This is a genomic window from Sphaerisporangium sp. NBC_01403, assembly GCF_045040145.1.
Lineage (GTDB): Bacteria > Actinomycetota > Actinomycetes > Streptosporangiales > Streptosporangiaceae > Sphaerisporangium > Sphaerisporangium viridialbum.
Genome location: NZ_CP109534.1, coordinates 3,879,535 through 4,110,220, shown reverse-complemented (window position 1 = coordinate 4,110,220; position 230,686 = coordinate 3,879,535). Strand labels below are relative to the sequence as shown.

Below are 230,686 nucleotides of genomic sequence, written 5' to 3'. Positions count from 1 at the left end.
CGGGTGCGAGGTGCTCGGCCGGCCGATGCCCGCCGGGCTCGGCGCCGCCCTGCCCAAGGTCGGCGCGGTGGTCGAGGGCCCGGCCTTCTACCCGTACCTGTCGGGCGAGGCGAACCTGCGCCGGTACGACGCCGCCGACCCCACGGCCGACCCCCGCACCGTGCGGGCCCGCGTCGGGGTCGCGCTCGACCGCGTCGGGCTCGGGGCGGCGGCCGGCAAGCGCTACCGGGCGTACTCCCTCGGCATGCGCCAGCGCCTGGCCATCGCCGCCGCGCTGCTCGGCCCGCGCGAGCTGCTCGTGCTGGACGAGCCGACCAACGGGCTCGACCCGCAGGGCACAAGGGAGGTGCGGTCGCTCATCAAGGAGATCGCGGCCGACGGCACCACCGTCTTCGTCTCCTCCCACCTGCTGGCCGAGGTCGAGCAGATGTGCACCCACGTCGGCGTGATGCGCACTGGCCGCCTGGTGGCCCAGGGACCGATCGCCTCGCTGCGCGAGGGGCACGCCCCGCGCGTGCGCGTGGAGAGCCCGCACGCCGCCCAGGCGGCGTCGGTGCTGAACCACCTCGGGCTCGCCGACGTGCGCACCGGACTGGACGAGGTCACGGCCGAGCTCGGCGCGGTCGCGCCGGAGCGCGTCGTCGCCGAGCTGGTCGGGGACGGGGTTGCCGTACGCGGCTTCGCCGTCCTGCGGCCCAGTCTCGAAGAGCTGTTCGTCGGCCTGACAGGAGAGGGATTCGATGTCGACGGTTAGATCGGCCGGAACCACATCACCGGCGGCCGCGCCCGCCCGCCCGGCCACAGAGCCGGCCACAGAGCGGACCGCCGGGCCGACCGCCGGGCCGTCCGCCGGACCGGTCCCGGCCGTGTACGCGAGCCCCGGGGCGGCGCGCGCGGCGCTGCGGCTGCTGGGCTCGGAGCTGGGGCTCACCTTCCGCAGGCCGCGCAACATCGCCATGCTCATCGTGCTCGCCCTCGTCCCTGTGCTGATCGGCATCGTGCTCCGGGTGGTGGGCGGAGACGGAGACGCGCCGTCGCTCATCACGCAGGTCGCGGGGAACGGGCTGATGCTGACCTTCGTGGCGCTGTCGCTGCTGGTCCAGCTGCTCCTGCCGCTGGCCGTCGCGGTCGTCGCCGGGGACGCGGTCGCGGGCGAGGCGAACGGCGGCACCCTGCGCTACCTGCTCACCGCCCCCGCGGGCCGCACCCGGCTGCTGGCCGTCAAGTTCGCCAACGTGGCCGTCTTCGGGCTCGCCGCCTGCGCGGTCGTCGCGGTCGCCTCGCTGGTCACGGGCTTCGTCCTGTTCCCCGTGGGGCCGGTCACGCTGCTGTCGGGGACGACCATCCCGCTCGCGGACGGGCTGCTGCGCGTCCTCATCGTCACCGGCTACAGCGCCGCGGGGATGGCCGCGCTCGGGGCCGTCGGCCTCGCGGTCTCCACGCTGACCGAGGTGCCCATCGGGGCCGTCGCGGCGACCGTGGTGACCGTTGTGTTCTCGCAGGTCCTCGGCGTGATCCCGCAGCTCGCCCCGGCCCAGCCGTACCTTCTGACCTCCTGGTGGGGTTCTTTCGACGGGGCGCTGCGCGATCCGATCGCGACCGACGTGATGGGCCAGGGGCTGCTCGTCTTCGCCGCCTACGCGGTGGTGTTCGGCTCCATCGCCTGGGGCCGCTTCTCCGGCCGCGACATCACGAGCTGAGCCGGGTCCGGGCGCTCGCGCACCCGGACCCGGCCGGGTGTCACTCCTGCGGGGTACGCCGCCCGCGGCGCAGGCCCGCCACACCGGTCGCGACGCCCGCGACTCCGACGGCGATGCCGATGCCGGCCAGCAGCCGCGCCGTCCCGTCGGAGTCCGCGCCGGCGCTCGCGTCGTCGTGCGAGTCGCTCTGCGCCTTGACGGCCAGCGTGGGCGCCGCCGAGGCGGCGGGGGTCGCGGACGCGGCGGCCGACCCGTGCTCGTCACCCCCGGCCGCCGGCGCGACGAGCTTGAGGGTCGGGACGGGGTGCTCGGCCTCGGTGCCGTCGGCCTTCGGCTCGTCCGCCCACTTCACGACCTCGCCGCTGGAGTAGGTCTGGGTGGCGGGGAAGAGCAGCTGGTCGGTGTCCTCGGGCATGAATCCCATCGACACCTCGAACTCCTGGAACTGGCCCGGCTCGATCTTCCCGCCGGTCCAGGTGATCTTCGTGACGGCCTCGGTGATGTCGCCGTACTTGGACGGGACGGCCTTGGGCAGCTTGCTCTCGGTGACCTGGACCTTCCACCCGGGAACCGGGCGCACCGAGACGAACGGCAGCGGGTGGTCGATCGGGAGGTCGATCACCAGCTTGGTCGTCGAGTCCTTGTCCCGCTCGTTGGGGACGCGGAAGGCGACCTTGGTGAAACCGCCCTTCTCCGCCGTTCCCGGGTTGATGGTGACGTGGGCGAGGGCGGGCAGGGCGAGGCCGACGGTGAGAGCGAGGGCACCGGCGGTGACGGCGGCCAGGCGGCGGCCGGCAGAGCTCAACGACATCGGGAAATCTCCACTTCGTACAGGGGGGAAGGCAGGAGGCGCGAGCCGCGTCGCCGGGGAGGCCGGGCGGGCGTCAGAGGACGCGCCGCCGGGTGGCGGCGGCTCGCGAGGTGTCAGGAGGCGGCGGGAAGCGGAGGACCGCGCCTGGTGACGGTATGGCGGAGCTCCCGCCCGGCCGGGACGGGATCGAGGCGCCGGGGGGCGCGGGCGGCGGGCCGTACGGGGCCTGCCGTGCCCTCGTCGAGCAGGGCCAGCAGGTGGCGCAGCCGGCGGACGGCGAGCGTGCCCAGCCTGCGGAGCACCGACCACAGGGCGGACTCGCCCCTGGCCAGCCACCAGCCGGTGATCAGCGTGGCGGTGAGGTGGGCGACCACCATGCCGATGTCGGCGCCGAGCCCCTGCCCGTGGGAGAGGTGGACGCTCAGGGGGGAACCGATGTCCCCCGAGAGGCCGAAGATCTGGTGCAGGAACAGCTGCGCGCCGACCAGGAAGCCGATGATCGTCTGGGGCGAGCGCTCGCGCCCGGCGAGGAGGACGGTCGCGGCGGTCACCGCGACGCCACCGGCGGCCACCGCCCACGACGAGGGCCCCGAGCCGCCCGCCGCCCGGTGGCCGAGCACGGCGAGAGTCACGCAGACGACCGTGAAGGCGGCCGACCGCGCGAGGCGCAGGGGGAGGCGGGCACGCATGACGCCCCACATCGTGCCACGCCGGGGGACCGCCTGTCTCCGCGGCCCATCGACATTTCGACCGTCTCGGTGTGACGTCTGCCGCTTCAGGGGTTTTGTCGCTACTGTTGCCCGCGTTCGCTGGTTCTGTGCAGAACGAGGTGGTCACCATGCGGCATTTCTTCGGGTTGCTGCTCGGCGTTGTGGTGACGGCGGTGCTTCTGGTGGGCACCGGGTGGGCCTCGCAGGACGCGTTACGCGGGATGGCCGGCGTCGCGAACGCCGCCACGGGCGCCGTCGACCCGATCAGGGACACCAAGGCGCTGATCGGCCTCGGTGCGATGCTGGCGGCCGGTCTGGTCTTCGGCCTGGTGGTGGCGGGCAGGGTCTCGCCCCTCGCGACGTTCGTGCCGTCCATGGTGCTGCTGGCGTGGACGGTGATCTACGTGCTGGACGTGAACCGCGCGCTCAGCCTGGCGCCGGACGACCCCTCGATGAACCCCATGATCGTCCAGGCCGGCAAGGGCATGCAGGACCTGCTGGGCACGGGCGTCTACGCGATGCTGGGCATCGCCCTCTTCGTCCCGGTGCTGATGCCCTCGCGATGGGCCGGCCGCGAGCGGGACGAGGAGGACTACGAGGAGGAGACCTCCGAGCCCGCGGGCGGCGGCTACTACTGAGCGGGACGTCCCGGCTACGACCGGACCGCCCGCGTGTAGAGGCGGGTGACGACCTCCTCGATCGACGCGCCCTCCGGGGCGGTGGCCCTGAGCTCGGCGACGGTGCCGTCGAAGGCCAGGCTGCCGTGGTCGATCAGCATGACGCGGCGGCAGAGCCGTTCGATGTCCCCGAGGTCATGCGTCGTGAGCAGCACGGTGGTGCCCCGCTCGGCGTTGAGCCCGCGAAGGAAGTCGCGCACCGCCGCCTTGCTCACCACGTCGAGCCCGATGGTGGGCTCGTCGAGCACCAGCACCGGGGGGTCGTGCAGCAGCGCCGCCGCGATGTCGCCCCGCATGCGCTGCCCGAGGCTGAGCTGCCGTACGGGCTTGTCCAGGAAGCCGCCGAGGTCGAGCACCTCGGCCAGCTCGGCGAGCCGCTTGCGGTGCTCCACCCGATCTACTTTGTAAAGGTGCCGGATCAGGGTGAAGCTGTCCTTGAGCGGCAGGTCCCACCACAGCATCGTCCGCTGGCCGAAGACCACGCCGATGCGCCGCGCGAGCGTCGTGCGGCGCCGGGACGGGTCGAGCCCCGCGACCCGGATGCGCCCGGTGGTGGGCGTGAGGATGCCGGTCAGCATCTTGATCGTCGTGGACTTGCCCGCGCCGTTCGGCCCGAGGTAGCCGACGAACTCCCCGGCGGCCACCTCGAACGACAGGTCGCGCACGGCGTGCACGACCCGCGTGCTCCGGCGCAGGCGCCCTGACCTGCCGCGTACCGTGAACGAACGGCCGACCCCGTCGAGCTCGATCATGTGCGTCAACTCCCCGTCGAACGGTAGCGGCGGAGCCCGGCGCGCCACGCGAGCGCGGCCACGCAGGACAGGACGAGCGCGGCGACCGGGCCGAGGAAGCGCAGCGCGTACGGCAGGCCGATCGGGTCGGGGTGGCCGAGGACGAACAGGCCCGGCTGCCAGTTGACGAAGGCCAGTGGCACGATGAACGTCACCGCGCGCACGAGGTCGCTCCCGTAGACGCTCAGCGGGTACTGCGTGAGCTGGCCGCCGCCGTACGTGAACGCGTGGCCCACCTCCGCCGCGTCGGTCAGCAGGAACTGCAGCGCCCCGCTGAGGGTCCACACCGCGGTGAACAGGACGATGCCGCAGAGCACCATGAGCGGGATCATCCACGCGCGCTGCCACGGCACGTGCAGCCGGGTGAGGGCGATGGCGAGCACCGTCGCCGCCTGGGCCGTGCGGCCGAGGCGCTGGAAGGTGAACCGCTCGACCGCTATCTGCACGAACGGGCTCACCGGCCGGACCAGCATCGCGTCGAAGGTGCCGGCCCTGACGTGCTGGCCGAGCTTGTCGACGTTCCCGAAGAGCAGGTCGGCGAGCGCGAACGAGATGCCGGACGTGCCGTACAGGAACATCACCTCGGGCAGGGTGAAGCCGCCGAGGGAGCCGGTGTGGGTGAAGATCACCGCGATCGCCGCGATGTCGAGGCCGGTGACGAGGAACGAGCCGACCGTGAGCAGCGCCATCGACGCCGGGTACTGCGCGGCGGCGCGGATCCAGGTGGCCGCGAGGAACACGTAGCCTCTCGCCATCTCGATCATCGGGGCACCCCCTCGGGGGCCGGGGAGACGTCAGCCACCCTGGATCACCACCTTGTGGCGGGCGGACCGGGTGGCGAGCGCGCCGGCGCCGAGCACCACGGCCGCCCACATGGCCTGGAAGGCGAGCGCGCCGAGAATGTCGCGCTTGCCCAGGTAGACGTCGGCGGGGACCTGCACCATGGCCGCCCAGGGCAGCGCCTGCGCCAGCGTGCCGAGCCAGCCGGGGAACAGGATCAGGGGCAGGACCATGCCGCTGAAGAAGGTCGTCATGACCAGCGACAGCGACTGCAGGCCCCGGTCGTCGACGACCCAGCAGCTCGACAGCGCCACCAGGTAGCGCAGGCCGAAGCTGACCGTGACGCCGAGGACCATCGAGACGAGGAACGCCGCCCAGGTGACCGGGCTCGCGGGAACGTGGATGCCGAACACGAGGGCGCCGACCACCGCGGGCGGGATGCTCCTGACGAAGAACAGGAACGCGGCCCTGCCGAGATCGTCGGCCAGGGTCCACAGCTGGAGCGAGGCCGGGCGCACCAGGTCGAGGGCGATGTCGCCGGTGCGCACCCGCTGGGCCAGCTGCAGACCGCCTCCGAACACCTCCATGGGCCCGATGAACGCCTGGGTGAGGAAGCAGAAGGTGACCGCGTCGGTGACGTCGTATCCGGCGAGGCCGGGCCGGGCCTCCCACAGCGCGATCAGGACGTACGCGCGGAGGATGCCGAAGATCGTGTTGGTGAACGCCCCGGCGAGGGCGGCGGCCCGGTAGGTGGCGTGACGGCGGAAGCCGTACCTGAAGATCGTCAGATAGAGCGCGAAGGTCGGGCACCTCCAGGGTGGGCGGTGACTGGCATTGTAACCAGGGGCGCCCGCCGGTCACCTCCCGTTTTACCGGGTGCCCTCGCGCCGGGGACGCCGCCGCCGTTCACGCCGCCCTGGGGACTACCTCTCCTCGGCCACTCCCAGGTACATCAACTGGGACATTTTGGGGTGGAACGCGATGGAGGTGACCCTGTCGTAGGAGTTGTGGGCCGTGGTGACCCGCCTGCGGCCCGCGTCGTACCGGTGGATGTCGGTGCCGTACCCCTGGAACGAGGTCCCGAACACGAAGTAGAGGACGCCGGGGTCGTCCGGGTGGGGGGCCAGCACGGGCCCGTTGACCAGCGTGACCTCGTCGCTCTGGTCCACGACGGGGGTGAAGTGCCGGCCGCCGTCGACCGAGCGGTAGATGTGCCGGCCGCCGGACGGCGCGCCCGCGTCCAGCTCCTCGCTGTTCAGGCCCATCGCGTACACGACGTTCGGCGCGGCCGGGGAGATCGCGACGCTGAACGCGCTGATCTTGCCGCCCTTCCCGCTCAGCCCCGTGGACGCGATCCACGTGTGCCCGCCGTCGAAGGTGACGTGGGCGCCGGTCCCCATGCCGCCCGCCACCACGTGATCCAGGTCGGACGGATCGAACGCCGCGGTGTAGAAGGCGGCCAGCGGCCCGGTGGGCACCCCGACGGGCTTCCAGCTGCGCCCGCCGTCGCGCGAGTCGTACAGCCGCCCGTCGCCGTCGGACACCCGCACATGGTCGCCGTCGCGCCGGTCGGTGCCGAGCCCGCTCACCTCGGCGGCCGGCGACGTGAGCGAGGTGACGCCGGCCGGTGTGGCGAGCGAGAGGTTGCCCTCGCGGTCCCAGGCGTAGGCCTTGTCGCCGCGGGCCGCGGTCAGCGAGATGTACCAGCCTTCCACCTTGCTCACCTGCGTCCAGGTGCAGCCGGCGTCGGCCGAGCTCAGCAGTACGTTGTTCGACATGGCGAGTAGCGCGTCGCGTCGTTCCAGGGCCACGAGCCCTGAGGTGTAGACGACCGGGCGCAGCGCCTGGCTGGTCGGCGCGATGGTCTTGCCCTCGTTCCGCGTGAACGTCACCGACCCGTCGCCGGTGACCGTCCCGCACCTCGGCGGGCCCCAGGCGCCGGCGCCGCCTATCTCGCCGTCGGCGACGGCGGGCGCGGCGGCTGACAGGACCGCGAGCGCGGTCGCGAGCCCGATGGTGAACGCCTTCTTCAAGGCTGCCTCCTTGGCAGGCTGTGCTGATGGGCGTCGTATATGCCCCTTATGTCCTATCGGAGAGTTGATCGCCGAGAACAGGATCAGGCCTGTCGGGTTCGTGCCATTGCACGTATCCGACAGGCCGGAGGGCCCCGCGCGCCGTCCGCCCGGGCTGGTGAGACGACGAGTTGGAGAGCGTGATCGCCGAGGAGATGCTCAGCCTCGGCGAGCGCGCCCTGTGCACCCTCGACGCCGATGAGCGCGAGCAATTGGTGAGATTTCTCGGCGAGATCCGCCGCAACGTCAGCTGATCAAGGCGGGCCCTTATGCACCCCTACCAGGTCAAATGTTCCGGCTACCCCTCGACAAAGTATGTAACGACCATGTAAACCGGGGTATACGGTCAGGTAGATAGAACAAGATTCGGTAAGGCTGCTCATGGAGGGGCGCATGCAGCAGGACATCGATGTGGACATTCACCCGGTGTACCCGATCAGCTGGCGGGCGAGCGCGCTCAACGGCCTGCTGCGCGGCACCACGAAGCCCATCTCGGCCCTGCTGCTCAGACACGAGATCGGCATGGGGCTCGTCTCCCGGCTGATGGCCCTCGGAGAGCGGCTCCCGCTTCCCGCTCCCGCACACGTGTCCATCGTCAAGGAGGACGCCGACCCCTACGGCTCCGAGTGGGTGCGCGCGGGCGACGACCTGGACGAGAGCAAGGTGGTGCTCTATTTCCACGGCGGAGCGTACTTCTTCTGCTCCCCCGCGACGCACCGGCCGATCACCTGGCGCCTGTCGGCCGCCGCGAGGCGCCCCGTGCTCGCGCTCGACTACCGCCAGGGCCCGGTCCACTCGCTGAGCGAGTCGCTGGCCGACGCCCTCGACGCCTACCAGGGCCTGCTCGACCAGGGGTACCAGCCCTCCGACATCCTGCTCGCCGGCGACTCGGCGGGCGGGCACCTGACGCTGGCGACGCTGCTGGCCCTGCGTGACCGCGGCCTGCCGCTGCCCTCGGCCGCGATCTGCCTGTCGCCGTGGGCCGACCTGTCCGACAGCCGCCGCACGGTCAACCGGTGGGTCGACCCGATGCTGCCGGCGAGCCGGGTCGACTGGCTCGCGCGCCGGTGGACCGCCGGGCTCGACTGCCGCGACCCGCTGGTCTCGCCGGTGTTCGGCGACTACACGGGCCTGCCGCCGCTCATGGTCGTCACCGGGTCCACCGAGGTGCTGCGCGACGAGGGCCGCCGCGTCGCCCTGCGGGCACGCGGCGCGGGGGTGAAGGTGACCTACGAGGAGTGGCACCGCATGCCGCACGTGTTCGCCATCCTGGCGGACGTCATGCCCGAGGCCCGTCTGGTCTTCCGCCACATCCAGCGCTTCCTGGACGCCGTCGCCGGCTCCTCCGCGGCGTCCCCGTCACAGGAGTCCTCGCCGGTCCCGGCGGCGGACTCGCCCGGGCGGCAGGCGTCCCTGGCCGGCCCGGGATCGGACTCGGCAGGGCGGCAGGCGTCCCCGGCCGGCCCGGGATCGGACTCGGCCGCCGCCTGAACTGCCGGCGCGCGGATCCGACTCGGTCGCCGCCTGAGGGTACGGGCGCGGGTCCGGCACGCCGGTCACAAGCGCCCATCCAGTCACATAAGACCCTGCGGTTCCTTACCTTGAGGGATGATTCGCCTTACCTCTCATGCCGCTTCGAACTAGTTACCGCCGAATGACCTTCGGGAGCGACACAGTTGCCTGTGCTGCACTTCTCGAAGAGAGGTCACCTCCGGATGGCACGTGGCGGAGCAGGCGTCCCCAGCGGGATGCCTCCAGGCGTTCGGCCGCTGACGGTGGGCGACCCGGTGATCATCGGGCGCTACCTTCTGCTCGGCCGTCTCGGCACCGGCGGGATGGGCGTGGTCTATCTCGCCGAGCGCCCTGAGGGCGGTCTGGTCGCGCTCAAGACGCCACACGCCGTCCATCTCAGCGACCCGACGCTCCGCGCGCGGTTCACCGAGGAGGTCGCCTTCTCCCGGCGCGTGGTGCCGTTCTGCACCGCCCCCGTCCTCGAGGACGGCACCGACCGCGACCGGCCCTACCTCGTCACCGAGCACATCCCCGGCCCGTCCCTCTCCCAGGTCGTCACCTCGCGGGGCCCGCTCACCCCCGACCTCGCGTACGGCGTGGCGCTCGGGTCGGCGGCGGCGCTGGTCGCGATCCACGAGGCGGGCTTCGTCCACCGCGACCTGAAGCCCGGCAACGTGCTGCTGTCCCCCAAGGGCCCCCGCATCATCGACTTCGGCATCGCCAGGGACCTCGACGCCGCCGTCGCGCACACCCAGGCCGGCCAGATCATGGGCAGCCCCGGCTGGGTCGCGCCCGAGCGCCTCACCGGCGGGCCCGCCATCCCCGCCTCCGACGTCTTCGCGTGGGGATGCCTGGTCGCCTACGCCGCGACCGGTCACCACCCGTTCGGCACCGGAGAGGCCGACGTGCTGACCCGCCGCATCCTGGTCGAGCAGCCGCGCCTCGCCTCGGTGCCCAAGCTCCTGTGGGACCCCGTCTCGGCCGCGCTGGCCAAGGAGCCGGGCGAGCGCCCCGACGCCGCCGCGTTGCTGGGCTGGCTGCTGGACGCCGGGGGAGTGGACCGCTCCTGGGACCAGCGGGAGGCCGTCTCGGCCGTGCTGGAGGAGATCTGGGTCCCCGTCCCGTACCCCGCGGGCGCGGGGCACCTGAAGCTCGCCGGGCCCACCGGAGACAGCGCGGCCCCGGACGGCTCGGCCACGACGGGCGCGCGGTCGGCACGCCGCTCGGCGGCGCGGCGCGGTCACGCCTCCCACGCGGGGTTCGCGGCCCTGGCCACGGTGTCGATCGCCGCGGTGACCGTGGTTGCGGCGGGCACCGGGGGCACCGACGTCGACCCGGCGGTGAACAGCCCCGGCCGCATCCCGGTGGTGGTGCCGATCGAGGGCTCCCGCGTTCCGGTCGAGGTGCTCGAGACCTCGGGGCCCGGGGCCGTGGCCAGCGTGCCCCCCAGCACCGGCCCGGGGCGGCTGCCGGGGTTCACTCCCACGCCCACCCTGGCGATGTCACGGCAGGGCGAGCCCAGCGGCGGCACGCCCGTGCCGGACGCCCCGTGGCAGACCCGCATGCCCTCGCCCACGCCCGTGCGCACCACTCAGCAGCCGCCGCCGCCCCCCGGCGACCCCGAGACGTGCACGAACAAGCGGGGCAAGGAGAAGCCCTGCAAGCCGACCAAGAGCCCGACGCAGGAGCCCTCGCCCACCAAGAGCCCCCCGAAGCCGACGGTCAGCATCAGCCAGGTCCCCGAGTGGGGCGACGGCGAGTCGCCCGCCCCGACGCCACCCCCGCCGACCCCGACGCTCAGCGACACCCCGTCCGCCTGACCGGCGTGGGCCCTACTCGATGGCCGAGAGGTCGATCACCGTCATCTCGCCCTTGATCGTGTAGCTGAGCAGCGACTGGGCGCCGGACATGAGGCCCGGAAAGCTCAGGGAGTCGTCGTCTCCCCGGGCGTTTCTCCTATGCTGGCGCGGGAAAGGGGGGCCGATGAGTCCGGAGATCAGCCATGACCGCACCGCCGGAGCCGCACTGGAGGTGGCCGGCGTGACCGTGAAGGTCGTCGGCCGCACGCTGCTGGCCGGCATCGACTGGCGGGTGGAGTACGGCGAGCACTGGGTCGTCCTCGGGCCGAACGGGGCGGGGAAGACCACGCTGCTGTCGGTCGCGGCGGCCGTACGCCACCCGAGCTCGGGCACGGCCACGGTGCTGGGCCATCGGCTGGGCCGGGTCGACCTTCGCGAGCTGCGCCGCCACATCGGCCTGGTCGCCGCGAGCCAGCGGCTCGTCGACGAGGAGCTGATGGAGGAGGAGGGCCTCACCACCCAGACGGTCGTGCTGACCGGTTACACAGGGAGCAGCGCCCCGCTGTGGGACCGCTACGGGCCGAGGGAACGCGACCGGGCCGACGCGCTGCTGGCCGACCTCGGCTGCAAGGACCTCGCCGACCGTCCGTTCAGGGTGTGCTCCCAGGGAGAGCGCGGCCGGGTCCGCATCGCGCGGGCGCTCATGGCCGACCCGGCGATCCTGCTGCTCGACGAGCCGTTCGCGGGTCTCGACCTCCCCGGCAGGGAGGACCTGATCACCGCGATCGAGGACCTGGCCGTGAGCCGCCCGGCGCTGACGACGGTGCTGGTCACCCACCACCTGGAGGAGGTGCCCTCGACCACCACCCACGCGCTGCTCGTCCGCGACGCGCGCGTCCTCGCGGCCGGCCCGGTGGACGAGGTGCTCACCGGGGAGAACCTCTCAGAGTGCTTCGGCCGCCGTCTCGCCCTCGCCCGCGCGGACGGCCGCTGGTACGTCCGCGCGGCGCGGACGGCGGGCTGAGACTCACCTTTCGGCCTGGAGCTACGCACCCCGAGCTCATTCCGGCGGGTCGATGGCCGGGATGCGGAGTACGAAACGGGCGCCGCCGCCGGTGGGGGAGTCCTCGACATGGATGGTGCCGCCGTGTGCTCGGGCGATCTCGCGAGTGATCGCCAGGCCGAGACCGGCGCCCTGCGGGTCGACGCGGAGAGACTTCTCCGACCGGGCGAAGCGCTTGAAGATGCGCTCCCGGTCACCGGGCGGGACGCCGTCGCCGTCGTCTTCGACGGCCATCTCGGCCATGTCGCCGTCGCGCCGGACGGTGACCACGATCCAGGTCTTGACGTGCCGCTGCCCGTTGTCCAGCAGATTCGTGAGGATCCGGGAGATCTGGGTGGCCACTCCGCCGACGAAGACGCCGGGTTCGAGCCGGACCTGGACCGGGACGCGGTCGTCCCGCCGGGCGACGTCGTCCTTCACCAGTGCCGCCAAGTCGAAGGGGCGATGTCTCGACGGTCCGTCCTGTTGCAGGCGGGACAGCGTCAGGAGGTCGTCGATGATCGCTTCGAGGCGGTCGATGTCGCGCAACTCGCGGTGGAGCAGCTCTTCCAGGTCGATCTGCGGGTCACCGTGAAGCCGCACCTCCTCGATCCGCGCGCGGAGGCCGGCGAGCGGGCTTCGCAACTCGTGTGAGACGTCGGACGCGAAACGGCAGGCCTTCCGGCCCCGGTCGAGGGCGCGGTTGATGCGGTGGACAAGCCGGTCGATGTTCGCAGGGCCCGAGCCAGGCTCGATACACCCCTCCACGTCGCCGTTGTTGATCTCGTTGAGGCGGTCGCAGATCTTCTCCACCTGGAGCAGCGTGGCCTCGGCGACCCTGCGTACTCGCGGCCGTACGCCTGACTTCACGTGCAGGCTGTACATGTTGAGAGCCGATACCCACCAGGCAAGGGCGGCAATCGCGGCGGCTGAAGGCTCTGCCCATCCTTTGCGATGCGCCGAGTTCATGGGCTCGGCTGGACGGGGCCGCTGCCTTGTCGTTGCGGATGCGCGACCATGGAGGCATGCTGATCTCCATGCCGCACGGGTGGCCGGCCGGGGCCGAGGAGGCCGTGGCGATCCAGGACGCGCTGCGGGCGCGGCTCGACCTCGCCGGTCCCGGGCCACGCCATCCGGCCACGGTGGCGGGCGTGGACGTCGCGTACGCGGGCGACCGGCTCGCGGCGGCGGTGGTCGTGCTCGACGGTGCGAGCCACGAGGTGATCGAGCAGGTGGCCGTGCCGGGGCGGGTCGCCTTCGACTACGTGCCGGGGCTGCTGGCGTTCCGCGAGCTGCCCACGCTGATCGAGGCGCTGGAACGGCTGGCCACGACCCCCGACCTGATCGTCTGCGACGGGTTCGGCGTGGCGCACCCTCGCAGGTTCGGCCTGGCCTGCCATCTCGGCGTGCTCACCGGGCTGCCGGCGATCGGGGTGGGGAAGACCGCCTTCGTCGGCACGTACGACGAGCCGGGGGCCGAGCGTGGATGCTGGGCCGATCTGCGCCTGGACGGCGAGGTGGTCGGCCGGGTGGTGCGCACTCAGGATGGGCTGCGGCCGGTCTTCGTCTCCCCGGGGCACCGGGTGGACCTCGACACGGCCTGCGCGGTCACCCTCGACCTCGCGCCGCGCTACCGCCTCCCCGAGACCACCCGCGCCGCCGACCACCTCTCCCGCATGGCCCTACGCTCGGTCACCGGCCCCATCGGATCGTCCGTCAAGGTGCGACCAGTGCGTTCGGACCGAGGAGAACCTTGATGTCCCCCGCGAAGGCTCCTCCGTTGACGTTCACCCTGTAGTCGGGCAGCTCAACGACGCTGATCCTCCGGTTGAGGCGCTCCATACGGAGATGGACGGGGGTTTCCCCAGAATGCACCATCAAGATTCGTTTGAGTTCACTGACGAGATCTTTGGTCACGCGTTCCTCGCGAAGAGCGATGACCACGGGTTCGCGGCCGTCTGCCTGAATACCGGAGATGTCGAGGAACGCGATGTCGGTGGCGTTGAACGAGACGGTGGCCTCCTCACCGTCGCCACGTGAACGAATACGACCCGTGACGGAGACGACCAGGTCGGGCGCGAGGTTGCTCCCGTACAACTGGTAGGTCTGGGGGAAGCAGGGCACCTCGATGGACGCGTCGTGGTCCTCGATCTTGAGGATGGCCCATACGTCACCCTTCTTGGTGACCTTCTTGTCGACGCCGGAGATGATTCCGGCGATGCGGACGTTGCCGAACCCCGCCTGGCCCTCCAGGACCTGGGCGATGGTCAGGTCGCGGTTGCGCTCCAGCACGCGCTCGGCGCCGTTCAGCGGATGATCGGAGACATACAGGCCGAGCATCTCGCGCTCGAAGGACAGTTTGGTCTTCTTGTCCCACTCGCCGTCGGGGACCACGACGCGGAAGACGCTGCTCGAGCCGTCGTCGTCGTCGAACGCGCCGAACAGGGAGTCCTGGCCAAGGGCCTCCTTGCGCTTGACGTCGATGACCGAGTCGACGGCCTGGTCGTGGATCTGGACCAGGCCACGGCGGGTGTGGCCGAGACCGTCGAACGCGCCGGCCTTGATCAGCGACTCGATGGTCCTCTTGTTGCACACGACCTGCGGGACCTTGGTCAGGAAGTCGTTGAAGTCGCTGAAGGCGCCCTTCTTCGTGCGGGAGGTGATGATGCCGTTGATGGCGTTCTCCCCGACGTTCTGCACCGCGCCGAGCCCGAACCGGACGTCCTCGCCGACGGCGCTGAACCGCAGCCCGGACTCGTTGACGTCGGGCGGCAGGACCTTCACCTTCATGCGCCGGCACTCCGCGAGGTAGAGCGCCATGCGGTCCTTGTTCGTGCCGACCGAGGTGAGCAGGGCGGCCATGTACTCGGCCGGGTAGTTGGCCTTGAGGTAGGCGGTCCAGTAGGACACGAGCCCGTAGCCGGCGGTGTGGGACTTGTTGAACCCGTAGGAGCTGAACGGCTCCAGGACGTCCCAGACGGCCTTGGCGGCCTCCTCGGTGTACCCCTTGCCGACCATGCCGGAGGAGAAGGTGGCCCACTGCTTGTCCATCTCCTCCTTCTTCTTCTTGCCCATCGCGCGGCGGAGGATGTCGGCGCCGCCCAGGGTGTACCCGGCCAGTTGCTGGGCGATGGCCATGACCTGCTCCTGGTAGACCACCAGGTGGTAGGTCGTGCCGAGGATCGGCTCCAGGGCCTCCTTGAGCGCGGGGTGGATCGGCGTGATGTCCTGCTGCCCGGCCTTGCGAAGCGCGTAGTTGACGTGGGCGTTGGCCCCCATCGGACCGGGGCGGCCCAGCGCCAGGACCGACGAGATGTCTTCGAACCGGGCCGGGGCGATCAGCTTGGTGAGGTCGCGCATCATCGAGCTGTCGAGCTGGAACACGCCGAGCGTGTCGCCGCGCGCCAGCAGTTCGTAGGTCTTCTTGTCGTCCAGGGCCAGCGTGAGCATGTCGAGGTCGACACCGCGGTTGTCCTTGACGTTCTGGACGGCGTCACCGATGACGGTGAGGTTGCGCAGGCCGAGGAAGTCCATCTTCAGCGCGCCCATGTTCTCGCTGCTGGGCCCGTCGAAGCCGGTGATGCGCGCGCCGTCGTCCGGCCGCATGAAGATCGGCATGACGTCGAGCAGGGGCTGGGAGGACAGGATGACGCCCGCGGCGTGGACGCCGGTGCCCCGGGTCAGTCCCTCCAGGCCGAGCGCGGTGTCGATGACCTGCTTGACGTCCTGGTCCTCTTCGTACAGCTTGCGCAGCTCGGTCGCCTCGGCGTACCGGGGGTGCTTCTCGTCGAAGATGCCGGTGAGCGGGATCTCCTTGCCCATGACGGCCGGCGGGAACGCCTTGGTGATCTTCTCCCCGACCGGAAAGGGGTAGCCGAGGACGCGGGCCGCGTCCTTGACGGCCGCCTTCGACTTGATCGTCATGTAGGTGATGATCAGCGAGACGTTGTCCTCGCCGTAGCGCTCGGTGACGTACCGGATCATGTCGCCGCGCCTGCGCTCGTCGAAGTCCAGGTCGACGTCGGGCATGGAGATGCGTTCGGGGTTCAGGAACCGCTCGAACAGCAGGGAGTGCTCGATGGGGTCGAGCTCGGTGATGCCGGTGACGTAGGCCACCATGGAGCCGGTGGCGGATCCTCGGCCCGGGCCGATCCAGATGCCGTTGTCGCGGGCGTACTGGCAGATGTCGGCGACGACGAGGAAGTAGCCGGGGAACCCCATGTTCTCGATGACGCCGAGCTCGTACTCGATGCGCTCTTGGACATCGGCCGGCACGGGGTCGCCGTACCGGCGGACCGCGCCGCGGTGGGCCTCCTTGCGCAGCCAGCTCATCTCGGTCTCCCCTTCGGGGACCGGGAACTTGGCGGCGAGGTCCCGATGGGCGAACACCTCGTCGTAGGGCTCGACGCGCTCGGCGATCAGAAGGGTGTTCTTGCAGCCCTGGGCCCAGATCTCGGAGCTGGGGTCGAGCGCCCACATCTCCTCGGCGGAGCGCACGTAGTAGCCATTGCCGGAGAACCGGAACCTGGTCGGGTCGCTGATCTGGGAGTTGGTGCCGACGCAGAGCAGCGCGTCGTGCGCGGTGGACTGGTCTTCGGTGACGTAGTGGGAGTCGTTGGTGACCAGCGGCGGGATGCCGAGGGTCTCGCCGATCCGCAGCAGCTCCTTGCGGACCCCCGTCTCGATCGGGATCCCACCGTGATCCATGATCTCCAGGAAGTAGTTGTCGCGCCCGAAGATCTCCTGGTACTTGGCGGCGTGCTCCAGCGCCTTGTCGTACTGCCCGAGCCGGAGGCGGGTCTGGACGGCGCCCGACGGGCAGCCGGTGGTGGCGATGATCCCTTCGTGGTACTGCTCGAAGAGCTCGTCGTCCATGCGCGGGTACTTCTTCATGTGGCCCTCGAGCGAGGCCAGGGAAGAGATGCGGAACAGGTTGCGCAGGCCCTGGGCGTTGACGGCCCACATCGTCTTGTGCAGGTAGGTGCCGGTGGCCGAGACGTCTCCGCCCAGGCCGGTGCGCTCGTCGGACTTGCGCTGGTGAGGCTCTCCCCAGAAGACCGGCTTCTTGTAATGGCGGGATTCGGGGCTGACGTAGCCCTCGATCCCGATGATCGGTTTCACCCCGGCGGCCTTCATCTTCGCCTGGAACTCGTAGGCGCCGAACATGTTGCCGTGATCACTCATCGCGATCGCCGGCATGCCGAGCTCGGCCGCTCGCGCGGCCAGCTTATTGATCTTGGCCGCCCCGTCGAGCATCGAGTACTCAGTGTGAACATGCAGGTGAACGAATGAATCAGCCACGGGTGATCTTGAGCCTTTCGCGGTGGAGCCAGATCCGTGCCAACTCTATCGAGCGACCGCTGCGGCCGCTGTGGCCGCGGGGAAACGGCGCCATCGTGTAAAGGACCAGGACCCGCCTGGCCGAGAAGGGGGCCGCGAGGCAGGTCGCCCCATGCCTGGTCTCCTTCCTTCCGCGCCCGCGCGACGTGCCAGAGAGCAGCCGGGTCAGTGCGGCCGGTCGGGGGTGGGCCGGGCGAGTTCGAACCAGACGAGGGTGCCGGTCGGGCGGCGTTCGAAGCCCCAGCGGGACGCGAGGGTGTCGACGAGCCCGAGGCCACGGCCGTCGGTCTCGTCGTCGGCGGGCCTCCTGAGGTGGGGGATCTTGGACGATCCGCCGTCCTCGACCGTGACCATCACCGCGGTGCCCGGGAAGGCCACCGAGACGAGGAACTCGCGCTCGACGGCATGCCGTACGACGTTGGCCGCGAGTTCGCTGGTGAGGAGCATCGCGTCGTCCAGGCAGGGGTGTTCGTCACCGAGGAGACCGGCGACGAACGCGCGGGCCGGCTTCACCTGTGAGGCCGAGGGAGCGAACCGATGGGAGAGCATCGGAAGGCTCGCGAGCGAGACCGGACCGGGGAGCGTCCGTGCCTGTGTGGCATCCGCCTGAGCCGACGTGTCCTTCGGAGCCGGGCTCCGGCGGAGGAACGCGGTGACGCCGCCCAGTGCCGAAGCCAGAGCGCCAGGACGCATCGCGATCATCTATCCACTTTCCTTTCCATGTGGGTTGGAGCGTTCTAGTAGTTCGAGATGCCGATCGCGTTCAGGGCGGTGCCCCTGTCGTCGGAAGTCCGGCGGACGAGCCGGAGGCGTGGGGAAGGGACAGTTCGATCTGGTTCATCAGCAGAACGAGTTCCTCAGGTGTGCCCGCTTCGAGTAGGCCGACCAGGCCATGACCCCACTGCGGCGCAAGCCCCCACCATCGCCCGGTAGCCGCGCCGTACCAAATGGTCCACCCGGAGAACCGCTGGCTGAGAGCACGAACGGCCCCCGCCGGGCCGCTCGAAGCCTTCCGGTTCGCGGGATCGGCCTGTGGCGGCATGTGACCGACCTCCCTGTGCATCGCCTTTGTGGTCAGGGCCAATCGCACGGGCTTTCGCAATGTACAACACGATGAGTATTCAAGCCCTCACGTAGGATGACATGAGATCCGCAAGACTGCACAGCCTTCAGGGGAACTTCTTCAACCAAGCGTGACGGCATCACTCCGTGCAGTAATCTCCAGTTGTTCCTGAGGGAAAGGGGTGATCACTATGGGTGGCAAACGAGGCATGACCTTGCGGGCTCAGTGGTTGGGGCGCCAGCTTCGAGAACTCCGCGAGGCTACGGATCTCACGCTTACGGACGCCGGTAACTTCATCCAGCGCGACGGCGGCACCATCAGTCGTCTGGAGACCGGGCTGTATCCGGCGCGAACTCCTGATGTCGGAGCCTTGCTAGATCTTTATGGAGTTTCAGACGCTCAACGTCGGGATGGGTTGCTGCGGCTTGCCGCTGAGGTCTGGCAGACCGGCTGGTGGGACAGCTACTCCGAGAACTTGTCCAAGAAGATCGTCGACTACGCTTGGGTCGAGTCGCGTGCCTGTCGAATTCGCTCTTTCGATGTGCTCGTCATCCCGGGCTTGCTCCAGACGGGTGGTTACATCGAGGCGGTGATCAAGAGGGCCGACACGGATCTCACCGCAGAACAGGTGGCCTCTGGAGTGAGATTTCGCATCGAGCGCCAGAAGATCCTCGAAGGTCCGGAACCACTGATCATCGAGACCGTTCTTGACGAGAGTCTCTTGTACCGAGCTACTGGAGGACCGGAGGTTCTGAGGGAGCAGCTAGAACACCTGGTGCGACTCGCCGAGCTCCCCAATATCCGCATCCATGTCTCGCCGTACGCGTCCGGCGCTCACGTCACGCCCGAAGGCGCCTTCATGATCTTCGAGATGCCGGATCCGTATCCGGAAGTCGCCTTCATGGACAGCCCGGCGGGTGGAATCTATGTTGAAGCAGACGAAGTCCAGCGGCTTAAATTGAAATTTGACCGCATTCGTCAGCTTGCCCTTGATTCGGTTGAGTCGATCAAGCTGATCCAAGCGGCTGCGGATAGGCTTCTCGACCCCCAGGAGGCGTGAGCGATGTTAACTCCCGATCGGGATCCGCTTGCGGCATGGCACATCAGTAGCTTCAGTCCCAATGGCGGTGCCAACTGTGTTGAGGCGGGTCCGCTGCTTGATGGGAGTGGACGGATCGCGGTGCGGCACAGTCGTCACCCTGAGGGGCCGACGATCATCTACACCCGGGCCGAGTGGGACGCGTTCCTGGCCGGCGTTCGCGCCGACGAGTTCGACTTCCAGTAGGAAGGCGCCACCGGGCCTGCGAGTGCCGCTTTGAACGGGCTTCTCGACGCTGAGGAGGCGTGAGCGATGTCAACACCCGATCGGGATCCGCTTGCGGCGTGGCACATCAGCAGTTTCAGCCCGGACGCGGGGTCGAACTGTGTTGAGGCTGGGCCGTTGCTGGATGGGAGTGGGCGGATCGCGGTGCGGCATAGTCGTCACCCTGATGGGCCGACGATCATTTACACCCGGGGCGAGTGGGACGCGTTCCTGGCCGGAGTACGGGCAGACGAGTTCGACTTCCAGTAGGAAGGCCGGCGTGGGACCTGTGCCTGCTCACTACATGTGGAGCGGGTAGCCGCGGGTGTCGAGGTCGAGGGCGAGGAGTTCGTGGCGGTTGTGGCCGGCGAAGGTCACCTGTGGCCAGTCGCCGAACCGGCTGACGGTGCCGGGGGGAATGCCATGTCCAGGGACGACGATCCGCTCCAGATGCGCCAGGTGCCGCCGATGCCCCAGGAGGACGGGAAAGTCGAACCGGGCTGCGTGGTTGACCTTCCACAGGTCGAGGGTGGCCAGCCGGGCGACGACCGGAGAGCGGCTCAGCGTCGCGATGTCCACATGGGTCTCCCACAGGGCGAGATGGCGGAGTGCGGGCAGGGAAAGGCCGCTCAGCATGTCGGCCAGAGCCCCGGCGTCACCGTCGCCGCCGTACGCCACGAGCGTGTGCAACCGGGGCGCTCCGTCCCGCAGTAGCTGCGCGACCTGCCCGGCGTGACACTCCAGTGCCCGCAGGCCGGGGTATCGCTCGGCCACCGGCGCTTCGACAAGGTCTTCTCGCTGGGTCCACAGACACAGGTGGGTGAGGCGGTCGGTGGCGGAGAAGAAGCGCAGGACCGGGTCGAGGTGGGCGGTGCCGCCCCAGGAGCGGATTCGAAGGGATCGAAGCCGGCTCATGTCCGCGCTCGCGAGCAGGCTCCGGAGCCGGTGCCGGGCCATGAGATCGACCCGCCACGGCTCACGCCTCGGGTCGAAGCCCAGAAGGCCCGGTGTCATGCCCTTGGCGGTGGCCAGGCCGTCGATGATCGAGACCACGTCGATGCCGTCGATGTACGCGTGGACCGCCGGTCCGTCCGGGACCAGGAGCAGTTGGTCGTCCAGCAGACCGTAGAAGTTCACCTGGGAGTCGGCCCGCTCGATCGCCTCCCGCTCCGCGTCCCGCGCGGCCTGATCGTCCTCCCACAGGCGCAGCGCCTGTGCCTGGATCAGCGCGCCCGTCGCACCGCCGATCATCGCCGCGAACGCGAACGCGTAGCCGGCGTCGTCCGCCGGAGTGCCCAGCACGCAAGGCGACGCCGTCTGCGGGCGTTGGGAGTATCCGCCGGCGGCGTAGCGGTCCGCGGCCAGCTCGAAGTGCACGGCGGCGACGTCCTCATCCACCTGGTCGATCAGCACCTCGACCCGGCTCCCGCGACGCTCGCTGACCCGCGATCCCTGCCGTCGCAGCTCCACGTCCTCGTCATGCGGCCCGGACAGCCGCATCGTCACACTGGGGGCGATCACGGTGGGATTATCCCTGATCGCGGCCGGAAAGCCCTTCGAGGAGCCGGTGGAGGTACGGCTGACCCGAGGGCGACCAGATGCTCCTGTGCCCTGCCGGCCTCTGGATCGTGAGCGAGCATGGTGCGCGGGTTCGTCCGGAGGGGGCCGCTGCCCAAAGCGGATCTTTACCGGACGAACCCGCGGGTTCCAAGGGTTCGCGGTCGCGGGCGTGCCGTGGGTCGCCCGCGATCGCGTGCGGGGGAGCGCCGTGAGGCGGCCTCCCGCGATGGGTGTCTCAGTGCGCGAACTGCTCGGCCTCGGTGGAGCCCTTGAGCGCCACCGTCGAGGAGTCCGGCGCGACGGCCGTGCTGATCAGGTCGAAGTAGCCGGTGCCGACCTCCCGCTGGTGGCGGGTGGCCGTGTAGCCCTGCGCCTCGGCGCCGAACTCCGCCTCCTGCAGCTCGACGTACGCCGTCATGCCCTCCTCGGCGTAGCCGCGCGCCAGGTTGAACATCGAGTGGTTCAGCGAGTGGAAGCCCGCCAGGGTGATGAACTGGAAGCTGTAACCCATATGGCCGAGCTCTCGCTGGAACTTGGCGATGGTGGAGTCGTCCAGGTGCTGCTTCCAGTTGAACGACGGTGAGCAGTTGTAGGCGAGCATCTGGTCGGGATACTCCGCCTTGATCGCCTCGGCGAACCGCCGCGCCACGTCCAGGTCGGGCGTGGAGGTCTCCATCCACAGCAGGTCGGAGTACGGCGTGTAGGCGAGGCCGCGCGCGATGCAGGCGTCCACGCCGTTGCGCACCCGGTAGAACCCCTCAGCCGTACGGTCGCCGGTGGCGAAGGCCTGGTCACGGGGGTCGACGTCGCTGGTCAGGAGCGTCGCGGCCTGGGCGTCGGTCCGCGCGATGATCAGGGTGGGGACGTCGCAGACGTCGGCCGCGAGGCGGGCCGCGTTGAGGGTCTTGATGTGCTGGCCGGTGGGGATCAGCACCTTGCCGCCGAGGTGGCCGCACTTCTTCTCCGAGGCGAGCTGGTCCTCCCAGTGCACCCCCGCGGCACCCGCGGCGATCATGCCCTTCATCAGCTCGAAGGCGTTGAGGACGCCTCCGAAGCCGGCCTCGGCGTCGGCCACGATGGGCGCGAGCCAGTGCGGGGCCTTGGCGTCGCCCTCCGACCAGGTGATCTGGTCGGCCCGGAGCAGGGCGTTGTTGATGCGGCGCACGACGGCCGGGACCGAGTTCGCCGGGTAGAGGCTCTGGTCGGGGTAGGTCTGGCCGCCGAGGTTGGCGTCCGCGGCCACCTGCCACCCGGACAGGTAGATGGCCTTCAGCCCCGCCTTGACCTGCTGCACGGCCTGGTTGCCCGTGAGGGCGCCCAGCGCGTGCACGTACTCCTCGGTCTGCAGCAGGGACCACAGCCGCTCGGCGCCAAGCCGCGCGAGAGTGTGCTCTTCCTGGACGGAACCGCGCAGTCGAACGACGTCTTCGGCCGTATAGGTCCTCTCGACGTTCTTCCAGCGCGGGTTGCTCTCCCACTCTCGCCGCAGCTCGTCTGCAGCTCCCTTGAGGCGATCTTTCATTTTGACTCCTTTGGCGTCCTCTGGGCGCTTGCTTCGAGTCTGCGACGGTGTGGGGGGTAGCGGCAAGGTTGATCGAGAGAAATATGCCTGATGTTTCGTGAAAAGTGAATACTCGGCAGTATTTTGCTGGCAAGAAATGCAAAGTTTTCGTTATGGACTAGACCAATTCCTGTGACGCGGATCACTAGGCAGTGGGCCGTCGTATCACGATTTATGCCGACATATCAGGATGTTTCGGACTGGTTTTGATCTTCGCCGGTGTGCCAACGGCGTCATGACCCGAGCCGGACCCCTGCCCGGAGTGGCCGTACGGGGGATGTGGTGCGGCGGAGTGGAAGATATGTAGAAATTGCGCCTAGGATCGTGCTATGGCGTCTTTGGTGGGTGAAGAACCGCTGTCTTTGACGCAGGAGCTCGACCTCCTGGCGTTCGGCCAGCGTCTGAGGCACCTGCGCAAGCAGCGCGGCCTCACCCTGTCCGAGCTGGGCGAGCGCGTCGGACGCGCGCCGAGCCAGCTCTCCTTGCTGGAGAACGGCAAGCGCGAGCCCAAGCTGTCGCTGCTGAAGTCGCTCGCCGCCGCGCTGACCGTGCCGGTGGAGGAGCTGCTACGCCGGCAGGCACCCAACCGCCGCGCCCAGCTGGAGATCGCCCTGGAGGAGGCGCAGCGCGACCCGATCTACGCCTCCCTCGGCCTGTCCCGGCTGAAGGTCTCCGCCCGCGTCCCCAACGACGTGCTGGAGCACATCCTCGGGCTGTACGAGGAGCTGCGCTCGCGCCAGGCCAAGGGCACGGCGACGCCGGAGGAGGCCAGGGCCGCCAACGCCGAGCTCCGGCGCAAGCAACGCGAGCAGGGCAACTACTTCGCCGAGATCGAGGCCGCCGCCGCCGAGGCGCTCGCCGCCGTGGGCTACCGTACGGGCGCGCTGTCGGCGGGCACCGTCCAGGCGCTCGTCACCCATTTCGGCTACACCGTGCAGACCGCGCAGGACCTGCCCAGATCGGTGCGGTCGATCACCGATCTCCGCAACCGCCGCATCTACGTCAAGCACGAGCAGCTCGGCATGCACACCCCGCGCACGATCCTCCTGCAGACCCTCGGCCACCTCGCGCTCGGCCACCACAAGCCCCGCGACTTCGCCGACTTCCTGCGGCAGCGCACCGAGGCCAACTACTTCGCCGCCGCCGTACTGGTGCCCGAGACCGCCGCCGTGCCGTACCTCAAGGAGGCCAAGCAGGACCGGGTCCTGTCGGTCGAGGATCTGCGGGACGTGTTCGCGGTCTCGTACGAGATGGCCGCGCACCGCTTCACCAACCTGGCCACCCACCACCTCGACCTGGTCTGCCACTTCGTGCGCAACAACGCCGGCGGCATCATCTACAAGGCGTACGAGAACGACGGCATCGTGTTCCCCGCCGACGAGCAGGGGGCCATCGAGGGGCAGCGCATGTGCCTGCAGTGGTCGGGGCGGCAGGTGTTCCTCTCCCCTGACCGCTTCTCGGTCTACCACCAGTACTCCGACTCGCCCACCGGCACGTACTTCTGCAGCGCCCACGTCGATCCCTCCCGCGAGCGCGACTTCGCGATCACGCTCGGGGTGCCGTACAAGGAGTCCCGCTGGTTCCGTGGCAGGGAGACCACCAACAGGTCGAAGTCGAACTGCCCGACGGGGGACTGCTGCCGCCGCCCGCCCGCCGAGCTGACCCAGCGCTGGGAGGGCTACGCCTGGCCCTCGGCGCGGGCGAACTCGCACGTGCTCGCCGCTCTGCCCCCCGGCTCGTTCCCCGGCGTCGACGAGGCCGACGTCTACACGTTCCTCGAACGCCACGCGGGCGTCTGATCCCTCACCTCGGGCCGGACCCGCCGCCACGAGCGGCAGGCTCGCCGGGACGGCCGGGACGGGTCTCGCTCAGGAGCCGTGAGCCGCGCGGATGCCACAGGTGATGGTGGTGACCAGCTCGTCGATGAAGCCGTCGGGGATCTGCTCCAGGGTGATCGGTGAGCCGCTGAACACGCCAGGCAGGACCAGCTCGTGGCAGGCGCCGATGATCATCGTGGCGGCGGCCTCGGCGCTCGCCCCGGGTGCCAGCCGGCCCAGCTCCCGCTCGGCGCGCAGGTAACCGGCCAGGTCGGCCCGGAGCCCGCGCCCCTCGGCCATCGGGTTCGGCAGCTCGTTGAACCGGATGAACACCCCGGGCTGGTGCACCAGCCCCGCGAAGGCGGGCAGGATCGCGATGTGCACGGCGAGCCCGTAGGCGACGTAGGCGCGGAGGTTCGCCTCGACGGTGCCCTCGCCCGCGCGCCGGGGCGGCTCGCCCAGCCTCCGCTCGACGGTGCGTACGTGCGCGTGCAGGGCCAGCGCGAGGAGCTCTTCCTTGTCCGCGAAGTGGTTGTAGAGCACCCCGTCGGCGACCTGGGCCTCGCGGGCGATCGCGCGCACGGTCAGCCCGGCCGTGCCGCGCTCGGCGATGAGGCGTTCGGCGGTGGCGATCAGGTGCTCGCGCAGGCTCTGGTCGCCACCGCCCTCGCGCAGCACGGCCGCTCTTCTGGGAGACATCACGCCACATGGTAGTGACCAGGCTCTTCGCCTGGGTGGGGAGGCGTCACGGGGGCCGTCCTGCCAGTGCCCGGGTCACCGCGATCCAGGTGTTCCCGGGCGGGTGGCGGTGATCAGCCAGGCGGCGCCGCGCAGGCGTACGGCGTCCGGTTCCTCGAAGGGACGCAGTGCCTCCGCGAGCGCGTCGAGGGCCCGGGCCGCCGCAGCCTGGTCGACCTGGCGGAGCCTGTGCTGGACGGGCCCCCACGCGCCGAGGAACCCGGCCGCGTCCGCCGCGTCCCTGCCCCATACCTGCGGTGCGTCGACGGGCGTCGTGACCACGTCGGCGAAGCCGGCGCCGGTGAGCACCTCGTGGACGCGCGCCGGATCGGCCAGCGACTCCGGCCCCGGAGCGTCGGCCTCCTCGGCCTCCTCGGCTTTCTCGCTGGTGGTGAGATACTTCGCCATCGCCGCGAAGACCGACCCCAGGTCGTTCTGGTCCATGCTCCGCAGGCTCAGGAAGGCCACCCGGCCCCCCGGGCGCAGGGCCCGGCCGATGTTGGCGAACGCGGCGACCGGATCGGCGAAGAACATGATCGCGAACCGGCTCACGGCCACGTCGAACCCGCCCGCCGGGAACGGGTGGACCTGGGCGTCCCCCTCCTCGAAGGTGACGTTGGCGAGGCCCTCCTCCGTCGTGGTGGCACGCGCCTGCCGCAGCATCGGCACCGACAGGTCGACCCCCGTGGCATGCCCCTGACGCGCCCGTCGCGCCGCCAGCCTGGTCACCTGCCCGTTACCGCAGCCGACGTCGAGGACCCGGTCATGCTCCCCGATGGACGCGGCGTCGAGCAGGTAGCCGTTGAACCCGCTGTTCACCGCGTCGTACCGATCGCGGTTGTCGGCCCAGTGGTTCCCCTCGTACCCGTTCCACGCCTCAGCCTGCTGAGTGTTGACGATCGAACGCATCAAGCCCTCCCACGCAACGTTGTGAACATACGTTCATGAACGAGTGTTCACGACTCTAGCAGCCTGAGCCGAAGTCTCGTATGAGCGGGCCGAGGGTAGGCCCATCAGATGGGGGAGATCCTTGAAGACGGCGACATCTCCCTCCTGTACCGGCCAAAGGTGGATGAGGAGGAAGTGGAGTCGTTCGACGAGGTGCAGCGCCTGTTCGTGGCGCTGCACTCATGGCCGGGGCGGCGTCTCCGGCTGCTGATCGCGGGGCGCAAGCGCCTGCCCAAGGTCACCGACCACGAAGTTCCTGGTGGTTCGTGTTCAAGGTGGCGAGCCGCCCGGAGGAGCTGAGCCTCGACTTGGACGCCGAGGTCGAACGGGCCGCCCGGAGCACCATCTTCGAAGACCTGCGCCTCCGCCGCGACGGCCGCCCGGTCGAACCCCTCTTCGCCGGCGAATGGCGATAGGGCTAAGCGGGCACACGCCCACCAACGTGGCGCGGAGAGCAGGTCTGTCCATGGTGCGGTGCTGTCTGGAGGTACCGGGGCCGCCGCGGGATGAGCGGTGGCTTGCTACGGCCGGGCTCAATCACACGGGGGCAGGTGCCATATCTTCAGTAGCGTTTTCGGCACCTTGGCCAGGCACCCGCCCGTGTCACCGAGATACGCCCACGCGCCGTGGTACCGCTTACGCCAGACATGCGGGCCGTCCTGATAGCTGATCGGATCGCCCTTGATTCCGATGGAACCCACGGCCCAGTAGATGTCCTTCGCCGCCGTCGCCCCCTTTATCTTCCCGTAGTAGACGCCTTTCGGCCCGTCCACCTTGTTTCGGGAGGCGTCTGGATGGTATTTCCCGTAGTCCTGATTCCAGAACGCGTCGGCGAGCTTGTGCCGGATCTTCTCCGTGAGCTTGAGATTGACGGCCCTTCCCGGTGCCTTCCCCTCCACCGAAGGCAGGGGAACCGCGAATGCTGTCTGCGCGGGGAGCAGTGCCGCAAGCATGATCCCCGCCGCCGCAACGGCTGACAAACGCCTCGTCCACTTCGCCATTCCCGCCCACTTCCCATATCAAGAAACAGCAGCTCACCCGAATCGGCGAGCCTTCCGCAAACGCTAGACGTTCCTCCTTCGCACAGGGAGGAGGGTCAGCGCATCGGCTCTGTTTCGTTATTGACACGCGAGTGATCTTTCGCCTTCAAGGCGGCCTTCGCGAGGACCGGATCGGATATTCGCGGGTTCACGGCGAATGCTGCGGTGCCCGGGGTTGGGACGCTGGGTTACCTATGTTGCGACGCAGGTTCACGTCGCTCCTCAACCGTCGGATGGACGCGCCCGGCACGTGGACGCGGGACAGTGTTACCCCAATCCCGGTGCAGGTCGTGATCGTGCTCCACGGCCTTGTGAAGTGTTGTATAGGGAGACCAGATGGTCGGCAAGAAGACGGCGTTACGGTCCGGGGTACCGCGTTCCGCAGCGATGATGGCCGCATAGTTCCAGGAAGGGGCAGTGGCGCAGGCCGATCCGGGTCGCTCGCTCAACGGGTTGTGGTTCGGGCGCGAAGCCGAGGCCGTCGAGCAAATCGATCAGCCGACCCACGGCGTCGCACTCGGTCACCTCGCGAAACGGTGGAGGTGACGGCGCCAGGGACGCCCCCCAGGTGCGTCCGGCGTCGGTGGTCGTCTCGGCCGGGTCGGCGGCCGTGGCGGCAAGGTGACCGGTGAGGATCTCCGCCAGCAGTCGGTAGTTCATGGGGCCGGTCGGATCCATCCCGGGGCGCGGCGCGTATACCACGGGAGGGCGGCCCGGCCCGGTGCGCAGGCCGCGGGTACGCTCGACGGCTCCCGCGGCGACTAGGGCGTCGAGGTGGAAGCGCGCCGTGTTGGCATGGACGCCGAGTCGCTCGGCGATGTCGGCCACGCTGAGTGGCGCCCCCGACGGATCATGGTCAGGACCAGGTCGCGGCGCGGCAACGGCTCATCACCGCCGCGCCCCTGCGGTCCACGAGGGGAGTTGGAGTCGGCGTACGGTTCGGACCGCGGCGGGTCTGGGCGGCGCTTCGGAGCCGGCACGCCACGCATCAACGACGGCTCGCTGCTCTTCCTGCAGCACATGATCTCCAAGATGAAGCCGGTCGAGCAGGGCGGCTCCCGAATCGCCATCGTCTTCAACGGCTCCCCGCTGTTCACCGGGGCCGCCGAGTCGGGGGAGTCGAACATCCGCCGCTGGATCCTGGAGAACGACTGGCTGGAGGCCATCGTCGCCCTGCCCGAACAGCTCTTCTACAACACCGGCATCTCCACGTACTTCTGGATCCTCTCCAACCGCAAGGCTCCGGCGTTGAAGGACAAGGTGATCTTGCTCGACGGTCGCGAGTGCTGGTCGAAGATGCGCAAGTCCCTCGGCGACAAGCGCAAGCTCATCCCGGACGACCAGATCGCTAGCCTCACCGAGATCTACAAGGACGCGCTGACCATCGCCGGCGAACTGGTCGAATATCTCGGCCGTGGTGGTTACGGTGAGGTCTGGAAGGGATTCGACCAGTCCCTGGACCGGCATGTAGCAGCGAAGTTCATCCGTTCGGACAGGTTCCCGACGCCGGAGCTTCGCGAGGAGGCCGAGCAGCGCTTCCGCCGCGAGGCCCGGGTCACCGCGAGGATCCAGCATCCCGGGGTGCCGATCATCCACGACATCGGCACGCACAAGGGCGATCTGTACCTGATGATGCAGCTCGTCCAGGGATACCGCGTCGATCACTTGATCGAGCATCACAGGCGGCTACCCGTGGCGTGGGCGGCGGCGATCGGTGCCCAGATCTGCGCGGTGCTCACGGTCGCGCACGCGGAGTCGCTGATTCACCGGGACCTGAAGCCGTCGAACCTGTTCCTGTGCCCCGACGGCACGGTCAAGGTGCTCGACTTCGGCATCGTGGCCGTGCTGGGCTCGGGGGACATCACCCAGATAACCCGGGCGGGTGAGGGGCTGGGCACGCCGTTCTACATGTCGCCCGAGATGAGCCTCATGGGTACTGCGAGCCCGCAGAGCGACCTTTACGCGCTCGGGTGCGTGCTCCACGAGCTGCTGGCCGGTTCGCGAGTCTTCGAGTCAGAGCACACCGCGGCCGAGGTGGGCCGCCATCTGTCCGAACCGCCCGCACCACTCCGGTCCGTACGTGCCGACGTGCCTGCCGAGATGGAGCGCCTGGTGTTGGACCTGCTGGCCAAGAAGCCGTCCGACCGGCCCAGCGGGGCGGCAGAGGTTTACGAACGGCTGCTTCCATTCGTGGACGCACTGCCGCCGCTGCCGGGAACCGTCACCGCGGCTCCGTCCCCGGATCCGATGCGCATGTACGCGGCCGTCGTAGAGCGGATCGCCGAGACGGCTCTCGCGCGTCCGCATGTTCCGGTGTCCGAGCCCGCATCAGCCCTGCCCACGCTGTCGGAGGCGGAGCTGGTTGCGGCCAACCATCGTGCGGAGGAACTAGCGCTCGGCGGGCGGCTCAGCCAGGCCATCGAACTGCTGGAAGGCGCGTCTCGCAGATGACCTCCTTGCTCGGCGAGATGACACCTGTTCTGGGTGAAAGGCATCCGCTAGCGCTTGAGCTGAGGCGGGAGTTGGCCCGGATCCTCACTCAGCTCGGTGATCCCCAGCAGGCGTGGGCCGTGCTCCGATCTCTGCTCAACGATGTGATTGCCGTCCCCGGTGCCGACCACCCTGAAGCCGGCCACCTCCGTGACCTGCTGAAGAACCTCGAACGCCTTCTCAGTCGGCCGGCACGAGACGATTAAATCGATCAGTTACACGTGCATGTTGAATCGGGTACAGGAGATCGTGGTCTGCAGCCATGATCTTTTGAGGCTGTGGGTCCCCGGACCCGCTCCTCCGCACTCGGGCTTCAGGTCGACCCATGGGCGGCCCGCTTCAGTTCCACTGGGCGTGCTGGGTTGTGTGGTGGGTGATGGTGGCAGGGTTGCCTCTCCTTGGGGTCGGGGGGTGTGTCAGGGGTTCGCAGGAGACCAGGCGCCAGCGGGTGATCTCCGGATTGGTCAGGATGGCGACCACCTGTTCGCGTATCTGCGTGGCGGTCGTGTTCTCGTCGGCCTGAATTCTGATGGCGATGTATCCGGCGCCCTCCCGGTAATTCTTACGCCATTGCCTGGGCAATAGGGCGAGCATTCTCTCTCCGTCGAGGGGCGGTTCGCCCGACGGCTTTCCCTTGATGCGGCGCATCGTCAGGACCACCAACATCGCTGCGCACCGCCCCTCAGTTCCAGGGGGATCCGTCTGCGGGGGCGGCTGCGTCCCAGGTGGTGCCGGCCCTGGGCCGGGCCGGGGCGGCGGTCGGCTTCTTCATTTCTCCTGCTCTTTTCCTGCGGCGGTGGATTTTGTTCTCGCAGAAACAACTCTGCGCTTTCCGCACGCCATGGGACAGAGAATCGAAAGGCAGCAAGTTGCGAGCCGGTGACCGCTTCCTGCCATCCCGCCGCTGGACGGGAACGTCAGGACAGGGCTTCGGGTGATATGCCGAGCTCGGTGGCGGTGGCCGTGCGCACCAGCTCGGCGAGCCGCGCCCGGGTGAGCACGCGCTTGTGCACGGTGGTCTGCACGGCGAGCCCGTCGATGAGCGAGACGATGCGCCACGTGGAGGCGTCGGGGTCGGGGCACAGGAAGACGCCCTCGGCGATGCCGTCGTCGAGGATCGTGCGCAACGCCTGCTTCCAGCGCAGGTCGATGGTGCGGGACACCTCTTCGAGCGCGGTGCCGCGCAGCGACTCGGACCAGGCGTCGATCCACAGCGCCCACGACTTGGATTTGCCGCTGGGGGAGTAGAGCTTGAGCAGGTCGCGCAGCCGTTCGAGCGGCGGGCCGCCGGTCTGCTCCAGCTTGGCGAGCGCGTCGAGGTCGCGCTGCGCGGCGTACGCGAAGGCCTGCGCGAACAGGTTGTCCTTGGTCTCGAAGTGGTAGAAGAGCAGCCCCTGGCTGACCCCCGCCGCCTGGGCGATGTCGAGGGTGCGCGTGTGCCCGAAGCCCTGCGCGGTGATCACTTCACAGGCCGTCCTGAGCAGATCTTCGCGACGTATCCGGCCGAATCCTCGTGCCACAGGGGAACCCTAGCGCGCCTGGCGCGCCGTGAGCGTGAATTGCGCCGCGAAGGCTGAGGCGCGACTTAGTCAAATCACCCATTGTCATGCTCAAGGCCGATGTGTTTGAGTTGCGACTCAGGAAACGCCTGGAAGGGATCTCTGATGGCGATCGCGGTGCGATGCGCGCGGCTGGTGGATGTCGAGGCCGGTCACGTGCTGGACGACCGGACGGTGCTGGTGGAGGGCGAACGGATCGCCGAGATCCTGCCAGGGACGAGCCCCGTGCCCTCCGGCGTGCGGGTCGTCGACCTCGGCGACGCGACCCTCGCGCCCGGCCTCATCGACCTGCACACGCATCTGGTCGGGGTCGCGGCCTGCGCCGACTACGTCCAGGAGCTGAAGCTCAGCGCCGCGAGGCAGGCCCTCGCCGGCGTGCGCAACGCCCGCGACACCGTGCTGGCGGGCTTCACGACGGTGCGGGACGTCGGGACATTTCGCGCCTTCGTCGACACGGCGCTGCGTGACGCCATCGACGACGGCACGGTCATCGGCCCCCGGATGGCCGTGGCCGGGGCCTACGTCACGGTCTCCTCCGGCGGAGGCATGATCACCGGCCTGGCGCACGACATCGAGCTTCCCCGCGACCTGCGCTTCGGGTCCGTACGGACCGTGGATGACGTGCGCGAGCGGGTCCGCGAGATCCTGCACGGCGGGGCCGACCTCATCAAGCTCATCGCGACGGGCGCGGTGATGGCCGCCGGCACCGTGCCGGGCGCTCCCGAGCTGACCGAGGAGCAGATGCGCGCCGCCGTCCAGGAGGCCTCCTGGTACGGCGCGCACGTCGCGGCGCACGCCCACGGCGCCGAGGGCATCAAGATGGCCGTCAGAGCCGGGGTGCGCTCGATCGAGCACGCCTGCTACCTGGACGACGAGGGCATCGAGCTCATGCTGGAGCACGGCACCTACCTGTCGGCCGACATCTGGTGGGCCGACTGGATCCGCGAGACCGCCGCGACCAACGGCTTCGACGCCGAAGGGCTGCGCAAGAACGACGAGACGGCCGAGGCGCAGCGCGAGGCGTTCGCCAGAGCGGTGAGCGCCGGGGTCAGGATCGGCTTCGGCACGGACGCGGGCGGCTTCCCGCACGGCATGCAGGCACGGCAGCTGCGCACCATGGTCGAGTACGGCATGACCCCGCTCGGCGCCCTGCGCGCCGCCACGCTGACCGGCGCCGAGTGCATGGGCTGGGACGACCGCGTCGGCTCGGTCGCGCCGGGCAAGTACGCCGACCTGGTAGCCGTCCGGGGCCCCTTCGACGTCGATGCCTTCACCGACGTCGCCTTCGTCATGAAGAACGGCGACATCCTCAAGAACGACCTGCGGTGAAGCCCCTCGAAGGCCTTCTGGAGCCGCGTGCCGCGCGGCACCTCGCGGGCGTCGCGGCGCTGCTGGGCGTGACGGCCGTGTGGGGCACCACCTTCCCCCTGGTCAAGGACATGGTCACCCGGCTGCCCGTGATCGACCTGCTCGCCGTGCGCTACCTGATGTCGGCCGCCCTGCTGGTCGCGATACGCCCCACGGCGCTGCGCGGGCTTCGCCCCCGGGCGTGGTGGGCCGGCGTCGGGCTCGGGGTGGTGTACAGCGCGGCCCTGGCCACCCAGACCTACGGGCTCACGACGCTGCCGTCCTACGTCTCCGGATTCGTCACCGGCTCCTACGTCGTCATGACACCGCTGCTCGGGCTCCTGTGGTTCCGTACGAGGATCACCCGGCGCGCCTGGACGGCCGTGGGGCTGACCGTGGCCGGGCTCGCCGCGTTCATGCTGATGGCCGGGGGAGGCGGGGGGCCGATCCCGGCCGCCGGGCTGACGCTCACGCTGGTGTCGGCGGCGCTCTACGCGGTCCACATCGTCGCGCTCGGCAGGTGGAGCCGTCCCGAGGAGGCCTACGCGCTGACGGTGGTCCAGATCGGCACGCTGGCCTGCGTGATGACGGCGGTGGCCGCGCCCGGCGGCATCGCGGTGCCGGGGTCGCCGGGGGACTGGCTCGGCGTGGTGTACCTGGCGACCGTCGCAGGGGCGCTGTCCTTCCTGGCGCAGACCTGGTCGCAGGCCCACGTGCCCGCGACCACCGCCGCCGTCGTCATGTCGGTCGAGCCGCTGTGGGCGACCGCCTTCGCGGTGCTGCTGTACGGCGAGGCGGCCGGATGGTCGCTGCTGGTGGGCGGCGGATGCCTGCTCGTGGCGATGGTCCTCGTCGCCGTGCCCGCACGCGCCGCCCCGGCGCCTCCCCTTCGCCCCCTCACCCCCGTCCCCGGAGGAGAAACGCCATGACTCGTCCCATACGCAGCGGCTCGGCCCTGACCGAGGAGCAGCGGGACTTCGTACGGCTGGCGCGCGAGTTCGCCGCCGCGGAGATCAGGCCGCGTGCCCGCGAGGTGGACGAGGCCGACCACGAGCTGCCCCGTGACATCTGGGAGAGCGCCGCGAGGGCGGGGCTGACCTCCTACATGCTGCCCGAGGAGTACGGCGGCGGGGGCGTGGGCGACCTGGCGACCCAGTGCCTGATCCAGGAGGAGCTGTGCCACGGTGACGTGTCGATCGGGAACCTGGTCACCTCCAGCGGCTTCTTCGCGGCCCCGGTGCTGGAGCTCGGCAGCGAGGAGCAGCGGTGCCGCTTCCTCACCCCGCTCTGCGAGGGCGTCCCGCCGCTGACCGCGCTGGCGGTGACCGAGCCCGGCGTGGGGTCCGACGCGGCCTCGCTGACGACCCGGGCCGTGCGCGACGGCGACTCCTACCTCCTCACCGGCTCCAAGGCGTGGATCTCCAACGGCCCGTACGCGGACCTGTTCGTGGTGTTCGCGACGGTCTCGCCCGGCACGCGGTCGCGCGGCATCACGGCGTTCGTGGTCGAGCGGGGCATGGAGGGCTTCACGGTCGGCAACCCGATGCCGAAGATGGGCCAGCGCGGCATCGCCTGCGCCGAGCTGTTCCTGGACCGCGTGCGGGTGCCCGTGGACAACCGGCTCGGCGAGGAGGGGCAGGGGTTCCACGGGCTGATGCGCACCTTCGACGCCTCCCGGATCCTGATCGGCGCCGCCTGCACGGGGCTGTCGCGCGCCGCGCTGGACGCCTCGCTCGCGTACGCGCGGGACCGCGAGCAGTTCGGGGTGAAGATCATCGAACATCAGGCGGTGGCGTTCAGGCTCGCCGACATGGCCGCAAAAGCCGATATTTCGCACCTTGTCACCATGCGGGCCGCCGCGCTTTACGACGCGGGGGAGCCGGTCGCGGAGGAGTCGGCGATCGCCAAGCTGACCGCCTCGGAGAACGCCATGTGGTGCACCTGGGCCGCGGTCCAGACCCACGGCGGCTGGGGCTACTCCCGCGAGTACCTGGTGGAGAAGTGGATGCGCGACGCCAAGCTGGAGGAGATCGAGGAAGGCACCTCCGACATCCAGCGACTGATCATCTCCCGCTCCCTGGCGAGGAACGCGTGACCGCCCCGCGCGACCCCGCCCCCACGCCCCCGCGCGACCCCGGCCCCACCGGCCTCGGCCACGGGCTCACGGGCGCGGGCGCGCTGGTGGCCGCGCTCGCCTCATACGGGGTGGACACCGTCTTCGGCATCCCCGGCACCCACAACCTGGCCCTCTACCAGGAGCTCGGCAAGGCCGGGATCCGCTGCGTGACGCCGCGGCACGAGCAGGGAGCCGGCTACGCCGCAGACGGGTACGCCCGCGCGTGCGGCCGTCCCGGCGTGGCCGTCACCACGACGGGGCCGGCGGCCGTCAACGCCGCCACCGCGCTCGCCCAGGCCTACTCCGACTCGGTGCCCGTGCTGCTGGTCTCGCCCGGCGTCCCGTCCTCGCACCCCCGCCAGGGCCGCGGATACCTGCACGAGAGCAAGGACCAGTCCCGCGCCCTCGACGCGCTGTGCGCCTGGAGCCACCGGGTCACCTCGGTCGCGGAGATCCCGGCGGCGGTCGCGCGCGCGTTCGCCCTCTTCCGCGAGGGACGTCCCCGGCCCGTCCACATCGAGATCCCGGTCGACCTGCTCGACGCCGAGGGCCCCGCCGGGCTCGGCCCCCCGCTCCGGCTGCTCCGCCGCGCGCCGGACCCCGCCGCCCTCGACGCGGCGGCCACCGCGCTCGGCACGGCCCGCCGCCCCGCCGTCGTCCTCGGCGGCGGCTGCCACCCGCCCGCACCCGACCACCCCCGGCCACCGGAACACGCCCGTACGGACGGCCACCCGAGCGCCCGTACGGACGGCCCGCGGACGGCCGCGCGTACGGACGGCCCGCACCCCGCCGCCCGTACGCGATCGCCCGGCGAGCTGGCGGTGGAGCTGGCGGAGCTGCTCGGGGCGCCGATCGTCACGACGGCGAACGGGAAGGGCGCCGTCCCCGAGAGCCACCCGCTGTCCCTCGGCGCCACCTTGCACCTCGCGGCCGTGCGCGAGTGGCTGGCCGGGTGCGACGTGGTCCTGGCGGCCGGGACCGAGCTGGCGCCGTCCGACCTCTGGGTGGACGACTTCCGGCTGGGCGGCACGCTCATCAGGGTCGATGTCGACCCCGGCCAGATGCACGGGGACCATGTCGCGGACGTGCCCGTCGTGGGCGACGCGGGCGAGGCGCTGCGCGGCCTGCTCGAACGCCTGGCACCCGCCCACGTCGCGGCGTCGAAGCCCGGGCCCGGGCTGTGGCACGCGCGCGACGCCGAGCTGGAGGCGCTCACGCGCAGGTGGGCGGGCCACCTCGCGGCCCTGCGCGACGCGCTGCCGGCCGAGACGATCGTCGCCGCAGACAACTCGATGATGTGCTACTACGGCGCCCTCGGCGGCCTGCCGACGGACCCGCCGGGCAGGTTCCTGTTCCCCACCGGCTACGGCACGCTCGGGTTCGCGCTGCCCGCCGGGATCGGCGCCGCCGTCGCGCGTCCGGGCACGCCCGTGGCGGTGCTCGCCGGGGACGGGGCGTTCCAGTTCAGCCTGCAGGAGCTGGCCACCGCCGTCGAGCTCGGCCTCTCGCTTCCGATCGTGGTGTCGGTGAACGGCGGCTACGGGGAGATCCGCGCCGAGATGGCCGAACGCGGCATGCCACCGGTCGCCGTGGACCTGCACGCGCCCGACTTCGTGCTGCTCGCCCGCGCCTACGGGGCGCGGGGCCTCGCCGCCGGCACCCCCGGCGAGCTGCGTGAGGCCGTACGAGAAGCGGTGCGCGCCCCCGTCCCCACCGTCATCGTCGTCAAGGAGAGCCAGTGACCACCATGCCTCAGCCGTTCCTCCAGGTCGTGTGGACGGACGACGTCACAGGACGCCACGGCTACGTGGTGATCGACAGGCTGGGACGCGGGGTCGGCAGCGGCGGCCTGCGCATGCGCGAGGGCGTCACCCTGGCCGAGGTCGCCGACCTCGCGCGCGGGATGAGCCACAAGGAGGCGCTCGCATACGAACCCGGCAACCTGTACCAGCCGCTCGGCGGGGCCAAGGGCGGCATCGACTGTGATCCGCTCGACCCGCGGGCGGACGGGCTCCTGCGGCGCTACATCGCCGCGATGAAGCCCCTCCTCCAGACGTACTGGGCGACCGGCGAGGACCTCGGCCTGCGCCAGGACGCCATCGACGCGGCCTGTCGCGAGGCCGGGCTGCGCACCTCCATCGACGCGGTGCTGCCGCTGCTCGACGACGCCGACGCGGCCCTGGCCAGGCTCGACGCCGCGTTCGCCGTGGACGTGGACGGCATCGGGCTCGGCGACCTCGCGGGCGGGTGCGGCGTCGCCGAGGCGGCGCTGACCGCCATCGAGCACCTGGGGCTTCGGGACGCCACGGCCGTCGTCCAGGGGTTCGGCTCGATGGGCGGGGCCACGGCCAGGTTCCTGTCCAGGGCCGGGGTGCGGATCGTCGGCATCAGCGACACCGAGGGCCTGGTCGTCAACCCGGCCGGGCTGGACGTGGAGACGCTGCTGCTCAGCCGGGACGCGCACGGGCGCATGGACCGCACGCGCCTGCGGGACGACGACCGCGAGCTGCCCGGCGAGCGCTGGCTAGACGTCGCCTGCGACGTGCTGGTCCCCGCCGCCGTCTCGTACTGCGTCGGCGTTCCCGAGGCCGCCCACGTGCGCGCCCGGCTGATCGTCGAGGCCGCCAACTGCCCGGTCACCGCCGAGGCGGAGGAACTGCTGCGCGGGCGCGGGGTGATGGTGGTCCCCGATGTCGTGGCCAACTCGGCGACCAACTCCTGGTGGTGGTGGACCCTGTTCGGGGACATCCCCGCGCAGGCCGGGGGAGCCTTCGGCAAGATCCGGTCGTGGATGCGGCGGGTCGTGGGCGAGGTGCTGGACGAGGCCGCGCGTACCGGGAGGACCCCGCGAGAGGTCGCCTACGAACTCAGCGGCCGCGTACCGTCCCCCCAGGGCAGCACACGATGACGGCGTCCGAACGGCAGGACGCGACGACGGTGGGCGCGGGGGAGCACGCGATGACGGGGCCCGAACGGCAGGACACGGTGACGGGCGCCGCGGGGAGCACGCGATGACCGGGGGCACCGCGTCCGGCTCACATCTTGGAGGCGAAGCAGTGCTGACGTCGATCGGGCTCGCGGACGGCACCAGGCTCGCGGCCACCCTGTACGTTCCCGAACGGCTGCCCGCGCCCTGCCTGCTGGAGGCGCTGCCGTACCGCAAGGACGACGTGACCTACGGCTACCGCACCGAGTACGAGACGCTGGCGGCCGAGCACGGGTACGCGGTGTGCCGGGTGGACGTGCGCGGCACGGGTTCGAGCCAGGGGGTGCCCGAGGACGAGTACCCGGCGACCGAGGTGGCCGACCTGTGCGAGGTGATCGCCTGGCTGGCGGCGCAGGAGTGGTGCGACGGCGGCGTCGGCATGTACGGCACCTCCTACAGCGGCTTCAACGCCCTGTGCGTGGCAGCCGCCCGGCCGCCCGCGCTCAGGGCGATCTGCTCGATCTACGCCTCCGACGACCGCTACACCGACGACGTCCACTACGCGGGCGGCATCCACCGCTGGCTGGACATCGTGGACTACCCCGCCTACATGGCGGCCATGAACGCGCTGCCCCCCGTCCCCGAGGTGTACGGCGAGGGCTGGCGGGAGGAATGGCTACGACGGCTGGACGCCACCGAGCCGTGGCTGCCGCGCTGGATGGAGGAACGGCACGACGGCGCGTACTGGCGGCAGGGCTCGCTCCGGCAGGGCTCGCTCAGGCAGGGCCACGACCGGATCGCCGTGCCGGCCATGCTGGTCGCCGGATGGGCGGACGGCTACGCGAACGTGGTGCCGCGCCTCAGCGCGGCGCTTGAACGCGACGGGGTGCCGTACCGGGTGATCGCCGGGCCGTGGTCGCACGCGTCACCGGACCACGCGCTCCCCGGGCCGGGCATCGAGCTGCTTCCCGAGATGGTCCGCTGGTGGGACCGCTGGCTGCGCGGGGACCGCGACGCGGTGCCCGACCGCTCGGCCGTCGTCTTCGTCCGCTCGTCCACCCCGCCCGCCCCCGACCGCGCCATGGTGAACGGCGAGTTCCGCGACCTGCCAGGATGGCCGGCCCTCCCCGACCAACCCCGGCCTCTCACGCCCCGGGAAGGCTCCGGGCCCCTCGCGGTCTCGAACTCCCGGGAAGGCTCCGGATGGACGGACCTTCCGGTCGCTCCGGACATCGGCATCGCCGTATGGAACAACTGCGCGGGCTCCCTCCCGTGGGGCCAGGCGCTGGACCAGAGCTCCGACGACGCCCGCTCCGTGACCGTGGAATGGGAGAGCCCCGCCGAGGGGCTGACCATCGTCGGCCATCCCCGCCTGCGCGCGAGCGTCCGTACGGGCGCGGGAGGCACCCTGGCCGTACGACTCTGCGACGTGGCCCCCGACGGCACCTCCGAGCTGGTCAGCCGCGGGGTGCTCGGCCTGCCCTGCGCCCCGGGGACGGCCGCCGGAACGCGTGGGGAACCGCTGGAGGGAGAAACCGGCGAGGTGGTGGCCGAGGTGGAGCTGGACGTCGTGGCGCATCGCGTGATCCCCGGCCATCGGCTCAGGCTCGCGCTCGCCACCGCCGAATGGCCGAACGTGATGGCCTCGCCGGAGGCCGTCAGGGTGGAGCTCGACCTCGACGGCAGCACCCTGCTGCTGCCGCTCGCCGAGGAGTCTTTCGGCGAGCCGGCCGCTGGGCTGCGCTACACCGAAGCACCCGTCCCCGACTCGTCGGACGTGGTCTGGACCATTGAGCGGGACGTGCTCCAGCGGGTCACCCGGTGCCGGTCGGGCTACGGGTCGACGGCCGAGCTCATGGGCGGAGGGTCGTACGCCGACCGCTACGAAGGCGAAGTCACCCTGGACCACCGGACCCGCCGCCAGACGGCCCTGGCGGACAGCGACTTCACGATCGCCTGGCGGGGTGGGCCCGTGGTGACCACGCGGAGCCGGGTGGAGGTGGTCGCGGAGGGCGGCGAGCTGGCGATCACCGTAGATCTCACCGCCACACAGGACGGCATCCAGATCATGACCCGCCGCTGGGCGCGCCGCGTCGAGGTCGGCAGGTGAAGTCGCGCCGGAGCGCCGATGCCCCTTACGGGTTCGACACGTGAGAACGACCTGGAGGGCGAGTCCGAGGTCGAAGGAGATGCGTCAGGGGGAACGGCGGGTTCGCTTGCGCGGCGGGCGCGGCCTGACCTCCTCGTCCGGTTCGACCAGGTGCGACCGGCTGCTGAGACCGTGGCGGACGAGCGACTGGGCCACGCGGACGACGGCCTCGAAGGTGTCACGCCGGGGGTTCCACCACTCGGCCGACCAGTTCAGCGCGCCGATCACCAGGAGGTGCGCGAGCCGCGGGTCGAGGTCCGAGCGGAGCTCGCCTTCGTTGCCGAGGTCGCGGAAGAGGTCACGCCACAGTCTGCCGTACTCCGCCTCCTCGGCCAGCTGGCGGGTCTGAAGATGCTCGGGAACCTGGCCTGAGTTCCGGATGACGGCGGTGGCGTAGTCGGAGAGCTCCAGCTCGATGTGGAGATGGGCTTCGACCGCGGCGCAGATGCGGTCCATCGGGCCGGTCTCGGGGGGCAGCTCGTCGAGGATCGCCCTCACATGCTCGCGCAGTCGGTGGCCGCCGGTCCACATCACCTCTTCGATCAGCTCTTCGCGGGATCCGAAGTAGTAGTAGATCGCCGGTGTCTGGAGCTGCGCCTGGTCGGCGATGTCGCCGAGCCGGGTCCCCGAGTAGCCTTTGCGGCTGAGGACGTGCGCCGTCGCGTCGAGGATGCGCTCGCGGGTTCGAGCGGATTTGGAGCTCTCTTCCGGGGCCGGGTCGGCCGCTTTCCTGGACACGAAGCGATCATACGCGGTCCGCCGCTTTCGGCCGGGTCCGGCTGTCAAGCCCCAAACCCTCCCCAGGCCGCCCTCCTCCAGCGTCTATTATTTAACCTAATATAAATTAAACCCAGATCTCGATGGAGAGCCATGACGCATACCGTCGCACCTCGTTCGTGCCTGTCGGTCCCCGGTGTGGACGACAGGAAGATCCGCAAAGCGTGGGACTCGGATGCCGACGAGATCGTGCTCGATCTCGAGGACGCCGTGCGGGCGTCGCGCAAGGCGGAGGCCCGCACGACCGTGACCGCCTTGCCCGGCCGTACGGCCGGCGCGCGGGTCGCGATCCGGGTGAACGCCGCTCGCACCGCATGGTGTCATCTGGACGTCATCGCCTCCGCCGGGCCGGATGGGCTGCCCGAGTCCATCGTGCTGCCCAAGGTGGAGAGCGCGGGAGATCTGGAGTTCGTCGACAGGCTGCTGGACGGGGCCGAGGCGGCCTCCGGGCGGACACGACCGCTCGGCGTCCAGGCACTGATCGAGACCGCGAAGGGCCTGGCCAACCTCCGGGAGATCGTGACGGCCTCGCCCCGGTTGCGCACGCTCGTTCTCGGCTACGCCGACCTCGGGGCGTCTCTCGGGCGGTCGGCGGACAGCTGGTCCTTCGCCCAGGACGCGGTGCTGGTCGCCGCGCGAAGCGCCGGTCTTTCGGCCATCGACGGCCCCTACCTCGGTCTCGCCGACGACGAGGCGTTCCACCGATGCGTGCTGCGCGCGAGGGAACTCGGCTTCGACGGGAAATGGGTGATCCATCCCCGCCAGATCGGCACGGTCAACACCGTGTTCACCCCGGGCGCGGACGAGGTCGCCCACGCACGCGCCGTGCTCGACGCTTTGCGCGGGAGCGACGCGGGTGCCGTGGAGCTGGAGGGAAAGATGATCGACGAAGCGGTCGCGGTGGCGGCCAGACGGATCCTGGCGCGAGCGGAAGGAGCGAACCGATGACGGTGACCATGGAAGGGCCGTACTTCGACGAGCTTGCGGTCGGGCAGGTATTCGACGGTGCGCCCGGAGTCACCCTCACAGCCGGGCACGCCGCGACCCACCAGGCGATCGTCGGCGACCGTCTCCGGCTGCCCCTCGACGCGGACCTCTGCCGGGACGTCACGGGAGTGGGGCCGTTGGCTCATCCGGCGCTCGTCTGGGACGTGGCGATCGGTCAGTCCACCCTCGTCACCCACCATGTCAAGGCGAACCTGTTCTACCGCGGCCTCGCCTTCCGCCGGATGCCCGTGATCGGCGACACCCTGCGCACCTCCACGGAGGTGGTGGCGCTGCGCCAGAACCGGGCGAAGCCGGGCCGCCGGCCGACCGGGCTGGCAGTGCTACGGATCACCACTGTCGACCAGGCCGGGCTCCCCGTGCTCGACTTCTGGCGCTGCGCGATGATGCCGCTGCGCGATCCCGAAGCGCTGACCGGTCATGACGCCGATCTCGACTCGGTGGGTGTGGCCGCCGCCGACGCGGACCTCGTCGAGGCGGTGGGCGGGGTGCTGGAGGGCTGGCGGCTCGACCGGTTCAGGGACCGGACCGCGGGCCGGCACTTCTCCGATGTCGCCGAGGGCGAGAGGTGGCTGGTGGGCGGGGGAGACGTGGTGTCCAGCGCGCCGGAGCTGGCCAGGCTCACCCTCAACGTGGCGCAGGTGCATCACGATGTGCGGGCCGCGGAGGGCTCGCGACGTCTGGTGTACGGGGGGCACACCATCGGTCTCGCCCTGTCCCAGGTCGCCCGGGCCCTGCCCAACCTGGTCACGGTCGTGGCCTGGCACGGCTGCGACCATGTCGGCCCGGTCCACGAGGGCGACACCCTGTCCAGCGAGGTGGTGGTCGAGCGCCGTCAGGCGCTTCCCGGCGAGGGCGGGCTGGTCCATCTCCGCTCGCTCGTCAGGGCGACGGGCGGCGGCGAGCCACGGGACGTCCTCGACTGGCGGTTCGTCGCGGTCCTGGCGTAGAGGTGGCCGACCCCGCGGAACTCATTCGCGGCGCCGGTCCTTCGCGTCGCCGGCGGGAACCTGCACCGCCGCTCCGGAGTCGATCAGGGCGGCGGCGTCGTCGATGCCCCAGTCGCCGAGCACCTCGATGGTGTGCCGGCCCGGCGCCGGAGGGGGCGTACCTATGGTGGTGGGAGTCAGGGAGAACCGGGGCGCGGGCGCGGGTTGCAGCAGTCCGTCGTGCTCCACGATGGAGCCGCGCGCCTTGATGTGCGGATGGTGCGCGGCCTCGCGCAGGCTCACCACGGGGGCCACGCAGGCATCGGACTCGGCGAAGAGCGCCGACCACTCCGCCTGGCTCCTGGCGGAGAAGGCGGCCGCGATGCGGGCGCGTAGCGCGGGCCAGAGAGTTCGGTCATGCTGCTTGCCCGGATCCTCGTCGAGTTCGAGCTTCGCGAGCAGTTCGGCGTAGAACCTGGGTTCAAGAGCGCCGACGGCCATGTAACGGCCGTCGGCGGTCTCGTACACCGAGTAGAACGGCGCCCCGCCGTCGAGCAGGTTGACGCCGCGTTCGTCCACCCAGGTGCCGGTGGCCAGCATCATGTGCGTTCCGGCCAGGAGGTGCGCGGTGCCGTCGACGATCGCGGCGTCGACGACCTGGCCGCGCCCGGTGCGATCGGCTTCGCGCAACGCGGCGAGCACCCCGATCACGAGATAGTTCCCGCCTCCGCCGAAGTCTCCGAGCAGGTTGAGCGGGATCTGCGGCCCGCCACCGGCTTCTCCGATGGCGTGCAGGGCGCCGGTCAGCGCGATGTAGCCGATGTCGTGGCCCGCCGTCTGTGCCAGCGGGCCGTCCTGTCCCCAGCCGGTCATGCGGCCGTACACCAGCCGGGGATTGCGCGCGTGACATGCGTCGGGGCCCAGCCCCAGCCGCTCGGCGACCCCTGGACGGTATCCCTCGATCAGCACGTCGGCCTCGGCGGTCATGGCCAGGACGGTTTCCACCGCCTCCGGCTTCTTGAGGTCGAGGAGAATGGATCTCTTACCCCGGTTCAGCAGATCGAGATGCTCGGCTCCGGGGAAGAACCCGCTGCCTCCCGGCCGGTCGACGCGCACGACCTCGGCACCCAGGTCGGCCAGCGTCATACCGGCGAACGGGGCCGGTCCGATCCCGGCGAGCTCCAGAACCTTGACCCCGGACAGTGGCCCGCCGCTCATCTTCGCTCCCGTTCGATCAGGCATAACGAACTTCTGATTCTAATCTATATTAGATAATCAGAGCGTACGGCCCGGCCGGCCGATCAGGGAGTACGGCGAGCCGGTTTGCGCCGGGGGCGGGGGACGGCCTCCTTGGCCGGCTCGATCAGCTGTGACCGGCTGCTGAGGCCGTGACGCACGAGTGACTGCGCCGTGCGGACGACGGACTCGAAGGTGCCGCGCTTGGGGTTCCACCACTCGGCCGCCCAGTTCAGGGCGCCGACAACCAGCAGATGGGCCACTCGCAGGTCGAGGTCCGGCCGGAGCTCGCCGGCCTCGTCGAGGTCGCGGAAGAGGTCACGCCACAGCTTGCCGTACTCGGCCTCCTCGGCGAGCTGCCGGGTGCGCAGCTCCTCAGGAATCTGGCCGGAGTTGCGGATCAGGGCGGTGGCGAAGTCGGACAACTCCAGCTCGACGTGGAGATGGGCCTCGATGGCCGCGCAGATGCGGTCCATCGGCCCGGTCTCGGGGGGCAGCTCGGCGAGGATCCCGCTGACGTGCTCGCGCACGCGCCGGGCGCCGGTCCACATCACCTCTTCGATCAGCTCTTCGCGGGATCCGAAGTAGTAGTAGATCGCCGGCGCCTGAAGCTGCGCCTGGTCGGCGATGTCCCCGAGCCGCGTCCCGGAGTAGCCCTTGCGGCTGAGGACGTGCGCCGCCGCGTCGAGGATGCGCTCGCGGGTACGGCTGGACTTCGGGCCGGTGCCGTCTTTTGAGGCCGACCTGGTCCTGGCTTTACTGGGCACCGGCCGATCATACTGGGGGGTTCGGTCGCCTGCGGTGGCCGCTCGTCCGCGGTCCCCGCGAGGCGAGGGGCGCTCTGGGGTCAAAGATCCAGACCTCCCCTGTTCACCAGCTGCGCCGCGATGACGTTGCGCTGGATCTCGTTGGTGCCCTCGCCGACGATCATCAGCGGGGCGTCGCGGAAGTAGCGTTCGACGTCGAACTCGGTGGAGTAGCCGTATCCGCCGTGGATGCGCACGGCGTTGAGCGCGATCTCCATCGCGGTCTCGGAGGCGAAGAGCTTGGCCATCCCGGCTTCCAGATCACAGCGCCGGCCGGAGTCGGCGCGCTCGGCGGCGTACAGCACCAGCTGGCGTGCGGCGGTGAGCTTGGTGGCCATGTCCGCGAGGTAGTTGCCGATGGACTGGTGCTTCCAGATCGGCTTGCCGAAGCTCTCGCGCTCCTGGGCGTAGCGCAGGGCGTCCTCGAACGCGGCCCGGCCCACGCCGAGGGCGCGCGAGGCGACCTGGATGCGGCCGGTCTCCAGTCCCTTCATCATCTGCGCGAACCCGTGGCCTTCGACGCCGCCCAGCAGCGCGGAGGCGGGGGCGTGGTAGCCGTCGAAGGACAGCTCGCAGCTCTCCACGCCTTTGTAGCCGAGCTTGGGCAGGTCACGGGAGACGGTAAGGCCGGGCCCGTGCTCGACGAGCAGGATGCTCATGCCGCTGTGCGCCGGTTTCGCGGCGGGGTCGGTCTTGCAGAGCAGGGCGATGAGCTGGGAGCGGCGGGAGTTGGTGATCCAGGTCTTGGCGCCGTTGACCACGTAGCCGTCGCCCTCATGCCGGGCGACGGTGGACATGGCCTGCAGGTCGGAGCCGCCGCCGGGCTCGGTGAGCGCCATCGTGGCGCGGATCTCACCGGTGGCCATGCGCGGGAGGTAGTGCTGCTTCTGCTCCTCGGTGCCGAAGATCGAGATGAGCTTCGCGACCACGGTGTGCCCGCCCATGGCGCCGGCCAGGCTCATCCAGCCACGGGCGAGTTCCTCGGTGACCATGGCGTAGCAGGCGGTGGAGACCAGAACCTCGCCGTAGGGCTCGGGAACGGCGAGCCCGAAGATGCCGAGCTGTTTCATCTGCTCGATCAGCCTCTCCGGGTACTCGTCGGCGTGTTCGAGGTCGCGCGCGACGGGCCGGACCTCGCGGTCGACGAACTCCCGCACGGTCGCCACGACCGCCTTCTCCTCCTCGGACAGTTCTGCCACTTCGCTCTCCAGCCGCGTCTGGGAGAGTCGCCCGCGGCGGCTCTCCTTAGGTTTAACTTAATATAGATTAGAATACTGCCGACTACGCTGTTGCGCGAGGGTGGCCGCCGATGCCGGGCCGCGTTGTGCGGCGTGTGGCTCAGGGCATCGCGTAGCCTCCGCTGACCGAGATCACCTGCCCGGTGACCTGGCGGGCCGCCGCCGGGGAGGCGAGCCAGAGTACGGTGCCGGCGATGTCCTCCGCCGTGGTCAGCCGGCGCAGGGGGGTCGCCTTGAGCATGTGGTCGACCTGCCGGTCGTTGAAGATCGCGTCCTGGCCGCCCGCCCACAGGCTGGTGGCCCCGACGGCCTCCGGGCCCTCCGGGATGACCAGGCCGGGGCAGACGACGTTGGAGCGGATGCCATGCCGGCCGTGCTCCTTGGCGGTCGTCCGGGCCAGCGCGACGATCCCCGCCTTGGACGCCCCGTAAACGGCCTGCCGGATCTCGCCGAACGCGGCGTCGCTGGCGATGTACACCAGGGACCCGGCGCCGGCCTCGCGCATCGGCGGGAGCACGGCCTGGGTGCACTCGATCGCCGCGAAGAGGTTGACCTCGAAGGTGCGCTGCCACTGCGTCCTGTCGGTGTGTTCGGCGACGAACCCCGGGATGCTGATGCCCGCGTTGTTCACCATCACGTCGATGCCGCCCCAGGCGTCGAGCACCCGGCCGGCGGCGCGGGTGGCCGCTCCCGCCTCGGCCAGGTCGGCCCGTACCACCTCGGCGGCGGCGGCTCCGCGATCCAGGGCCTCGCCGCGGACCCGGTCGGCCTGGTCTCCGTCGAGGTCGCAGATGGCGATCCGCGCGCCTTCTGCGGCGAATCCGTGCACGATGCCCCGTCCGATGTTGGAGGCGCCGCCGGTCACCAGGACCCGGGCGTCGGTGAGACCAAGATTCATATCGCTGCGTTTCCTTGCGCTGAGGCCCGGATGTTCCCGGACCGGACAGGGGCCACCGCGGGATCGGGCGGGACCCCGGGCTTGGGATCAGATTCTTATCTAATCTAGATTAGAACAAGGCAAGCGCGGCACCCCCATCCGAGGAGGAACATGAGGATCTTCAATGGCCTCGACGAATTCGTCAGGGCGCGTGGCGAGGTTCTGGGCACCAGCGACTGGCTCACCGTCGAGCAGGAGCGGGTCGACGGGTTCGCCGATGCCACCGACGACCATCAGTGGATCCATGTCGATGTGGAGCGGGCCAAGGACGGCCCCTTCGGAGGGCCGATCGCGCACGGCTACCTCACGCTGTCGCTGCTCCCGGCGTTCTTCCAGCAGATCTACCGGGTCGACGGACTGAGGATGGCGGTCAACTACGGCCTGAACAAGGTGCGCTTCCCGGCGCTGGTCCCGGTGGGCTCGAAGCTGCGGGCGACCGCGCGGCTCGCGGAGGTCACCCCGATGGACGGCGCGGCTCAGGCGGTGGTGTCCACGACGATCGAGGCCGAGGGCGTCGACAAGCCGGTGTGCGTGGCCGAGTCGGTCCTGAGGTACTTCGCATGACGGGGACGGGACTCGGGGCGGGGCTGGTGGCGGGCCGCACCGCGATCGTGACGGGCGCGGCGCGCGGCATCGGGCTGGAGATCGCCCGACTGCTGCGCGAACAGGGCGCCCGGGTCGTCCTGGCCGACCGGGACGCCGAGGAGGCGGCCACGGCGGCGGCCGGGCTCGGGGACGAGCAGGCCGTCTGGTCGTACGGCTGCGACGTCACCGACGAGGCCCAGGTCGGCGCTCTCGTCGCGGGCACGGTCGAGCGGTTCGGATCGCTGGACATCTTCGTCAACAACGCCGGCATCACCAGGGACGCCTCGCTGAAGAAGATGACCGTGCAGGACTTCGACGCGGTGATCACGGTTCATCTGCGCGGCACCTGGCTGGGCGTGCGCGCCGCCGCGGTGGTGATGCGTGAGGCCGGCTCGGGCTCGATCATCAACATCTCCTCCCTGTCGGGGAAGTCGGGCAACTTCGGCCAGACCAACTACAGCGCGGCCAAGGCCGGCATCGTCGGCCTCACCAAGGCCGCGGCCAAGGAACTGGCTCACCGGGGCGTCCGGGTCAACGCCGTGCAGCCGGGCCTCATCCGGACCGCGATGACCGAGGCCATGCCGCCCGACGTCTTCGCCGCCCGCGAGGCCGACATCCCGATGAAGCGGGCCGGCGAGCCGCGCGAGGTCGCGGGGGCGGTCCTGTTCCTCGCCTCCGACCTGGCGAGCTACATGACCGGCGCGGTGCTCGAGGTCGGCGGCGGGAGGCTGATGTGAGCGAGCGAAGCGAACGAACCGGCAAGCACAGCAGCGGCGTCGTGCTGAGCCGGGTGGACGGTGCGGTGGGGCACGTCGTCCTCAACCGGCCGGAGGCCATGAACGCGATCACCGTCGAGCTCGGCGGCGAGCTGGAGCAGGCGCTGGTCCGCCTCGCGGATGAGGTGAACGTCATCCTGGTGCGAGGGGCCGGCGGGAACTTCTCGGCCGGCGGCGACTTCCACGAGCTCGAACGGCTGCGCGCCGGTGGAAGGGAGGCGATGCGCCCGCTGTTCGTGAACTTCGGCAGGGCCTGCGCCGCTATCGCCCACCTGCCGGTCCCGGTGGTCGCCGCCGTCGAGGGGTACGCGATGGCGGGCGGCTTCGAGCTGATGCAGGCCTGCGACATCGTGCTGGTGCACGAGAACGCGAAGATCGCCGACAACCATGCCAGGTTCGGGCAGGTGCCCGGTGGGGGCAGCACCCAACGGCTGCCCCGGCTGGTCGGGCGGCAGCGCGCGCTCGGCCACATCCTGTCCGGCGAGAGGCTGACGGCGGCCGAGGCGGTCTCCTGGGGGCTGGCCTACCGGTCGCTGCCCGCGGACGGCTTCGACGAGGCGGTGAACGCGTTCGCCGCGGAGCTGGCCGGCCGCGATCGCGACGCCCTGACCCGGATCAAGCGCCTGGTCCACGCCGGGCTGGACCTGCCGCCGGCGGAAGGGCTCGCGCTGGAACTGGAGACCGTACTCGACCACCTCGCCGGGGAATCCGCCGCGGCGGGCATCGTCGCTTTCAAGGGAGCTTGAGATGATACGTGAACTGATCGGCTCCGGCCCGGTGCTGCTGGACCTCGACGCGGACGGGGTGGCCCGCCTGCGGCTGAACCGGCCCGAGGCCTCCAACGGGATGGACGTGCCGTTCCTGCAGGGGCTCTACACGGCGGTCATGCGTTGCCACGGCGAGCCGGGCGTGCGCGCCGTGCTGCTCACCGGAGAGGGCCGGAACTTCTGCGCCGGCGGTGACGTCAAGACGTTCGCGACCAAGGGGGAGAACCTGCCCGACTATCTGCGGGAGGCCACCTCCTGGCTGCAGATCTCGACCTCGGCGCTGATGCGGCTGCAGGCGCCGGTGGTGGCCGCCGTGCACGGCTTCGCCGCGGGCGGCGGCGGGTTCGGCCTGGTGTGCGCCGCCGACCTGGTGATCGCCGCCGAGTCCGCGAGGTTCCTGGCCGGAGCCACCCGGGTGGGCATGGCGCCCGACGCGGGCGTCTCGGTCACCCTCCCCCGGCTGGTCGGGCTGCGCAAGGCGATGGAGATCGTGCTGACCAACCCCGTCCTCACCGCCGCCGAGGCCCTCGACATCGGCCTGATCACGCGGGTGGTCGCCGACGACGCCCTGCTCGACGAGGGTCTCGCGCTGGCGCGTACGCTCGCCGCCGGCGCCCCCCGGGCGCTGGCCGCCACCAAGCGGCTGCTGTGGGACGGCCTCGGGGCGAACGTGGAGGCCAGACTGCCGGAGGAGGCCCGCACGGTCGCCGAGCTGTCCGGCATGGCGGACGCGCGGGAGGGCCTGGCCGCCGTCATCGAGCGCCGAAGCCCGGTCTTCACCGGTCGCTGATCCGTCTCAGGACGGTGCGTAGGCCCGGACGCCGTCCAGGTCGGCGGCGACGAGCACGCCCTGGTCGGCCAGCAGGTCCAGATGGGCGTCGATCTCCAGTACGGCGAGCATCTGGCTGAACACGTCGAGGTCGTCCAGCTTGTGGCGGCGGCGGGTCCACCTGATCGCCCGGGCCACCTCGTACGCCGTCCGCGCCCCGGCCCTGACCTCGCGCGCGGAGGCGTCGAGCCGCTCCTCGTGATGGACCAGCAACTCCTCGACCCGGGTGTGGACGCTGGGGGTCACCGGACCGTGGGCGGGAAGCAGCAGGGTGTCGGGCATCCCGCGGACCAGCCGCAGGGAGTCGAGGTAGCTGTGGAGCGGCTTGGGCTCGGGGACGACCTCCAGCCCGATCGACGGAGTGATGTGCGGGAGCACGTGGTCACCGGCGAACAGCAGCCCGGCGGCGGCGTCGCGCAGCACCACGTGCCCGCTGGTGTGCCCCGGAGTGGCGAACACGTCGAGCTCGACGGGGCCGAGGGATACCCGCTCGCCGTCGTCCAGCCACCCGTCGGGGAGACTCCACGGCATGTCGCGCTCGTGCTCGGCGATCTCCTCGGTGGCGACGCGGTCGGCGATCTCCGGTGCTCCGCAGCGGCGGAGCAGTTCGACCTGGCGGGGGTAGAGCCCCTCGGCCTGGTTGAACCCCTCGATGGAGGGCCGCTCACCACGGCCGATCCGCACCCGGGTGCCGAAGGCGCGGTGGAGCGCCAGGGCCTGGGAGTAGTGGTCCCAGTGGGCGTGGGTCACCAGGACACAGGCGACGTCCGCCAGCCGGTGTCCGAGCGTTCTCAGCGCTTCGGCCAGTGCCTTCTCGGTGTCCGGCATCGCCCATCCGGAGTCGACGACGATCGGCCCCTCCGGGCTCTCGATCACGTAGGAGTTCACCGCTCGCAGGCCGTTGGAGGGGAGTGGCAGCGGCACCCGATGGACTCCCGGGCGCACCAGATGGACGCCCGGCTCGGTCCAATCCTCGGGCTGTTCTGCGATCGTCATATATGCCCCTTCGCCGCCGGTCGCTTGTCTGAGGTGCTGGTCGCCCCTACTGTATTATTTGAAATTAAATTCAAAAACGTGGGGTGAGGATTACATGTCGCAGCAGGCCACCGAGGGTGACTGTGTCCGCGTGCTGGACCACGGTGCCGTGCGGGTGCTGACCCTGAACCGGCCGCGCCGCCGCAACGCCATCGATCTGGCTCTGCGGGTCGTGCTCGCCGAGCGGATCGAGGAGGCGATGGCCGACGCCGCCGTGCGGGTGGTCGTCCTGACCGGTGCGGGCGGCACGTTCTGCTCCGGCGGTGACATCTCCACCATGAGCCGCCAGTCGCCCGAGCAGACCCGGCCCCGGGCGGAGGCGGCGCAGCGCATCGTCCGCGCGATCTGGTCCGGGCCCAAGCCCGTCCTGGCCGCGGTCGAGGGCTTCGCCTTCGGGGCGGGGGCGGCGCTGGCCCTTGCCTGCGACCAGGTGGTCGCCGCCTCCGACGCCACCTTCAACGCGACCTTCACCAGGGTGGGGCTCGCCGGTGATCTGGGCATATTCTGGTCGTTGCGGCGTCGCGCGGGGCTCGCCGCGGCGCGCCGGCTGCTCATGCTGCCCCGGGAGGTTCGCGGGGCGGAGGCGCTGGAGATCGGCCTGGCCGATGTGCTGACCGCACCGGGCGCCGCCCTCGAGACGGCGCTGGCCGACGGCGAGAGGCTCGCCGCGGGGCCGCCACTGGCTCTCGCCGCCATCAAGGCGATGCTCGTCGAAGGGCCGTCCGATCCCTACGATGTGCTGGCGCGCGAGGTCGACAACCAGGTCCGCCTGTTCGACACCGACGACTTCGCCGAGGGCGTGGCGGCGTTCCACGAACGCCGGCCTCCGGTCTTCCGCGGCAGGTAACTCGATCCCGCCCTCCTGGCGGGTGCCTCAGGCGGGAGCGCCTCGCGGCCGGCCCTGGCTCGTCCGCCGTGCGGATCCCCTCGTCGAAGGGTCTTACTTTTTTAATCTGGATTATGTAGCCTGAGGCGCCCGCGTGGTACGGCCGCTCGTCGCCGGGTGCCCGTCCCGTGAGAGCGACCTCGCGCCTCGGAGGCGAGGGCCCGTGACCACCGACCACGGGCCGCTCGCCGGCGGCCCCACCACACGCCTCCTCCCGGCCCCGCGACGCTTTGACAAGTTATTCTAATTAAGATTAAATAATTCAGGAGGTAAGCCATGGTTCCGAGCGTCGGCGAGCGCCGCGAGCGGCTGAGCGCGCGGTTTCCGGAGTGGACGCCGCTCACCCTCGACGCGCGGCTGGACCACTGCGCGGCGGAGTTCGGCGAGCGGCCGTTCGTCCTGACCGACGAGCGGACCCTCAGCTATGCCGAAGCCGCGGAGTGGTCGGCGCGGCTGGCCGACGGGCTGGTGGCGCTCGGAGTCCGGCCGGGTGACCGGGTCGGCCTGCTGATGGCCAACTACCTGGAGTTCATCCCGCTGAAGTTCGCGATCGCCCGGGCCGGCGCGGTCGCCATCCCGTTCAACTACCTGTACCGGCAGGAGGAGCTCGCCTACGTCCTGGCCCAGTCCGAGTGCAACGCGCTGATCACCATGACCGGCTTCGCCGGGCTGGACTACCTCGACATGCTCGACACCGTCGCCCCCGGCTGGGAGCACGGCGGAAGCCAGGCGCTGCCGCAGCTGCGGCAGGTCGTGCTGCTGTCCACGGACGGGCGGACCCGTGAGGGGGCCATCACCGTGGACGGCCTCGGCGAGCTGGGCGCGCGCAACCCCGGCGCGGCCGTGCCCGGGACGCGGTCGCCCGACGACCTCGGCGACATCCTCTACACCTCCGGCACCACCGGCTCGCCCAAGGGCGTGATGGTCACCCACGACGCCGTGCAGCGCACGGCCTACGCCACCGCGCTGACCCGGGCATTCGAGGATGGCCGCCGCATCCTGTTCTCGCTGCCCTGCTACCACATGTTCGGCTACGTGGAGGGCCTGCTGGCGGCCATGATGGTGGGCGGAGCGATCATCCCGCAGGCCAAGTTCAGCCCGGCCTCCTACTTCGAGGGGATCGAGCGCCACCGGGCCACCGAGATCCTTTGCGTGCCGACCATGACGGTGGCGCTGCTGGAGCACCCCGACCGCGTCACGAGGGACCTGTCCTCGCTGTTCGCCATCCTGTCCGGCGCCGCGCCCTCCCCGGTCTGGCTTTGGGAGCAGGTCCGCGCCGAGCTCGGGGTCACCGAGGTGACCACCGGCTACGGCATGACCGAGTGCGGCGGGGCGATGACGATGTCCCTGCCGGAGGACCCGCTGGAGCGCGCCTCGGACACCGTCGGCCGGCCCAAGCTCGCGGGCGTCGCCGGGCTGCCCGGCGACATCTGCGTCTACAAGACGGTCGACCCGGTGACGGGGGAGTTCCTGCCGCCGGGCGCCGAGGGCGAGATCGTCTCCACCGGGCCGACGCACATGCTGGGTTTCTGGAACAAGCCTGAGGAGACCGCGCTCGCCCTGCGGGACGGCTGGGTGCACTCCGGTGACCTCGGCCGCATCCGCGACGACGGCTACCTGCAGATCACGGGCCGCAGCAAGGAGCTCTACAAGAGCGGCGGCGAGCTGGTGATGCCCAAGGAGATCGAGGATCTGCTCACCGCGCATCCGGGTGTCAGCCAGGCCTATGCGATCGGAGTGCCCGACGACAGATGGGGCGAGACCGGCTGTGTCTGGGTCGTTCCCGAACCCGGCGCGAAGCTCGACGCGGACGAGATCTTCGCGATCTGCAGGGAGAAACTGGCCCGTTTCAAGGTGCCCAAGCACGTGCTGTTCGCGGAGCCGTCCGAGCTGCCAACTACGCCGACCGGAAAGATCCAGAAATTTCGGCTTGTCCAGCAGGCCAGGACACGAATCGAAGGAGGGAAGTCGTGACCGTCCAATACTCGGAGCTGATCCAGCCCGAGAGGGTGCACGGCTCGCTGTACACCGATCCGGACATCTTCGCCGAAGAGCTCGAACGGATCTGGTACCGCACCTGGGTGTGCGTCGGGCACGTGAGCGAGGTGGCGCAGCCCGGCGACTACGTCCGCAAGAAGGTCGCCGCCCAGGACGTCATCATGACCAGGAGCGCGGACGGAGAGGTCAGCCTGCTGCTCAACCGGTGCGCGCACCGCGGCAACCTGGTCTGCGAGGATCAGCGGGGCAACTCCAGCTCCTTCCGCTGCCCCTACCACGGCTGGACCTACCGCAACACCGGTGAGCTGCTCGGCTACCCCTACAACCAGGGATACGGCGGTAAGGGAAAGATCGCCCTCGGCCTTGGCCGGGTGCCGCGGGTGGACACCTACCAGGGCTTCGTGTTCGCCAGCTTCGCCGCCGACGGGCCGAACCTGAGGGAGCACCTCGGCGGCGCGGCGGGCGAGCTGGACCGGCTGGCCAGGCTCTCCCCCGAGGGGGAGGTCGAGCTGACCGCCGGCTGGCTCAAGCACCGCGCCAAGGCGAACTGGAAGCTGCTGGTCGAGAACGAGACCGACGGCTACCACCCGCAGTTCGTGCACGGCTCCGTCTTCAGCGTCACAGGGAGCCCCATCGGGGCCCTCTACAGCGACAAGTCGACCGCCGTCACCCGTGACCTCGGCGGCGGTCACAGCGAGAACGACCTGCGCCCGGAGTTCCGCCGGGTCGGCCGCCCCATGGGCTGGTTCGGCACCTCCGAGGCCAAGGTCCCCGACTACGTGGCGAAGATGCGCGCGCTCCACGGCGAGCAGGCCGAGGAGATCCTCATCGAGGGCGCCCCGCACGTCATGGTCTTCCCCAACCTGTTCATCGCCGAGATCAGCGTCTTCATGATCCAGCCGACGGCGGTGGACGAGACCGTGCAGAACGTCACCGCGGTGCAGCTCAAGGGCGCGCCGGAGATGAACCGCAGGCTGCTGTCGCAGTGCGTCGGGTCGGTCGGGCCCGCGGGCATGCTGCTGGCCGACGACTCGGAGATGTACGAGCGCAACCAGCGTGGCGTGGCCGCCCGGCGGCCCGAGTGGCTCGACATCCGCCGCGGCGTCGGCCGCGAGCGGACCGACGAGAACGGGTTCCGCATCGGTTCCGCCAACGACGAGACCGGGATGCGCGGCTTCTGGTCGCACTACCGGAGCCTGATGGAGCGGGAGGACGCCCAGTGAGCAGCCTGGCCGAACACACCGGCCCGGACCTTCGCGAGATCGAGCGTTTCCTCTACCGCGAGGCGCGGCTCGCCGACGAGCACGACTACGACGGATGGGAGGCCCTGTGGACCGACGACGCGCTTTACTGGGTGCCCGCCGGAGGCCCCGACGCCGATCCCGAGCGGCATATGTCGGTGATCTACGACAACCGCAGCCGCATCAGGACCCGGATCAGCCAGCTCAAGACGGGTAAGCGGTACTCCCAGTCGCCGCCCTCCAACATGCGGCGGCTGATCTCCAATGTCGAGGTGGTCGAGGCCGAGGGGGCCGACATCGTGGCCGAGGCGAACTTCGTGCTCGTCGAGTCCCGCGAGCGCGGGACCACCCTGTGGGCGGGCCGCACCACCTACCGGCTGCGCCGTGCCGAGGACGGCATCCGGCTGGCCTACAAGAAGGTCGTCCTGGTGAACAGCGCGGAGGCGCTCTCCACCCTGGCGTTCCTCATCTGAAGGAGTCCGGCAGTGGATCAGTGGATCATCGCCAGCGAGTTCGCCGAGGTGGCAGTGAGCCTCGACACCGGCGCCAACGGGCCACGGCTGCGGCTCGAGGACCTGCGCGGCGGCCGGGTGCGCTACCTGGACGCACTGGAGCTGGAGTCCGTCGTCTGGCTGCCCGACGAGCGGGTGCGGGAGCTGCTCGACCCGTCGGCCGGCCGCTGGAGCGACAGGCCCGGCGATGGCTGAGATCCTCGACCGGATCGAGCGGCTGGACCTCTCGGCCCACGTCCGGCCCGGCGACACGGTCATCTGGGGACAGGCCTGCGCCGAGCCGCTCACCCTGACCGAGCGGCTCATCGAGCAGCGCGCCGCGATCGGCGGCTTCCGGTGCTTCCTCGGCGCCCCCGCATCGGGCACGATCCGCCCGGAGCATGCCGACCACGTGTCGTTCCTGTCCTACTGCGGCAGTGGCGGCAACCGGGCGCTGTACCGGGCAGGCGTCCTGGACATCCTGCCGTGCCACTATTCGGCACTGCCGGACCTCATCGAGAGCGGGGCCCTTCCCGTCGACGTCGCCCTGGTCCAGCTTCCGCCCGCGGACGCGGCCGGTCGCCACAGCCTCGGTCTGGCCGACGAGTACCTGTCCGCCGCGATCGACCGGGCCCGCGTGGTCATCGCCGAGGTGAACGACCAGGTGCCCTGGACGCACGGGACGCGCACGCTCACCACCGCCGACCTGGACGTGATCGTGTACACCTCCCGGCCGCCCGCCGAGATCGTGAGGAGCGAGCCCGGCGACGCCGAGCAGCGCGTCGCCGGCCACGTCGCCGGCCTGATCGAGGACGGCGCGACCCTTCAGCTCGGGCTCGGCGCCCTGCCCGAGGCGATCGTCGCCCGGCTGGCCGGCCACCGCGACCTCGGCGTCCACTCCGGCCTGATCGGTGACGCCGTCGCCGACCTGATGGAGGCCGGAGTGATCACCGGCGCTCGCAAGACGCTCGACCGGGGCCGTACGGTCACCGGAGCGCTGATGGGCACCTCGCGGTTGTTCCGCTACGCCCACCGCAACCCGGCGATCGAGCTGCGGGACACCCGTCACACCCACGACCCCGAGGTGCTGGCGGCCCAGGAGCGCTTCGTCGCGATCAACTCGGCGATCGAGGTCGACCTGACCGGTCAGATCAACGCCGAGGTCGTGCGTGGTGTGTATGCCGGTGCCGTCGGCGGCGCGATCGACTTCCTGCGCGCGGCCGCCCGCTCCCGCGGAGGCCTGCCCATCGTGGCGCTGACCTCCACCGCGCTGCTGTCGACCGGGGAGGCCGCGAGCCGGATCGTGGCGAACCTGAGCGGGCCGGTCAGCACGCCCCGCGCCGACGCCGGGATCATCGTGACCGAGTACGGCGTCGCCGACCTGCGCGGGCGGTCCCTGGACGAGCGGCGCGCCCGGATGCTCGCCATCGCCCACCCCGACCATCGCCCCGCGCTTGAGAAGGAGTGCCACCAATGAGAAGAGCCGCGATCGTCGCCCCGGTCCGCACACCGGTCGGCACCTTCGGAGGAACGCTGCGCCCGGTTCCCGTGGAGGATCTGGCGGCCACCGTCATCAAGGCCGTGGTCGAGCGCTCGGGCATCGACCCCGAGCGGATCGAGGACGTGGCGATGGCGCAGTCCTATGCCAACTCCGAGACGCCGTGCGTGGGCCGCTGGGCCGCACTGCACGCGGGCCTGCCGGTCGCCGTCCCCGGCTTCCAGATCGACAGGCGGTGCGGCGGCGGCCTGCAGGCCGTGGTCACCGCCGCGATGATGGTGCAGACCGGCGCCGCCGACGTGGTGGTGGCCGGCGGCGTGGAGAGCATGAGCAACATCGAGCACTACTCCACCCAGATCCGCTGGGGCAGCCGTTCCGGCGGTGTGCAGCTGTACGACCGGCTGGACCGGGGCCGTGAGCGGTCCCAGCCCGAGGGGCGCTTCGGCCGCATCTCCGGGATGATCGAGACGGCCGAGAACGTGGCCCGCGAGTACGGGATCACCCGCGAGCAGGCCGACGAGTATGCCGTACGCAGCCACCGCCGGGCCGCCGCCGCCTGGGAGGCGGGAGCCTTCGACGACGAGGTCGTCCCGGTCCAGGTGCCGGTGCGGCGCGGCGACCCGGTGATGTTCGAACGCGACGAGGGCATCCGCCCCGGCAGCGACATCGAGACGCTGGCGAGGCTGCGCACGCTGGTGCCGGGCGGCACCGTGACCGCCGGCAATTCCAGCCAGCAGAACGACGCCGCCGCGGCCTGCCTGGTGGTGGCCGAGGACAAGCTGGACGAGCTCGGCTTGGAGCCGCTGGGATTCCTGGTCGGCTGGGCGGCGGCCGGCTGCGAGCCGGCCACCATGGGACTCGGCCCGGTGCCGGCCGTGGCCAGGCTGTTCGCCGCCACCGGTGTGAATTTCGACGACATCGACCTGGTGGAGCTGAACGAGGCGTTCGCCTGCCAGGTGCTCGGCGTGCTCAAGGGCTGGGGGTTCGCGGACCCGGCAGAACTGAGCGATCGGCTGAACGTCAACGGGTCGGGCATCTCGCTCGGGCACCCGATCGCCGCGACCGGGGTGCGCATGCTCACCACGATGCTGCACGAGCTGCGCCGGCGGGGCGGCCGGTACGGCCTGGAGACGATGTGCGTCGGCGGCGGCCAGGGCATGGCCGCCCTGTTCGAAGGAGTCTCATGAACACGCCGCGGAGCGAGCGGGCGGCACGCGCGCCCGGAGCCACGCCGAAGGGGATCGTGGCGTACGCCGCCTACCTGCCACGGCACCGGCTGCGGCACTCGGACCTGGCCGCAGTGCTCGGCGGCAAGGACGGTCCCGGATCGCGCGTGGCCGCCTCGTTCGACGAGGACAGCACCACCCTCGGGGTCGAGGCCGCCCGGCGGGTGGCGGGGGAACGGCCTGAGGCGATCTTCTTCGCCACCACCTCGCCCGCCTACCTCGACAAGACCAACGCCGCCGCCGTGCACGCGGCCCTCGGCCTCGGTACCGACGGCTTCGCGGTCGACCTGGCCGGGTCGGCGCGGTCCGGCGCCGGCGCGCTGCTGGCCGCCGCCGCGACCGGGGGCCTCGCCGTGCTCGCCGACGTGCGGACCGGCCTTCCGGGCTCGGCCGATGAGCGGGACGGGGCCGACGGGGCGGCGGCGTTCCTGTTCGGCGACCCCGATCAGGCGATCGCCGAGATCGTCGCCCGCGCGTCGGTGACGGCCGAGTTCCTCGACCGCTGGCGCGCTCCGGGCGAGCCGGCCGCTCGCCGGTGGGAGGAGCGTTTCGGGCTGGACGGCTACCTGCCGCTGGTGACCGAGGCGGGGCAGCGGGCGCTGAAGGAGGCCGGCGTCGCGGCGCCCGACCATGTCGTGCTCTCCTCGCCGAACCCGCTGGTGGTCAGGCGGGGGGCCGCGCTGTTCCCCGCGCGGATCCCGTCAGGAAAGGCGCCGGGCCACGCGGGCGCGGCGGACATCGGCCTCGGCCTGGCGGAGGTCCTGGACCGGGCGGCGCCGGGCGAGACCGTCCTCGTGCTCGCGGCCGTGGACGGCTGCGACGCGCTGGTGCTGCGCGTCACCGACCGCATCGAGCACGGACGTCAGGCCCACCCGCTCTCCGCGCAGCTCGCCGCCGGGCGTGACGTCCCGTACGCCACGTACCTCACCTGGCGTGGCCTGCTGGACCGCGAGCCGCCCCGGCGGCCCGAGCCGGAGCTGCCCGCGGGACCGCCCTCGGCCCGGTCGCAGGCGTGGAAGTTCGCGCTCACCGGGTCGCGGTGCCGAGGCTGTGGCTTCGTCCACCTGCCCCCGGCGCGGGTCTGCAAGGGCTGCGGGGCCGTGGACGACATGGAGCCGCGCCCGCTGTCCGGCGTGCGGGGCACGGTCGTCACCTTCACCGCCGACCGGCTGGCGTACTCTCCCTCGCCGCCGCTGATCGACGTGGTGGTCGACTTCGACGGCGGCGGGCGATACACGATCGAGCTGGCGGACGCCTCGCCGGACGAGGTGGCGATCGGGATGCGCGTCGAGACGACGTTCCGCAGGCTCCACACGGCCGGGGGAGTGCACAACTACTTCTGGAAGGCACGGCCCGTGGAGGACGAGAGATGAGCGCCAAGGGAATCAAGGACCGGGTCGCGATCGTCGCGATGGGCTGCACCCGGTTCGGCGAGCACTGGTCCGCCTCCGCCGACGATCTGCTGATCGACGCCGTGCGGGACTGCCTGGCCGCCGTGCCCGGCACGGACCTGGCGGACGTGGAGGCGTTCTGGCTCGGCACGCTCGGCTCCGGCCAGTCCGGCCTCACCCTCAGCCGCCCGCTCGCCCTGGACTACCGGCCGGTCACCCGGGTCGAGAACTACTGCGCGACCGGCTCGGAGGCGTTCCGCAACGCCTGCTACGCGGTGGCGTCAGGCGCGTACGACCGGGTCATGGCGGTGGGGGTGGAGAAGCTCAAGGACTCCGGCTTCTCCGGGCTGACCCGGATGGACCCCCCCGGAGACGGCACAGCTCCGGAGAACACGCTCACCGCGCCGGCCGCGTTCTCGCTGCTGGACCCGGCCTACTGCGCGAGGTACGGCGTCGACCCCGCGGACATGCGGGACGCCATGACCCACGTGGCCTGGAAGAACCACGCCAACGGGGCGCTCAACCCCAAGGCGCAGTTCCGCTCGGCGGTGTCCAAGGAGAAGATCGCCGCGGCGCCGCTGGTGGCCGGGCGGCTCGGGGTGTTCGACTGCTCGGGGGTCTCCGACGGGGCCGCCTGCGCGCTGATCGTCCGCGCCGAGGACGCCCACCTGTACACCGACCGCCCGGTGCTGGTGAAGGCGCTGTCGCTGACGGCAGGGCCGGGACGCGCGGCGATGGATCAGGACTACGACTACACGACCTTCCCCGAGGTGGTGCGCAGCGCGCAGGACGCCTACCGGCAGGCCGGGATCACCGATCCGCGCACCGAGATCTCGCTGGCCGAGGTGCACGACTGCTTCACGCCCACCGAGCTGGTGCTGATGGAGGACCTGGGCTTCGCCGAGCGGGGCCAGGCGTGGCGGGACATGCTCGACGGCGCCTTCGAGCTCGGCGGACGTTTGCCGGTCAATCCGGACGGCGGCCTGAAGTCGTTCGGCCATCCGGTCGGCGCGAGCGGGCTCCGCATGCTCTACGAGTGCTGGCTGCAGTTCCGCGGCGAGGCCGGGCAGCGGCAGCTGAGCGACCCCAGGCTCGCTCTCACCCACAACCTGGGCGGGCGACCGGGCGCCTGCGTCTCCTTCGTCTCGCTGGTCGGCAGGGAGCCGGGCTGACCCGCCCAAGCCGGCCAATAGGCGTTTGACCTGACCACATTATTTATTCTATTTTAAATTAATCCCGTTTGGAGGTCATATGGCAGCGAACGCCGAGCCGCCGGACGCGACGCCTTCCGAGGGCCCGCGTCCGGGCACCGGACCTCACCCAGGGGATCTCCCGGTGGTCGGCTTCGAGCTCACCGAGGGTCTGGCCCACGTCCGGCTCAACCGGCCAGCAGCCCGCAACGCCATCGACTCCCCCATGGCCGCGGGCCTGCGCGACGCGGCCACGCGCTGCGCCGAGGCGGACGGGCTCCGGGCGGTCCTGATCAGCGGCGCCGGTCCGGCCTTCTCGGTGGGGGGCGACATCGGCGTGTTCGCCGAGGCGGCCGACCACGAGCGGGCGGGCCTGCTGCGCGGCATGGCGGCCCTCTACCACGAGGCCCTCCGGCGGTTTCTCGTCCTGGACGCGCCCATCGTCTGCGCCGTGCACGGCGTGGCGGCCGGTGGCGGGCTGGGCCTGCTCTACTGCGCCGACCTGGTGCTCGCGGCCGAGGACGCCAGGTTCGCCCTGGGCTACGGGGGGATCGGGCTGTCCAGCGACGGCGGTACCTCCTGGTTCCTGCCACGGCTGGTCGGGCCGCGACGGGCGGCCGAGCTCTACTTCGAGCAGCGCGTGCTGACCGCCCGCGAGGCCGAGGAGTGGGGTCTGGTGTCCCGCGTCGTCCCGGCCGAGACGATTCAGCAGGAGGCGCTCGCGGTCGCCCGGCGGCTGGCCGCCGGCCCGACCCGCGCCTACGCCGAGATGCGCCACCTGCTGAGGGGCTCAGGGAACCTGAGCCTGACCGACCACCTCGCCGCGGAGGAGCGGGCCATGTTCCGCACCGCGGCCACGGCCGACGCGGGCGAGGGCATCGCCGCGTTCGCCGGCAAACGCCAACCCCATTTCCAAGGACGGTGACGATATGACGGGATTCATCGTCGACAGCGAGGAGCACGCGCTGCTCCGGCAGAGCGTCGGCAAGATCGCGGAGCGGTACGGCCACGCGTACTTCGCCGACCGGGCGCGCGCAGGCGGCCGGGTCGACGAGCTCTGGGCCGAGCTGGGCGAGGGCGGCTTCCTCGGCGTGCACCTGCCCGAGGAGTACGGCGGCGGCGGAGGCGGCCTTTCGGAGTTCGGGGTGGTGCTGGAGGAACTGGCGGCGCACGGTATCCCGCTGCTGATGGGCGTCATCTCACCGGCCATCACCGGCTCGATCGTCTGGCGGCACGGATCCGAGGAGATAAAGCGCGAGTGGCTGCCCGGCATGGCCGCCGGGACCAAGAAGATGGCGTTCGGGCTCACCGAGCCGGACGCCGGGTCCAACAGCCACCAGGTCTCCACCACCGCGCACCGCGACGGCGACGGCTGGCGGTTGACCGGCACGAAGTACTACATCTCCGGCGTCGACGAGTCGGACGCGCTCCTGGTGGTGGCGCGTGACGGCGAGCCCGGGCCGTCCGGGCGCGCCCCGCTGTCGCTGTTCGTGGTGCCCACCGACGCCCCCGGCCTGCGCATGCAGCAGATCGTCACCGAGCTCGTCGTACCGGAGAAGCAGTTCACGGTCTTCTTCGACGACGTGCGGATCGGGCCCGACGCGCTGATCGGCGAGGCCGGGCGGGGCCTGCGCCAGGTGTTCGCCGGCCTCAACCCCGAGCGCATCCTGGCCGCCTCGCTCAGCAACGGCATCGGCCGATACGCCTTGGACAAGGCCACCCGCTATGCCCGCGAGCGGCAGGTGTGGTCCGCCCCGATCGGCTCCCACCAGGGGGTGTCGCACCCGCTCGCGGAGGCGTACATCGGGGTGGAGCTGGCCAGGCTGGCCACCGCCCGCGCCGCCGAGCTGTACGACTCCGGCCGGGACGCCGCCGAGGCGGCCAACATCGCCAAGTTCGCCGCCGCCGACGCCTCGCTGAAGGCGCTCGACCAGTCCATCCAGACGCACGGCGGCAACGGACTGTCCCGGGAGTACGGCCTGGCCGACCTGTGGTTCGCGGCCCGGTTGCTGCGCACCGCCCCGGTCAGCCGGGAGATGGTGCTCAACTTCATCGCCCAGCACAGCCTGCGGCTGCCCGCCTCCTACTAGCCCCGCCTCCTACTAGCCCCGCTTCCGACAGACAACGAAAGAGGTTCACCGATGGCAGGTGCAGGCCATGACTTCGACGCCCTGGTGATCGGGGCGGGGGCGGGTGGCCTGTGCGCCGCCGCCCGGCTCTCCCACCTCGGCTACCGCACCCTGGTGGTGGAGCGGCTCGACCGGGTCGGCGGGCGGGCGTCCACCTACGACATCGACGGCTTCAAGGTCAACAACGGGGCCATCGTGCTGGAGCTGGGCGGCGTGACCGAGGAGACCTTCGCGACCGTCGGTGCGCCGTACGACGTCCGCATGCCCAAGCCCCCGCTGCTCTACCGCATCGGCGGCAAGGACATCGACGTGACCGGAGGCGGCTGGGGGTTCCTGCTCGGCAAGCTCACCCGGCAGGGCGCCAAGCTGGTCAAGGGGCTGGGCGCGGCCCGGGAGGACAGCGGGCTGCCGGAGGCCGAGCTCAGCACCGCGGACTGGGTGTCGAAGTACACCGAGAACGAGAACGTGCACGGGATGTTCCGCAACATGTGCGGTTCCATCTTCGCGGTCGGCTCCGAGGAACTGCCCGCCCGGGTCTTCCTCACCTATTTCACCCGCAAGAGCGCCTTCAAGAAGTTCGGCTTCCACCCGGAGGGCACCATCGGCGCCTGGCGGGCGCTGGCCGAGGTGGTGACCAAGAATGGCGGCGAGGTCTGGCTGGACAGCGAGGTGCGCTCGCTGACCCTCGCCGACGGCGTGGTCACCGGCGCCGTGATCTCCCGTGGCGGTGAGACCGTCAAGGTGGGCTGCCGGGTCGCGGTCAGCGACGCGGGACCGGCGGCCACCGTCGAGTTGGTCGGCGAGGACAACCTTCCCGCCGGCTACCGCGACGAAGTACGGCGGCGCGACCGCCCCTGCTCGATGATCACTGTGAACATCGCCAGCAAGGAGCGCCTCATCGAGTCTCCGGGCATGCTGAGCTTCGGCAAGACCCGGCGCCTGTGCTACATCGCCAACTTCACCGACCTCTGCCCGGAGATGGCCCCGGAGGGATGGCACCTGTACTCCGCCTCCGGAGTGCCCAAGCCGGCGGTCGGTGACTTCGACGAGCGGGCCGAGACCGAGCTGATCATGGAGGACCTGCGCGAGCAGGTGCCCGGCTTCGACCGGGCACGCGTGCTGTCCATCGCGGTGACGCGCGACGGCTGGCCGCCGCAGCGCGCCGTCGCCGGATTCGACCTCGCCCCCACGACGCCGATCCCGAACCTGTGGAACGTCGGGGACGGAGTCAAGGAGTACGCCAACGGCGGCACCACCGCCTGCGCCGAGACGGCCAAGCTCGTCGTCGAGCAGATCGCCGGACGTCACCCCGTCGGAGCCGGCCGCTGAGCCGGCGCGTCACCCCAAGGAGGAACAATGAAGATCATCGTTGACCGCGCCAGGTGCACCGGCCTTGGTATCTGCGAGTCACTGGCACCCGGCTTCTTCGAGGTCGACGATGCCGGTGATCTGGTCCTGCTGGCCGATACGGTGTCCGGCGCCCACCTTGAAGGGGTCCGGCAGGCGATCGAGGGCTGCCCGACCGAGGCGCTGCGGCTGGCGCCATGAACGAGCGGCATCTCGTCGTCGTCGGAGCGTCCCTGGCGGGCCTGCGGGCGGTCGAGGCGGCCCGCAGAAGCGGCTTCGACGGCCCGATCACCCTCATCGGCGCCGAACCCCACCTCCCCTACGACCGGCCGCCGCTGTCCAAGGAATTTCTCGACGGAGCCGACCTGCCCGCCTTCCGTGGCGAGGAGGTGCTCCGTGACGAGCTGGGTGCCCATCTCGTGCTCGGCACCACGGCGACCGCGCTCGACACCACGGCCAGGACCGTGCGGGCGGGAGAGCGGGAGTTCCCCTACGACGCCCTGGTGCTCGCGACCGGAGCGGGGGCCCGCACCCTGCCGGGGACCGACGGCCTGCGCGGCGTCCACACCCTGCGTACCCGCGAGGACGCGCTGGCCGTACGCGGGGCGCTGGACGCGGGCGCCCGCACGGTCGTCGTCGGAGCCGGTTTCATCGGCTCCGAGGTCGCCTCGGCCGCCCGCAAGCGGGGCCTGGACGTGACGATCGTCGAGGCGCTGCCGACCCCGCTCGTGCGCGCCGTCGGCGAGACCATGGGCGGGGCGTGCGCCGCCCTGCACGCGCGGAACGGCACGGACCTGAGATGCGGGGCCGGCGTGGCCGCGGTGGAGGGCGACGGGAGGGTCGAGCGGGTCAGGCTCACCGACGGGACCGTGCTCGCGGCCGACCTCGTGGTGGCCGGCATCGGGGCGGTGCCCGCCACCGGCTGGCTGGCCGGCTCGGGGCTGATCCTCGACGACGGCGTCGTCTGCGACGAGACCCTGTTCACCGGGGCTCCGGGGGTGTACGCCGCCGGAGACGTCGCCCGCTGGCACAACCCGCTGTTCGGCCGCCACATGAGGCTGGAGCACTGGACCACCGCGGCCGAGCAGGGCTCCGTGGCGGCGCGCAACGCGCTCGACCCGGCGGCCGCCAAGCCGTACTCCACGGTCCCGTACTTCTGGTCGGACTGGTACGGCTCCCGCATCCAGTTCGTCGGGGTCCCCGCGACCGACGAGGTCCGCGTGGTCGACGGTGATCCCGGTGGGGATCGCTTCGTCGCCCTCTACCGCGAAGGCGACCGCCTGGCCGGCGCGCTCACGCTGAACGGCCAGGCCCAGATCATGAAGTACCGCGGGCTGATCATGCGAGGCGCCTCCTGGGCGGACGGTCTGGAGTTCGCCGGCCGGCGCCGGGCCGCGGTGATGGAACGTGTGTGAGGTGCCACGAGGAGATGCGATGGGAGCAGTACCGAACGTGACCGTCAACGGAGCCGGCCAGGATGCGTCGGTGATCACTGATGAGCCCACCCGGCTCGACGTCGCGCTGGAGCGGATCCTGGTGGGGCGGCACAGCTGCCGCGCCTTCCTCTCCGAGCAGGTGCCGGCGGAGCTGATCGAGCGGATGTTCGCTCTCGCACAGCACACCGCGTCCTGGTGCAACTCGCAGGCCTGGCAGGTGATCCTGACCAGCGGCGAGGCGACCGAACGGTTCCGCGCCGAGCTGTACGCCGCGGCCTCGACCCGACCGGCGCGCTCGGACATCCCCGAACCGGAGGAGTACCACGGTGTCTACCAGGCGCGGCGGCGGGAGGCGGGCTACGGCCTCTACGGCAGCCTGGGGATCGACCGGAAGGACTTCGAGGCGAGAAGCCGCCAGATGCTGGAGAACTTCCGCTTCTTCGGCGCACCCCACGTCGCCGTGATCACCTCGGACCGGTCGCTCGGCCCCTACGGTTACATCGACTGTGGCGCATACGTGTCCACACTCCTGCAGGCAGCGGAGAGTCTGGGCATCGCGGCGATCCCGCAGGCCGCCATCGCGATGCGGTCCGACACCGTGCGCGCGCACTTCCAGATCCCCGACGACCGCGTGATCGTCTGCGGTGTCTCCTTCGGCTACGCCGACACCGAACACCCGGCCAACTCGTTCCGCACCGGTCGAGAGGCCCCTGCGAACGTCGTCGACCGGCACGACCGGTGACCGCCCCGCGTACCCGTCGTCGTGATCACGCGGAGCACGTCGTGGGCGGTAGCTCCGCCACGAGCAGCCGATAGCCGGCGTCGAACCGCAGGTGGCCCTGTCGTGCTTGCCGAGCCGCCGTCTGCGGAGATAGCGCCACGGGTGGGAGACGAACGGGGCCTCGGGTCAAGGGGCGGTGAGGCCGGTGAGGGTGCGGACGACGAGGGGGCCGAGGGTGGGGAGGTGGTAGCCGCCCTCCTGGACGGCCACCACGGGAAGGCCGAGCCGGTTGATCAGGTACCCCGTCCGCTGGTAGCCGTCCGCGCTGACCCGGAGCGGGCTCTCAGGGTCGCCGGCCGCCGCGTCCACGCCGAGCGAGACCACGACCGCCTCCGCGCCGTACGCCGCGACCGCCGCGCACAGCCGTTCGACCCCGGCGAGCCAGGCCTCGTCGCCCGACCCGGGTGCCAGCGGGACGTTCACCGTGGAGCCCCGGCCCGCTCCCGCGCCGGTCTCGTCCGCGAACCCGAGGTAGTGCGGGAACCACCCCGCCCCCGGATCGACGTGGACCGACCCGTAGAACACGTCGGGCCGTTCCCAGAACACGGCCTGGGTGCCGTTGCCGTGGTGCGCGTCCACGTCGACGACCGCGACCCGCGCGAACCCGTGGCCGCGCAGCGCCTCGGCCGCCACGGCCGCGTTGTTCAGGTAGCACGAGCCGCCGTACCCGGCCGGCGCGGCGTGATGCCCCGGCGGGCGGCACAGCGCGTACACCGCACGGGACGACCCGGCGGCGACCAGGCCGGCCGCGGTGAGCGCCGCGTCCACCGCGGCCCGCGCGGCGGCCCACGTGCCGGGGCCGACGAGGGTCATGGTGTCGTAGCACCAGAGCCCGGCGCGGGCGTGCACGGCCGTGGGCGTACGGGAGGGCATCCCGGACAGCATGGCCGAGGTCGGGAAGACGTACGGCACCACGCGATCCTGCCCGGGGTCCCGCGGGTACCCGGCCTCGTTCCACTGTTCCCAGACGTCGCGCAGGTGGTCGAGCATCCCGGGATCGTGGACGGCCCGGAGCGCCGTGTCGTCGTGGGGCACCGCCTCCACCAGCTCGGCCCCGGCCTCCGCCAGGGCGTCGCCGATCGCGGTGGCGCGCTCGGGCACCTCGGTGCCCGGAGTCCGCATCCCGATCCAGATCTCGGCGCCCGGCACGTGCTCCAGGCAGGCCGGCGACCAGACGGCGGTGATCACGTCACCGCTCCCGGCGGCCTGACCGCGATCACGCGGCGCCCTCCCCGATCGGCCCGGCCGCCCTGAAGAAGCGGTCGAGGACGCGGACGCCGAACTCCAGGGCCGAGACGGGCACGCGCTCGTCGATGCCGTGGAACATGCCGTAGTAGTCCAGGTCGGGCGGCAACGCCAGCGGCGCGAAGCCGTAGGAGACGACGCCGAGCTCGTGGAAGGCCTTGGCGTCGGTCCCACCGCTCATGACGTACGGCACGGGGACTGCGCCGGGGTCCTCGGCGACCAGCGAGGAGCACAGCGCGTCGAACGTCGGGCCGCCGGGGTCGGCCGCCGGGGCGTCCTCGAAGCAGACGAACTCCCTGGTGACCTTGGGACCGAGCAGGCGGTCGACGGTCTCCAGGAACTCCTCCCGGAAGCCGGGCAGGAACCGGCCGTCCACCTGCGCCTCGGCGGACCCGGGGATCACGTTGACCTTGTAACCCGCGTTCAGCATGGTCGGGTTGGCGGAGTTGCGCAGCACCGGCCTGAACAGGTCGCCCACCGCGCCGAGCCGTTCGGCCTCGGCGTCCAGCCGGTCGTGGTCGATGCTCTCGCCGAGCGCCGAGGCCAGGGCGTCGAGCATGCCCCGCACGCCGGGTGTGAGCCGCACCGGCCAGCGGTAGGACGCCAGGCGCGACATGGCGTGGCACAGCTCGGCCACCGCGTTGTCGGCCGGCGGCATCGACCCGTGCCCGGCGACGCCGCGCGCGGTCAGCCGCATCCAGGCCATGCCCTGCTCGCCGACGGCCACCGGGTAGATCCGCCGGCCCTGGTGGTGCACGGTGTAGCCGCCGTCCTCGCTGATCGCCTCCCGGCAGCCCTCGAACAGCGCGGCGTGCTTCCTGGCCAGGAAGTACGAGCCGTACTCGCCGGTGGCCTCCTCGTCGGCCGTGAACGCCAGCACGATGTCCCGGTCGGGCCTGACCCCGGCGTCGGTCCACGAACGGACCAGCGCCAGCGTCATGGAGCAGGTGCCCTTCATGTCCACCGCGCCCCTGCCCCAGACGACGCCGTCGATGATCTCGCCGGAGAAGGGGTGGACGGCCCAGTCCGCGGCGTTCGCGGGCACGACGTCGAGGTGGCCGTGGACGAGGAACGGGTCGAGCGAGGGGTCCGCGCCGGGGACTCGGGCGACGACGTTGGCCCTGCCGGGCGCCGGCTCCAGGATCCGCGCCTCGATGCCGGCGGCGGCGAGGAGCCCGGCGACGTACTCGGCCGCTCCGCGCTCGCCTCGCCCCCGGTTGTCGCCCTCGTTGGTGGTGTCCAGCCGGATCAGGTCGGACAGGATCCGCCCGACTCCGGGCGCGGAGGTGGCCGGGGTGGTCAATCAGGCCTCCGTGAGGTGGCAGGCGGCGTGGTGGCCGCGGTCGGCGGGGAGTACGGCCGGCGGCTCGCTCTCGCAGCGCGCGGCCACCTCCGCGGGAAGCCCGGCGGCGTAGGCCGGGCAGCGGGGACGGAAGCGGCAGCCCGCCGGGATGCGGGACGGATCGGGCGTCTCGCCCACCAGGACCACCGGTTCCAGCTTGTTGATCTCGGGCACCACCGACAGCAGCGCCCTGGTGTACGGATGCCGGGGCGCGAGCAGCACTTCGGCGGCCGGGCCGGTCTCCACGATCCTGCCGAGGTACATCACCGCGACGCGGTCGGCGATGTTCCAGGCCAGGCCGAGGTCGTGCGTGACGACCAGCACGGACAGCCCGAGCTCCGCGCGCAGCCTGAGCAGCAGCGCGAGGATCTCGCCGCGCACCGAGGCGTCGAGGGAGGACACCGGCTCGTCGGCGACCAGCACGTCCGGCTCCAGCACCAGGGCACCTGCGATCACCACGCGCTGGCGCTGCCCGCCGGACAGCTCGTGGGGATAGCGCAGGAAGAACCGCTCCGGCGGGCGGAGCCCGGCCTTCGACAGCGCCTCCGCGACCCGGGTCTCCTCGTCGCCGGAGATCCCGTGGATGCGCAGGCCCTCGGCCACGGCCTCGTACACCGTGTGCCGGGGGTTCAGCGACCCCGTCGGGTCCTGCAGGACGAGCTGGACGTGCCGCCTGAACTCCTTCAGCGCGCCCCTGGCGTAGCTCAGCGGGCGGGCGCCGTGCCGCACGGATCCCTCGGCGGGGCGGACCAGGCCGAGCAGGCTACGGGCGAGCGTGGTCTTGCCGCAGCCGGACTCGCCGACCAGGGCGACGATCTCGCCGGAGCCGATCTCCAGCTCGACGCCGTCCACGGCGCGGGCCGTGCCGAAGCGGACGTGGAGCCCGTGGGCGGCGAGCGCGACGCCGGCCTCCTGCGGGGTCTCGCTCATCGGGCACCTCCGGGGAGCCGCGGAGAAAGGGCGCCGCTCATCGCGCTCCTCGGGGAAGCCGGAGAGTAAGGGTGTCGCTCATCGCGCTCCTCGCAGGTCCAGGTCGGGTTCGGTGGCGCGCAGGCACGCGGACGTACGGCCGTCGCCCGGCTCGGAGAGGGCGACCTCCGTGGTCGCGCACGTGTCGAGCGCGACCGGGCACCTCGGGTGGAACTCGCACCCGCCCGGCAGGTCGCCGGGAAAGGGCGGGTCGCCGGGCAGCCCGCGCGGGCTGAACCGGAACCGCTCGTCGCCGATCCTCGGGAACGCCCCGGCGAGCGCGGCGCTGTAGGGATGGCGGGGGTCGTCGAACACGGCCGTGGCCGGGCCCTGCTCGACCACGCGCCCCGCGTACATCACGGCCACCCGGTCGCAGGCCGCCCCGAGCACCGACAGGTCGTGAGATATCAGGACCATCGACAGGCCTAGGTCCTTGACCAGCGACGACAGCAGCGCGAGCACCTGGGCCTGGACCATCACGTCGAGCGCCGTGGTCGGCTCGTCGGCGATGAGCAGGCGCGGCCCGCAGGCCAGGGCGAGCGCCACCATCACCCGCTGCCGCTGCCCGCCCGACAGCTGGTGCGGGTAGTCCCTGGCCCGCCTGGCGGGCAGCCCCACCTGCTCCAGCAGCTCGCCGACCCGCCGGTCGGCCTCCTTCCTCGTCGCCTTGGAGTGCAGCAGGATCGGCTCGGCGATCTGCCTGCCGATGCGCTGCACCGCGTTGAGCGAGTGCAGGGCGCCCTGGAAGACGATCGAGGCCTCCGCCCACCTGACGGCCCGGAGCCGCCCGAACGACATGCCGTACACGTCCTCGCCGTCGAGCAGCACCTGCCCGCCGACCTTGGCCGACCGGGGGAGCAGCCGCAGCACGGCGTTCGTGATCGTCGACTTGCCGCAGCCCGACTCGCCCGCGATGCCGAGCACCTCTCCCGGCGCGACCGACAGGTCCACGCCCCGTACGGCCGGAACGTCCCCCGCGTAGGTGACGTTCAGGTCCCTGAGCTCCAGCAGAGTCATCTCGTCTCCTTGAGACGGGGGTTGAGCACGGCCTCCAGCGTGCGGCCGATGAGGGTGAAGGCCAGCACCACCAGCACGACGCAGATGCCCGGCGGCATGACGAACCACCACTCGTTGTTGGTCATGGCCCCGGTGGAGAAGGCGTGGTCGAGGATGTAGCCCCAGGACGGCCGGGTCGGGTCGCCGAGCCCGAGGAAGGACAGCGTGGTCTCCGACAGGATCGCGATCGAGACCGTCAGCACGACGTGCGCCATGACCAGCGGCATGACGTTCGGCAGCACGTGCCGGGTCATCTGGTGCCAGTCGCTCGCCCCGAGCGCCTTGGCCCTTTCCATGTACGGCCGCTCGCGTACCGACAGCGTCTGCGCGGAGACCAGCCGGGCCGTGCCCGGCCAGGACGTCACCCCGATCACGATGATGATGTTGAGCAGGGACGCGCCGAGGACGGTGGCCATCACGATGGCGAGCGGCAGGAACGGGATGACCAGGAACCAGTCGGACACCGCGTTCAGGATCGACCGCAGCCATCCCGAGTAGAACCCGGCCATGACGCCGATCGCGGTGCCGATGACCATCGCGATCACGGTGGCCGCCAGGCCCACGAGCAGCGACATGCGGGTGCCGTGGATCAGCAGGGTCAGGACCGAGCGGCCGTTCTCGTCGGTCCCCAGCGGGTAGCCGAGCGACGGCGCCATGTGCCCGGGGGCCGTCGCCTTGGTGATGTCGAGCCCGGACGGATCGGCCAGCAGCGGCGCGAAGATCGCGACCAGGGCGAAGACGCCGAGGATCGCCAGGCCCGCGATGCCCGTCCTGTGGGAGCGGTAGTCGCGCCAGAAGCGGACGAGGGTCGCCCTGCGGCGCGCCCTGACGATGGCGGCGGCGGAGGTCATGAGTTGCTCACCCGCGGGTCGATGATGGCGTACAGCAGGTCGGCGATGAGCATGAAGACGACCACCCCGATCGAGAAGAGCAGGAAGACGGCCTGGAGCAGGGGGATGTCCGGGCCGCGGAGCGCCTCGTACGACAGCAGGCCGAGGCCGGGCCAGGAGAAGACCGTCTCGACGGTGATGGCGCCGCCGATCACGAAGCCCAGGTTCATCAGGATGAGCGTCATGGTCGGTAGCAGCGCGTTCGGCACCGCGTGGCGCCGTCGCACGAGGTCGTCCCTCAGCCCCTTGGCCCTGGCGAGCTGGAGGTAGTCCTGGCCGAGCTCGTCCAGGAGCGACGCCCGCATGATCGTGGCGTACTCGGCCAGGTAGACCAGCGTCAGCGAGGCCACCGGCAGCACCATGTGCCGGGCGACGTCCAGCACCCCGCCGTCCTCCGGGGTCGCGATGCCGCCGCTCGGGAAGAACGGGAACGCGATCAGGAACATCATGCCGAGCCAGAACTCCGGCATGGCGTACAGGACCAGCGTGATCGAGGTGGCGCCCCGGTCGAAGCCGCTTCCCCTGCGCCACCCGCTGCGGATCCCGATCCAGACGCCGGCCACCGACGCGATCAGGATGGCGGTGCCCACCAGCAGCACCGTGGGCCAGACCCGCTCGCCGACGACCTCCCAGACCGGGCGGTTGAACCGGGTCGAGTTGATGGTGCCGGCGAAGGGGTTGGCGAGGTAGTCCAGGAACTGCGTGCCGATCGGCTGGTTCAACTGCGCCCGCAGCTTGGCCATCTGGCCCGCGGGCATGTTGCGGCCTCGGTTGTACAGGCCGACCGGGTCGCCGGGCAGCAGCCGGAACAGGAAGAAGTTGAACACCAGGACGAAGAACAGCGTCCCGAGCGACCAGCTCACCTTGCGGATGACGTAGCCGCTCGTACCGGTGAGGAGACGGGCCCGGGCACGCGTGGCCGTGCCCGGGACGGCCGTGACCGCCATGCCCTACTCCCGCTCGTCCGCGCCGGCGGCCCGGCGCCTGCGGGAGACCAGGAGCGCGGTGCCGCCGCCGAGCAGGACGACCGCGGCCCCGATGCCGACGAGCAGGCCGGTGCCCGACCCACCGGACGACGTTCCGCTCTTCTGGGCGGCCGCGGTCACCGGCTGGATGTTGAGGTAGGAGTAGGTGCCGTACTGGAACAGGATCGAGCCATCAGGGTCGGGCTGGGGCACGAAACCGGTCCAGCGGTCGCTGCGGTAGGCGATGTTGTCGTCGTAGTAGTAGGTCACCGCGTAGGCGGCGTCGTCGTAGACCATCTGCTGCATCCGCTTGACCAGCTCGGCCCGCTTGGCCGGGTCGGTCTCACCGGACTGCGCGTCGTACAGCTTGTCGTACGCCGGGTCGCAGTAGAAGGAGTCGGACAGGTCGGCGTAGACCGCGGTGCCGTCCTTGTAGCTCCGCTTGCCGCAGGTGAACACCGAGAGCTGGTAGTCGGGGTCCGGCTCGACCACCCATCCCCACTCGAACATGTCGAACTCGCCACGGCCGATGATCTCGGTGAGCGCGTCCTCCGACACCACCTTGACCTGGACGTCGATGCCGACGTCCTTGAGCCAGCCCTTGACGAACTCTCCGGTGTTCTGCGACTCCTGCGACTCCTGCCGGGTGAACAGGCGCAGCGACAGCTTCTTGCCGTCCTTCTCCCGGATGCCGTCGGATCCCTTGGCGTACCCGGCGTCGTCGAGGAGCCGGCCGGCCTTCGCCGGGTCGAAGTCCTGCTTGGCGGGCGGGTCGTAGTGCAGGTTCGCGTAGATCGGGGGGACCACCGAGGTGGCGGGCTCGCCGTTGCCGTCGAGCACCCGGTTGACCAGCGTCTTGCGGTCGAGCGCGTACGAGATGGCCAGGCGGACGTTCTTGTCCTTCAGCGCGGCGTTGCCGTTGCCGATGGGCGTGCCGTCGGCCAGCGCCGCGCCGGTGTTGAACGCGATCTCGTTGAAGCCGCTGTACTTCGAGGCGCGGGTGGTGATGCCCGGCCTGTCCTTGAGCGACTTGAAGACGTTGGCCTCCAGGTCGAAGGCGTAGTCGATCTCGCCGCGGGTGAGCGCCTGCGCCTCGGCGTCGGCGTTGGTGAAGACCCGGTAGACGACCTCGTCGATCTTCGGTGCGCCGCGCCAGTAGCCGGGGTTGGCGGCCATCCTGATGTACTGGCCCTTCTTGCGCTCCACCAGCGTGAACGGTCCCGAGCCGACGATGGGGGCGCCCGATGGCTCGTTGCTGTAGGACTTCACCTTCTTGCCGTCGATGTCCTTCCAGATGTGCTCGGGCAGGATCGGCACGGCGAGGCGGGTCATGATCGGCGTGGGCTTCTTGACGTGCAGCACCAGCGTGGTGTCGTCGGTGGCCTCGGCCTTGGTGATGTTGGCGACGTAGTTGCCGTAGTTCGTCTTCTCGTAGTCGCCGTCGATGATGCGGTTGAAGGTGTAGGCGGCGTCCCTCGCGGTGAGGGGCCGGCCGTCGGTCCACTTCACCCCCGAGCGGATCTTGTACGTCCAGCTCTTCTGGTCCGGCGCCTCGGTCCACGACTCGGCGAGCACCGGGGTCGGGGTGAAGTCCTTCGGGCTGTAGCCGATGAGGGGGTCGTACATCAGCCCCCACACCTCGTAGGCCTCGACGACGATGCCGGTGAAGGGGTTCACCGAGTCGACGTCGGACAGGATCCCTACGGTGAAGACCTTCTTGCCCTGCGACGCGGCGGGGCTCGGGGGAGCGGCGTGCGCGGGCGCCGCGAGCGCGGGTGCGGCCAGGCTGCTTCCGGTGACCAGCCCGGTGACGAGGGCGAGGACCACCCGGGGCACGCGTGCGCGGGGAAATATCGGCATATCGTCCTCCGGGGGGCGCGATATTCGGGGGTGTGAGGTCGGGTACTCGGGGGCGGTGCGGTCGATGTCGTGACGGCGGTGAAGGTGTGGCCGGGGTGGCGGGAAGGTCTGGCCGGGGCTCAGGGCACTCTTGACCGACTGCTCAGTCGGAGTGTTAGCGTCCAGCCATGACCGCGCCTCCCAACGCTCCCCGCAAGCCCTCGATCCACTCCTTGCACGGGGTCGAACGGACCGACGACTACGAATGGATGCGGGACGCGGAGGCGGTGCGCGGGCACCTGGTCGCAGAGCGGCGGCACTATGACGCCCAGATGGCACATACCGCCCACCTCCGACAGGAGCTCGTCAGCAAAATGGCTGTACGGACGCCCGAGACTGAGTCTTCAGTCAGTTGGCGCCGTGGGGCTTTTGTCTACTACACCCGCACGGTTTCCGGAAGAGAATTCGGCGAGCTCTGCCGTAAAAAGGATGATAAATCAGGCGAAGCTGCGATATCCGTACTTGACCTCGACGCTCTCGCGGCGGCCACCGGCTACGTCGAGCTGGGGGTCTGCGAGGTCAGCCCGTGTGACCGCTACCTCGCCTACTCGGTCGACACCACCGGCGACGAGGTCTACGAGCTGCGCTTCCGTGACCTGACCACCGGCGAGGACCTCCCCGACCGGGTGCCCGGCACCTACTACACCGGCGCCTGGTCGGCCGACTCCCGTGAGTTCCTCTACACGGTCGTGGACGCGGTCTACCGTCCGTACGAGGTGCGCCGCCACATCATCGGCGGGGATGCCGCTGACGCGCCGGTGATCCGTGAGGACGACCGGCGCTTCGAGCTGACCGTGCGGGCCGCCCGGTCCGGCGGGCTCATCACCGTCACGGCCGCGAGCCGCGACACCACCGAGGTCTGGCTGGTGGAGGACACCGGGCCGCGCTCGGTCGCCGGCCGCCGTCCCGGCCGCGAGTACCGCGTCGACCACGACGCCACCTGCGGCCGCCTGGTCATCGTCACCGACGACGGGCACCCCGAGTTCCGTACGGTCACCGCGTCCCTCGCCACGCCCGGAGAGATCGGCGAGTGGACCGCCCTGGGCGAGCCCGACCCGGCCGAGCGCGTCCACGCGGCCGACTGCTTCGCCCGCCACATCGTGCTCAGCCTGCGCAGGGGCGGCGAGCCGCTGCTGCGGGTCATCCCGCTCGACGGCGGCGAGCCGTACGAGGTGCGCTCCGAGCTGCCCACCGGCCGCATCGCGCACGTGCGCAACGAGGTCTACGACACCCGGTCGATCACCGTCGAGACCGGCTCGTACACCGAGCCGACGCGCTGGTTCTCACTCGACCTGGACACCGGCGGGCGCACGCCGGTCAAGACCGCCGAGGTGCCCGGCTACGACCCGTCGGCGTACGTCAGCGAGCTGCACTGGGTCCCGGCCCGCGACGGCGTGCCGATCCCGGTGACGATCGCCCGGCGGACGGACGTGCCGCTGGACGGCTCGGCCCCGTGCCTGCTCCACGGGTACGGCGCCTACGAGGCGACCGACGATCCTGCCTTCGAGACGGGTCTTTCCGTGCTGCTCGACCAGGGCGTGGTGTTCGCCGAGGCGCACATCCGCGGCGGCGGGCAGATGGGCCGCGGCTGGTGGCTCCAGGGCCGCTACGGCAACAAGATCAACAGCTTCCAGGACTACATCGACGTCGCCGACCGGCTCGCCGACGGCCGGGTCTCCCAGATCGCCACGCGGGGAAGGTCGGCCGGCGGCCTCCTCCAGGCGGCCGTGTACACGATGCGCCCCGACCGGTGGGCGGCGGTGGTCGCCGAGGTGCCCTTCGTGGACGTCGTCACGACCATGCTGGACGACTCGATCCCGCTGACCGTGAACGAATGGGAGGAATGGGGCGACCCGCGCCGCCGGGCGGACTTCGACTGGCTGCTGGCCTACTCGCCGTACGACAACGTCCCGGAGGGGAGGCGTCCGCCGTTGCTGGCCACCGGAGCCGTCCACGACCCGCGTGTGCTGGTCCACGAGCCGGCCAAGTGGGTCGCCAAGCTGCGCGCCACCGGCGACTCGCCCGTGCTGCTCCGTGTCGAGGTCGACGAGGGCGCCCACAGCGGTCCTGCCGGCCGCTACGCCCACCTCGCCTACGAGGCCGAGATCTTCGCCTTCATCCTGGACTCCTTCGGCAAGGGGTGACAGGTCAGCGGGCTCAGGCGATGCCGAGGAACGCGCGCGCCTCGGCGACGGCCATCGGGGGACGCTGGGCGAGCTCGGCCGCGCGCGCGGCCCGTTCGACCAGCTCGGCGTTGTCCCGCACCGGGCGGCCCTTGGCGTAGGTCAGCGTGTCCTCCATGCCGACGCGCAGGTGGCCGCCCCCGGCGAGCGCGCCGAACAGCACCGGCAGCGAGGCGCGGCCGACGCCGGTCGCCGACCAGGTGGCCCCCTCCGGTAGCGCCCGTACGGCCGCGGCCATCGTCGCGAGGTCGCCGCCGAACCCGCCAGGAACCCCCATGACCAGGTCACAGTGCACGCGACCGCCGTGGGGCGGGCCGTACCGGCCGAGCAGGCGGTGCAGCGAGGCGATGTGGCCGAGGTCGAACAGCTCGAACTCCGGGACGATGCCGAGGCTCTGCGTCGCCTGGTACAGCTCGGCCATGAACGGCCACGGGTTCATGAAGACGTCGTCGCCGAAGTTGACGGTGCCGCAGGTCAGCGAGCACGCGTCCGGGCCGGCGTCCAGCACTCTCAGCCGGTCGGCGTACGAGTCGGACACCGCGCCGCCGGTGGAGAGCTGGACCACCAGCGAGGTCGCGGCCCGCAGCTCGGCCACGGTCTCCTTCAGCCTGGCCAGGTCGAGGGTCGGCCGGGCCTCGTCGTCGCGGATGTGCACGTGGACCACGGCCGCCCCGGCGTCCTCGCACCGCTTCGCGGCCGCCACCAGCTCGTCCAGCGTCACCGGGAGCTCGGGCGCCGCGTCCTTGCCGGTCTCGGCTCCCGTGGGGGCGACCGTGATGAGCGTCGAGGTTGTCATGGCCGAGATATTGCCTGGACGGGGGTGCTTGATACAAGATGTTCGCCTGAGTGACCAGTCAGGAACGAGATTGTGGGGACGGTGAACGATGCGAGAGTTGTCTTTCCGTGAAGAGGGCGGCTGGACCGCGCCCGCGTTCGCCGCCGGACGCGCTCCTTCCACTGGCCTCAGCGCCTCCCAAGCTCCATGACCGATGTCTCCCCCGTCGGCCTGCATCGCGTGCTGGAGCCGCGAGGCGTGCTGCCCCAGGCCGCCCTGCGCCTCGACGCCTCCCCTGACCTGCACCCCGGCGAGATCCGCGTCCGCGTCGAACGGCTGAACCTCGACGCCGCCTCCTACCGGCAGCTCTCCACCAAGCACGGCGGCGACGGCGACGCCGTCCGGGCCGAGGTCCTGAAGATCATCGGCGACCGGGGCAAGATGCACAACCCGGTGACCGGGTCTGGGGGCATGCTGGTCGGCGTCGTGGACGAGGTCACCCCCGAGTCCCCGCTCGGCCTGAAGCCAGGGGACCGGGTCGCCACCCTGGTCTCCCTCACGCTCACCCCGCTCGCGGTCACCGACCGGCTTTCGGGCTGGGACGGCCTGTCCGAGCAGGTGCCCGCCTCGGGCCACGCGATCCTGTTCGCCCGCTCGATCGCCGCGGTGCTCCCCGGCGACCTGCCGGTTCCGCTCGCGCTCGCGGTCATGGACGTGTGCGGAGCGCCGGCCCTCACCGAACGCGTGGTGCGCCAGTACGCCTCACGCTCTGTCCTGCGAACCGGCAGCGGGCATGGCTCCCACAGCGGAACCGAAAGCGGTCTCGACCCGGTGGTCGCGGTCATCGGCGCGGCCGGGAAGAGCGGTTCGCTGTCCCTCGCGGCGGCCCGCAGGGCGGGAGCGGCCCGGCTGGTCGGGATCGTCCCCCACGCGGGCGAGGCCGCGCTGCTGGAGGAGTCCGGGCTGGCGGACGCGGTGGTGATCGCCGACGCCCGCGATCCCGTCGCGCTGTCCGAGGCCGTACGGCGGGCCGGGGGACCGGCGGACGTGACGGTCGTCTGCGTGGACGTGCCCGGATGCGAGGGCGGGGCCATCCTCGCCACCCGGGACGGCGGAACCGTGATCTTCTTCTCCATGGCCACGTCCTTCAGCGCCGCCGCCCTCGGGGCGGAAGGGCTGGCGGCCGACGTGACCATGCTCGTGGGCAACGGCTATGTCCCCGGCCACGCCGCCCTGGCCCTCGACATCCTGCGTGCCGAACCCGGTGTCAGGCGGCTGTTCGAACACCGGCTGGAGGAAGCGTGAAGCTCGGACTCGACCCCGCCGTCGTCGCGAAGGCCAGGGCGCTCGCGGCCCGGGCGGCCGAGCCGGTCATCGAGCTGGCGCGCACCCATACCACGGTCTCGGTCGAGCGCGCGGTGCTCCGCCTGGCCGGGGTCACCGGCGCCGACGCCGACGGCACCCCCTGGGTCAACCGGATCAGCGACGCCGTGCGCGAGCAGGCGGGGCTGGACCACGGCGTCGCCCTGCCCGTCTTCCACGCGCTCAACGAGCACGGGCTCGCGCTCGACGACCCGCTGCCCCTGCTCGAAACGAGGTTCACCGTCCCCGGTGGGGCGGGCGCCGTACGGGCGCGCACGCGGGCACGGGCGGCGGTCGCGCGCGGGATCGCCACGATCGACCACAACCGGGCCGAGCGGCAGCGGCTCCTCGCCAAGCACGGCGACCCCGACATGCCCTGGATCTACCTGATCGTCGCGACCGGCGACATCTACGAGGACATCCCGCAGGCGCAGGCGGCGGCGCGCGAGGGCGCCGACGTCATCGCGGTGATCAGATCCACCGGCCAGTCGCTGCTGGACTACGTGCCCGAGGGCGCGACCAGGCAGGGGTACGCGGGCACGTACGCGACCCAGGAGAACTTCCGCCTGATGCGCGCCGCGCTGGACGACGTGTCGGCCGAGCTCGGCCGGTACGTGCGGCTGACGAACTACGCGAGCGGCCTGTGCATGCCGGAGATCGCCACGCTGGCCGGGCTCGAACGGCTCGACATGATGCTCAACGACTGCATGTACGGGATCGTCTTCCGCGACATCAACCCGATCCGCACCTTCGTGGACCAGCGGTTCTCCCGGCAGGTCCACGCCCGCGCGGGCATCGTGATCAACACGGGCGAGGACAACTACCTAACCACGGCCGACGCGGTGGACGCCGCGCACACGGTCGTCGCGTCACAGCTCCTCAACGAGCGCTTCGGGCACGAGGCGGGGCTGGCGGACTGGCAGCTCGGGCTGGGGCATGCTTTCGAGATAAATCCCGAAATTCCGGATTCGTTTAGGTTGGAGGTGGCGCACGCGCTGCTCGTACGGGAGCTGTTCCCCGACGCGCCGCTGAAGTACATGCCGCCGACCAAGCACATGACCGGCAACATCTTCGCCGGCTACCTGCTGGACGCCTTCTTCAACCTCGCCGGGGTCCTGACCGGCCAGTCCATCCTGCTCATCGGCATGATGACCGAGGGCATCCACACCCCGTGGCTGTCGGACCGCGACCTGGCCCTGGAGAACGTCCGGTACGTGCGCCGGGCCGTCGGCGCCCTGCACGAGGACTTCGTCCCGGCCCCGGGCGGATTCACCGTCGAACGCGCCCGCCAGGTCCTCTCCGAAACCGTCGACCTTCTCGACCGCGTCTGCGACAGCTCCCTCCTCACCGCCATAGCCCAAGGCACCTTCGGCGTAACCCGCCGCCCCCCAGACCGAGGCCGAGGACTGGAAGGCGTCATACGTCAGGGCGACGCCTACTACAACCCGGCCACCGAGATCCTTGAGGAGGACGCGTGACGACGGACCTGGACACGATCAAACAGGTCATCCGGCCGTATGGGGACACCACGGGTGACGGCATGGTTCAGGTGTCCTTCACTCTCCCCGTGCCGCACGGTCCTCGTGCCGAGGCGGCGGCGTTGCAGCTCGCCGGCGGAATGGGACTCGACCCGGCCAGCGTCGTGCACGCCAAGGCGATGGGCCCCGACTTCACCTTCTTCATCGTCTACGGGCGAGTCGGCCACCTAATCGACTACGCGGGCATCGACGTCCCCGAAGGCCGCGAATACCCCCTGCTGACGCCGAGCCAGGCCAACCTCGCCATCAGGACCGTCCTCCAGCGCCGGCTCGTGGTCGTCGGCGCCTGCATCGGTACGGACGCCCACACCGTGGGCATCGACGCCATCCTGAACGTCAAGGGCTTCGCCGGGGAGAAGGGCCTGGAGTACTACCGGGAGATCGAGGTGCACAACCTCGGAGCCCAGGTAGAGGTGGACACTCTGGTCGCCCACGCCAAGGCGGTGAACGCGGACGCCGTGCTGGTCTCCCAGGTCGTCACCCAGAAGGGCGCCCACGTCCACAACACCAAGCAGATGGCCGGAGCGTTCACCGACGCGTACCCGACGGCCGTCGGCGGGGGACTGGGACGTCCGTTGCTGGTCGTCGGCGGCCCGCGCTTCGACACCGTGAGCCCCTCGGACCTCGGCGTCGACCGCATCTTCGGCAGGGGCACCACCCCCGCCGAGGTGGCGAGCTTCATCGTCCACGCCCTGGTCCCCGAGTGGCAGCCAGATGAGTGACCCGGCCGGCACCGCGCCACGAGACCTACTCGGGCTCACCGTCACCCACCGCCGATACGTCCCCTACTCGCACGCCCACTACGGCGGCAACCTGGTCGACGGGGCGTACGCGCTCGGCCTGTTCGGCGACGTCGCGACCGAGATGTGCATCCGTACCGACGGTGACGAGGGTCTGTTCGCCTCGTACGGGGACGTGCAGTTCCTGGCGCCGATCCGCGCCGGGGACGTCATCGAGGTCTCGGCCACGGTGACTCGCGTCGGCCGCCGCAGCCGGACCCTGTCCTTCGAGGCCCGGGTGGTGTGCCGGGCCACGCCATCCGTCTCACCCTCGGCCGCCGAGGTCCTCGCCGAACCGATCACCGCGGTCACCGCCACGGGCACGGTCGTGGTCCCGTCGCCCGGCGCCTGCCGGCGATCACCTACGCGTGCGCCGGCACCGCGTGGATGACGGCCAGGATCGACTCGCCGTCGAACCCGATGCGCACGCTGTCCGGATCGTGGCGAACGAAGGCGGGAGGCATCGGTTCCGACACTGACTCCGCGGGCGCGGGCATCGGCCGGAAACCGGCCTCGCGCAGCCGGGCAAGCCATGTCTCGGCCGGCTCGTGACGTTCGTAGCGGTCCTCGTCGTCCGCCGTGCCGACGATGTCGACCACCTCGCGCCGGAAGAACAGTTTCATCGCATTACGGTCGGCGGCCGAGACGTCCAGCACGTCTATCAGCCGGAAGACGGCGTGGAAGTGCCGCCACGAGTTGTGGAACCGCTCGGGCAGCGCCACCCGATGGTGATCGGAGTCCGGCTCGCACAGCACTACGACGTCCGGCTCCGCGTCGCGCAGCTTCGATAAGAAAGTGTTCCTCTCGTCGGCGCCGGACGCGGTGTCCCGCAGGTGGTGCAGCGCGAATGCGGCGTTCATGACCAGCGGGCGCGGTGCTCGGCGCACCAGGTCCCAGTCCTGGTCGGTCATGCGCTCGGCGAAGCGGGGCACGTGATGGAAGTCCAGCGTGACACCGGTGTCGCGGATGGCTCGCTCGGCCTGGTGGAGGCTGCCCACCGCGGGGTCCACCCCGATCACCGTCAGCCGCCCGGGTGCCCGGCCGCGCTTCGCGAGCGCGGTGAGCACCGCCGCCTCCTGGCCTCCCGAGCCGATGCCCACCGACAGCAGGGTGGCCGTGTCCCGTCCGGCGAGGTGATCGGCGAGCAGCGCGCCGCCGATGCGACCGGCCAGAGTGAGCACCGGCAGGTGTCCGGCCATCAGGTCGAACAACTCGATCTGCGGTCGCTCGAAACGGCGTAGGTACAGATTGTCGCGCTGATCGTGGCATGTTCCGAGCCGGCGGGCCAAGGCGTCGTGGTAGAGCAGGTAGAGGAAGTCGTCGCCCATCCTCTCGGGGTCGATCAGGCCGCGTAGCTTGTCCAGCCAGCGCCGGGCGGTGCCGGCGCGGCCCGCGTCCATGTCTTCCACGGCGCGGCAAAGCATGTCGAACTCATAGGCACTCAATTGATCCTCTGTGTTTCTGTTCGTGACGGCTACCGGGTGGCGTCAGCTACCTCTCGCTTCTTTCGATGACTCTTTTCCGGGAAAGGGAGACGCCGGACTCCGCGCGACTATGCCTGCGCCGGGAAAGCGGTCCTTCTTCGCCGGGTCCATGGTGGGACGGCACTCTTAGAATTGACTTATCTGCGCTTGGCATCGGCTTAAAGCTCCGATGGAGCGCACCCCGGTGCCGGTGTCCGAGCCGAGGAGTTCGACCTCTAGGTCGACGTGTGAAGGCTGGAGTGACGGACTTACCTCACCCGTTCACCAGATGCCGGGTGGGCTGCCACGGGGCCGGACCGGTCGTGACGTCAGGTGCGTCGCCGTGAGGAGATTCGGGGACCGGATCGCTGTCGCCACCGCCCACCGGAAAAGGATTACGCGTTCCCCGACGAAGCCGGCCGTCTCCGGATGATGGGAATCCGGGGTGTCGGGAAGCCCATCTTGACAGTGTCACATGGTGCCTGTCTATGATGACGAACGTCCGAATCCGGCAGCGGTTGTCCGGACATCGAAAGGGCGGCCGTCTTGGGCGTGCCGGCGACGGCCGATCGCCTGTCACGCGAGGTCTGGAGTTGCGGTGCAAACGATATGCGGGTGATCAGATGGACGCTTTACGATGACGAATGCGCTAGAAGAGCCTGACGGTCGCGACCGAGTGCCGTCCGACGACGAAAGCCACCTGTCGCCCGGGCCGCCGGCAGGCATTCCGGCTTCCTGGCTGATCCGGCGCGACGTGCGGGAAGCGTCCCTGGCGTACATCACGAATCACTGGACCGACGCGCCGTGGAACAGCGCGATGGACACCCTGATCGCCTCGCAGCACGCCGGTGACCAGCTCCCCCCTCGCGGAGGCCGCGACGGACGGGATCCCGTACCGCCCCTCTGCCGGGCGGCCGGCCTCCCCGCGACCGCTTCCACCGGCGGTCGTCGGTCCGCTCCTTCCTGCTGACACGGCGGGACGGACGCCGGGCGACTTCCGTACTCCTGTGGCGGCGTTCCTATCTACAACGAAGACGCCGCTGTTTCCGGCCCTTCACGTGGCCGGACTCCGGGCGCGCGGCCCCTGAATGACGTTTCCTGTGACGGCTGAGCATGTGACGCGTCTCGGGTCGATACGTCTGCCTACCAAGCGGAAGGATCATCTCCTGTGCGCGCCGACGAGACGGCACACAATCCAGCGAGCAATTCCGATGAGCGGATCGCGATCGTCGGAGTGTCCTGCCGACTTCCCAAGGCGCCGAATCCTGAGGCGTTCTGGCGGTTACTCCGGGATGGCATGGACGCGCTGACGCCCGTGCCCGAGGGCCGGTGGAACATCGAGCCGTGCGACGATGCCTCCGCGGATCATGAGGGTGTCCGCCACGGTGGATTCCTCGACGGGGTCGCCGACTTCGACGCCGGCTTTTTCGGGATCTCACCCCGTGAGGCCGTCGCCATGGATCCCCAGCAGCGGTTGATGCTGGAACTGGCGTGGGAGGCGCTCGAAGACGGGGGCATCCTCCCCGCATCCCTGGCCGGCAGCCGGACGGCGGTGTTCGTCGGGGCGGTGGGGGATGAGTACGCCCGGTTGCTGGATCGGCAGGGAACCGCCGCCATCGCCCAGCACACCCTGACGGGTCTGAACCGAGGCCTCATCGCCAATCGCGTGTCGTACACCCTTGGGTTGCGGGGGCCCAGCCTGACGGTGGACGCCGCGCAGGCTTCGTCCCTGGTCGCCGTGCACCTGGCGGTCGAGAGCCTGCGGAGCGGGGAGTCGGCTCTCGCGCTGGCGGGCGGGGTGAACCTCGACATCCTGCCGGAGGGGGCCCTGGCCGCGGCAAGGTTCGGAGGTCTGTCCGCGGATGGCCGTTGTTTCACCTTCGATGCCCGCGCGAACGGGTTCGTACGCGGCGAGGGCGGGGTCGTCGTCGTGCTCAAGCCGCTGGCCCGCGCGTTGGCGGACGAGGACCGGATCTACTGCGTGATCCGGGGCAGCGCGGTGAACAACGACGGTGCCACCGACGGGCTGACCGTGCCCGACGCCGACGCCCAGGCGGACGTGGTGCGGCGAGCGTGCGCGCGGGCCGGTGTCTCGCCCGTACAGGTGCAGTACGTGGAGTTGCACGGCACCGGGACCAGGCGCGGCGATCCGATCGAGGCCGCCGCCCTCGGTTCGGCGGTGGGAGCCTTTCGCCCGGTGGACAGCCCGCTCGTCGTCGGGTCCGTCAAGACCAATGTCGGCCATCTGGAGGCGGCCGCCGGCATCGTCGGCCTGCTCAAAGTCGCCCTCAGCATCGAGGCGCGGACGTTGCCGGCGAGTCTGAACTTCGAATCGCCTTCCCCGGCCATCCCGCTCGACGAGCTGAACCTGCGCGTGCGGACGGCTTCGGGTCCCTGGCCTTGTCCGGATCGGCCCCTGATCGCCGGCGTCAGCTCGTTCGGGATGGGCGGCACCAACGCTCATGTGATCATGGAGGAGGCGCCGCCGGTCGCCGAGCCTCCGCCGGCCGCCCTCGTGGCGGACCGTGGCGGTCCTGGACTGGTGCCCTGGGTGGTTTCTGGCCGGTCGGAGGCCGCGTTGGCCGCGCAGGCCGCCCGGTTGCTGGAGTGCGTCGAGACCGATCCCGGGCTGCGTCCCGTGGATCTGGGCTACAGCCTCGCGACCACGCGTACCGCCTTCGAGCATCGGGCGGTGGTACTGGGCAGCGAGCGCGGCGACCTCCTCCGGGGCCTGACCGCGCTGGCCGGGGACGCCACGACGCCTGACCTCGTGCGGGGCACGCCCGTGCCCGGCAGGACCGTGTTCGTCTTCCCCGGCCAGGGGTCCCAGTGGGCCGGCATGGCCGTCGAGCTCTCCGAAGCCTCCGCTGTGTTCGCCGGGGCGCTCGATGAGTGCGCCGAGGCCCTGGCTCCGCATGTTCGCTGGAACCTCGGCGAGGTGCTCCGTGACCCCGCTGCTCTCCAGTCCGTCGAGGTCGTGCAGCCGGCTCTGTTCGCGGTGATGGTCTCCCTCGCCCGGCACTGGGAGGCGCACGGGGTGCGCCCCGAGGCTGTGGTCGGGCATTCCCAGGGTGAGATCGCCGCGGCCTGCGTCGCCGGTGCGCTGAGCCTGGCGGACGCCGCCCGGGTGGTGGCCCTGCGCGGCCGGGCCCTCACCCGCCTGGCCGGTACGGGCGGGATGGCCTTCCTCGGGCTCCCGGCCGACGACGTCCGCGGCGAGCTGGCCGGTCGGCGCGGGCGTCTGGCCGTCGCCGCTGTCAACGGCCCCGCCGCTACCGTCGTGTCCGGAGACGCCGGCGCCGTCGCCGAGATAGTGGCAGACCTGCGAGCCAGGGGAGTCCACGCGCGGGTCATCGCGGTCGACTACGCCTCCCACTGCGCGCATGTGGAGGCGCTACGGGAGCCGATCCTCGACGGGCTCGGTTCGATCCAGCCGGCTCCCGGCCGGGTCCCTTTCTGGTCGACCATCACCGGCGAGATCATGGACACCGCCGGGCTCGACGCCGGCTACTGGTATCGGAACCTTCGCCGGCCGGTCGGGTTCGAACACGCGGTCCGCGGTCTGCTGGCCGCGGGATACCACCGCTTCATCGAGGTCAGCCCGCACCCCGTACTGACCATCGCGATCATGCACACGGCCGCTGACGCGGACTCCCCCGTCGCCGTCATCGACTCACTCCGTCGTGACGACGGCGGCTCCGCCCGCTTCCAGACCTCACTCGCCCACGCTCACGTCAGCGGCGCACCGGTCGACTGGACCACCACGCTCGCCGCCGGCCGGCGGGTCTGCCTGCCGACCTACGCCTTCCAGCGCCGGTCGTACTGGCCCGGCGCGGCGGCGCGGCCCGCCCGCGCCGTGGCCGCGGGGGACGGAGCCGGCGAGCTCCGGCAGGCCGGCCGGACGCCGGACGTTCCCGGTACTGAGGCCTCGCCGCTCTCCCGTCGGCTGACCGCGGCGGACGCGGAGGAGCGGCCGAGGGTCCTGCTGGAGTTCGTGCGCGCACACGCCGCGGCGGTCATGGGTCATGCCGGCCCGGACGCCGTCGCGCCCGGGCAGACGTTCAAGGACCTGGGGTTCGACTCGCTCATGTCGGTCGAGCTCGGCAACCGGCTGACCGACGCGGCCGGGCTGCGGCGCGATGCCACGCTCGTCTACGCCCATCCCACCCCCGAGGCGCTCGCCCGCCACCTCGGTGAGGCGGTGCGAGGCGACGGCCGCACCGGAGCACCGCGAGACGAGGACGCGGAGTCCAGGGCCGGCGAACCGATCGCGATCATCGGAATGGCCTGCCGTTATCCAGGCGGTGTCGGTTCACCGGAGGATCTGTGGCGGCTGGTGGCGGACGAGGTCGACGCGACGGGGCCGTTCCCGCGCGACCGAGGGTGGGACCTGGGCCGGCTGTACGACCCGAGGCCGGGAGTGCCGGGCCGGACCTATGTCCGGCGAGGCGGTTTCCTCGACGCCGCCGCCTTCGACGCCGGCTTTTTCGGGATCGGCCCTCGCGAGGCCGCCGCGATGGATCCCCAGCAGCGGCTGCTGCTGGAGGTCGCCTGGGAGGCGTTCGAACGGCCCGGCATCGATCCGGCCACGCTGCGTGGCGAACCCGTCGGGGTGTTCGTCGGCGCCGGAGCCCAGGAGTACGGCCCGCGCCTGTACGAACCGGCGGACGGCCACAACGGTTACCTGCTGACCGGGAACTCGCCCAGCGTCGCGTCCGGGCGGATCGCGCACACCTTCGCCTTCGAAGGCCCGAGCATCACGGTCGACACCGCCTGCTCCTCCTCCCTGGTCGCCATGCACCTCGCCTGCCAGGCCCTGCGTCAGGGCGAATGCGCGATGGCACTGGCCGGTGGTGCCGCCGTCCTGTCCAGCCCCGGATTGTTCGTCGAGTTCAGCATGCAGCGGGGGCTGTCCCACGACGGCCGGTGCAAGCCCTTCGCCGCCCAGGCCGACGGCACCGCCTGGGGGGAGGGCGTCGCTCTCGTACTCATGGAGCGCCTGTCCGATGCCCGGCGTCTGGGTCACCAGGTGCTCGCGGTGATCCGGGGTTCGGCGGTGAACCAGGACGGCGCGAGCAACGGCCTGACCGCGCCGAACGGGCTGTCACAGCAGCGTGTGATCAAGCAGGCGCTGACGGCCGCCGGGCTCACAGAAGGCGACGTGGACGCGGTGGAGGCCCACGGCACCGGTACCACCGTGGGCGACCCGATCGAGGCCCAGGCCATCATCGCCACCTATGGGCAGGACCGGCCGGTCGCTCAGCCGCTGTGGCTTGGGTCGGTGAAGTCCAACATCGGCCACACCCAGGCCGCGGCCGGCGTCGGCGGTGTGATCAAGATGGTCATGGCGATGCGGCATCGCGTCCTGCCCAAGACCCTGCACGTCGACGAGCCCAGCCCGCATGTCGACTGGGCCGGTGGGGCGGTGTCGCTGCTCACAGAATCGCGGCCGTGGCACCCGTACGGGCGGCCGAGGCGGGCGGCCGTGTCGTCCTTCGGGATCAGCGGCACGAACGCGCACCTCATCCTGGAGGAGGCTCCGCCGGTCGCCGAACCCACGGCGGCCGGCTCCACGGGCACGGGAGAGCGTCATGCGGTGCCGTGGCTCCTGTCGGGGAAGTCCGAGGGCGCGCTGCGTGCGCAGGCCGCTCGATTGGCGGAGTTCGTCCGGGCCGACCCGGAGCCGCGGCCGGTCGACGTGGCCTACAGCCTGGCCACCGCCCGCGCCGTGTTCGAGCATCGCGCGGCGGTGATGGGAAGCGAACACGCGGACTTCCTCCCCGGCCTGACCGCGCTGGCCGAGGGAGTCGCGGCCCCGGACGTCTCCCAGGGCGTGCCCGCGCACGGCAAGACGGTGTTCGTCTTTCCCGGGCAGGGCTCTCAGTGGGCGGGCATGGCCGTCGAGCTGGCCGAACACTCACCGGCCTTCGCCGAGGCGCTCGCCGAGTGCGCGGATGCCCTGGCCCCGTACGTTCCGTGGGACCTGCACGAGGTGCTTCACGACGGCGGCGCTCTGGCCCGTGTGGACGTCGTGCAGCCCGCTCTGTTCGCCGTCATGGTGTCCTTGGCCCGGAACTGGGAGGCCCATGGCGTTCGCCCGGACGCTGTCGTCGGTCATTCTCAGGGTGAGATCGCCGCGGCGTGTGTCGCGGGAGCCCTGTCCTTGGCGGACGCCGCGCGTGTCGTCGCTCTGCGCGGCCGGGCCCTGACCGCTCTCGCCGGTACCGGCGGCATGGCGTTCCTGGGTGTGCCGGCTGATCGTGTCCGCGAGGAACTGGCCGGTTGGCGGGGGCGTCTGTCGGTGGCCGCGGTCAACGGTCCGGCCGCCACCGTGGTGTCGGGGGACGCGGACGCGGTCGAGGAGATCATGGCCGTATACCGGGCCAGGGGGGCGCAGGCCCGGAGGGTCGCGGTGGATTACGCCTCTCACTGCCCGCACGTGGAGGCTCTTCGTGAGCCGATGCTCGAAGCGCTCGCCGCGACAGCGCCACGGGCGGGGCGGATCCCGTTCTACTCCACGGTCACAGGTGAGGCGCTGGACACCGCGGAACTGGACGCGGGCTACTGGTACCGCAACCTGCGCCATGGTGTGGAGTTCGAACGTACGATCCGCACCCTGATCCGGGAGGGACACGACCGTTTCGTCGAGGTCGGCCCGCATCCGGTGCTGACCGGTGCGATCGAGGACACGGCGGCCGACGCGGGCGCCACGGTCGCGGTCATCGAGTCGCTGCGCCGCCAGGAGGGCGGGCCGGCGCGGTTTCGCGCCTCGCTCGCCGACGCCTGGGTCAGCGGCGCGCCGGTCGACTGGATGCCGGTCCTCGGATCCGGACGCCGTCGTGATCTGCCGACGTACGCGTTCCAGCGCCGGTCCTACTGGCTGAACTCCGACCTCGGCGCGGGCGACGTGACGCGGGCAGGGATGGATGCGGCGGATCATCCGATGCTGGGCGCGGCGGTGGAGGTGGCCGACGGCGCCGGTGTCATCTTCACGGGTTCGTTGTCGCGAAGCGCGCACCCGTGGCTGGCCGATCACGCGGTGCTGGGCCGGGTGTTGCTGCCGGGCGCCGCGTTCGCGGAACTGGCGCTGCACGCGGCGGACCGTCTGAACTGTGGCGGGATCGAGGAGCTGACACTGGAGGCTCCGCTGGCGGTGCCCGATGAGGGCGGGCAGGTGTCGGTCCAGCTCGTCATCGCCGGACCCGGCGACGAGGGGCGGCGCTCGTTCACGATCCATTCTCGCCGGGGCGGGGCCGCGGCGGACGGGGACCGGTGGACGCGGAACGCCTCCGGCGTGCTGGCGCCCCTGATCGCCGGCGAGGAGGAGCACCTGGCGGTGTGGCCGCCCGAGGGTGCGGCGGCGATGGCGCTCGACGGGGTGTACGAGCGGCTGGCCGAGCGGGGACATGGGTATGGGCCGGCATTTCGGGGGGTGCACGCGCTCTGGCGGCGGGGCGAGGAAGTCTTCGCCGAGGTGCGGCTGCCCGAGCCGGTGGTCAGCGACGGTTACGGAATTCACCCGGCGGTGCTGGACGCGGCCCTGCACGCGATCCTCGTGGCCGGGGCGGGTGCCGGCGCCGTACGGTTGCCGTTCTCCTGGAGTGGGGTGCGCCTGTTCGCCACAGGGGCGCGGACCCTGCGCGTCCAGGTGACCCCTACGTCCGCCGACGCCGTCCGCCTGGTCTGCGCCGACTCGGGCGGGGCGCCGGTCGCGCTGGTGGAGGAGCTCACGCTCCGGCCGGTGAGTGCGGAGCGGTTGGGCCTCCTCGACCGTCCCGTTGCCGGCGAGGGTCGTGACGAGGGGACGCACCTGCTCGCCTGGACGCCGATCGACGCGGTCGAGACGCCGATGGACACCGCCTCGGACACCGCCTCGACCTGGGCGGTCGTACGGCTCGGCGCCGACGGGCAGGACCGCCCGGGGACGGAGTCGCTTGCCGGCCTTCCGTCCGGTCGGTGGTTCGCCGATCTGGATCGGCTGCGCGCGTGGCTCGACGATCACCCGGTCTCCGCCGGGCCGGCCGTGGTCGTCGCCGTGGTGGACGCGGGCGAGAACTGGGAGAGCGCCTCCGCGGTCGCAAGCCGTACCGAGGACGTGCTGAGCCTGGTGCGGAGCTGGCTCGCTGACGAGCGGTTCGACAGGTCGCGGCTGGTGGTGGTGACACGCGGTGCGGTCGCGGCGCTCGACGGCGAGAGTGTCAGCGACGTGGCGGCCGCGGTGTGGGGGCTGGTCCGTACCGCGCAGACCGAGAACCCGCGGCGGCTGGTGCTCATCGACGCGGACGGCCGTCAGACGTCGGACGATGCGCTGCCGGGTGCGATCGGGACCGCGTTGACGGGAGGTGAGTCTCAGCTCGCGGTTCGCGAGGGGCGGCTGCTCGCGGCACGAGTGGTCCCGTATCCGGCTCAGAAGGGTGCGCTGGTGCCGCCGGGGCGGAGCGGCTGGCGGCTGGAGGTGACCGAGCAGGGCCGTCTGGACGCGCTGGCGTTGGTCGACTGCCCGGAGCTGGTCGGTGGGCTGGAGCCCGGGCAGGTCCGCGTCGCGCTGCGGGCGGCCGGGCTGAACTTCCGGGACGTGCTCATCGCGCTGGGCATGCTGGCCGACCGCAGGGTGCTCCGGGAGGGCGCCGGAGTCATCGTCGAGGTCGGCGCGGAGGTCGCGGGAGTGCGGCCGGGGGACCGGGTGATGGGGTTGTTCCCGGACGGCGCCGGGCCGGTGACGGTGACGGATCAGCGCCTGGTCGCCCGGATACCGGGAGGCTGGTCGTTCGCGCAGGCGGCCGGGGTGCCGGTGGTCTTCCTGACCGCGTTCCACGGGCTCGTGGACCTGGCCGGACTGAGGCCGGGGGAATCGCTCCTGGTTCACGCGGGGGCCGGTGGTGTGGGCATGGCGGCGATCCAGCTGGCCCGGCATCTGGGCGCGGAGGTCTACGCGACCGCGAGCGAAGGCAAGTGGGACACTCTGCGCGGCCTCGGGGTGGACGACGGGCGGATCGCCTCCACCCGGGACCTGGCCTTCACCCGGCGTTTCCTGCGGGCCACCGGGGGGCGCGGCGTGGATGTGGTGCTGAACTCACTGGCCAGGGAGTTCGTCGACGCCTCCCTGGACCTGCTGCCCCGAGGGGGCCGTTTCATCGAGATGGGCAAGACCGACCTACGCGACCCCGACGAGATCGCCAAGACCCATCCAGGCGTCACCTACCAGGCGTTCGACCTGTTGCGGCTGGAGCCCGATCGTGTTCAGCGGATGCTCGTGGAGCTGGGGCGGCTGTTCGAGCGGGGAGTGCTCCAGCCGTTGCCGGTGACCTGCTGGGATATCCGGCAGGCTCCGCGGGCCTTCCGGTTCATGAGTGAGGCCCGCCATGTCGGGAAGATCGTGCTCACGGTGCCCGTGCCGTTCGACCCGGACGGCACGGTTCTGATCACAGGTGGAACCGGGACGCTGGGCTCGTTCGTGGCCCGGCACCTCGTCCGCCGGCACGGCGCCCGCAGGCTCCTGCTGACCAGCCGGCGCGGACCGTACGCCGAAGGGGCCCTGGAACTGGCGGCGGAACTCGCCGAACTCGGCGCGCGGGTGGAGATCGCCGCATGTGACACCGGCGACCGCGACGCTCTGGCCGACCTGCTCGCCGGACGCGAGCTGACCATGGTGGTTCACGCCGCGGGCGTGTTGCGCGACGGCGTCATCGGCTCCCTGACACCGGAGCGGTTCCAGGAGGTGTGGCGCCCGAAGGCCCAGGCGGCCTGGACCCTGCACGAGCTCACCCGCGATCAGGACCTGACCGCGTTCGTCATGTTCTCCTCCGTCCTCGGTACGCTGGGCGGTCCCGGGCAGGCCAACTACGCCGCCGCCAACGCCTACCTCGACGCCCTGGCCCATCACCGCCATGCCCGGGGCCTGCCCGCCCTCTCCCTCGCCTGGGGACTGTGGGAACAGGGCAGTGGCATGACAGAGCGCCTCACCACCACCGACCTGGGGCGGATGACCCGCTCGGGCCTCAAACCCCTCACCACCGAGTTCGGGCTCGCCTTGTTCGACAGGGCGTTGTCGACCGGCGATCCGTTCCTGCTGCTCACGGAGTTCGACGGGGCGGCGCTGGCCGCCGCGGCCCGTGAAGGGGCCGTGCCGCCACTGCTGCGGGGGCTGGTCCGCACTCCGGCCCGGCGCGCCGCCGGTGCCGCCGCCGCATCAGGCACCGCCTCGCTCGCCGAACGGCTCGCCGGGCTGACCGAAGGCGCCCAGCACGGCCTGCTGCTGGACCTGGTCCGCGGTGCCGTGGCCGCCATCCTCGGGCACGCCGACCCCGCCGGCGTCGACGTCCGCCGCGCGTTCAAGGAGATCGGCTTCGACTCCCTGTCCGCGGTCGAACTTCGCAACCGCCTCAACACCGTCACCGGCCTGCGCCTCCCTTCCAGCCTCATCTTCGACCACCCGACTCCGGAAGCGGTCGCGCTCCACCTGCACGCCACGGCCGCCGGGCCCGCCGCCGAGGCCGACCGGGAGGAGAGCGCCGTACGCGCCACGCTCGCCGCCATTCCGCTGCGGAAGCTACGTGAGACCGGACTGCTGGAGCGGTTGCTGGCCCTCGCCAACGGTTCACCGGAACACGACACCGCGTGGATTCCGAGTACCGACGACATCGACACCATGGACCCCCACGGCCTTCTGGAGCTGGCCCGCGACTACTCCTCGCGGCCGAGTGGATCGGAGAGTTGAGATGAAGACATCCGACGAAGAGCTCGTCAAGGCGCTGCGTCGCTCTCTGAAAGAGATCCAGCGGCTGAAGCAGGCCAATCAGCGTTCGGCCGACCGGGCACGCGAACCGATCGCCATCGTGGGCATCGGTTGTCGATATCCGGGCGGGGTGCGCTCGGCGCGGGATCTGTGGCGGCTGGTCGCGGACGGGGTGGACGCGATCGGGGCGTTTCCCGCCAACCGAGGGTGGGACCTTGACGAGTTGTTCCATCCGGATCCTGATCACGCCGGAACCACGTACGCGCGGGAGGGAGGGTTCCTGCACGACGCGGATGGGTTCGACGCGGAGTTCTTCGGGATCTCGCCGCGTGAGGCGCTGGGGATGGATCCGCAGCAGCGGGTGATGCTGGAGGTCGCCTGGGAGACGCTCGAACACGCGGGCGTCGACCCGGCCGGCTTGCGCGGCACCGCGACGGGGGTGTTCGTCGGAGCTCTGACCTCCGAGTACGGCCCCCGCCTGTACGAGCCGGCCGCGGGCTACGACGGCTACCTGCTGACCGGGAGCACCCTCAGCGTGGCGTCCGGCCGGATCTCTTATGTGCTGGGCTTGGAGGGGCCGGCGATCACGGTGGACACCGCGTGTTCCTCCTCGCTGGTGGCGATTCATCTGGCCGCTCAGGCGTTGCGCCGGGGCGAGTGCTCGCTGGCGCTGGCCGGTGGTGTCACGGTCATGGCGACCCCGGGGATGTACGTGGAGTTCGCGCGGCAGCGGGGGCTGGCGCCCGATGGGCGGTGTAAGGCGTTCGCCGCGGCGGCCGATGGGACCGGCTGGGGCGAGGGCGCCGGGATGCTGCTGCTGGAGCGGGTGTCCGACGCCCGTCGTCTGGGTCACCGGGTGCTGGCGGTGATTCGTGGGTCGGCCATCAATCAGGACGGGGCTTCCAACGGTCTGACGGCTCCGCACGGTCCTTCGCAGCGGCGTGTCATCCGGCAGGCGCTGGCGGAGGCGGGGTTGACCGCCGCGGAGGTGGACGTGGTGGAGGCGCACGGGACCGGGACCACGTTGGGTGATCCGATCGAGGCGCAGGCGATCATCGACACCTATGGGCAGGACCGGCCGGCTGATCGGCCGTTGTGGCTGGGGTCGCTGAAGTCCAACATCGGCCACACCATGGCCGCCGCCGGAGTGGGCGGTGTGATCAAGATGGTCGCGGCGATGGAGCGGGGGGTGTTGCCGAGGTCGTTGCATGTGGATGAGCCGAGTCCGCATGTGGATTGGTCTGGTGGGGCGGTGTCGCTGCTGGCGGAGTCGCGGCCGTGGCACCCGTACGGGCGGCCGAGGCGGGCGGCCGTGTCGTCCTTCGGGATCAGCGGTACGAACGCCCATCTGATCTTGGAGGAGCCGCCGGCCGTCGGGGACCAGAGCAGTGGTGATGGTGGTGCTGTTGGTGGTGGGTCGCCGTTGGTGGTGTGGCCGCTTTCGGGGCGGAGTGAGGAGGCGTTGCGGGCGCAGGCGGGGCGGTTGGGTGGGTATCTGGCCGGTCGTCGGGATGTGGATGCGGTGGCTGTGGCTCATGGTTTGGCGGCGGGGCGGACGCATTTCGCGCATCGGGCTGTGATCGTGGGTCCGGCGGCCAGGGGTGTGGAGGAGGCCGTTGAGACCGCTCAGACCGGTGGGGTCGGCGAGGCCGGTGTGGTGCTGGGTGGGGGGCTTGGGGCTGTTGCCGGGGGGTGGTCTCATCCGGGTGTGGTGTGTGGCCGGGTGTCTTCGCAGGGGCCGGGCAGGACGGTGTTGGTCTTTCCTGGTCAGGGGTCGCAGCAGGCGGGTATGGGGTTGCAGTTGTATGAGGCCTTCGGGGTGTTTCGCGGGGCTTTGGATGAGTGTGATGAGGCGTTGCGGTCGCTCACCGGTTGGTCGGTGGTGGAGGTGTTGCGGGGGGAGGCCGGTGTCCCGGGTATGAGGGGTGCCGGTGTGGTGCAGCCGGTGTTGTTCGCGGTGATGGTGTCGTTGGCCCGGTTGTGGCGGTCGTGGGGAATTGTTCCTGATGCGGTGGTCGGGCATTCGCAGGGGGAGATCGCGGCGGCGCATGTGGCTGGTGCGTTGTCGTTGCAGGATGCCGCGGTGGTGGTGGCGTTGCGGAGCAGGGCGCTGGCGGGGTTGGCGGGTTCGGGGGCGATGGCTTCGGTTTGGGCTGATGGGGTCACCGTGGCTGGCTGGTTGGGCCGGTGGGAGGGCCGGTTGTGGGTGGCGACGGTGAACGGTCCGCAGAGTACGACTGTTTCCGGTGAGGCCGGGGCGGTGGAGGAGTTTTTGGCGATGTGTGCGGCCGAGGGGGTGCGCGCGCAGGCGGTGGATGTGGATTACGCCTCGCATTCTCCGTTGGTGGAGGGGTTGCGGGAGACGATCCTGGAGGCGTTGGCGGGGATCCGCCCGCAGTCCGCTGAGGTGCCGTTCTTTTCCACTGTGGAGGGTGAGGCGGCCGGGCGGCCGTTGGACACCACCGGGCTGGATGCGGGTTATTGGTATCGGAACCTGCGTAATGGTGTGCGGTTCGATGAGACGGTGGGGTGCCTGCTCGGTGAGGATCATCGGGTTTTCGTCGAGGTCAGCCCGCACCCCATTTTGGTCCCAGCGTTCCAGGCCAGGGTTGAGGCGCATGATGCGCCGGCGGTGGCGGTGGGGAGTCTGCGCAGGGACCGCTCGGAGGTGGCGGCGCTGGGCATGGCGTTGGCGCAGTTGCATGTTCATGGTCTGAGCCCGGACTGGGAGGCGTTGTATCCGGCGCCGCCGGTCACCGGGCGGCCGGAGCTGCCGACCTACCCCTTCCAGCATCAGCGGTACTGGCTGTCCCCGGGGGTGGGTGCGGGTGGGGACGTGTCGGCGGCGGGTCTTGGGGTTTCGGATCATCCGTTGGTGGGTGCGGTGGCCGAGCTGGCCGAGCGGAGCCAGGTGGTGTTGACCGGGCGGGTTTCGCTGCGAGGGCACGCGTGGCTTGCCGATCACGTTGTGGCCGGCAGGGTGCTGCTGCCGGGTACCGCGTTTGCGGATCTGGTGCTGCGGGCTGGTGATCATGCCGGTTATCAGGTGATTGATGAGCTGGTGTTACAAGCGCCATTGCCGCTGGACGCCGATGCGGCGGTGGAGCTTCAGGTCATCGTCGGGGCGCCGGGGGAGGGCCGGCGCGCGTTCGGTGTTCATTCACGTCCGCACCGTGCGGGCGGGGGCGGGCAGGACCCTTGGACGTTGCACGCCAGCGGATATCTGTCCGGCGTGTCAGGCGATTCCCCCGCCGCGGCGGGTTGGGGTTCGTGGCCGCCGCCGGGCGCGCACCCTGTCGGGGTGGAAGATCTGTATGAGCGCCTGGCCGCTGGTGGTTACCAGTACGGTCCCGCCTTCCAGGGCGTGAGCGCCATTTGGCGTCAGGGTGATGACCTCTACGCCGAGGTCCGGCTTCCCGAAACCCTGGACGCCCGCGGTCACGACATCCACCCCGCCCTCCTGGACGCGGCCTTCCACCCCCTCCTCCTCACCACCACCACTGGCACTGGCAGCGGTAGCGTGCGGATGCCGTTCGCGTTGTCGGGGATCACCCTGCACGCCACCGACGCCACCAAGCTGCGGGTACGCATCACCACCATCGACACCGACACCTTCAGCGTCACCGCCACAGACCCCGCGGACGCACCCGTCATCACCATCGACACCCTCACCCTCCGCTCCAGCGACGCGGACACGCTGAACAGTCCTCCTGCCGTGGTCTCCGACGTCGGCTCGAACCTGTCACACCTCTCCTGGACAGCGGACGCCAGGCCCGTGCCGGCGAATGTCGCGGCGCGACGGCAGCCCCGCTGCGCTGTGCTGGCAGAGCAGAACCCGGAGCGAGCGATCGAAGTCGCCACAGCGATCGGCGACGTCCCCGTATATCGGGACCTGACCGCGCTGATCGGCGAACCGACCTCAATCGGCACAGAGGATCCAGAGCTGGTCGTCTGGCTTCCCCCTCTCATCGACGCCGGCGGCGTCGACGTTCCTGCGGCTGTTCACGCCGTCACCGAGCAAGCTCTGAAGCTGCTGCAAGCGTGGACGAACGATCCTCGGCTGACTGACACTCGCCTGATCATCCTCACTCACCACGCCGTCACCACCAGCCCTCTGGACGGATCGCCCGACCTTGCTCAGGCCGCTGTGTGGGGGCTGGTTCGCACCGCCCAGAACGAATATCCCAATCGTTTCGCGCTACTGGACACCGACTACCACGAAGCCTCCTACCGGCAGATTCGGCACCTGCTCACCCGTCACCTCCTGGAGGACGAGGAAGGCCAGTCGGCCCTTCGCCAGGGTGTCGTCCACACATCCCGTCTCACCCGTGTCCGATCGGACGACATTCTCTTTCTGCCGGCTGCCGCCTCCTGGCGGCTGGAGACCGTGGGTGAGGGCACCCTCGCCAATCTCGTGCTCAGCGCCGACCCTGATCCGGCGGAAGCGGCGCACCTCGCTACCACGGCGGACATCGCGGGCCCACGTCCTGAGCCGGCTCTGGCCGACGGTCACATTCGCATGCGCATCTGCGCCAGTGGACTGAACTTCCGCGACGTGATGGTCGCTCTCGGCCTCGTCGGAGACGGCGGTTTAGGCCTGGAAGGAGCAGGAGTCGTCACCGAGGTCGGTCCCAACGTGGACGGGCTGGCCGTCGGCGACAGGGTCATGGGGTTCATACCTGATTCGTTCGCCCCCGCTGGAGTCACGGACCAGCGCATGGTGACTACTGTGCCTCGCCGCTGGTCCTTTACTGACGCGGCTTCTGCCCCGGTGGCTTATCTGACGGCCTACCACGCCCTGTCTGAACTGGCCGAAGTCCAGGCCGGACAGCGAGTGCTGATTCACGCGGGCGCCGGCGGGGTCGGTATGGCGGCTATCCGGCTTGCCCGGCACGCGGGGGCGGAGGTGTTCGCGACCGCGAGCCCGGCCAAGTGGCCGATCCTGCGGGAGATGGGCCTTGACGACGACCATATCGCCTCGTCCCGCAGCCTGGAGTTCAGGGCCAAGTTCCTGCGGGTGACCGGCGGCCAGGGAATGCATGTCGTAATGGACTGCCTGAAGGGCGAATTCGTCGACGCCTCATTGGAACTGCTGCCCAACGGGGGGAGTTTCATCGAGATCGGCAAGACCGATGTACGAGACGCGGGTCAGGTCGCCGCCATGTATCCCGGCGTCGTCTACCAGGCCGTCGACCGCGCCCTCGGCGACCCCCGAGTCATTCACCGGCTGTTCACCCGACTTGCTCCGTTGTTCGAAGACGGCACCTTGCCCGCCCTTCCTGTCAGCGCGTACGACATCCGGCAGGCACGCCAGGCATTCCGGGATATGAGTCAGGCCCGCCACGTGGGCAAGATAGTGTTCGCCCTCCCGAACGCGCCTGACGGCGACGGAACCGTGCTGATCACAGGGGGAACGGGCACCCTTGGTGGCCTGCTCGCCCGTCACCTGGTGACCAAGCACGGGATGAGAAATCTCCTCCTGGTCTCTCGCCGGGGTCCGAACAGCGACGGCGCCGTCGGACTGGCCGAAGAACTGACCGAGCTCGGTGCGAGGGTCACGGTCGCCGCCTGTGACATCGCGGACCCGGCCGCACTCGCCGCTCTTCTCGACTCCATCCCTCAGCGGCACCCATTGACCGTTGTCGTGCATGCCGCCGGAGTGCTGGCCGACGCGACCGTTCCAGCGCTCACCCCTCATCATCTGCGCCGGGTACTGCGCCCCAAGGTCGACGCCGCCTGGAATCTGCACCGGCAAACCCGCCACCTCAACCTGGCCGGATTCGTGCTGTTCTCGTCTCTGAGCGGCACCATCGGCTCCCCTGGACAGGGCAACTACGCGGCCGCCAACGCGTTCCTTGATGCCCTGGCCCAGCACCGGCGTCACCTTGGTCTTCCGGTCGCCAGCTTGGCATGGGGCTATTGGCAGCCGGCTACCGGGATGACCTCCCATCTCGGCGGCAGTGACAGATCACGTCTCGCTCGTTTCGGCTTCACACCCATCACCACCGAGCACGGAATGAAGCTCTACGACGCGGCACTGGCCACGGGCCTGCCTGCCCTGGCGCCGGCTCCGCTCGACCTTCGCGCCCTCACCGCACAGTCCCGGACCGGAACACTCCCCAAGATTCTCACCGGCCTGTCGGCGACTGCCGCTCGTCGCCGTGCCGGTGACGCCGGCACCGCACACTCTTTCGCGGCCGAAATGGCCGGCCTCAGTTCTGCTGATCGGCACGAGCGCCTCCTGCGGCTCGTCCAGGACCAAGGCGCCACGGTTCTGGGACATGGCACCTCCACCGCACTCGACCCGGAGCGGCCCTTCAAAGCCCTGGGCTTCGACTCCCTCACAGCCCTCGAACTCCGAAACCATCTGAGTCACCACACCGGTCTCAAACTCCCGCCGACCCTCATCTTCGACCATCCCAGTCCGCGCGCGCTTTGCGCGTACCTCGACAGCAGGTTTTCCTCCGTCATACCAAAGGAGTCCTCCGACCCTCTTTCCGAGCTCGGCAGATTCGAAGCCGCCCTCGCCTCGGCCGTCCTTGACGAGGACGCCAAATCTGCGATCGAAGCCAAGCTGAACGGCTTGCTCGAAGGCCTGGGCAGATCGCGGCGGCAGTCGGATGCCATGGTCGAACACATAATGTCGGCTTCGACCGACGAGATATTCGACCTCATTGACAAGACTATTTCCTGATGTCAGGCGAGACGATTATGCGGAAGTGGGCCCGGTGAACGACCAGGAAAAGCTCGTACAGTATCTGAAAATGGCGACGGTCGAGCTGTACGAGACCAAGCAGCGGCTTCGTGAACTGGAAAGTCAGGCACGCGAGCCGATCGCGGTGGTGGGGATGGGTTGCCGTTTCCCTGGTGGGGTCAGATCCGCGGGGGATCTGTGGGATGTGGTGGCGGCGGGGCGGGAGGTGATCGGTGAGTTCCCGGTGGATCGTGGCTGGGATCTGGACGGGTTGTTCAGCTCTGATCCGGATGAGTCGGGGACGACGTATGTCCGGCGTGGTGGGTTCTTGGAGGACGCCGGTGGGTTTGACGCGGAGTTCTTCGGGATTTCGCCGCGTGAGGCGTTGGGGATGGATCCGCAGCAGCGGGTGATGCTGGAGGTCGCGTGGGAGGCGGTGGAGCGGGCGGGCATTGATCCGCGCAGCCTGGCCGGGACTCCGACCGGGGTCTTCGCGGGGATGTGGTCCCATGAGTATGGTGCGGGGGGTTCCGAGGCCGTTGAAGGCCATCGGCTGACCGGGGTAGCGGCCAGCGTCGCATCCGGGCGGATCTCTTACTTGCTGGGCCTGGAGGGGCCGGCGATCACGGTGGACACCGCGTGTTCCTCCTCGTTGGTGGCCGTGCATCAGGCCTGTCAATCACTGCGATCAGGTGAGTGCGACCTCGCCCTCGCCGGTGGCGTCACGGTCATGGCCTCCACCGACCTTCTCGTGGACTTCGCCCGGCAGCGTGCGCTGGCGGCGGATGGCCGGACCAAGGCGTTCGGTGCCGGTGCCGACGGCATGGTGGTCAGCGAGGGCGCCGGGATCGTACTGCTCGAAAAGTTGTCGGACGCGCGGGCCAACAAGCATCCGATTCTGGCGGTGATTCGTGGGTCGGCCATCAATCAGGACGGGGCTTCCAATGGTCTGACGGCTCCGCATGGTCCTTCGCAGCAGCGTGTGATCCGTGCTGCTCTGGCCAATGCGGGGCTTACTGCGGCTGATGTCGATGTGGTGGAGGCTCATGGCACTGGGACGGCCTTGGGGGATCCGATCGAAGCCGGTGCTCTGCTGGCCACCTATGGGCAGGAGCGGCCGGCTGATCGGCCGTTGTGGCTGGGGTCGGTGAAGTCGAACATCGGTCATACGCAGGCGGCGGCCGGTATCGCTGGGGTGATCAAGATGGTCGCGGCGATGGAGCGGGGGGTGTTGCCGAGGTCGTTGCATGTGGATGAGCCGAGTCCGCATGTGGATTGGTCTGGTGGGGCGGTGTCGCTGCTGGCGGAGTCGCGGCCGTGGCACCCGTACGGGCGGCTGAGGCGTGCGGGTGTGTCGTCGTTCGGTATCAGCGGTACGAACGCTCATCTGATCTTGGAGGAGCCGCCGGTCGTCGACGGTGATGGTGACCGTGATGGTGCCGATGCCGATGCCGATGCCGATGCTGACGCTGGTGCCGGTGGGGTGTCTGCTGGGTCGCCGTTGGTGGTGTGGCCGCTTTCGGGGCGGAGTGAGGAGGCGTTGCGGGCGCAGGCGGGGCGTTTGGGCGGGTATCTGGCCGGTCGTCGGGATGTGGATGCGGTGGCTGTGGCTCATGGTCTGGCGGCGGGGCGGACGCATTTCGCGCATCGGGCTGTGATCGTGGGTCCGGCGGTGGGTGAGTCCGATGTTGGTGGGGGGCTTGGGGCTGTTGCCGGGGGGTGGTCTCATCCGGGTGTGGTGTGTGGCCGGGTGTCTTCGCAGGGGCCGGGCAGGACGGTGTTGGTCTTTCCTGGTCAGGGGTCGCAGCAGGCGGGTATGGGGTTGCAGTTGTATGAGGCCTTCGGGGTGTTTCGCGGGGCTTTGGATGAGTGTGATGAGGCGTTGCGGTCGTATACCGGTTGGTCGGTGGTGGAGGTGTTGCGGGGGGAGGCCGGTGTCCCGGGTATGAGGGGTGCCGGTGTGGTGCAGCCGGTGTTGTTCGCGGTGATGGTGTCGTTGGCCCGGTTGTGGCGGTCGTGGGGAATTGTTCCTGATGCGGTGGTCGGGCATTCGCAGGGGGAGATCGCGGCGGCGCATGTGGCTGGTGCGTTGTCGTTGCAGGATGCCGCGGTGGTGGTGGCGTTGCGGAGCAGGGCGCTGGCGGGGTTGGCGGGTTCGGGGGCGATGGCCTCGGTTTGGGCTGATGCGGTCACCGTGTCGGGGTGGTTGGGCCGGTGGGAGGGCCGGTTGTGGGTGGCGACGGTGAACGGTCCGCAGAGTACGACCGTCTCGGGCACCACTGAGGCGGTGCAGGAATTCCTCGCGGTATGCGCGGCCGAGGGGGTGCGCGCCCAGGCGGTGGATGTGGATTACGCCTCGCATTCTCCGTTGGTGGAGGGCTTGCGGGAAACGATTCTGCAGGCCCTGGCAGGAATCGACCCGCAGTCCGCTGAGGTGCCGTTCTTTTCCACTGTGGAGGGTGAGGCGGCCGGGCGGCCGTTGGACACCACCGGGCTGGATGCCGGCTACTGGTACCGGAACCTGCGTAACAGCGTGCGGTTCGATGAGACGGTGGCATGCCTGCTCGACCAGGACCACCGCGTGTTCGTCGAGGTCAGCCCGCACCCCATTTTGGTCCCAGCGTTCCAGGCCAGGATCGAAGCGCATGATCTGCCCGCGGTGGCCGTGGGAAGCCTGCGCAAGGACCGTCCGGAAGCCACAGCGCTGGCCACCGCGCTGGCCACGTTGCACGTTCACGGTCTCAGCCCCGACTGGAACGCACTGTATCCCGCCCCGCCGATCACCAGCCGACCCGAACTACCGACCTACCCCTTCCAGCACCAGCGGTACTGGCTCACCCCGACGGTGGGAGCAGGCGGCAGTGTGTCAGCGGCGGGTCTGGAAGTTTCCGATCACCCATTGGTGGGTGCGGTGACCCAACTGGCCGAGCAGGGCCAAGTCGTATTGACAGGGCGGCTTTCGCTACGGGAACACCCCTGGCTCGCCGATCACACTCTGACCGGCAGGACGCTGCTCCCCGCCACCGCCTTTGTCGATCTGGTGCTGCAGGCTGCCGATCACGCCGGCCACCACATCATAGATGAACTGGTATTACAGACGCCGCTACCGCTGAACGCCGATACACCGGTGGACCTTCAGCTCGTCGTCGAACCACCACAGAACAACCGGTGCGCCTTCAGCGTTCACTCCCGCCCTCACCGCACCGACCGGGACGAGCAGAACACCTGGACGCTACACGCCAGCGGATACCTATCCCCCGACTCCGATGCCTTGCCCGACTCGGGCGCTTCGCCCCACTCGGCTGCTTCGCCCGCGACAGCGGACTGGGATTCGTGGCCGCCGCCAGGCGCACACACTGTTCAGGTCGAAAGTCTGTATGAGCGTCTGGCCGCCCGCGGCTACCACTACGGTCCCGCCTTCCAGGCCCTGAGCGCCATCTGGCGCCAAGGCGAAAACCTCTACGCCGAAATCCAGCTTCCCGAAAACCTGGACCCCCGCGGCCACACCATCCATCCCGCCCTCCTCGACGCAGCACTTCACCCCCTTCTACTCACCACCACCACCGACACCCACAGCGACAGCGTGCGGATGCCGTTCGCCTTGTCAGGGATCACACTCCACGCCACCCACGCCACCAAGCTCCGAGTACACATCACCATCATCAGCCCCGACACCATCCGCCTCATCGCCACAGACCCCGCAGACGCACCCGTCATCAGCGTCGACACCCTCACCCTCCGCTCCAGCAGCCCGCTCTCGGAGGGGCACGCTCCCTCCAGGTCGAGGAGCCGCCGGACCGGGACCGTCCGTCGCCGTGCCGGCAATGCCGACACCGCGCATTCCTTCGCCGCCGGACTGACCGGCCTCACTCCGGGTCAACAACACGACCGAGTCCTGCGGATCGTCCAGGCCCACGTGGCGACCGTTCTCGGGCATGTCAGCTCCAGCACCCTCGACCCAGGGCAGCCGTTCAAAGCTCTCGGCTTCACCTCCCTCAACGCGCTCGAGCTTCGCAAGCAGCTCGGCCAGACCACCGGCTGCCACCTTCCGCCAACCGTCGTCTTCGACCACCCCACGCCACGGGCTCTGGCAACTCATCTCTACGAGCAGGTAGCCGGTGTCGCATCCGCCGCCGTTCCGACACCGGTCGGTTTGGAGACTGACGAGCCGATCGCGGTGGTGGGGATCGGTTGCCGTTTCCCTGGTGGGGTCAGATCCGCGGGGGATCTGTGGGATGTGGTGGTGGCGGGGCGGGAGGTGATCGGTGAGTTCCCGGTGGATCGTGGCTGGGATCTGGACGGGTTGTTCAGCTCTGATCCGGATGAGTCGGGTACGACGTATGTCCGGCGTGGTGGGTTCTTGGAGGACGCTGCCGGGTTTGACGCGGAGTTCTTCGGGATTTCGCCGCGTGAGGCGCTGGGGATGGATCCGCAGCAGCGGGTGTTGCTGGAGGTCGCGTGGGAGGCGGTGGAGCGGGCGGGCATTGATCCGCGCAGCCTGGCCGGGACTCCGACCGGGGTCTTCGCGGGGATGTGGTCCCATGAGTATGGTGCGGGGGGTTCCGAGGCCGTTGAAGGCCATCGGCTGACCGGGGTAGCGGCCAGCGTCGCATCCGGGCGGATCTCTTACTTGCTGGGCTTGGAGGGGCCGGCGATCACGGTGGACACCGCGTGTTCCTCCTCGCTGGTGGCGATTCATCTGGCCGCTCAGGCGTTGCGCCGGGGCGAGTGCTCGCTGGCGCTGGCCGGTGCTGTCACGGTCATGGCCTCCACCGGCCTGTTCGTGGACTTCGCCCGGCAGCGTGTGCTGGCGGCGGATGGCCGGACCAAGGCGTTCGGTGCCGGTGCCGATGGCATGGTGGCGAGCGAGGGCGCCGGGATGCTGCTGCTGGAGCGGGTGTCCGATGCCCGTCGTCTGGGTCACCGGGTGCTGGCGGTGATTCGTGGGTCGGCCATCAATCAGGACGGGGCTTCCAACGGTCTGACGGCTCCGCATGGTCCTTCGCAGCAGCGTGTGATTCGTGCTGCTCTGGCCAATGCGGGGCTTGCTGCGGCTGATGTGGATGTGGTCGAGGCTCATGGCACCGGTACGGCGTTGGGTGATCCGATCGAGGCGCAGGCGATCATCGCTACCTATGGGCAGGAGCGGCCGGCTGATCGGCCGTTGTGGCTGGGGTCGGTGAAGTCGAACATCGGTCATACGCAGGCGGCGGCCGGTATCGCTGGGGTGATCAAGATGGTCGCGGCGATGGAGCGGGGGGTGTTGCCGAGGTCGTTGCATGTGGATGAGCCGAGTCCGCATGTGGATTGGTCTGGTGGGGCGGTGTCGCTGCTGGCGGAGTCGCGGCCGTGGCACCCGTACGGGCGGCTGAGGCGTGCGGGTGTGTCGTCGTTCGGTATCAGCGGTACGAACGCTCATCTCATCCTGGAGGAGCCGCCGGCCGTCGGGGACCAGAGCAGTGGTGATGGTGGTGGGTCGGCGTTGGTGGTGTGGCCGCTTTCGGGGCGGAGTGAGGAGGCGTTGCGGGCGCAGGCGGGGCGGTTGGGCGGGTATCTGGCCGGTCGTCGGGATGTGGATGCGGTGGCTGTGGCTCATGGTCTGGCGGCGGGGCGGACGCATTTTGCGCATCGGGCTGTGATCGTGGGTCCGGCGGTGGGTGAGTCCGATGTTGGTGGGGGGCTTGGGGCTGTTGCCGGGGGGTGGTCTCATCCGGGTGTGGTGTGTGGCCGGGTGTCTTCGCAGGGGCCGGGCAGGACGGTGTTGGTCTTTCCTGGTCAGGGGTCGCAGCAGGCGGGTATGGGGTTGCAGTTGTATGAGGCCTTCGGGGTGTTTCGCGGGGCTTTGGATGAGTGTGATGAGGCGTTGCGGTCGTATACCGGTTGGTCGGTGGTGGAGGTGTTGCGGGGGGAGGTCGGTGTCCCGGGTATGAGGGGTGCCGGTGTGGTGCAGCCGGTGTTGTTCGCGGTGATGGTGTCGTTGGCCCGGTTGTGGCGGTCGTGGGGAATTGTTCCTGATGCGGTGGTCGGGCATTCGCAGGGGGAGATCGCGGCGGCGCATGTGGCTGGTGCGTTGTCGTTGCAGGATGCCGCGGTGGTGGTGGCGTTGCGGAGCAGGTCACTGGCGGGGTTGGCGGGTTCGGGGGCGATGGCCTCGGTTTGGGCTGATGCGGTCACCGTGGCTGGCTGGTTGGGCCGGTGGGAGGGCCGGTTGTGGGTGGCGACGGTGAACGGTCCGCAGAGTACGACCGTCTCGGGCACCACTGAGGCGGTGAAGGAATTCCTCGCGGTATGCGCGGCCGAGGGGGTGCGCGCGCAGGCGGTGGATGTGGATTACGCCTCGCATTCTCCGTTGGTGGAGGGGTTGCGGGAGACGATCCTGGAGGCGTTGGCGGGGATCCGCCCGCAGTCCGCTGAGGTGCCGTTCTTTTCCACTGTGGAGGGTGAGGCGGCCGGGCGGCCGTTGGACACCACCGGGCTGGATGCCGGCTACTGGTACCGGAATCTGCGTAACAGCGTGCGGTTCGATGAGACGGTGGCATGCCTGCTCGACCAGGACCACCGCGTGTTCGTCGAGGTCAGCCCGCACCCCATTTTGGTCCCAGCGTTCCAGGCCAGGATCGAAGCGCATGATCTGCCCGCGGTGGCCGTGGGAAGCCTGCGCAAGGACCGTCCGGAAGCCACAGCGCTGGCCACCGCACTGGCCACGTTGCACGTTCACGGTCTCAGCCCCGACTGGAACGCACTGTATCCCGCCCCGCCGATCACCAGGCGACCCGAACTACCGACCTACCCCTTCCAGCACCAGCGGTACTGGCTCACCCCGACGGAGAGAACAACCGACGTCCCGTCGCACGATCTCGAATTCTGGCGCGCCGTAGAGAACGACGATCCGGGAGAGGTGGCCTCCCTGTTGAACATCGTTGACGACGAGCGGATCGCCTCCCTGAGGCCCCTGCTCAAGGACCTCGCGGACTGGCGTCTCGGGAGCAAGGATCGTGCGGCCACGGGGGATTGGCACTACCAGCTCACGTGGCGACGGCTGGATCGAGAAGTGCCGCGGCTGTCCGGCACCTGGCTGGTCGTCACAACGCCCGAACAAGCCGATATGGGCCGAGTATCGGCGACTTCCAGGGCAATGACCGAGCAGGGGGCGAAGGTCGTCACCCTCGTGGTCGCCGACACCGTCTCCCGGGAGGACCTGACTCGACACGTTCACGACACAGTCAGATCGCCCGCTCTGTCGACTGCGGATTCAGGCGCCAACGGCCGTTCATCCGCCCTGGCGGGAGTCGTCTCCTGGCTGGCCGTGGACCGGCGCTCTCATCCGGCGTTCCCCCATCTGCCGGCAGGTGTGATCGGCAATCTCAAACTCGCCCAGGCCCTGGAGGGGATCGACGTTCCCCTGTGGGTCCTGACTCAGAACGCGGTGGTCACCGATCCTGACGAACCGCTGGACGATCCGATCCACGCCCTCTCCTGGGGCCTGCACCTTGTGGCACGCCAGGAGAATCCGCACGGCTGGGGAGGGCTGATCGACCTGGCCGAGCACGTCGGCGATGACGTCGGCACACACATCTGCCAGGCCCTTGGCGGTGGCGTCGACGACCAATTCGCTGTCCGGCCGAGAGGACTGCTGCGTCGCCGGCTCAGTCGTAGTGCTGTGTCCCGATCCTCCTCCTACGCATGGCCTTCCGACGGCACGGTGCTCATCACGGGTGGTACCGGAGAAGTAGGAAAATCTCTCGCCAAGCGGATTGCGCACAACGGCGCCAGACACCTGCTTCTGCTGAGCCGCAGTGGGCCGGAAGCGCCGGGCGCCTCACGGCTGGTCGACGAAGTGCGTGCTCTGGGGGCCGAGATCCGGATCGTCGCCTGCGACATCGCCGATCGTTCCGCTCTGGCGGGGGTGCTCGCCGACATTCACCCCGGTCAGCCGCTGCGGACGGTCATTCACATGGCCGGTACGTTCGACGACGCCACGCTGTCCGACCTCACAGAAGAACGACTGGAGAACGCTCTGCGGGCAAAGGTCGATGGTGCGCTGAACCTCCATGAGCTGACGAAATCCCGTGACCTCTCAGAGTTCATCCTGTTCTCGTCAACGGCCGTCATCCTGGGCGGAAAGGGGTTCGCGAGTTACGCGGCGGCGAACGCCTTCCTGGATTCCCTCGCACATCATCGTCGTGCTCAGGGTCTTCCCGCCCACTCGATCGCATGGGGGATCTGGGAGGGCAGGGACCACACCTTCCCGCATCACGGCCTGAGAAGAATGCGGACGCAGCAGGCTCTGGCCGCGCTTGAGGAGGTGCTGACCGAGGACCGGCCGGCCGCTGTCATCGCCAGCTTCGATTGGGGTAACTTCTATCCGCTCTACACCGCCTATCGTCCGTGCTCCCTGTTCGATGAGATCCCGGAAGTCGCGCGACTCCGCCAAAATCCTGCCGTCTCCTCCGGAGCCGGAGCCGGATCCGGCGACGCGTTGGCGGTGCGACTGGCGGAACTGTCCCCGGAACGACAGCGCCACCACCTCCTGCGCCTCGTTCAAACCACCGTCGCCACCGTGCTCGGCCACAGTGACTCCGACGGAATACCGCTCGAACACTCCTTCAAGGATCTCGGCCTGGACTCGCTGACCGCTCTCGAACTTCGTAAGCACCTCAAGCAGGTCACCGGCCTGGAGCTTCCGGCCACCCTGATTTACGACTATCCGACCTCGCAGGCCCTCGCCGCCTACGTTCACCGGGAGCTCTGCCCGGACGAGAGCGGCAAGGACGCCGGCCCGATCCTCTCGCTTCTCAGGCAGGCGATATCACTCGGCAAGCCTGAGCAAGGGGCTGATCTACTGCTGACCGCGTCGCGGCTCCGCCCGTCATTCGACGGCCTCTCCGCTGAGGCGCGACCGCTGCCTTCAGCTTCGCTCTCCCAGGGTCCTGTGCGGCCGGCGCTGGTGTGCCTCTCGTCGGGTGAGTTCGAATATCGCAAATTCGCGAGAGCGCTCGAAGGAATTCGGGACGTCTCCGCGATCATCCTGCCCGGGTTCTCCAGCAGCCCACTTCCCGCGAACGTGTCGGTCATGGCCGAGAGCGTGATCAAGGCGCTTCCGGAGTCCCTTCACGGGAAGCCGGTCGTACTGGTCGGCGCCTCGCTGACGTGTCTTCCGGTGTGCGCGACAGCACTGGCACTGGAACAGCTGGACTCGCCACTCGCGGGTGTCGTGCTGATCGATCCCCCTGGGAACGCGGCGAACGGACGCGACGACGAACTTTCCCTCCTTCTGCGGAGATTGGCAGGCAAGGAGGGGCCCGACGTCCCCTCCGACGAGCGACTCACCGCGACCGCCTGGTACAGCGAACTCTTCCGCCGCTGGGAATCCGCGGAGATCGAAACCCCGATCCTCCTTGTTCAGCCAGGCCACGCACGCCCTCCCCTGCGGTGCCCGATCGCGTCCACGGAAGCCCCGAAGGTGGTGACCGTTCCCGCCGGGACCGACGTACTCGAAGAACACTCCGCGCTCATCGGCCTGACCGTGAGTAACTGGCTGATGGATCTGGCGCGGGGCACAGCCAATGAAACGGGGCGGAACATTGCTTTGGGATAGCGTCTTCATCTGCGGCACAGGGAGGTTCCTGCCACCCCGGGTGAACGTCGAGGACGTGCTGAGCGGCAGCGCCGTCAGTGCCAATCCGACCAGCCTCAAGCTGTCCGACTGGGCGTCCCTCACCATTTCGCGGGACTACTCGGCGGCGGAGATGGCGGGGATGGCGGCAGTCGACGCGATGAAGAATTCGGGACGCGACGCCGATGACATCGCGTCGCTCGTCTACGCCTGTTTGGATGATCAGGACCATTTCGCGCCCGCCTGTCACGTGCAACGGGTCCTCGGCGCGTCCGAGGCGCTGGCATTCGAACTGGGAGCGGCGAGCAACGGGGGAGCGACGGGCCTCGTCGTCGCGGCGAGCTTGCTGAGATCCGACCCTTCCGCCAACGCCACGATGGTCACCGCGGCCGGCCGCTACCAGGCGGGTAGGTTGCGGCGATGGCAGGAATCGCTGGGCATTTTCCTTTCGGATGGTTCCGCCGCGGCGGTTCTGTCGCGCGACGGCGGATATGCCCGGCTGATAGCCAGTTCTCACACCTCCGCGTCCGAGCTCGAGTCGCTCGTCGCGGTGCGGGAAGATCTGGAGAACGGGAATATCATGCTGGCCCAGCAGACCGGCCTCGGGCCCTACCTTCCGATCATCCGAGATGCCGGCATAAGAACAGTGAGGCAGGTGCTGGAGGAGTCGGGAGTCGAGTTGTCGAAGGTGGCGAAGGTCGCAGTGACCGGAGTCGGCCTCGCTCAGCTCTCCGCTCTCATCCTGGAACCCCTGGGCATCGCGCAGAGTCGTACCACCTGGCCGTTTTTACGAGAGATCGGCCATGTCGGCCCCTGTGACGCGCTCCTCGGTATCGATCACCTTCTCCGCGGTGGACAACTCCAAGGGGGAGAGAAGATTCTGGTTATCGGGATGGGAATAGGCTTCCGCTTCACCACTCTGCTTCTCGAAGTCTGTGACCCACCCGCCCCGGAGTAGTCCAGAGCCGCCGACGGCGCCGTCTCCAAGCCTGGATCCGCGAGGTGCCGGAGGCGGCGGTTGCCGTGACCCCGGGGGTTCGGTCACCAGATGCCGGGCGAGTTGTCAGGGCGCTGGAGCGGTCGTGGCGCCGGGTACGTTGCCGTGAGGAGTTCTGGGGTCCGTATCGCCCTCGCCACCGCCTCGGAAACCGTTTGAAAGGCGGCGTGTAGTTCCTCCGGGTCTTTCGCCGTAAGAGGCTGAAGATCCGGTCGGGCAAGGTACTCCCTCAACATCGTCGTGTCCGCGTCTCCCCCGATGGCGATGGCCATTCGAAGCGCGCGTCGTCCCACCGGGGTGCGGTCGAGCTCGTCGAGGGCCGCCTGCCAGTGTTCACTGCTGTCGGTGGGATGACCGTCGGTGGCCAGGACTATCACGGACGTCAACGTGTCGGCCATGGCGGAAAGCGTGTCAAGTTGACTTGTCAGCAAGCTGAGAGGCGCGGCGAAGTTCGTACGGCCGCCCGCGGTGACGTCCCGCCACTGGAAGTCCTCGATCGGCGCTGGTTGCTGAAGGTGCCACCGCGCGTCACTTGAGAAAGTGATCACGCCCATGGTCAGCCGTGTCGCCGGCTCGCCGGCCGCGGTGCGTCGTAGCTTCGCGACCGTTCCCCGGACCACGACGTTCAAAGCCTCGATCTTGCCCCCGGCGGCCATCGAGGCCGAGCAGTCGAGCAGGCAGAAGAGATACACGTTCCTGCTGGTCAGCCGGGCGATGCTGCGCATCAACACGCTGGGCGTCACAGTCTGGGCACCGGCCCGGCGGGCCATCTCGGCGATCATGAGGTCAGCGGAGACCAGCACGACGGTCCGCCCGGCGTCCTCCTCTCGTACGAGCCGAACTATCAGATCATCGACAGCCGACCCCGGACCGAGCAGCACGCGCACCCCGCGAGGCGAGCTGACGGTGGTCGAAATGGGCGGCGGCCCCAGGTCGAACACACACGTGATCTCTTTCCGCGAGCTGGAGGCCAGGCCGGCGAGGCCGGCGAGCAACCGCGACCGCCGGTCGGCGAGCGGCAGGTCGCGATACGCGTTCGCGGCGACGTTGTCCCCGTCGACGATGAGGTGGACATCCGGTGACTCCAGCAGCAGATCGAGCGGATCATCGGACTCGCCGGGTCGGCCCGCCGTGCTCACCGCCACGTTGACGCGCAGCTCGTCGCCGTCGCCGAGCCCCGCGTCATGCAGCATCTGAGCCGGGTCCAGGCGGCGGCGAGTTCCATCGCGGCCGATCCGGTCGAGCACGGTTTCGGGAAGACGATCGTCAACACCCTCATGGAGGTAGTTCGCTAGCACAGTCTGCGAGATGTCGGCCAAGTGAGTCGTCGTCGGCACGTCCCGGAACGTGAACTCCCGTCCGTCGGGCCCCTGCACGCGCAGCGTGCTCAGGGTGGAGGGGCGGAAGGGATAGCGACGGAATTCGACGCGCGCGCCGGGATTTCCCTCGCCCACGATCGCGCGGATCCTGCTCAGGGCGTCGTCCGACTGCTCGCCCGGGTCGGTGATGAGCACGGCGCACTGCTCGGCGGTGCCGTACAGGAGCGTGGCCTTGGGGTCGAATCTGGCACGTAGCAGGTGCGTCAAGTCGTACGGGTCATATCTGCCGGACAGGATGACGACCGGATACAGGGTTTGCTCAGGAGACTCCCCGTCGCCGCTTTCGCTGGGAGTGTCCTCAGCCGGCAGCACAGAGATCCACGCGAGTACGGAGAAGTTCTTGATCCGCACCTTGGTACGTCTCAAATCCGGGAGAAGCCGCCGGATGGCCTCGTCAGAGTCGGTCTCGCGGTAGAGCTCGTCGGTCATGCCCACCGCGATGTCGCCATTCTCGCTCCGGGTCAGCGCGAGCCTTAGCTCCGTCGAATCGAGTACGCGGAAGACTTCTACCAGCGGTTGCGCGGACGGGCCGGTCGCCGCGAGGTTGACCATGCCATGGCCGAGCGCGATGCGAAGCCGGAGCCGAGCCTCTCTTCCGACCGCACGGTTCAGCAGGGAGACGGCGTCTCGCATGCCGGTGAGGAACTCCGGTAGGACCCGGCTGACGTCGACGCCGCCCGGAAGGAGCAAGAGCAGGCCGTCACCGGATTCCTCTATGAGGAAGTCATCGGGATCCACGCCGGCCAATCGGCACGCGTCGGTGACGGCGACCCGCAACCGGTGCCGCGTCTCGACCTGTCGCTGGTGGTTCAGGCTGCTATGGGCGAAGACATCGACCGCGACGCACAGGCGCCGCTCGAAGCGAGGGGCCTCCTCGACCGGGTCGCTCGCCTTCTGGTCGAGGTGGTCTTCGGGAAGTGAATCATCGACCTCGGCGGCGACCGCGTAGCCGCCGGTACGGGCGACGGGGACCTTGGCGATCAGGTGACGCGGCACGGTGGGGATGTCGCCGGCCGCGTCGGCGCTGACGCCGGCCGGTAGCTCGATCGTACGTATCACGACGCCGCGCGGGGTGACGATGGTGAGCCACAGGGAGCGGTCGCCGAGCGTCTCGTCGGGGGTGACGACGAACTCGGCCGGGCCGTACGACCCGCCGAAGCGGTGCACGATGACGCTGGCGTCGTGCACGGCCCCGACGGAGAAGCCGGTCGACCCGTCCAGCACGCAGGTGAAGGCGAACTCCTCCTCCTCGTACGGCCAGTCCTGGATGGGACCCGCGAGGCGGAGATCGACCGCGACCAGATGCGGGCGCCCCGCTGTCATGGAACGCGGCCAGCTCACCACGGGCTCCAGTCGCAGCTGGGCGTCGGTGGCGGGAGTCATGGCGCCCCCTTGGCAGCGTCGGGGGAGACCAGCGTGCGCGGGCTCCCGTAACAGACGTACATGAATCTGTAGAGCAGTGGAAGCAGTTCCCTGTTGGCTCCTGGTCCCGCGACGGCCGCGAGGTCGGCCGGTGTCAGGCCGGCGGCCTTGGCGCGCAGGTCACGCACCGCCTCGGCCACCGATCGTCCCGGATTGTCGCGTAGGTGCTGGAGCAGCTCGCGGGCCATCTCATGGGCCGGGCCGTCGCCGACCGCGCCGTTGGTCGCGAGCACCCCGGCGGCGCCCGATCGCAGGAAGACCTCCGAGAACCCGCGCAGCACCCGGTCGTTGAACCGCTTGGTGTCGTAGCCGAGCGAGCCCGAATGGCAGGCGTTGAGGAAGACGAAGGTCGCCGCGGGGCGTAGCCGGGGGAACTTCATCGGGTCGACGTGCAGGAGCGGCAGCGTGCCGAGCGCGCACTCGGAGAGCTGCTCGCCGAACTTCCCGTGGCAGGCGACGTACACCAGGGCCAGGGCGTCGCCGTCGAGCTTGAGCGCCTTGGTCAGGTCGTACATGGTGCTGCTGGGCTCGACCCGGTAGCCGGTGAGCAGTGAGTGGTCGCGGTTCATCTCGGGGTCGATGTAGGCGGCGACCGAGCCGGTGCATTCGTGGGACGAGCGGTAGTCGCGCACCGTCTCCGGCCAGGCGGTGCGGATGGACAGCCATCGGGTGATGGTCACGACCCCGCCCAGCCAGCCTTCGGCACGACCGGAGTCGTACTCCAGCCAGAACAGCTCCCACGGGATCCGATATCCCGTGTCGTCCCAGATCACGAGCTGGAAGCGGTCCCCGTGCACGGCAAGGCGCCGGTCGAGCCACCGGGTCAGCTCCGTTTTCGGGCGCGACCAGATCTGCATGAAGCTCAGGACGTCGGCGGGCAGCTCACCACCGGAGGACACGAGCGACCCCAGGTCCAGATCGGGCTTTCCGTACACCTCCGCGAATTCGGTCGCCTCGCCGCAGCAGCAGACGCCGCGCAGCCGGAAGCCAGGCGTCTCCTCCTTCCGCCGGAACGGGACGACCGTGAGAAGGGCCATTCCCTCCGGCAGCCCAGCGCCGAGATCGGCCTCGACGACGTCGAAGACCATGGGGTCACCGGCGGCACCGGGCTTGCCGGCGGTCATCGTCGCCGGGCCGGCCGTCACGCTCGCCTGCGTCACGGCGGGACGTTGGCTCACGGCCGGCGGCATCAGGCGTTCGGCGCCGGGAATGCCGGAGCCACCCTTGCCGCCCGCATCGCGCCGCGACCCCCCGAAGACGGCACTGAAGAACCGGCGACGATTCTCCATGGTCATCCGGAGCCCCCCGCATCGCCGGACATGTCCTCCATATCATCCAGGACATTCGAACGGTCCAGCGTGTGGAAGCCGCCCGGGACGATCAAGCCGCCCAGGGCGGTGGCGAGAAGTGCCGTGAGGTGGGAGCCGGGACGTGGCCCGGGATCGACGACGACGCTGCGCACGCGGTGCAACGCGCTGATCTCGCCCGCCACGCCGAGCGCGTCGTCGACCCCCTCCCTGGCAACCCGCTCAGGCAGGGACTTCGCCCGGCTCGCGGCAAGAGGAACGTTGGCGCGCCCGTCGGTGACCACGACCAGCACCGCCTCGACGACGGCCGCGTCCCCCTGCTGGGTCTCGCGGCGCAGCAGTCGTGCGGCCAGGCTGAGACCGTGCGCGAGCGGTGTGGCCCGGCCGGGCCGGCGTTCCAGGGCCGTCGCGACGCGGGGATCAAGAAGGCCGCGTGCCGCGAACCGCTGCGCGCACAGTTCGTCGGAGGCGTCGGCCGCGCCCACCTCCACGACGTCGACCGGCGCCCGGGCCGCGTACGCCCATCGCAGATACGGCGCCAGCGGGCCGTACCAGTCCCACCCATGGTGGCAGGTGTGGTCGAGCAGCAGCACGAGCAGGCGGCTCGGTCGCGGCGCCCGCCGGTGACCGCGCAGGTCCACCGCTTCGACGTGCAACCGGTGGCCCGCCTGGAAGTGGTCCGGGCCGCACCGCAGCGTCTGGAACTTCGCCGACTCCAGCAGGGTCGCGGCCATCGCGATGTCGCGCACCTCACGCGCGGGCCCGGTGCCGATCGGATGTCCGCGAGGCGGTCCGCCGCCGGCCCGCCGGTGCCAGGGGACGCGCAGCGGGTACTCGTCGTGCTCGGGGTCGGCGTGGTCTTCGGGGTAGGGATCGCCGGAGGTCTCGGCGTCCGGCAGCGGCCCGCTCGGAAGCGGCGTGCCTTCCCCCGCGGGCACGTCGAGATGGCCTGCCTCGTGGTCCGCTCCACCTTCGACGGGTACCCAGGGTGCGCCCGGTTCGATGAGCCGTTCCGGTCCTGACGGATCGTCCGGTCGCGTCGTGGGGGAGAGCCCGATCAGGCGTGCGGCGGCATCGACGTGCTCCCGCTCGACGACGGACTCGTCATCCAGTGCCGCCAGCGCGCGGGCGATCCTGGCCAGCGCCAGGTCGCGGCGGGTCCCGGCCGCGGCGGGCGGCACCAGTTCCACGACGCCTTCGGCCGCGGCCATCGAGAGTCCGGGAAGCCGCCCCGCCCCTATGGCCCGTCGCCACTGAGGATCCGGCTCGCCCAGAACCGCCGTCCGATCCCCGGCCGCCCGGAGTCCCTCGGCCTCCGCGGCCGAGCGGGCGGGAACGTCCTTCCGCAGTCCCGCGGCGTCGATGCGAACCGCGAAGCGGTCGAGCAGATGCTGGGAGACCCGGCCCACCTCGGCGCGACGGCAACAGGCGATCCAGTAGTCCGCAGGCCGCCAGCGCATCCGCATTCCGGCTCGCTCCAGATGCACCACGTCCGCCCCGATCGTGGCGACCGCCGCGCGGGCGCCCGCCAGGCCGAGCAGGGCGAGGTCGGGCACCACGACCACGCCGGGCGGCCGGTCGGCGCCCACCAGCGGCCCGTGCTCCAGCCGGAAGCCGTTCGTCTCACCCGGCCGAGGGCGGATCCGCGTCCACAGATCGTCGTCGGTGGCCGTGGCCCCCAGCATGCTGATCGCGGGCGAGCCCCCGACCAGGCCGGCGAACCACCGCACCACCGGCACGATGAGGTCCGCGTCCAGGTCGAACAGAAGGATCCCGGCGAGGCTCCGGTCGAGCGCGGCACAGGCCAGCGCCGTGGCGACCCGCTCGCGGACGTCCATCGCTAGTCTCCCGCGTCCGCCGTGAGGATCTCTCCCGCCTCCGCCGCGAGAAGCCCGGCGAGGCGCTCCTCGTCCTTGGCGGTCCACTCGAGCCCTTCCCCGTACGCGGCCTCGCGACGGCGGTGTGCGATCGCCTGCGGTGCGACGGCCCGGACGTCCTGCGGCGTCAGCTCCGAACGCCCCGCGAGGGCCGCCGTCGCGCGGGCCGCCTGGGCCATGACGATCTCGCCGCGGTGCCCCGCGACCTGGAACTCCGCGGCGATCCGGGAGCACAGCGACAGGGCGTCATCGCTGAGCCGCACATCGGCGACCGCCTCGCGTGCGGCCTTCAGCGTGTCTCGGCGCTCGCGGTCGAGAGCGGCGCCCCGGTCCAGCCACGCGGAGGCCGGCCTGACGCGCTCCTCCTCGAAGCGCAGGACCGTCCTCAGGATCTCGCGACGCACCAGCGGGTCGAGTTCCGCGCTCACCGGGACCAGCAGGCCGAACCGGTCGAGGAGCTGGGGGCGCAGCGTGCCTTCCTCGGGGTTCATGGTGCCGACCAGGGTGAAGGACAGCGCGATCTCCGGCTGGTCCAGGCCCTCGCGCTGTACGGCCAGCAGGCCGGTGGAGACCACGTCGAGGATGAGGTTGACGATGTGGTCGTCCAGCAGGTTGACCTCGTCGATGTAGAGCATGCCCTGTCCACCCGCTTGTTCGAGCAGTCCGGGTTGGGGCTCGGTCTTCCCGGCCATCAGGGCGTCGATCCTCCAGCCCCCGATGACCCTGTCGTCGGTCACGTTCATCGGCAGCGTCACCGGCAGCTCGCCGTACATCATGCGGGCGAACGCCCGTACGATCGTCGACTTGGCTGTGCCACGCTCCCCGCTGATCAGCACCCCGCCCACGGGCGGCATCACGTACGAGATCTCGAGAGCACGTCGCAGAGCGTCCTGCCCGACCACGTAGCTGTACGGCAGCAGCGGAAATGTCGCGGCCTCAGGCATTCTTCCGGCCGTTCCAGCGCATGGAGATCTGCAACTGGGCCCCGCTGGTCGACTCGACGATCGCGGCGCCGACCTTGGCGTCCAGCTTCACCGCGAATTGCAGCTCCAGCTCGTCGGGCCGTGTGTCCTCGGGCATCTCGTCGAGCTTCCGCTTGACCTCCGCCGCGCACGACCGTACGAGGTCGACGGCCTCGGAGAACAGGGGCTCCGCCAGCTTCATGACCTTCTCCCGCACGCTGCGGGTGGCCTCCTCGTCGTAGATGTCGGAGAGGTCCGTACGGGGCGCCTCCTCCAGTTCGATCTGGATCGGGCGCGTTCCCTCGCCGGCCGGCACCGCCACGACAACCATCCAGTGGTCCTTTCTCCTATCCGCACTCCGCTGACATGCAAAGTCTGCATAGGAAAGCGAGGGATTGTCCCTGACTTGCGGGAGAGGGCCGGTTTAATTCCGTGATCGGACTCCTCACGTGCCGGGCAGGCTGACGCGTTCGACCGGCCTGCCCCTCAATCTGCCTAAGGAACGTGGCCCAGCGTCGCCTACTCGTCTTTCACCCGGCGTGCGACGCCGTACAGGGCCGGCCGTCGCAGACGTCGACCACCACGCCATATTTCAGGAAGTACGCCTTCTGCCGACGTGCCGTCGCGTCGGCCCGCGGGTCCTCGTGGGAGTCGGTGCCGTACTGCGGGCCCAGCGGAGGCGTGTTGGTGACCGGGGGAGCGGGTGTGCCGCTGTCCCAGACCACCATGGCCGAACCCGGATAGGGCCGGCGCGGCAGCGCCGGGATGCCCCAGTAAGCGACCACGTCGGGGTTGCGTCCCGCCGCGATCGCGGGCTGGTGGACGCGGGCGCCGATCGTCCGCGCCTCGACCTCGGCGGCGACCGTCGACACCTGGTGATCACCGAACGCCACCTGCATCAGGATGTGGTGGCGCGGCGAGCCGGGAAGCGGGTCGTGACCCAGGTGCTGGGCATACCCGTTGGTCTCTGCCCGATCCCACAGGATCTGGATCAGCGCGAAGCACAGCTGCTGGTCCAGCTTGTCGGGGTAGTACCCGTTCATGACCTGGTGGAAGGGCTGAAAGTCGACGCTCCGGTTGAGCAGCGTGCTGTAGTTCATCCCCGGCACCCCGAGCACGCCCCTGCGCACATCGGGTGACACGGCGACCAGCGCGCCGCCCGCGATGGAGCCCTGGCTGTTGCCGTCGTAGGCCAGGTCCGTGTGCCAGTCGATCAGCGAGCGCCCCTTGCCGTCCTGGAACGCCTTGTCGCTTGCCAGCCCATCCCTAGTGATCATGGTGCGGCCGAGGAACACGAAGTTCAGCAGGCTCTGCTGAAGCCGGTCGGTCACGCTGTCGAAGCGGGAGAAGTCGGCGAACACCCCGCCGACGTTCGGGATGTCCTCGTCCGCCATGCCTATCCACTTGGTGGCGCAGAACAGGAAGTCGTGCTCGCCCGCCATGGCCCTGACGTTCGAGGCCCGGACCTCGGTGATCCTGCCGAGCAGGCCGTGCCCGTACAGGGACGGGCGCGCGGGCTTGGTGAACGCGGCACGCGGGATCTCGCACTGGAACTGGGCGTGCACGTCGTCACCGAGCTGCTTCGGCCTGCCGTACGCGTCGCGGTTCAGCACCGCGCCGGGCGGGGCGCCCGCCTGGTTGAGGTAGTTGGGCACCAGGAACTCGCCCTTGACCTCTCGCGCGATGTTCGCGTCCTGCTCGGGGGTGAAATCGGTGACCGTCGTGACCGTGAACTGCGGCGACCTGCCGCGCAACCGGCCGAGTGCCTGGTCGCGCATCCACAGCACAGGTCCGGCAAGGCCTTGCTCGCTCGCGATGGTGAAGTCCCACGCCAGATAGAGGTTCTCGCTACTCACCCCGGCCCGGGTGAGGTCCTGGAGCGTACGGCGGAGCGCGGGCTGCCGCCCGGCCAGCGGGTCGTCGCCGGGAAGCGTGGCTCCAGCGAGGCGGGTGAACGTCTCAGGCGCGGCGATCAGGGATCCGGAGGCATCCTTGAGGTTCCGGAGCGCGACGGCGTAGCGATGGCCTTCCAGGAAGTTCCTCGCTGGGCGGATGATCAGTGCCTGCCGCGCGGGGTCGGTGGCGTTCGCGTCCAGCTCCGCCCAGTACGGCCAGCGCTCGCCGGTGCGGGTGTCCACGATGACGATCGGGGCGTCCCGCTTCAGAGACCGGCCGACGTCGGTCACCGGAGCGGCCGCGGTCGCGGCGAGGTCGACGCCCGGAACGTGGGCGAGCAGCATCGAGCCAGGTGAGAATCCGTCGGACAGGTTCCATGCCGCCGGATCGATGGCCTTGCCTGCGGCGTTCGCGGGAGTCATCGCGCTGGTCAGGTTGAGCCGGAGCCCCGTAGGCGTGCGGGCGCTCGTCGTGAACCAGTTGTTGGGGAAAGGCAGCAGGCAGTCGGCTCCGGCCATCGGATCGCACCCGGGGGCAGGCGGGGACCCGGTCGGGGTGGATGTGGTCGGGGCGAGTGTGGCTGACGCGGACGCGGCGAGCGCGGGCGAGCCCGCGATCACCGAGGCCATCAGGGTCAAGATCGAGAACGGTCGACGCAAGCGCACATGCCCTCCCGGGTCCGAATTTCTCCGTTGAAGGTGGCACCTGCGTCGAGGTTTTTTGGGGAAATGACCAAATTGCAATCATTCATGGCAGAGCAATCACTTGGCCCGCGTCAGCGGTTCGGGACATCCAAGCCCGGTTGACTCCGGGGGTCCCCGTCGCTGCGGAAGCGGAAAGGTCGCGGGCGGGAATGGGGCCCCTGTTAACAGCCCATTCCCGCCCGTGAGGTGTTCGCCGTGCGTCAGCCGGTGAGGGAGTTCTTGACGATCTCGCCGACCCGCTCGACCGTCGTGTAGTCCCCGGCGGAGACCCGGTTCTTGGTCAGGGCGAAGGCCACTCCCGTGGCGGTGTCGGCGTACGCGGCCGTCCCGCCACTGCCCGCCATCCCGAACACCGTCGGGGCCGGGGACGCGTTCAGCGAGGGGAAGCCGATGTTGTACCCCAGCGCTCGCGTGCTCGGGAACCCGACGACCTCGTCCACGCCGCTCATCGCCACCGAGGTGATCTCGCGCAGCCGCTCGGGCGAGACCAGCCGCACCCCGTCCACCTCGCCGAGCAGCGCGGCGTACATGCGCGCCACGGCGCGGGCGGACATGGTGCCCCCAGCGGGGATGTCGGACGTCAGCACGTCGGCGCGGTTGCCGAAGGCGGCGTCGGGAAGCGCCGCCATCGGCGCCGCCGTGTAACCGTGCACGACCCTGAAGAACGGGATGCCCTCGAGCAGGTCCGCGGTCATCTCGGGCCCGCCCGACGGCTCGTCCAGCCGGGCCAGCGTGCCGAGCTGGGACTTCGGCACGCCGAAGAACAGCTCGTCGGCGACCCCCAGCGGACCCGCGACCTGCTCCCGCAGGACCTGCGAGATCGGCAGCCCGGTGGCGCGGCGGACGATCTCACCGACGATGTAGCCGAACGACTGGGCGTGGTACCCCGTCTTGGTGCCCGGCTCCCACCACGGCTCGGCGTCCGCGACCGCCGCGCACATCTTCTCCCAGTCGCACAGGTCCTCAGGGGTGGTGGCGGCGGGCAGGCCGGGCACGCCCGTCGAGTGGGTCAGCGCGTGACGTACGGTCGCGGCCTGCTTGCCGTGGGCGCCGAACTCCGGCCACAGCTCCACGATGGGGGTGTCGTACGTGAGTACGCCGCGCTCGGCGAGCACGTGCACCACGGTGGCGGTCACCCCCTTGCCCGTCGAGGTGGCGTAGAACGGGGTGCTGGAGATGACCGGGCGTCCGGTCGCCGCGTCGGCGGCGCCCGCCACGGCGTCCACCACCAGCTCGCCTTCCCGGTACACGGCCACCTGCACGCCCGTCTCGGCGCCGGACTCGACGAGCTGGTCGATCGCGACCTGAACCTGCTTCTGCGCGTCACTCATGATCGGTTCCTCTTTCTTGGTTGCGGCATTTCTGGTTGTTGAGACGGCGGGAGCGCCCGGAAGGAATCGCGGCGAGCCGTCAGCGCCCGGAGGCGACGCCGCGCCGCGAGACCGCGACCAGCACGGCGGGCTCCGCCCCGGGGTTGTAGAGCACGTGGACGGGCAGGCCGTGGAGCCAGAGGATCTCGCCGCGTCCGAAACCACGGCAGCGACCGTCTGAGCAGAGCAGCTCGATGCGCCCGCGCTCGACCACGACGATGGCGTCCCGCCACTCGGCCTCGTCGTAGACCCGCGCGCGGCCGGGGGAGACCACGACCGTACGGAGGGCGAAGGCAGGCGGGAGCCGCCTGCCGAGGAAGGACGGCAGGCGGGGGGCGTCGTCCATCACAGAGCCGGCGGCAGGCCGAACAGCGGGAAGTACTGGTCCCCGAACGTCGTGATCTCGGCGATCAGGCCGTCCTCCACCCGCAGGACGCCGAGCCAGGAGGGCCGGTACGCGCTGTCGCCCGCCTTGCGGAGGTACGCCGCGGCCACCGGCTGCCGGTTCGCCCACGTGGGCAGCACCCGCCAGTCGCCCCACGCCTCTGGACCGACCATGGCGGGCGTCCACGCCTCGACGATGGCCTTGCCGCCCCTGATCCAGATCGGCTGCGGCGGCATCGTCTGCCACGCGTCGTCGCGCAGCACCCCGGCCAGGATGGCGGGGTCGGCCTGCTCCACGGCGTCGATGTAGCGCTGCAGCACCGCACGCTCCTCGCGCGTCGGATCCTTGGACGGCGTCCACTCCGACCGCCGCGGCGGCAGATGCTCCTTCAGCGCCGGGCGTGCCCGCTGCAGCGCGCTCTTCACCGCGGTGACGCTGGTCGAAAGGAGCTCGGCGGTCTCCTTGGCGGGCCAGCCGAGCACGTCGCGAAGGATCAGCACCGCCCGCTGCCGGGCCGGCAGGTGCTGGATCGCGGCCAGGAACGCCAGCTCGATCGTCTCCTTGGCGACGACGGTGGCGTCCGGCTCGGCGTCTCTGCCCGCGACGGGCTCCAGCAGCCGGTCCGGGTACGGCTGGAGCCACATGACCTCGGTGGGGGCCGGCGCCGGCGCGCCGGGATCCGCCAGGACCGGCTCCTGCCGGGCCCGCGGGCTGCGCGGGTTGCGGTCGAGGAAGTCCAGGCACGCGTTGGTCGCGATGCGGTACAGCCATGCCCGGAACGTCGAGCGCCCCTCGAAGGTCTCCCGCCTGCGCCAGGCACGCAGGAACGTCTCCTGGACCAGGTCCTCGGCGTCCTCGAACGAGCCGAGCATGCGGTAACAGTGGATCTGCAGCTCCCGCCGGTAGCCGTCGGTGAGCACGCCGAACGCCGCCTCGTCACCGGCCCGCGCCGCGGCCACCACCTCGGCGGCCTCGACCCGGCCTTGCCCGTCCTCGACCTTCTCCACCATTCACCCTCCGCCCTCATGGGGCGCCCCGCTGGACGCACCTGACGGACCTATGACGACGCGCGCCCAGAAAAGGAATCGCTCGAACCGCTTCAGCCCGAGCTTTCCGGTGTGAACAGCCTCATCGGCCGAGGTGGCCGAGGCGGTGTGCGGCTCGGGTCAGGGCCTCCTCGGCCTCGGCGCCGAGCCGGCGCACCAGCTCGCCCGCGGGCACCTCCTCGGCGAGCCGGAACCCCTGACCCGCCCACAGGTTGATCGCGCCGGCGTCGCCCGCCTTCCTGGCCGCCGCCCGCAGCGGGGCGGTCAGGTGGTGCACCTGCGGGTACGCCGAGGGAGCCTCGCCGGTGTGCTCTTCGAGGAAGCGGTTGACCAGCCCCCTCGCCCGCCGGCCGGTGAACGCCCGGGTGACCGCCGTACGGTCGTACGACCTCAGCGCCTCGCGGTGCGCGACGCTCGTACCGGCCTCGGGCGCGAGCAGGAAGGCGGTGCCGAGCTGGGCGGCGACGGCTCCGGCCGCCAGCACCGCCGCGACGCCCGCCCCGTCGGTGATGCCACCCGCGGCCACCACGGGCAGCGGCGTGAGCCGCAGCGCCAGCCGGAGCACGACCAGCAGCCCGAAATCGCCCGCATCGTCGGTGAACCCGCCCCGGTGGCCGCCCGCCTCGATGCCCTGGGCCACCAGCGCGTCGGCCCCGGCCTCGTGCGCGGCCACCGCCTCGTCCGGGGTGGTGACCGTCACGATGACGTACGCCCCGGCCCGGCGCGCCTCCTCGATCACCTCCCGCGAGGGGAGCCCGAAGGTGAACGACACCACCGGCACCCGCTCCTCGGCCACGACGGCCAGCCGGTGCCGCCACTCGCCGTCGTCGTCCACGGGCACGCCCAGCGGCACGCCGTACCGCTCGGCCTCCCCGCGCAGCCGCGCCGCGTACGCGTCCACGGCGGCCTGGTCGGCCTTCTCGGCGGAGGGCACGAAGATGTTCACGCCGAACGGCGCGTCGGTGCGCGCCCGTACGGCGCGGATGCCGGCGCGCAGGGTCTCGGCCGAGTCGTAACCGGCGGCCACGAACCCCAGCCCGCCCGCGGCGGACACCGCCGCGGCCAGCTCAGGAGTCGACGGGCCACCGGCCATCGGCGCCTGGACGATCGGGTGGCGCAACACCGGGAACTCCATCACCCCACCCTAACGACCGCCGGCTCGGCTCCCGTGCGGGCCTGCCACCCGCATTTCCATATTCACGGTTCTCCAAAAATGTGATGCGAAATAGCAGGGAATTCCGTCATCGTTCAACCTATGCAGGCCACCCTCACCATTACTCCGGCGCAGCTTCCCGACGTGCTGTTGCACGTCGCGGTCGTGCGTCCCGTGTTCCTCTGGGGTGCGCCCGGCATTGGCAAGAGCTCGCTCGTACGCGATTTCGCCGACTCGCTCGGCCTCGACTGCGTGACGCTGCTCGGCACCCAACTCGCCCCCGAGGACCTGATCGGCGTTCCCGAGCTGGTCGGCGGGCGGAGCCGCTTCGCCCCACCGGAGGCGATCGCGCGCACGGAGCCGTACTGCCTGTTACTCGACGAGCTCAACGCCTCCGCGCCCGAGGTGCAGAAGGCGTTCTACTCGCTCATCCTCGACCGCCGCCTCGGGACGTACGAGCTGCCCGAGGGCTCGGTCGTGATCGGCGCGGGCAACCGCGCCACCGACAACGCGCTCGCCCGCCCGATGGCGTCCGCGCTGGTCAACCGGCTCGTCCACGTGCACCTGCGCGCCTCCTCGACCGACTGGCTCGTCTGGGCGGCGGCCAACGGCATCCACCCGTGGATCGTCGACTACCTCGTGCAGCGCCCCGACCACCTGTGGAGCGCGCCGCCCAAGACCGAGGAGCCGTTCTCGACCCCGCGCGCCTGGCACATGCTGTCCGACGTCATGCACTCCTATGGTGAGGCGATCGGCGACGAGACCCTCGCCATGCTGGCCTTCGGCACCCTGACCGGCGCGCACGCCTCGGCGTTCCGCGGGTACGTGAAGACCGTACGGCACGCCTACGACCTCGACGCGGTGCTGAAGGGCGACGCCTCATGGCCGCGCCGGCCCGAGGACCGCGACCTGCTGTACTTCCTGTCCGAGACGTTCCGCGCCCGCCTGATCAAGGAGCTGCCCGCCGACAGGCGGGGCGTTTCCACCCGGGGCCGCGAACTGGCCTTCCGGGCGAAGACGCTGCTCGTAGAGCTGGCCGAGATCTCCCTGGAGTGCGCGCAGCTCGTCATCGCCACCGGCCTGGACGGCTCACCGGTGCTCCCGACCTGGTTCCTGGTCGAGGTGGGCCGCGACCTGCCCCGCCTCGTCGCCGCACGGAGCTGAGATGGCCGCGCCCAAGAAGAGGCAGGACCCGTGGCGGGAGGCCGTGGAGCGGGGATGGCGGCTGGCGTCGGCGCACCCGATGTTCCACCACCTCGGCGCCTGCCTCCGGACGGGAGAGCGCGCGGAGTTCGGCCCGCGGGACTGGGCGCTGGCGACCCCGGACGGCCGCGTGCGGCACCACCCCACGCGGCGCGCCGAGCCCGAGGAGTGGGCGTGGGTGTTCGCTCACTGCATGCTCCACCTGGGATTCGGCCACGCGGACCCTCGCTCGGCCGTGCCGCGGGACATCGGCGCGAACGCCGGCGACCGGTGGAACACGTGGCGCTCACCGCAGCACGACTACCGAGCGGCCTGCTGCCTGACCGTCGACCGCTTCCTCCGCACTCTGAAGGTCGGGCGGTGTCCCGCGCCGCTGCCGGAGGAGCTGCCGCGAGAGGACGAGCGCGCGCTGGCCGACCGCTGGCGCATGTTCGGCCTGCCCGCCGAGCTGGCCCCCGCGGGATCGCCGGACTTCTGGATCGGCGAGGAGGAGGAGGCGAAGCGGGAGGACTTCCCGCGCCTGTTCGCCGCCGGCATCGCCCGGGCCGCCACCGCGGGGCTGGAGGCGGCGGGCGGGCCGCGCGGCACCGTCAGGGACCAGGCCCCCGGCCCGTGGGACGCGGCCCTGGCCTGGTTCGTCTCGTCGTACCCGCTGCTCGGCGCGCTGGCCTCGGGAATGAAGATCGTGGCCGACGTGGACGTGGCGCGGGCATGGCACATCTCGATCGCCGCCGTCAACGCGGAGGCCGCCGAGATCTACGTGAACCCGCTGGTCTCCCTGAAGGCCGAGGAGTGGCGGTTCGTCCTGGCCCACGAGATGCTGCACGCCGCGCTCCGGCACGGAGAGCGGGCCGGCGGCCGGGACCCGTACATCTGGAACGTCGCCGCCGACTACGTGATCAACGGCTGGCTGATGGAGATGGGCGTCGGCGACATGCCCGAAGGCCTGCTGTTCGACCAGGCGCTGGCAGGGTCGTCGGCAGAGGGGGTCTACGACCGCATCGCGGTCGACCTGCGGCGGTTGCGCAAGCTGGCCACCCTGCGCGGACGCGGGCTCGGCGACGTGCTCGACCGGCCGCTGCCCCACTCGGGCGGGCCAGGCCGCTACCTCGACCTGGACGAGTACTACCGGCGGGCGCTCTGCACCGGGCTCGCCTATCACCGGGCCGCGGGCAGGGGGTTCCTCCCGGCCGGGCTGGAGGAGGAGATCAGGGCGCTGGACCAGCCGCCCCTGCCGTGGGACGCCGCCCTGGCCCGGTGGTTCGAGGAGCACGTCCCCTCGGTGGACAGGCGCCGGTCGTACGCCCGCGCGTCGCGCCGCCAGGCCGCCACGCCCGGGATCCCGCGTCCCGGGTGGATCCGCCCGGAGGAGCTCGTACGGCGCGCCACCTTCGGGGTCGTTCTCGACACCTCCGGATCGATGGACACCAGGCTGCTGGGCAAGGCACTCGGGGCGATAGCGGCGTACGCGATGGCCCGCGACGTGCCGCGCGCGCGGGTGGTGTTCTGCGACGCCGTGCCGTACGACGCGGGCTACGTCCCGGTAGAGGAGATCGCCCGCCGGGTGCGTGTGCGCGGCCGGGGCGGCACGATGCTCCAGCCGGGCGTCGACCTGCTGGAGCGCGCGGACGACTTCCCCCGGGAGGGCCCGATCCTGGTCATCACCGACGGCTGGTGCGATGCGGTGCGCGTCCGGCGCGAGCACGCCTTCCTGATTCCCGAGGGCGCCCACCTGCCGTTCCGCGCGCACGGCCCGGTCTTCCGCATGTCCTGACCCTTCAGCCACCCGCCCGCATGCGGCGCATGCGGTTCACCTCGGCCGTCTGCGTGACCGACACGTCCTGCGCCAGCTCCTGCACCATGATGTGGGAGCCCTTCTCCAGCTCGTCGGCGGCCATGGTGATGGCGCCCAGGTGGTGGGCGATCATGAGCTGGAGGTAGAGGCGGTCGAAGCCGGCACCGTCGGCCGCCCGCAGGGCCGCCATCTGCTCCGGGGTCGCCATGCCGGGCATGGCGTGGTGCCCGGCGTGGTGCTCGGGAACGCGCTGCCCCTGCTGGCGCAGCCACCGGATCATCGCGTTGATCTCGGGTCCCTGGGTGTCGGCGATGCGCGAGGCCATGCGCTTCACGTCGTCGGAGGCGGCGCGGGTCGCGGCGCCGGCGCTCATGTCGAGCGCCTGACGGTGGTGGACGACCATGTCCTGCATGAACACCACGTCCGCCGCGTTGGCCGAGGGGGAGGGCACCGCGGTCGCCGCCTCGGTGGGGCCGAGTGTCTTCGCCGCCTCGCCGGGCCGGCCCGGGGCGATGACCGGGGCGGTGGAACTCGCCGACGGGGTGGCTGGGGCACTCGCGCAGCCCGCCAGGGCGAGCGCGGCCGTACCGATGACGATGAGGAGCGCGAGGCGCACCCGACCTCCCTGAGGATCACTTGGCGTGCGCGTGCACCCTAACTCGGACGTGATATGTCGGTAAAGGGATCATGTCGGAAGGTTTTGCTGACAAGTTGCACTATGGCTAACTCGTCCTGTCTGGGAGAAAATCTGCCCATCTATGTTCTCCTGTGGCATTAAGTACCAAGGAGGGTCCCTGAGTGTTGTCCATCCCCCGCAGAGGCGGCCTGGCCGGCCGGTTCCTCGTCTTCGTGGGTACGGCGGTGGCCATGGCGCTGTCGGCGATACCCGCTCAGGCAGCGGACATCCCGGGCACCGACCAGATCGTGATGAGCCCGAACGTCCAGCACGTGACGAACGTGCCGAAGCCCGCGAGCATCGCGGCCACCATCAACACCGACATCGCCTTCCAGGGCAACTACGCCTATGTCGGTAACTATGGTGGCTTCTCCATCTATGACATCAAGAATCCGAAGAAGACCTCCGTAGTGAGCTCGGTGGTCTGTCCTGGTTCGCAGATGGACCTGTCCGTCTACGGTGACCTGCTGTTCGCGTCCGTTGACTCGTCCCGGTCGGACGACTCCTGCGGCAGCACGTCGCAGTCCGCGTCGGTGAAGGAGTCCTGGGAGGGCATCCGCATCTTCGACGTGAAGGACAAGAAGAACCCCAAGTACATCAAGTCGGTCGAGACCAACTGCGGCTCCCATACCCACACCCTGGTCCCTGACAAGAAGCACGGCAACGTCTACCTGTACGTCTCCTCGTACAACCCGTCGGCGAGCTTCCCCGACTGCCTGCCGCCGCACGACAAGATCTCGATCGTCAAGGTGCCGCTCGGCAACCCGACCTCGGCCTCGGTGGTGGCCACTCCCGTCGTCTTCCCCGACGGCGGCAACGAGAGCCAGCCGGGCCTCGCCCTCCCGACCAGCGGCTGTCACGACATCACCGCGTACGTGGAGAAGGGCATCGCGGCCGGCGCCTGCATGGGTGACGGCGTGCTGTTCGACATCAGGAACCCCGAGGACCCGAAGGTGACGGCCAGGATCACCGACCCGAACTTCGCCTTCTGGCACTCGGCCACGTTCAACAACGCGGGCACGAAGGTCGTCTTCACCGACGAGCTCGGCGGCGGCGGCGCGGCCACGTGCAACGAGGCCACCGGGCCCAACCGCGGCGCGGACGCGATCTACGACATCGTGAACGGCCAGCTGGTGTTCAAGAACTACTACAAGATCCCCCGCTACCAGGCGGACTCGGAGAACTGCGTCGCCCACAACGGCTCGCTGATCCCGGTGAAGGGCCGCGACATCATGGTCCAGGCCTGGTACCAGGGTGGGGCGTCGGTCTGGGACTTCACCGACTCGGCCCACCCCGAGGAGATCGGCTACTTCGAGCGCGGCCCGGCGGCCGAGGGCTCCGGCGGCTTCTGGTCCGCCTACTACTACAACGGCTACATCTACGCGAGCGACTTCAACAGGGGCTTCGACGTCATCAAGATCAACGACAGGCGTACGAACTCGGCGAACGGCGTCCAGGTCGACCGTCTGAACACGCAGACCCAGGGTTCGTACCGCGACCGCGGCCACGGCGACTGGGTCTGGAGCGACGAGGACTGACAGCGGCCCGAGGCGGGGGTGCGTCCCCCTGCCGCTGCCGAATCGACGGCCGGGGCGGCCTTCTCCCACCGCCCCGGCCGTCCGCCGTTCTCCGGGGTGCGCGGCCTCTGCCCGGCCGGGCGACGTCACCGGGCCGGTGTTTCCGCCGCGTAAACGTTGCCGGCGGCCGTTGCGCGAGCATGCCTGCTTCCCGGTAAGGTTTCATGCGGCTCGGTGTTACCGTTGGTAACGCCTCGCTGGCGTGGACTTTCCCGCGTACCGGCTCCGGACCCCTTTGAGGAGTGATCGAGATGGCGGAGAGCTCTGGCGGCTTCTGTCCGGAGATGGGCGACGACGTCCGCGAGGTACGCGACTGGGTGCACGAGTTCGCCGCGACGGTGATCCGCCCCGCCGGCGCCGAATGGGACGAACGCGAGGAGACCCCCTGGCCCGTCATCCAGGAGGCCGCCAAGGTCGGGCTGTACTCGCTCGACTTCTTCGCCCAGCAGTGGTTCGAGGAGAGCGGACTCGGCATCCCGGTGGCGTTCGAGGAGATCTTCTGGGGTGACGCCGGCATCGGCCTGTCCATCGTCGGAACCGGCCTCGCCGCCGCCGCCCTGTCGTCCAACGGCACGCCCGAGCAGATGGGGGAGTGGCTCCCGGAGATGTTCGGCACCGTCGACGACGTCAAGCTCGGCGCCTTCTGCGCCTCCGAGCCCGACGCGGGCTCCGACATCGGCTCCATCCGCACCAGGGCCGAGTACGACGCGGTGAAGGACGAGTGGGTGCTCAACGGCGTCAAGACGTGGGCCACCAACGGAGGCATCGCCAACGTGCACGTCATCGTCGCCTCGGTCGACCCCGCGCTGCGCGCACGCGGCCAGGCGTCGTTCGTCGTCCCGCCGGGCACGCCGGGGCTCTCGCAGGGCCAGAAGTTCAGGAAGCACGGCATCCGCGCCTCCCACACCGCCGAGGTCGTCCTCGACGACGTGAGGGTGCCGGGCCGCTGCCTGCTCGGTGGCAAGGAGAAGCTGGACGCCCGCCTCGCCCGGGTACGCGAAGGCGGCAAGAGCGGCGAGCAGGCCGCCATGCGCACGTTCGAGACCACGCGGCCGACCGTCGCCGCGATGGCGGTGGGCATCGCCCGCGCGGCCTACGAGTACGCCCGCGACTACGCCCGCGAGCGGGAACAGTTCGGCCGCAGGATCGGCGAGAACCAGGCCATCGCCTTCCTGCTGGCCGACATGGCGACCAGGGTCGACATCGCCCGGCTGATGACCTGGCGGGCGGCGTGGATGGCGCGCAAGGGGCGCCCGTTCGAACAGGCCGAGGGCTCGATGTCGAAGCTGGTGGCGGGGGAGACGGCGGTGTGGGTGACCGAGCAGGCCATCCAGATCCTCGGCGGCGCCGGCTACACCCGCGAACACCCCGTCGAACGCTTCCACCGCGACGCCAAGATCTACACCATCTTCGAGGGCACCAGCGAAATCCAGCGGTTGCTGATCGGCCGAGCGGTCACGGGCTTGCCCGTACAGTGACGTTTCCGCACGTCAGAGCCCTAACGTAGTGATCGAACGGCAGCCCTCGACGGCCCAGTCAGCCCCCGAACAACGTTTCCAGTTCAGACAGCTAAATGCGCGTCTCGTGGCGGGGCGCGCAACCGAGCATTCATCCGCCCGGCCACGGGCGTATTCGTGCGTCCGCCCTGGCGTTCGTCTCGGTGCGCTGAACTTCCGACTTGGTCATTTCCCCCGGAAACCCGATTTATAGGACACGTCGGGCTTCCCGTCGCTTCTGAAGGATGTGCCATGGACCACCGCCCAGCCCGCGGTCGCGGCCCCCGTGCACGGCTCGCGCTCAGCGTGGCTGCCGCCCTGGCGGTCGCCGGCCCGCTGTCGATCTCCGGAGTCGCCGCGGCCGACGCGCCCCCCGCCCTCTCGTCCGACCGCGTCACAGCGGACTGGACGACGCGGACCGTCGCGCCCGGCGTGGAGGTGCGCACCGGCACGCTCAGGAACCCCGCCGCCGCGCCGAGCTGGACCGTCACCGTGCAGGCCCCCGTCAAGGCCCGCTTCACCGGCGCCCAGGCCTTCGCCACGGTCGGGACGGAGGCGTGGGCCACCGAGACCGCGGACCGTCTGCGCGCCGCCGGCTTCGAGCCGGCCGTGACCCGGGTGCCGTGGCCGGACTACGCCGACACGCCGCGCGGCCTGATGGGCGTGCGGGTCCGCGTCGGCTCCTACCCGGTCCAGGCGGCCGCGAACGACGTGGCCGCGCGGGTGACCGCGGCCGGGTTCCGCACCGCCGTCGAGTGGACCGGCTACGACGCCGACCAGCCCGCCGACGTCGAGAACATCAACATCGCGGTGATCGACCCGCACCGGTTCCGCGGCTCGGTCACGGCCACGCACAACGGCAACGTCGCCCAGCGCCAGACGACGTCCTCGGTGGCCGCCAAGCTGGGTTCGCTGGTGGGCGTCAACGGCGGCTTCTTCCTCACCTCCGACGCCGACGGCGTCCAGGGCACCTCTGCGGGCGTCAGCGTCCACGACGGCGAGCTGGCCTCGATGGCGGCGGGCTCACGCGCGGCGCTGATCCTGCAGGACGGCGGCCGTCGCAGCCGGATCGCCGACCTGGCCATCACCGCCACCGCCCGCGCCGGTCGCTCGTCCTACGCCGTCCAGGGGATCAACCGGACACCGGGGCGGGTACGGAACTGCGGCCGTCCCGGCGCGCTTCCCACCGCCGAGCCGCGCCAGGACCTCACCTGCACCCTCGCCGACGACCTGGTCAAGTTCACCGGCGAGTACGTCCACGCCCTGCCGTCCGGCGCGGGCGTCCAAGTGGTGCTGGACGCCAAGGGCCGCGTCGAGTCGGTCGGCGACCGGGGCGGATCCGTCCCACCTGGCCGTACCGTGCTCCAGGGCACCGGCGCGGCGGCCGGCTGGCTCACCGCCCACGCCGTCGTGGGTGAGCGGGTGTCCGTGAAGGAGGAGGTCCGCGACGCCGACGGCCGCCAGGTCAGGCTCGGCCGCGGCGACAGCATCGTCAGCGCCGCGCCGACGCTGGTGGAGGACGGGCGGATCCACATCGACGCCGCCACCGAGGGCACCGTCGACCCGGCGGACCTGTCCTTCGGGTACGCGTGGGCGAACAACCGCCAGCCCCGGACGATGGCCGGCATCGACCGTCAGGGACGGCTCCTGCTGGTGACCGTGGACGGCCGGCTCAGCGGCGGCAGCGAGGGCTTCACGCTCGCCGAGGGCGCGGCTTTCATGCGGTCGCTCGGCGCGGTGCGGGCGCTGAACCTCGACGGCGGCGGCTCCTCGGCAATGGTCGTGGGCGGCGCGCTGGTCAACCGCCCGTCCGACGCGGCGGGCGAGCGTCCCGTGGGGGACACGATCCAGGTGCTTCCCCGCTGATCTTTGATCGCGTTCGAGGAAATGGGATGCCGACGTCGCGTACGACGTCCAGCAGCGTCCGATGTGCTCGCACATCGGACGCTGAGCGGCCTAGATGGTGCGGCAAATCACGGCCGGCATACGGACAGGGGAATCGCGAACCTAATCCGGCACGAACCCCAGCCACGGCAAGGTGCACGGCCATGGGGTCATGCGCGAAAGGTGTCGCCGCAAGCCGCATGACCGGGAAACATGCTCTCCATCTCGGAGGCTCGACGCCATGATTTTGTTCGTGGGAACTGACCGCACTTGCTCGTGAGTTTTGACCGCGCTTGGTCGCCGTAAGCATGATCGATGTTCGCGAGAAGTGACCGCACTTTGGCTGGCGGGCGAACAGCAGCCGGTCGGCCAGCCCAGCGCCGTCGGGGCGGTGCACGCCGGCGCACACCCCGGTTAGGATCTCCAGCACGATGCCGCGGGCGTGCAGCTCGTCCTCGACGAAGACCAGCAGCTCCTTCATCGATCGGGCCACCCGATCCGGTTTGTAGATCACCAACGTGTCGCCGGGCTGCAGCCGGTCCAGGGCGGCGCGCAGCTTCGGCTGCTCGCCGCGGGTGCTCGCCGTCTCCACCACCACCTCGCGGCAGTGCGCTCCGGCGAGGGCGTCGAGCTGGGACTGGTGGTCTTGGCCGCGGGTGGATACCCGGGCGTATCCGACCGGTGTGTCGGCACCGGGGTTGCGGGACGTTTCCGAGACGATGCTCGGCATGACGACCGCCCCCGTAAGGGGCTACTCCTGCGGCCCGAAAATCTCCTCGACGAACAGCGCTGTAGGCAGGTCGGACAACGCCTGGATCCGCACCTAACCGAGTGCCGGCGGGTGCTCGGCTGGACGGCGTCCCCAGGCCGAGATCAGCGGCGCGAGTGTCAGGTCGAGTTTGCCCGCGTGGATGGCGGCCAAGTGCGCGTCGATCTCGGCGTCGTCGGCCAGGCCGGCCGCGAGCAGCTCGCCGCGCACGTGCCGGATGGTCGCCGCCTCCAGCCGGTCGCAGGCCAGCCCGCCGACCGGGAAAGAGCCCGCCGCGGCGACATCTACCAAGCCGGCCTCACGCAATGCCCGCGGCAGTGTCCGGCCGTAGCGCAGGTCCGCGCCGCGGCGCGTCAGCAGCTCCCGGACCGCGTCGCGCAGCCGGTTGGCCCGCCGCTGCGCCGGGCCGCTGTCGTCCAGGCATGCCAGTGGCTGCAGAGCGGTATCGGCGTCCTCGACCAGCAGCCAGCCGCCGGGCCGCAGCGCCGCCGCCATCGTGGCCAACGCCCGAGCCCGGTCGGGTACATGGACCAGCACGAGCCGGGCGTGCACCAGATCGAACGTCCCCGGCTCCGGGGGCGGATCAGCGGCGACGTCGTGCCGGCGCACCTCGTACCCGCCGCCTGCCTTCAGCCACGACGGGTCGATGTCCGTGGCCAGCACGTGCCCGGTCGGACCGACGGCCGCCGCGAGCGCCTCCGGGATACTGCGGCCACCGGCCCCCACCTCCCAGCAGCGCGAGCCAACCCTGACCCCCAGTCGATTGAAGTGCCCCCGCGTCACACCGTCGAACAGCTCGGCCAGCCAAACGAATCGCTCGCCCGCCTCGGCGCGCGCGTTGTCCAGCAGGTACCCGCGGGCGGGAGCGGGCTCTCCACCGAGCGCGGTAGTCCCGCCTATCGGATCCGGTCGGCCACCGACGTGCGGCGGGCGGGGAGAGGAGGTCATCACTACATGGTCACCTCCCCAGACCACCAGCGCCACGACGACGGGAGAGGGATATCTCACACAGCCAGCGAACCCCGCACGTCCTACAGCACGGTTCTGCACCGTGACGCGCCGGAAGGGGTACGTGTATTCGGCCCCCACAGCCAGCGCACCAGGCGCGGGACAGCGCGCTGACCGGACTGTCGGCTAGGGCCGGTTCGACCTCGTACCGGACGCCTTCGATCACGACGTAAAGTCGGGGCCAGCGGATCCAGCAGATGCACGTCCCCGTTCATGACGGGTGGTACCTCTTCTCCAGTTCGGGATCCGGGGCGCGCCACTCGCAGGGCTTGGCGCCGGTGGCGACGTCGCGGTGCTGTTACGCGACGCGCACACCGGTCGATGGGCCTTAGCGTTGTTTTTTCGCTGGAAGCTACGGGTGGCCCCGTAGGCGGGGTGGCCGACGTGGGCCAGGAGCGATGGCGACAGCCTGGCGGGGTCTGCGGCGAGCCGGTCGGCGGTGTCGAGGCTGATGGCGCCTTTTCTTCCCTTTCGGTGAGGACCTGGAACAGCAGCTCGGCGCCGCGGCGGTCGAGTTCCATGTAGCCGAGCTCGTCGACGCAGAGCAGGTCGACGCGGCCGTAGCGGGCGATTGTCTTGGTCAGCTGTTTGTCGTCGGCGGCCTCGACGAGCTCGTTGACGAGCTTGGTCGCCAGGGTGTAGCGGACGCGGTAGCCGGACATCGCGGCCTCGGTGCCGAGCGCGATGAGCAGGTGGGACTTGCCGGTGCCGGAGTCGCCGATCAGGCAGAGCGGCAGGCCCTTTTTGACCCAGTCGCAGGTGGCGAGGGTGTTGATGACGGCGGGGTCGATGCTCGGGTTGGCGTCGAAGTCGAAGGAGCGCAGCGATTTCTCCCGGGGGAACCCGGCGGCCTTGATGCGCCGCTCGGAGCGGCGGCGAGCGCGGTCGTCGCACTCGGCCATGAGCAGTTCGGCGAGGAAGCCACGGTAGGACATCCGCTCGCGGGCGGCGGCCTCGGCCAGCTCGGGGAACTGGGCGCGGATGGTGGGCAGGCGCAGCCTCCGGCAGGCCTGGTCGACGGCGGCGTCGGCGGCCTGCTCGCCCGGCCTCCGCCCTGACCTGCGGCTTCCGCTCGGCGACGTAGGCCCGGACCACGGGATAGGACACATCCGCCATCCCGTGCTCGTCCATCAGCCGGTGCCAGATCCGCGTGACGGTGTGCCGCTGCTTGCGCGGCGCGTCCAGGTCCGCCTTCAACATCTCGTCGATCGCAGGCTTGAACGGATCCAGCTTCGACGCCCGCGGCGGCAGCTGCTTCCGCGGCTCAGGCCACGCAGATGACAGGGCCTTGACGATCGTCCGCCGTCCGACCCGGTACTTCTTCTCGATCGCACGGCCCGACATCCCCGCGCGGGCATCCCGGCGGATCGCGGCGTAGAGCTCGACCTTCGAAGGGGGCATGGGGACGCTCCTTCATCACGAAGCGCATCCAGCGTCTCACCGTAAGCCACACTGTGCGGTCAAAACTCATGAACAACGACTTCACCGGAACAGGACCGCGGTCACACCCGGCGAGCAGTCAACTCTCACGAGCAGAACCAACGCCAGGCGCAGAGCAAAGATCTATCAGTGCAGCGGAACGTACGGCTCCCACAGGGCAGCGAGCGCCGCCACGGCCGTGAGGGCCGTGAGCTGCATGACCACGATGCCAATGCGTCGGCGCCGCCAGGCAACGACCGCACTGACGATCAGGACTAAGGCCATGACCGCGTAGGAGCCGTACGCGACGGTGGAGCGGAAGGTCATCTCCGCCTGCCACTGCGCGGGAGTGGGGTCTCCGCCCGAGCAGAGCACGGTGGCGCCGTCGCACAGCACGCCGCGGTTGCGTGCCCAGTTGATGGCGAACCCCGTGGCCATCAGCAGGGCCAAGTTCATCATCAGCACTGCGACGGCGGCGACGGTGCGCCCGAGTAGGTCGTCCGTCTTCACGGGCTGAAGCCTAAAGGTCGCGCGGGCCCGACGGGCTCGCCTGCGTATCCATGATCAAGTCCGGATCCATGGAGTTCGAAGACACCTTCTCTCACCCATGAGGTGGTGAGACGGGGAGGGCGGCCGCATCATCGGCGCGTCCGCCGGTTTCGTTGGATTCACGGCTGTCGCTACCGGAACCCTGGGTCCGTTGCCGCGGACCTCGCGCGAGAACGTAGACGAACAGGACCGCCATGACCACTGCGCCTGCCCACATGGCCTGCTGCCAGCCGTCGACGAAGGACTCTTGGGCGGCTCGGGTCAGCGCCTGCGCCTGGGGGCCGACCCCGTCGGCGGCCGCGAGGGCGTTGGCGACGCCCTCGCGGGCGGCGTCGGCGGCGTCGTCCGGCACTCCGTCGAGCCGGGAGTCGATGGCGCCGCGGTAGCCGGCGGTCAGGACCGCTCCGAGCAGCGCGACACCGAGCGCGGTGCCGAACTCCCGGGTGACGTCGTTGAGCGCGGACGCGACACCTTGACGCTCACGCGGCAAGGCGGTGGTGATGGCCTCGGTGGAGGGCGTCATCGTCAAACCCATACCGAGTCCCATGGCGAGCATGCCGGGGAGGATTGAGAGGTAGCCGCCGTCGACGGAGACGAAGGTGGCCATGAGGACCAGCCCCGCGCCGCCCAGGAAGATCCCTGAGGCCATCGTCGAGCGGCTGCCGATGCGCGCGGCCACCTGCGGGGCGAGGCCGGAGGCGAACATCATCAGCAGCGCCATCGGCATGAGCGCCAGGGTGGAGCGAAGGCCGGACCAGCCGAGCACCGCCTGGAAGTACGGGAAGAGGACCACGAAGATCCCTGCCTGCACGCCGAAGACCGTCAAGAGCGACACGGAACCGCTCGCGAGACCTCGCTCGCGGAACAGGCGGACGTCGAGGAGTGGAGCCTGTCGGCGCAGCTCCCATGCCACGAAGCCGACAGCGGCGATGACGCCGACGAGGAGGCTCAGTAGCGTCGCGGGCGCGGTCCAGCCTCGTTCGGGGCCCTCGTGGAGGAAGAAGACGAGCCCGACCACCGCGACCACGGACGACAGCGAACCGACGGCGTCGAACCCGTGCCCTGACGCCTCGCGCGAGCTCGGGATGGATCGCAGCGCCATGACGATGGCGACGACGACGAGCACGACCGGCAGGACGAAGAGCCACCGCCAGCTCGCCAGGTCGACCAGGACGGCCGACAGGTACATCCCCAAGATGCCTCCACCGCCGGCGACGCCGGTCCACACGCCGATCGCCTTGGAGCGCTCCTCGTCCGGGAAGGTCGAGGTGATGACGGCGAGGGTGACCGGCATGATCATCGCTGCGCCTACGCCGCTCAGGAAACGCGCGGCGAGCATGATCTCGGACGACGTGGCAAGGCCGGCCGCCGCACTCGCCATTCCGAAGACGAGCAGGCCTGCGAGCAGCACCGGCCTGCGGCCCCACCGGTCGCCCATCGCGCCGAGCGGCAGGAGCAACGCGGCCAGACTGATGGTGTAGATGTTGATGAACCACAAGACCTCGGTTTGCGAGGCGTCGAACGCGACGGTGAGCTCCGGCTGGGCGACGTTCAGCCCGGACACCGAAGCGATGACCGCCATGAGCGCGATGCAGACCCCGACCAAGATCGTACGTCGTTGTCGTGGGTCTTGGATGGTCGGGTCGGGGGCTCCCGCGTCTGGGGACCGGTTCGTACTCATGGGATTCCTTTCAAGAAGGCAAGGGGAATCGGCGCCGGAGCAGCGGGCCCTGGCGCTGTCGGATGGTGTGATTACCGGCGTCGGGTGGCGCGCACGACGACATCGTGGAGGGGGGCCGCTCGGCCCCCGTGGCCGGTGAGCGTGCGGAGGTGCTCTTCGGCGGTGACGATCTCCCACTCCATGCCGTCCAAGCGCGCGGTGATGGCCGCGGAGGTGGCCGACGCTTCGGCAGGAGGGTGGTGCCCGTGGCCGGTAGAGCCCGGGGTGTGCAGGTGCCCCACGATGAGCAGCGTGCCGCCGGGAGCCACCCATCCGGCGATGCGGTCGTAGAACTCCAGCTGGGGCATCGCCGGGTGGGCGTAGTGGGTCATGACCAGGTCGAACTGCGCGCCCGGGCTCCAGACGCTCAGATCCGCCTCAACCCACTGCAAGCGCTCGGGGGCCCCGCTCGTCGCCGCGCGCTCGGCAGCGCGAGCGAGGGCCTCGGACGAGATGTCGGCTGCGGTGACGTGCCAGCCGTGGGAGGCAAGCCAGATCGCCTCGGCACCGCCGCCGCACCCCGCATCCAGTGCCGTGCCCGGTGTCAGGCCGCTGGTCTCACGAGCGAGGTACGGGTTCGGCGGGTTGCCGCCCATGGATCCGGGGCCCCCAGCTCGTCCCTGTTGCCAGTGCCGCTCCCAGAAGTCCTTGTCGAATCCGTGCGTCATAGGTCGTCCTCCTCGTTCGCGATGATCGCTCCGCCGTAGCCGGTGACCTCGTCGCGGCCACGTGCCAACAGCTCCGCCGGGCTCACCCGCGCCGGCAGATCGTGCACCCCCCTATGCGGGTGCGTTCCTCGGTTCGTTCTTCATGGTGCTGATAAAGAAGGCGGATGTGCAAACGTTGTTGCCGAATGGCAAAATGGCGGGATGGATGAAGCCATTGACCGCACTCTTGACGCTGTCGGACCGAGGTTGAAACGCCTTCGGCTGCATCGAGACGTCACGCTCGCCGACCTCGCGGAGGAGACCGGCATCTCCACCAGCACCTTGTCCCGGCTCGAGGCGGGCCTGCGACGTCCCACGCTCGAGCAGCTGCTTCCGCTTGCTCGCGCCCACGGGGTCACACTCGACGAGCTCGTCGATGCGCCGCCGACCGGCGACCCCCGCATCAATCTGCGTCCCATCCCCTGCGGCGACGGCTCGGTCATCCTGCCGCTGACCCGTAGGCCCGGAGGAATCCAGGCCTACAAGTTCGTCCTCCCGACCGGAAGCGACGACGCCGAACCCGACCTGCGCACCCACGAGGGCTACGACTGGGTCTATGTCCTCAACGGAACGCTCCGCCTTGTACTCGGGGAACACGACCTCATCCTCAAGCCCGGGGAGGCCGCGGAGTTCGACACGCGCACCCCGCACTGGTTCGGGGCCACCAGCGCTGGTCCCGTCGAGTACCTGAGTCTCATCGGGAAACAAGGCGAACGCGCGCACGTCCGTGCGGCACCGAGACATGGCCTGGCCGTGTAAGAAAGGTCAGGGACCTCACGAGAAGTAGCGATCCTGGGAACCGCCCGCTCTGCCTTGAGAGGTCGACGCGAGCTGGGCCGGAGCCGTCCGGCGCGAACCGTTCGATTCCTGGTCATCTGGCAACTCGGCGAATGGGAGCGGCGACGTGGATCCGGTGATCGTCGAACAGCTCGGCCGTGATCATCCGCTCGCCCGGCATCTGAACGACTGAACCACCTCACCCGAGGGCGCCCGCAACCTTCGTCTGATGTAAGTGACGGAGGGTGCTGATGTGATGAATGGGGACGGTCGGATCCCGCCACGCGGTGCTCGAAATATCCAGGTCAAGGATGCCTCGAACGAGTTTCAATCCTTGCGGACAGAGCAGGGGAACCGGCGAACGGGCCTAAGGATGAATATTTACCATGACTACAGCACGTGATTTCATGCACCCGGGCTGTGAGTGCTTGGGGATCAACGAGAACCTCACCGACGCGTCCCGGCGGATGGCCGAACTGAAGGTCGGTGCCTTACCGATCTGCGGTGAGGACAACCGGCTCAAGGGGATCATCACCGACCGCGACATCGTGGTGAAGTGCATCGCCAAGGGCAAGAACCCAGCCGAAGTCAAGGCCGGCGACCTCATCGAACAAGCCCATGTGTGGTGTATCGATGTCGACGCGGACATCGACGAGGTACTGCACCAGATGGCCGAGCACAAGATCCGTCGCTTGCCTGTGCTGGAGAACAAGGAACTGGTCGGCATCATCAGCCAGGCCGATCTCGCAACGCAGCTGCTCGAGTTGGTGGAAGCCATCTCCGGTTCCTCCCAGTGAAAGACGCGGCAACGACCCACCAGCCACCACGAGCACAACGGAAGGGAGGTGAGACCGGCCGTCGAGGAACCGACCGGCGAATCGGAAACGCAGGGCGAGGGGACGGCCACGGAAGTCCACCGGGTCAAGGCCGACCGAACTCGACGGGATCCTGCCGGCAAGGGGCAGGACCCCGTCTCGTTGGGCTGGGGAGCGAAGACGACCTGTGCGAAAGCGCGCGCGGGGACACAGAAGGTCAGCGACCAACCCGCTCGGCGTTCGGGTAGGAGTTGACTGGGTGCTGTTCAGCGGAAGCTTGCCGGAGGAAGCCACTCGAGCCCCGGGTGCCGATGATGGGAAGCCCTGCTGTTCCAGCGCCGTTCCTGGACCGGGAGCCGGAGAGGGGCGCAACCAGTGGTCATCGCGGTATCCCTGGGCGCGGCGTGCCTTCTCGGTCTGGGCTACGTCGCCCAGCAGCACGCGGCGTATCGCGAGCCGCTTGGGGAGATGCTGCGCCCGCGCCTGCTGCTGGACCTCGTTCGCACGCCACTGTGGCTGGCCGGGATCGGCCTGATGCTGTGCGGTCAGATCCTCGGCGCGGTCGCGCTGCGGGTAGAGGGGCTGGCACAGGTGGAGCCCCTTCTCGCGACGAACCTGCTGTTCGCCTTGACCGCCGCGCACGTGATCTACCAGGAACGTTTCGGTCTCATGGAATGTCTGGGCGCGGTGCTGGTGAGCGGAGGAGTGGCGCTCTTCCTGTTCTCCGGGCAACCATACGGAGGGCATCTGCCTCATCCGAGTTCCATGCGGTGGCTCGCGGTGCTTGTGGCGGTCGTGGTCGCCGCCGGGTTCGTCCTGTTCGGACTCCGGCGTTCTCTCCAGAGCAAGGCGATGTCGCTGGCGTCCGCCGCCGGAGTTTTGTACGGACTTCAGGATGTGCTCACCCGCAGTTCACTGCTCACGATGCGCGAGGGACTGCACGCCGTCGTCGCGACCTGGCAACCGTACGTCCTGCCCTGTGTCGCCGTGGTGGGGCTGTTCCTCAACCAGAGCGCGTTCGACGCCGCACCGCTTCGGATCTCGCTGCCGGCCACCACCGCCGCGGAACCGATCACCGGGATCGCGCTGGGCGTCGCGATCTTCGCCGAGCACCTGCGGGTCACCCCGGGGGCGCTCGCGGCGGAGGCGGCCGGCCTGGTCGCGATGGTGACGGGCATCGTCATCCTGGGGCGGTCCCCGTTCTTGGCCAAGTCGGAGCGGGACGTCGTGCGGCACCCGGATGGGGACGGCACGTGATCGCCGTGGTACTGGCGTTGCTCGCCGCGGCGAGCAACGCCGTCGCCTCGGTGCCGCAACGTCGCGCGGCACGGTCGGTGCCTGTGCGGCTGGGGTTCCGGCCCGCGCTCATCCTGACTCTGAGTGGGTGATGGCTGCCATCGCGACCATCCGGCCCGTGGGTCCTCCCCGAGGCGACGGGCATCGGTCTGATCATCTATGGCAGCTTCCTGCTCGCCCAGTCCGCGCAGGTGGAAGGTCCGCCGGAGCGGACATGAGAGCGGCCACGGCCGGCATCGAGGTGAACAGAGCCGACGCCCGGGCGATCTGGAGGTCGCGTTGCCGTTCGTCCCGCAGCCGGTCCAGAGCGTCGAGCAGAGCCGCGGCGTCGGGGGCGTGAACGCTGAACCCCGCCCGTGCCATCGCCAGCGCGCCGTCGCGACCGTGACCTGGGATGGGCCGGTAGGAGACGACGGGCAGCCCCGCCGCGAAAGCCTCCACGCAGGTCAGCCCCGCGGCGTTGTCTACCAGCGCGTGAGCCGCCGACATGAGCTCCGGCACGTCGTCCCGCCAGCCGAGCGCCAGCACCGTCCCACCACCGCCCAGACGGTTCCGGAGCCGGGCATTGTGCCCGCACAGGACGACCGGCCTGTAGCGGCCGGAACTCGCCAGGATGCGCGCGGTCTCGGTCACGGCTCCCACTCCCCACGAACCCGCGGACACCAGGACCAGCAGGTCACCGGGGTCGGCGCCGATCCGGGCCCGTGTCCTCGCGCACTCGGCGACACGTGGCCGGAACCTCGGTCGTACGACGGGGGCCGTGCACAAGGCCGGCCGTCCGGTCATGGCGGTGATGTGCCCGGTCATGGCGGGGTTCGGGCAGAGGTAGCGATCATTGCCCGGATGCAGCCACAGGCGGTGCACAGCGAAGTCGGTCACCAGCACCGTGCTCCGCGCCCGGATTCGGCCGCGCCGTCTGAGCCACCCGGTCACCTGGGCGGCGAGGTGGAAGGTCGAGACGACCTCGTCGGGCCGGTGGCGGCCGGCCAGACGGCCAAGGGGAGCCGCCGCCAGGAGCGTCAGCGGCGATGTCGACGGCGCCCGTTTGGCGACGAAGAAGAGCTGGTAGGTGGCCTCATAGAGCCACGGCGCGTGCCTGATCACCCATTGGTACCCCGAGCGCAGCATCGGGCCGAGCCGGAGCGGGAGCAACTGGAGGACATCGATGATCTCGGCCTCGGCACCATCGGCGACCAGCCGCCGGGCCAGCTCGGCGGCGACCCCGTCATGGCCGGCGCCCATGCCCGCGCTCAGGATCAGCACGCGCCGGCCCGCCGTCACCATCGGTCTCCGTCGGGCCTGAGACGATGCGACCCGCCGCGCTGCCGACGGCCCTGGTGGGGCTGGCACTGCTGCATGCCGCCCCTGCGGGGACCTGGCTGCCCGCCGTACGGCGCCGGCTGCCCGGCCTGGCGGGCGTGGGAAGCGCCGATCACGTGGCGCTGACCTTCGACGACGGACCCGACCCCCGTTCCACCCCGCGCTTCCTCGACGAGCTCGAACGGCTCGGGTGCCGGGCCACGTTCTTCGTTCTCGGTGAGATGCTCGAACGCCACCCCGAGCTTGGGCATCGCATCGTCGCGGACGGGCACGAGATGGCCGTGCACGGCTGGCGGCACGTCAACGCCCTGGTGATGTGCCCGGGCCGTGTCACCAACGAGATCGGCCGGGCGTCCGCCCTCGTGCGCGCGGTCACCGGCGCGCCCCCGGCGTGGTACCGGCCGCCGTACGGCGTGCTGAGCGCCGAGACGCTGGTCGCCGCCCCCGCGCGAGGACTGCGCCCGGTGCTGTGGACCGCGTGGGGCAAGGACTGGACCGCCACCGCGAGCCCGGCCTCGGTGCTGGCGGCCATGGCGCCCGGACTGCGCGGCGGCGCGACCCTGCTGCTCCACGACTCCGACCACACCTCGGCCCCCGGCTCCTGGCGATCGGGGCTCGGCGCCCTGCCCGCGCTGGTGGACCGATGCCGTTCCATGGGACTGCGCGTCGGGCCGTTGCGTGATCATGGCGTCACAGGGACGGCCGCCAGGGGCCGTCGTGACCCGGGAACGCTGCGACAGGCTGACCACGGCGCTCCTCCTTGATACGGCTCGAAATCACCATCTCCGCCGGCCCGTGCCGTCAAACCGCCGTTCGGCCTCATGGACACGAAGACGTGGGCCGGTCGTCGCGGGTGACGTAGAAGGCTCCGGACGCTATAAATTCCCCGCCAACACGGTGCAATGAATGCCGTCGGACGGCGCCTTTCTTGTTTGCGACATGGGCCGATGGAAATCGCATAGGAATGTCATCGCGGCAGGATTTCGGGAACGACGTCATATCGAAGGCTGGCCGCGAGAATTTCCCGGTGGCCCTACGGCTGCTGCCGCGCCGGCACCGCGAGCACCTTTGGGCGGCGTACGGGTTCGCGCGATTCGTGGACGACATCGGCGACGAGGCAGAGCCGGAAGACCGGCCGCGGCTGCTCGACGCCGTCGAATCCGATCTGCTTCGCCTGTACGCCGGGTCGGCTCCGCGCCTGCCGGCCGTCGGGGCGCTCGCGCGGACCGTCGAGGCGTGCGCGATCCCGGCCGAGCCGTTCCACCGGCTGGTGGAGGCCAACCGGCGCGACCAGACGGTCACCCGTTACGACACCTTCGACGACCTGCTCGGCTACTGCGAGCTCTCGGCGAACCCCGTCGGGCACATCGTGCTGCACGTCTTCGGCGTGGCGGTTCCCCAGCGGCTCGTGCTGTCGGACCGGGTGTGCTCTGCGTTGCAGATCATCGAGCACTGCCAGGACGTCGGTGAGGACTACCGGCGGGGCCGTGTCTACCTACCGGGGAAGGACCTGCGCGAATTCGGCTGCGAGGAGGGCGACCTGGCCGGTCGCGTCACCTCGGCGGGGCTGCGCCGCGTGGTGGCCCTGCAGGTCTCGCGAGCCGCGCGGCTGCTGGACGACGGCCGTCCGCTCGTCGCCTCGCTGACCGGGTACGCCCGCATGGCGGTCGCGGGCTACATCGCGGGAGGCCACGCCACCGTGACCGCGCTGGAGCGGTCCGCTCATGACGTGCTCGGGCGCATCGTCCGCCCCCGCCGTGGCCGATGGCTGGCCGCCTGGCTCCAGGTTCTCACCGCAAGGCAGGTGACCCGGTGACCGCGTCCCACGCGTACCGGCGCTGCGAGCAGATCGTCCGTGTACGGGCGCGCAACTTCTCCTATGGCATCCGGCTGCTGCCCGCCCCCAAGCGCCGGGCGCTCAGCGCCGTGTACGCCTTCGCCCGCCGGATCGACGACATCGGCGACATGGACGGGTCCGCCGACCAGCGGCTGGCCCGCCTGTCCGACGCGCGTGCCGCGCTTCGCGCGGGACATCCCGATCACGACGATCTCGTCATGGTCGCCCTCATCGACGCGGCGCGGCGCTATCCGATCCCGCTCCTCGCCTTCGAGGAGCTGATCGACGGGTGCGTCGCGGACGTGCGCGGTGCGACGTACGAGAGCTTCGACGACCTGCTGGCCTACTGCCGGTGCGTCGCCGGATCGGTCGGGCGCCTTTCACTCGGCGTCTTCGGAGCCCAGGACCGTAGGACCGCGGCGCCGCTGGCCGACGCCCTGGGAGTGGCGCTACAGATCACGAACATCCTTCGCGACGTGCGCGAGGACCGGCTGGCCGGACGCGTCTACCTGCCGTCGGAGGACCTGGAACGGTTCGGATGCACACTGGACGTCGACTCCAGCGGCAGGTTCACCGATCCACCGCACCGTCTCGTCAGGCTCGTCCGGTTCGAGGCCGACCGGGCGCGTGAATGGTACGAGCGGGGGGCGGAGCTGCTGCCCATGCTCGACCGGCGCAGCGCGGCGTGCACCGCGGCGATGGCCGGCATCTACCGGTCCCTGCTCGACCGCATCGCCGCCCGCCCCGTCCAGGCGCTCAGTGTCAGATCGTCGCTGCCCGCGTGGGAGAAGGCCATGGTGGCGGCGCGCGCGCTGGCGGGAGCCGGAAGCTGAGCGGCTCCCCGGCGGCGCCGGTCGCGATCGTGGGCGGCGGGCTCGCGGGCATCGCCGCCGCCGTCGCCCTTGGAGAGGCCGGGTACGCCACGACGCTGTACGAGGCTCGTCCCCGGCTGGGCGGCGCGACCTACTCGTTCGAGCGCGACGGGCTGGTCGTGGACAACGGCCAGCACGTCTTCCTGCGATGCTGCACTGCTTACCGGGGTTTGCTCGACAGGATCGGCGGCGCCGGGCGGGTGTGCCTCCAGGACCGGTTCGACATGCGGGTCCTCACCCCGGCGGGACGGTCGGGACGCCTGCGCCGGTCCGCGCTGCCCGGGCCGTTCCACCTGATGCCCGCTCTCGCGACCTACTCCCTGCTTCGACCGGCCGATCGGCTACGCGCGGTCCGCGCCTCCCTCGCACTGGCCAGGCTGGACCCCGGAGACCCCGCGCTCGACCGGACCGATCTCGGGAGCTGGCTGGCCGCACACGGGCAGCGTGACTCCGCCCGGCGGGCCCTGTGGGAGTTGTTCGCGGTGGCGGCCCTCAACGTCGGCATCGACGAGGCGGCCCTCGGACCGGCGGTGAAGGTGTTCAGAACCGCCCTGCTCGGCCGGGCCGATGCCGGCGACATCGGCATTCCCGCCGCGCCTCTGGGCGACCTGCACGGGACCGCCGCCCAGGCCGCCATCCGGCGATGCGGCGGTGAGGTGCGCTTGTCGGCGAAGGTCACCGCCATCGAGCCGGGCCCGGCGGTCGTCGTGGACGGCATCCGGATCGCGGCCTCCGCCGTCATCGTGGCGATACCCCACGAGCGGGCCGCGAGGCTCGTCCCCCTGGACGCCGCGCCCGACCGGGACCGCTGGAGCGGTCTTGATGCGAGTCCGATCGTCAACGTGCACGCCGTGTACGACCGGCCGGTCACCGATGTGCCGTTCGCGGCCGTCGTGGACTCGCCTGTGCAGTGGGTCTTCGACAAGACCCGCGTCGCGGGGCTGGGCCGGGGTCAGTACCTCGCCGTCTCGGTGTCGGCCGCGGGCCGATGGATCGACATGCCGGCCGAGAAGATCCAGGCCGAGTTCGTCCCCGAGCTCCAGCGGCTGTTTCCCTCCCGGGCACGGCTCACCGACTTCTTCGTCACCAGGGAGCGTCGCGCCACCTTCCGCCAGGGCCCCGGAAGCGGCGCGCTTCGCCCCGCGGCGGCCACCCGGTGGCCCTGCCTGTACCTTGCCGGCGCGTGGACCGACACGGGCTGGCCCGACACCATGGAGGGGGCCGTGCGCAGCGGACTCCACGCGGCCCGCCTGGCCGGGCGGCACCTGCGGCAGGAGGCCGCGCGGACGACCGAGCCGGCGCCGGCCGCGCCGGAGGCCATGCCGGGACAGCTGACATGACCACACTCGACGCCTCCAGGCCCAAGTCGGCGTCCGGCGCCGATCTGGCCCTCGGCGCGGCGTGTGACCACCTGATCGGCCTGCGCTCTCCGCAGGGATGGTGGAAGGGAGAACTGCAGACGAACGTGACGATGGACGCCGAGGACCTGCTCCTGCGCGAGTTCCTCGGCATCCGGGGCCGGCAGGACACCGCCGAGGCGGCCCGCTGGATCCGATCCGAGCAACACGCGGACGGGACCTGGGCCAACTTCCACGGCGGCCCACCCGACCTGTCCACCACCGTCGAGGCCTATACCGCGCTGCGGCTCGCCGGCGACCCGGCCGATGCCCCGCACATGCGCGCCGCCGCAGCGTTCGTCCGGCAGGCCGGCGGCCTCGAGGCGGCACGGGTCTTCACCCGGATCTGGCTGGCCATGTTCGGTCAGTGGCCGTGGGACGAACTTCCCGTCCTCCCCCCGGAGATGATGTTCCTGCCATCGTGGTTCCCACTCAACGTCTACGACTGGGCCTGCTGGGCCCGCCAGACGATCGTCCCGCTCACCGTGGTCAGCGCCCACCGGCCCGTGCGCCCGCTCCCATTCGACCTCGCCGAGCTGCGCACCGGACGAACCATACGCCCGCGTGCAAGCCTTGGGTGGGACGGAGCGTTCCGCGCCCTGGACCGGCTTCTGCACCGCTACGAGCGCAACCCGGTGAAAGTCCCGCGAGACGCGGCGCTCAGGCGCGCCGCCGAGTGGATCGTGGCGCGGCAGGAGGCCGACGGCTCCTGGGGCGGCATCCAGCCGCCATGGGTCTACTCCCTGATAGCGCTCAACCTGTCCGGGTACCATGTCGACCATCCCGTCATGCGCAGGGGAATCCAGGGGCTGGACCGGTTCACGATCCGGGACGACGGAGGCCGCAGGCTGGAGGCCTGCCAGTCACCGGTGTGGGACACCGCGCTGGCGGTCAACGCGCTTCTCGACGCGGGCATCGCCCCCGATCACCCGGCCGTCGCCGAGGCCGCCGACTGGCTGCTCGGCCAGGAGGTCAGGGGGCCGGGCGACTGGGCCGTGCGGCGGCCCTCGCTGCCGCCGGGTGGCTGGGCGTTCGAGTTCGACAACGACGGCTACCCCGACACCGACGACACCGCCGAGGTGATCCTCGCGCTTCGCCGGGCGCACCGCCCCGGCGCGCGGCCGGCGATCGACCGCGCTGTGCGCTGGATGACCGCAATGGCCTCGCGCGACGGCGGTTTCGCCGCCTTCGACGCCGACAACACCCGCGCACTGTGCGCCAAGCTGCCGTTCTGCGATTTCGGCGCGGTCATCGACCCGCCGTCGGCCGACGTCACCGCCCATGTCGTCGAGGCGCTCGCCCACGAACGACCGGCCGGATCGAAGACCCTGCGGCGCGCCGTCGTCTGGCTGCTCAAGGCGCAGGAGGCGAACGGATCGTGGTTCGGCCGCTGGGGCGCCAACCATGTCTACGGCACAGGGGCGGTGGTTCCCGCCCTGGTCGCGGCCGGTGTACGACCGGAGGCGGCCTGCGTACGGCGGGCCGTCGCCTGGCTGCGCGACCAGCAGAACGACGACGGCGGCTGGGGCGAGGACCTGCGTTCCTACACCGACCCCGCCTGGATCGGACGCGGGGAGTCCACGCCGTCGCAAACCTCATGGGCACTGCTGGCCCTGCTCGCCGCCGGGGACCGCTCGGCCGCCGTGGACAGGGGCGTCGGGTGGCTGGTCGAGCACCAGCGCCCGGACGGCAGCTGGGACGAGCCCTATTACACCGGAACCGGATTTCCCGGCGACTTCTACATCAACTACCACCTCTATCGCCTCGTCTTCCCGATCAGCGCCCTCGGCCGTTACGTGCGTGCCCGCGCCGGCGACGCGGCCGGGGCACCGCAGGTGCCGTCGTGACCGGCCTGCTGATCTGCACCGCGCTGGGAATCGAGGCGCGGGCCGTCCAGCGCGGCCTCGCCGCCGCGTGCAAGGAGGTCCAGGTGATGCGTACCGGTCCCGGACCGCGCCGGGCCGCCCGCGCGGCGGCCGATCTGCCGGTGTACGGCGCCCTGGCCGTGGTGGGGTTCGGAGGCGCGCTCGACCCGAGTCTGCGCCCGGGGGACGTGCTGGTGGCGAGCGAGGTGCGCTTCGGGGACCGCGTGTTCGCCTGTGCGTCGGCGCCGCCACTGGCCGAGGAACTGGCGCGCGCCGGCCTGCCCGTTCGAACCGGGCGGCTGCTGACCTGCGACCACGTGGTCACCGGGGTCGAGCGCGCCCGCCTCGCCGCCGGTGGCGCGCATGCCGTGGACATGGAGACCGGGCCGCTGGCGGCCGCCTCCGCCGGTCGCCCGCTGGCGGCGGTACGCGTCATCGTCGACACCCCCGACGCGCCGCTGCTGAGCCTGGCCACCCTACGTGGCGGCACTTCGGCCCGCCGCGCGCTTGGGCGCATCGGCCCGGTCCTCACGCGCTGGGCCGCAGGCATCGATCCCCGCATGGTGCGGGGGATCCGGTTCTCGGACGGGAAGGAAGTGCTGTTATGACGATTCCGGTTCGCCAGAGCCTGCGCGTCGGCGGCTACGTCCTCTACCAGAGGCTACGGCGACGGGCGAAGTTCCCACTGCTGGTCGAGCTCGAACCGCTGTTCGCCTGCAACCTCAAGTGCGCCGGCTGCGGCAAGATCCAGCACCCCGCCGACGTCCTGAGGCAGCGCATGCCCGTGGACCAGGCCGTGGCCGCCATCGAGGAGAGCGGCGCCCCCATGGTGTCGATCGCGGGCGGCGAGCCGCTCATGCACCCGCAGATCGCGGAGATCGTCCGGGAGCTCGTCGCCCGCAAGAAGTACGTCTACCTCTGCACCAACGCCTTGCTGATCCCCAAGAAGATCGACGAATTCACGCCATCACGGTACTTCGCGTGGACGGTGCACATCGACGGGTTGCGCGAGCGCCATGACGCATCCGTGTGCAAGGAAGGCGTGTTCGACGAGGCGGTCGCCGCCGTCCGCGAATGCCGGCGGCGTGGCTTCCGCGTCACCACCAACACCACCTTCTTCAGCACCGACAGCCCGCAGACGGTCATCGACGTGCTCAACTACCTCAACGACGACCTGGCCGTGGACCAGATGATGATCTCTCCCGCGTATGCCTACGAGAAGGCCCCGGATCAGGAGCATTTCCTCGGGGTGCGAGAGATACGCGAGTTGTTCCGCCAAGCCTTCGCCGGTGGGAACCGCCGCAGGTGGCGGTTCAACCACTCTCCCCTCTTCCTCGACTTCCTCGAAGGACGGATCGACTTCCCGTGCACGGCCTGGGCGATCCCGTCGTACTCGATGCTCGGATGGCAACGGCCGTGCTACCTGATGGCCGACGGATACGCCCGGACGTACAAGGAACTGGTCGAGGAGACCGAGTGGGACTCCTATGGTCGCGGGCGCGATCCACGGTGCGCCAACTGTATGGCGCACTGCGGATACGAGCCCACCGCCATCTTCGCCACTCTCGGCTCCCTCAAAGAGTCCTTACGAGCGATACGCGACGGCTGACCCTCACGGAGGCGGGCAGGCAGCTCATCCGAAACGCCGGACGAGGCGGCGGAAGGGCCCCGGCGCGGCACCACGCAGCCGGGCGGGCACGCGCAGCCACCCCGGCACGTACGACTCGGCCCGCTCGTGCCGGATCGCAGCGACGATCGCGCGCGCCACTCGCTCCGGTGGGATGGGCGCGGGCCGGCGACGACCGTAGGGGGCGCCGCGCCGATCGAAGAAGGGCGTGTCCACCACACCCGGCAGCACCACCGACACGCCGATCCCGGGAGAACCGCGGAGCTCGTGGCGGAGCGCCTCGGCGAAGACGAGAAGTCCCGCCTTGGTCGCCGAGTACACCGCCTCGTGCGCCACCCCGACCGCGCCGGCGATCGAGGCCACGAAGACGATGTGTCCCCGGCCCGACTCGACCATGCCGGGAACAAGCAGACCGGTGAGCCGGATCGGGGCCGTCAGGTTTACTCCCACCAGCCGGTCGAGCGCGTCGTGCGGCATCCGCGCGAAGGGCCCGGCCCAGCCGACCCCGGCGTTGTTGATCAATACATCCACGGGTCCCGCACGCTCGGCGAGCAGATGGGCATCCGTCACCAGGTCGCATGCGACGGCGACTCCGCCGGTCTCGGCGGCGACACGCTCCAAGCGCGTCCGGTCGCGTCCCGTCAGAACCAGCCGCGCACCGGTTCTGGCCACGGTCCGCGCGGTCGCCGCGCCCACGCCCGAAGAAGCACCCGTGATCAACACGCTCGCACCGGAAAGTCTCATGAGGTGCCGAGCCCCTTGACGTGCGACCATCCGCTTCCGCGGAAGACACCGGCCCCCACGGCAGCGGCGCTCCCCCCGCACTCTCTGCCGGATATAGCGCTTTTCATAGTCGGCTTACTTTCCACCTTCGTCGGTTCTCATGTCCAGGTCGTATATCCCGCCCATACCACCGTCAGAAGATTACGGAACTCAGAGCGACTTGATAGATCTGGCGGGTATGCCGGAAATAGGAATTTCCGGAATCGGGCGGCCAGGCGAACGACGATCGTTCTGCGTGCCTCTCTGCGCACCCGAGGCTGAAGGGAGCCGACACGTGGCAACCCAAGATGGACGTCGTGTCGTGGTGATCACCGGAGCCAGCGCGGGCATCGGCCGGGCCGCCGCACGCCGTTTCGCGGGACTGGGGGACGCCGTGGCCTTGCTGGCCCGTGGTGCCGACGGTCTGGAAGGCGCGGTACGCGATGTACGCCAGGCGGGTGGGGAGGCGCTGGCCATCGAGGTCGACACCGCCGATCATGAGCAGGTGGACGCCGCGGCCGGCCGGGTCGAGAACGAGCTCGGCCCGATCGACGTGTGGGTGAACGTCGCCTTCGCCTCGGTTTTCGCGCCCTTCATGAAGATCACACCGGACGAGTTCCGCCGCGCGACCGAGGTGACCTACCTCGGCTTCGTGAACGGCACGCGAGCCGCGCTGAGCAGGATGATTCCTCGCGATCACGGCGTCGTGGTGCAGGTCGGCTCGGCACTGGCCTACCGGGGGATCCCCCTGCAGAGCGCCTACTGCGGAGCCAAGCACGCCATCCAGGGGTTCAACGAGTCCGTGCGCTGCGAGCTGCTCCACGACAAGAGCAAGGTGCGGGTCACCATGGTGCAGATGCCGGCGGTCAACACCCCGCAGTTCGACTGGGTGTTGTCGCGTCTGCCCGGCCATCCTCAGCCTGTTCCTCCGATCTACCAGCCCGAGATCCCCGCCGACGCGGTCGTCTACGCGGCGGACCACCCGCGGCGGCGTGAGTACTGGGTGGGCGGCTCGACCGCGGCGACACTCCTTGCCAACGCGGTGGCGCCCGGCATCCTCGACCGGTATCTGGCCTGGACCGGATACCGCTCTCAGCAGACCAAGGATGTGACGCATCGAGACCCTCCCAACCTGTGGCGGCCGGCCGACGCCGAGCCGGGTACCGACGAGGGAGCTCACGGCTCCTTCGATGACAGAGCCAAGTCCCGAAGCATCCAGCTCTGGGCCTCCCAGCACCACGGACTGCTCACCGCGGTGTCGACGACCCTCGCGACGGGACTGGGCGCCCTTGCCTGGGCCCATCGGCTCAAGGCGACCAGGACGACGCGGCATCGGCCAGCTGCTGATCATTCTCGCGGGCGGACCCAGGCGGTGCGGGCGATCGAGGCCGGTCGCGCGGCGTGGGGGCTGGCACTGCTCACGATGCCCTCGCGGGTGGTCCGTGTCCTCGGGGGAAGGCGGGACCGCACCACGGAGGTCGTCGCCCGCCTGCTGGGAGCCCGGCAGTTGGGCCAGGCGGCCTGGTCAGGCCTTCGTCCCAGCAGGCCAGTGCTCGCCGGCGGCGCCGTGATCGACCTGGTGCACGCGGGCACCGCCCTGGCGCTCGGGGTCGTGGACGACCGGTGGCGGCACGTCGCCCTGGCCGACGCGGGTGTCGCCCTCGGCTGGAGCCTGACCGGATTGCGCGACAGCGCCAAGCCAGGCGGCGACGCGCCATCCTCGGCGTACAAACCGGGCGAGCCGCATGTGGCCCGGTTGCGCTCGAACCAGCGCAGCGCCCGCACCTGCTCTCCGCTGTGACAGGCGGCGAGTGCGGCGACCAGCCCGCGTGGTCGCGGTAGGAAGCGGGCCGGGGCATGGCTTCCCGGTCCGATCCGCTTCGGTCAGTCGCTCTGTCCAGCCGCCGTGGTCGTGGCCCGTTGGCCGGCTTCGTGGTCGTCGATGGCTCGGTCACGTCCGGGGCGTACAGGTCGGCGTTGGTGTCCTTGCCGATCAGGCTGGCACGGATGCGTTCGGCGATGTCCCGCGGGCTGGCGATGGGTGCCCACAGTCATTTCCAGGCCTGTGGGGTCGTTGTGGGCTCTTTGGTCGCGACCGGGAGGGGTGCGCTGTGCTGGTTACGGCCGGCTCGGCAGGCGTCAGCCGCTGCGGAAAGTCAGGGCGTCGGCGGCCAGTCCACCCCTCTGATGCCCCTGAAGGCCGGCAAGGGGTGATGATGGCGGTTATGGCGTTGTCGACGGCGTTCACGGAGTTGTTCGGTGTGCAGCACCCGATTGCGCTGGCGCCGATGGGCGGGTCGGCCGGTGGTGCGCTGGCGGCGGCCGTCTCTCGTGGCGGAGGGCTCGGGTTGCTGGGCGCAGGGAACGGGGATCGTGACTGGCTGGCCCGCGAGTTGCCGATCGTCGCGGAGGGTACCGGGAAGCCGTGGGGTGTCGGTTTCCTGACCTGGGCAATAGATGTCGGCGCGGTCGAGCGTGCGCTGGAGCACAACCCTAGGGCGGTGATGTTGTCTTTTGGTGATCCGAGCCCGTTCGCCGGCCGCATACGCGAAGCCGGTGCGGCGCTGATCATTCAGGTCACCGACCTGGACGAGGCCAGGCACGCAGTGGACCTGGGCGCCGATGTCATCGTGGCGCAAGGCACAGAAAGCGGTGGGCATGGGGCCCGGCACGGGCGATCCACCTTGCCGTTCGTGCCCGTCGTGGTGGATCTGGCGGCACCGGTGCCGGTGTTGGCGGCCGGCGGGATCGCCGATGGTCGCGGCGTGGCCGCGGCCCTGGCTCTTGGCGCCGCTGGGGCACTCATCGGCACCCGCTTCCGAGTCACGACCGAGGCTCTTGCCGACCCCTCGATCACCAAGACGATCATCGAGGGAGGCGGGGAGGACACCGAGCGCAGCAGCGTGCTGGATATCGCCCGAGGCTCCCGTTGGCCGTCGAAATACACCGCCCGCACTCTCGGCCACCCCTACCTTGACCAATGGCGGGGCCGGGAAGCCGAACTCGCCGCCGACCCCCAGGCCAAGCAGGCCTATCGCGATGCCGTGGCAGGAGGCGATGTGCCTCCGCTGCCGGTGTGGGCCAGCGAGGCCATCGACCTCATCAACGACCTGCCATCCGCAGCCGATCTTGTCACCACCCTGGCCGTGCAGGCTGAGGAAGCGCTAGCCCGAGCGGGAAGACGTTGACGGGAACGGTCCGCCCAGGCCAGCCAGGGCCGGGCCTGGCCGTACTTGGGGTGCCGGTGTGGACCCAGCGCCGTCGCGGTCCGGTCCGAGCTGGCGCGAGTTCTTGACTTCGATTCTGGCAGTGGATTTCTTCCAGATGGAGACGCCTGTTCCTGCGCCGGCTCTATGTACTGTTCTTCATCGAACACGGCACCCGTCACGTGCATCTGGCTGGCGTTACCGAGCATCCGACGGGCGAATGGGCCGCACAGCAGGCCCGAAACCCGCTCCTCGATCTAGGCCGGCGCGTACAGCAGCTGAGGTTTCTCATCCGGGATCGGGATGCCAGGTTCACGGCGGTGTTCGATGCGGTGTTCGCTTCGGTGGGTGTCCGGGTCAGACGGCAGAGTTGATCCGGCTCCACCCGGCAACGTTCGCGTCCTACGGCGAGATCGACTCGGTGGACTCATCCACGAATACACCCAGGTCGCATGAGGTGACACGGTTTCCGGCACCCACACCATGCTGAGATCTCGAGTGGCCCTATTCGCTCAGAACCGTTCCGTGATCGATCCGGCACTCTGAGTTTCTTCGGCGACGGCCGGGGGTCGGGCACGGCGGTTCGTCTCCACGGTCGTACCCGACAACGCTGCGCTCTTGGACAGACCTCCGCTGTGGCATGAAATTCGGGCTGACGCGAAGCGGCGAGATGCCGGGGCACCGCCCAGCGCCGACCCGGGCGGGACGCCGACGAAGGTCCCGGCGTCTTCCCGCGCAGCCCGCCATTACAGGTACTGGCCCGCCTCGGGGCTGTCTGTCTTCGACACCCGCACCGACACCACGTTGGCCAGGTTGATGACCACGCCGTTCACTTCGGTCTCACGGGCATATCTCGCCCGGGTCAGCACCAGGCTGTGCCGCTCGTCCAGAGCATGAGCGATCGCCTCCACCGCCTCGGGCTCCCCCTCGAAATCCCTGCTTATCACGGAGACGTCTTCACCGCCCACCGGGTGAAATCGGATGATCAGTACGACGTTGTCAGGCACGGTCGGCTCCTTTCGCCAGAATCCGCAAGGAGTACCTTGCCCAGCATCGAACGCCGTGGGCATGGGGCCCTCCACATCCGCGCCTGCCGCGCTGCGGATCCGGACACTCTCAAGTACCTCGTCGGCGCCGTCGTGAACTCCGTTGTGGCGTGGAGTTCATCTTGTTTCAGCAGGTGGAATGCGAGCGGGCCCTTCTACCTGAGGGCGCCCCGCGCTCACCCTTGCGTGAACGTACGGGCTCGCATCTTCTTTACCGGCAACGTCTACTCCGGTGGCGCATTCTTCGTTTGTGTGACTTACCTTAAACGAAAAGTGTCTTTCGGCCGGGTATCTGCTCCGGCGCGGCGCTCCTTGGCCGGGAGCAGCGGCACCCTCGTGATGCTCCCAACCATACCGGTACCCAGATGATCGAGGTCCTCACCGGCGCCCGCCACCTGCCGCGAAACGGGCGCCGCTCCTGTGGAGCGGGCAGGGCACGGGGCCGCCCGTCATCCCGCAACGTCTCGGCCTGGCGCCTATCGGCCGCGCCCACCGCCCTCACCGTGCTGGCCGAGGCTTCCTCACCAAGCTTGTCGGGGTCTCACCCGCGTCCGCGTAGCGGAGTCCCTGACGGTGCGGTTTCGCCGCATCGCCCGCCCCGTATCGAGCACCCATATGCCTGGGCACACCGTCGGTTTCCCGCCCAGGTCGCCGTCGAGGCCCCCTGCCCGAGTACGCGATCCGCGCGCGCATCGTGACACCCGTGCCCTGCGTCGCCTGTAGGAGGACCCCGGGCCTGTGGCGTACATCACATCTCCGTTGGATCGAGAACCTGGCCGCAGCTTGCGGGAGACAGCAGGGTGACCGACCGACCTCACTAAGGAGGGCCGTTGACCATTGAGACGGCCGAACTCGACGACGCTGAGCTGATCAGGCGATCCGCCGACGACCCGGAGCAGTTCGCCGCGCTGTTCGACCGCTACGCCCGGCAGATCCACCTGTACGCCGCGCGGCGGATCGGCACGCAGGCCGCCGACGACATTGTGGCCGAGACATTCCTGGCCGCGTTCCGGCGGCGCGGCTCGTACGACCCGTCGTTCCCGCTGGCGCGCCCCTGGCTGTACGGCATCGCCACCACGCTCATCGCCCGGCACCGGCGCCAGGAGGAGCGGATGCTGCGGGCGCTCGGCCGTACCGGCGTGGATCCGCTGCCGGAGCCGGTGGCCGACACCGTGGTCAGCAGGGTCGCGGCGCGGGACAAGGAGCGCGAGCTGGCGGCGGCGCTGGCGTCACTGTCACGCGGCGACCGTGACGTGCTGCTGCTGGTGGCGTGGGAGGACCTCAGCTACGAGGAGGTCGCGCAGGCGCTCGGCATTCCGATGGGGACCGTGCGGTCGAGGCTGCACCGGGCCAGGAAGAAGGCGCGGGCCGCGCTGGCAGACGAGGAGGAGCTGTGATGAGCACGATCAAGGACTTCCGGCGGGACACCCCGCCGATGACGGCGCAGGTGGAGAGCGCCGCCCGGGCGCGGCTGCTGGCGGCGGCGCGGGAGCCCGCGCCGCGCCGCGAGCCCCGCCGCGGGCCGCGGTTCGGCTGGCGGATCGCGGTCGCGGCCGCATTGGCGGTGGCCGTCGGCGCCGGTGTGGGCGTGGCACGCGACCAGCCCCGCGTGGTCCCGGTGGCGAGTGTGCGGGAGCTGGGCGAGCGGGCCGCGCAGGCCGCCTACGACGACCGCGGGCAGGTGCCGAACCCCGGTCAGTGGCTGTACATCAGGGAGCTCCAGGCGCCGCAGTCCAAGGACGGGTCCTACGGTGTGGACGTGTCCGGTCGCGTCGTCTGGGAGCAGTGGACCAGCGTGGACGGCAAGCAGGTGGCGGCCCTGTACCCCAACGGAAAGCTGCTCGTGCAGGGCAACCATCCGGGGCTCGGCGCGGCCGATCTGGCCCAGCAGCCGGTCACCCCGGAGGGGGTGCTCGCGAAGATCCGCCAGAAGCTGGAGGACATGCACATGGTTTGGGGGGGAGCCGAGCCGCCTCCCTCGATGGATGAGCAGCTCTTCCAGGCTGTCTACCAGCTTATGGGCACCCAGGTGCTTCCGCCGGAGGTGCGGGCGGCGCTGTTTCGCGGCCTGGCCACGATTCCCGGCGTGAGTTTCACCGAGGACGTCGCGGACGCCGAGGGCAGGCGGGGGGTCGCGTTCAGCCACGCCGGCTGGTCGGCCCGCTACGACCTCATCCTGGACCCCGTCGACTTCCGCTTCCTCGGCACGTACGGCGTCCAGACCAGAGAGTACAGCGACCCCCCGATCAAGGCGGGTACGCCGCTCACACTGACGGCCCGGCTGGAGACCAAGGTGGTGGACGGCCCCGGGCAGAAATGAATCTCCACCGGTAGTGCCAGGCGAGGGAGCGGCAGGTCCGTCGGCACCGATTTGAGTCGGCTGACTTAATCGCGCCATGCGGCGTGTTCGGCGACGGGCGTACCAGCGCCTCGGGCACGGGGGAGGCCCACCAGCGGCCTGGTGCGCGGCGTCGCCGATCAGCATTCTCTCTCGCCTGGAGGCCAATCATGAGTCGTGGATGATCAATGAATGCGGGCGCTGAGCCATCTACGGATATGGGTCGGAAGGGGCACGCGCGGACCCACAGCACATGCCCCCTCTGGCCTACTGGAACGGCTAGCCGCGTGAGCGCCGGAACCCGGCGACGCCGATGCCGGCCCCGAGCAGACCCACGATGATTCCCAGAGCCGCCAAGAGCCTGGCCGTGCCGTCGGAATCACCGGCTGCGGTCGGCGAGGTGTTCTTCACCGCGGCGACCGACGGAGTAGCCGCCGGTGTGGTGCTCGCCATGTCGGAGTGCCCGCTGTCCCCGCCGTCTGTGGCGGCGTCCACCAGCTTGAGAACCGGCGCCGGGTGCTCGGGCTCGGACCCGTCGGCCTTGGGCGCGTCGGCCCACTTGACGACCTCACCGCCCGAGTAGGTCTGGCTGGTGGGGAAGGTCAGCTCGTCCGCGTCCTTGGGCAGCGGGCCGACGGAGACCTCGAACTCCTGGAACTGCCCCGGCTCGATCTTCCCGCCCGTCCAGGTGATCTTCAGTACGGACTCGGTGACCTTGTCGCCGTCGTCGGAGACCACGGGCTTGGGCAGCTTTCCCTTGGTCAGCTTCACGTCCCAGCCGGGAACCGGCCTGACCGAGACGAAGGGAAGCGGGTGATCGGTGGGGAACTGGACTTCCAGCTTGGTCGTCTGGGCCTTGTCCCGCTCGTTCGGAACGCGGAAGGCGATCTTGGTCCAGGCGCCCTTCTCGGCGGTGCCGGGGTTGATCGTGACGTGGGCGAGCGCGGGCAGGGCCAGGCCGAGGGTGAGGGCGAGCGCACCGGCGGTGACGGTGACGGCGCGACGGCAGATGGCGGTCAGTGCCATGGGGGATTCTCCGATTGTCTGCGTGAATGCCGAAGAGGCGCGAGCGGTACGAGCTGCGTACCTGCGCGCGCGGGGGACTCAGAGGACAGAGAGAACCGGGGGGCCGCGCCTGACGACCACGTGCCGCAGAACGCGGTCGCGCGCGGGACGGATGGCGCGTTCGGCGCGCCCGAACGGCGCGCGAGGACGTACGGGGGTGACGTCCTGCCGCAGGAGGTGGAGAAGCGCCACCAGGCGCCGCGTCGCGTAGGTTCCGGCCCTTCGCAGGACCGACCACAGCGCCGCGTCGCCACGAGAAACCCACCAGCCGGTGAGCAGCGCGGCGGTGAGGTGGGCGAGGAGCATGCCCGCGCTCACGCCCAGGCCATGGCCCAGCGGCAGGCCGCCCGGGCCGTGTCCATGGGACGGCGGGCCTGCCGGGGTGTCGGCCGTGCCGAGCAACTCGTGCAGGAACGCCTGGGCGAGGAGAAGCAGCCCGGTCACGGTCGCCGGCGAGCGTTCCCGCCCGGCCGGCGCGGCCGTGACCGTCATGACGACCAGCCCGCCGCACACCAGCGCCTGAGCCGTGGGCCCGGCCCCGCCCGCGAACCGGTGCGCCACCACGGCAAGCGTCAGGCACACGACCGCGAAGACCGCCGACCGCGCAAGTCTCAAAGGCAGGTTGGCATGCATGACGCCACGCATCGTCTCACAAGCCGCGAATATCCGGTCGTGCCGAGGTGCTCGACCACTTTGGTGGCAACTTACCTGCCGATCGAACGCAGGTAGGCGCCGAACTGCTCTGCCGCCGTGACATTGCGCGGGCCGCTGACCACCGCCCCGTAGTCCAGCACGAAGTAGCGGTCGTTCCGTACGGCCGGCACCGATCGCAATGCGGGATTGGATTCCAGAAGGGCCCGTTTGTCCGCGAGAGGTTGGTCGCCGTAGTCCACGATGATGATCATTTCGGGTTCGGCGGCGACCACTGACTCCCAGTCCACCGTCGTCCAGCCCTTCTTCACGGTGTCCATGACGTTACGCCCGCCGGCCGCCTCGATGATGGCGCTGGGTGACGCGTACTTCCCGGAGGTGTAGGGCTGGTCGGTGCCGGAGTCGTAGACGAACACGCCCGGTGGTTCGGCTCCGGCCGGATGGGACCGCTTGAGCTTGTCGACGCGTCCGCGCAGGTCGGCGACGAGAGTCTCGGCCCGCTTCTCGACGCCGTGGCTGGGATGACGGGTGGCAGGGAGAACGTGGGAACGGGCTCCACGTTCCGTGTCATGGTCTTCTTCCTTCCTCCGGGACCTTCGCCTCACTAGTCGGACGTGGCCGCCATGTAGTTCCTGCAGCCGGACCGTGTGTGCCGCGTGAGCGTCTTCAACAGAGGTCGCATGAACGGCACCTGCGGTTCCCGGCCGGACGAGTGATGTCGAGTGGCTTCGAACGACTCTCCTGGCCCCAAAGGAACGAGTCTTCTGGCCCCAGTTAGCGATCGGCGGGGCCTGCTGTGAACGAGTTGATTGGCCCCACCCTGGCGGGGCCGTTCTTGAGCTAGCTCTAGAGCGGTTTACGAGAACCCGTCCGATCGGTCTGATCCAACGGGTTCTCACCGTTTATCCGTGTGATGTGATCGCTGGGCCTTAATGCAGTGCCGAAGCTGGAGAACCATCGGCATCTGACGATTTGCCGGTGCCTCTGGGGTCTGGCTGTGCGGGGGCCTTCGGTGACCGCAGTACGGTGGCCGCGAGGAGGAAGCCGGCGACAAGGAGTCCGGCCGCGACGCCGAACGACAGGTGGTAGCCGCCGGTGAGAGCTGCGGCGGTGCTGTTTCTGTCGGTGAGCAGGCTTTGTGCACGTGAACTCGCCAGGGCGGCCAGTACCGCGACGCCGAGGGCACCCCCGATCTGCTGGGTGGTGTTGAGCAGGCCGGAGGCTAGGCCCGAATCGCTGGGTGTGGCACCCGACATGGCCAGTCCGATGACCGCCGGGAGCGCCAGGCCCGCGCCGACTCCGAGTAGCACCACGGCCGGAAGGACGTCCACGACATAGGTCGCGCTTACGGGAAGGCGGGCGAGCAGCACGAGCGCGGCCACGGTGAACGCCAGGCCCGCCAGGAGGACGGTGCGTCCGCCGAAGCGTGTCATCAGCCGTGCGGAGAAACCGAGCGAGATCACCGCGATCACGATGGGGCCGGGCAGGTAGGCGAGACCGGTCTCGACGGCGCTGTATCCGTTGACCGATTGCAGGTACAGGGCGAGGAGGAACTGGAAACCGAACAGGCCGGCCACGAAGAGGATCTGGATGAGGTTGGCTCCCCAGAGGTAACGCGACCGGAAGATGCGCAGTGGCAGTAGCGGACTGTTCGCTTTCGCCTGGCGCAGGACGAACCCGGCGAGCAGGACGATGGACAGGGCGCCGAAGCCGAGTGTGTGGGCGGAGCCCCAGCCGCGTTCCTCGGCCTTGTTGATGGTGTAGACGAGCAGCATCAGGCCTGAGGTGACCAGGAACGCGCCTACCAGGTCGGCTCCCACGCCGAGCCCGAGCCCGCGGTCGGGCGTGAAGAGGCGTATGGCCAGGGCCACGATGACGATCCCGATGGGGACGTTGATGAAGAAGATCGAATGCCAGCCGGCGGTCTGGGTGAGCACACCGCCGGCGATGACGCCGATCGAGCCTCCCGCTGCGGCCACGAAGCTGAAGATGCCGATCGCCTTGGCCTGTTCGCGCGGCTCGGTGAACAACGTCACGATCATGCCCAGGGTCACGGCGCTGGCCATGGCACCGCCGATGCCCTGGAGGAACCGCCCGGCAATCAGCAGTTCCTGGTTTCCCGCCAGGCCGCAGAGTAGCGAGGCCGCGGTGAACACCGTCAGGCCGCTCAGGAGCATGCGCTTGCGGCCGATAAGGTCGCCGAGCCGTCCAGAAAGGAGCAGCAGGCCACCGAACGCGATCATGTAGGCGTTGACGAGCCAAGCAAGACTCGTCTGTGAAAGTGCAGGTCCGCGCCGACGGTAGGCAGCGCCACGGTGACGACGCTCCCGTCGAGGACGATCATCAGTGTCCCCGCGCAGAGCACGTACAGCGCCGGCCAGCGCGTACGGCCGGTACGGAGGGCGGTGTCCCCCATGAGTCACTTTTCCTTCCTAAGTGATGACTTGTTACCGGGGTCATCATTTGTGACCATGGAGGCCTAGCGGAAGAAGGCACATTCATGGTCCAGGGGAACACCGATGTATCAGCGCAGGTCCACGACTCGACGGCCTGTACAATGCTGCAGGTCCTGGAACGGGTCAGCGGCAAGTGGGCTATCGGGATCTTGCTTGCGGCCGCCCACGGTCCGGTGCGCTTCACGGAGCTGGAGCGGGCGGTCAAAGGCATCAGCCGACGCATGCTGACGCTCACCCTGCGCAATCTGGAGCGCGACGGCCTCCTCGTCAGGACCGTCTATCCGACGGTGCCGCCCAAGGTCGAGTACACCGCCACCGAGATCGCCCTGGAACTCTACGAAACCCTGACGTCGCTCACCTCATGGGCGGAGCGGCACCGTGCCGCAATCGCCGACGCACGCACCGCCTACGACCGCGCCGCGTCGTAGGCGACACCCCGCCGTGCCCACCCGGATCGGCTCTCCCGATCCGCAAGACACCGCCGGGATCGGCACCGGGCAGCCAGCGACCAGGCATGGCTGGACTCCTTAGGTGGCGGAGCCCTCGGCCGGCGGCCGGAGGTGGCGCAACAGCTGGTCGTAGGCGGCCATCGAAGGCAGCGGCCGGTTATCGGCAGGCAGCGCGGCCAGACGCCGATGGGTCAGCGAGATCACCGGGGAGTGCCTGCCCTCATCGGCGGAAGGCAGGTCATGGTGACCGGCTGGTGGCCGGGTTTCGGCTGCCCGGCGCGCCTCCAAGGCCACCGCGTCGGAGGTAAGCGCCCCGGCCCGCAGTGCGGCGGCGATTCCGGCGACGACCTGCTCATGGGTCATGTGCCGGTGCAGCAACAGCACCTCGATCAGGGCGCGGGTGCCGGTCGCGTCCCCATGCGCCCGCCGGGCCGCCTCCTACCACGCCTTCTCACCGGAGCACCCGGCGGGCCACGGTGGTGATGTGCAGTTCGTCGGGTCCGTCGAGGAGGCGAGCCATCCGGCCGACGCGGAACAGTGCCGGAAGCGCGGTGTCGGGGCCGAGGCCCGCGGCGCCGTGGATCTGGATTGCCGCATCGGTGACCTGCTGCAACATGCGTGCCGCGGCCACTTTCGCCAGGCCCGTCTCGACTCGGGCGTCCAGCCCGGCCTCGGCCAGGGCGACGGCCTCGAAGACCAGCGGCCGGGTGGTCCTGATCGCCAGCAGTGCGTCGAAGACGAGACCTTGGACGAGTTGCAGGTCGGCCAGCCGCCCGGCGGACGTCGAGCGCTCGCGGGCTCGCTCTCGCATCAGGGTGAAGGCACGCTCGGCCTGACCCAGCCAGCGCAGGCAGCGCAGCAGGCGGCCGAGTCGTACCCGCTCCGCGACCAGGCGTAGTCCTCCGCCTTCCTCGCCGATGAGGTGGTCGGACGGGACCGTGACCCCTTCCAGGGAGATCTCCCACTGGCCGCCGGCGCCGAGGACCGTCAGCTCGCGCACCACCCGGAATCCGGGTGTCGAGGTGGGGACGAGCAGCAGGGAGAGGCCGGCCTTGTCGGGCGGTGCGCCCGAGGTGCGGGCGAGTACGGCGGCCAGGTCGGCGGTGCCGGCGCCGCTGACGAACCATTTGCGGCCGTGGATCGTCCAGGACCCGTCGGGTTCGCGCGCCGCCCGGGTGGCGGTCAGAGCGGGGTCGGACCCCGGCGTCTCCGGTTCGGTGATCGCGTTGCACATGGTCATCCGCCCGGCCGTGACCTCGCGCAGGTGGGCGTCCCGTCCGGCGAGGGTCTTCACGTCCAGCAGCACGGTGGACCCCAGGATGGCGGGAGCGTGGTCGCTCGCGCCTTCGGCCTCCGCGATGTGCGCGTACTCGGTGAGCGACAGGCCCGCGCCGCCCAGTTCGGCCGGGAGCGCAAGACCCCAGAGTCTCTCGGCGCGGGCCTGGTGCCTGAGCCGTTCGACGAGCGCCCGCGCGGTCGCGCCGCCCGCGTCGAGCGCGGCTTCATGCGGCATCACCCGCTCGCTGACGAATCCGGCGACCCGGTCCCGCAACTCGGCCACATGGGCTGGGCAGGGGGGCGCGCCCCATGCGGATCGCTCGCCATCGACCTGCTGTGACATTCCAACTCCAGACATGCCGGGAACTGAATGAAATTTCCGTCCGACTCCCCTGCTGTGGAACAGGTCGTGCGACCACGCGGCCGAGTTCCCATTCGCGTTGGGCACGACTCGCGGTCACCGCCGCGGGAGAGGAGAGCCATGGCACACCCCGTCACGGTCCGGGCGGTACGCCCGCTCGACACCATCGGGTTGCGGACGGCCGGGCCAACCGCCCTCACCGCCGTCGCGGCCCGCCACCTCACGCTCCTGGGCGCCGCCGACCTCGGAACCACGACGTCCGGCGGTCCCGGGATCGTGGCGCTCACACCGGAGGGCGGGCGTCCCCTGACCGCCGAAGTCGCCTGGGCCCGGGTCGCCTCGCCGGAGGAGGTGAGCGACGAGGCCACCGCCCAGGCCGCCACCGGGGTCGCCCATGTTCACGGCCGTCGCGGCGGTGATCCGCAGGGCCTGGCCGTCGACTACCTGGCCACGGCCTGCGCGGTCCTGACCGTTCAGGGACTGCTGGCGGGGCTGATCGGACGTGCTCGCGGCGCGGCGGTCGAGACCGTCCTGACGGGCGTCGACCTGGCCGGACTGCTGGCGGTCGGGCAGTACCTCGCCGCCGCGACCGCGCAGGAGGACGAGGCGGTGCCGTTCGCTCCCGGCGGCCCGCCGTTCACCACGGCCGACGGCGTGTGCTTCGAGGTGGAGACGCTTGACCCTGGCGTGTGGGTGGCCTTCTGGCGGTCGCTCGGCGTGCCGGACCGGGTCGCGGCGTCCGCGTGGCGATCCTTCCAGTTCCGGTACGCCACCGCGTGCTCCCCGCTGCCCGGAGAGCTGCACGTACGGGCCCAAGCCGCCGGCTGGCCCGCCGTACGGCGGGCGGCGGAGGACTCCGGCGCCTCGCTCTGTGCTCTGCGTTCCCTCGCCGACCGCCTGGGAGAGCCACGTGCACAGGCGCCCTGGGAGCTGACGCCCCGCCAGGCGCGTTCTCTCGATTCGGCCCGGCCCGGACCGGCCGAGGCCGCCCGCCCGCTGGCCGGGTTCACGGTCCTGGAAGCCGGGCGACGGATCCAGGCGCCGCTGACCGCCTACATCCTTGGCCTGCTCGGAGCGGACGTGATCCGCGTCGAGCCCCCCGGCGGCGATCCGCTACGGGGCATGCCGCCCACCTGTGGAGACCTGTCCGCCCGCTGGCTGGCGCTCAACCGGGGCAAGCGCGCGGTGGAGATCGACATCAAATCCGCCGCGGGACGCGACGAGTTGCGGGACCTGGTCGCCGACGCCGACGTGTTCGTGCACAACTGGGCTCCGGGCACGGCCGAGCGTCTTGGCCTGGATGACCGGGACCTGTCGCCGGTCAGCCCTGGCCTGGTCTACGCCTACACCAGCGGCTGGGCCGGCCGGCTGCCCGGCGCCCCGTTGGGCACCGACTTCATGGTCCAGGCCCGTACCGGTGTCGGGGAGGCGGTACGTCCCGCGGGCGAGCCCCCGGTACCGTCGCTGATGACCTTGCTGGACGTCCTCGGCGGCCTGCTCGGGGCCGAGGCGGTGCTCGCCGGGCTGCTGCTGCGCGAGCGCGAAGGGCATGGCGTGCGGGTGGACTCCTCGCTACTGGGCGCGGCCGAGTCGCTCACCGAGCCCGCTCTGCGCAGAGCCGCCGCCGGCGCGGACCCTCGCGCCCCGAAGGGCTTCCGGCGCCCGTTGCCCACAGCGGACGGCTGGGTGGCCGTCGCCGACGACAGCCCCGTGACCCATGCCGCTCAGCTGAGTGGCATGACCACGGCCGCGGCCCTCGCCGCGCTCCGCCGAGACGGACTGCGGGCCACCGCCGTGACGACCGCCCTCGACGCCCTGCCCGTCGATCCCCGCTTCGCCGCCGCACTCACCCGTGACGAGCACGGAGCCTTGGCCGTACCTGCCCCCTGGAGGTTCAGATGACCCCCCGCCTGGACGATCTGGTACCCGCCGCGCTCCGCCGTGAGTGGGCGGCCGACGGCACCTGCCCCGACCTCGACCTGTACGCGCTGTTCCGCTCGCACCGCCTCACCAACCCCGGCCGGGTCGCCGTCTTGGACGCCGCCGGTGCGCTGACCTACGCCGACCTCGACCTGCTGGCTCGCGCCGCGGCGGCGGGGCTCCGGCGGCTCGGCGTGTGCGAGGGCGATGTCGTCGGCGTCCAGTTGCCCAACGGCCGCGACGCGGTCATCGCCGACCTGGCCCTGGCGGCCCTCGGCGCGGTGGCGCTGCCGTTCCCCGTGGGCAGGGGCGTGACCGAGGCGATTTCGCTGCTGGGCCGCTCCGGCGCCCGGGCCGTCATCGCGGCCGTCGACCACCGGGGGACGGCGCACGCCGCAGACCTGGTGGCTGCCGCGGACCAGTTGCCGGGGCTGCGGGTGGTGATCGCCGCCGGCCCGGCGGAGTTTCCGGCCGGCAGCGTGCCGTGGGACGACGTGCTCGCCGCGGACGGCCGCGCGTTCGTCCCGGTCAGAGCGGATCCCGACAGCGCCGCCCGCATCCTGGTCTCCTCGGGGTCGGAGACCGAACCCAAGATGGTCGCCTACTCCCACAACGCGCTCGCGGGCGGCCGTGGCAACTTCATGGCCACGCTGATCACCGGCGACGGTCCGCCTCGCTGCCTGTTCCTGGTCCCCTTGGCCTCGGCCTTCGGCAGCAACGGCACCGCCGTCACCCTGGCCAGGCATGGCGGCTGCCTGGTGCTGCTCGACCGCTTCGCTCCCGAGGCCGCGCTCGCCGCGATCCGTGAGCACAGGCCCACACATGTGCTGGCCGTGCCCACCATGATCCGCATGATGCTCGACCAGCCGGGAGGCGGCCCCATGCCGCCGATGACCGCGCTGGTGCTCGGCGGCGCCGAGCTGGACGCCGCCACGGCCGCCGAGGCGGGCCAGGTGTTCGGCTGTCCGGTGGTCAACCTGTACGGGTCGGCTGACGGGGTGAACTGCCACAGCGGTCTCGGGCAGAGACCGGCGAGCGATCCAGGGCCCGGTGTCGTGGTGGGTATGCCGGATCCCCGGGTGGCGGAGATCCGTATCGCCCCGACGGCCGGCGAGGAGGAGTTCGGGGAGATCATCGCTCGCGGCCCGATGACCCCGATGTGTTACGTCGGAGCACCGGAACTGAACCAGCGCTACCGCACCGCCGAGGGCTGGGTGCGTACCGGCGACCTTGGCGTGATCGATGAGAACGGGAGGCTGCGCCTGGTGGGCAGGCTCAAGCAGGTCGTCATCCGCGGCGGCGTCAACATCAGCCTGGCCGAGGTCGAGCACGGGCTGGCCACCCATCCCGGCGTTCGGGAGGTGGTCTGCCTGGGCGTACCCGACCAGGTGATGGGCGAGCGGCTGGCGGCCTGTGTCGTGCCACGTCCCGGCCGGGCGCTCGAACTGGCGGACCTCTGCTCCCACCTGTTCGGGCAAGGGGTGGACCGGGCCAAGCATCCGGAACACCTGCTGCTGCTGGAGGCGCTGCCCCTCACCCCGGCGGGCAAGCCGGACCGCGACGCCCTGCGTGACCTGCTGCTGCGACCACGTTCGGCATCGGCCTGAGACCCGGGGGCCGGAGACGACCTCCGGCCCCCCTGCTCAGGCGACCCGTTCGGCCTCGAGTACCGACGCCCTGAGCTGGTCACGAGCCCGCGCCACGCGAGAGCGCACCGTGCCCACCGGGCATCCGATCAGCTCGGCCGCCTCGGCATACGGCAGGCCCACCAGCTGGGTGAGCACGAAGGCCCTACGTCGTTCACGCGGCACCCTGGCCAGCAACTCGGCCAGGGCGACCCCATCCTCCGAGCCCGGCAGGCCGCGCGGCTGGCATCGTTCGGCAGCGGCCTGCCAGTCGGCCAGTTCGGCGATGACCGGGCGTGCGGCCGCCGCGCGGAACCGGTCGACGACGACCCGGCGGGCGATGGACAGCAGCCACGTGCGGGCCGAGGACCGACCGGCGAACCTCGGCAGGCTGCCGAGGACCCGTACGAACGTCTCCTGGGTGAGGTCCTCCGCGGACTGCTGATCGCTCAGATAGGCGACGAACCGCCGCACGTCCGTGTACACCGCACGGGTGAAGGCCTCGACGTCCGCGGGCGCTCCATCGCGTGCGGCCAGGGCGAGCACCGTCAGCCACTGGTCGTCGGTCGTCCGGGGGTCGCTGATGACAGAACTCATGGTGATCGTTCCTTGCGGTCGCAGGACAGAACGGGTGCGCGGTCTGAGGTGCCGCACGGTCTTCGGCGGGAGAGGGCATGGATCGTGGCGCGGGCCACAGGCACAGGCCGCCGCACTCCACCGGCTCCGGTGGGAACCCGGCCAGGCTCGCGAGCGACTGTCTGGTTCGCGGTCGTCGCATGGACCCCGCGGACGGAAGGAGACGGCGATGCGGCTGGATCGGCCAGGGGGCCCGGCGAGCGGGACGACCCGGCGACAAGGGGTCACGGTGCTGCTCGTCGCCGTCATGGGCGTCTCGATGGCGCAGCTCTTCCTGATCGGAGCTCTCGGCCCCCGCCTGGTCGAGGAGGCGGGCATCTCCCGGTCCGTGCTCGGCCTGACCACGACCGCCGGATTCGGTGTCGCCGCGCTCCTGTCGCTGAGCGCCGGCCGGTGGGTGGATCGGCTGGGCGCCCGCCGCTGCCTGGTCACCCTGCTGCTGCTCGCCGCGACGGCCCTGGCGCTGATCGGTTCCGCCTCGGGCGCGCCGATGCTGCTGGCGGCGGTGGCGCTCGGCGGCCTCCCGCAGGCGCTGGCCAACCCCGCCACCAACAAGGTCATCCTGGCCGTGGTCGAACCGGCACGCCGGGGCGCGGTCACCGGCTGGAAGCAGTCGGGCGTCCAACTCGGTGCCTTCGCGGCCGGTCTTCCCCTGGCGACGCTCGCCGTATGGACCGGGTGGCGTGGCGCGGTATGGACAGCGGCGGTGATCGCCCTGCTCATCGCCGCCTGGGCCGCCCGTGCGCTGCCGTCCGACCCCCTCACCGCTGACGGCGGGCCGCCGGCCGGCCTGCCGCGGGCCCGGGTGGGACGGCTGGCGCTCTTCTCCTTCCTGCTCGGCTGCGGGATCGCCGCCGTCAACACCTACCTGGCGCTCTTCGGCACCCAAAGCCTGGGGTTGAGCCCGGTCGTGGCGGCGTGGCTGGTGGCCGTTCTGGGACTCACCGGGGTGGCCGGCCGGGTCGGCTGGTCTCGGCGGGCGGGCCGGCTCGGGCAGGCGGAGGCGCTTCTCGCGCCGCTCGCGGCGGGGGCGTGCGGAGCGGCCCTGCTGTTCGGGGCCGCCTTCTGGGCGCCGATCCTGATCTGGGCGGCAGCGGCGGCCGTCGGGGCCTTCGCCGTCGCGGCCAACGCCGTCACGATGGTCACCGTGATCAAACGGGCCGACCCGCGCACCGCCGGACGCGACTCCGCGCTCGTCTCGTCCGGGTTCTTCGCCGGTTTCGCCGTCGGCCCTCCATTGTTCGGGTTCCTGGTCGACGCCGCGGGCTACGGGCCCGGCTGGCTGCTGGTCGCCGCCGAGTTCGCCGTCGCCGCCTCGGTGGCGACGTCGCTCAGGTTCCGGACGAGGACACGCGGGTGAGCTGGGCGGAGCGGGCCCTGGGCGAGGTCCTGAGCCGGGCGGCGGAGACGGAGTCCATGGTGGGCGAGCGGTGGCCGCTGCACGCGGACCCCCTCTCCGGTCGCTGGACGACCACCGCGCGCGGCTCATGGACCGGTGGTTTCTGGGCCGGCCTGCTCTGGCTGCGGGCGATCCTGAGCGGGGAACTCGCCGATCGGGCCGCGGCGCGCATCCGCACCATGTCCCTCGCTCCGTGGGTCGGCGCCGACACCGCGACCCGGGGGCTGATCTTCTGGTACGGCACGGCCCTGGCCGAGTGCGGCGCCGGCGCGGCCACCCTTCGCGACCGCGCGGCGCGCGCATGCCTGGACGCCTACGATCCCCGTCTCGGCCTGGTGCCCTGGGGCGCCGCGTTCGGAGGCCCCCGCGAGCTGGCCAGGGTCGACGCCCTTCCCGGCCTGGTACGGCTGCTCGCCTACGCCGGCCCGTACGGCAGGAACGCGGCCCAGGCCCAGCTGGACCTGCAGCTGAAGCTGAGCGCCGGGGGCGGTGAGCCGCACCCGGCGTGGGCGGCCCTGCCCGACGGAACCTGGGTGCCCCATCCCGAACCGCCGATGGGCTGGAGTCGTACGGTGGCCTGGCTGGCGCTCGCGATCGCCGACTCCGCCCACGCCGGCCAGGCGCCACGGGCAGGCGGACCGCCCTTCCGGCCCACCGATCACCCGGCTCTCGAGGAGAGGCTCGCTCCCGGCTCGCCTGCGATCCCTCCCGCGTCGGCGCTCAGACCTGGTGGTCCGCCGGACACCTCCGCCGCCGCGATCGAGGCGGTCGCGGCGCTGAAGCTGTCCGCGCTCGCCGGACGGCGGACGTCCGGAGCCCTGCGCGACCGAGCCGCCGATGTGCTCGGCGAACTCGTGGCTGCGCATCTGCGAGACGGCCGGCTGCTCGACGGCTGCTATGACCTGGACCATGGAGTCGCCACTCGCCACGAGCTGGTGTGGGGTGATTTCTTCCTGGCGGTGGGCCTTGCGATACTCACCGGGGCCATCGCTCCCTTCGCCTGCTGAGACGCTCGACCAGAGGCCACGCCGAAACGTGACGGCGCGATCGACGCGCACAGGCCGACAGGCCCACCGCCGACGATCAGTACGGGAAAGTCCATTGAGATCCTCCGACAGAGGGGCGGCCCGAAGACCGCCCCGCGAGTGGTCAGCCCAGGGCGGTGACGATGGCGTCGGCGTTGGCCGTGTACACCGCCTTCAGGTCGAATGCCTGGCCGGGGAAGTTGTTGATCACTACGCGCTTGGCGTTCACGTTGGACAGCGCGTCGCCACCGGGCATCGCCGAGTTGTCCAGGATCAGCTGTGGCTTCTTGGCGGCCAGCTCGGAGATCTGGCCCGCGGTGGGCGGCTGGGGGCCGTACACGCCGGCGGGCTGGACGCCTGCGAGGTCGGCCGCCCAGGCCACGAACGCCTGTGCCACGATCACCGGCCGGGCGCCCTTGGCCGCGCCGGTGACCTTCTGCTTGAGTGAGGCGTACTCGGTGTCGAAGCTCGCGGTCCACGCCTTGGCCGCGCCGGCGGTGCCGAACTCGCCGCCCAGCCTCAGCACCTCGGCCTTGACCTTGTCAGGGGCGTTGTCCAGGGACACCTCGATCAGCTTGGCCGTTGACCCTGCAGCCTCTTTGATCTTGCCGGCGAACCCCTCGAAAGCGGCGTAGAGGACGATGTCCGCCTCGGCCACCTTGGCCAGGTCGGACGGCTTGGGATCGTAGTCGGGCGCGTGCCGCACTCCCGGCGGCACGATCACCGTGATGTCGGTGGCGCCCGCGGCCTTGGCGAATCCGGCCTCCCAGCTGGAGGCGGCGACCACCTTCGGGCCCTTGGCCGTCGACGCGGGGCCCGAGGAGGTGGCGTTCTGCGTGCTTCCACAGGCGGTCACGGCCAGGGCGGCCAGGACAGTGACGGCGGCCATGCGCAGGCGGCGGTTGAGCGCGTTCATCTAGTGAAAACCCTTTCTGGAGTGGAACGAGGAGGAGGGGATGGCATGGAGGAGGAGGGTGCAGACCCCTCCGACGAGCACGAGCGTCGGACCCGGCGGAAGATCGAAGAGCAGGGCGAGGAAGAAGCCGCCCACGTTGAACAGGAGCCCGAAGATCACCGCCCAACGGACCATGGCAGACAGCGACCGGCCGGCCCGGCGTGCCGCCAGCGCGGGCAGCAAGGTGAGCGCGTCCACCAGCAGGGCACCGGTGAGCCTGATCGCCGAGGCGATCGCCACGGCGATCACCATCAGCAGGATCAGGGTCAGCCGCTCCACCGCGACGCCCGAGCACAGCGCGAGCTCGCGGTCGTGCAACAGCAGCGCCAGATCACGACGGCGCAGGCCGTACAGCAGCGGGACGATCACCGCCAGCACGGCCAGGGAGACCACATCCTGGGTGCGGGTGGCCAGGATCGATCCCCACAGCAGCTCGAACGCCCCGTTGGCGTTCACCCCCGAGATCGACAGCACCAGCAGCGCGGCGGCGATGGCCAGCGTCATGAGCAGCCCCATCGCACCGGACAGGCCCGCGCTGCTGCGGGCCATCGGGGTGAGCGCGCCTCCGGTCAGCGCGCACAGGACCAGCGCGCACAACAGCGGGTCCAGGCCGGTCAGCAGGCCGATCGCGATGCCCAGCAACGCGACGTGCATCATCGCGAAGCGGACCGGCATGATGTCCAGCCCCACGATGAACACCCCGACGATCGGGAGCGCCACCGCTCCGAGGAGCAGCGCCAGAACGGCGAGCCGCACCGAAGGCAGCTCCATGAGCGCGCCGATCGAGTTCACCGGACCTCCCGCAGCCGCCCGGCGGCCATCTCGGCCACCCGCCCGCAGGCCTCGGCGACCACCCGGTCGTGGGTGACCACCACCACGCTCACGGGCAGTCCGGCCAGTACGGCCGCGACCTGCTCCTGCCCGGCGAAGTCCAGCGCCGCCGTCGGCTCGTCGGCCAGCACCAGCCCCGACCCCGCCGCCACCTGGCCAAGGGCCCTTGCGAGGTAGGCCCGTTGGAGCTGGCCCCCCGAAAGGGTGTCCAGCGGGCGGTCCAGGAGGCCGCCGATGCCGAGATCTCCAGCGGCCCGCACAGCCTGCGCGGTGTGGCCGCTGCTGGCCAGCAGTTCGCCTACCAGCAGCGGGAAGCGTCCGGCCGCCTGCCGCTGGGGGATCCAGGCCACCTCCGAGCGGCGCCGGGTCCAGTCGGCGGTGCCGCGGGCCCGGGTGCCCGCGACCTCGATCAGGCCGCTGGTGTCGCGGTGCAGGCCGAGGATGGCACGCAGCAGCGTGCTCTTGCCCGAGCCGTTGGTGCCGGTGACGGCCAGGTGCTCGCCGGGCGACAGATCGAGATCCACCCTGTCGACCGCGAGGAGCCTGCCGTGCCGGCAGGTCACCTCCGACAGCCGTAGCGCCGCGGCGCGTGACGGGGGGGCTGGTTCGGGCATGGTGATACTCCCGGCCTGGGGGATGGGCGTACGACGGCAGCCGGGCGGAGGTACTCCGTCCGGTAGAGCGGGATGAAGGAAACGGCCTGCCGTGAAAGGTCAGGCGGAAACGGGCGCGGGTGGGGGAGCGCGACCGCTCACCGCATGCCGCAGGAGCGCCGGCCGGAGGATCGCGGGAGCGGACGAACCGGCGTGACCGGTACGAGGCGAGCCGTACCTGCCACTGACGAAGATCACCAGCAGGCGAAGACGAACGGCGAGGCGGCGCAGCACCGCCCACAGGGCGGCCTCACCGCGTGACAGCCACAGCGCTGTCAGCCCTACAGCCCACCCGTGCGTCACCAGCATGCCGACACCGGGGACCAGCCCCGTATGCACGTGACCGCCCACCTCGACCAGCGGCTCGAGGACGGGCGCGGTGGAGAAGAGCAGATGCAGCGCCACCTGCACACCCGCCAGCAGCGGAAGGATCACGCTCATCCCGCGCTCGCGGCCCGTAGCGGGCAGCACAACCAGCGAAGCCACCACCAGCCCGAAGACCGCGGCGCGGCCGGAGACCGTACCCCCGCCGGCTACGTGCGCGACGACGCCCAGCACCAGGCACACCACGGCGAAGGCCGCGGCGCGGGCAAGGCGGAACGTCAGCCCGGCGGCCATCATGTCCAGGCGATCGTGTAGCCACCCGCCGTCAGCGGCTCGGAGACATCGGCCATGACCTTCGGACCGTCGAGGCGGGGCTTGCCCACCCCGATGGCCCTGCCCGGCCCGTCGTGCGGGACGGCTACGGGGAAACCGACCCGTGCGCTGTATTCCAGCCGGATCTCTTCCAGGCCGGAGACATGGGCATTCGCAGCGGGCGAGCTGCTTTTGCGACTGTCATGGGCGAACGCGGCGGGACCGGCGAGCGTGCGGAACAATCCACAGCCGAGCGCCGCCACAAAGGTGTTGAGAATGAACCGTGGCGAAGAAGCCAACGCGGACTCCGTTGGGAAACCCCGGACCGTCGCCGGGCAGGACCGGAACGACGCTTCCACGGCAATGTGGAGCGCCTTGTCACCGGGTATGCCGGCCTTCGGATTCCGAGGAACCCTCAGCCGGCGACGGTCGGCGCGGGCGGGCCACGCCGGTGAATCGCCGCCGCGATTTCCCAGACGACGTGCGGCACGGGCTCGGGCGCCGGCACAGCCTGGCGTACCGGCGTGAAGGTTCCGGTCACGACGGCGAACAGCCGGCGCAGCACCGGGAGCGGGGCCATGGCGTACAGCCGCAGCATGAGCCACACCGCGCTCTCACCGCGGTACATCCACCACCCGGTCAGCATCGCGACCACGAGGTGGACAAGAGTCATGCCGAAGGTGAGGTGACCATGATGCTGCCCCAGCTGCGCGACCATGCCCGGCGCGCTCCGGGCGAACAACTCGTGCAGCAGGAGCTGCGCCACGGTCGTCGTCGCGAGGACGACCTCCGCCGCCCGCTCGCGTCCGTTGAGCGCGAAGGCCAGGACGAAGGCGCCCAAGGCCCCTACAGCGAACGCCGTCGGCCCCACCTGCCCACCGCCCGCGAAGCCGTGGCCGGCCGCCGAGACGACGAGGCACACCATCGCGAAGATGGCGGCTCGTGCCAGGCGCAGGGCCGGCTCCTTGGCGGACACACCCGACATACTGTCAGCCGGAGGGCCCTGCGAGAAGCCCGATCAAGGACGTTGCTCCCGCCGTCTTCGGACGGACGGGTCTGACCTCGTGCTCTCGGACGCAGCGTGCTGATCTTCCTTGGCATCCCGCTGGTCGCCGGCCATCTGTCACGCAAGCTTGGCGAGCGCGCCAAGGGCCGCGACCGGTACGAGGGCGAGGTGAATACCCTGCTTCGCCAAGTTTCGCCGGCCGGGTCGAGGCGGCCGATCTCATGTACAGCGCGATGCTGACCATTGTTGTCACCGGGAAGCCGCTCGGCATCGGGGCCACCCTCAGATTGTGATCGACATTCTTTGGGTCGTGGCGATTCCAGTCGGCCATTCAGAACATCTTCCCTCAAAGTCGATTTCAATCGACCTCGCAGATTCGTTCCATCAAAGTGGCAATTCCTGGGACCGGCGATGACTCGGCCGGGCGGTGGGGTGGACGAGGGCGGCCACTGATGACCTGCGGCAGTGGCCGTCCTCGTCCACAGCGAGGGCGAAGGGCTGCCGGTGATATGACACGCCGGTCTCTGGCAGCAAGTTGCCGAGGCAAGTTGCTGCCTTGGCTACCTACTTTCGTGAGACCGCCGGGAATATGAGAGTGAAAAGCGTGCGACAGCAGCCGGGCACATGTGATCGCCCACCGGCTTGTTGATCTTATGTCGAGTCGAATGTCAATGACTCCAGAATAGGCCGTGAGGGCTCTCTCACGGTCATCAAATGTCGCCGTCATCTTATTAGGAGATCGTGATGGAGTTCGATCGCGCAGCCGTCGACAACGTTCTGGCCGAAGCGGGAGCACTCGGTCTCATCAGCGAAGTGGAACGAGCCGAGATCCAGTCGGTCCTCACCCCTGAGTTCCCGTACGCCGACGCGCTGAGGTTCACCGACTCGGTGCACGCGCATGTCAAGGTCGAAGACGTGGAGGCGCTCCCGCACGCCCAGCTCAAGGAGCTCGGATATCGAGCCGAAAACGCCGAGCCCGGCTACATAAAGTACGCGACCGACGCGGCGTGGGCGAACAACCTGTGCTGCCCCATCCCCCGGAACTGCCAATGGCGAAGGCGTTCGTGGACGCCGCCAGGATCGCGGTGGCGAGACGGCTCCTGGAAGAACTGCAATCAAGTCGCCTCCTGGCGCCGGCCCGTTACTGCGCCGCCTGAGCAGATCAGATTCGACCTTGCCCTGACCGCACGGTGAATCGCCGCCGTGCGGTCAGGGCCAGTGCAAGGGGAGCAGATGACCAGCACACCCGAAGCCCTCACCACCGACTCGATTGGTTCGCGGCTGGATCGGCTCCGCTGGAGCGGCACGCATGTGACCATCTTGATGGCGCTCGGTGCCGGCTGGCTGTTCGACTCGCTGGAAGTCAACCTGGTGGGCAGCGTCATCAACCCGCTGAGCGAGCACTTCCACGCCACCACGGACCAGTCCTCGCGAATCTATTGGGTATGGCTGCTGGGAATCCTGTTCGGTGCGATGGCGGGCGGTCAGCTCGCCGACAGGTTCGGCAGGCGCCGGCTCTTCGTCGCCACGCTCCTGTGGTACTGCGGGTTCACCGTCCTCACGGCGGCGAGCCCCTCCTTGGACGTGCTCTATGTACTTCGATTCCTCACTGCTCTGGGAGTGGGGGCAGAGTACGCGATCATCAATGCGGCCATCATGGAGTTCATGCCGGCCCGGGTCCGCGGCAGGGCGGCCGCGGCGGTGATGAACTTCTGGCCGGTGGGCGCCATCGCCAGCGGGCTGATCGCCTACCTGATGCTGAACACGTTCGCGCTGGCCAACGCGGTGTCCTGGCGATACGGCTTCGCGCTCGGCGGGATCCTCGCCTTGATAGTTCTGGTGTTCCGCCGCCGTCTTCCTGAGTCGCCGCGCTGGCTCGCCGCTCAGGGCCGCCTGCAGGAGGCTGACGCCGTTCTTCGCCGTCTGGAAGAGAAAGCGGGAATCGACCCGCACGCCCCTGAGGGGAGCGACGAGCACGAGCTCCGCGCGCCGCCGTTCCGTTATGCCCTGGTCGAACTGGTCCGTCGCTACCCGGCACGCCTCGCGCTCGGCTGCACGCTCGACCTGTCCGAGGCGTTCGGCTACTACGGTATCTTCGCCGTGCTGTCGATAGTCGTGCTGAAGCAGGTCGACTACACCGACGCGGAGATCCCGTTCTTCTTCATCCTCGGCAACGTCGGCGCGGTGATCGGCGGCATCTGTATGACGTTGGCGTTCGACCGCATCGGGCGCCGCTGGACCGTCGGAGCCTATTACGCTCTGGCCGGTGCCAGCGTGGGCGGGCTCGCGGCGGCCACCGCGTCGGGGAGCAAGACCTGGGTGCTGCTCGCCTTCATGGTGTCGAACGCCTTCGCGACGGGGGCTTGGACGGCGGCGTATCCCACGTTCACAGAGCTGTTTCCCACGCATCTGCGGGCCGCGGGGATCGGCACCAGTGTCGCTGTGGGCCGGTTGGGCGCCGCGTACGGAACCCTCTATCTTCCCAGCCTGGCCAGCCAGATCGGTCCCACTCCCAGCTACCTCCTCATCGTGGCGTTCTGGGGTCTCGGGGTGGCGGCCATCGTGATCTGGACGCTGTGCGGTGGCGTCGACGGAGCTCGGAAACCCCTGTCCGCCGTCAGCGCCGCCGCCGGCCGTCGTGCGGACCGACCCCCGGCCCCCGCGAGCCAATGAACATTTGAACGGTACGACGCGGCATCCACCTCTTGTGCCGGACGTGACCAGGATTAGACGTATGTCTAATTTGACAACCATCTAAGTCATGCCCCAGACTGATGGCTGTTTAGACGACTGTTTATCCAAGGGATCCACGTATAGGAGAAGAGGCATGAGCGGTGGATGTTGCGGCCCGTCGGCCGTCGAGCCGGCGCAGGCGGTATCACCTGTGAGCGCGACCGAGCCTCCGGTCGTGGTGATCGGCGCGGGCCCGGTCGGCATGGCCGCGGCGGCGCACCTTGCCGAGCAGGGCCTCGACTTCCTGCTTGTGGAGGCCGGACCGCAGGCCGGCGCCTCGGTGGCGCAATGGGGTCACGTGCGGGTCTTCAGCCCATGGCGCTACAACATCGACTCCGCCGCCCGCCGCCTGCTCGAAGCCGAAGGCTGGGTCCCGCCGGATCCTGAGTGGCTGCCGACCGGCGCCGAGCTGGTCGATCAGTACCTCGCGCCGCTGGCGAATCATCCCGCCATCGCTTCCCGGCTGCGGCTGGGCGCGCGAGTGACCGGGATCAGCCGGCTGGGGTACGACCGGCTTCGTACGGCGGGCCGCGAGAACGTGCCGTTCCTCATCCGCCTCGCCGACGGAGGGGAACTCCTGGCGAAGGCGGTCATCGATGCCTCCGGCACCTACGCCGCCCCCAATGTGCTGGGTGCCAGCGGCCTGCCCGCGCATGGTGAGCACGCCGCCGGCGAGCTGATCGACCACGCGCTCCCCGACGTGCTCGGCGCCGAGCGCGAGCTGTACGCAGGCAGGCACACGCTGGTCGTCGGCGCCGGCCACTCGGCGGCGACCACCCTGCTCGGTCTCGCGCGGCTCGCCCAGGATGTCCCAGGCACACAGATCACCTGGGCGGTCCGAGCCGGGAACCCGAGCCGCACCTACGGCGGTGGCGCCGCCGACGCCCTGCCCGCTCGCGGCTCACTCGGCACTCGCGTCCGCGCTCTCGTCGAAGCGGGCAGCGTCCGCCTGCTCACCGGCTTCTACACGCACACCGTCAAGGCGACGGCGGGCGGCGTCGAGGTGACCAGCCGTGACCCTTCCGGTGCGGAACAGCGCGTCGTCGCCGACCGGATCATCGCCGCGACCGGCTACCGGCCCGACCACTCCATCGCCGCCGAGCTGCGGCTGGACCTGGACCCGATCGTCGGCTCGACGCGGCGGCTCGCCCCGCTGATCGACCCCAACCATCACTCCTGTGGCACCGTGCCTCCGCACGGGGTGGACGAGCTCTCCCATCCCGAGACGGGCTACTACGCAGTCGGCGTCAAGAGCTACGGCCGCGCGCCGACGTTCCTGATGGCCACGGGCTACGAGCAGGTCCGTTCCGTGGTGGCCGCCCTCGCCGGCGACTGGGACGCCGCTCGTGACGTCCAGCTCGACCTGCCGGAGACCGGGGTCTGCTCCTCCGACCTCGCCGAGGCCCAGGACGCCAAGGCCGGACTCGACACCGGGATACGCGGCGGCCTGCTCGCCACGTCCCTGCCTCTCGTGTCCACCGGCACCGGCGGCGGCTGCTGCGGTTGATGACCGCGCCCGAGAGGGTCGCCACTCCCGCGTCCGGGGGCGGCGACCCTTCACGGTGGTACGGGTGGCGCATGGTGGGAGCCTTGGCCGTCACTCAGACCATCGGCTACGGCGTGCTGTACTACGCGTTCTCGGTGTTCCTCACGCCGATGCAACACGATCTCCACGCCGGCGGCACGGAGATCGCCGCGGCGCTCACCATCGCCGTGCTGGTGACCGCCTTGGCGGCGCCGTGGGTCGGCCGGCGGCTGGACCGCCACGGCGGGCGCGGGGTGATGACCACCGGTTCGGTCCTCGGCACGCTGGCGGTGCTGGCGTGGTCACGTGCCGAAACCCTGCCCCAGCTGTACGCGGTCTTCGTCGCCATCGGGCTGGCGTCGGCGATGGTGCTCTACGAACCCGCCTTCGCGGTCGTGGTGGCCTGGTTCGGGTCCCGTCGACGCGACACAGCACTGCTCGCGCTCACCATCGTGGCCGGCTTCGCCTCCTCGATCTTCTTGCCGCTGACCGGCCTCCTCGTGGAGCGGTACGGCTGGCGCGGCGCCTTGGTCGTTCTCGCCCTCGTCTACGGCATCGCGGCGGTGCCGCTGCACGGCCTGGTACTGCGCCGTCGTGTTCGTGCCCATGAGGTTCCCCGGCAGGTCGACCAGGCCGGGGTCGTGCGGGCGGCGCGACGTGAGCCGAGCTTCTGGCTGCTCGCGACAGCCTTCACCGCGAACAGCGGGGTGGTCGCCGTGATCGCCGTCCACCTGGTCGCCTACCTCGTGCGGCTTGGACACGCACCTGCCTTCGCCGCGACGGTGGCGGGGCTGCTCGGCGTGCTGTCGGTGACCGGGCGGCTGATCACCTCGGCACTGCGGCGCCGCGGCCCCACGGCCCTCATCACCGCAGGGGTGTTCGTCCTGCAGGGAGTCGCGGTGGTGTCGCTTCCGTTGCTCGGTGGCAGCGTGACGGGCGCGGTGGGTTGTGTGCTGCTGTTCGGTCTCGGCTTCGGTGTGGGAACCATCGCCCGCCCCGCCCTGCTGGCCGATCGGTACGGCACCGAGGTTTACGCGACGCTGGCCGGGAACGTCGCCCTCCCGGCGACGGTGGCGAAAGCGGCGGCGCCCCTTGGGGCCGCGGCCATCGCCACCAAGGCCGGCTACACACCCGTCATGATCGCGTCGGCGGTGTGCTGTCTCCTCGCGGGCGCCTTCCTGGTGGCATATCAACGTGGTGCCCATAAAGTTGGAGGTCCCTCGAACTAAGGTGCCGGCCGTACGCCGGACCGAGACGGGTTTGGCCGTGCGGACCGATGCCGGCGACATCCTCGGGCTGATCCGGCGGTCCCTGTCCGCTCAGGCACTGGCCTTATGGGCTACGAAAAGGACGCGATCCTCGTCCTCGGGGTGTTCGACCGAGGTGAGCGGGTGGTCGGGCGTTCCGATGTGGAAGCCGGTCCAGCCGGCATCCTCAACCAGCTTCGCCACGTCCGCGACGGCATGGGCGGTGTTGACGATCGTGGACTCGAAACGGTCGTAGCGGCCGTCGTCCGCACGTACCACTCCCGAGATCCGGAAGAACCCGCGGCCCTCCTCTTGGTTCATGGCGCCACGGAAAAGGAACATCGCGGACTTCTCATCCTTGATCCAGATCCGGTTCATGGCGTCGAGTCCCTTGGCGGTGGTCAGGTCGAAGGCGAACATGCCGCCGGGCTCCACCGCGCGGTAGACGGCTCTTAAATAGGACGCGACCTGGTCGAGGTTCCTGAGGTGGTTCGGAATGTCGTACGTGGAGAAGGCGAACGGGACCTGTTCCGGCAAGGTGAAGTCGGTGGCGTCGGCATGGATCAGCGTGACCTGGTCTCCGGCGCCGTGGAAGCGCGCCCGCGCCCGCGCCAGCATCGCCTTCGAGATGTCCAAACCGATGATCTGATAGCCCTCCTTGCGGAAACGTCCAGCGACGATACCGGTGCCACAACCGACATCAAGGACTCGGCGCGGGGCGTCGGGCATCACCGTGAGGTGCAGTCGCAGAAGCGCCCTCGCGATCCGCGTCGGATAGAAGCTCCAGAACTCGTCGTAGATCTTGGCGTGCAGGTCGACGTATGCCTCGGTCGTCACAGTGTGATCCCTTCAGGGCCGGCGTCTTGTGAGATGTGCACGTAGCCTCTTGATTCGAAAACACCCTATTTATATGATCATCGAATTATTCGACAGTGTCAATGACCGCGAGTGAGGGCGGCCGGTTCGCCTTCGGGGCGCCTTGCGGCAAAACCGGCGCAGGTCAGGTTGCCCAATAGTTAGACAGGTGTCAATATAGAGCTATGTCAAAGACGGGAGTGACACCGGAACCCGCAGGTGTCTCGCCATCCAAGGGTTGCTGTGCTCCGATCGAGTCCGTTCCGCTGGACCCCGCTCACGCGGTCGACATGGCCAAGGTGTTCAAGGCCCTGGGTGATCCGGTCCGGCTGCGGCTGCTGTCTTTGATCGCGGCTCATCCTGACGGGGAGGTCTGCGTATGCGATCTGACTGATCTGTTCGACGTCGCGGCCCCCACCGTCTCCTATCACTTGAAGCTGCTGCGTGAGGCCGGCCTGGTGGATCATGACCGCCGCGGGACCTGGGTGTACTACCGGCCGATCCGTGAACGCCTTCGCCAGCTCTCCGCGCTGCTGGCCGCATCCGACCTGGCGGGAGCCGCCAGATAGCGACCGGTCGGGATATCCGCTCAGGTTCTCCTGGCGGGCACGGTCAGCACTTCACTCAATCGCTCCAGAGCCGTGGGCACCACCCAGTAGAACACCCATGTGCCCCGTCGCTGGCAGTCGATGAGCCCGGCTTTCCGCAGCACTCTGAGATGGTGTGAGATCGTCGGGCCGGTGAGGTCGAACGCCGAGGTGAGGGTGTTCACGTACGCTTCGCCGCCGGGGTGTGAGGCGATCAGCGACAACAGCCGCACCCGTACCGGATCGGACAGTGCCTTGAACGCCGCCGCGACTTCCGCCGCCTGGTCCACGTCCACCGGCGCTGCCGCGAGCGGCGGACAACAGATCTCCGCTCCTGAGCAACCCTGCTTAGACACGCGCCTATCTTGACAGTCTTCTAGACGGGCGGCAATGGCGATATGTGGACACGTCTGGGCAGTTCATACTGTAAGCCATCCCTTTTCCACGGCCTTCACGCCGGCCTCGAACCGGCTTCTCGCGCCCAGCCGATCCATCAGGTCGGCCACCATGCGGCGGTGGGTGCGGAGCCCGATTCCCAGCTTCTTGCTCGCGGCCTCGTCGGTGAAGCCCTGACCGAGGAGCCGGAGCAATTCCCGCTCCTGCATCGTCACACTGTTCTCGCATCGGCGCTGGTCCGTGCCGAACGGCGCTGCCGAGTCCCAGATGTGCTCGAACAGGGCGACGAGCGCCGTGATGATCCCCTCGCCGCAGACCTCGACGGCCCCTTTCTTGCTGGACTCGGGGTCGAGGGGGATCAGCGCCACTTCACGATCGAAGATGACGATACGCAGGGGAAGGGTCGGTATCGTGCGCACCTCGCCTCCCCGCTCGCTCAACCAGCGTGCGTAGGTGAGCGTTGGAGCGTCGTTGCAGGCGCTGTCCAGATACACCGTGCGCACGCGGAGCCCACGTTCCAGGAGCGCGTCGTCCAGAGGCCGGCTCGCTTCCAGGCTCTCGGGTGACTGCGCGCCGCCTGGCATGAACGACAGGCACTCGGAACCCGCCCAGTGGGCCAGGGTCTCGATACGGGCCCGAACCGCCTCCACGCTCTGGAGTGAGTCGCACTCGTGGCGCGCGCCGACCGCGCACAACTCGCTGTACTCACTGATCAGGCGATTGACCGCATGCTCCGCCGCGACGAACTCCTCCTGGCGGCGCATCAGGTCCGCCCGCTGACGCTGCAGCAGAGAGTGGAACGCGACGCTCGGACTGCCGGGACGCAACGTGCCGGAGGATCGACGTAACAGCGAGAGCTCCACCAGCCTGTCGATGGTGCTCCGGACATACGTCTCGGAGATGCCCAGCTGTGTGGCGATCTCTGTGATGCCCCACTCCTTCTGGGTCAGCACCAAGCGGTAGATGGCATCGGCATGGACATCCAAGCCCCATTGCTGAAGCACACTATCCCCCATAGCACCCAATGCACGACGAGGATCATTAAATAGCACGGAACTACGACTGTCTATGTCATATCACTTGGACGGTCGATGCCCCTCCGCTTGAGGCGTTAGAGCCACGTCCTATGCGGGAGGGGTATGGACTTGCGCTCGCCCGGCAGCCCGGCATCTGCGACCAGAACTCAGCGAGTGACCGATTGTCACCGATTGTGTTTCCGTCCACGCGACCCTGGCCGCCGTTCACCGATGATTCACCTTGGTCCGTAGATATGGCGATAGGACTACTTGACTTTCTGGCCGAAGCTCAACGCCGTGGGCTCGCCCATCTCGCCGTCAGGTTGCCGATCGGCCGTGCACCTGCGTCGCTGTCATGCGGCCTGATGCCTGGCCGGCGTCGATCTCGCTGCCCGCAGCGAGATCGGTCGCCAAGAGAAGAGCCGACGGCAACCCCTCGCCTGGCACCAAGTTGCCGGGCAACTTGCTGCCTGGTCCGACCACTTTCATGAGACGGCGGTAAACATAAGAGTAGTGCCGTGCGACGGCATCGGTTCCTGAACGGGAATTCCAATGGCAATGGTCTACGGCGGGCGTCGAATCTGCCGCGATTTCCGGACCACCGACGAAGAATTTTCCCCCAATTCGGCGTCCGCTTTCGGCCGCGACTCGACCTGAGGACGCCGAAGAAGATCTGATGTATATGGCCACGCTAACGCTGACCGCGACCGAGACGGCCGCCCGGCGTTGGCTCGAAGCCGAGCTTGTGACCGACATTCTGTGGGCCACGGCCGTTCCGGCCGACTATCTGGAACATCTCCATTCCGAGGCGAGCCCGGATCGAGTCGACCTCACGTTCTTTCACCGGAGTCCGGGCCCGGCCCAGGCCAACGCCGCGGCCGTCCGCCTCTGTCGGCGGGCCCTGGACAACTCACCGGCCCTTCGTGGCTGGGTGCTGTGCAAGCACCCGTAGCGCGGCAATCCAATCTCCTGCTCAGCGCCAGAAGGACATTTCCCGAGGAGAGCACAATGGCTTCAGCCACCCCTGACCCCCGTCGTAAGGCAGCCGAACTCACCGTGCGGCCATTGCCCGCCGTCGACGCCGACGTGAAGGTCCTCGGCTCCAAGAGCTACACGAACCGGTATCTCGCGATCGCGTCACTGTCCGGGCAGGAGACGACGCTGGAGAACGCGCTCGTCTCCGACGACACCGTGTACTTCTCCCGGGGGATCGAGGCCCTGGGGCACGTGCGCGTGGACATCGATGAGGTGGGGGAGGTCATCCACGTCACGCCGACGGGCGAACCCATGCGGGCTCCGTCGCAAGAGATCTTCATGGGCGGGGCGGGGACCCCGCTCCGCTTCCTGATCTCCATGGCCGGCCACGCCTCCGGCGTGACCACGATCACCGGCAACAAGCGGATGCAGGAGCGCCCGATGGGCGACCTGCTGGTGGCGCTGCCCGCCCTCGGGGTCCAGGCGGTCAGCGTCCGGGGTAACGGATCACCTCCGATCGCGGTCACGGGTGGCTCGTTCCGCGGCGGCGCGACGCAGATCAGTGGTGCGGTGAGCAGCCAGTTCACCTCCAGCCTGCTGATCAACTCCGTGCGTGCCGCCGGCGACGTGGAGATCACCATCGTCGACGACCTCATCTCCAAGCCGTACGTCGAGATGACCATCGCCGCGCTGGCCGAGATGGGCGTGCAGATCAAGCGGGACGGGTACACCCGCTTCACCGTCCCCTCCGGGCAGAGCTTCCGCGGCGGCGCGGTCACCGTCGAGCCGGACGCCTCCGGTATGTCCTACCTCCTGGCGGCGGCGGCCGTACTCGGTGGCCGGGTCACGATCCCGGGCATCGGCGCGGATTCCCATCAGGGCGACGTCGGCCTGGTCGACGCGCTGGTGCGCATGGGATGCACGGCGTCCTTCGGCGACAACGCGATCACTCTCAGGGGCGGCGAGCTGCGCGGCATCGAGATCGACATGGAGAGCATGCCCGACGTGGTGCCGACCCTGGCGGTGGTCGCGGCCTTCGCCCGAGGTACGACGCACATCAGCAACATCGCGAGCCTGCGGGTCAAGGAATGCGACCGCATCGCGGCCGTCACCACCGAGCTCCGCAAGATGGGCATCGCCGTCGAGGAGCACCCGGACGCGATGACCATCACCGGCGGCACGCCGACCGGCGCGGTCATCGACACCTACGACGACCACCGCATCGCGATGTGCTTCGCGATCGCGGGACTCCGGACCGAAGGCGTGGTGATCCGGGATCCCGGGTGCGTCGCCAAGTCGTTCCCGACCTTCTGGCAGACCCTCGACACGCTCTACCCCGATGGGATGTCGACCCGATGAGCACGGCCACACGTGGGATCCTGCTGGTGCTGGACGGGTGGGGGCACGCGCCGCCCGCGCCGGGCAACGCGCTCAGCCAGGCGGTGACACCCCACCTCGACGCGCTGGCCGCCGAGTACCCCGCGACCCTGGTGCAGGCGTCCGGCGAAGCCGTCGGACTGCTGCCCGGAACGGTCGGCAACTCCGAGATAGGCCACATGGTGATCGGCGCCGGCCGCCCGCTGCCGTACGACAGCCTGCTGGTGCGGCAGGCGATCGACAGCGGCGCCCTTGCGGCCAACCCGTTGCTGACGGGCGTGTGCGCCGAGCTCGCCGTGAGCGGGCGAGCGCTCCACCTCATCGGGCTCTGCTCGGACGGCCAGATCCACGCCCATGTCGACCACCTGCGCGAGTTGCTGAGGGTGGCGGCCGCGGGCGGTGTGCGCGACGTATGGGTACACGCGATCACCGATGGCCGTGACGTCGCGGACGGGACCGCCGCCGCCGGCCTGGATCGGGTGGAGAAGTTCGCGGCGGAGGCGGGCGTCGGCCGCATAGCCAGCGTGGTCGGGCGCGGCTATGCGCTGGACAAGAGCGGGGACCTGGAGCTGACCCGGGCGGCCGCGCTGGCGATGGCCGACGGTGCAGGCATCAGAGTGGCGCACGCGCGTGACGCCCTCGACGGGCCCGAGCAGAGCGATGTCTGGACCCGTCCGAGCGTCGTGACCGATGCCGGCGACCTGCCACTCGGCACCGTGCGCGATGGCGACGCGGTGCTGTTCACCAACTTCCGCAGCGATCGCATCCAGCAGCTCGCCGACTTCCTGGTGACACACCTGGAACCGCGCGGGGTCACCGTACTGAGCCTCGCCCGGTACGACACCCGGGCGACCATCCCGCCGCTCGTGGACCGCGCGGACGCGTCGGGAGGCCTCGCGGACGAGCTTGAGCGGCATGGACTGCGGTCGGTCCGTATCGCGGAAAGCGAGAAGTTCGAGCACGTCACCTACTACCTCAACGGCCGCGACGAACGGGTCCGCGCCGTGGAGGAGCACGTGAGGATCGCCGGTGACGCTCCACCGGACTACCAGTCCCGCCCGGAGATGAATCTGCCCCGCGTCGTGGACGCCGTGGCGGACGCCGCCCGCCGCACCGATGTGGCCCTGGTCGTAGCCAACCTCGCCAACATCGACGTGGTCGGGCACACCGGCGACAACAGGGCCACCGTGCTGGCCGTCGAGCACACCGATGACGCGGTGGGGCGGATCTGCGCCGTCGCCCGCGACACCGGCCGCTGGGTTCTTCTGGTCGGTGACCACGGGAACGCCGAGCAGATGCTGCGGCCCGGCTCCGACGGCGGTCCACGGCCCTACGGCGGCCACACCACCAATCCCGTACCGCTTCTCCTGGTGGCTCCCCAGGGGAGAACGGACCGGCTACCCGCCGACGGCACCCTCGCCGACGTCGCACCCACCGTCCTGGCCTTGCTCGGGCATCCCCCCGGCGACGTCATGACAGGCAGACCCCTTGTGTGACCACGAGGCTCCGCGCCTGGAGCCAGCATTCAGGAGGAGAACGCCCAATGACCGAGCGGCCCCGCATCGCGCTGATCGGAGATCGTAGCTCCAAGGTGCCGGCCCATCCCCGTCTGGAAGCTCTCATTCCCCATCTGGACGCCCAGGTCGACTGGGTTCCCAGCGAAAGCATCAGCGGCTCGGAGACCCTCGCCGGGTACTCGGGGCTCTGGGTGATTCCCGGCTCGCCATACGCCTCCAAGGACGGTGTACTGCTGGCCGTCCGGCTCGCCCGAGAGACCGGCATCCCGTATCTGGGTACGTGCGGCGGCTTCCAGCACGCCTTGATCGAGTACGCGCGTAACGTGCTGGGCCTGGCCCACGCCGACGACGTGCAGTACGACCCCGACGCCGAAACCCCACTGATCACGGCCCTGTGTTGTTCGCTGGCGGGGGAGCGGTCGTCGCTTCACCTCGGGGACGGTAGCCGGCTCGCGTCCGTCTACGCGCACGCGGAACAGACGGTCGAGACCTTCCACTGCAAGTACGGCCTCAATCCCGACTATGTCGACCTCATCGAGCAGAGCTCTCTGGTGATCAGCGGCTGGGACGCCGAGAAGGCGCCCCGAGCGATCGAACTCGCCGATCATCCCTTCTTCATCGGCACCCTGTTCCAGCCGGAGCTCTCCTCGACGCCCGATTCGGTTCACCCCCTCATCGAGGCCTTCGTCGCCGCCGCGACCCGGCACGGCGAGACCACCGCCCCCAACCCCCCGACAACGCTGGAGGCTGCTGCCACATGGAAGTCCTCGTCCTGATCCTCGTCGTGGCGCTCGCCGCGGCCAACGGCGCGAACGACGTGCCCAAGGGCGTCGCCACGCTCGCCGGCGCGGGCGTCACCAAGGTCCGTACGGCCATCGTGTGGGGAACCATCGCCACCGCGCTCGGCTGTCTGGTGTCACTGACGCTCGCCTCGAAGATGACCGCCCTGTTCTCCAAGGGCATCGTCTCCGCCAGCCCGACTCCGGCCTTCGCGGTCGCGGTGCTCACCGGCACGGTGTTCTGGGTCGTCGTCGCGACCATACTCAAACTCCCGGTGTCCACCACCCACGCGCTGGTCGGGGCGCTCCTTGGAGCGGGCAGCCTGTTCGCGAGCAGTGCCGTCCAGTGGAACGGGCTGGTCATGAAGGTCGTGGTACCGCTGCTTCTCAGCATTCTCGTGGCGTACGCGATCTCGGCGGTACTCGGCATGATCACACGCAAGGTCGTGGCGATGTCGGCCGCCAGGAAGGCCCACGTCGGCGAGTACGGGGAAGGGGGAGCCGCGACGCTCACGGCGCCGAGCGAGGTGACCACGGCGCAGAAGGCGATCGGCGTAGCTCACTGGACCACCAGCGGCCTCGCCAGCTTCGCCCGCGGGCTCAACGACGCGCCGAAGATCGTGGCGATCGGCTCCTTCGCCCTGGTGGGCGGCATGACGCCGACCACTCTGCTCTTCGCCGTCACCGCCGCCATGGCGATCGGCGGCCTCGTCGCCGGGTCCCGCATCGCCGATCGGCTCGCCTACTCGGTGATCAAGATTCCACACGTGGAAGGGTTCACCGCGAACCTCACCACGGCGGCTCTGGTCGGGTTGGGCGCGACCCTGGGTCTGCCCATGTCCACTACGCAGGTGTCGGCGGGCGCCATTTCCGGCATCGCGGCCAACGACCTGTCCCGCCTCAACAAGAAGACGGTCCGCGATCTCCTGATCGCCTGGCTCTGCACGCCACCCGTCGGTGCCGCCGTCGCAGCGGGCGCGTATCTGCTGCTCACCTGATGCCTGGGCCGCCGGAGGACTCCGGCGGCCTTCCGAGTGCAACCTCTTGCTTTCACCCCATTGACAGCCGTCATGATTCGATGATCTCCTAAATAAGGATTTATCAAATCAACATCCACCACGGAGGGGCAGAAGCCATGGGTGAGCGACAGAGCACGGGTGGATTCATTTCCGGCACCGCGCAGGACGCGGCCGCGGTCGCCACCGGGTGCTGTGGCGAACCGGCCTCCGGACCGGCCGCCGCCCCGGCCGAGCTGGTCCTGCTCAAGCTGGCCGAGGAGGAGGACAGCGGCAGCGGCTGCTGCGGTGAGCCCGCCGAGACCGGCAGTAGCTGCTGCGGCTAGGCGAGCGGCGAACCCACAGCCCGGTGCACCGGCCACGACAGCGCGAGGAAGGCCCGAACCCCATGACCAAGACCGCCCAGCCCGAGATGGACGAGCGGCTCAGGGCACTGGCCGACGCGTTCGACGAGTCACGGGCGATGGCGGTCCTGCGGGCGCTCTGCGCGGAGACGCTTTCCGGCCGTGGGGTCGGTACGCCGGGCCACGACCTGGCCACCGAGCTGGTCCTCACCGAGCTGCGCGCTCTCGGACTGGAGCCGAGCCGGCAGACGTTCCCGGTGGCCGGGGTGTTCAGACTGGACTCTCCGCCCGTGTTCACCGTCAAAGGCCCGCGGCTGTCGGGCTCGCTCGAACACCGGCGCGACTACGCCGAACATCCTCGCTCGGCTCCCATGTACGCCGCCGTGGAGGGTCCGGTCGCACGGTGGGACGGAACCCCCCGGACCGGGACCTGGACCAGCATCGACCGTGTTCCCCAGGGTGACGCCTTCGCCAGGCTCGCCGCCTCGCTGCACGTCGCCGGTGGGCTCGGCCTGCTGACGCCGCAGACACCCGACGCGTCCGGTTTCCTGACCAAGCGGGTGATCGGTGACGCGCCGGTGGAGTTGCCTGTCATCGCCGTCCGGTCCGACCACCTGGCAGAAATGGACGGAAGCACGCTGAGGGCGCTCGTCCCCCTGCGGCGCGGAGCCGTGACGGGAACCAACGTCATCGTCGTCCTGCCAGGCAGCGAGCCGGCTCTTTCCAACCGGCCGGTCCTGGTCACCGCACACTACGACGGTGTCGGCGCCGATCCCGAGCGGCACTTTCCCTGCGCCGGTGACAACGCCAGCGGGACGGCCGTGCTGCTGGAGGCCGCCCGGACGCTGGTCGCCCAGCGATTCAGGGCCGCACGTCCCATCGTCTTCGCCGCGCTCGACGCGGAAGAGGTCGGTGCCCGAGGTTCCCGGCACCACGCGAGAAGCCTCGTCGCCGCCGGTTATAGGCCCGATGTCGTCAACCTGGACATGGCGGGGAAGTTCAACGGCGCGGTGGCCGCCGACCTCGGGCCGGAGACGAGCACGATCAGGGACGTCCTGGACCAGGCGGGACGCATGCTGGGGATCCCGCTGGCCGCCGGACCGGTGGCGTCCGACAACCGGCAGTACGCGTCGGCCGGACTGCCCGCGGTCGGGCTCGGCCTGGGAGCGGCCCATTACCACTCCCCGCTGGACACCCCTGACCGCATCGAGCCGAGCGCTCTGCGCATGGCAGGTCGCCTGCTGCTGGTCACCGTCGCCCGCCTGGCCACCGATGCCACGCGGGAGACCGGCCACCAGAAGAACCTGGGCCATCCGGGCTCACAACACAACGCCAACATCGCATAAGGAGTAACGATGGCGACCGCAGCGCCGAACATTTCCACCCAGCTCATCCAGCTCGCCCCCGAGGTGCGGGACAGCCACGCCGACTTCTCCGCCAGCTACCAGAGCTTCTTCAACTCGGTCTTCGACGGCGGAGCCCTGGACCCCAAGGCCCGAGCCGCGGTGGCGCTGGCCGCCGCCTTGTTGCTGGGCAGGGAGGAGACGGTGCGTTCGTTCCTCGCGGCGGCCAAGCAGATAGGCCTGGGGAACGAGGAGATCGGCCAGGTCGCCGGCATCGTCGAGGTACTGAAGCTCGACGCGCTCCAGCGCCCCGCTCAGACCGCCGCGGCCGCACCCGCCAAGAAGGCGAACACCTGCTGCTAGAGGCCGTCCGCACCATCGCCAAGGAACGGAGCGCCGATGACAGGCGACGGCAAGACCCCGGCGGACACCGTCGTCCTCATCGGCGGCCGTGCCGAACGGGAGTTCGCCCTGCTGCGCGAGCTCGGCTACCGGATCCTCCACCTGGACCGGCGCGTGCCGCTGCACTGCATGCCCTGGGCCGATGTGCCGATCGACGTGGACGTCGACGACTGGGACCTCGTGTCCAAAGTGATCAGGGGCCAACTCGACGGGGCTCCACCTGCCGCCGTCCTGACACATGTGGAGCCCCGGATCCCGTTGATGGCTCACCTCTCCGGGCAACTGCTGCCCGACCCGAGAGGGCTGACCGTGGAAGCGGCGTGGAACTGCCGTGACAAGTGGCGCACCCGGAACCGGCTACGTGAGGCAGGACTTCCCGTACCAGGATTCGGGCTCGCCGGCGATGTGGACAGCGCGGTCCGGGTCGCCTCCGAGGTCGGGCTGCCAGTGGTGGTCAAGCCGAGGGACGGGGCCGGTGCCTTCGGCGTGCGGCGCTGTCTCACCCTGGACGAGGTCCGGCGGGCGGCGGACGCCATCCTGGAGGATCCCGGGCCGGGAACGCAGGTAGGCGTACTGATCGAGGAGTACATAGACGGGCCCGAGTACGCCGTGCAGACTCTGACGCAGAATGGGCGGACGCGCGTGCTGAGCGTCTTCCGGCAGCACATGACCGAGCCGCCGATCTTCGTAGAGATCGGTTACGAGCATCCGAGCGGCCTCGGCGACAGCGACCGTACGGCGCTGTCCGAAGTCGTCACGTCAGCACTGGCGGCACTCGGGGTCACCGACTGGATCAGCCACACCCAGGTGCGCCTGGGCCCGGCTGGATTCCGGATCGTCGAGGTCAACGCGCGACGTCCGGGCGGCCGGCTGGTGGAGATGACCACGGCGGTGTCCGGGGTCGACATGACCAGGGCGGTCTCGCAGCTCGCGCTCGGGCTGCCGGTCACCGTCGAGCAGCCGCGGGCCACCCACGCCCTGTACAGCAGCGTCGTCTTCGACGAGCCGGGGTTCGTGACGTACCGGACGGGAATCGACGTCTCCGGTTTCCGGGGCACACCGCCGCCGATCGTCGAGATCGAGGTCTCGCCGGGTGAGCCCGTGCTGCCGATGGACCATCCGGAAGGCGGGGTGTACGGCCGGATCGTCGTCTTCGGACACTCGTCGGGAGAGGTCGCCGACGGGGTCCACCGGATCCGGGAGGCGCTCGGGCTCCAGGTGAACCGCCTTGATGACCTCAGCTGGTCGGGATCGGACAGCCGTGAATTCAAGTCGTGCTGCTGAGGTGACCATGACAAGTCGTACGACCACACTGATGGGCCCCCGGGTACTCGGCGAACCGGCCGGCGAATATCGCGTGGAGCTGGCCCGCGGGGTAGCCGAGATCGACCGGGATCTCTGGAACGACGTGGTTCGCCGCGGTGACGGTGCCGTCTTCCACGCCTGGGAATGGCTCGCCGCATTCGAGGAGGCGCCCCCGGGGGTGTTCGAACCCGCGCATCTGCTGGCGTACTCGGGTGATGAGCTGGTGGGCGTATGCCCGGCCTACCTGGTGCACGAGTGCCCGCGCCTGGACTACGCGATGTCCCTCGGAGCACCTGCCGCCCTGCGGGGGACCGGCCCTGTCCTGCTCGCGCACAGCCTCGCGGGACTGCGCGGCGGGCCCCTGGCGCTACCTGGCCATCGGAACGCCGCGCGGGCGCTGGTCGCCGGTCTCGAACGTGCCGCGTCCGCACTGGACGCGTGGGCCTGGGGAATCGCGAACGCCCCCGCCGACGGCCTGGCCGGATGGCTGCTGGGCCAGGGATACGCGGCGGCGCACATGACCACGGCCTACCAGCTCGACACGACCTTCTCGACCCCGGGGGAGTACTGGAACACGTTGCCGGGCCGCCGTCGGCGCAAGCTGTGGCGTGAGCAGCGTCAGCGCGCGGAGGGCCTGGTCATCGCCGAGAGCCCACCGGACGCCGACACGATGGTGCGGCTCACGCATGCCCTGCTCCACGAGCATGGCACGCCGGTCGACGTGTTCCCCGAAGGCTATCTCCGTGCCCTTCGCCGGCATCTTCGGGCTTACGAGAGGACCATTGTCGCCGCCGACGAGACGGGTGAGGTCCTGGCCATGTTCGCCGGATGGCAGTTCGGTTCGGAGTGGTCGTTGTGGATCGCCGGGCTCCAGACCGCGCGCTACTCCTCGTTCGAGCCCTACCACTCGATGCTGGCGCACACCATCGAAGCCGCGATCAGGTCCGACACCCGCGTGCTCAACCTCGGCCGGGGCAATGCGCCGATCAAACGCCGGTACGGCACCGTGGGCACACCGCTGTTCCTGGTGGTGAAGGCGGCGGACCGGCGCCACGACGCGCTGCTGCACGCGTGGTGCCGGGTACTGGAGGTCCGCGGCCAGGGTTCGCCGGACGGGCTCGAAGTAGTGAGCAGGTGCTGCTGATGCCCGAACCGATCAGTGACGGCCGGCCGAGCGTCGTGTGCGTATCGGGCCGCAGGGTCGTGGACGTGATGGCGGCGATGGACGTCCGTACGGTCCTCCTCGGGGATCCGACGCCGATCGACCTCGCCTGTGCGGTAGACGTGCCGATGGACCTCGACCTCGACGACTGGCCGGGAACCGAGGCGGCGGTCCGGTGGCTCCACGACGCGCGGCCTCTCGACGCGGTGCTCAGCGTCTACGATCCCTACCTTCCCCTGGCCAGCTATCTCGCCGCTCGCCTCGATGTGGCAGGACTCGCGTTGCCGGCGGCACTGAACTGCGACAACAAGCTCCGGATGCGGCTGACCCTCGAAGGAGGCGGCATCGCCGGGCCGGCGTACGCCGTCGTCGGGGACCCGGACGAGGCGGAGGCCGCAGCACGGCGGCTGGGATACCCCGTCCTGGTGAAGAAGATCACCGCCGCCGGAGGCCGCGGCACCCTGCTGTGCCGGACCCCAGGGGAGGTCGCGGGAGCGGTCACCGCGTTGCACGGGGAGGCGAACCCGAACCTGCTGGTCGAGGAGTTCGTCGACGGCCCGGAGTACGCCGTACAGACGGTCACGAGCGCCGGAGTCACCGAAGTGATCAGCATACTCGCGCAGCACTCGGCGACCGGGGCGCGACCGGTCGAGACCGGCTACGACTTCCCAAGCGGGCTGGGCGATCAGGGCGAAGAGGCCTTGGGCCGGTTCGTGGGAGAGGCCCTGCGGGTGCTCGGTTTCGACAGCGGCATCGCGCACACGCAGGTCCGGTTCGGCCGATCGGGCCCAATCGTGATCAATGTCAGCGCACGCCCGCCCGGTGGACTGCTGTGCGCGGTCACCGAAGCCGTCTCCGGCGTGGACATGGTACGGGCCGCGGTCGAGGTGGTACTCGGCCGGCCCGTGACCCGGCGGGCGCCGGTGGCCGGCTATGCGAGGTACCGCTGCGTGACCTTCGACGTGGCCGGCGCCGTCGGCTACGACGCCCGGGCGCTCGCGGAGGCCGGTGAGGGCACCGTATCCCCCGTCGTCTCGATGGACGTCGAGCCGGGGGAAGAGGTGCTTCCCGTCGATCATCTCGACGGCGGAGTGTACGGCCGGATCGTGATCTATGCCGACTCGGAGGCCGAGTTGGCGCCCGCGTACCAGCGTGTCGCCGACGCACTGCGGCTGCGCGTCGACCAGACCAGCGCATAGGGCACGTGGTGCCCACATGAGGATGGTGACCTACACGTGTCAGACAACGCGGTATCGCACGAGAGGGCAGAGCGGACGCGCGTGCTCGTCCTGGGCGGACAGCGCACCGTCAGGATGCTCAAGGAACGGACCGACTACGAGGTGGGGTTCGCCGACGAGTCCATGCCGTTCGAGCTCATGGCGGCGGCGGACATCCCGATCGAGGTCGACTTCGACGACTGGGACGCGGTGGTGGACCAGGTCCGGCGGGTGCACGCGATCCGGCCGTTCGACGCGGTGGTCACCCAGGTCGACCGCCTCGTCCCGCTGGCAGGCGTGCTCCGCGAGCGGCTGGGACTGACCACCGGCATCACGGCCGAAGCCGCCCGGAACTGTAACGACAAGGCGGCCACGCACATCCGGCTGGCCGAGGCCGGCATCGCGGTCACGCGGCACCTGATCGTCTACAGCCCCGAGCAGGGGATCACGGCCGCGAAGGAGATCGGCCTGCCCGTCATCGTCAAGCCCAGGGACGCCTCAAGCGCCGCGGGACTGATGCACTGCGCCACCACCGACGAGGTCTCGCAGGCCGTCGCGGACATCATCGACGGCGGCCGTGACAGCGCGCTGGTCGAGGAGTACCTGATCGGCCGCGAGATCGGCGTGTTCGCCAGCCGCACGGCCGGTGAGACGAAGGTTCTGTTCGTCTTCGACGGCGAGGTCGGCCCGCCCCCGAAGTTCGTCAAGCTGGGAGGGTGGTTCCCCAGTGTCCTGGACCAGAGCGAGCTCTCGCAGCTCGACGAGCTGACGAAGCTGACTCTGGCCGCCGTTGGCCTGGACGACTGGGTGGCGTTGCTGCAGTTCATCCTCACCGAGTCCGGACCCAGGATCGTCGAGATCAACCCGCGTGTGGCCGGAGGGCAGGGTGTCGCGCTGATCGCGGCGACCACCGGGTACGAGCCGACGCTGGTGGCGGTGGAGGCCGCTCTCGGCCGGCAGATGGAGCCGGACGAGCCGAGTGCCGCGATCGGCCTGTACCGCAGCGTCGTCTTCGAGGAGGAAGGGAGGCTGTGGTACCGGGAGCAGGCGCTCCATGACGTCACCGGGCTGGAGTCGCCGGTGGCGCCTCTGGTCGAGATCGACGTGAGACCGGGAGAGGCCGTCCTGGCGATCAACCACCCACGGGGCGGGGCGTTCGGCCGCGTCGTCGTGGTGGGCGGCAGCCAGGAAGAGGTCTCCCGCGACTACGAGCGGATCATGGAGCGGCTGGACCTACGCGTGGAACCGCTGGAGAACGCCGAGGACGAGGTAGCGAAACCGCACACCTCCTGCTGCTGAGACTTCAGGGCGTGACCGCGTCCGCACGACCTCTTGACTGAGGTCAGCCGATCTGATTCGATAATCTTGGAATTACCAAATCAGCGAGGAGGGTGTCATGGCGGAAGACATGATCGGCTCGGGCTGCTGCGAGACCAGCGGTATCGAGGACGCCGCCGAAGACGGCGCCGAATGCAGCTGCGCGTGTGCCTGCTGCGACTAGCCAGGGCCAGTACGTGTAACCAGGCGCGGTCCGCGTCCTGATGGGCGCGACCGTGCCGCACGTCAGGGGTAGGCCGGAAGGAAGAGGGAAGTGAAAGAGTCACTTCACGCGCTCCGTTTCATCTACGGATATCCGCTTCGCTACCGCGGTGCGATGATCCTGGCCACGGCCACCATGCTGGCCGGGCTGCTGAGCAGCATCGCCGTACCCCTGATCATCCGTGTGGCGATCGACACCGGTGTCCTCGGTGGTGACCCCGGCCTGCTGCTCATGATCGCTCTTGGTGTCCTCGCCGTCGGCGCGGCCTCCGCGGCCCTGCTCCACCTCGGCAAGCAGCTTCGCTTCAACGTCGCCAGCAGGGCCGTCAATGATCTGCGCCACGATCTGTTCCGTAAGCTCCTCCAACTGGGTCCCGCCGACACGGCGGAGGCGTCCGGAGGCCGGGCGCTGACCCGTCTGGTCTCCGACGCGGTCTTCGTCCGCGGGCTGACGAACGGTGGCCTGCTGGAGCTGTTCAACCAGCTCCTGGTCACCTCGGTGATGTACGTGGTGGCGCTGTTCATCGACGTCCGCACCACGATCGTGGCCTCGCTTCCCCTGGTGATCGTGATTCTCGGCAACCTGACCGTGCAGGGACGCCTTCAGAAGGTGTTCGTCGACGTCAAAGGCCAGTTCACGAACCTGCTGTCCGGAGTCGGGGAGTCCCTGTCGAACATCGGCGTGGTGAAGTCGTTCGGCCGCGAGGACGCCGCCTCCGACCGGCTCCACAAGATCAACGAAGAGCTCTCCGCCCGCAGGGGCAGCATGAAGACCACCTACAGCCGGTGGGAGGCGGCCCTCAACGTCGTCGGCGCCCTGCCGACGCCGATCGCCCTGTGGCTGGGCGGAAGCGCGGTCGTGGATGGCCGGCTCACCGTGGGCAGCCTGGTGGCCCTGACCGCACTGATCATGATGGTCCAGATGAGCATGCACATGGTGACCATGCACGCGAACGGGATCTTTCGCTCGGTGGTGATCGCTCAGCGACTGCTGCGGATCGTCGACGCGCCCTCCGTGCTGACGCTACGACCCGGCACCCGTCCCATGCCGGCTCCCACCGGGGCGCTGTCCGCCACCAACCTCGTCGTCCAGATCGGTGAACGGCTGGTCGTCAACGACGTGAGCCTGGTCGTGAAGGCCGGTGAGGCGATCGCCCTGGTCGGACCCACCGGTGGCGGCAAGACGACCCTGCTGCACGCCCTCTCCCGCCTGCGCGACGCCCATTCGGGAGTCGTCGCCTACGACGGCACCGACATCCGGGAGTACGACCTGGAGTCGGTCCGGCGGCAGGTGGTGTGCCTGCCGCAACGGCAGTGGATCTTCGAGGGAACGCTCGAGGACAACATCCGCTTCGCCCGGCCCGACGCCACCGCCGAAGAGGTCGCCGAAGCGGCGACTGCCGCAGGCCTGGGGGAGTTCCCCCTCTCACGCGAGCTGGCCGCCAACGCCGTGGACCTCTCCGCGGGGGAGCGACAGCGCGTCGGCCTCGCGCGGGTGCTGCTCGTCGACCCGGCGGTCCTGTTCCTGGACAACCCCACCGCGAACCTCGACGCCGAAACCGAGGCGGAGCTGCTCGACACCATCGTGCGGGTCCAGCGAGGCAGAACCCTCATCATCGCGACCCAGCAACTCGCGGTCGCCCGATACGTCGACCGCGTCATCGCGCTCAAAAACGGCCTGCTCGTGGCTCCGGAGACCCTGTCGCCGGAAGAGACGGCCGGTGACGCTGATCCGGCCGTACGGCCGCTCGCGCCCGCCGGCATGCCGGAAGGGGGCCAGGGCAATGGCTGAGCCGGCTTCGGTTGAGACGGTCCTTGAGCCGGGCGAGGTCAACCAGACGCTACGCCGGGCGGTCCGGCGGTTCCTCCCCTACCTGCGCCCCCACGTGGGCTGGCTCGCGGTGGCGACCCTGGTCACCATCCTCAGCTCCGTTCTGACGATCGCGCAGATGTACACCGTCATGATCGGTGTGGGTCATATCGTCACCGGCAACATGCAGGCCGTCGCGGGAACGGCGATCAACCTGATCGTCCTCGCCGTGCTGGACAACATCATCCGCATCACCTACAACATCGCGATGATCCGCGTCAACGAGCGGATCACCGTGACCCTCCGGAACGACCTCGTCGCGCGGCTGCACAACGTCCAGCTGTCGCGTCATGTCTCCCAGGCCAGCGGGACCTGGGTCACCCGGGTCCTGTTCGAGGCCGAGCGGTTCCGCGGATTCCTCACCAAGACCGGCATGGAGCTCGTGCAGAGCATCTTTTGGTTCATCGCCTTCGCGGTGTTCCTGCTCGCGCTCAGTCCCGGCGTGGCCCTGCCGACGCTCGTCGTCATCCCGATCATGGTGTTCGTCGCCCTGCGCTGGACCCGGTATCTCAAGTCCGACACCCAGCGCCAGCGCGAGGGGTGGGACAGCATGGTCGGCTACCTGAACCAGCGCATCGACGGGCTCGCCGACGTCCGCGCCTTCGGCCAGGAAGACAGCGTCATGGCCGACCTGGAGCGGCGGTCCGCCGAGTACACCGTCGTCCACAACAGGCTGTCGACGAAGCGGCTGTGGCTCACGTCGTACCTCGGCTTCACCGTCCACATCGCCCTGGCACTGCTGATCTTCTTCGGCGGACTCCAGATCATCAACGGCCATCAGCTCGGGTCGGGCTTCTTCTTCGACATGGCCGCCGGCATGATGCCGATGACCTGGATGCTGCTGGGCACCAACACGATGATGGCCTCGATGGGCATGGCCCAGGGCGCGGCGCTGGCCGCCGGCACGCTGGCCGCGTTCGCGCTGTTCTCCAAGCGGATGCTCAACCCGGTGAGGGACGTCGCGAACCAGCTGGGCCAGGCCTCGGACATGGCCGTGTCGGCACAGCGCATCCTCGAAGTGCTGGACCTGCCAGAAGAGGAGGACACCGGCGAGCCGCTGCCCGAGGTCCAGGGTCACCTGGAGATCGACCAGGTGAGCTTCGCCTACGGCGACGGGACCGAGGTCCTGCACGACGTGTCGCTGGAGGCTCACGCCGGGGAGCACATCGGAGTCGTCGGCGCCAGCGGCGCGGGCAAGAGCACGCTCATGCAGCTCCTGGTCAGGTTCTACACGCCGACCTCAGGCGCGATACGCGTCGACGGCCACGACCTGTCGCAGGCGACCAAGTCGTCCGTACGTACCCAGGTTCTGCTGGTCACCCAGGAGGCCCAGCTCTTCGACGGGACCGTGGCGGAGAACATCAGGTTCGGCCGGCCGGATGCCACCGATGAGCAGGTCATCGAGGCCGCTCGGGCGGTGGGCGCGGACGAGGTGATCGACGAGCTGGGTGACGGCTACCAGACCAAGGTAGGAGAGCGCGGAGCGCGGCTGTCCGTCGGCGAACGGCAGCTCGTCGCCCTCGCGCGGGCCATGCTCGCGGACCCCAGAGTGATCATCCTCGACGAGGCCGTGTCCAGCGTCGACCCGGCCCGTCAGCGAATCGTGCTCGCGGCGATCCGGCGGCTGCTGGAAGGCCGCACCGCCGTGGTCGTCGCGCACTGGCTCTCTCTCGTCGAAGACCTCGACCGCGTGTTCGTCGTCGAGGAGGGCCGGATCGTCGAGTCCGGCAGACCCGTGGAGCTTCTCACGGGTGACAGCAGGCTCGCCGAGCTGTGCAAAGTCCAAACCGGAGAAACCGTCGTACAACCCGCTGGAAGGAAGTAACCCCATGTCTGTCACCGAACAGAGCCTCGGTCAGCTGTTCTGGTCGGCCGCCCAGAGCGAGCCGCTGCCCACCGCCAAGGCGGAGGCGAAGAGCTCGTGCTGTGGCCCCAAGCCCGCCGCCGAGACCAAGGCCGCCCCGGCCGCGAAGAGCTCCTGTTGCGGACCCAAGCCCGCCGAGGACGCCGCCAAGGACGCCGAATCCGCCCCCGTCGCTAAGAGCTCATGCTGCGGATAGCACCGCGCCAATGGACGAGGAGGGAACCGATGAGCAGGCGCTCACTTCACGCTGTGGCGGCCACGATCGTCCTGGCCGCGACCGTGGCGGGCTGCGCACAGAGCAGGGCTGACGACACCACGTCACCCGCCGCGTGCCTGACCCAGAAGCAGAGCGCCGGTCTCACGGTGCAGTTCACCACGAGTCCGTGCCCCGCCCAGGGAGGGACGGCCACCACTGCACAGGTCACCATCAAGGACTCCGCGGGTGCCCTCGTCCAGGACGCCGCTGTGAAGGTCAACTACGACATGCCGAGCATGAACATGCACGGCGGGGAACAGTCGGCCACCCGCAACGGCGACGCGTACGAGTCCAGGCTCGTGCTCGGCATGTCAGGAGTCTGGGTGGTGAACGTCCAGGTCAGCCGAGGGTCGGGCGCACCGGCCGCCGTGCGGTTCGACGTCAAGGCCAAGTAGGGGGACACCATGCTCAGTCGTCGTGCGGCGCGGTTGCCGCCATCAAGCACAGCGGCACTGGACGCGCATGCCAAGCAGCTCGCCGAGGACGGGGTCGACGTCATCAACCTCACCAGTGGTGAGGTCGACTTCCCGACGCCGGACCAGGCATGCGATGGCGGCATCAACGCGATAACGAGTGGTTTCACCAGATATACGGCCGTAGCCGGTATCTCGCCACTCCGCCAGGCCGTCGCCGCACGGCTGACCCAGGCGTGGAATGCTCCCCACCTCGGCGAGGAAGTCGTCATCACCAACGGCGCCAAGCAGGCCCTCGCGAACGCGTTCATGACACTTCTCGACCCGGGCGACGAAGTCCTCATCCAGGCGCCCCACTGGGTCAGCTTCCCGCACATGGTCACGCTCGCCGGCGGCACTCCCGTGATCATCCCGACCGGGCCTGACACCGGCTTCAAGATGACGCCACAGGCGGTCGCCGAGCGGATCACGCCGCGCACCAAGGTGCTGCTCGTCAACAGCCCGTCGAATCCAACGGGCGTGGTGTACGAGCGAGCGGAGTTGGAGGCACTGGCCGAGGTGGCCCTACGCGCCGGCCTCACCATCGTCAGCGACGAGATCTACGGGGATCTGGTCTACGAGGACGCACAGTTCACCAGCGTCGCTTCGCTCGGCCACGATGTCCGGGCCCAGACCGTCACGGTCGGCGGCCTGTCGAAGACCTTCGCGATGACGGGATGGCGGGTGGGGTTCGCCGCCGGACCCGAACCCGTGGTCTCCGCGATGGCCGCGCTGCAGGGGCACACGACCTCAGCCGCGTCGTCGATCTCCCAGCATGCCGCCCTCGCGGTGCTGCGCGACGAGCCTGTGGCAGAGCTCCAGCGGCGGAGGTCCGCGCTGGACGAGCGCCGGCGTCTGCTCTGCGAAGGCCTGTCCGAACTCCCGGGGTTGCGACTCGCCGTCGAGCCCAAGGGGGCGTTCTTCGCCTTTGTCGACGTGACCGGCACGTACGGGCTGGACGCGCACGGCGAGACGATCAGCAGCGCCGCCACCTTCGCGGATCAGCTCCTACGAACCGCTCGGGTCGCGGTCGTGCCCGGCGCCGACTTCGGCGCCCCTCACCACATCCGGATCTCCTACGTCGCCGCCCCCGGCGTACTGGGAGAGGCATTGAGTCGCATCCAGAACTTCCTGACGGCCGCTCCTGAGAACACGGTCACCACAGGCGGCCGGTAAACCCGCTCAACATCGCGATCCCGCCGGGCGCCCCGGCTGGAAAGGAACAACGCTATGAGCCTCGTCACCACTTACGCGGTCGAAGGCATGACGTGCGGCGGATGCGCCAAGCGCGTGCGAACCGCGCTCGACGACGCAATCCCGGGACTCGACGGCATCGACATCGACCCCAAGGCCGGCCGGGTACAGATCACCACCGATGTCCCGGTCTCCGAGGAGGCCATCCAGGCGGCAGTGGAGAAGAGCGGATACCGGTTCGCCGGAGTCCTGTCGTGAGGAGCAGCGTCAAGGTCGCGGGATTCCTGGCGCTGCTGGCCGTGGTCTTCGTGCTCGCTTACTTACTGGGAACCCTCGTGCCTCCCGTGGAGCTGTAGGCGCGGTCGAGAGGAGACAAGCCTGTGTCCGGATCAGCTCCGACGCTCGCGGCGCGGTCAGAGGTGACGCTGTTGATCGGCGGCATGACCTGCGGTTCGTGTTCGGCCCGTATCGAACGCAAGCTCAACCGCATGGACGGCGTGCGGGCCGAGGTGAACCTGGCCATCGAGCAGGCGCACGTCGAGTACGACGACAGCGTGTCGGTGGACGAATTGATCGCCGTGGTGGAACGCCTCGGCTACACCGCCGCTCTCCCCGACCCCGAGCCCGTGGCCGAGGAGAGCACGGTGCCCGAGGAGCGCTCCGACGAGGAGGCGCTTGCCGTCAAGCGCCGGCGGCTCGTGATATCGGCGGCGCTCACCGTGCCGATCATCGCGATGGCGATGATCACACCGCTTCAGTTCAACTACTGGCAGTGGCTCTCGTTGACGCTGGCCGCACCCGTGGCGGTCTGGGGCGCGTGGCCGTTCCACGTCGCGGCCTGGAAGAACCTGCGGTACGGGTCCGCCACGATGGACACCCTCATATCGCTCGGCGTGATCGCGTCGTTCGGCTGGTCGGTCTACGCGCTGTTCTTCGGCTACGCGGGGCTTCCCGGCATGCGAATGCCGTTCGTGATGCGGCCCTCAGCAGGTGAAGGGCTGCATCACATCTACCTCGAGGTCGCCACCAGCCTCACCGTCTTCATCCTCGCGGGGCGTTACGCCGAGCACCGATCCAAGCGTCAGGCAGGAGCGGCGCTGCGTGCCCTGCTGGAGCTCGGCGCCAAGGACGTCGCGGTGTTCAGGAACGGCCGCGAGGTACGCGTGCCCGTCGAGCGCCTCGCGGTCGGAGAGCTCTTCATCGTCCGGCCGGGCGAGAAGATCGCCACCGACGGGATCGTCGTCGAAGGCACCTCCGCCGTGGACGCCTCCATGCTGACCGGTGAGAGCGTGCCGGTCGAGGTGGCTCCGGAGGACCCGGTCGTGGGCGCCACCGTGAACACCAGCGGACGTTTGATCGTCCGGGCGGCCCGAGTCGGTGCCGACACCCAGCTCGCGCAGATAACCCGGCTGGTCACCGAGGCACAGGCCGGCAAGGCGCCCGTCCAGCGACTTGCCGACCGGGTGGCCGCGGTGTTCGTCCCCATCGTGGTGGCGGTGGCCATGGCCGCCTTCGGGTTCTGGCTCGGCAACGGCCTCGACGTCGCCGGCGCGCTGACCGCCGCCGTGTCGGTCCTGGTCGTCGCCTGCCCGTGCGCGCTCGGACTGGCGACGCCGACCGCGCTGCTGGTGGGTACCGGTCGCGGAGCCCAGCTGGGCATTCTCATCCGCGGCCCGGAGATCCTGGAGTCGACCAGGCGGATCGACACCATCGTCCTCGACAAGACGGGAACGGTCACCACCGGTTCCATGCGACTGTCGGACGTCGTCGCGGGACCCGGCGAGGACGCCGACGAGGTGCTCCGGCTCGCCGGTGCGCTGGAGAACGCCTCGGAGCATCCGATAGCGAAGGCCATCGCAGCAGGCGCCTGGGATCGCTTCGGAGCGCTGCCCGCCATCGCCGGCTTCGAAGGCAGCGCCGGGCTGGGCGTCCGAGGTGAAGTGGACGGGAAGGCCGTACTCGTCGGCCGGGCGCACTGGCTGGAGGCCGAGATGCCGGCGCCGCCGGAGTTGAGACGAGGTCACGACGACGCGGAGAGTCTCGGTCTCACACCTGTCCTCGTCAGCTGGGACGGGCGGGTGCGAGGCATGCTCGTCGTCGCCGACACCGTCAAACCGACCAGCGCGGAAGCCGTGGAACAGCTGCGGCGGCTCGGGCTCAAGCCGATCCTGCTGACCGGTGACAACAAGCGGGCAGCGCGGACGGTGGCCGGGCAGGTCGGGATCGCCGACGTGGAATCCGAAGTGCTGCCGGCCGACAAGGTCGCCGTGATCAAGCGGCTTCAGCGGGACGGGCGGGTGGTCGCGATGGTCGGGGACGGAGTGAACGACGCCGCGGCCCTCGCTCAGGCCGACCTGGGAATCGCCATGGGCACGGGCACGGACGCCGCCATCGAGGCCGGGGACATCACCCTCATACGCGGGGACCTGCGCGCGGCGGCGGATGCGGTCCGGCTCTCCCGGCGTACGCTCGGAACGATCAAGGGCAACCTCTTCTGGGCCTTCGCCTACAACGTCGCCGCCGTTCCCCTGGCCGTGCTCGGCCTGCTGAACCCGATGATCGCCGGGGCCGCGATGGCGGCGTCGAGCCTGTTCGTGCTCACCAACAGCCTGCGACTGCGCCGGTTCCGGGCCTCCGCGGCGACACCGGCGCCGGGCGGGACCGTGGCGGCGGTGTCTCCCGGTGAGCCGAAGCCGGATCGGGAACTCCAGGTGGTCACGGCGAGCGGGGACAGCTAGCTGGGATCCGTCGCAGTGGTCACGCCGTGGACGGGCGATATCTCCGAGCCAGGAGCTCTACATGAATTCGGCGGCTTTCGATGGGTGCACGCCATTGACGCGTGAGCCGCTGGCCATCTCCCAGGCGGAGGACCTGGCCAAGGTGTTCAAGGCGCTCGGCGATCCGGTGCGTTTGCGGCTGCTCTCGGTGATCGCCTCGCACCCCACGCGCGAGGTGTGCGTCTGCGACATGTCCGGGGACTTCGACCTGTCATCGCCCACGATCTCGTACCACCTGAAGGTGCTGCGTGGGGCCGGTCTCATCGCCGCGGAGCGACGGGGGACCTGGATCTACTACAGCGTCGTGTCCCAGGCGTTGAACGGCCTGTCGCAGTCGCTGGAGACCCCCGCGGCGTTGTCGATGACGGCTCCGGCCGAGATGAACGGCGAGGACCGATGATACGGAAGAAGGCCTTCGGCGTCCCGATAGCCGTGGTCAGCGTCGACGAGGCGCTCGACGGCGACTGGGAAGCGCACCGGCACGAGGTGGACATCGTCCGGGTGCCGAATCCGCCCGTCGAACGGTGGCCGGAGCTGGTGTCCGCGGGATTCTTCCCGAAACCTCAGGTGGTCGTCTGGCGCGCCGCCACGGCGGGCAGTGAGAAGGAGTTCCTCGACGGCCTTCCCAGCAAGGACAGGCGGAACGTCTTCGCGGCACGCCGCCGTGTCGTCGCCGGCGGACTGCGGTTCGAGGTCCTTCCGGTGTCCCCGGCGTTGCTTGACGCGTTTCTTCCGCTGTACGAGAGCCAGGTCGCCAGGATGCGGCACGGTTGGGCTGTCGCCACCGAGCATCGCGCACGGATCCTGGACTCGGCCGACCAGTATTTCGCCGTCTGCGTGTGGGACGGCGACGACCTGGCGGGCGCGTGTCTCAATCTCCAGTCCCGTGACAAGGACGAGGTACGGGCGCGGTTCTCCGCCGTGGTTCCTGATCATCGTGAGGCCGGTCTGCCGCGCCTGCTATATCTGGAGGTCGTCGAGGAGGCTCGCCGGCGGGGGTTCGGCTGGGTGAGTCTCGGCAGTGACCCCAACCTGTACGGCCACATCGTCAAACCGGGACTGTTCGGATTCAAGAGCCGACTCGGTTTCGTCGCCGTGCCTTCGCACTTCGTGGATCCCGGCTCCGGGTCCGACCAAGCCGATCGCATCGTCGGTCTCAGCGCTCTCACCGACCCGTCCTTCGTACTCGCCTACGCCGAGGGAGCCGACGGCCGGCCCCAACGTGGATCGGCCCTGCGGCTGGAGATGTTCAGCTCAGCCGATCAGCTCGATCTGCGTCCTTACAGCCCTGCCTACCTGACCAGCGTGCGGCTGCACCACCTGGACGCCCTGTCGCTCGAAAACCCCCGATAATCCGTCAGAACGGGAAGAACCATGCGCGACCTGCTTACTTCTACGAACTCCAACACGCTTACGGCTACCATCCAGCCCGCTACCGTCTCCATTGCCTGGTCGGATGGCCCGGAGTACACCGCCGCTCCGGAACGAGGCGCCGGCTGGGACGCTCTGGAGCCGCTCCCCGTCCCCGCCGGAGCCGGTTGGGACGTCCTGGTTTCGCCTTAAGCCCTCCGGGCCCGCCGGTCATGCACGTCAGTGGCCAGTTATGGAAAGCTCGGTTTTGTCCTCCATTCGCTCAATTATTGTTGAGCGAATGGGGACGTCAATGAGGCCTCTGGCAGGTCATTTCTTCCGGACGCTACACGCGAAGCATTTGTAGGCCTGCTGGCCGGAGAGATTGTCGTAGAGCCGGTCATCGATCAAGGTGTTCGCCGCCTCGTAACGAGGGTCGCCGTAATCATCACCGACTCGCTGAGCGGGGCCGAAGGTGTTCGGAAGGTAGATGGTGTCCGTGCGGATGTCGTGGTCCAGCGACGCGGTTCCGGTCACCGCGCCGCGTGGGCTTTCGACGATGACGGAGTCGCCGTCGGCGATACCGAGCGCCCGCGCGGTACTCGGGTGGATCTGCACCAGGCGGATCCCGTTGAGCCGTTCCCCGGTGGGAGTCCAGTGGGTGACGGAAGCGAAGTGCACCACGCTGGGCCGGCCGGTCATGCCCATGAGCGGATACTTCTTGTGGACGGCGTCGGAGCCGGGAACTCCGAGGCGTACGGGATGCGTGAGCGCCTGAGGGTTGATCGGGTTGGTGATGTACCGGTCCTCGTAGGCGAGGGTCGGATGTGCGCCCGTCACCTCGGGGTGGGTGTAGAAGGTCGGCAACGCGTGATGCCCGCTGGGGGCGAGCCGGCGCTCCAGCTCGGGGGTGGAGATCTCGATCTTTCCGCTGGGCGTCAGGAACCGCTTGCCACGGTTCGCCGGGTCGAGCGATTCGGCGGCCTTGTACCAGCTCGGGTGGTCGAGATAGAGGGTGCTGACCCCCGGATGGTCCGTACTGGGACACGGCCAGCGTAGAGGTTCAGCGCGCGCACGCAGGCGCCGGCGCGTCATGCCGGCCATACCCGGAGTGTTGGCCACGAACGTGTCCCACAGCTTGGAGTAGTCCTTCCACTCGACGGGGAAGGCGTCCGTCCAGTATGAGCCGGCATGGCGGCGGTCGTTCCGTCCGAGGGCGTGGGCCAGGCCGATCCAGATCTCTGTGTCGGAACGGGCCTCGCCGACCCGGGCCACGGCGGCATCCTGCCAGCGTATGGCTCGATCGTCGCGACGCATGTAGACGCCCTCGAACTCCAGGCCGCTGCAGACCGGCAGGATGATGTCGGCGTAGTAGGCGGCCTCCTCCATGAACAGGCCGGTGTAGACGTAGAAGTCCAGCTTGGAGAATGCCTCCCGTACCCGGCTGGTATTGGCGGAGCTGATGAGGGGATTCCCCTCGGTCATGACCGCCTTGAGGCGATACGGCCGGCCGGTGAGGATCGACTCGGCGAAGGTGTCGGGCCCGACGGGCAGAGCCGGGCCGCGGGTGGGAGTCGTCACCTTCAGCGGCGGAAGGTTCAGGCCACCAGGCCAGGTGTTGTGCATGAAGTTGCATCCGCCACCGGGAACGCCGATGTTGCCGGTGACCGCGGCGAGCATCGCGAGCGTCCGGTAAGTGTCGAACGCTCCGAGCTGGTGGGAGATGCCGGCATTACAGAAGATGGCGGCAGGTCGAGTGGTCGCGTAGTCGACGGCCAGCTGCTTGATGGTCGCGGCAGGCACGCCGGTGACGCCGGCGGCCCACTCAGGGGTGTAGCCCTTGGCCACGAGATGGCTGCGCAACTCGTCGAAGCCGAGCACCCAGCGGTCGACGAAGGCCTTGTCGTGGCGGTCGGTGGTGATGATGTGGTGCAGCATGCCGAGGGCGAGTGCGAAGTCGGTATGCGGCTTGGGCGCCACCCACCGGTCCGCCTGCCTGGTGGTGGGGGTGCTTCGCGGATCGACCACCACGAGCCGCGCACCGGTGCGCTCCCGGTTTCGCAGCAGGTGGGCGAAGGTGACCGGGTGGGTCTCCCCTTGGTTGGTGCCAAGGAAGAGGAAGAACTCAGCCGACCCGAGGTCTTCCTTGCCGGTCGCTCCATCGACGCCGTAGCCGTTGGTGAAGTTGCCCAGTCCGAAGGTCGTGGCGAGCGCGTTGCCTCCGGCGTCGTTGCACACGGGGCCGACGTCGGTGTCGTTGGGGCTGCCCAGCAGCGCGAAGACGCGTCCGACGAGCGAGCCGGTGCCACGGGGGAGACGGCCGGTGGTCCGGTTGGCGATGGCCCTGGCCTCTCCGGCGTCGCGGAGGGCAAGCCAGCGGCGGGCGATGACGTCCAGCGCGTCGTCCCACGAGATGGGCTCGAAGCGGCTGTCCGGGTCGCCCTTGCGGCCGGAGATCCGGCGCAGCGGCGTCTTCAGACGCAGGGGGTTGTAGACCAGCTCGGTCATCATGGGCGCCTTGACGCACAGGTTCCCGTCCTGCACGGGACCTTTTTCCTCACCCCGGATTTCGAGGACCCGCCCCAATTTGAGGGACACCTGGATCCGGCAGTTGCTGTTGCAGAACTGGCAGGCACTCTGAACCACACGATCAGGAGTCAGTGCGGCCGATCCCACGGTGAAGTCCGGCATGGTGGACCCAGCTGTATCGCCCATTGGCGAAGCGGCGGCGAAGGCGGCCTGACCCGCCGGAGGAACGAGGCCGGGGACGCCCGCTGCGGCGGTACCGGCACTCGCGAGTATCGCGCCGCGCAGGACACCGCGCCGCGTGAAACCTCTGTGATCTTCTGGCGATATGCTCTCCTGCGCCACCATGCAGCCTCTCCTGTCGCAATGGAATTCCTGCGCATATGTGGCAGCCGCCGCGGCTTCCCGACGTATGCCATCGTGAGAAGTCGAAAAATTTGCGATGCCCGTGGTCCGCTGAATTCTTTGCTTCATCCGGAATTCGCTGGAGAAGCCAATTCGCATGCAGGCGGTGGTCTGTTCGTCTCCGAATCCAGGGTCTCCCTGTGTCGCACAGCCCTACTCTTGTGTTCGCCGCCGCATCGTGAAAGTGGTCTGACCAGGCAGCAAGTTGCCCGGCAACTTGGTGCCAAGGATGACCTTGTCCGGCCGGACGGTCGACGCCCCCGTTCACCAGGGCTTGCGGGCAGCTCGCTGATCTGCTGAACGTCCCGCTTCGCTTCCGCCTCCCGCATGCCGGCGATGGCGACCTGACTGGCGTCCCGCCGGTGACGTCGGGTCACGTCCAGCGAAGTGGTGTATGAGTTGATCTCTGCGTGATCCCGTTTCTGCAGGTTAAGCGGTAAGTGTCTGTGGGAGCGGGTTCTGATGGGGTGTGTCGCCGGGGATGACGCGTAGCCGGGTTTTGGCCAGCACATCCAGCCCCATGTAACGGCGGGCTTCGGTCCACTCGTCGGTCTGCTCGGCCAGTACCGCGCCGACCAGGCGGATGATCGAGGTGCGGTCGGGGAAGATGCCGACGACGTCGGTTCGCCGGCGGATCTCCTTGTTCAGCCGTTCCTGGGGATTGTTGGACCAGATCTGTTTCCAGATCTCGCGGGGGAAGGCGGCGAAGGCGAGTAGTTCCTCGCGGGCGGCGTCCAGGTGGTCGCAGGCGGCCGGGTATTTGGCCGACAGGGCTTCGATGACCCAGGCGTGCTGGGTGCGGACCTGCTCGGCGGTGGGCTGGTCGAAGATGGTACGCACCAGGGTGGCCACCCACGGCTGAGCGGACTTGGGCACGCAGGTCAGCAGATTGCGCAGGTAGTGGGTTCGGCACCTTTGCCAGCACGCGCCCGGCAGCGCGGCGGCGACCGCGGCCACCAAGCCGGTGTGGGCATCGGAGATCACCAGCTGCACCCCGTTCAACCCGCGGGCCACCAGACCGCGCAGGAAGGTCAGCCAGCCCGCGCCGTCCTCGGCCGAGGTGACCTCCAGGCCCAAGATCTCCCGGTTGCCGTTGTTGTTGACCGCGGTGGCGACCAGCACGTGCACGTTGATGATCCGCCCGCCCTCGCGGACCTTCTGGGTGAGGGCGTCCAGCCACACGAACGCATACGGCCCGGCGTCCAAGGCACGGGTACGGAACGCCTCCACCTGACCGTCCAGCACCTTGGCCATCTCCGAGACCTGGCTCTTGGAGATGTGCTTGATGCCCAGCTGCTCCACCAGCTTGTCCACCCGCCGGGTGGACACACCCAGCAAGTAGCTGGTCGCGACCACGCTGATCAGGGCCTGCTCGGCCCGCCGTCGACGCTCCAGCAGCCAGTCGGGGAAGTAGGAACCGGTCCGTAGTTTCGGGATCGCCAGCTCCACAGTCCCGGCGCGGGTGTCCCACTCGCGGGTGCGGTAGCCGTTGCGCCGGTTGGTCCGCTCGCTGGTCCGCCGGCCGTATCCGGCACCGCACAGGCCGTCGGCCTCGGCCGACATCAACGTCTCGGCCATGGTCTGCACCATGGATCGCAACAGATCCGGATCCTGGGTCTCCAACTGCTTGGCCAGCCAGCTCGCAGGGTCCACACTGTCGTTCACGGCCATCGCTCTCTCCTTCGATCTTGAACTACGCACTCGAAGGATCACGCGATGGCCGTCCTCATTTCACGACGCCACGCTGACTACCAGCGGAAACTCGTACACCACCTCCGTGGACGCAACCTGACGTCGACGTAGGGACGGGAAGGCGGCGGATCTACCTGCCGGGCCGCCGTAGATGCCTCATGTCCTGACTCGACCTGTAGTAGGAGTGACTGCTACGGTTGGAACTGAAAATCGTTATCATTTACGAAAGGCCTGGTGTGCGTACCCTCCGTCGCGTACCGCTCGCAAGTCTGGCGGCCGGTCTGGCCATCGTTGTCCTGACCTCCTGCGCTTCCTCCCAAGACGGTCCCTCCGGGGCCGCACCGTCCACCGCCGCCCCCTCGCCTGCCTCGTCGTCGGCACGCGTATCGGTGGTGGCGTCCACCAACGTGTACGGCGACATCGTCAGCCAGATCGGCGGTGACAGGGTCGACGTGGTGTCGATCATCAGCGACCCCTCGCAGGATCCTCATTCCTTCGAGGCGAACGCGCAGACCCAACTGCGCCTGTCCACCGCCAAGGTCATCGTCGAGAACGGTGGTGGTTACGACGATTTCGTCGACACGATGCTCAAGGCGTCGGGGAACCCCGGCGCTCAGGTGCTCAACGCCGTCACCGTCTCCGGTAAGACCGCGGAGCCGGGCGCGGAGCTCAACGAGCACATCTGGTACGACATCCCGAGCGTCGGCAAGCTTGCCGACCAGTTGGCGGCCGCGTTGAGCAAGGCCGACGCGGCTGGTGCCTCGCAGTTCACCGCCAACGCGTCGGCGTTCAAGACCAAGCTCCAGGTTCTGGAGAAGGAAGAGGCGGAGGTGGCGGCGACCGCCAAGGGCGAGGGAGTCGCGATCACCGAGCCGGTCCCGCTCTATCTGCTCGACGCCTGCGGGCTGGTCAACCGTACCCCTGCGAAGTTCAGCGAGGCGATCGAAGCGGGCGACGACATCCCTCCGCGTGTACTGCAGGAGACGCTTACCCTGCTGACGGGCAAGCGTGTCGCGGCCCTGGTCTACAACGAGCAGACCGCCGGGCCAGAGACCGAGAAGGTGAAGCAGGCCGCGGAACAGAGCGACGTGGCGGTCGTGCCGGTCACCGAGACCCTGCCTTCGGGCAAGGACTACATCGGCTGGATGACCGACAACATCGCCGCGGTCCGCGCCGCCGTATCCCGATAGGTCCGGTCATCATGATCAGCTTGCGGGAAGCCGGGCTGTCCTACGGAGAGCGCCTGCTGTGGCGGGATCTCACCCTCGACATCGAACCAGGGGAGTTCCTGGTCGTACTCGGTCCCAACGGCTCCGGTAAGACGAGCCTGCTGCGGGCGCTGCTCGGTGAAGTCCCGCTGTCGGCGGGGACACTGACGGTCGGCGGGCAGCCGCCGCGGCGCGGCAGCCCGCTGATCGGCTACATCCCCCAGCAGAAGACGATGGCCCCGGCCATGCCATTGCGCTCACGCGACCTGGTGCGGCTCGGCATCGACGGGCATCGCTGGGGCATGGGCCGGGCCGGGCGGGCGGTCCGCACACGCGTCGACGAGTTGCTCGCCGAGGTGGGTGCGGAATCGTATGCCGACGTCCCGATCGGGACGCTGTCGGGCGGCGAGCAGCAGCGTGTGAGGATCGCCCAGGCGCTGGCGACCGATCCGCGCATCCTGCTGTGCGACGAACCACTGCTGTCGCTGGACCCGCACCACCAGCGGGCGGTCACGGAGTTGATCGACCGGCGCCGGCGCCGGCACGACTCCGCGGTGGTGTTCGTCACGCATGAGATCAATCCCGTCCTGCCGATGGTGGACCGGGTGCTCTATTTCGTCGGTGGCCGGTTCCGCGTCGGCACGGTGCGCGAGGTCATGACCTCGCGGACCTTGTCGGAGCTGTATGGGACCCCTGTCGAGGTGATCAGGACCGGTGGCCGGATCGTGATGGCCGGCGGCCTGGACACCTCGAGCCACCATCACTCCAACGGCACCACAGAGGAGTTCGGACGGTGAACGACCTGTGGAACCAGATCTTCAACTTCACCGACTACGGAGCCCTGCTGGTCCTGGTGAAGAACTCGCTGGTCGCAGGCGCGATCCTCGGTGTCGTCGGCGGCGTGGTCGGCGTCTTCGTGATGATGCGAGACCTGCCGTTCGCCGTGCACGGCATCAGCGAGCTCTCCTTCGCCGGCGCGTCCGCGGCATTGCTGATCGGCGCCAACGTGGTCGCCGGGTCCCTTGTCGGCTCTTTGGTGGCCGCCTCCGTCATCGGCGCCCTCGGCATGCGAGCACGGGACCGCAACTCCATCATCGGGGTGCTGATGCCGTTCGGGCTCGGACTCGGCGTGCTCTTCCTTGCTCTCTACAAAGGACGGTCGGCCAACAAATTCGGCCTGCTCACCGGGCAGATCATCGCTGTGGACACGCCTCAACTGTCATGGCTGGCCGCTACCTCGGCCGTCGTTCTCATCGCGCTCGCCGTCCTGTGGCGGCCGCTCACCTTCGCCAGCGTCGACCCCGAGGTCGCCGCCGCACGGGGCGTGCCGGTCCGTGCGCTGGCACCGATCTTCACCATCGTGCTCGGCCTGGCCGTCGCGATCTCCATCCAGATCGTGGGTGCTCTGCTCGTGCTCGCCCTGCTGTGCACGCCGGCCGCCGCCGCGATGCGGGTCACCGCCTCGCCGGTGCGGGTTCCCCTGCTCAGCGTGCTCTTCGCCACCGTCTCCATGCTCGGCGGCACCCTGCTGGCGCTCGGCAGCAGCGTCCCCATCAGCCCATACGTCACCACCATCTCGTTTCTGATCTATCTCGTCTGCCGGTGCGCCGGAGCGGTCCGCAGCCGGGGCGACTGGACCCGCCGCCGGCCCACCTCCGGCGTCCACCCTGCCGGAAGTCCCGTGAGTACGGCCGGGCGGCCTGGTGCCGCCGACGGTGTGCCCTAGCGGACGCGGCCCTCTCCTCGAAACGACTCATGTCCGGATATGGAGATCCGCATGAAGCCACCGGACGCTCCTCCCGGCCACCTGCGGAAGACCGGCGACGCGATGAGCATCGATGGGGTGAGACGGATCTTGCGCCCCCGCATCGTGTCCGGAGCGGCCGCCGCCCTTCCGGCGAACTCACCGCTGCCGCACGCCGCCGCGTGAGGAACTCGCGGCTGACTCGCCCTAGTGGAGGCGCAGTCCTGCGATGACGAGTTCGACCATGCGACGCGCGTCGTAGCGGGGGTTGTTGCCCGCGCCGATACAGAGATTGCCGACGCCACGCAGCAGTTCGTAGGCATCCATGTCGGGGAGAATCTCGCCCGCCGTGGCAGCAGCGTCGAGCAGCTGGGCGCACACGGGGACGAGGCGGTCGAGGAAATAGGCGTGCAGAGTCTCGAAGGCGGCATCGTCGGACTGCAACGCCTCGGCGAGGCCGTGCTTGGTGACCAGGAAGTCGACGAAGAGGTTGATCCAACGCGCCAGGGCGGCGTGCGGTGTGCTGCTGTTCGCCAGCAGTGTCGGACCGGCCTCAGCGCATGCCTCGACCTGGTGCCGGTAGACGGCGACGATGAGATCGGCTCGCGTCGGGAAGTGGCGGTAGATCGTGCCAACGCCAACGCCGGCCTTGGCGGCGATGTCGCGCACGGGCACATCGACGCCGGAAGTGATGAAAGCCGCGGCGGCCGCGTCCAGCAGTGTCTTCTCGTTACGCCGGGCGTCGGCCCGCTTTCGCGGGGCTGACGACCCTGATCCGCTGTCGATGTCGACCACTGCGCCGCTACCTCCGTCGCCCCACTTGGCAAACGGAACCGTGTTCCGTATGTTGGTTAGCGGAACAAGGCTCCGCTTGTTCAGGATGCCAGAACAGGCGAGCCAACACCAAGCCACGCATCGCAGACTCGCTGCACCTCTCAAGGAGGAACAGTCATGCAGTACCGCACCTTGGGCCGCACCGGTGTGCAGGTCAGCACCCTCGTGCTCGGCGCGATGAACTTCGGCGGTTTGGGACATACCACCCAGGACGAGGTCACCGCCATGGTCGACGCCGCCCTGGAGGGCGGGATCAATCTCATCGACACCGCCGACAGGTACAGCCAGGGCGAGTCGGAGGAGATGGTCGGCAAGGCCATCGCCGGCCGCCGCGACGACATCGTGCTGGCCACGAAGGCGAGCATGCCGATGGGCGACGAGCGCAACCATCAAGGCAGTTCGCGCCGCTGGTTGGTCACCGAGTTGGACAACAGCCTGCGCCGTCTAGGCGTCGACCATGTCGATCTCTACCAGATCCATCGGTGGGACCCGGGCACCAGCGACGAGGAGACGCTGTCGGCTCTGACCGACCTGCAGCGCGCGGGAAAGATTCGCTACTTCGGCTCCTCGACGTTCCCCGCGTACCGCATCGTGCAGGCCGAGTGGGCCGCCCGGGAGAACCACCTGAGCCGATACGTCACCGAACAGCCCAGCTACTCGATCCTGCAGCGCGGGATCGAGACCCACGTCCTGCCCGTGACCGAGCAGTACGGACTCGGCGTGCTGGTGTGGAGCCCGTTGGCCTCGGGCTGGCTGTCGGGCGCGATCCGCGAGGGCCGGGAAATCACCACCAGCCGCTCGACGTCCATGCCGCAACGCTTCGACACCGCCATCCCCGCCAACCGGGCCAGGCTCGATGCCGTCGAGCGGCTGGCCGAAGTCGCCGACGAGGCCGGTCTGACGATGATCCAGCTCGCGCTCGGATTCGTCACCGCGCACCCCGCCGTGACCAGCGCGATCATCGGCCCCCGCACTATGTACCACTTGCACTCTCAGCTCGCCGCCGCAGACACCGTGCTCTCCGCCGACGTGCTCGACGCGATCGACGCGATCGTCGCTCCCGGCGTCGACCTCGCCGCACACGAGAAGTACGACACGCCGCCCGCCCTGCTGGACGCGGCGCTGCGACGTCGCTGATCGCTCGTCACGTCAGCCACCAGGCGGCAGGCGGGCAGCAGCTTGCGCACCCCTGCCGCCTGGCGCGTCGCTCAAAGGCCCTCGCGGTAGATGATCTCGGTCGAGTACCGGACAAGCTCTCCGCTTCTGAACGGACGCGTATCCCACCACGTGTTGAAAGGACGAACGGACCCATGCCGCGAACACCCCGGCCCCGTTTCGGGATCATGACCGCCCCATCACAGGTCGACTACCACGACGTCCTGCGGGTCTGGCGCGAGGCGGACACAATCCCGGAGATCGAGCACGCGTGGCTGTTCGATCACCTCATGCCGATCGGCGGCGACCCGAGCGGACCGACCTACGAAGGCTGGACACTGCTCTCGGCCCTCGCCGCACAGACCCAACGACTGCGCCTCGGCCTGCTCGTGACCAGCAACCGCTTCCGACCGCCCGCGATGTTGGCCAAGATCGCCGTGACCGTCGACATCGTCTCCGGCGGACGGCTCGACTTCGGTATCGGCGCAGGCTCACGACCCGGCCACCCTCTGGCCCGGCGCGAGTATGAAGCACACGGACTGCCCTTTCACGACTCCGCCCACGCCGTGGAAAGCCTCGCCGAAGCGTGCACGGTTATCCGGCGGTTGTGGACCGAGGCCGAACCGTTCGACGTCCATGGCACCTACGTCCACCTCACCGGAGCGTTCTGCAACCCCAAACCCATCCAGCGCCCCCACCCGCCGATCCTTATCGGCGGACGCTCGGCCCCCCTGCTACGCGTGGTCGCCGAGCACGCCGACCTGTGGAACATCCCCGGCGGCGACATCGACGACGCCGTCCGCCGCAGCGCACTGCTGGACCGCTACTGCGCCGAGATCGGTCGCGACCCCGCCTCGGTCACCCGCTCGATCCACCTGTCGGTCTCCTACGACCAGCCCAGCATCACCAAGGACGCGATCGGCAAAGCGACCGACGCCGGTTTCCAGCACATCGTCCTCGGACTGCCGGCGCCCTACCCCGCCAACGTCGCACGGTGGGTCACCGACGAGCTCATCACCATGTCGGCCTGATACCGCAACGGTGGGTCGTGGCTTCGGTTGGGCTCTGTCAAAAGTTCGGCTCTGTGGCTGATTGAGTGATCAACTTGGTGGGCGGGTACGTGGTGCAGACTTCCGACCGATGACCAGCGGCTTCACGGGCTCATTGCCCCTTTCGCTCGTATTACGGCCGGTCCCCTCGTGACGGCGACACCGGGCAAAGGACAGTCGCAAGGCACCTCTTCGCCCCGCGCATCAGGTATCAGTTGTCGCGCAGGTTCGGTCGTCTGCCGTCCTGACGGGCGAGCGTGGCCACCAGGTGGATGTGGTCGCGGGCGTGCCGCGGCGCGATGCCGACGGCACGCCTGGAAGTCGCCGAGCGGGGGAACGCACTATGATCCGCGCGTTCGCACCGGTGCTCGCAGCGAACGGCGGCGGCGCCATCGTGAACGTGCTGTCCGCGCTGTCGTGGTTCGCATCTCCCGGCAACGGCGCCTACGGGGCGGCGAAGGCGGCCGCATGGAACACGACCAACGGTGTTCGGCTCGATCTCGCCGGGCAGGGCACCCTGATCTGGCTCGGCATCGGATGAGTCGGGCGGTTCATATCCATTGCAATGAAAGCGCCAAATACCGCTGTGATTCACACCGAGACTGTTCTCAGCAGGTGCCGACGACCACAGCGTGAACGTGATGCTCGCCGGGCTCGCCCGTCGTTGCTCCCGGTGCTCGGGTAGCGGGCGAGGTGTCTCACGCCGGTGGTTGTTGGAGTCGATTGACAGCGCGCTCAGCGCCTGGTCGTGCGGGTTCCGGCCCGCCTCCATCCGCAGGACCGCGATGCATTCGCGCGCGGCGCGCGGCCAGTCCGCGTACAGGGCGCGGAAGTCCTCGTCGAGGAAGGTCAGCCGGATCAGGTTGCGCTCGGCCGGGGGCAGCGCGCCGAAGTCGGTCAGCAGGGCGGCGGCCCCCCGGTTCCAGGCCAGCACGTCCATGGCGCGGCGCAGCACCATGGCGGGGACGTCGTGCATCGTGTCCAGCAGCTGCCGCAGTTGCGGGGCGACACCTGGCCGGCCGGGCTGCCGCGGGGGAGCGGCGGGGGCGACTTCGGCCACCGTGAACAGGTAGTCCCGTTCGTCCGGCGCGAGCCGCAGTGCGTCGGCGAGCCCGTCGAGGACCGGGCGGGAGACCCGCCGGGTGCGCCCCTGCTCCAGCCGGACGATGTAGTCGACGCTGATGTGCGCGAGCTGGGCCAGCTCCTCCCGGCGCAGGCCCGGCACGCGGCGCAGCCTGCCGTCGTCCGGCATGCCCGCCTGCTGCGGGTCGAGCGCCGCGCGGCGGGAGCGCAGGAAGTCGCCCAGCTCGTTGCCGCCGGAGGTGGTGTCAGCGTGTGCCATGACTCCAGTATCGGCAAGATCCGCGCCGCGCGCCTGGTACCGGTCTGCATAGGCAGGGCTCTCCCTGGTACCCCGCGCCGGGCGCCGCGATTCTGCGGATGTGGCCACTTCGGACGGTCACCGAGAACCCCTTCCTGCGACGGGAGATCATCACCGTGAAGACGGACGTCACCTTTCTCAGCGCCGGCCTGAAGATCGCCGGCCACCTCTACACCCCGGACGCCGCGGGCCCGCACCCGGCGATCGTCGTCAGCCACCCCGCCAGCGGCGTGAAGGAGCAGACCGCGGGCCTCTACGCGCGGCGGCTGGCCGAGCAGGGCTTCGTCACGCTCGCGTTCGACACCGCCTACCAGGGCGAGAGCGAAGGCGAGCCGCGCGGCCTGGAGGACCCGTCCCAGCGGGTCGAGGACATCAAGTCCGCGGTCTCGTTCCTCACCACGCGCGAGGACGTCGACGCCGACCACATCGGCACGCTGGGCATCTGCGCCTCCGGCGGGTACGTGCTGGCCGCCGCCGCGACCGACCACCGCATCAAGGCCGTCGGCACGGTCAGCGGCGTCGACGTCGCCCGGATGTTCCGCCTGGGCGCCGACGGCGCGCAGGACCCCGCGGTCATCCAGGGCATGCTCGACGCGGCCGCCGCGGCGCGGACCGCCGAGGCTCGCGGCGACGGTACCAGGAGCTTCCCGGTCTTCCCGGACACCGCCGAGCAGGCTCTCGCCCTGGGCGGCCGGCACGGCCTCGAGGGCTTCGAGTACTACTGCACCGACCACGCCCAGCACCCCCGCTCGGCGAAGACCCTTACCTGGTCCAGCATCGACCGGATGGAGTTCTTCGACGCCTTCCGGTTCGTCGACCTGATCGCGCCCCGGCCGCTGCTGGTGATCGTCGGACGGGAGGCGGTGACCTCGTGGATGGGCGTGGAGGCGTTCCAGAACGCCCGTGGTCCCAAGGAACTGCACTGGATCGAGAGCGCCAGCCATGTCGACCTGTACGACAAGGAGGAGTACCTCGGCCCGGCGGTCGCGAAGCTGACCGAGTTCTTCGAGGGCAACTTGGCCGAGACGGCGTAGCGGGAGCAGGCCGAGGCCGCGTGGGTGCGCGGCCTCGGCCTCGGTCAGGGGCGGTGCTGCTCGACAACTTCTCATCCGTTCGGGGCCGTGGTCTCCACCGCGGACAGCAGGAGGTCGATGCCGAAGGAGTAGTAGGCGTCGAGGTCGGGTGGGGTGGAGAGGGTGGCGGCGAAGGCGGCCAGGTGGGGGTAACGACCGGGAGGCAGGCGTTCCAGGTCGAGGCGATGTTGCCGTCTGAGCTCCGCGGCCTCCACTTCGTCGTTTCCCACGCCGCCGGGCTGGCAGGACACCATCACCGCAGCCCCCAGGAGCAGGTAGGTGGCCACCTGGTCGGCTTTCTGGAGCGTGAACCCGGCCTCGGTGAGCAGCCCGATCGCGGTGTCGGTGGCCCGGCGGTATTCCTCGGCCGCACTCTTGTCGATCATCGGCAGCAGGGTGGACAGGTACGGGTGCGCGCGCATCTGCGCCAACAGCGCGGTGACCATCGCGCGGAGACGCTGGTTCCAGGGCAGGTTCGGGTCCACGTCGGCGACGAGCGCCGCGAGCAGATGGTCGGCGAGCGCGGAGAGCAGCTCGTCCTTGTTCTTGACATGCCAGTACAACGCCGTGGGCGTGACGCCGAGCTCGGCGGCGAGCCGGCGGATGGTGACCGCTTGGAGCCCGTCGGTGTCAGCAAGCCTCAACGCCCGTTCAATGACGGCCTGGCGGGTCAGTTTCTCCGGAGTCACTTGACAACCATACGCGGTACAGGATCTCCTAAGCAACGTACATGTACATTGTTCATGAACGATGTACAGGGGAGGTCAGTCGCCGAACGGGCGACCGTTGCCCTCGGGAGGCGCGTTGCGGTCATCCCAACAGACAAGATTTCAAGGAGGCGTCAGACATGAGACACAACGGGACGGATGGATCCACGCGCCTGCACCGCTTGGACCGCTGGCTGTACCGCGGCGGCCGGCCCAACCGCCTGGCGCGGGCGATCAACCGAGCCTGGGCCACCGTGTTCGCGACCGGGGTCCTATGGCCGGACCGGATGGTGACCCTGCGGGTGCCGGGCCGGCGTACCGGCCGCGTCATCTCCTTCCCGCTGGTCGTCGCGGACTACCAGGGCGAGCGCTACCTGGTGGCGATGCTCGGCCAGGGCACCAACTGGGTGCACAACGTCCGCGCGGCCGAGGGGCGGGCGGTTCTGCGGCACGGCCGCAGCGAGGCGGTGCGCCTGGACGAAGTCGACCCCGGTGCCCGTGCGCCCATCCTGCGCCGCTACCTGGCCTGCTCGCAGGGAGGCCGCACCCACATCCCGGTGGGCCCGCAGGCACCGCTGGAGGACTTCGAGCAGATCGCCGTGCAGTACCCGGTCTTCCGCATCACGCCCGACCGGTCGGCGTCCCCGCCCGGTTCTGGCTGACCTGCCCCATAAGGTTTCTCTAAGGCTCTGAGGTGGGAGAAGTCAACCGCGGCCCAGGAGAGGTCGGGGGAGTCGGCCTCGATGTGAGGTCAGATCGGGTGAGCCATCTGGGCGAGGCGAGGGCCGCGATCACTCCGGCGAGCACGGGAAGTCCGACGACCAGAACGGCGATCGGCGTCCATGGAGTCTCGAAGGGTGCCCGTGGGGGCGGATCCCAGTCGATCGGGGTGGTCATGGGCCACACCAGGAGCAGGCCGATGACGAACCCGGCGGACGCACCCATCGCCGTCCCGCAGGCCGCGCTGAAGGCCGCTCGGCAGGCGACGAAGAACCGTAGGGTCAGGGCTGAGCCGCCGCTGACCCGTTGCAGGATGCGCATGGAGTCGGCCGAGCCGGCCGCGGTCAGCGCGCTGGCGAGGGCGATGAGGGCCACCAGCGCGACGATGTACAGCCAATTGGTCGGAGCCTGGAATCCTCGTTCAAGGTAGGTGACTGCAATCTTGTCCAGTCGCCGTTCGAGCCGCTCCTGCTCGATCGCCGAGGTTCGATGAAGGGAAGGATCAATGATCAGTTGCTCCGGCTCCAGGTGGAAACCGAGATCTTGCGCAACCTTCGCGGGGATGAAGATCCCCTCCACTCGGGGATCGGCAGGTCTGACGGTGATCGCCGGGATGGTTTTGATGGATGGTGACCGGTCGATCGCGGAGAAGATGAACTGGATTCGCGTTGAGTCGGCTACTTCGTCGCCTGCCGTGACCACGACGGCTGTGCCCTCGTCGTAGGGAGTTGATGGATCTCCGGTGAGGTAGCGGAGCAGGGCCTGGTCACCGATGTGGGTCACATCCAGCCAGTAAGAGTCGGACGTCTCCACACTGAAGTAGCCGAACTCGCGCTGACGATTGTTCTGTGCGATGGGTGCGCCGGATAACGCGTGCTGGACGGACGCCCGCACGGTGGCCGCCCGGTCTGCGGAGAACCCATCCACGACGAGCGCGCCTAGCCGGGCCTCGGGTTGATAGGTGACCCTGGCCTGCGCCGTTACGGCAACCGCGATGATCGTCACCGCGATTGCGACGGCGGTCGTGATCATCGTTGTCGCTACTCCAGGAGCAGTTCGGGCAGGTTTGTCGGCCATGTGACGGGCTGCCAGTCGAAATGCCGGCGGCAGTCGTACGGCGTTTCGCCCGAGCACTCCGAGCAGCCATGGGGTGAAGGGGCCTAACCCGAGGATCAGCAGTCCTCCGCCAATCATGCCTGCCAGGGCGGTCATTGCTGACCCGAAGTCGTCATAGTGCTGGTCTTCATGCGTGGACCACGCGGTGAGCGCCATGACCACGATGCCGGCCGTTGACAGACTCGCCCCCAAGATCAGGTCATGTCCACGCATGTGGTCGTATCGGCCGCGAGGGGATGTGTGCGTTGCCAACAATACGGAACCGCACACCCACGCTGCGCAGATGCTCAGCAACACAAAAAAAACCATGATCACCTCGAGCACCGGAAATGGGGGCAGGAGTGCATCAACCTGTCCAGGCGGAGCATATGGCTGGACGATCACGCAGTCATGCCGTTCTTGGTCTTCTCGAGCATCCGAGCCGTTTGGACATACTCCCGTCACGGATTCGTGGTGTCCCCTCGGCTGCGTGAGTAGCCGTACGTCTGGTGTCCCCCGCGAGCGCGAGACGTACGGCGTGCGGGCGCGCGATCATGTCTTTGCTCACCGAGAACGAGTTGATCGCTCTGCTGGAGCCGGAGTACGGCTTCGCTAGGCCGGAATGGCGCCGAGTTGTCGCATCTGTGAAAAGACGTCGACGACCCCCCAGATCTCAGCGATTCGGCCGCCGGCGAAGCGGACGATGAAGATCTCGTTGTACGTGATGGATTTGCCGGTCGGTGGGAGGCCCCTGTACTCGCCCTGGTGAGTCCCGGTAACCGTGTTCCTGCTGACGATCTTGTCCCCCTCCTCGATCACATCCTCGACCGTGACGTGAATGTCGGGGAACGCGCGAAGGAGCACCGCCCACACTTGCTTGAGTGCCTGCGCCCCCGTCGCGCCAGTCGGCACTGGCGCGTGGAACAGCACGTTCGGCTCGACGACCTCGTCGATCGTCTTCGAGATGACCTCCGCATCGCCGGTGTTCGTGGCGTCATGGAAGCGGCTGAACGTCGCTTTGTTGCTTGTCGCCTGAGCTGCTGACATGTGGCTTCTCCTCGGGTCGAAATGAACATTCGGGTGGTCATCGCTGCTCACAGCGGGGACTTGGCTCCCGGTGCGCGGCAGCCCGTCCGGGTCGGGTCACTTCTGGAGGACGGCCTCGATCTCGAGGCTGATCGACACCTTGTCGCCGACCACGACGCCACCGCCGTCCATCAGGATGGTGCTGTCGATGCCGAAGTCGCGCCGGTTGATCTGCGCGGTCGCGGAGAAGCCGGCCCGCTGCCCGCCGAACGGGTCCGGGCCGAACCCGTTCACCTCGACGGCCAGCGGCACCTGCCCGGTGACGCCGTGCAACGTCAGCTCACCGTCGATGACCCAGCCGTCGTCGGCCCGGCGAATGCCGGTGGAGCGGTAGCTCATCGTCGGGTACTTCTCCACCTCCAAGTAGTCGGCGGAGCGGAGGTGGTTGTCACGTGGTTCGTTGCCGGTGTCGATGGACGCGAGGTCGATCGTCGCGGCAACCGACGAGCCCAGTGGGTCCTCGCTCGTGACGATCGTGACGTCGTAGCTGGTGAACCGGCCACGCGCCTTGCTGAGCATGAGGTGCCGGACAGAGAAGGCGATCTCGCAGTGCACCGGGTCGGCCTTCCAGGTGCCGACCAGATAGCCCGGGATCGCGACGGTCGCGGAGGTGGCGTTCATGGCTTCCTCCATGGATGTGGTGCCGCGGCTGAGCGGCGCGGGCGGTGGTGGGGACGCCGCGGCGGGCGGCGTAGGCGTACGGGCGCGGCTGTGCGGCTCGCGCGGAAGGCAGGAAAGGTCGTCGCTCACACCCAGGCGACGAACGAGCACCCGCCCGGGGGACAGCCCGGGTCAGAGCTGTTCGACCCGCTGGGTCAGGAACCGCCGCTCAGGGGTCGAGGTGGCCAGGTCGAGCGCCCGACCGTACGCCGCTCGGGCCTCGGCGTCGCGGCCGAGACGCCGCAGCAGCTCGCCGCGGGTCGAGTGGAAGTAGAGGTAGCCGTCCAGGTCAAGGCGGTCGACGGCGCGCAGCGCCGCGGCGGGGTCGCCGGCTTGGGCGACCGCCACGGCGCGGTTGAGCTCGACCACCGGCGAGCCGGTGAGTTCGACCAGCCGCCGGTACATCTCGGCGACCTGCGGCCAGTCGATCCGCTCCCGCGTCTGCAGCGACGCGATCGCGGCCTGGACGACGTAGGCGCCGCGCCCGCCCAGCGCGATCGCCCGGTCGAGCACCGCCCGTCCCGCCGCGATCTGGCGCGTGTCCCACAGCGACCGGTCCTGATCGTCGAGCAGCACGAGATCCTCGCCGGAGAACCGGGCCCGCCGCCGGGCGTGGTGGATCATCATCAGCGCCAGCAGCCCGTGCGCCTCCGGCTCGTCCGGCATGAGCGCGGTGAGCACTCGCCCCAAGCGGATGGCTTCGGCGCCGAGGTCGACCCGGCCGCTGTAACCCTCGTTGTAGATCAGGTAGATGACGGCCAGCACCGCGTCGAGGCGGTCAGCAAGCAGGGACGCGCCGGGAACCGCGAACGGGATCCCGGTCGCCTTGATCTTGGCCTTGGCGCGGGACAGGCGCCGCTTCATGGTCTCCTCGGAGACCAGGAACGCCCGGGCGATATCGGCGGTCTCCAGGCCGCCGAAGGCCCGCAGCGTGAGCGCCACCTGTCCCTCCAGCGGCAGCGCCGGGTGGCAGCAAGTGAAGATCAGCTCGAGCCGTTCGTCCTTGATCACGGTGTCGTCCAATTCGTCCATGACGGCCTCCGGCACCGGCAGCAAGTGGATCTTCTCGGCCAGGGTGCGCTCCCGGCGGATCCGGTCGATCGCCCGGTTGCGGGCCGTCGTCACCAGCCACGCACCCGGGTTGGCCGGCACGCCCGAGGCGGGCCAGCGCTCCGCCGCGATCGCGAACGCCTCCTGCGCCGCTTCCTCGGCCTTGTCGAAGTCGCCGAGGAACCCGACCAGCGAGGCCAGCACCCGGCCCCACTCGTCCCGGAAGACCTCCTCAAGCACGGTCAGCGCTGCACCACCGGCCTGACCTCCACCGCGCCGCCGAGCCGGGCGGCCGGGATGCGCGCCGCCAGCTCGATCGCCTCGTCCAGGTTGGCCGCCTCGACCAGGCAGAAGCCGCCGAGCACCTCCTTGGTGTCCGCGAACGGGCCGTCGGTCATCAGCGTCCGGCCACCGACCACCCGCACACTGGTCGCCGTCTCGGCGGGCTGCAACTGCGCAGCCCCGACGCACCGCGCGTCATCGGCCAACGCCGAATACTCGGCATACGCCGCCTCATGCTCCGCGTCCGACAGCGCCTCGTCATGGCCGGGCTCGGCGTAGATCATCAGGGCGTACTGCATCGCAAACCTCCGGGGCAGTGGGCTCTCACCTGTACGACGAACGAGCGGCTGCGCAAGGGACACCACCGGTTCTCCCAATTTCAGGACAGCCGAGACGTTAGTCGTGCCAGAGAGCCGACACCAGCGCGGCCTCATCAAGCCTGAGAGACCACAGCAACGCGCCTACCGGGCATGTTCGCCGCCGTCACCGTCGAGCGGTCCTCGCGGCGTCTGAGCCCGAGGGGGTATGAGCAGGTCGTAGGGGACGCCAGCCTGCCACCAGCTTGGCGAGCTCGGCTTCGACGTCGATGGCGCCGCTCCCCGGCCGGCGATCAGTTCAGCGGACGGCCGCTCGCGAGCCGAGTGCCCGCCGCCCGGTCCGCAGGGTCCGTCCCCGGTCGGCCCGCCGATGCCCTGTGCTGCCTTGGTGGTCCTTCGAGTGGTGCACGTAGACTGGCTGGTAGGGCGATGGATCCCGCCCGGGGCCGGCTCACCGCACGTTGTGAGCGCTGCCCGATCCGCCACCCGGCTGATGGTTCATGACTTCGTGTCAGGCCCGTTCAGGGGAGGCCGGATATGTGGGTTTCATCGCAGATCGCGCTCCCGGTGGCCCGTGTCCTGGCCGCGCCGACGCGCCGGCCCCGTCAGAGCGATCGCGGGGCTGAGCGAGCTGTCGGTGCCGAATCGCGGCAAGGCGGCTGAGCACGTCTCCGGCTTGCCGGCGGGTGCCGCTGGGGGTGAACGCTCTCACGCGGAGTGTCGAGGACGTTGATCGGTGTCTTGGCTGCTGAGGGAACGAGCCCGTCCGCCGGGGGTGCGTGAGCATCGGTACGCGCCCTGGTTCGCGGTGGGCTCGGTGTGCATCGGCGCGTTCATGGGGCAGTTGGACGCCAGCATCGTCACGCTGATATTCCCGGCGCTTCAGCACAGCTTCCATGCCCGGCTGGCGGCGGTGCAGTGGGTGGCCCTGGCGTATCTGCTCACGTTGGTCGCTCTGCTGATCGGTGCGGGACGTCTGGCCGATGTCGCGGGCCGCAAGCTCGTCTACCTGTACGGGTTCATCGTGTTCACCGCGGCGTCGGCGGCCTGCGGGTTCGCATCGTCGCTGCAGGTCCTGGTGGCGTGCAGGGTGGTGCAGGCGGCGGGCGCGGCGATGCTGCAGTCCAACAGCGTGGCCCTGGCGGTGACCAGCGTCCGCCGGTCGCGGATGCGGACCGCGCTGGGGATGCAGGCCGCCGCTCAGTCGCTGGGATTGGCCGTAGGTCCCACGGTGGGCGGGCTGCTGGTCGGCTCGGTCGGCTGGCGGTGGGTGTTCTGGATCAACGTGCCGGTCGGGCTGGTGGCCGTCGCCGCCGGACGGTATCTGCTGCCCCGCACCCGCGAACGCAGCCGGGGCGGCTCCTTCGACGGGGCAGGGCTGGTGCTGTTCGCCGCGGCCACGACGGGCCTGCTGCTGGCCATCTCAGCGGCGTCCGGCCTGGGATGGCCGTCCTGGTCGATCGCGGCCCTGCTGGCCATGGCCCTGGCGTCGGCGGCCGGTTTGCGGGCTCGGGAACGACGATCCCCATCGCCACTCATCGATCCCATCGTGGTGCGGGGCACCGTGGTGGCGGCCGGGCTCACCGGGGCGTTGTGCGGCTATCTCGTCCTGTTCGGCCCGCTGGTGCTGATCCCGCAGGTGCTCATCGCGGCCGGCCTGAGTGAACTGCACGCCGGTCTGGTGCTCAGCGCGCTGCCCGCCGGATTCGCCCTGGCCGCGCTCACCGGCGACCATGTGCTGCCCCGCCGCTGGGGCAACCGGCCGCGCTGCGTGAGCGGCGCCCTGACCGCGGCCGCGGCGACCGCGCTGCTGGCGATCGCCCCCACCGCGCCGGTCCTGCTCGCGTGCTTCCTTACGCTGCTCGGCCTGGGTCTTGGGATGTTCGTCCCAGCCAACAACACCACTGTCATGGCCGCCCTGCCGACGCGGATGTCGGCGACCGCCGGAGCGCTGATCAACATGTCGCGCGGCATCGGGACCGCGCTGGGCATCGCCGTGGTCACCCTCGCCCTCTACTTCGCAGGAGGGCCGACGACCACCGGGGCCCGGGCCGCCTTGGCCGTCATCGGCGCCGTAGCCCTCGCCGCCGCGCTCACCGCGGTCCCGGCCCGCACCGCCCCCTGATCCGCGCCGCGCCGACGGCGGCTGTAGGACCGGGACACGCCTGGACGACGCCCTGGCCGAAGCCTTCAACGCGTGAGCTGCCGACGCCTTCGGAGGTCCGTTCCGCGGCGTTCCGGGCACTCGCCACGACGCCGGGAGTCGTGAGCAGAGGCGCGGTCGAAGGCGGGCAGGAACTGCTGATCCCTGATCCTGACGGCGGGCCGGAGATCAAACTGGTCGTCGATCCCGAGACCGCTCGGGTGACTCGCGCCAACTATCTCCCCAGCGACAACGGAGGCGGGGCGTGGAGCGATGGATACATGGGTGACCACCGGCTGGACGGACCAGCTCCCTCAGTAACTGGATCCCGATGACGCGACTCTTCGTTCGGATGATCGTCTCTGAGAGGACTTCTGCGACGGACGACCTGGCAGAACGCGAGCGGGATACGGCGGGTGGAGGGTTCTCTCAACTGGTCATCTGTAGGGGAACCGAATCCATCGCTACCGCTAACCACTGTTCCACCGTTCCCCGAGGCCGGCATCACCCGCACTGACAACGTAGGACGATCGCCCGCGGGCGAACGGAACCCACTGACGACGGATCGTCAGCGGGTTCCGGGGGCTGCGGGTAGGAGACGGGGTCATCCACCCGTCTGGGAGAGCTTGTTCAGGTCGCCCAGGGAGAACTTCAGGGTGTTGCCGGGCAACGAAATCGGATTGCCCGCCGCGTCCACGTCGTACTGCCCCTGGTTCGGATTGAGAAGGGACGCCGGAGCGTCGGGGTAGACCTCCAGGAACAGTAGCTGCGTTCCTCCCTTCTTGAGGGAGGCCGTGCCCGCCTCGGCGTAGACGACGCCTTCGGACTCCCCGCCGAGCTGGCCGACGTCGATCAGCTGCCCCTTGCCGGCCGTGCCCTTGAACACCTTGAGCACTTTGGCCTGATAAACGGTCAGCACGATCGAGCTGTCCCGCGGCCCGGTTTGCGCGGGCGCCGTGACCCCGGCCGACGGATTGAGACGAGGGTCGTCGCCGGTGGGAGTGTCCGGATTTATCGTCTGGATTCTCGTCTGGTCGCCCAATCGCGCCTGGATGACGAGATCCGCTCTTTTGAACAGCGCGGCCAGGCTGTCATAGCTCGGGTACGCGGCACGATAGGTGACGGGCGTCTTCGACCGCGCCGCGTCGTTTCCGGACGCGCAGGAGCTGAGTACGGACACCAGCGTCAGCGCGGCGCACGCAAGTGCCGCAGCGCGAGTGGCTTTACGGCTCACACTGATCACTCCTCCCACGGATAGAGACCGTCCTCATGGGTCGAGCGCGCAGGCTTCACGCGCTTTGGGGGCCCCGTCCGGCACTCGGGCCGAGGACCCGCAGCGCCTGCTCCAGGCCCTCATAGACACCGCCTCCTAAAGATCCCCGGGCTGCAGCGGCCCGGCGAAGACCACGATCTCGTCGATGTCGCCGGCGGCCGTGAGGTGCACCATGTCGGTGCCCGACAGCACGGTGCCGCCGTCGGCCGCCTCGAAGCGCCAGCCGAACCGGGCCCACTCGTGCGGCGCGTCGACCGAGGTAGTACGCACCAGCCGGCACCCGCCCGCCCGATAGTTCTGCACCACTTCGGTGATGAAGTCCTCCACTGCACTGCGGCCGACGCCGCGGCCGAGCGGGCCCCAGAACACCACGCCTGGCGCGAGCGCGCGGCTGAGCAGATCGGCCCGCCGCGCCGGGTCGTCGGAGTTGGCCGCGGCGATGAAGGCGTCGACCGCGTCCGCATGCGCCTGGTCCTGTGGCTCCGTCCGGGAGTTCGCCGTCACGCCGTCCTCCTGATGTCTCATGGAGACGATCGTCCCAGAGCCGAGGGCCGACAGGCCCGGGAGAGCCTGTACGGCTACTCGCTGCGCCGCCGCGTCATCACGGTAAACCCCGCAGACCCTGTCGAGCGGCCCGAGGTCTCCACCGTCGGCGTCACCCCGGCGCGCCGTCGCCGAGCAGACCGCCCTGGTCGACGCCCCCTTACCGATGGCCGCGTAGCCGACCGGATGCCCCAGCGCGCGAGGCCTGTGGCTAGGCGCCCGCCACCGTTCGTTCCGCCGCCGTGATGGCGTTGCGGAACAGCATCGCGACCGTGGTGGGCCCCACGCCCCCTACGCGCGGCGTGATCGCGCCCGCCACGCTCTCGACCGACTCGTCCACATCCGGCAGCAGGCGGCGGCCCTCGTAGCGGACCCCGCCACCGACTACGACCGCGCCGGGCTTGACGTGCCCGGGCTGGATGATGCCAGGCACGCCCGCTGCGGCTATGAGGATGTCGGCTCGCTGGGTGTAGCGCGCCCAGTCGGGCACACCGGTGTGGACCACGGTGACCGCGGCGTTGGCGGTCGGGCGCTTTTGGCTGAGCAGCATGGCGAGGGGCCTTCCGAGGGTGGCGCCGCGGCCCAGGATGACGACCTCACGCCCGGACACCGGAATGTCGTAGTACGCGAGCAGGGCCTCGATGCCCGCAGGCGTGCACGGCAGAGGGCCGGGCATGCCGAGGGCCAGGCGGCCCATGTTGAGCGGGTGCATACCGTCGACGTCCTTGTCCGGGTCCATGGCCTGCAACGCGGCGTCGTAGTCGAGGTGCCCCGGCACCGGGTACTGCACCAGCAGCCCATGCACCACCGGGTCGTCGTTGTAGGCGGCGATAGCGGCGTGCAGGTCGGCCTGGGTGGCGCCGGCGGGCAGGTGCGTGTGCGGCGAATCGAAGCCGAGCTCGGCGGCCTGACGCTGCTTGATACGGATGTACTCGGCGCTCGCGTCATCGTCGCCGACGAGGATCGTGGCCAAAGACGGGGTGACGCCCTTTCCGGTGAGTACGGCGGCGCGGGCGGCTACGTCGTTGAGTACGCTCTCGGCGACCGGGCCGCCGGGCAGCATGCGTGTGCTGGACATACGTCTCCTCGAGGAGTGGTCGCCCAGGCGGTCGGCTTCCACGACGAGCTCCCCGATGGTCGATTCCATCCTCTTGCCGCCAGTCGCTTCCTCTAGCATGCCCGCTTCCGAGGAAACGCGATGCAAGGAATGGGCGCTACCTCTGGCACCGGGGCCAGGTTACCGGTCGTTCCGCTTGTGCCCGGCCGCCTTGGGCGTGACTGCCTGACGAGCCGAGCGGCACACGTCAGCCGGTACTCCCGGGGGCCGGGGTGACCTTTCCCAGC

The 230,686-nt window shown here is 69.9% G+C and carries 189 protein-coding genes, 3 pseudogenes and 1 riboswitch (1 of these 193 cut by a window edge); of the genes and pseudogenes, 111 read left to right on the top strand and 81 right to left on the bottom strand.

Translation table 11 applies throughout. The features are described from left to right. On the top strand, nt 1-754 hold the 3' portion of the coding sequence (locus OG589_RS18600) for an ATP-binding cassette domain-containing protein (protein ID WP_405150698.1). The gene continues 266 nt to the left of window position 1, outside the view; only the last 754 of its 1,020 coding nucleotides appear in the window; the start codon falls outside the window, past its left edge; its stop codon occupies nt 752-754. Beyond that, nucleotides 741-1,700, top strand: a complete 960-nt coding sequence (locus OG589_RS18595) for an ABC transporter permease (protein WP_405150696.1) — start codon at nt 741-743, stop codon at nt 1,698-1,700. Before OG589_RS18600 ends, OG589_RS18595 begins: the two co-directional genes overlap by 14 nt. A 40-nt stretch (nt 1,701-1,740) precedes the next feature. On the opposite strand, the gene OG589_RS18590 is transcribed toward OG589_RS18595, so the two are convergent. Both OG589_RS18590 and OG589_RS18585 read right to left on the bottom strand, forming a co-directional pair. Further along, nucleotides 1,741-2,511: a YcnI family protein gene (locus OG589_RS18590; protein ID WP_405150695.1), complete on the bottom strand. Its 771-nt coding sequence runs from the start codon at nt 2,509-2,511 to the stop codon at nt 1,741-1,743. Between the two features lie 113 nt (nt 2,512-2,624). Next, complete coding sequence (locus tag OG589_RS18585) at nt 2,625-3,200, bottom strand: MFS transporter (protein ID WP_405150694.1); 576 nt, start codon at nt 3,198-3,200, stop codon at nt 2,625-2,627. Between the two features lie 149 nt (nt 3,201-3,349). Here OG589_RS18585 and OG589_RS18580 point away from each other — a divergent pair, with 149 nt between their 5' ends. Continuing rightward, nucleotides 3,350-3,859, top strand: coding sequence for a hypothetical protein (locus OG589_RS18580; RefSeq protein WP_405150692.1), 510 nt, complete (start codon nt 3,350-3,352; stop codon nt 3,857-3,859). A gap of 14 nt (nt 3,860-3,873) precedes the next feature. On the opposite strand, the gene OG589_RS18575 is transcribed toward OG589_RS18580, so the two are convergent. The 4 genes from OG589_RS18575 to OG589_RS18560 form a co-directional block, all read right to left on the bottom strand. Next, on the bottom strand, nt 3,874-4,650 hold the full coding sequence (locus OG589_RS18575) for an ATP-binding cassette domain-containing protein (RefSeq protein ID WP_405150690.1): 777 nt from the start codon (nt 4,648-4,650) through the stop codon (nt 3,874-3,876). A gap of 5 nt (nt 4,651-4,655) precedes the next feature. Continuing rightward, nucleotides 4,656-5,453, bottom strand: coding sequence for an ABC transporter permease (locus tag OG589_RS18570; RefSeq protein ID WP_405150688.1), 798 nt, complete (start codon nt 5,451-5,453; stop codon nt 4,656-4,658). Nucleotides 5,454-5,483: 30 nt separating this feature from the next. Further along, on the bottom strand, nt 5,484-6,143 hold the full coding sequence (locus tag OG589_RS18565; protein ID WP_405152068.1) for an ABC transporter permease: 660 nt from the start codon (nt 6,141-6,143) through the stop codon (nt 5,484-5,486). 249 nt (nt 6,144-6,392) lie between these two features. Further along, nucleotides 6,393-7,502 carry a WD40/YVTN/BNR-like repeat-containing protein gene (locus tag OG589_RS18560; protein ID WP_405150686.1) on the bottom strand — a complete coding sequence of 370 codons (1,110 nt, stop codon included), beginning with the start codon at nt 7,500-7,502 and terminating at the stop codon, nt 6,393-6,395. 432 nt (nt 7,503-7,934) lie between these two features. On the opposite strand from OG589_RS18560, the gene OG589_RS18555 reads away from it, so the two are divergent. The 3 genes from OG589_RS18555 to OG589_RS18545 all read left to right on the top strand — a co-directional run bounded on the left by OG589_RS18555 (nt 7,935) and on the right by OG589_RS18545 (nt 11,876). Next, on the top strand, nt 7,935-9,032 hold the full coding sequence (locus OG589_RS18555) for an alpha/beta hydrolase (RefSeq protein WP_405150685.1): 1,098 nt from the start codon (nt 7,935-7,937) through the stop codon (nt 9,030-9,032). 257 nt (nt 9,033-9,289) lie between these two features. Continuing rightward, the gene (locus tag OG589_RS18550) at nt 9,290-10,873 is read left to right on the top strand and encodes a serine/threonine protein kinase (RefSeq protein ID WP_405150684.1); all 1,584 of its coding nucleotides are present in this window, start codon (nt 9,290-9,292) and stop codon (nt 10,871-10,873) included. A gap of 163 nt (nt 10,874-11,036) precedes the next feature. Beyond that, a complete protein-coding gene (locus tag OG589_RS18545; protein ID WP_405150683.1) occupies nt 11,037-11,876 on the top strand; it encodes an ABC transporter ATP-binding protein in 840 nt (279 codons plus the stop codon). Between the two features lie 36 nt (nt 11,877-11,912). On the opposite strand, the gene OG589_RS18540 is transcribed toward OG589_RS18545, so the two are convergent. After that, nucleotides 11,913-12,779, bottom strand: a complete 867-nt coding sequence (locus OG589_RS18540; protein WP_405150682.1) for a sensor histidine kinase — start codon at nt 12,777-12,779, stop codon at nt 11,913-11,915. Between the two features lie 140 nt (nt 12,780-12,919). On the opposite strand from OG589_RS18540, the gene OG589_RS18535 reads away from it, so the two are divergent. After that, nucleotides 12,920-13,651 carry an endonuclease V gene (locus tag OG589_RS18535; protein ID WP_405150681.1) on the top strand — a complete coding sequence of 244 codons (732 nt, stop codon included), beginning with the start codon at nt 12,920-12,922 and terminating at the stop codon, nt 13,649-13,651. Here OG589_RS18535 and dnaE read toward each other — a convergent pair. Next, nucleotides 13,611-17,195 (bottom strand): DNA polymerase III subunit alpha, encoded by a 3,585-nt coding sequence (gene dnaE / locus OG589_RS18530; protein ID WP_405150679.1) that lies wholly within the window; start codon nt 17,193-17,195, stop codon nt 13,611-13,613. The two genes, OG589_RS18535 and dnaE, sit on opposite strands and share 41 nt — an antisense overlap. A gap of 204 nt (nt 17,196-17,399) precedes the next feature. Beyond that, nucleotides 17,400-17,936, bottom strand: a complete 537-nt coding sequence (locus OG589_RS18525) for an ATP-binding protein (protein WP_405150678.1) — start codon at nt 17,934-17,936, stop codon at nt 17,400-17,402. A gap of 551 nt (nt 17,937-18,487) precedes the next feature. Between OG589_RS18525 and OG589_RS18520 the strand changes: the two genes are divergently transcribed. The 3 genes from OG589_RS18520 to OG589_RS18510 all read left to right on the top strand — a co-directional run bounded on the left by OG589_RS18520 (nt 18,488) and on the right by OG589_RS18510 (nt 19,870). Further along, nucleotides 18,488-19,357, top strand: coding sequence for a helix-turn-helix domain-containing protein (locus OG589_RS18520; RefSeq protein WP_405150676.1), 870 nt, complete (start codon nt 18,488-18,490; stop codon nt 19,355-19,357). A 3-nt stretch (nt 19,358-19,360) separates the two neighbouring features. After that, complete coding sequence (locus OG589_RS18515; protein ID WP_405150674.1) at nt 19,361-19,582, top strand: DUF397 domain-containing protein; 222 nt, start codon at nt 19,361-19,363, stop codon at nt 19,580-19,582. Nucleotides 19,583-19,648: 66 nt separating this feature from the next. After that, nucleotides 19,649-19,870, top strand: a complete 222-nt coding sequence (locus tag OG589_RS18510) for a DUF397 domain-containing protein (RefSeq protein WP_405150673.1) — start codon at nt 19,649-19,651, stop codon at nt 19,868-19,870. A 30-nt stretch (nt 19,871-19,900) separates the two neighbouring features. Here the strand turns inward: OG589_RS18510 and OG589_RS18505 are convergent, their stop codons facing one another. Both OG589_RS18505 and aceA read right to left on the bottom strand, forming a co-directional pair. Beyond that, the gene (locus tag OG589_RS18505) at nt 19,901-21,121 is read right to left on the bottom strand and encodes a hypothetical protein (protein WP_405150671.1); all 1,221 of its coding nucleotides are present in this window, start codon (nt 21,119-21,121) and stop codon (nt 19,901-19,903) included. Between the two features lie 274 nt (nt 21,122-21,395). Next, nucleotides 21,396-22,682, bottom strand: a complete 1,287-nt coding sequence (aceA, locus tag OG589_RS18500; RefSeq protein ID WP_405150669.1) for an isocitrate lyase — start codon at nt 22,680-22,682, stop codon at nt 21,396-21,398. A gap of 368 nt (nt 22,683-23,050) precedes the next feature. Between aceA and OG589_RS18495 the strand changes: the two genes are divergently transcribed. Continuing rightward, complete coding sequence (locus tag OG589_RS18495) at nt 23,051-24,520, top strand: helix-turn-helix domain-containing protein (RefSeq protein WP_405150667.1); 1,470 nt, start codon at nt 23,051-23,053, stop codon at nt 24,518-24,520. 69 nt (nt 24,521-24,589) lie between these two features. Here the strand turns inward: OG589_RS18495 and OG589_RS18490 are convergent, their stop codons facing one another. Then, complete coding sequence (locus OG589_RS18490; protein ID WP_405150665.1) at nt 24,590-25,237, bottom strand: TetR/AcrR family transcriptional regulator; 648 nt, start codon at nt 25,235-25,237, stop codon at nt 24,590-24,592. Nucleotides 25,238-25,312: 75 nt separating this feature from the next. Next, nucleotides 25,313-26,185 carry a class I SAM-dependent methyltransferase gene (locus OG589_RS18485; RefSeq protein ID WP_405150663.1) on the bottom strand — a complete coding sequence of 291 codons (873 nt, stop codon included), beginning with the start codon at nt 26,183-26,185 and terminating at the stop codon, nt 25,313-25,315. Between the two features lie 108 nt (nt 26,186-26,293). On the opposite strand from OG589_RS18485, the gene OG589_RS18480 reads away from it, so the two are divergent. Further along, nucleotides 26,294-26,524 carry a hypothetical protein gene (locus tag OG589_RS18480; RefSeq protein ID WP_405150661.1) on the top strand — a complete coding sequence of 77 codons (231 nt, stop codon included), beginning with the start codon at nt 26,294-26,296 and terminating at the stop codon, nt 26,522-26,524. A gap of 233 nt (nt 26,525-26,757) precedes the next feature. On the opposite strand, the gene OG589_RS18475 is transcribed toward OG589_RS18480, so the two are convergent. Both OG589_RS18475 and OG589_RS18470 read right to left on the bottom strand, forming a co-directional pair. Further along, complete coding sequence (locus OG589_RS18475; RefSeq protein ID WP_405150659.1) at nt 26,758-27,225, bottom strand: hypothetical protein; 468 nt, start codon at nt 27,223-27,225, stop codon at nt 26,758-26,760. A 396-nt stretch (nt 27,226-27,621) separates the two neighbouring features. Beyond that, nucleotides 27,622-28,095 (bottom strand): annotated as a pseudogene (locus tag OG589_RS18470) (helix-turn-helix transcriptional regulator); the annotation flags it as partial. A 120-nt stretch (nt 28,096-28,215) separates the two neighbouring features. On the opposite strand from OG589_RS18470, the pseudogene OG589_RS18465 reads away from it, so the two are divergent. Together OG589_RS18465 and OG589_RS18460 are read left to right on the top strand one after the other, a co-directional pair. Further along, a pseudogene (locus OG589_RS18465) lies at nt 28,216-29,715 on the top strand (protein kinase domain-containing protein); the annotation flags it as partial. Then, on the top strand, nt 29,712-29,960 hold the full coding sequence (locus tag OG589_RS18460) for a hypothetical protein (RefSeq protein ID WP_405150657.1): 249 nt from the start codon (nt 29,712-29,714) through the stop codon (nt 29,958-29,960). The pseudogene OG589_RS18465 and the gene OG589_RS18460, both read left to right, overlap by 4 nt. Before the next feature lie 133 nt (nt 29,961-30,093). Here the strand turns inward: OG589_RS18460 and OG589_RS18455 are convergent, their stop codons facing one another. Both OG589_RS18455 and OG589_RS18450 read right to left on the bottom strand, forming a co-directional pair. After that, nucleotides 30,094-30,420, bottom strand: coding sequence for a hypothetical protein (locus OG589_RS18455; RefSeq protein WP_405150655.1), 327 nt, complete (start codon nt 30,418-30,420; stop codon nt 30,094-30,096). Between the two features lie 251 nt (nt 30,421-30,671). Beyond that, nucleotides 30,672-31,274, bottom strand: coding sequence for a TetR/AcrR family transcriptional regulator (locus tag OG589_RS18450; protein WP_405150653.1), 603 nt, complete (start codon nt 31,272-31,274; stop codon nt 30,672-30,674). A 144-nt stretch (nt 31,275-31,418) separates the two neighbouring features. Here OG589_RS18450 and OG589_RS18445 point away from each other — a divergent pair, with 144 nt between their 5' ends. From OG589_RS18445 to OG589_RS18420, 6 genes are all read left to right on the top strand, one after another. After that, the gene (locus OG589_RS18445) at nt 31,419-32,642 is read left to right on the top strand and encodes an amidohydrolase family protein (protein ID WP_405150651.1); all 1,224 of its coding nucleotides are present in this window, start codon (nt 31,419-31,421) and stop codon (nt 32,640-32,642) included. After that, complete coding sequence (locus OG589_RS18440; protein ID WP_405150649.1) at nt 32,639-33,589, top strand: DMT family transporter; 951 nt, start codon at nt 32,639-32,641, stop codon at nt 33,587-33,589. The genes OG589_RS18445 and OG589_RS18440 overlap by 4 nt, the downstream gene beginning before the upstream one ends. Then, nucleotides 33,586-34,755: an acyl-CoA dehydrogenase family protein gene (locus tag OG589_RS18435; RefSeq protein WP_405150647.1), complete on the top strand. Its 1,170-nt coding sequence runs from the start codon at nt 33,586-33,588 to the stop codon at nt 34,753-34,755. The genes OG589_RS18440 and OG589_RS18435 overlap by 4 nt, the downstream gene beginning before the upstream one ends. Continuing rightward, entirely contained in the window at nt 34,752-36,518 is a 1,767-nt protein-coding gene (locus tag OG589_RS18430; protein ID WP_405150646.1) for a thiamine pyrophosphate-binding protein, read from the top strand. Before OG589_RS18435 ends, OG589_RS18430 begins: the two co-directional genes overlap by 4 nt. A gap of 5 nt (nt 36,519-36,523) precedes the next feature. Further along, entirely contained in the window at nt 36,524-37,684 is a 1,161-nt protein-coding gene (locus tag OG589_RS18425; RefSeq protein ID WP_405152067.1) for a Glu/Leu/Phe/Val dehydrogenase dimerization domain-containing protein, read from the top strand. Nucleotides 37,685-37,832: 148 nt separating this feature from the next. Next, nucleotides 37,833-39,812, top strand: a complete 1,980-nt coding sequence (locus tag OG589_RS18420) for a CocE/NonD family hydrolase (protein ID WP_405150644.1) — start codon at nt 37,833-37,835, stop codon at nt 39,810-39,812. An 84-nt stretch (nt 39,813-39,896) separates the two neighbouring features. Here the strand turns inward: OG589_RS18420 and OG589_RS18415 are convergent, their stop codons facing one another. Continuing rightward, entirely contained in the window at nt 39,897-40,589 is a 693-nt protein-coding gene (locus OG589_RS18415; RefSeq protein WP_405150642.1) for a TetR/AcrR family transcriptional regulator, read from the bottom strand. Between the two features lie 132 nt (nt 40,590-40,721). Here OG589_RS18415 and OG589_RS18410 point away from each other — a divergent pair, with 132 nt between their 5' ends. Continuing rightward, on the top strand, nt 40,722-41,576 hold the full coding sequence (locus OG589_RS18410; protein WP_405150640.1) for an HpcH/HpaI aldolase/citrate lyase family protein: 855 nt from the start codon (nt 40,722-40,724) through the stop codon (nt 41,574-41,576). Continuing rightward, nucleotides 41,573-42,583, top strand: coding sequence for a MaoC family dehydratase (locus OG589_RS18405; RefSeq protein WP_405150639.1), 1,011 nt, complete (start codon nt 41,573-41,575; stop codon nt 42,581-42,583). Before OG589_RS18410 ends, OG589_RS18405 begins: the two co-directional genes overlap by 4 nt. A 21-nt stretch (nt 42,584-42,604) precedes the next feature. On the opposite strand, the gene OG589_RS18400 is transcribed toward OG589_RS18405, so the two are convergent. From OG589_RS18400 to OG589_RS18385, 4 genes are all read right to left on the bottom strand, one after another. Continuing rightward, nucleotides 42,605-43,780, bottom strand: a complete 1,176-nt coding sequence (locus tag OG589_RS18400) for a CaiB/BaiF CoA transferase family protein (RefSeq protein ID WP_405150638.1) — start codon at nt 43,778-43,780, stop codon at nt 42,605-42,607. A gap of 83 nt (nt 43,781-43,863) precedes the next feature. Continuing rightward, nucleotides 43,864-44,565, bottom strand: a complete 702-nt coding sequence (locus OG589_RS18395; RefSeq protein ID WP_405150637.1) for a TetR/AcrR family transcriptional regulator — start codon at nt 44,563-44,565, stop codon at nt 43,864-43,866. 80 nt (nt 44,566-44,645) lie between these two features. After that, nucleotides 44,646-45,803 (bottom strand): acyl-CoA dehydrogenase family protein, encoded by a 1,158-nt coding sequence (locus tag OG589_RS18390; protein WP_405150635.1) that lies wholly within the window; start codon nt 45,801-45,803, stop codon nt 44,646-44,648. Nucleotides 45,804-45,942: 139 nt separating this feature from the next. Further along, on the bottom strand, nt 45,943-46,740 hold the full coding sequence (locus OG589_RS18385; RefSeq protein WP_405150633.1) for an SDR family NAD(P)-dependent oxidoreductase: 798 nt from the start codon (nt 46,738-46,740) through the stop codon (nt 45,943-45,945). Nucleotides 46,741-46,890: 150 nt separating this feature from the next. On the opposite strand from OG589_RS18385, the gene OG589_RS18380 reads away from it, so the two are divergent. From OG589_RS18380 to OG589_RS18365, 4 genes are read left to right on the top strand one after another with little or no spacing between them, the layout of a single operon-like run. Continuing rightward, nucleotides 46,891-47,343: a MaoC family dehydratase gene (locus tag OG589_RS18380; RefSeq protein WP_405150631.1), complete on the top strand. Its 453-nt coding sequence runs from the start codon at nt 46,891-46,893 to the stop codon at nt 47,341-47,343. Further along, the gene (fabG, locus tag OG589_RS18375) at nt 47,340-48,101 is read left to right on the top strand and encodes a 3-oxoacyl-ACP reductase FabG (protein ID WP_405150630.1); all 762 of its coding nucleotides are present in this window, start codon (nt 47,340-47,342) and stop codon (nt 48,099-48,101) included. Before OG589_RS18380 ends, fabG begins: the two co-directional genes overlap by 4 nt. After that, the gene (locus OG589_RS18370; RefSeq protein WP_405150628.1) at nt 48,098-48,886 is read left to right on the top strand and encodes an enoyl-CoA hydratase/isomerase family protein; all 789 of its coding nucleotides are present in this window, start codon (nt 48,098-48,100) and stop codon (nt 48,884-48,886) included. The genes fabG and OG589_RS18370 overlap by 4 nt, the downstream gene beginning before the upstream one ends. A 1-nt stretch (nt 48,887) precedes the next feature. Beyond that, nucleotides 48,888-49,697 (top strand): enoyl-CoA hydratase/isomerase family protein, encoded by an 810-nt coding sequence (locus OG589_RS18365; RefSeq protein ID WP_405150627.1) that lies wholly within the window; start codon nt 48,888-48,890, stop codon nt 49,695-49,697. A 6-nt stretch (nt 49,698-49,703) separates the two neighbouring features. Here OG589_RS18365 and OG589_RS18360 read toward each other — a convergent pair whose 3' ends face one another. Further along, nucleotides 49,704-50,732, bottom strand: a complete 1,029-nt coding sequence (locus tag OG589_RS18360) for an MBL fold metallo-hydrolase (RefSeq protein WP_405150626.1) — start codon at nt 50,730-50,732, stop codon at nt 49,704-49,706. Between the two features lie 94 nt (nt 50,733-50,826). Here OG589_RS18360 and OG589_RS18355 point away from each other — a divergent pair, with 94 nt between their 5' ends. The 15 genes from OG589_RS18355 (at nt 50,827) to OG589_RS18285 (ending at nt 66,346) form a co-directional block, all read left to right on the top strand. After that, nucleotides 50,827-51,618, top strand: a complete 792-nt coding sequence (locus OG589_RS18355; RefSeq protein ID WP_405150625.1) for an enoyl-CoA hydratase/isomerase family protein — start codon at nt 50,827-50,829, stop codon at nt 51,616-51,618. A 315-nt stretch (nt 51,619-51,933) separates the two neighbouring features. Continuing rightward, a complete protein-coding gene (locus tag OG589_RS18350) occupies nt 51,934-53,631 on the top strand; it encodes a class I adenylate-forming enzyme family protein (protein WP_405150623.1) in 1,698 nt (565 codons plus the stop codon). Continuing rightward, nucleotides 53,628-54,878, top strand: coding sequence for a Rieske 2Fe-2S domain-containing protein (locus tag OG589_RS18345; protein ID WP_405150621.1), 1,251 nt, complete (start codon nt 53,628-53,630; stop codon nt 54,876-54,878). The genes OG589_RS18350 and OG589_RS18345 overlap by 4 nt, the downstream gene beginning before the upstream one ends. Next, complete coding sequence (locus tag OG589_RS18340; protein WP_405150619.1) at nt 54,875-55,369, top strand: aromatic-ring-hydroxylating dioxygenase subunit beta; 495 nt, start codon at nt 54,875-54,877, stop codon at nt 55,367-55,369. Before OG589_RS18345 ends, OG589_RS18340 begins: the two co-directional genes overlap by 4 nt. Before the next feature lie 12 nt (nt 55,370-55,381). Further along, nucleotides 55,382-55,603, top strand: a complete 222-nt coding sequence (locus tag OG589_RS18335; RefSeq protein ID WP_405150618.1) for a hypothetical protein — start codon at nt 55,382-55,384, stop codon at nt 55,601-55,603. Then, nucleotides 55,596-56,864, top strand: coding sequence for an acetyl-CoA hydrolase/transferase family protein (locus OG589_RS18330; protein ID WP_405150616.1), 1,269 nt, complete (start codon nt 55,596-55,598; stop codon nt 56,862-56,864). Before OG589_RS18335 ends, OG589_RS18330 begins: the two co-directional genes overlap by 8 nt. Then, entirely contained in the window at nt 56,861-58,072 is a 1,212-nt protein-coding gene (locus tag OG589_RS18325; RefSeq protein ID WP_405150614.1) for an acetyl-CoA C-acetyltransferase, read from the top strand. The genes OG589_RS18330 and OG589_RS18325 overlap by 4 nt, the downstream gene beginning before the upstream one ends. Further along, complete coding sequence (locus tag OG589_RS18320) at nt 58,069-59,484, top strand: OB-fold domain-containing protein (protein WP_405150612.1); 1,416 nt, start codon at nt 58,069-58,071, stop codon at nt 59,482-59,484. The genes OG589_RS18325 and OG589_RS18320 overlap by 4 nt, the downstream gene beginning before the upstream one ends. Then, nucleotides 59,481-60,674, top strand: a complete 1,194-nt coding sequence (locus tag OG589_RS18315; protein ID WP_405150610.1) for an acetyl-CoA acetyltransferase — start codon at nt 59,481-59,483, stop codon at nt 60,672-60,674. The genes OG589_RS18320 and OG589_RS18315 overlap by 4 nt, the downstream gene beginning before the upstream one ends. 79 nt (nt 60,675-60,753) lie before the next feature. After that, on the top strand, nt 60,754-61,617 hold the full coding sequence (locus OG589_RS18310) for an enoyl-CoA hydratase/isomerase family protein (protein ID WP_405150608.1): 864 nt from the start codon (nt 60,754-60,756) through the stop codon (nt 61,615-61,617). 4 nt (nt 61,618-61,621) lie between these two features. Next, a complete protein-coding gene (locus tag OG589_RS18305; protein WP_405150606.1) occupies nt 61,622-62,782 on the top strand; it encodes an acyl-CoA dehydrogenase family protein in 1,161 nt (386 codons plus the stop codon). Nucleotides 62,783-62,833: 51 nt separating this feature from the next. Continuing rightward, the gene (locus OG589_RS18300) at nt 62,834-64,150 is read left to right on the top strand and encodes a phytoene desaturase family protein (RefSeq protein ID WP_405150605.1); all 1,317 of its coding nucleotides are present in this window, start codon (nt 62,834-62,836) and stop codon (nt 64,148-64,150) included. A 27-nt stretch (nt 64,151-64,177) separates the two neighbouring features. Continuing rightward, a complete protein-coding gene (locus tag OG589_RS18295) occupies nt 64,178-64,369 on the top strand; it encodes a ferredoxin (protein ID WP_405150603.1) in 192 nt (63 codons plus the stop codon). After that, on the top strand, nt 64,366-65,583 hold the full coding sequence (locus OG589_RS18290) for an NAD(P)/FAD-dependent oxidoreductase (RefSeq protein WP_405150601.1): 1,218 nt from the start codon (nt 64,366-64,368) through the stop codon (nt 65,581-65,583). The genes OG589_RS18295 and OG589_RS18290 overlap by 4 nt, the downstream gene beginning before the upstream one ends. Before the next feature lie 19 nt (nt 65,584-65,602). Further along, nucleotides 65,603-66,346 (top strand): nitroreductase, encoded by a 744-nt coding sequence (locus OG589_RS18285; protein WP_405150599.1) that lies wholly within the window; start codon nt 65,603-65,605, stop codon nt 66,344-66,346. Nucleotides 66,347-66,511: 165 nt separating this feature from the next. On the opposite strand, the gene OG589_RS18280 is transcribed toward OG589_RS18285, so the two are convergent. The 7 genes from OG589_RS18280 to OG589_RS18250 form a co-directional block, all read right to left on the bottom strand. Further along, nucleotides 66,512-67,573 carry a hypothetical protein gene (locus tag OG589_RS18280; protein ID WP_405150597.1) on the bottom strand — a complete coding sequence of 354 codons (1,062 nt, stop codon included), beginning with the start codon at nt 67,571-67,573 and terminating at the stop codon, nt 66,512-66,514. A gap of 28 nt (nt 67,574-67,601) precedes the next feature. Then, entirely contained in the window at nt 67,602-68,933 is a 1,332-nt protein-coding gene (locus OG589_RS18275; protein ID WP_405150595.1) for a M20/M25/M40 family metallo-hydrolase, read from the bottom strand. Further along, a complete protein-coding gene (locus OG589_RS18270; RefSeq protein ID WP_405150593.1) occupies nt 68,934-69,902 on the bottom strand; it encodes an ABC transporter ATP-binding protein in 969 nt (322 codons plus the stop codon). Between the two features lie 78 nt (nt 69,903-69,980). Then, nucleotides 69,981-70,958 (bottom strand): ABC transporter ATP-binding protein, encoded by a 978-nt coding sequence (locus tag OG589_RS18265; RefSeq protein WP_405150591.1) that lies wholly within the window; start codon nt 70,956-70,958, stop codon nt 69,981-69,983. Further along, entirely contained in the window at nt 70,955-71,848 is an 894-nt protein-coding gene (locus OG589_RS18260; protein ID WP_405150590.1) for an ABC transporter permease, read from the bottom strand. The genes OG589_RS18265 and OG589_RS18260 overlap by 4 nt, the downstream gene beginning before the upstream one ends. Beyond that, nucleotides 71,845-72,834: an ABC transporter permease gene (locus OG589_RS18255; protein ID WP_405150588.1), complete on the bottom strand. Its 990-nt coding sequence runs from the start codon at nt 72,832-72,834 to the stop codon at nt 71,845-71,847. Before OG589_RS18255 ends, OG589_RS18260 begins: the two co-directional genes overlap by 4 nt. 3 nt (nt 72,835-72,837) lie before the next feature. Continuing rightward, nucleotides 72,838-74,712, bottom strand: a complete 1,875-nt coding sequence (locus OG589_RS18250; RefSeq protein WP_405150586.1) for an ABC transporter substrate-binding protein — start codon at nt 74,710-74,712, stop codon at nt 72,838-72,840. A gap of 167 nt (nt 74,713-74,879) precedes the next feature. Here OG589_RS18250 and OG589_RS18245 point away from each other — a divergent pair, with 167 nt between their 5' ends. Further along, entirely contained in the window at nt 74,880-76,895 is a 2,016-nt protein-coding gene (locus OG589_RS18245; protein ID WP_405150584.1) for a S9 family peptidase, read from the top strand. A 13-nt stretch (nt 76,896-76,908) separates the two neighbouring features. On the opposite strand, the gene OG589_RS18240 is transcribed toward OG589_RS18245, so the two are convergent. Beyond that, complete coding sequence (locus OG589_RS18240) at nt 76,909-77,730, bottom strand: 3-keto-5-aminohexanoate cleavage protein (RefSeq protein WP_405150582.1); 822 nt, start codon at nt 77,728-77,730, stop codon at nt 76,909-76,911. Nucleotides 77,731-77,916: 186 nt separating this feature from the next. Between OG589_RS18240 and OG589_RS18235 the strand changes: the two genes are divergently transcribed. Genes OG589_RS18235 through OG589_RS18220 form a run of 4 tightly spaced genes read left to right on the top strand, consistent with a single transcriptional unit; the run spans nt 77,917 to nt 81,779 of the window. Further along, nucleotides 77,917-79,014, top strand: coding sequence for an L-erythro-3,5-diaminohexanoate dehydrogenase (locus tag OG589_RS18235; protein ID WP_405150580.1), 1,098 nt, complete (start codon nt 77,917-77,919; stop codon nt 79,012-79,014). Then, a complete protein-coding gene (locus tag OG589_RS18230; RefSeq protein WP_405150578.1) occupies nt 79,011-80,549 on the top strand; it encodes a lysine 5,6-aminomutase subunit alpha in 1,539 nt (512 codons plus the stop codon). The genes OG589_RS18235 and OG589_RS18230 overlap by 4 nt, the downstream gene beginning before the upstream one ends. Continuing rightward, complete coding sequence (locus OG589_RS18225) at nt 80,546-81,331, top strand: OAM dimerization domain-containing protein (RefSeq protein ID WP_405150576.1); 786 nt, start codon at nt 80,546-80,548, stop codon at nt 81,329-81,331. The genes OG589_RS18230 and OG589_RS18225 overlap by 4 nt, the downstream gene beginning before the upstream one ends. After that, complete coding sequence (locus OG589_RS18220) at nt 81,324-81,779, top strand: hotdog domain-containing protein (protein ID WP_405150573.1); 456 nt, start codon at nt 81,324-81,326, stop codon at nt 81,777-81,779. Before OG589_RS18225 ends, OG589_RS18220 begins: the two co-directional genes overlap by 8 nt. Here OG589_RS18220 and OG589_RS18215 read toward each other — a convergent pair. Beyond that, entirely contained in the window at nt 81,751-82,797 is a 1,047-nt protein-coding gene (locus OG589_RS18215) for a GRAS family protein (RefSeq protein WP_405150571.1), read from the bottom strand. The two genes, OG589_RS18220 and OG589_RS18215, sit on opposite strands and share 29 nt — an antisense overlap. A 1,222-nt stretch (nt 82,798-84,019) precedes the next feature. Here OG589_RS18215 and OG589_RS18210 point away from each other — a divergent pair. Genes OG589_RS18210 through OG589_RS18195 form a run of 4 tightly spaced genes read left to right on the top strand, consistent with a single transcriptional unit; the run spans nt 84,020 to nt 110,854 of the window. After that, nucleotides 84,020-93,568, top strand: coding sequence for a type I polyketide synthase (locus tag OG589_RS18210; RefSeq protein ID WP_405150569.1), 9,549 nt, complete (start codon nt 84,020-84,022; stop codon nt 93,566-93,568). Nucleotide 93,569: 1 nt separating this feature from the next. Continuing rightward, a complete protein-coding gene (locus tag OG589_RS18205; RefSeq protein ID WP_405150567.1) occupies nt 93,570-100,280 on the top strand; it encodes a type I polyketide synthase in 6,711 nt (2,236 codons plus the stop codon). Beyond that, complete coding sequence (locus tag OG589_RS18200; RefSeq protein WP_405150565.1) at nt 100,261-109,878, top strand: type I polyketide synthase; 9,618 nt, start codon at nt 100,261-100,263, stop codon at nt 109,876-109,878. The genes OG589_RS18205 and OG589_RS18200 overlap by 20 nt, the downstream gene beginning before the upstream one ends. A 40-nt stretch (nt 109,879-109,918) precedes the next feature. Continuing rightward, a complete protein-coding gene (locus OG589_RS18195) occupies nt 109,919-110,854 on the top strand; it encodes a ketoacyl-ACP synthase III family protein (RefSeq protein WP_405150563.1) in 936 nt (311 codons plus the stop codon). A gap of 83 nt (nt 110,855-110,937) precedes the next feature. Here the strand turns inward: OG589_RS18195 and OG589_RS18190 are convergent, their stop codons facing one another. The 10 genes from OG589_RS18190 to OG589_RS18145 all read right to left on the bottom strand — a co-directional run bounded on the left by OG589_RS18190 (nt 110,938) and on the right by OG589_RS18145 (nt 124,376). Then, the gene (locus OG589_RS18190; RefSeq protein WP_405150561.1) at nt 110,938-113,655 is read right to left on the bottom strand and encodes an NYN domain-containing protein; all 2,718 of its coding nucleotides are present in this window, start codon (nt 113,653-113,655) and stop codon (nt 110,938-110,940) included. Further along, nucleotides 113,652-114,989: a CHAT domain-containing protein gene (locus tag OG589_RS18185; RefSeq protein WP_405150559.1), complete on the bottom strand. Its 1,338-nt coding sequence runs from the start codon at nt 114,987-114,989 to the stop codon at nt 113,652-113,654. Before OG589_RS18185 ends, OG589_RS18190 begins: the two co-directional genes overlap by 4 nt. Then, on the bottom strand, nt 114,986-116,839 hold the full coding sequence (locus OG589_RS18180) for a hypothetical protein (RefSeq protein WP_405150557.1): 1,854 nt from the start codon (nt 116,837-116,839) through the stop codon (nt 114,986-114,988). The genes OG589_RS18185 and OG589_RS18180 overlap by 4 nt, the downstream gene beginning before the upstream one ends. A gap of 2 nt (nt 116,840-116,841) precedes the next feature. Next, complete coding sequence (locus OG589_RS18175) at nt 116,842-117,822, bottom strand: AAA family ATPase (RefSeq protein ID WP_405150555.1); 981 nt, start codon at nt 117,820-117,822, stop codon at nt 116,842-116,844. After that, the gene (locus OG589_RS18170) at nt 117,815-118,171 is read right to left on the bottom strand and encodes a CU044_2847 family protein (protein WP_405150553.1); all 357 of its coding nucleotides are present in this window, start codon (nt 118,169-118,171) and stop codon (nt 117,815-117,817) included. Before OG589_RS18170 ends, OG589_RS18175 begins: the two co-directional genes overlap by 8 nt. A gap of 199 nt (nt 118,172-118,370) precedes the next feature. Next, entirely contained in the window at nt 118,371-120,365 is a 1,995-nt protein-coding gene (locus OG589_RS18165) for a hypothetical protein (protein WP_405152066.1), read from the bottom strand. A 275-nt stretch (nt 120,366-120,640) separates the two neighbouring features. Further along, entirely contained in the window at nt 120,641-121,771 is a 1,131-nt protein-coding gene (locus OG589_RS18160; RefSeq protein WP_405150551.1) for a serine hydrolase domain-containing protein, read from the bottom strand. A 79-nt stretch (nt 121,772-121,850) separates the two neighbouring features. Then, on the bottom strand, nt 121,851-122,156 hold the full coding sequence (locus OG589_RS18155) for a hypothetical protein (RefSeq protein ID WP_405150549.1): 306 nt from the start codon (nt 122,154-122,156) through the stop codon (nt 121,851-121,853). Next, nucleotides 122,156-123,205 (bottom strand): RNA polymerase subunit sigma-70, encoded by a 1,050-nt coding sequence (locus tag OG589_RS18150; RefSeq protein WP_405150547.1) that lies wholly within the window; start codon nt 123,203-123,205, stop codon nt 122,156-122,158. The genes OG589_RS18155 and OG589_RS18150 overlap by 1 nt, the downstream gene beginning before the upstream one ends. 118 nt (nt 123,206-123,323) lie before the next feature. Next, nucleotides 123,324-124,376: a nitronate monooxygenase gene (locus OG589_RS18145; RefSeq protein ID WP_405150546.1), complete on the bottom strand. Its 1,053-nt coding sequence runs from the start codon at nt 124,374-124,376 to the stop codon at nt 123,324-123,326. Between the two features lie 120 nt (nt 124,377-124,496). On the opposite strand from OG589_RS18145, the gene OG589_RS18140 reads away from it, so the two are divergent. Further along, complete coding sequence (locus tag OG589_RS18140; RefSeq protein ID WP_405150544.1) at nt 124,497-125,558, top strand: ATP-binding protein; 1,062 nt, start codon at nt 124,497-124,499, stop codon at nt 125,556-125,558. A gap of 1 nt (nt 125,559) precedes the next feature. Beyond that, nucleotides 125,560-127,371 (top strand): DUF2201 family putative metallopeptidase, encoded by a 1,812-nt coding sequence (locus tag OG589_RS18135; RefSeq protein ID WP_405150542.1) that lies wholly within the window; start codon nt 125,560-125,562, stop codon nt 127,369-127,371. Nucleotides 127,372-127,375: 4 nt separating this feature from the next. Here OG589_RS18135 and OG589_RS18130 read toward each other — a convergent pair whose 3' ends face one another. After that, nucleotides 127,376-128,008: a DUF305 domain-containing protein gene (locus OG589_RS18130; protein ID WP_405150541.1), complete on the bottom strand. Its 633-nt coding sequence runs from the start codon at nt 128,006-128,008 to the stop codon at nt 127,376-127,378. A gap of 185 nt (nt 128,009-128,193) precedes the next feature. Between OG589_RS18130 and OG589_RS18125 the strand changes: the two genes are divergently transcribed. The 3 genes from OG589_RS18125 to OG589_RS18115 all read left to right on the top strand — a co-directional run bounded on the left by OG589_RS18125 (nt 128,194) and on the right by OG589_RS18115 (nt 133,007). Beyond that, a complete protein-coding gene (locus tag OG589_RS18125) occupies nt 128,194-129,606 on the top strand; it encodes an LVIVD repeat-containing protein (protein WP_405152065.1) in 1,413 nt (470 codons plus the stop codon). Nucleotides 129,607-129,896: 290 nt separating this feature from the next. Continuing rightward, complete coding sequence (locus tag OG589_RS18120) at nt 129,897-131,123, top strand: acyl-CoA dehydrogenase family protein (RefSeq protein WP_405150540.1); 1,227 nt, start codon at nt 129,897-129,899, stop codon at nt 131,121-131,123. Between the two features lie 270 nt (nt 131,124-131,393). Next, a complete protein-coding gene (locus tag OG589_RS18115) occupies nt 131,394-133,007 on the top strand; it encodes a phosphodiester glycosidase family protein (RefSeq protein ID WP_405150538.1) in 1,614 nt (537 codons plus the stop codon). Here the strand turns inward: OG589_RS18115 and OG589_RS18110 are convergent. The 6 genes from OG589_RS18110 to OG589_RS18085 form a co-directional block, all read right to left on the bottom strand. Next, nucleotides 132,940-133,755 (bottom strand): recombinase family protein, encoded by an 816-nt coding sequence (locus tag OG589_RS18110; protein ID WP_405150536.1) that lies wholly within the window; start codon nt 133,753-133,755, stop codon nt 132,940-132,942. The two genes, OG589_RS18115 and OG589_RS18110, sit on opposite strands and share 68 nt — an antisense overlap. A gap of 93 nt (nt 133,756-133,848) precedes the next feature. Further along, entirely contained in the window at nt 133,849-134,802 is a 954-nt protein-coding gene (locus OG589_RS18105; RefSeq protein WP_405150534.1) for a methyltransferase domain-containing protein, read from the bottom strand. A gap of 23 nt (nt 134,803-134,825) precedes the next feature. After that, a complete protein-coding gene (locus OG589_RS18100; protein ID WP_405150532.1) occupies nt 134,826-135,911 on the bottom strand; it encodes an ATP-binding protein in 1,086 nt (361 codons plus the stop codon). Between the two features lie 457 nt (nt 135,912-136,368). Continuing rightward, a complete protein-coding gene (locus tag OG589_RS18095) occupies nt 136,369-136,731 on the bottom strand; it encodes a hypothetical protein (protein WP_405150531.1) in 363 nt (120 codons plus the stop codon). A 91-nt stretch (nt 136,732-136,822) separates the two neighbouring features. Then, nucleotides 136,823-138,451, bottom strand: coding sequence for an MFS transporter (locus OG589_RS18090; RefSeq protein WP_405150529.1), 1,629 nt, complete (start codon nt 138,449-138,451; stop codon nt 136,823-136,825). Nucleotides 138,452-138,522: 71 nt separating this feature from the next. Continuing rightward, complete coding sequence (locus OG589_RS18085; protein ID WP_405150527.1) at nt 138,523-139,158, bottom strand: class I SAM-dependent methyltransferase; 636 nt, start codon at nt 139,156-139,158, stop codon at nt 138,523-138,525. A gap of 201 nt (nt 139,159-139,359) precedes the next feature. On the opposite strand from OG589_RS18085, the gene OG589_RS18080 reads away from it, so the two are divergent. The 4 genes from OG589_RS18080 to OG589_RS18065 all read left to right on the top strand — a co-directional run bounded on the left by OG589_RS18080 (nt 139,360) and on the right by OG589_RS18065 (nt 142,177). Continuing rightward, a complete protein-coding gene (locus tag OG589_RS18080) occupies nt 139,360-139,956 on the top strand; it encodes a helix-turn-helix domain-containing protein (protein WP_405150525.1) in 597 nt (198 codons plus the stop codon). A 404-nt stretch (nt 139,957-140,360) separates the two neighbouring features. Beyond that, nucleotides 140,361-140,771 (top strand): CBS domain-containing protein, encoded by a 411-nt coding sequence (locus OG589_RS18075; RefSeq protein WP_405150524.1) that lies wholly within the window; start codon nt 140,361-140,363, stop codon nt 140,769-140,771. 393 nt (nt 140,772-141,164) lie between these two features. Beyond that, on the top strand, nt 141,165-142,046 hold the full coding sequence (locus OG589_RS18070) for a DMT family transporter (protein WP_405150522.1): 882 nt from the start codon (nt 141,165-141,167) through the stop codon (nt 142,044-142,046). Beyond that, a complete protein-coding gene (locus OG589_RS18065) occupies nt 142,043-142,177 on the top strand; it encodes a hypothetical protein (RefSeq protein WP_405150520.1) in 135 nt (44 codons plus the stop codon). Before OG589_RS18070 ends, OG589_RS18065 begins: the two co-directional genes overlap by 4 nt. 61 nt (nt 142,178-142,238) lie before the next feature. Here OG589_RS18065 and OG589_RS18060 read toward each other — a convergent pair whose 3' ends face one another. After that, on the bottom strand, nt 142,239-143,369 hold the full coding sequence (locus OG589_RS18060; protein ID WP_405150519.1) for an MGDG synthase family glycosyltransferase: 1,131 nt from the start codon (nt 143,367-143,369) through the stop codon (nt 142,239-142,241). A gap of 23 nt (nt 143,370-143,392) precedes the next feature. Between OG589_RS18060 and OG589_RS18055 the strand changes: the two genes are divergently transcribed. From OG589_RS18055 to hpnH, 7 genes are all read left to right on the top strand, one after another. After that, nucleotides 143,393-144,169: a polysaccharide deacetylase family protein gene (locus OG589_RS18055; protein ID WP_405150517.1), complete on the top strand. Its 777-nt coding sequence runs from the start codon at nt 143,393-143,395 to the stop codon at nt 144,167-144,169. A 200-nt stretch (nt 144,170-144,369) separates the two neighbouring features. Then, on the top strand, nt 144,370-145,221 hold the full coding sequence (hpnC, locus tag OG589_RS18050; RefSeq protein WP_405150515.1) for a squalene synthase HpnC: 852 nt from the start codon (nt 144,370-144,372) through the stop codon (nt 145,219-145,221). Then, nucleotides 145,218-146,075 carry a presqualene diphosphate synthase HpnD gene (gene hpnD, locus OG589_RS18045; protein ID WP_405150514.1) on the top strand — a complete coding sequence of 286 codons (858 nt, stop codon included), beginning with the start codon at nt 145,218-145,220 and terminating at the stop codon, nt 146,073-146,075. Before hpnC ends, hpnD begins: the two co-directional genes overlap by 4 nt. After that, nucleotides 146,024-147,454, top strand: coding sequence for a hydroxysqualene dehydroxylase HpnE (gene hpnE, locus OG589_RS18040; protein WP_405150512.1), 1,431 nt, complete (start codon nt 146,024-146,026; stop codon nt 147,452-147,454). The genes hpnD and hpnE overlap by 52 nt, the downstream gene beginning before the upstream one ends. Further along, nucleotides 147,451-149,358 carry a squalene--hopene cyclase gene (gene shc / locus OG589_RS18035; RefSeq protein ID WP_405150510.1) on the top strand — a complete coding sequence of 636 codons (1,908 nt, stop codon included), beginning with the start codon at nt 147,451-147,453 and terminating at the stop codon, nt 149,356-149,358. Before hpnE ends, shc begins: the two co-directional genes overlap by 4 nt. Then, nucleotides 149,355-149,984 (top strand): hypothetical protein, encoded by a 630-nt coding sequence (locus tag OG589_RS18030; protein WP_405150508.1) that lies wholly within the window; start codon nt 149,355-149,357, stop codon nt 149,982-149,984. The genes shc and OG589_RS18030 overlap by 4 nt, the downstream gene beginning before the upstream one ends. Then, entirely contained in the window at nt 149,981-150,985 is a 1,005-nt protein-coding gene (gene hpnH / locus OG589_RS18025) for an adenosyl-hopene transferase HpnH (RefSeq protein WP_405150507.1), read from the top strand. The genes OG589_RS18030 and hpnH overlap by 4 nt, the downstream gene beginning before the upstream one ends. Nucleotides 150,986-151,009: 24 nt before the next feature. Here the strand turns inward: hpnH and OG589_RS18020 are convergent, their stop codons facing one another. Continuing rightward, nucleotides 151,010-151,747: an SDR family NAD(P)-dependent oxidoreductase gene (locus OG589_RS18020; protein WP_405150505.1), complete on the bottom strand. Its 738-nt coding sequence runs from the start codon at nt 151,745-151,747 to the stop codon at nt 151,010-151,012. Nucleotides 151,748-152,060: 313 nt separating this feature from the next. On the opposite strand from OG589_RS18020, the gene OG589_RS18015 reads away from it, so the two are divergent. Together OG589_RS18015 and OG589_RS18010 are read left to right on the top strand one after the other, a co-directional pair. Further along, complete coding sequence (locus OG589_RS18015; RefSeq protein WP_405150504.1) at nt 152,061-153,566, top strand: SDR family oxidoreductase; 1,506 nt, start codon at nt 152,061-152,063, stop codon at nt 153,564-153,566. A 424-nt stretch (nt 153,567-153,990) separates the two neighbouring features. Then, nucleotides 153,991-154,953 (top strand): NAD(P)H-dependent flavin oxidoreductase, encoded by a 963-nt coding sequence (locus tag OG589_RS18010; protein ID WP_405150503.1) that lies wholly within the window; start codon nt 153,991-153,993, stop codon nt 154,951-154,953. A 764-nt stretch (nt 154,954-155,717) separates the two neighbouring features. Here the strand turns inward: OG589_RS18010 and OG589_RS18005 are convergent. Continuing rightward, entirely contained in the window at nt 155,718-155,978 is a 261-nt protein-coding gene (locus OG589_RS18005) for a hypothetical protein (protein WP_405150501.1), read from the bottom strand. An 869-nt stretch (nt 155,979-156,847) separates the two neighbouring features. Here OG589_RS18005 and OG589_RS18000 point away from each other — a divergent pair. After that, nucleotides 156,848-157,414, top strand: coding sequence for an RNA polymerase sigma factor (locus OG589_RS18000; RefSeq protein ID WP_405150500.1), 567 nt, complete (start codon nt 156,848-156,850; stop codon nt 157,412-157,414). Then, on the top strand, nt 157,414-158,337 hold the full coding sequence (locus OG589_RS17995) for a CU044_5270 family protein (protein WP_405150498.1): 924 nt from the start codon (nt 157,414-157,416) through the stop codon (nt 158,335-158,337). Before OG589_RS18000 ends, OG589_RS17995 begins: the two co-directional genes overlap by 1 nt. A gap of 297 nt (nt 158,338-158,634) precedes the next feature. Here the strand turns inward: OG589_RS17995 and OG589_RS17990 are convergent, their stop codons facing one another. The 4 genes from OG589_RS17990 to OG589_RS17975 all read right to left on the bottom strand — a co-directional run bounded on the left by OG589_RS17990 (nt 158,635) and on the right by OG589_RS17975 (nt 162,314). After that, nucleotides 158,635-159,381: a DUF1775 domain-containing protein gene (locus tag OG589_RS17990; protein WP_405150497.1), complete on the bottom strand. Its 747-nt coding sequence runs from the start codon at nt 159,379-159,381 to the stop codon at nt 158,635-158,637. A gap of 78 nt (nt 159,382-159,459) precedes the next feature. Beyond that, nucleotides 159,460-160,035: an MFS transporter gene (locus OG589_RS17985; RefSeq protein ID WP_405150495.1), complete on the bottom strand. Its 576-nt coding sequence runs from the start codon at nt 160,033-160,035 to the stop codon at nt 159,460-159,462. Nucleotides 160,036-160,124: 89 nt separating this feature from the next. After that, entirely contained in the window at nt 160,125-160,676 is a 552-nt protein-coding gene (locus tag OG589_RS17980; RefSeq protein ID WP_405150493.1) for an ABC transporter substrate-binding protein, read from the bottom strand. 324 nt (nt 160,677-161,000) lie between these two features. After that, on the bottom strand, nt 161,001-162,314 hold the full coding sequence (locus tag OG589_RS17975; RefSeq protein WP_405150491.1) for an MFS transporter: 1,314 nt from the start codon (nt 162,312-162,314) through the stop codon (nt 161,001-161,003). Between the two features lie 314 nt (nt 162,315-162,628). On the opposite strand from OG589_RS17975, the gene OG589_RS17970 reads away from it, so the two are divergent. Further along, nucleotides 162,629-162,955: a winged helix-turn-helix transcriptional regulator gene (locus tag OG589_RS17970; protein ID WP_405150489.1), complete on the top strand. Its 327-nt coding sequence runs from the start codon at nt 162,629-162,631 to the stop codon at nt 162,953-162,955. A 99-nt stretch (nt 162,956-163,054) separates the two neighbouring features. Here OG589_RS17970 and OG589_RS17965 read toward each other — a convergent pair whose 3' ends face one another. Both OG589_RS17965 and OG589_RS17960 read right to left on the bottom strand, forming a co-directional pair. Next, on the bottom strand, nt 163,055-163,360 hold the full coding sequence (locus OG589_RS17965; RefSeq protein WP_405150487.1) for a hypothetical protein: 306 nt from the start codon (nt 163,358-163,360) through the stop codon (nt 163,055-163,057). Between the two features lie 67 nt (nt 163,361-163,427). After that, nucleotides 163,428-164,537 carry an acyl-CoA dehydrogenase family protein gene (locus OG589_RS17960; RefSeq protein ID WP_405150486.1) on the bottom strand — a complete coding sequence of 370 codons (1,110 nt, stop codon included), beginning with the start codon at nt 164,535-164,537 and terminating at the stop codon, nt 163,428-163,430. 198 nt (nt 164,538-164,735) lie between these two features. Here OG589_RS17960 and OG589_RS17955 point away from each other — a divergent pair, with 198 nt between their 5' ends. After that, entirely contained in the window at nt 164,736-166,517 is a 1,782-nt protein-coding gene (locus tag OG589_RS17955) for a CoA transferase (RefSeq protein ID WP_405150484.1), read from the top strand. Then, nucleotides 166,514-168,142 carry a class I adenylate-forming enzyme family protein gene (locus OG589_RS17950; protein WP_405150482.1) on the top strand — a complete coding sequence of 543 codons (1,629 nt, stop codon included), beginning with the start codon at nt 166,514-166,516 and terminating at the stop codon, nt 168,140-168,142. Before OG589_RS17955 ends, OG589_RS17950 begins: the two co-directional genes overlap by 4 nt. A 36-nt stretch (nt 168,143-168,178) precedes the next feature. Here the strand turns inward: OG589_RS17950 and OG589_RS17945 are convergent, their stop codons facing one another. Beyond that, the gene (locus OG589_RS17945) at nt 168,179-168,757 is read right to left on the bottom strand and encodes a sigma-70 family RNA polymerase sigma factor (RefSeq protein WP_405150481.1); all 579 of its coding nucleotides are present in this window, start codon (nt 168,755-168,757) and stop codon (nt 168,179-168,181) included. Between the two features lie 208 nt (nt 168,758-168,965). Here OG589_RS17945 and OG589_RS17940 point away from each other — a divergent pair, with 208 nt between their 5' ends. Together OG589_RS17940 and OG589_RS17935 are read left to right on the top strand one after the other, a co-directional pair. After that, entirely contained in the window at nt 168,966-170,156 is a 1,191-nt protein-coding gene (locus tag OG589_RS17940) for an MFS transporter (protein WP_405150479.1), read from the top strand. Beyond that, nucleotides 170,153-171,202: a hypothetical protein gene (locus OG589_RS17935; RefSeq protein ID WP_405150478.1), complete on the top strand. Its 1,050-nt coding sequence runs from the start codon at nt 170,153-170,155 to the stop codon at nt 171,200-171,202. The genes OG589_RS17940 and OG589_RS17935 overlap by 4 nt, the downstream gene beginning before the upstream one ends. A gap of 142 nt (nt 171,203-171,344) precedes the next feature. On the opposite strand, the gene OG589_RS17930 is transcribed toward OG589_RS17935, so the two are convergent. The 6 genes from OG589_RS17930 to OG589_RS17905 form a co-directional block, all read right to left on the bottom strand. Beyond that, nucleotides 171,345-172,136 carry a metal ABC transporter solute-binding protein, Zn/Mn family gene (locus tag OG589_RS17930; protein WP_405150477.1) on the bottom strand — a complete coding sequence of 264 codons (792 nt, stop codon included), beginning with the start codon at nt 172,134-172,136 and terminating at the stop codon, nt 171,345-171,347. Continuing rightward, nucleotides 172,137-172,967, bottom strand: a complete 831-nt coding sequence (locus OG589_RS17925; protein WP_405150475.1) for a metal ABC transporter permease — start codon at nt 172,965-172,967, stop codon at nt 172,137-172,139. Then, a complete protein-coding gene (locus OG589_RS17920) occupies nt 172,964-173,620 on the bottom strand; it encodes an ATP-binding cassette domain-containing protein (RefSeq protein ID WP_405150473.1) in 657 nt (218 codons plus the stop codon). Before OG589_RS17920 ends, OG589_RS17925 begins: the two co-directional genes overlap by 4 nt. Nucleotides 173,621-173,719: 99 nt before the next feature. Next, nucleotides 173,720-174,280, bottom strand: coding sequence for an MFS transporter (locus tag OG589_RS17915; RefSeq protein ID WP_405150472.1), 561 nt, complete (start codon nt 174,278-174,280; stop codon nt 173,720-173,722). Beyond that, nucleotides 174,277-174,594: a copper resistance protein CopC gene (locus tag OG589_RS17910; protein ID WP_405150470.1), complete on the bottom strand. Its 318-nt coding sequence runs from the start codon at nt 174,592-174,594 to the stop codon at nt 174,277-174,279. Before OG589_RS17910 ends, OG589_RS17915 begins: the two co-directional genes overlap by 4 nt. Nucleotides 174,595-174,710: 116 nt before the next feature. Beyond that, entirely contained in the window at nt 174,711-175,271 is a 561-nt protein-coding gene (locus tag OG589_RS17905; RefSeq protein ID WP_405150469.1) for a hypothetical protein, read from the bottom strand. 774 nt (nt 175,272-176,045) lie between these two features. Here OG589_RS17905 and OG589_RS17900 point away from each other — a divergent pair. From OG589_RS17900 to OG589_RS17885, 4 genes are all read left to right on the top strand, one after another. Then, nucleotides 176,046-176,495 (top strand): hypothetical protein, encoded by a 450-nt coding sequence (locus tag OG589_RS17900; RefSeq protein ID WP_405150467.1) that lies wholly within the window; start codon nt 176,046-176,048, stop codon nt 176,493-176,495. Nucleotides 176,496-176,519: 24 nt separating this feature from the next. Continuing rightward, the gene (locus OG589_RS17895) at nt 176,520-177,974 is read left to right on the top strand and encodes an MFS transporter (protein ID WP_405150465.1); all 1,455 of its coding nucleotides are present in this window, start codon (nt 176,520-176,522) and stop codon (nt 177,972-177,974) included. A gap of 154 nt (nt 177,975-178,128) precedes the next feature. Continuing rightward, nucleotides 178,129-179,541, top strand: coding sequence for an FAD-dependent oxidoreductase (locus OG589_RS17890; RefSeq protein WP_405150463.1), 1,413 nt, complete (start codon nt 178,129-178,131; stop codon nt 179,539-179,541). A 74-nt stretch (nt 179,542-179,615) separates the two neighbouring features. After that, nucleotides 179,616-180,788 (top strand): MFS transporter, encoded by a 1,173-nt coding sequence (locus OG589_RS17885; protein WP_405152064.1) that lies wholly within the window; start codon nt 179,616-179,618, stop codon nt 180,786-180,788. 90 nt (nt 180,789-180,878) lie between these two features. On the opposite strand, the gene OG589_RS17880 is transcribed toward OG589_RS17885, so the two are convergent. Continuing rightward, nucleotides 180,879-181,643, bottom strand: a complete 765-nt coding sequence (locus OG589_RS17880; RefSeq protein ID WP_405150461.1) for a class I SAM-dependent DNA methyltransferase — start codon at nt 181,641-181,643, stop codon at nt 180,879-180,881. 308 nt (nt 181,644-181,951) lie between these two features. Here OG589_RS17880 and OG589_RS17875 point away from each other — a divergent pair, with 308 nt between their 5' ends. Beyond that, nucleotides 181,952-182,230, top strand: coding sequence for an ArsR/SmtB family transcription factor (locus OG589_RS17875; protein ID WP_405150459.1), 279 nt, complete (start codon nt 181,952-181,954; stop codon nt 182,228-182,230). 20 nt (nt 182,231-182,250) lie between these two features. Here the strand turns inward: OG589_RS17875 and OG589_RS17870 are convergent, their stop codons facing one another. Next, the gene (locus OG589_RS17870) at nt 182,251-182,604 is read right to left on the bottom strand and encodes an ArsR/SmtB family transcription factor (protein WP_405150457.1); all 354 of its coding nucleotides are present in this window, start codon (nt 182,602-182,604) and stop codon (nt 182,251-182,253) included. A 63-nt stretch (nt 182,605-182,667) separates the two neighbouring features. Then, nucleotides 182,668-183,648, bottom strand: coding sequence for a hypothetical protein (locus OG589_RS17865; protein WP_405150455.1), 981 nt, complete (start codon nt 183,646-183,648; stop codon nt 182,668-182,670). A gap of 688 nt (nt 183,649-184,336) precedes the next feature. Between OG589_RS17865 and OG589_RS17860 the strand changes: the two genes are divergently transcribed. The 21 genes from OG589_RS17860 (at nt 184,337) to OG589_RS17760 (ending at nt 206,402) form a co-directional block, all read left to right on the top strand. Then, on the top strand, nt 184,337-184,612 hold the full coding sequence (locus OG589_RS17860; RefSeq protein ID WP_405150453.1) for a hypothetical protein: 276 nt from the start codon (nt 184,337-184,339) through the stop codon (nt 184,610-184,612). Between the two features lie 56 nt (nt 184,613-184,668). Further along, nucleotides 184,669-185,994, top strand: a complete 1,326-nt coding sequence (gene aroA, locus OG589_RS17855) for a 3-phosphoshikimate 1-carboxyvinyltransferase (RefSeq protein ID WP_405150451.1) — start codon at nt 184,669-184,671, stop codon at nt 185,992-185,994. Beyond that, nucleotides 185,991-187,508 (top strand): 2,3-bisphosphoglycerate-independent phosphoglycerate mutase, encoded by a 1,518-nt coding sequence (gene gpmI / locus OG589_RS17850; RefSeq protein WP_405150449.1) that lies wholly within the window; start codon nt 185,991-185,993, stop codon nt 187,506-187,508. The genes aroA and gpmI overlap by 4 nt, the downstream gene beginning before the upstream one ends. Before the next feature lie 47 nt (nt 187,509-187,555). Then, nucleotides 187,556-188,305 (top strand): glutamine amidotransferase-related protein, encoded by a 750-nt coding sequence (locus OG589_RS17845; protein ID WP_405150447.1) that lies wholly within the window; start codon nt 187,556-187,558, stop codon nt 188,303-188,305. After that, nucleotides 188,287-189,306, top strand: coding sequence for an inorganic phosphate transporter (locus tag OG589_RS17840; RefSeq protein ID WP_405150445.1), 1,020 nt, complete (start codon nt 188,287-188,289; stop codon nt 189,304-189,306). The genes OG589_RS17845 and OG589_RS17840 overlap by 19 nt, the downstream gene beginning before the upstream one ends. A gap of 137 nt (nt 189,307-189,443) precedes the next feature. Next, nucleotides 189,444-189,650 (top strand): hypothetical protein, encoded by a 207-nt coding sequence (locus OG589_RS17835; RefSeq protein ID WP_405150443.1) that lies wholly within the window; start codon nt 189,444-189,446, stop codon nt 189,648-189,650. A gap of 62 nt (nt 189,651-189,712) precedes the next feature. Continuing rightward, nucleotides 189,713-191,014 carry a M28 family metallopeptidase gene (locus OG589_RS17830; protein WP_405150441.1) on the top strand — a complete coding sequence of 434 codons (1,302 nt, stop codon included), beginning with the start codon at nt 189,713-189,715 and terminating at the stop codon, nt 191,012-191,014. A 9-nt stretch (nt 191,015-191,023) separates the two neighbouring features. Then, nucleotides 191,024-191,374, top strand: coding sequence for a carboxymuconolactone decarboxylase family protein (locus tag OG589_RS17825; protein WP_405150439.1), 351 nt, complete (start codon nt 191,024-191,026; stop codon nt 191,372-191,374). Between the two features lie 36 nt (nt 191,375-191,410). After that, the gene (locus OG589_RS17820; RefSeq protein ID WP_405150437.1) at nt 191,411-192,697 is read left to right on the top strand and encodes an acetyl-CoA carboxylase biotin carboxylase subunit family protein; all 1,287 of its coding nucleotides are present in this window, start codon (nt 191,411-191,413) and stop codon (nt 192,695-192,697) included. A 7-nt stretch (nt 192,698-192,704) separates the two neighbouring features. After that, a complete protein-coding gene (locus OG589_RS17815) occupies nt 192,705-193,862 on the top strand; it encodes a GNAT family N-acetyltransferase (protein WP_405150435.1) in 1,158 nt (385 codons plus the stop codon). Further along, nucleotides 193,862-195,079: an acetyl-CoA carboxylase biotin carboxylase subunit family protein gene (locus OG589_RS17810; RefSeq protein WP_405150433.1), complete on the top strand. Its 1,218-nt coding sequence runs from the start codon at nt 193,862-193,864 to the stop codon at nt 195,077-195,079. The genes OG589_RS17815 and OG589_RS17810 overlap by 1 nt, the downstream gene beginning before the upstream one ends. Before the next feature lie 36 nt (nt 195,080-195,115). Next, a complete protein-coding gene (locus OG589_RS17805) occupies nt 195,116-196,396 on the top strand; it encodes an acetyl-CoA carboxylase biotin carboxylase subunit family protein (RefSeq protein WP_405150432.1) in 1,281 nt (426 codons plus the stop codon). Between the two features lie 292 nt (nt 196,397-196,688). Next, nucleotides 196,689-198,428, top strand: coding sequence for an ABC transporter ATP-binding protein (locus tag OG589_RS17800; protein ID WP_405150430.1), 1,740 nt, complete (start codon nt 196,689-196,691; stop codon nt 198,426-198,428). Further along, nucleotides 198,421-200,331, top strand: a complete 1,911-nt coding sequence (locus tag OG589_RS17795) for an ABC transporter ATP-binding protein (RefSeq protein ID WP_405150428.1) — start codon at nt 198,421-198,423, stop codon at nt 200,329-200,331. The genes OG589_RS17800 and OG589_RS17795 overlap by 8 nt, the downstream gene beginning before the upstream one ends. A 4-nt stretch (nt 200,332-200,335) precedes the next feature. Beyond that, nucleotides 200,336-200,566, top strand: coding sequence for a hypothetical protein (locus OG589_RS17790; protein ID WP_405150426.1), 231 nt, complete (start codon nt 200,336-200,338; stop codon nt 200,564-200,566). A gap of 29 nt (nt 200,567-200,595) precedes the next feature. Continuing rightward, nucleotides 200,596-201,021: a FixH family protein gene (locus OG589_RS17785; RefSeq protein ID WP_405150424.1), complete on the top strand. Its 426-nt coding sequence runs from the start codon at nt 200,596-200,598 to the stop codon at nt 201,019-201,021. A gap of 9 nt (nt 201,022-201,030) precedes the next feature. Further along, nucleotides 201,031-202,254: a pyridoxal phosphate-dependent aminotransferase gene (locus tag OG589_RS17780; protein ID WP_405150422.1), complete on the top strand. Its 1,224-nt coding sequence runs from the start codon at nt 201,031-201,033 to the stop codon at nt 202,252-202,254. Nucleotides 202,255-202,308: 54 nt separating this feature from the next. Next, entirely contained in the window at nt 202,309-202,530 is a 222-nt protein-coding gene (locus OG589_RS17775; protein WP_405150421.1) for a heavy-metal-associated domain-containing protein, read from the top strand. 182 nt (nt 202,531-202,712) lie between these two features. Continuing rightward, nucleotides 202,713-205,010, top strand: a complete 2,298-nt coding sequence (locus tag OG589_RS17770; protein WP_405152063.1) for a heavy metal translocating P-type ATPase — start codon at nt 202,713-202,715, stop codon at nt 205,008-205,010. Nucleotides 205,011-205,104: 94 nt separating this feature from the next. Beyond that, complete coding sequence (locus OG589_RS17765) at nt 205,105-205,449, top strand: ArsR/SmtB family transcription factor (RefSeq protein ID WP_405150419.1); 345 nt, start codon at nt 205,105-205,107, stop codon at nt 205,447-205,449. Beyond that, the gene (locus OG589_RS17760) at nt 205,446-206,402 is read left to right on the top strand and encodes a GNAT family N-acetyltransferase (protein ID WP_405150417.1); all 957 of its coding nucleotides are present in this window, start codon (nt 205,446-205,448) and stop codon (nt 206,400-206,402) included. Before OG589_RS17765 ends, OG589_RS17760 begins: the two co-directional genes overlap by 4 nt. Before the next feature lie 327 nt (nt 206,403-206,729). Here the strand turns inward: OG589_RS17760 and OG589_RS17755 are convergent, their stop codons facing one another. Next, nucleotides 206,730-209,090 (bottom strand): molybdopterin-dependent oxidoreductase, encoded by a 2,361-nt coding sequence (locus tag OG589_RS17755; protein WP_405152062.1) that lies wholly within the window; start codon nt 209,088-209,090, stop codon nt 206,730-206,732. Between the two features lie 669 nt (nt 209,091-209,759). Then, the gene (locus tag OG589_RS17750) at nt 209,760-211,001 is read right to left on the bottom strand and encodes an IS256 family transposase (RefSeq protein ID WP_405147674.1); all 1,242 of its coding nucleotides are present in this window, start codon (nt 210,999-211,001) and stop codon (nt 209,760-209,762) included. A gap of 218 nt (nt 211,002-211,219) precedes the next feature. On the opposite strand from OG589_RS17750, the gene OG589_RS17745 reads away from it, so the two are divergent. Genes OG589_RS17745 through OG589_RS17730 form a run of 4 tightly spaced genes read left to right on the top strand, consistent with a single transcriptional unit; the run spans nt 211,220 to nt 214,160 of the window. Then, nucleotides 211,220-212,212: a metal ABC transporter solute-binding protein, Zn/Mn family gene (locus OG589_RS17745; RefSeq protein WP_405150416.1), complete on the top strand. Its 993-nt coding sequence runs from the start codon at nt 211,220-211,222 to the stop codon at nt 212,210-212,212. Between the two features lie 11 nt (nt 212,213-212,223). Further along, complete coding sequence (locus OG589_RS17740) at nt 212,224-213,027, top strand: metal ABC transporter ATP-binding protein (protein ID WP_405150414.1); 804 nt, start codon at nt 212,224-212,226, stop codon at nt 213,025-213,027. After that, nucleotides 213,024-213,956, top strand: a complete 933-nt coding sequence (locus OG589_RS17735) for a metal ABC transporter permease (protein WP_405150413.1) — start codon at nt 213,024-213,026, stop codon at nt 213,954-213,956. Before OG589_RS17740 ends, OG589_RS17735 begins: the two co-directional genes overlap by 4 nt. 51 nt (nt 213,957-214,007) lie before the next feature. After that, the gene (locus OG589_RS17730) at nt 214,008-214,160 is read left to right on the top strand and encodes a hypothetical protein (RefSeq protein ID WP_405150411.1); all 153 of its coding nucleotides are present in this window, start codon (nt 214,008-214,010) and stop codon (nt 214,158-214,160) included. A 21-nt stretch (nt 214,161-214,181) separates the two neighbouring features. Here the strand turns inward: OG589_RS17730 and OG589_RS17725 are convergent, their stop codons facing one another. Continuing rightward, a complete protein-coding gene (locus OG589_RS17725) occupies nt 214,182-214,769 on the bottom strand; it encodes a TetR/AcrR family transcriptional regulator (RefSeq protein WP_405150409.1) in 588 nt (195 codons plus the stop codon). 156 nt (nt 214,770-214,925) lie between these two features. Here OG589_RS17725 and OG589_RS17720 point away from each other — a divergent pair, with 156 nt between their 5' ends. From OG589_RS17720 to OG589_RS17710, 3 genes are all read left to right on the top strand, one after another. Next, on the top strand, nt 214,926-215,945 hold the full coding sequence (locus OG589_RS17720) for an aldo/keto reductase (RefSeq protein ID WP_405150407.1): 1,020 nt from the start codon (nt 214,926-214,928) through the stop codon (nt 215,943-215,945). A 206-nt stretch (nt 215,946-216,151) separates the two neighbouring features. Then, entirely contained in the window at nt 216,152-216,994 is an 843-nt protein-coding gene (locus OG589_RS17715) for an LLM class flavin-dependent oxidoreductase (protein WP_405150406.1), read from the top strand. A 361-nt stretch (nt 216,995-217,355) separates the two neighbouring features. Next, nucleotides 217,356-217,553 carry an SDR family NAD(P)-dependent oxidoreductase gene (locus tag OG589_RS17710; protein WP_405152061.1) on the top strand — a complete coding sequence of 66 codons (198 nt, stop codon included), beginning with the start codon at nt 217,356-217,358 and terminating at the stop codon, nt 217,551-217,553. 129 nt (nt 217,554-217,682) lie between these two features. Here OG589_RS17710 and OG589_RS17705 read toward each other — a convergent pair. Next, a pseudogene (locus tag OG589_RS17705) lies at nt 217,683-218,354 on the bottom strand (helix-turn-helix transcriptional regulator); the annotation flags it as partial. Nucleotides 218,355-218,452: 98 nt separating this feature from the next. Here OG589_RS17705 and OG589_RS17700 point away from each other — a divergent pair. Further along, nucleotides 218,453-219,427, top strand: a complete 975-nt coding sequence (locus OG589_RS17700) for an alpha/beta hydrolase (protein WP_405150405.1) — start codon at nt 218,453-218,455, stop codon at nt 219,425-219,427. A gap of 71 nt (nt 219,428-219,498) precedes the next feature. On the opposite strand, the gene OG589_RS17695 is transcribed toward OG589_RS17700, so the two are convergent. After that, nucleotides 219,499-220,155 carry a TetR/AcrR family transcriptional regulator gene (locus OG589_RS17695; protein ID WP_405150403.1) on the bottom strand — a complete coding sequence of 219 codons (657 nt, stop codon included), beginning with the start codon at nt 220,153-220,155 and terminating at the stop codon, nt 219,499-219,501. 158 nt (nt 220,156-220,313) lie between these two features. Here OG589_RS17695 and OG589_RS17690 point away from each other — a divergent pair, with 158 nt between their 5' ends. Then, on the top strand, nt 220,314-220,835 hold the full coding sequence (locus OG589_RS17690; protein ID WP_405150401.1) for a nitroreductase family deazaflavin-dependent oxidoreductase: 522 nt from the start codon (nt 220,314-220,316) through the stop codon (nt 220,833-220,835). A gap of 19 nt (nt 220,836-220,854) precedes the next feature. On the opposite strand, the gene OG589_RS17685 is transcribed toward OG589_RS17690, so the two are convergent. The 5 genes from OG589_RS17685 to OG589_RS17665 form a co-directional block, all read right to left on the bottom strand. Continuing rightward, nucleotides 220,855-222,333, bottom strand: coding sequence for a hypothetical protein (locus OG589_RS17685; RefSeq protein ID WP_405150399.1), 1,479 nt, complete (start codon nt 222,331-222,333; stop codon nt 220,855-220,857). Between the two features lie 267 nt (nt 222,334-222,600). After that, on the bottom strand, nt 222,601-223,035 hold the full coding sequence (locus OG589_RS17680; RefSeq protein WP_405150397.1) for an ester cyclase: 435 nt from the start codon (nt 223,033-223,035) through the stop codon (nt 222,601-222,603). A 96-nt stretch (nt 223,036-223,131) separates the two neighbouring features. Then, a complete protein-coding gene (locus OG589_RS17675) occupies nt 223,132-223,695 on the bottom strand; it encodes a YceI family protein (protein ID WP_405150395.1) in 564 nt (187 codons plus the stop codon). A 171-nt stretch (nt 223,696-223,866) separates the two neighbouring features. Further along, nucleotides 223,867-225,024 (bottom strand): RNA polymerase sigma factor, encoded by a 1,158-nt coding sequence (locus OG589_RS17670; protein WP_405150393.1) that lies wholly within the window; start codon nt 225,022-225,024, stop codon nt 223,867-223,869. A 2-nt stretch (nt 225,025-225,026) separates the two neighbouring features. After that, the gene (locus OG589_RS17665; protein WP_405150391.1) at nt 225,027-225,365 is read right to left on the bottom strand and encodes a YciI family protein; all 339 of its coding nucleotides are present in this window, start codon (nt 225,363-225,365) and stop codon (nt 225,027-225,029) included. Between the two features lie 793 nt (nt 225,366-226,158). On the opposite strand from OG589_RS17665, the gene OG589_RS17660 reads away from it, so the two are divergent. Next, entirely contained in the window at nt 226,159-227,508 is a 1,350-nt protein-coding gene (locus OG589_RS17660) for an MFS transporter (RefSeq protein ID WP_405150389.1), read from the top strand. A 622-nt stretch (nt 227,509-228,130) separates the two neighbouring features. On the opposite strand, the gene OG589_RS17655 is transcribed toward OG589_RS17660, so the two are convergent. The 3 genes from OG589_RS17655 to OG589_RS17645 all read right to left on the bottom strand — a co-directional run bounded on the left by OG589_RS17655 (nt 228,131) and on the right by OG589_RS17645 (nt 230,420). Next, the gene (locus tag OG589_RS17655) at nt 228,131-228,760 is read right to left on the bottom strand and encodes a hypothetical protein (RefSeq protein WP_405150387.1); all 630 of its coding nucleotides are present in this window, start codon (nt 228,758-228,760) and stop codon (nt 228,131-228,133) included. A 135-nt stretch (nt 228,761-228,895) separates the two neighbouring features. Beyond that, a complete protein-coding gene (locus tag OG589_RS17650) occupies nt 228,896-229,324 on the bottom strand; it encodes a nuclear transport factor 2 family protein (protein WP_405150385.1) in 429 nt (142 codons plus the stop codon). A gap of 229 nt (nt 229,325-229,553) precedes the next feature. After that, nucleotides 229,554-230,420 (bottom strand): bifunctional 5,10-methylenetetrahydrofolate dehydrogenase/5,10-methenyltetrahydrofolate cyclohydrolase, encoded by an 867-nt coding sequence (locus OG589_RS17645; protein ID WP_405150383.1) that lies wholly within the window; start codon nt 230,418-230,420, stop codon nt 229,554-229,556. 14 nt (nt 230,421-230,434) lie between these two features. Further along, nucleotides 230,435-230,517, bottom strand: a riboswitch (ZMP/ZTP riboswitch). Nucleotides 230,518-230,686: the final 169 nt, after the last annotated feature.

Excerpts from the sequence above, each read along its gene's own strand:
- OG589_RS18290 (WP_405150601.1), top strand. The coding sequence starts at position 64,366 with ATGAACGAGCGGCATCTCGTCGTCGTCGGAGCGTCCCTGGCGGGCCTG.
- OG589_RS17840 (WP_405150445.1), top strand. The coding sequence starts at position 188,287 with ATGGAAGTCCTCGTCCTGATCCTCGTCGTGGCGCTCGCCGCGGCCAAC.
- OG589_RS17825 (WP_405150439.1), top strand. The coding sequence starts at position 191,024 with ATGGCGACCGCAGCGCCGAACATTTCCACCCAGCTCATCCAGCTCGCC.
- OG589_RS17770 (WP_405152063.1), top strand. The coding sequence starts at position 202,713 with ATGACCTGCGGTTCGTGTTCGGCCCGTATCGAACGCAAGCTCAACCGC.
- OG589_RS18520 (WP_405150676.1), top strand. The coding sequence starts at position 18,488 with ATGGGTGGCAAACGAGGCATGACCTTGCGGGCTCAGTGGTTGGGGCGC.
- OG589_RS17790 (WP_405150426.1), top strand. The coding sequence starts at position 200,336 with ATGTCTGTCACCGAACAGAGCCTCGGTCAGCTGTTCTGGTCGGCCGCC.
- OG589_RS18550 (WP_405150684.1), top strand. The coding sequence starts at position 9,290 with ATGCCTCCAGGCGTTCGGCCGCTGACGGTGGGCGACCCGGTGATCATC.
- OG589_RS18310 (WP_405150608.1), top strand. The coding sequence starts at position 60,754 with ATGGCAGCGAACGCCGAGCCGCCGGACGCGACGCCTTCCGAGGGCCCG.
- OG589_RS18400 (WP_405150638.1), bottom strand. The coding sequence starts at position 43,780 with ATGAGCGGCGGGCCACTGTCCGGGGTCAAGGTTCTGGAGCTCGCCGGG.
- OG589_RS18295 (WP_405150603.1), top strand. The coding sequence starts at position 64,178 with ATGAAGATCATCGTTGACCGCGCCAGGTGCACCGGCCTTGGTATCTGC.
- OG589_RS18410 (WP_405150640.1), top strand. The coding sequence starts at position 40,722 with ATGACGCATACCGTCGCACCTCGTTCGTGCCTGTCGGTCCCCGGTGTG.
- OG589_RS18240 (WP_405150582.1), bottom strand. The coding sequence starts at position 77,730 with ATGACAACCTCGACGCTCATCACGGTCGCCCCCACGGGAGCCGAGACC.
- OG589_RS18515 (WP_405150674.1), top strand. The coding sequence starts at position 19,361 with ATGTTAACTCCCGATCGGGATCCGCTTGCGGCATGGCACATCAGTAGC.
- OG589_RS18140 (WP_405150544.1), top strand. The coding sequence starts at position 124,497 with ATGCAGGCCACCCTCACCATTACTCCGGCGCAGCTTCCCGACGTGCTG.
- OG589_RS17690 (WP_405150401.1), top strand. The coding sequence starts at position 220,314 with ATGAGACACAACGGGACGGATGGATCCACGCGCCTGCACCGCTTGGAC.
- OG589_RS17815 (WP_405150435.1), top strand. The coding sequence starts at position 192,705 with ATGACAAGTCGTACGACCACACTGATGGGCCCCCGGGTACTCGGCGAA.
- OG589_RS17915 (WP_405150472.1), bottom strand. The coding sequence starts at position 174,280 with ATGATGGCCGCCGGGCTGACGTTCCGCCTTGCCCGCGCCGCGGCCTTC.
- OG589_RS17810 (WP_405150433.1), top strand. The coding sequence starts at position 193,862 with ATGCCCGAACCGATCAGTGACGGCCGGCCGAGCGTCGTGTGCGTATCG.
- OG589_RS18330 (WP_405150616.1), top strand. The coding sequence starts at position 55,596 with ATGGCTGAGATCCTCGACCGGATCGAGCGGCTGGACCTCTCGGCCCAC.
- OG589_RS18265 (WP_405150591.1), bottom strand. The coding sequence starts at position 70,958 with ATGACTCTGCTGGAGCTCAGGGACCTGAACGTCACCTACGCGGGGGAC.
- OG589_RS18525 (WP_405150678.1), bottom strand. The coding sequence starts at position 17,936 with ATGATCGCGATGCGTCCTGGCGCTCTGGCTTCGGCACTGGGCGGCGTC.
- aroA (WP_405150451.1), top strand. The coding sequence starts at position 184,669 with ATGGCTTCAGCCACCCCTGACCCCCGTCGTAAGGCAGCCGAACTCACC.
- OG589_RS18570 (WP_405150688.1), bottom strand. The coding sequence starts at position 5,453 with ATGATCGAGATGGCGAGAGGCTACGTGTTCCTCGCGGCCACCTGGATC.
- OG589_RS18090 (WP_405150529.1), bottom strand. The coding sequence starts at position 138,451 with ATGAGTACGAACCGGTCCCCAGACGCGGGAGCCCCCGACCCGACCATC.
- OG589_RS18220 (WP_405150573.1), top strand. The coding sequence starts at position 81,324 with ATGAGTGACCCGGCCGGCACCGCGCCACGAGACCTACTCGGGCTCACC.
- OG589_RS18580 (WP_405150692.1), top strand. The coding sequence starts at position 3,350 with ATGCGGCATTTCTTCGGGTTGCTGCTCGGCGTTGTGGTGACGGCGGTG.
- OG589_RS18455 (WP_405150655.1), bottom strand. The coding sequence starts at position 30,420 with ATGTTGGTGGTCCTGACGATGCGCCGCATCAAGGGAAAGCCGTCGGGC.
- OG589_RS18020 (WP_405150505.1), bottom strand. The coding sequence starts at position 151,747 with ATGAGACTTTCCGGTGCGAGCGTGTTGATCACGGGTGCTTCTTCGGGC.
- OG589_RS17995 (WP_405150498.1), top strand. The coding sequence starts at position 157,414 with ATGAGCACGATCAAGGACTTCCGGCGGGACACCCCGCCGATGACGGCG.
- OG589_RS17795 (WP_405150428.1), top strand. The coding sequence starts at position 198,421 with ATGGCTGAGCCGGCTTCGGTTGAGACGGTCCTTGAGCCGGGCGAGGTC.
- OG589_RS18165 (WP_405152066.1), bottom strand. The coding sequence starts at position 120,365 with ATGGCCTCGGTGATCGCGGGCTCGCCCGCGCTCGCCGCGTCCGCGTCA.
- OG589_RS17750 (WP_405147674.1), bottom strand. The coding sequence starts at position 211,001 with ATGGCCGTGAACGACAGTGTGGACCCTGCGAGCTGGCTGGCCAAGCAG.
- OG589_RS17780 (WP_405150422.1), top strand. The coding sequence starts at position 201,031 with ATGCTCAGTCGTCGTGCGGCGCGGTTGCCGCCATCAAGCACAGCGGCA.
- OG589_RS17860 (WP_405150453.1), top strand. The coding sequence starts at position 184,337 with ATGTATATGGCCACGCTAACGCTGACCGCGACCGAGACGGCCGCCCGG.
- OG589_RS18555 (WP_405150685.1), top strand. The coding sequence starts at position 7,935 with ATGCAGCAGGACATCGATGTGGACATTCACCCGGTGTACCCGATCAGC.
- OG589_RS17955 (WP_405150484.1), top strand. The coding sequence starts at position 164,736 with ATGGCACACCCCGTCACGGTCCGGGCGGTACGCCCGCTCGACACCATC.
- gpmI (WP_405150449.1), top strand. The coding sequence starts at position 185,991 with ATGAGCACGGCCACACGTGGGATCCTGCTGGTGCTGGACGGGTGGGGG.
- OG589_RS18495 (WP_405150667.1), top strand. The coding sequence starts at position 23,051 with ATGGCGTCTTTGGTGGGTGAAGAACCGCTGTCTTTGACGCAGGAGCTC.
- OG589_RS18480 (WP_405150661.1), top strand. The coding sequence starts at position 26,294 with ATGGGGGAGATCCTTGAAGACGGCGACATCTCCCTCCTGTACCGGCCA.
- OG589_RS18355 (WP_405150625.1), top strand. The coding sequence starts at position 50,827 with ATGTCGCAGCAGGCCACCGAGGGTGACTGTGTCCGCGTGCTGGACCAC.
- OG589_RS18135 (WP_405150542.1), top strand. The coding sequence starts at position 125,560 with ATGGCCGCGCCCAAGAAGAGGCAGGACCCGTGGCGGGAGGCCGTGGAG.
- OG589_RS17710 (WP_405152061.1), top strand. The coding sequence starts at position 217,356 with ATGATCCGCGCGTTCGCACCGGTGCTCGCAGCGAACGGCGGCGGCGCC.
- OG589_RS18475 (WP_405150659.1), bottom strand. The coding sequence starts at position 27,225 with ATGGCGAAGTGGACGAGGCGTTTGTCAGCCGTTGCGGCGGCGGGGATC.
- OG589_RS18510 (WP_405150673.1), top strand. The coding sequence starts at position 19,649 with ATGTCAACACCCGATCGGGATCCGCTTGCGGCGTGGCACATCAGCAGT.
- OG589_RS18075 (WP_405150524.1), top strand. The coding sequence starts at position 140,361 with ATGACTACAGCACGTGATTTCATGCACCCGGGCTGTGAGTGCTTGGGG.
- OG589_RS18255 (WP_405150588.1), bottom strand. The coding sequence starts at position 72,834 with ATGGCGGTCACGGCCGTCCCGGGCACGGCCACGCGTGCCCGGGCCCGT.
- OG589_RS17730 (WP_405150411.1), top strand. The coding sequence starts at position 214,008 with ATGAAGCCACCGGACGCTCCTCCCGGCCACCTGCGGAAGACCGGCGAC.
- OG589_RS18590 (WP_405150695.1), bottom strand. The coding sequence starts at position 2,511 with ATGTCGTTGAGCTCTGCCGGCCGCCGCCTGGCCGCCGTCACCGCCGGT.
- OG589_RS17845 (WP_405150447.1), top strand. The coding sequence starts at position 187,556 with ATGACCGAGCGGCCCCGCATCGCGCTGATCGGAGATCGTAGCTCCAAG.
- OG589_RS18055 (WP_405150517.1), top strand. The coding sequence starts at position 143,393 with ATGCGACCCGCCGCGCTGCCGACGGCCCTGGTGGGGCTGGCACTGCTG.
- OG589_RS17900 (WP_405150467.1), top strand. The coding sequence starts at position 176,046 with ATGGAGTTCGATCGCGCAGCCGTCGACAACGTTCTGGCCGAAGCGGGA.
- fabG (WP_405150630.1), top strand. The coding sequence starts at position 47,340 with ATGACGGGGACGGGACTCGGGGCGGGGCTGGTGGCGGGCCGCACCGCG.
- OG589_RS17785 (WP_405150424.1), top strand. The coding sequence starts at position 200,596 with ATGAGCAGGCGCTCACTTCACGCTGTGGCGGCCACGATCGTCCTGGCC.
- OG589_RS18490 (WP_405150665.1), bottom strand. The coding sequence starts at position 25,237 with ATGTCTCCCAGAAGAGCGGCCGTGCTGCGCGAGGGCGGTGGCGACCAG.
- shc (WP_405150510.1), top strand. The coding sequence starts at position 147,451 with ATGACCACACTCGACGCCTCCAGGCCCAAGTCGGCGTCCGGCGCCGAT.
- OG589_RS18175 (WP_405150555.1), bottom strand. The coding sequence starts at position 117,822 with ATGCCTGAGGCCGCGACATTTCCGCTGCTGCCGTACAGCTACGTGGTC.
- hpnH (WP_405150507.1), top strand. The coding sequence starts at position 149,981 with ATGACGATTCCGGTTCGCCAGAGCCTGCGCGTCGGCGGCTACGTCCTC.
- OG589_RS17930 (WP_405150477.1), bottom strand. The coding sequence starts at position 172,136 with ATGAACGCGCTCAACCGCCGCCTGCGCATGGCCGCCGTCACTGTCCTG.
- OG589_RS17760 (WP_405150417.1), top strand. The coding sequence starts at position 205,446 with ATGATACGGAAGAAGGCCTTCGGCGTCCCGATAGCCGTGGTCAGCGTC.
- OG589_RS18350 (WP_405150623.1), top strand. The coding sequence starts at position 51,934 with ATGGTTCCGAGCGTCGGCGAGCGCCGCGAGCGGCTGAGCGCGCGGTTT.
- OG589_RS17945 (WP_405150481.1), bottom strand. The coding sequence starts at position 168,757 with ATGAGTTCTGTCATCAGCGACCCCCGGACGACCGACGACCAGTGGCTG.
- OG589_RS18305 (WP_405150606.1), top strand. The coding sequence starts at position 61,622 with ATGACGGGATTCATCGTCGACAGCGAGGAGCACGCGCTGCTCCGGCAG.
- OG589_RS18145 (WP_405150546.1), bottom strand. The coding sequence starts at position 124,376 with ATGGAGTTCCCGGTGTTGCGCCACCCGATCGTCCAGGCGCCGATGGCC.
- OG589_RS17675 (WP_405150395.1), bottom strand. The coding sequence starts at position 223,695 with ATGAACGCCACCTCCGCGACCGTCGCGATCCCGGGCTATCTGGTCGGC.
- aceA (WP_405150669.1), bottom strand. The coding sequence starts at position 22,682 with ATGAAAGATCGCCTCAAGGGAGCTGCAGACGAGCTGCGGCGAGAGTGG.
- OG589_RS18110 (WP_405150536.1), bottom strand. The coding sequence starts at position 133,755 with ATGCCGAGCATCGTCTCGGAAACGTCCCGCAACCCCGGTGCCGACACA.
- OG589_RS17970 (WP_405150489.1), top strand. The coding sequence starts at position 162,629 with ATGCTGCAGGTCCTGGAACGGGTCAGCGGCAAGTGGGCTATCGGGATC.
- OG589_RS18190 (WP_405150561.1), bottom strand. The coding sequence starts at position 113,655 with ATGACTCCCGCCACCGACGCCCAGCTGCGACTGGAGCCCGTGGTGAGC.
- OG589_RS18320 (WP_405150612.1), top strand. The coding sequence starts at position 58,069 with ATGAACACGCCGCGGAGCGAGCGGGCGGCACGCGCGCCCGGAGCCACG.
- OG589_RS18185 (WP_405150559.1), bottom strand. The coding sequence starts at position 114,989 with ATGACCATGGAGAATCGTCGCCGGTTCTTCAGTGCCGTCTTCGGGGGG.
- OG589_RS17680 (WP_405150397.1), bottom strand. The coding sequence starts at position 223,035 with ATGTCAGCAGCTCAGGCGACAAGCAACAAAGCGACGTTCAGCCGCTTC.
- OG589_RS17940 (WP_405150479.1), top strand. The coding sequence starts at position 168,966 with ATGCGGCTGGATCGGCCAGGGGGCCCGGCGAGCGGGACGACCCGGCGA.
- OG589_RS17830 (WP_405150441.1), top strand. The coding sequence starts at position 189,713 with ATGACCAAGACCGCCCAGCCCGAGATGGACGAGCGGCTCAGGGCACTG.
- OG589_RS18460 (WP_405150657.1), top strand. The coding sequence starts at position 29,712 with ATGACCTCCTTGCTCGGCGAGATGACACCTGTTCTGGGTGAAAGGCAT.
- OG589_RS17875 (WP_405150459.1), top strand. The coding sequence starts at position 181,952 with ATGGCCAAGGTGTTCAAGGCCCTGGGTGATCCGGTCCGGCTGCGGCTG.
- OG589_RS18245 (WP_405150584.1), top strand. The coding sequence starts at position 74,880 with ATGACCGCGCCTCCCAACGCTCCCCGCAAGCCCTCGATCCACTCCTTG.
- OG589_RS18235 (WP_405150580.1), top strand. The coding sequence starts at position 77,917 with ATGACCGATGTCTCCCCCGTCGGCCTGCATCGCGTGCTGGAGCCGCGA.
- OG589_RS17740 (WP_405150414.1), top strand. The coding sequence starts at position 212,224 with ATGATCAGCTTGCGGGAAGCCGGGCTGTCCTACGGAGAGCGCCTGCTG.
- OG589_RS18300 (WP_405150605.1), top strand. The coding sequence starts at position 62,834 with ATGGCAGGTGCAGGCCATGACTTCGACGCCCTGGTGATCGGGGCGGGG.
- OG589_RS17720 (WP_405150407.1), top strand. The coding sequence starts at position 214,926 with ATGCAGTACCGCACCTTGGGCCGCACCGGTGTGCAGGTCAGCACCCTC.
- OG589_RS18445 (WP_405150651.1), top strand. The coding sequence starts at position 31,419 with ATGGCGATCGCGGTGCGATGCGCGCGGCTGGTGGATGTCGAGGCCGGT.
- OG589_RS18360 (WP_405150626.1), bottom strand. The coding sequence starts at position 50,732 with ATGACGATCGCAGAACAGCCCGAGGATTGGACCGAGCCGGGCGTCCAT.
- OG589_RS18435 (WP_405150647.1), top strand. The coding sequence starts at position 33,586 with ATGACTCGTCCCATACGCAGCGGCTCGGCCCTGACCGAGGAGCAGCGG.
- OG589_RS18485 (WP_405150663.1), bottom strand. The coding sequence starts at position 26,185 with ATGCGTTCGATCGTCAACACTCAGCAGGCTGAGGCGTGGAACGGGTAC.
- OG589_RS18205 (WP_405150567.1), top strand. The coding sequence starts at position 93,570 with ATGAAGACATCCGACGAAGAGCTCGTCAAGGCGCTGCGTCGCTCTCTG.
- OG589_RS17990 (WP_405150497.1), bottom strand. The coding sequence starts at position 159,381 with ATGGCACTGACCGCCATCTGCCGTCGCGCCGTCACCGTCACCGCCGGT.
- OG589_RS18080 (WP_405150525.1), top strand. The coding sequence starts at position 139,360 with ATGGATGAAGCCATTGACCGCACTCTTGACGCTGTCGGACCGAGGTTG.
- OG589_RS18160 (WP_405150551.1), bottom strand. The coding sequence starts at position 121,771 with ATGAGTGACGCGCAGAAGCAGGTTCAGGTCGCGATCGACCAGCTCGTC.
- OG589_RS18540 (WP_405150682.1), bottom strand. The coding sequence starts at position 12,779 with ATGTACAGCCTGCACGTGAAGTCAGGCGTACGGCCGCGAGTACGCAGG.
- OG589_RS18405 (WP_405150639.1), top strand. The coding sequence starts at position 41,573 with ATGACGGTGACCATGGAAGGGCCGTACTTCGACGAGCTTGCGGTCGGG.
- OG589_RS18010 (WP_405150503.1), top strand. The coding sequence starts at position 153,991 with ATGGCGTTGTCGACGGCGTTCACGGAGTTGTTCGGTGTGCAGCACCCG.
- OG589_RS17650 (WP_405150385.1), bottom strand. The coding sequence starts at position 229,324 with ATGAGACATCAGGAGGACGGCGTGACGGCGAACTCCCGGACGGAGCCA.
- OG589_RS18535 (WP_405150681.1), top strand. The coding sequence starts at position 12,920 with ATGCTGATCTCCATGCCGCACGGGTGGCCGGCCGGGGCCGAGGAGGCC.
- OG589_RS17890 (WP_405150463.1), top strand. The coding sequence starts at position 178,129 with ATGAGCGGTGGATGTTGCGGCCCGTCGGCCGTCGAGCCGGCGCAGGCG.
- OG589_RS18380 (WP_405150631.1), top strand. The coding sequence starts at position 46,891 with ATGAGGATCTTCAATGGCCTCGACGAATTCGTCAGGGCGCGTGGCGAG.
- OG589_RS17950 (WP_405150482.1), top strand. The coding sequence starts at position 166,514 with ATGACCCCCCGCCTGGACGATCTGGTACCCGCCGCGCTCCGCCGTGAG.
- OG589_RS18385 (WP_405150633.1), bottom strand. The coding sequence starts at position 46,740 with ATGAATCTTGGTCTCACCGACGCCCGGGTCCTGGTGACCGGCGGCGCC.
- OG589_RS18545 (WP_405150683.1), top strand. The coding sequence starts at position 11,037 with ATGAGTCCGGAGATCAGCCATGACCGCACCGCCGGAGCCGCACTGGAG.
- OG589_RS18260 (WP_405150590.1), bottom strand. The coding sequence starts at position 71,848 with ATGACCTCCGCCGCCGCCATCGTCAGGGCGCGCCGCAGGGCGACCCTC.
- OG589_RS18085 (WP_405150527.1), bottom strand. The coding sequence starts at position 139,158 with ATGACGCACGGATTCGACAAGGACTTCTGGGAGCGGCACTGGCAACAG.
- OG589_RS17975 (WP_405150491.1), bottom strand. The coding sequence starts at position 162,314 with ATGATCGCGTTCGGTGGCCTGCTGCTCCTTTCTGGACGGCTCGGCGAC.
- OG589_RS18170 (WP_405150553.1), bottom strand. The coding sequence starts at position 118,171 with ATGGTTGTCGTGGCGGTGCCGGCCGGCGAGGGAACGCGCCCGATCCAG.
- OG589_RS18575 (WP_405150690.1), bottom strand. The coding sequence starts at position 4,650 with ATGATCGAGCTCGACGGGGTCGGCCGTTCGTTCACGGTACGCGGCAGG.
- OG589_RS18585 (WP_405150694.1), bottom strand. The coding sequence starts at position 3,200 with ATGCGTGCCCGCCTCCCCCTGCGCCTCGCGCGGTCGGCCGCCTTCACG.
- OG589_RS18150 (WP_405150547.1), bottom strand. The coding sequence starts at position 123,205 with ATGGTGGAGAAGGTCGAGGACGGGCAAGGCCGGGTCGAGGCCGCCGAG.
- OG589_RS18100 (WP_405150532.1), bottom strand. The coding sequence starts at position 135,911 with ATGTGTCCTATCCCGTGGTCCGGGCCTACGTCGCCGAGCGGAAGCCGC.
- hpnC (WP_405150515.1), top strand. The coding sequence starts at position 144,370 with ATGTCATCGCGGCAGGATTTCGGGAACGACGTCATATCGAAGGCTGGC.
- OG589_RS18365 (WP_405150627.1), top strand. The coding sequence starts at position 48,888 with ATGATACGTGAACTGATCGGCTCCGGCCCGGTGCTGCTGGACCTCGAC.
- OG589_RS18155 (WP_405150549.1), bottom strand. The coding sequence starts at position 122,156 with ATGGACGACGCCCCCCGCCTGCCGTCCTTCCTCGGCAGGCGGCTCCCG.
- OG589_RS18120 (WP_405150540.1), top strand. The coding sequence starts at position 129,897 with ATGGCGGAGAGCTCTGGCGGCTTCTGTCCGGAGATGGGCGACGACGTC.
- OG589_RS18250 (WP_405150586.1), bottom strand. The coding sequence starts at position 74,712 with ATGCCGATATTTCCCCGCGCACGCGTGCCCCGGGTGGTCCTCGCCCTC.
- OG589_RS17645 (WP_405150383.1), bottom strand. The coding sequence starts at position 230,420 with ATGTCCAGCACACGCATGCTGCCCGGCGGCCCGGTCGCCGAGAGCGTA.
- OG589_RS18315 (WP_405150610.1), top strand. The coding sequence starts at position 59,481 with ATGAGCGCCAAGGGAATCAAGGACCGGGTCGCGATCGTCGCGATGGGC.
- OG589_RS18325 (WP_405150614.1), top strand. The coding sequence starts at position 56,861 with ATGAGAAGAGCCGCGATCGTCGCCCCGGTCCGCACACCGGTCGGCACC.
- OG589_RS17665 (WP_405150391.1), bottom strand. The coding sequence starts at position 225,365 with ATGCAGTACGCCCTGATGATCTACGCCGAGCCCGGCCATGACGAGGCG.
- OG589_RS18285 (WP_405150599.1), top strand. The coding sequence starts at position 65,603 with ATGGGAGCAGTACCGAACGTGACCGTCAACGGAGCCGGCCAGGATGCG.
- OG589_RS18180 (WP_405150557.1), bottom strand. The coding sequence starts at position 116,839 with ATGGACGTCCGCGAGCGGGTCGCCACGGCGCTGGCCTGTGCCGCGCTC.
- OG589_RS18060 (WP_405150519.1), bottom strand. The coding sequence starts at position 143,369 with ATGGTGACGGCGGGCCGGCGCGTGCTGATCCTGAGCGCGGGCATGGGC.
- OG589_RS17835 (WP_405150443.1), top strand. The coding sequence starts at position 189,444 with ATGGGTGAGCGACAGAGCACGGGTGGATTCATTTCCGGCACCGCGCAG.
- OG589_RS18115 (WP_405150538.1), top strand. The coding sequence starts at position 131,394 with ATGGACCACCGCCCAGCCCGCGGTCGCGGCCCCCGTGCACGGCTCGCG.
- OG589_RS17920 (WP_405150473.1), bottom strand. The coding sequence starts at position 173,620 with ATGCCCGAACCAGCCCCCCCGTCACGCGCCGCGGCGCTACGGCTGTCG.
- OG589_RS17755 (WP_405152062.1), bottom strand. The coding sequence starts at position 209,090 with ATGCCGGACTTCACCGTGGGATCGGCCGCACTGACTCCTGATCGTGTG.
- OG589_RS17700 (WP_405150405.1), top strand. The coding sequence starts at position 218,453 with ATGTGGCCACTTCGGACGGTCACCGAGAACCCCTTCCTGCGACGGGAG.
- OG589_RS18425 (WP_405152067.1), top strand. The coding sequence starts at position 36,524 with ATGCCTCAGCCGTTCCTCCAGGTCGTGTGGACGGACGACGTCACAGGA.
- OG589_RS18595 (WP_405150696.1), top strand. The coding sequence starts at position 741 with ATGTCGACGGTTAGATCGGCCGGAACCACATCACCGGCGGCCGCGCCC.
- OG589_RS17715 (WP_405150406.1), top strand. The coding sequence starts at position 216,152 with ATGACCGCCCCATCACAGGTCGACTACCACGACGTCCTGCGGGTCTGG.
- OG589_RS17775 (WP_405150421.1), top strand. The coding sequence starts at position 202,309 with ATGAGCCTCGTCACCACTTACGCGGTCGAAGGCATGACGTGCGGCGGA.
- OG589_RS17820 (WP_405150437.1), top strand. The coding sequence starts at position 191,411 with ATGACAGGCGACGGCAAGACCCCGGCGGACACCGTCGTCCTCATCGGC.
- OG589_RS18270 (WP_405150593.1), bottom strand. The coding sequence starts at position 69,902 with ATGAGCGAGACCCCGCAGGAGGCCGGCGTCGCGCTCGCCGCCCACGGG.